This is a genomic window from Pseudomonas sp. F-14 TE3482 (genome assembly GCF_053629455.1).
Map to the genome: position 1 here is coordinate 1,807,219 of NZ_JBRJII010000001.1, position 227,276 is coordinate 2,034,494.

At 58.4% G+C, this 227,276-nt stretch carries 213 protein-coding genes, 7 tRNA genes, 3 rRNA genes and 2 pseudogenes (2 of these 225 only partly in view); 135 read left to right on the forward strand and 90 right to left on the reverse strand.

The window, feature by feature from the left end:
- Window positions 1–1,454, reverse strand: the 5' portion of a protein-coding gene (locus AB7M26_RS08040; RefSeq protein ID WP_123497321.1) for a malate synthase G. The gene continues 724 nt to the left of window position 1, outside the view; only the first 1,454 of its 2,178 coding nucleotides appear in the window; its start codon is at window positions 1,452–1,454; the stop codon falls past the left edge of the window.
- Between the two features lie 582 nt (window positions 1,455–2,036).
- Here AB7M26_RS08040 and AB7M26_RS08045 point away from each other — a divergent pair.
- Window positions 2,037–2,555 carry a glycine cleavage system protein R gene (locus AB7M26_RS08045; RefSeq protein WP_123497323.1) on the forward strand — a complete coding sequence of 173 codons (519 nt, stop codon included), beginning with the start codon at window positions 2,037–2,039 and terminating at the stop codon, window positions 2,553–2,555.
- A 215-nt stretch (window positions 2,556–2,770) separates the two neighbouring features.
- Here the strand turns inward: AB7M26_RS08045 and rarD are convergent, their stop codons facing one another.
- From rarD to AB7M26_RS08070, 5 genes are all read right to left on the reverse strand, one after another.
- On the reverse strand, window positions 2,771–3,658 hold the full coding sequence (gene rarD, locus AB7M26_RS08050; protein ID WP_123497325.1) for an EamA family transporter RarD: 888 nt from the start codon (window positions 3,656–3,658) through the stop codon (window positions 2,771–2,773).
- Window positions 3,659–3,732: 74 nt separating this feature from the next.
- Window positions 3,733–4,707 (reverse strand): serine/threonine protein kinase, encoded by a 975-nt coding sequence (locus AB7M26_RS08055; protein ID WP_429388573.1) that lies wholly within the window; start codon window positions 4,705–4,707, stop codon window positions 3,733–3,735.
- Between the two features lie 207 nt (window positions 4,708–4,914).
- On the reverse strand, window positions 4,915–6,816 hold the full coding sequence (locus tag AB7M26_RS08060; RefSeq protein ID WP_123497330.1) for a PhoX family protein: 1,902 nt from the start codon (window positions 6,814–6,816) through the stop codon (window positions 4,915–4,917).
- Window positions 6,817–6,946: 130 nt separating this feature from the next.
- On the reverse strand, window positions 6,947–7,711 hold the full coding sequence (locus AB7M26_RS08065; RefSeq protein WP_123497332.1) for a TOBE domain-containing protein: 765 nt from the start codon (window positions 7,709–7,711) through the stop codon (window positions 6,947–6,949).
- A gap of 63 nt (window positions 7,712–7,774) precedes the next feature.
- Complete coding sequence (locus tag AB7M26_RS08070) at window positions 7,775–8,515, reverse strand: ComF family protein (protein WP_123497334.1); 741 nt, start codon at window positions 8,513–8,515, stop codon at window positions 7,775–7,777.
- 90 nt (window positions 8,516–8,605) lie between these two features.
- Between AB7M26_RS08070 and bioB the strand changes: the two genes are divergently transcribed.
- The 10 genes from bioB (at window position 8,606) to AB7M26_RS08120 (ending at window position 21,188) form a co-directional block, all read left to right on the forward strand.
- Window positions 8,606–9,661, forward strand: a complete 1,056-nt coding sequence (bioB, locus tag AB7M26_RS08075; RefSeq protein ID WP_007904183.1) for a biotin synthase BioB — start codon at window positions 8,606–8,608, stop codon at window positions 9,659–9,661.
- Window positions 9,662–9,848: 187 nt separating this feature from the next.
- Window positions 9,849–11,027 carry an 8-amino-7-oxononanoate synthase gene (gene bioF / locus AB7M26_RS08080; protein ID WP_123497336.1) on the forward strand — a complete coding sequence of 393 codons (1,179 nt, stop codon included), beginning with the start codon at window positions 9,849–9,851 and terminating at the stop codon, window positions 11,025–11,027.
- The gene (locus tag AB7M26_RS08085; protein WP_123497338.1) at window positions 11,020–11,751 is read left to right on the forward strand and encodes an alpha/beta fold hydrolase; all 732 of its coding nucleotides are present in this window, start codon (window positions 11,020–11,022) and stop codon (window positions 11,749–11,751) included. The genes bioF and AB7M26_RS08085 overlap by 8 nt, the downstream gene beginning before the upstream one ends.
- Window positions 11,744–12,556 (forward strand): malonyl-ACP O-methyltransferase BioC, encoded by an 813-nt coding sequence (gene bioC, locus AB7M26_RS08090; RefSeq protein WP_123497340.1) that lies wholly within the window; start codon window positions 11,744–11,746, stop codon window positions 12,554–12,556. Before AB7M26_RS08085 ends, bioC begins: the two co-directional genes overlap by 8 nt.
- Window positions 12,553–13,233 (forward strand): dethiobiotin synthase, encoded by a 681-nt coding sequence (bioD, locus tag AB7M26_RS08095; protein WP_123497342.1) that lies wholly within the window; start codon window positions 12,553–12,555, stop codon window positions 13,231–13,233. Before bioC ends, bioD begins: the two co-directional genes overlap by 4 nt.
- 121 nt (window positions 13,234–13,354) lie before the next feature.
- The gene (locus AB7M26_RS08100) at window positions 13,355–13,651 is read left to right on the forward strand and encodes a hypothetical protein (RefSeq protein WP_008076394.1); all 297 of its coding nucleotides are present in this window, start codon (window positions 13,355–13,357) and stop codon (window positions 13,649–13,651) included.
- Window positions 13,652–13,928: 277 nt separating this feature from the next.
- On the forward strand, window positions 13,929–15,734 hold the full coding sequence (locus AB7M26_RS08105) for a phenylacyl-CoA dehydrogenase (protein ID WP_095630857.1): 1,806 nt from the start codon (window positions 13,929–13,931) through the stop codon (window positions 15,732–15,734).
- Between the two features lie 227 nt (window positions 15,735–15,961).
- Window positions 15,962–17,251 carry a GGDEF domain-containing protein gene (locus AB7M26_RS08110; protein ID WP_123497344.1) on the forward strand — a complete coding sequence of 430 codons (1,290 nt, stop codon included), beginning with the start codon at window positions 15,962–15,964 and terminating at the stop codon, window positions 17,249–17,251.
- Window positions 17,252–17,341: 90 nt separating this feature from the next.
- Window positions 17,342–19,138 carry an acyl-CoA dehydrogenase C-terminal domain-containing protein gene (locus AB7M26_RS08115; protein ID WP_123497346.1) on the forward strand — a complete coding sequence of 599 codons (1,797 nt, stop codon included), beginning with the start codon at window positions 17,342–17,344 and terminating at the stop codon, window positions 19,136–19,138.
- Between the two features lie 271 nt (window positions 19,139–19,409).
- Window positions 19,410–21,188, forward strand: a complete 1,779-nt coding sequence (locus AB7M26_RS08120; RefSeq protein WP_123497348.1) for an acyl-CoA dehydrogenase C-terminal domain-containing protein — start codon at window positions 19,410–19,412, stop codon at window positions 21,186–21,188.
- Between the two features lie 227 nt (window positions 21,189–21,415).
- Here AB7M26_RS08120 and AB7M26_RS08125 read toward each other — a convergent pair whose 3' ends face one another.
- Window positions 21,416–22,345 carry a LysR family transcriptional regulator gene (locus tag AB7M26_RS08125; RefSeq protein WP_123497350.1) on the reverse strand — a complete coding sequence of 310 codons (930 nt, stop codon included), beginning with the start codon at window positions 22,343–22,345 and terminating at the stop codon, window positions 21,416–21,418.
- Window positions 22,346–22,514: 169 nt separating this feature from the next.
- On the opposite strand from AB7M26_RS08125, the gene AB7M26_RS08130 reads away from it, so the two are divergent.
- Together AB7M26_RS08130 and AB7M26_RS08135 are read left to right on the forward strand one after the other, a co-directional pair.
- Window positions 22,515–23,798 (forward strand): aspartate aminotransferase family protein, encoded by a 1,284-nt coding sequence (locus tag AB7M26_RS08130; protein ID WP_123497352.1) that lies wholly within the window; start codon window positions 22,515–22,517, stop codon window positions 23,796–23,798.
- A 201-nt stretch (window positions 23,799–23,999) separates the two neighbouring features.
- Window positions 24,000–24,158: a YqaE/Pmp3 family membrane protein gene (locus AB7M26_RS08135; protein WP_007904205.1), complete on the forward strand. Its 159-nt coding sequence runs from the start codon at window positions 24,000–24,002 to the stop codon at window positions 24,156–24,158.
- 88 nt (window positions 24,159–24,246) lie between these two features.
- On the opposite strand, the gene AB7M26_RS08140 is transcribed toward AB7M26_RS08135, so the two are convergent.
- The 10 genes from AB7M26_RS08140 to AB7M26_RS08185 form a co-directional block, all read right to left on the reverse strand.
- Entirely contained in the window at window positions 24,247–26,079 is a 1,833-nt protein-coding gene (locus AB7M26_RS08140) for a S9 family peptidase (protein ID WP_123497354.1), read from the reverse strand.
- On the reverse strand, window positions 26,045–27,220 hold the full coding sequence (gene pqqE, locus AB7M26_RS08145; protein WP_123497356.1) for a pyrroloquinoline quinone biosynthesis protein PqqE: 1,176 nt from the start codon (window positions 27,218–27,220) through the stop codon (window positions 26,045–26,047). The genes AB7M26_RS08140 and pqqE overlap by 35 nt, the downstream gene beginning before the upstream one ends.
- On the reverse strand, window positions 27,192–27,467 hold the full coding sequence (pqqD, locus tag AB7M26_RS08150; protein ID WP_123497358.1) for a pyrroloquinoline quinone biosynthesis peptide chaperone PqqD: 276 nt from the start codon (window positions 27,465–27,467) through the stop codon (window positions 27,192–27,194). The genes pqqE and pqqD overlap by 29 nt, the downstream gene beginning before the upstream one ends.
- The gene (gene pqqC / locus AB7M26_RS08155) at window positions 27,464–28,216 is read right to left on the reverse strand and encodes a pyrroloquinoline-quinone synthase PqqC (protein ID WP_123497360.1); all 753 of its coding nucleotides are present in this window, start codon (window positions 28,214–28,216) and stop codon (window positions 27,464–27,466) included. The genes pqqD and pqqC overlap by 4 nt, the downstream gene beginning before the upstream one ends.
- 127 nt (window positions 28,217–28,343) lie before the next feature.
- Window positions 28,344–29,255, reverse strand: coding sequence for a pyrroloquinoline quinone biosynthesis protein PqqB (gene pqqB, locus AB7M26_RS08160; RefSeq protein ID WP_123497362.1), 912 nt, complete (start codon window positions 29,253–29,255; stop codon window positions 28,344–28,346).
- An 84-nt stretch (window positions 29,256–29,339) separates the two neighbouring features.
- A complete protein-coding gene (gene pqqA, locus AB7M26_RS08165; protein ID WP_009045898.1) occupies window positions 29,340–29,414 on the reverse strand; it encodes a pyrroloquinoline quinone precursor peptide PqqA in 75 nt (24 codons plus the stop codon).
- Window positions 29,415–29,570: 156 nt separating this feature from the next.
- Window positions 29,571–32,009, reverse strand: coding sequence for a pyrroloquinoline quinone biosynthesis protein PqqF (gene pqqF / locus AB7M26_RS08170; protein WP_123497364.1), 2,439 nt, complete (start codon window positions 32,007–32,009; stop codon window positions 29,571–29,573).
- 38 nt (window positions 32,010–32,047) lie between these two features.
- A complete protein-coding gene (locus tag AB7M26_RS08175) occupies window positions 32,048–32,842 on the reverse strand; it encodes a carbon-nitrogen hydrolase family protein (RefSeq protein WP_123497366.1) in 795 nt (264 codons plus the stop codon).
- Between the two features lie 12 nt (window positions 32,843–32,854).
- Window positions 32,855–34,537, reverse strand: coding sequence for a flavin monoamine oxidase family protein (locus AB7M26_RS08180; RefSeq protein ID WP_123497367.1), 1,683 nt, complete (start codon window positions 34,535–34,537; stop codon window positions 32,855–32,857).
- 218 nt (window positions 34,538–34,755) lie between these two features.
- Complete coding sequence (locus AB7M26_RS08185; protein WP_007904219.1) at window positions 34,756–35,217, reverse strand: Lrp/AsnC family transcriptional regulator; 462 nt, start codon at window positions 35,215–35,217, stop codon at window positions 34,756–34,758.
- Window positions 35,218–35,374: 157 nt separating this feature from the next.
- Between AB7M26_RS08185 and AB7M26_RS08190 the strand changes: the two genes are divergently transcribed.
- Window positions 35,375–36,022, forward strand: a complete 648-nt coding sequence (locus tag AB7M26_RS08190) for a peptidase M41 (RefSeq protein ID WP_123497443.1) — start codon at window positions 35,375–35,377, stop codon at window positions 36,020–36,022.
- 19 nt (window positions 36,023–36,041) lie between these two features.
- Here the strand turns inward: AB7M26_RS08190 and AB7M26_RS08195 are convergent, their stop codons facing one another.
- Complete coding sequence (locus AB7M26_RS08195) at window positions 36,042–36,833, reverse strand: helix-turn-helix domain-containing protein (protein WP_123497369.1); 792 nt, start codon at window positions 36,831–36,833, stop codon at window positions 36,042–36,044.
- A 139-nt stretch (window positions 36,834–36,972) separates the two neighbouring features.
- On the opposite strand from AB7M26_RS08195, the gene AB7M26_RS08200 reads away from it, so the two are divergent.
- Both AB7M26_RS08200 and AB7M26_RS08205 read left to right on the forward strand, forming a co-directional pair.
- Window positions 36,973–38,076, forward strand: a complete 1,104-nt coding sequence (locus AB7M26_RS08200; RefSeq protein ID WP_123497371.1) for a polyamine ABC transporter substrate-binding protein — start codon at window positions 36,973–36,975, stop codon at window positions 38,074–38,076.
- A gap of 228 nt (window positions 38,077–38,304) precedes the next feature.
- Entirely contained in the window at window positions 38,305–38,613 is a 309-nt protein-coding gene (locus AB7M26_RS08205) for a hypothetical protein (protein ID WP_123497373.1), read from the forward strand.
- Between the two features lie 61 nt (window positions 38,614–38,674).
- On the opposite strand, the gene AB7M26_RS08210 is transcribed toward AB7M26_RS08205, so the two are convergent.
- The 5 genes from AB7M26_RS08210 to rpsU all read right to left on the reverse strand — a co-directional run bounded on the left by AB7M26_RS08210 (window position 38,675) and on the right by rpsU (window position 47,221).
- Window positions 38,675–38,751, reverse strand: a tRNA-Ile gene (locus AB7M26_RS08210).
- A gap of 15 nt (window positions 38,752–38,766) precedes the next feature.
- On the reverse strand, window positions 38,767–42,513 hold the full coding sequence (locus AB7M26_RS08215; RefSeq protein ID WP_123497375.1) for a bifunctional diguanylate cyclase/phosphodiesterase: 3,747 nt from the start codon (window positions 42,511–42,513) through the stop codon (window positions 38,767–38,769).
- Between the two features lie 122 nt (window positions 42,514–42,635).
- Window positions 42,636–44,483 (reverse strand): RNA polymerase sigma factor RpoD, encoded by a 1,848-nt coding sequence (gene rpoD / locus AB7M26_RS08220; RefSeq protein ID WP_123497377.1) that lies wholly within the window; start codon window positions 44,481–44,483, stop codon window positions 42,636–42,638.
- Between the two features lie 67 nt (window positions 44,484–44,550).
- On the reverse strand, window positions 44,551–46,524 hold the full coding sequence (gene dnaG / locus AB7M26_RS08225) for a DNA primase (RefSeq protein ID WP_123497379.1): 1,974 nt from the start codon (window positions 46,522–46,524) through the stop codon (window positions 44,551–44,553).
- A 481-nt stretch (window positions 46,525–47,005) separates the two neighbouring features.
- Entirely contained in the window at window positions 47,006–47,221 is a 216-nt protein-coding gene (gene rpsU, locus AB7M26_RS08230; protein ID WP_002551877.1) for a 30S ribosomal protein S21, read from the reverse strand.
- Window positions 47,222–47,420: 199 nt separating this feature from the next.
- On the opposite strand from rpsU, the gene tsaD reads away from it, so the two are divergent.
- Complete coding sequence (gene tsaD, locus AB7M26_RS08235; protein ID WP_429388596.1) at window positions 47,421–48,446, forward strand: tRNA (adenosine(37)-N6)-threonylcarbamoyltransferase complex transferase subunit TsaD; 1,026 nt, start codon at window positions 47,421–47,423, stop codon at window positions 48,444–48,446.
- A gap of 23 nt (window positions 48,447–48,469) precedes the next feature.
- Here tsaD and plsY read toward each other — a convergent pair whose 3' ends face one another.
- Entirely contained in the window at window positions 48,470–49,039 is a 570-nt protein-coding gene (plsY, locus tag AB7M26_RS08240) for a glycerol-3-phosphate 1-O-acyltransferase PlsY (RefSeq protein ID WP_123497383.1), read from the reverse strand.
- Between the two features lie 74 nt (window positions 49,040–49,113).
- Between plsY and folB the strand changes: the two genes are divergently transcribed.
- Both folB and folK read left to right on the forward strand, forming a co-directional pair.
- Complete coding sequence (gene folB, locus AB7M26_RS08245) at window positions 49,114–49,470, forward strand: dihydroneopterin aldolase (RefSeq protein ID WP_123497385.1); 357 nt, start codon at window positions 49,114–49,116, stop codon at window positions 49,468–49,470.
- Window positions 49,461–49,979, forward strand: a complete 519-nt coding sequence (gene folK, locus AB7M26_RS08250; RefSeq protein WP_123497387.1) for a 2-amino-4-hydroxy-6-hydroxymethyldihydropteridine diphosphokinase — start codon at window positions 49,461–49,463, stop codon at window positions 49,977–49,979. The genes folB and folK overlap by 10 nt, the downstream gene beginning before the upstream one ends.
- Before the next feature lie 82 nt (window positions 49,980–50,061).
- Here folK and AB7M26_RS08255 read toward each other — a convergent pair whose 3' ends face one another.
- The 11 genes from AB7M26_RS08255 to AB7M26_RS08305 form a co-directional block, all read right to left on the reverse strand.
- Window positions 50,062–51,291, reverse strand: a complete 1,230-nt coding sequence (locus AB7M26_RS08255; RefSeq protein ID WP_123497389.1) for a multifunctional CCA addition/repair protein — start codon at window positions 51,289–51,291, stop codon at window positions 50,062–50,064.
- Between the two features lie 64 nt (window positions 51,292–51,355).
- Window positions 51,356–52,918 (reverse strand): SpoVR family protein, encoded by a 1,563-nt coding sequence (locus tag AB7M26_RS08260; protein ID WP_007904256.1) that lies wholly within the window; start codon window positions 52,916–52,918, stop codon window positions 51,356–51,358.
- Entirely contained in the window at window positions 52,915–54,186 is a 1,272-nt protein-coding gene (locus AB7M26_RS08265; RefSeq protein WP_123497391.1) for a YeaH/YhbH family protein, read from the reverse strand. The genes AB7M26_RS08260 and AB7M26_RS08265 overlap by 4 nt, the downstream gene beginning before the upstream one ends.
- A 202-nt stretch (window positions 54,187–54,388) precedes the next feature.
- Window positions 54,389–56,311, reverse strand: coding sequence for a PrkA family serine protein kinase (locus AB7M26_RS08270; RefSeq protein ID WP_007904259.1), 1,923 nt, complete (start codon window positions 56,309–56,311; stop codon window positions 54,389–54,391).
- A 297-nt stretch (window positions 56,312–56,608) separates the two neighbouring features.
- Complete coding sequence (gene glpE, locus AB7M26_RS08275; RefSeq protein WP_007904261.1) at window positions 56,609–56,938, reverse strand: thiosulfate sulfurtransferase GlpE; 330 nt, start codon at window positions 56,936–56,938, stop codon at window positions 56,609–56,611.
- A gap of 33 nt (window positions 56,939–56,971) precedes the next feature.
- Complete coding sequence (locus AB7M26_RS08280) at window positions 56,972–57,853, reverse strand: symmetrical bis(5'-nucleosyl)-tetraphosphatase (RefSeq protein ID WP_123497393.1); 882 nt, start codon at window positions 57,851–57,853, stop codon at window positions 56,972–56,974.
- Window positions 57,853–58,233 (reverse strand): Co2+/Mg2+ efflux protein ApaG, encoded by a 381-nt coding sequence (apaG, locus tag AB7M26_RS08285; protein ID WP_123497395.1) that lies wholly within the window; start codon window positions 58,231–58,233, stop codon window positions 57,853–57,855. Before apaG ends, AB7M26_RS08280 begins: the two co-directional genes overlap by 1 nt.
- 115 nt (window positions 58,234–58,348) lie before the next feature.
- Window positions 58,349–59,167 carry a 16S rRNA (adenine(1518)-N(6)/adenine(1519)-N(6))-dimethyltransferase RsmA gene (gene rsmA, locus AB7M26_RS08290; RefSeq protein ID WP_008067426.1) on the reverse strand — a complete coding sequence of 273 codons (819 nt, stop codon included), beginning with the start codon at window positions 59,165–59,167 and terminating at the stop codon, window positions 58,349–58,351.
- Window positions 59,164–60,153: a 4-hydroxythreonine-4-phosphate dehydrogenase PdxA gene (gene pdxA / locus AB7M26_RS08295; RefSeq protein ID WP_123497396.1), complete on the reverse strand. Its 990-nt coding sequence runs from the start codon at window positions 60,151–60,153 to the stop codon at window positions 59,164–59,166. Before pdxA ends, rsmA begins: the two co-directional genes overlap by 4 nt.
- Window positions 60,150–61,466: a peptidylprolyl isomerase SurA gene (gene surA, locus AB7M26_RS08300; RefSeq protein WP_148050140.1), complete on the reverse strand. Its 1,317-nt coding sequence runs from the start codon at window positions 61,464–61,466 to the stop codon at window positions 60,150–60,152. The genes pdxA and surA overlap by 4 nt, the downstream gene beginning before the upstream one ends.
- Window positions 61,447–64,260 carry an LPS-assembly protein LptD gene (locus AB7M26_RS08305; RefSeq protein WP_123497398.1) on the reverse strand — a complete coding sequence of 938 codons (2,814 nt, stop codon included), beginning with the start codon at window positions 64,258–64,260 and terminating at the stop codon, window positions 61,447–61,449. Before AB7M26_RS08305 ends, surA begins: the two co-directional genes overlap by 20 nt.
- Window positions 64,261–64,390: 130 nt before the next feature.
- On the opposite strand from AB7M26_RS08305, the gene AB7M26_RS08310 reads away from it, so the two are divergent.
- Genes AB7M26_RS08310 through AB7M26_RS08320 form a run of 3 tightly spaced genes read left to right on the forward strand, consistent with a single transcriptional unit; the run spans window position 64,391 to window position 66,847 of the window.
- Window positions 64,391–65,410 (forward strand): aminoglycoside phosphotransferase family protein, encoded by a 1,020-nt coding sequence (locus AB7M26_RS08310; protein WP_123497400.1) that lies wholly within the window; start codon window positions 64,391–64,393, stop codon window positions 65,408–65,410.
- The gene (gene murU, locus AB7M26_RS08315) at window positions 65,407–66,078 is read left to right on the forward strand and encodes an N-acetylmuramate alpha-1-phosphate uridylyltransferase MurU (RefSeq protein WP_123497402.1); all 672 of its coding nucleotides are present in this window, start codon (window positions 65,407–65,409) and stop codon (window positions 66,076–66,078) included. The genes AB7M26_RS08310 and murU overlap by 4 nt, the downstream gene beginning before the upstream one ends.
- 1 nt (window position 66,079) lies before the next feature.
- Window positions 66,080–66,847 carry a TerB family tellurite resistance protein gene (locus AB7M26_RS08320; protein WP_123497404.1) on the forward strand — a complete coding sequence of 256 codons (768 nt, stop codon included), beginning with the start codon at window positions 66,080–66,082 and terminating at the stop codon, window positions 66,845–66,847.
- A 139-nt stretch (window positions 66,848–66,986) separates the two neighbouring features.
- On the opposite strand, the gene AB7M26_RS08325 is transcribed toward AB7M26_RS08320, so the two are convergent.
- Window positions 66,987–67,979: an alpha/beta hydrolase family protein gene (locus tag AB7M26_RS08325; protein WP_123497406.1), complete on the reverse strand. Its 993-nt coding sequence runs from the start codon at window positions 67,977–67,979 to the stop codon at window positions 66,987–66,989.
- Between the two features lie 73 nt (window positions 67,980–68,052).
- On the opposite strand from AB7M26_RS08325, the gene AB7M26_RS08330 reads away from it, so the two are divergent.
- From AB7M26_RS08330 to trpE, 10 genes are all read left to right on the forward strand, one after another.
- On the forward strand, window positions 68,053–70,449 hold the full coding sequence (locus AB7M26_RS08330) for a PAS domain-containing sensor histidine kinase (protein WP_123497408.1): 2,397 nt from the start codon (window positions 68,053–68,055) through the stop codon (window positions 70,447–70,449).
- 141 nt (window positions 70,450–70,590) lie between these two features.
- Window positions 70,591–71,220 (forward strand): response regulator, encoded by a 630-nt coding sequence (locus AB7M26_RS08335; RefSeq protein WP_003210977.1) that lies wholly within the window; start codon window positions 70,591–70,593, stop codon window positions 71,218–71,220.
- 367 nt (window positions 71,221–71,587) lie between these two features.
- A complete protein-coding gene (locus AB7M26_RS08340; RefSeq protein WP_123497410.1) occupies window positions 71,588–72,712 on the forward strand; it encodes an ABC transporter ATP-binding protein in 1,125 nt (374 codons plus the stop codon).
- 48 nt (window positions 72,713–72,760) lie between these two features.
- Entirely contained in the window at window positions 72,761–73,804 is a 1,044-nt protein-coding gene (locus AB7M26_RS08345) for a polyamine ABC transporter substrate-binding protein (RefSeq protein ID WP_123497412.1), read from the forward strand.
- Between the two features lie 139 nt (window positions 73,805–73,943).
- Entirely contained in the window at window positions 73,944–75,191 is a 1,248-nt protein-coding gene (locus AB7M26_RS08350) for an ABC transporter permease (protein ID WP_123497414.1), read from the forward strand.
- Between the two features lie 12 nt (window positions 75,192–75,203).
- Window positions 75,204–76,028, forward strand: a complete 825-nt coding sequence (locus tag AB7M26_RS08355) for an ABC transporter permease (protein WP_095630821.1) — start codon at window positions 75,204–75,206, stop codon at window positions 76,026–76,028.
- A 220-nt stretch (window positions 76,029–76,248) separates the two neighbouring features.
- On the forward strand, window positions 76,249–77,397 hold the full coding sequence (locus tag AB7M26_RS08360; protein ID WP_123497416.1) for an iron-containing alcohol dehydrogenase: 1,149 nt from the start codon (window positions 76,249–76,251) through the stop codon (window positions 77,395–77,397).
- Window positions 77,398–77,483: 86 nt separating this feature from the next.
- Window positions 77,484–78,158 (forward strand): ribulose-phosphate 3-epimerase, encoded by a 675-nt coding sequence (gene rpe, locus AB7M26_RS08365; RefSeq protein WP_052967174.1) that lies wholly within the window; start codon window positions 77,484–77,486, stop codon window positions 78,156–78,158.
- Entirely contained in the window at window positions 78,155–78,973 is an 819-nt protein-coding gene (locus AB7M26_RS08370) for a phosphoglycolate phosphatase (RefSeq protein WP_123497418.1), read from the forward strand. The genes rpe and AB7M26_RS08370 overlap by 4 nt, the downstream gene beginning before the upstream one ends.
- A 70-nt stretch (window positions 78,974–79,043) precedes the next feature.
- Window positions 79,044–80,525, forward strand: a complete 1,482-nt coding sequence (gene trpE, locus AB7M26_RS08375; protein ID WP_123497420.1) for an anthranilate synthase component I — start codon at window positions 79,044–79,046, stop codon at window positions 80,523–80,525.
- Between the two features lie 299 nt (window positions 80,526–80,824).
- Here the strand turns inward: trpE and estP are convergent, their stop codons facing one another.
- Complete coding sequence (gene estP / locus AB7M26_RS08380) at window positions 80,825–82,732, reverse strand: esterase EstP (RefSeq protein ID WP_123497421.1); 1,908 nt, start codon at window positions 82,730–82,732, stop codon at window positions 80,825–80,827.
- Between the two features lie 409 nt (window positions 82,733–83,141).
- Here estP and AB7M26_RS08385 point away from each other — a divergent pair, with 409 nt between their 5' ends.
- The 4 genes from AB7M26_RS08385 to AB7M26_RS08400 all read left to right on the forward strand — a co-directional run bounded on the left by AB7M26_RS08385 (window position 83,142) and on the right by AB7M26_RS08400 (window position 86,477).
- A complete protein-coding gene (locus AB7M26_RS08385) occupies window positions 83,142–83,735 on the forward strand; it encodes an aminodeoxychorismate/anthranilate synthase component II (RefSeq protein ID WP_008067458.1) in 594 nt (197 codons plus the stop codon).
- A 9-nt stretch (window positions 83,736–83,744) separates the two neighbouring features.
- Window positions 83,745–84,794, forward strand: a complete 1,050-nt coding sequence (gene trpD / locus AB7M26_RS08390; protein ID WP_007906883.1) for an anthranilate phosphoribosyltransferase — start codon at window positions 83,745–83,747, stop codon at window positions 84,792–84,794.
- Window positions 84,791–85,627, forward strand: coding sequence for an indole-3-glycerol phosphate synthase TrpC (gene trpC / locus AB7M26_RS08395; protein ID WP_123497423.1), 837 nt, complete (start codon window positions 84,791–84,793; stop codon window positions 85,625–85,627). Before trpD ends, trpC begins: the two co-directional genes overlap by 4 nt.
- Window positions 85,628–85,775: 148 nt before the next feature.
- Entirely contained in the window at window positions 85,776–86,477 is a 702-nt protein-coding gene (locus AB7M26_RS08400) for a lipoate--protein ligase family protein (protein WP_123497425.1), read from the forward strand.
- A gap of 24 nt (window positions 86,478–86,501) precedes the next feature.
- On the opposite strand, the gene crp is transcribed toward AB7M26_RS08400, so the two are convergent.
- A complete protein-coding gene (crp, locus tag AB7M26_RS08405; RefSeq protein WP_123497427.1) occupies window positions 86,502–87,146 on the reverse strand; it encodes a cAMP-activated global transcriptional regulator CRP in 645 nt (214 codons plus the stop codon).
- A 249-nt stretch (window positions 87,147–87,395) separates the two neighbouring features.
- Here crp and AB7M26_RS08410 point away from each other — a divergent pair, with 249 nt between their 5' ends.
- Window positions 87,396–87,818, forward strand: a complete 423-nt coding sequence (locus AB7M26_RS08410; RefSeq protein ID WP_007941657.1) for an OsmC family protein — start codon at window positions 87,396–87,398, stop codon at window positions 87,816–87,818.
- Window positions 87,819–88,012: 194 nt separating this feature from the next.
- On the opposite strand, the gene coq7 is transcribed toward AB7M26_RS08410, so the two are convergent.
- From coq7 to hemJ, 6 genes are all read right to left on the reverse strand, one after another.
- Complete coding sequence (gene coq7 / locus AB7M26_RS08415) at window positions 88,013–88,660, reverse strand: 2-polyprenyl-3-methyl-6-methoxy-1,4-benzoquinone monooxygenase (RefSeq protein ID WP_008008345.1); 648 nt, start codon at window positions 88,658–88,660, stop codon at window positions 88,013–88,015.
- A 185-nt stretch (window positions 88,661–88,845) separates the two neighbouring features.
- A complete protein-coding gene (locus tag AB7M26_RS08420; RefSeq protein WP_008147240.1) occupies window positions 88,846–89,184 on the reverse strand; it encodes a histidine triad nucleotide-binding protein in 339 nt (112 codons plus the stop codon).
- A gap of 81 nt (window positions 89,185–89,265) precedes the next feature.
- Window positions 89,266–90,054, reverse strand: coding sequence for an SDR family NAD(P)-dependent oxidoreductase (locus AB7M26_RS08425; RefSeq protein ID WP_123497429.1), 789 nt, complete (start codon window positions 90,052–90,054; stop codon window positions 89,266–89,268).
- Between the two features lie 62 nt (window positions 90,055–90,116).
- Window positions 90,117–91,094: a DUF805 domain-containing protein gene (locus tag AB7M26_RS08430; RefSeq protein ID WP_123497431.1), complete on the reverse strand. Its 978-nt coding sequence runs from the start codon at window positions 91,092–91,094 to the stop codon at window positions 90,117–90,119.
- Window positions 91,095–91,163: 69 nt separating this feature from the next.
- A complete protein-coding gene (locus AB7M26_RS08435; protein WP_123497434.1) occupies window positions 91,164–92,132 on the reverse strand; it encodes an NAD(P)H-dependent flavin oxidoreductase in 969 nt (322 codons plus the stop codon).
- A 33-nt stretch (window positions 92,133–92,165) separates the two neighbouring features.
- Window positions 92,166–92,597 (reverse strand): protoporphyrinogen oxidase HemJ, encoded by a 432-nt coding sequence (gene hemJ, locus AB7M26_RS08440; protein WP_007906869.1) that lies wholly within the window; start codon window positions 92,595–92,597, stop codon window positions 92,166–92,168.
- Window positions 92,598–92,732: 135 nt separating this feature from the next.
- On the opposite strand from hemJ, the gene argC reads away from it, so the two are divergent.
- Window positions 92,733–93,767 carry an N-acetyl-gamma-glutamyl-phosphate reductase gene (gene argC / locus AB7M26_RS08445; protein WP_008008353.1) on the forward strand — a complete coding sequence of 345 codons (1,035 nt, stop codon included), beginning with the start codon at window positions 92,733–92,735 and terminating at the stop codon, window positions 93,765–93,767.
- A gap of 167 nt (window positions 93,768–93,934) precedes the next feature.
- The gene (gene erpA, locus AB7M26_RS08450; RefSeq protein ID WP_007906865.1) at window positions 93,935–94,285 is read left to right on the forward strand and encodes an iron-sulfur cluster insertion protein ErpA; all 351 of its coding nucleotides are present in this window, start codon (window positions 93,935–93,937) and stop codon (window positions 94,283–94,285) included.
- Between the two features lie 71 nt (window positions 94,286–94,356).
- On the opposite strand, the gene AB7M26_RS08455 is transcribed toward erpA, so the two are convergent.
- Window positions 94,357–95,448 (reverse strand): anhydro-N-acetylmuramic acid kinase, encoded by a 1,092-nt coding sequence (locus AB7M26_RS08455; RefSeq protein ID WP_123497436.1) that lies wholly within the window; start codon window positions 95,446–95,448, stop codon window positions 94,357–94,359.
- A gap of 3 nt (window positions 95,449–95,451) precedes the next feature.
- Window positions 95,452–96,882: a peptidoglycan DD-metalloendopeptidase family protein gene (locus tag AB7M26_RS08460; protein ID WP_123497438.1), complete on the reverse strand. Its 1,431-nt coding sequence runs from the start codon at window positions 96,880–96,882 to the stop codon at window positions 95,452–95,454.
- Between the two features lie 210 nt (window positions 96,883–97,092).
- Here AB7M26_RS08460 and tyrS point away from each other — a divergent pair, with 210 nt between their 5' ends.
- The 56 genes from tyrS to bfr all read left to right on the forward strand — a co-directional run bounded on the left by tyrS (window position 97,093) and on the right by bfr (window position 140,806).
- Window positions 97,093–98,292, forward strand: a complete 1,200-nt coding sequence (gene tyrS, locus AB7M26_RS08465; RefSeq protein WP_123497440.1) for a tyrosine--tRNA ligase — start codon at window positions 97,093–97,095, stop codon at window positions 98,290–98,292.
- Window positions 98,293–98,855: 563 nt separating this feature from the next.
- Window positions 98,856–100,394, forward strand: a 16S ribosomal RNA gene (locus tag AB7M26_RS08470).
- Between the two features lie 123 nt (window positions 100,395–100,517).
- Window positions 100,518–100,594: transfer RNA gene (locus AB7M26_RS08475), tRNA-Ile, on the forward strand.
- Between the two features lie 10 nt (window positions 100,595–100,604).
- A tRNA-Ala gene (locus AB7M26_RS08480) sits at window positions 100,605–100,680 on the forward strand.
- A gap of 229 nt (window positions 100,681–100,909) precedes the next feature.
- Window positions 100,910–103,801: ribosomal RNA gene (locus AB7M26_RS08485) — 23S ribosomal RNA — on the forward strand.
- A gap of 160 nt (window positions 103,802–103,961) precedes the next feature.
- Window positions 103,962–104,077: ribosomal RNA gene (rrf, locus tag AB7M26_RS08490) — 5S ribosomal RNA — on the forward strand.
- The 16S, 23S and 5S rRNA genes sit together here with 2 tRNA genes alongside, the layout of an rRNA operon.
- A 136-nt stretch (window positions 104,078–104,213) precedes the next feature.
- Window positions 104,214–105,173 carry a bifunctional biotin--[acetyl-CoA-carboxylase] ligase/biotin operon repressor BirA gene (birA, locus tag AB7M26_RS08495; RefSeq protein WP_123498436.1) on the forward strand — a complete coding sequence of 320 codons (960 nt, stop codon included), beginning with the start codon at window positions 104,214–104,216 and terminating at the stop codon, window positions 105,171–105,173.
- Entirely contained in the window at window positions 105,163–105,912 is a 750-nt protein-coding gene (locus AB7M26_RS08500) for a pantothenate kinase (protein ID WP_123498438.1), read from the forward strand. Before birA ends, AB7M26_RS08500 begins: the two co-directional genes overlap by 11 nt.
- A 7-nt stretch (window positions 105,913–105,919) precedes the next feature.
- Window positions 105,920–106,360: a hypothetical protein gene (locus tag AB7M26_RS08505; protein WP_123498440.1), complete on the forward strand. Its 441-nt coding sequence runs from the start codon at window positions 105,920–105,922 to the stop codon at window positions 106,358–106,360.
- Window positions 106,361–106,502: 142 nt separating this feature from the next.
- Window positions 106,503–106,587: transfer RNA gene (locus tag AB7M26_RS08510), tRNA-Tyr, on the forward strand.
- Between the two features lie 24 nt (window positions 106,588–106,611).
- Window positions 106,612–106,685, forward strand: a tRNA-Gly gene (locus AB7M26_RS08515).
- 26 nt (window positions 106,686–106,711) lie between these two features.
- Window positions 106,712–106,787: transfer RNA gene (locus AB7M26_RS08520), tRNA-Thr, on the forward strand.
- A gap of 84 nt (window positions 106,788–106,871) precedes the next feature.
- The gene (gene tuf / locus AB7M26_RS08525) at window positions 106,872–108,065 is read left to right on the forward strand and encodes an elongation factor Tu (RefSeq protein WP_019693885.1); all 1,194 of its coding nucleotides are present in this window, start codon (window positions 106,872–106,874) and stop codon (window positions 108,063–108,065) included.
- Window positions 108,066–108,118: 53 nt separating this feature from the next.
- Window positions 108,119–108,194 (forward strand) — tRNA-Trp (locus tag AB7M26_RS08530).
- A gap of 45 nt (window positions 108,195–108,239) precedes the next feature.
- Window positions 108,240–108,608 carry a preprotein translocase subunit SecE gene (gene secE, locus AB7M26_RS08535; RefSeq protein ID WP_123498442.1) on the forward strand — a complete coding sequence of 123 codons (369 nt, stop codon included), beginning with the start codon at window positions 108,240–108,242 and terminating at the stop codon, window positions 108,606–108,608.
- Window positions 108,609–108,617: 9 nt separating this feature from the next.
- Window positions 108,618–109,151, forward strand: coding sequence for a transcription termination/antitermination protein NusG (nusG, locus tag AB7M26_RS08540; protein WP_007896622.1), 534 nt, complete (start codon window positions 108,618–108,620; stop codon window positions 109,149–109,151).
- 117 nt (window positions 109,152–109,268) lie between these two features.
- Entirely contained in the window at window positions 109,269–109,700 is a 432-nt protein-coding gene (rplK, locus tag AB7M26_RS08545) for a 50S ribosomal protein L11 (RefSeq protein WP_008008888.1), read from the forward strand.
- Complete coding sequence (gene rplA / locus AB7M26_RS08550; protein WP_007896626.1) at window positions 109,700–110,395, forward strand: 50S ribosomal protein L1; 696 nt, start codon at window positions 109,700–109,702, stop codon at window positions 110,393–110,395. The genes rplK and rplA overlap by 1 nt, the downstream gene beginning before the upstream one ends.
- A gap of 198 nt (window positions 110,396–110,593) precedes the next feature.
- Window positions 110,594–111,094: a 50S ribosomal protein L10 gene (rplJ, locus tag AB7M26_RS08555; protein WP_007896629.1), complete on the forward strand. Its 501-nt coding sequence runs from the start codon at window positions 110,594–110,596 to the stop codon at window positions 111,092–111,094.
- An 80-nt stretch (window positions 111,095–111,174) separates the two neighbouring features.
- Entirely contained in the window at window positions 111,175–111,540 is a 366-nt protein-coding gene (gene rplL / locus AB7M26_RS08560; protein ID WP_008073881.1) for a 50S ribosomal protein L7/L12, read from the forward strand.
- 220 nt (window positions 111,541–111,760) lie between these two features.
- Entirely contained in the window at window positions 111,761–115,834 is a 4,074-nt protein-coding gene (gene rpoB, locus AB7M26_RS08565) for a DNA-directed RNA polymerase subunit beta (protein WP_007896631.1), read from the forward strand.
- A 64-nt stretch (window positions 115,835–115,898) separates the two neighbouring features.
- The gene (gene rpoC, locus AB7M26_RS08570; protein ID WP_007896632.1) at window positions 115,899–120,098 is read left to right on the forward strand and encodes a DNA-directed RNA polymerase subunit beta'; all 4,200 of its coding nucleotides are present in this window, start codon (window positions 115,899–115,901) and stop codon (window positions 120,096–120,098) included.
- A gap of 216 nt (window positions 120,099–120,314) precedes the next feature.
- Entirely contained in the window at window positions 120,315–120,686 is a 372-nt protein-coding gene (gene rpsL / locus AB7M26_RS08575) for a 30S ribosomal protein S12 (RefSeq protein WP_002555494.1), read from the forward strand.
- 118 nt (window positions 120,687–120,804) lie between these two features.
- Window positions 120,805–121,275, forward strand: a complete 471-nt coding sequence (gene rpsG / locus AB7M26_RS08580; protein WP_002555493.1) for a 30S ribosomal protein S7 — start codon at window positions 120,805–120,807, stop codon at window positions 121,273–121,275.
- A gap of 30 nt (window positions 121,276–121,305) precedes the next feature.
- Window positions 121,306–123,411 carry an elongation factor G gene (fusA, locus tag AB7M26_RS08585; RefSeq protein WP_007896659.1) on the forward strand — a complete coding sequence of 702 codons (2,106 nt, stop codon included), beginning with the start codon at window positions 121,306–121,308 and terminating at the stop codon, window positions 123,409–123,411.
- A gap of 31 nt (window positions 123,412–123,442) precedes the next feature.
- On the forward strand, window positions 123,443–124,636 hold the full coding sequence (tuf, locus tag AB7M26_RS08590; protein ID WP_007896660.1) for an elongation factor Tu: 1,194 nt from the start codon (window positions 123,443–123,445) through the stop codon (window positions 124,634–124,636).
- Window positions 124,637–124,793: 157 nt separating this feature from the next.
- Complete coding sequence (gene rpsJ, locus AB7M26_RS08595; RefSeq protein WP_003186070.1) at window positions 124,794–125,105, forward strand: 30S ribosomal protein S10; 312 nt, start codon at window positions 124,794–124,796, stop codon at window positions 125,103–125,105.
- Window positions 125,106–125,185: 80 nt separating this feature from the next.
- Window positions 125,186–125,821: a 50S ribosomal protein L3 gene (rplC, locus tag AB7M26_RS08600; protein ID WP_003186059.1), complete on the forward strand. Its 636-nt coding sequence runs from the start codon at window positions 125,186–125,188 to the stop codon at window positions 125,819–125,821.
- Between the two features lie 12 nt (window positions 125,822–125,833).
- Window positions 125,834–126,436, forward strand: a complete 603-nt coding sequence (gene rplD, locus AB7M26_RS08605; protein ID WP_007896707.1) for a 50S ribosomal protein L4 — start codon at window positions 125,834–125,836, stop codon at window positions 126,434–126,436.
- On the forward strand, window positions 126,433–126,732 hold the full coding sequence (rplW, locus tag AB7M26_RS08610) for a 50S ribosomal protein L23 (protein WP_002555488.1): 300 nt from the start codon (window positions 126,433–126,435) through the stop codon (window positions 126,730–126,732). Before rplD ends, rplW begins: the two co-directional genes overlap by 4 nt.
- 14 nt (window positions 126,733–126,746) lie before the next feature.
- Window positions 126,747–127,571: a 50S ribosomal protein L2 gene (rplB, locus tag AB7M26_RS08615; RefSeq protein WP_003176423.1), complete on the forward strand. Its 825-nt coding sequence runs from the start codon at window positions 126,747–126,749 to the stop codon at window positions 127,569–127,571.
- A gap of 16 nt (window positions 127,572–127,587) precedes the next feature.
- Window positions 127,588–127,863, forward strand: a complete 276-nt coding sequence (gene rpsS / locus AB7M26_RS08620) for a 30S ribosomal protein S19 (protein WP_002555486.1) — start codon at window positions 127,588–127,590, stop codon at window positions 127,861–127,863.
- A 13-nt stretch (window positions 127,864–127,876) separates the two neighbouring features.
- Entirely contained in the window at window positions 127,877–128,209 is a 333-nt protein-coding gene (gene rplV / locus AB7M26_RS08625) for a 50S ribosomal protein L22 (RefSeq protein WP_003103908.1), read from the forward strand.
- A gap of 13 nt (window positions 128,210–128,222) precedes the next feature.
- Window positions 128,223–128,909: a 30S ribosomal protein S3 gene (rpsC, locus tag AB7M26_RS08630; protein WP_003176422.1), complete on the forward strand. Its 687-nt coding sequence runs from the start codon at window positions 128,223–128,225 to the stop codon at window positions 128,907–128,909.
- 12 nt (window positions 128,910–128,921) lie between these two features.
- Window positions 128,922–129,335, forward strand: coding sequence for a 50S ribosomal protein L16 (rplP, locus tag AB7M26_RS08635; protein ID WP_007896757.1), 414 nt, complete (start codon window positions 128,922–128,924; stop codon window positions 129,333–129,335).
- On the forward strand, window positions 129,335–129,526 hold the full coding sequence (rpmC, locus tag AB7M26_RS08640) for a 50S ribosomal protein L29 (RefSeq protein ID WP_002555481.1): 192 nt from the start codon (window positions 129,335–129,337) through the stop codon (window positions 129,524–129,526). Before rplP ends, rpmC begins: the two co-directional genes overlap by 1 nt.
- A gap of 2 nt (window positions 129,527–129,528) precedes the next feature.
- The gene (gene rpsQ, locus AB7M26_RS08645) at window positions 129,529–129,795 is read left to right on the forward strand and encodes a 30S ribosomal protein S17 (RefSeq protein WP_003176419.1); all 267 of its coding nucleotides are present in this window, start codon (window positions 129,529–129,531) and stop codon (window positions 129,793–129,795) included.
- 23 nt (window positions 129,796–129,818) lie between these two features.
- A complete protein-coding gene (gene rplN, locus AB7M26_RS08650) occupies window positions 129,819–130,187 on the forward strand; it encodes a 50S ribosomal protein L14 (protein ID WP_002555479.1) in 369 nt (122 codons plus the stop codon).
- 11 nt (window positions 130,188–130,198) lie between these two features.
- Complete coding sequence (gene rplX / locus AB7M26_RS08655; protein WP_007896770.1) at window positions 130,199–130,513, forward strand: 50S ribosomal protein L24; 315 nt, start codon at window positions 130,199–130,201, stop codon at window positions 130,511–130,513.
- A gap of 20 nt (window positions 130,514–130,533) precedes the next feature.
- A complete protein-coding gene (rplE, locus tag AB7M26_RS08660) occupies window positions 130,534–131,073 on the forward strand; it encodes a 50S ribosomal protein L5 (protein WP_003176415.1) in 540 nt (179 codons plus the stop codon).
- Between the two features lie 13 nt (window positions 131,074–131,086).
- Entirely contained in the window at window positions 131,087–131,392 is a 306-nt protein-coding gene (gene rpsN / locus AB7M26_RS08665) for a 30S ribosomal protein S14 (protein WP_003176414.1), read from the forward strand.
- 210 nt (window positions 131,393–131,602) lie between these two features.
- Window positions 131,603–131,995, forward strand: a complete 393-nt coding sequence (gene rpsH / locus AB7M26_RS08670; RefSeq protein WP_003186040.1) for a 30S ribosomal protein S8 — start codon at window positions 131,603–131,605, stop codon at window positions 131,993–131,995.
- A 12-nt stretch (window positions 131,996–132,007) separates the two neighbouring features.
- Complete coding sequence (gene rplF / locus AB7M26_RS08675; RefSeq protein WP_003176412.1) at window positions 132,008–132,541, forward strand: 50S ribosomal protein L6; 534 nt, start codon at window positions 132,008–132,010, stop codon at window positions 132,539–132,541.
- Between the two features lie 10 nt (window positions 132,542–132,551).
- Window positions 132,552–132,902: a 50S ribosomal protein L18 gene (gene rplR, locus AB7M26_RS08680; protein WP_003186037.1), complete on the forward strand. Its 351-nt coding sequence runs from the start codon at window positions 132,552–132,554 to the stop codon at window positions 132,900–132,902.
- A 3-nt stretch (window positions 132,903–132,905) separates the two neighbouring features.
- A complete protein-coding gene (gene rpsE, locus AB7M26_RS08685) occupies window positions 132,906–133,406 on the forward strand; it encodes a 30S ribosomal protein S5 (RefSeq protein WP_003186035.1) in 501 nt (166 codons plus the stop codon).
- A 2-nt stretch (window positions 133,407–133,408) separates the two neighbouring features.
- Window positions 133,409–133,585: a 50S ribosomal protein L30 gene (gene rpmD / locus AB7M26_RS08690; protein ID WP_003186033.1), complete on the forward strand. Its 177-nt coding sequence runs from the start codon at window positions 133,409–133,411 to the stop codon at window positions 133,583–133,585.
- 3 nt (window positions 133,586–133,588) lie between these two features.
- Entirely contained in the window at window positions 133,589–134,026 is a 438-nt protein-coding gene (gene rplO / locus AB7M26_RS08695; RefSeq protein WP_007896782.1) for a 50S ribosomal protein L15, read from the forward strand.
- Window positions 134,027–135,355: a preprotein translocase subunit SecY gene (gene secY, locus AB7M26_RS08700; RefSeq protein WP_008073883.1), complete on the forward strand. Its 1,329-nt coding sequence runs from the start codon at window positions 134,027–134,029 to the stop codon at window positions 135,353–135,355. It begins immediately after the preceding gene.
- Window positions 135,356–135,382: 27 nt separating this feature from the next.
- Complete coding sequence (gene rpmJ / locus AB7M26_RS08705; RefSeq protein ID WP_002555468.1) at window positions 135,383–135,499, forward strand: 50S ribosomal protein L36; 117 nt, start codon at window positions 135,383–135,385, stop codon at window positions 135,497–135,499.
- Window positions 135,500–135,629: 130 nt separating this feature from the next.
- A complete protein-coding gene (gene rpsM, locus AB7M26_RS08710; protein WP_003186020.1) occupies window positions 135,630–135,986 on the forward strand; it encodes a 30S ribosomal protein S13 in 357 nt (118 codons plus the stop codon).
- A gap of 30 nt (window positions 135,987–136,016) precedes the next feature.
- Complete coding sequence (rpsK, locus tag AB7M26_RS08715) at window positions 136,017–136,406, forward strand: 30S ribosomal protein S11 (RefSeq protein ID WP_002555466.1); 390 nt, start codon at window positions 136,017–136,019, stop codon at window positions 136,404–136,406.
- An 18-nt stretch (window positions 136,407–136,424) separates the two neighbouring features.
- Window positions 136,425–137,045, forward strand: coding sequence for a 30S ribosomal protein S4 (gene rpsD / locus AB7M26_RS08720; RefSeq protein WP_003176404.1), 621 nt, complete (start codon window positions 136,425–136,427; stop codon window positions 137,043–137,045).
- A 22-nt stretch (window positions 137,046–137,067) separates the two neighbouring features.
- Window positions 137,068–138,069, forward strand: a complete 1,002-nt coding sequence (locus AB7M26_RS08725) for a DNA-directed RNA polymerase subunit alpha (protein WP_003186012.1) — start codon at window positions 137,068–137,070, stop codon at window positions 138,067–138,069.
- A 42-nt stretch (window positions 138,070–138,111) separates the two neighbouring features.
- The gene (rplQ, locus tag AB7M26_RS08730; protein ID WP_007896790.1) at window positions 138,112–138,498 is read left to right on the forward strand and encodes a 50S ribosomal protein L17; all 387 of its coding nucleotides are present in this window, start codon (window positions 138,112–138,114) and stop codon (window positions 138,496–138,498) included.
- Window positions 138,499–138,737: 239 nt separating this feature from the next.
- Window positions 138,738–140,186 carry a catalase gene (locus AB7M26_RS08735; protein WP_123498444.1) on the forward strand — a complete coding sequence of 483 codons (1,449 nt, stop codon included), beginning with the start codon at window positions 138,738–138,740 and terminating at the stop codon, window positions 140,184–140,186.
- A 155-nt stretch (window positions 140,187–140,341) separates the two neighbouring features.
- Window positions 140,342–140,806: a bacterioferritin gene (gene bfr / locus AB7M26_RS08740; protein ID WP_007896795.1), complete on the forward strand. Its 465-nt coding sequence runs from the start codon at window positions 140,342–140,344 to the stop codon at window positions 140,804–140,806.
- A 63-nt stretch (window positions 140,807–140,869) separates the two neighbouring features.
- On the opposite strand, the gene uvrA is transcribed toward bfr, so the two are convergent.
- The gene (gene uvrA / locus AB7M26_RS08745; RefSeq protein ID WP_008008903.1) at window positions 140,870–143,704 is read right to left on the reverse strand and encodes an excinuclease ABC subunit UvrA; all 2,835 of its coding nucleotides are present in this window, start codon (window positions 143,702–143,704) and stop codon (window positions 140,870–140,872) included.
- A gap of 191 nt (window positions 143,705–143,895) precedes the next feature.
- Here uvrA and AB7M26_RS08750 point away from each other — a divergent pair, with 191 nt between their 5' ends.
- Both AB7M26_RS08750 and AB7M26_RS08755 read left to right on the forward strand, forming a co-directional pair.
- A complete protein-coding gene (locus tag AB7M26_RS08750; protein WP_038981318.1) occupies window positions 143,896–145,293 on the forward strand; it encodes an MFS transporter in 1,398 nt (465 codons plus the stop codon).
- Between the two features lie 9 nt (window positions 145,294–145,302).
- Window positions 145,303–145,827: a single-stranded DNA-binding protein gene (locus AB7M26_RS08755; protein ID WP_007896798.1), complete on the forward strand. Its 525-nt coding sequence runs from the start codon at window positions 145,303–145,305 to the stop codon at window positions 145,825–145,827.
- A gap of 70 nt (window positions 145,828–145,897) precedes the next feature.
- Here the strand turns inward: AB7M26_RS08755 and AB7M26_RS08760 are convergent, their stop codons facing one another.
- The 10 genes from AB7M26_RS08760 to AB7M26_RS08805 all read right to left on the reverse strand — a co-directional run bounded on the left by AB7M26_RS08760 (window position 145,898) and on the right by AB7M26_RS08805 (window position 155,269).
- On the reverse strand, window positions 145,898–148,102 hold the full coding sequence (locus AB7M26_RS08760) for an OsmC domain/YcaO domain-containing protein (protein WP_123498446.1): 2,205 nt from the start codon (window positions 148,100–148,102) through the stop codon (window positions 145,898–145,900).
- Window positions 148,103–148,207: 105 nt separating this feature from the next.
- Window positions 148,208–149,365 (reverse strand): glutathionylspermidine synthase family protein, encoded by a 1,158-nt coding sequence (locus AB7M26_RS08765; RefSeq protein WP_123498448.1) that lies wholly within the window; start codon window positions 149,363–149,365, stop codon window positions 148,208–148,210.
- A 12-nt stretch (window positions 149,366–149,377) separates the two neighbouring features.
- Window positions 149,378–150,103: a DUF1190 domain-containing protein gene (locus tag AB7M26_RS08770; protein WP_007896804.1), complete on the reverse strand. Its 726-nt coding sequence runs from the start codon at window positions 150,101–150,103 to the stop codon at window positions 149,378–149,380.
- Between the two features lie 19 nt (window positions 150,104–150,122).
- A complete protein-coding gene (locus AB7M26_RS08775) occupies window positions 150,123–150,551 on the reverse strand; it encodes a DUF350 domain-containing protein (protein WP_123498450.1) in 429 nt (142 codons plus the stop codon).
- A 15-nt stretch (window positions 150,552–150,566) separates the two neighbouring features.
- The gene (locus AB7M26_RS08780; RefSeq protein WP_123498452.1) at window positions 150,567–151,241 is read right to left on the reverse strand and encodes a DUF2491 family protein; all 675 of its coding nucleotides are present in this window, start codon (window positions 151,239–151,241) and stop codon (window positions 150,567–150,569) included.
- On the reverse strand, window positions 151,228–152,262 hold the full coding sequence (locus AB7M26_RS08785) for an ion channel (protein ID WP_123498454.1): 1,035 nt from the start codon (window positions 152,260–152,262) through the stop codon (window positions 151,228–151,230). Before AB7M26_RS08785 ends, AB7M26_RS08780 begins: the two co-directional genes overlap by 14 nt.
- A gap of 71 nt (window positions 152,263–152,333) precedes the next feature.
- Window positions 152,334–152,897, reverse strand: coding sequence for a rhomboid family intramembrane serine protease (locus tag AB7M26_RS08790; protein ID WP_123498456.1), 564 nt, complete (start codon window positions 152,895–152,897; stop codon window positions 152,334–152,336).
- Window positions 152,898–153,053: 156 nt separating this feature from the next.
- On the reverse strand, window positions 153,054–153,752 hold the full coding sequence (locus tag AB7M26_RS08795; RefSeq protein WP_123498461.1) for a PspA/IM30 family protein: 699 nt from the start codon (window positions 153,750–153,752) through the stop codon (window positions 153,054–153,056).
- Window positions 153,753–153,776: 24 nt separating this feature from the next.
- Window positions 153,777–154,358, reverse strand: coding sequence for a YjfI family protein (locus AB7M26_RS08800; RefSeq protein ID WP_123498463.1), 582 nt, complete (start codon window positions 154,356–154,358; stop codon window positions 153,777–153,779).
- A 362-nt stretch (window positions 154,359–154,720) separates the two neighbouring features.
- A complete protein-coding gene (locus AB7M26_RS08805; RefSeq protein WP_123498465.1) occupies window positions 154,721–155,269 on the reverse strand; it encodes a cysteine hydrolase family protein in 549 nt (182 codons plus the stop codon).
- Window positions 155,270–155,370: 101 nt separating this feature from the next.
- On the opposite strand from AB7M26_RS08805, the gene AB7M26_RS08810 reads away from it, so the two are divergent.
- The 3 genes from AB7M26_RS08810 to AB7M26_RS08820 all read left to right on the forward strand — a co-directional run bounded on the left by AB7M26_RS08810 (window position 155,371) and on the right by AB7M26_RS08820 (window position 158,439).
- Complete coding sequence (locus tag AB7M26_RS08810; protein WP_123498468.1) at window positions 155,371–156,366, forward strand: GlxA family transcriptional regulator; 996 nt, start codon at window positions 155,371–155,373, stop codon at window positions 156,364–156,366.
- A gap of 215 nt (window positions 156,367–156,581) precedes the next feature.
- On the forward strand, window positions 156,582–157,691 hold the full coding sequence (locus tag AB7M26_RS08815; protein WP_123498470.1) for a DUF3182 family protein: 1,110 nt from the start codon (window positions 156,582–156,584) through the stop codon (window positions 157,689–157,691).
- Window positions 157,681–158,439, forward strand: a complete 759-nt coding sequence (locus tag AB7M26_RS08820; RefSeq protein WP_429374677.1) for an alpha/beta hydrolase family protein — start codon at window positions 157,681–157,683, stop codon at window positions 158,437–158,439. The genes AB7M26_RS08815 and AB7M26_RS08820 overlap by 11 nt, the downstream gene beginning before the upstream one ends.
- A gap of 86 nt (window positions 158,440–158,525) precedes the next feature.
- Here the strand turns inward: AB7M26_RS08820 and AB7M26_RS08825 are convergent, their stop codons facing one another.
- The 6 genes from AB7M26_RS08825 to AB7M26_RS08850 form a co-directional block, all read right to left on the reverse strand.
- Window positions 158,526–159,515, reverse strand: a complete 990-nt coding sequence (locus AB7M26_RS08825; protein ID WP_123498473.1) for a lysylphosphatidylglycerol synthase domain-containing protein — start codon at window positions 159,513–159,515, stop codon at window positions 158,526–158,528.
- Window positions 159,512–160,798, reverse strand: coding sequence for a cardiolipin synthase ClsB (clsB, locus tag AB7M26_RS08830; RefSeq protein ID WP_123498475.1), 1,287 nt, complete (start codon window positions 160,796–160,798; stop codon window positions 159,512–159,514). The genes AB7M26_RS08825 and clsB overlap by 4 nt, the downstream gene beginning before the upstream one ends.
- Entirely contained in the window at window positions 160,795–161,592 is a 798-nt protein-coding gene (locus AB7M26_RS08835; RefSeq protein WP_123498477.1) for an endonuclease/exonuclease/phosphatase family protein, read from the reverse strand. The genes clsB and AB7M26_RS08835 overlap by 4 nt, the downstream gene beginning before the upstream one ends.
- Window positions 161,589–162,515, reverse strand: a complete 927-nt coding sequence (locus AB7M26_RS08840; RefSeq protein WP_123498479.1) for a DUF72 domain-containing protein — start codon at window positions 162,513–162,515, stop codon at window positions 161,589–161,591. Before AB7M26_RS08840 ends, AB7M26_RS08835 begins: the two co-directional genes overlap by 4 nt.
- Window positions 162,516–162,694: 179 nt before the next feature.
- The gene (locus tag AB7M26_RS08845) at window positions 162,695–163,906 is read right to left on the reverse strand and encodes an MFS transporter (protein ID WP_123498481.1); all 1,212 of its coding nucleotides are present in this window, start codon (window positions 163,904–163,906) and stop codon (window positions 162,695–162,697) included.
- Between the two features lie 349 nt (window positions 163,907–164,255).
- The gene (locus AB7M26_RS08850; RefSeq protein WP_123498483.1) at window positions 164,256–168,572 is read right to left on the reverse strand and encodes a DNA glycosylase AlkZ-like family protein; all 4,317 of its coding nucleotides are present in this window, start codon (window positions 168,570–168,572) and stop codon (window positions 164,256–164,258) included.
- A 325-nt stretch (window positions 168,573–168,897) separates the two neighbouring features.
- On the opposite strand from AB7M26_RS08850, the gene AB7M26_RS08855 reads away from it, so the two are divergent.
- Together AB7M26_RS08855 and AB7M26_RS08860 are read left to right on the forward strand one after the other, a co-directional pair.
- Window positions 168,898–169,782, forward strand: coding sequence for a sugar nucleotide-binding protein (locus AB7M26_RS08855; protein WP_032830563.1), 885 nt, complete (start codon window positions 168,898–168,900; stop codon window positions 169,780–169,782).
- Window positions 169,775–170,704 carry an NAD-dependent epimerase/dehydratase family protein gene (locus AB7M26_RS08860; RefSeq protein WP_123498485.1) on the forward strand — a complete coding sequence of 310 codons (930 nt, stop codon included), beginning with the start codon at window positions 169,775–169,777 and terminating at the stop codon, window positions 170,702–170,704. Before AB7M26_RS08855 ends, AB7M26_RS08860 begins: the two co-directional genes overlap by 8 nt.
- Before the next feature lie 175 nt (window positions 170,705–170,879).
- Here AB7M26_RS08860 and AB7M26_RS08865 read toward each other — a convergent pair whose 3' ends face one another.
- The 5 genes from AB7M26_RS08865 to AB7M26_RS08885 form a co-directional block, all read right to left on the reverse strand.
- The gene (locus AB7M26_RS08865) at window positions 170,880–171,578 is read right to left on the reverse strand and encodes an OmpW/AlkL family protein (RefSeq protein ID WP_123498487.1); all 699 of its coding nucleotides are present in this window, start codon (window positions 171,576–171,578) and stop codon (window positions 170,880–170,882) included.
- A gap of 248 nt (window positions 171,579–171,826) precedes the next feature.
- A complete protein-coding gene (locus tag AB7M26_RS08870) occupies window positions 171,827–172,345 on the reverse strand; it encodes a DUF3299 domain-containing protein (protein WP_123498677.1) in 519 nt (172 codons plus the stop codon).
- A gap of 11 nt (window positions 172,346–172,356) precedes the next feature.
- Window positions 172,357–173,622 (reverse strand): ABC transporter permease, encoded by a 1,266-nt coding sequence (locus AB7M26_RS08875; RefSeq protein WP_123498490.1) that lies wholly within the window; start codon window positions 173,620–173,622, stop codon window positions 172,357–172,359.
- Between the two features lies 1 nt (window position 173,623).
- Window positions 173,624–174,334, reverse strand: a complete 711-nt coding sequence (locus AB7M26_RS08880; protein ID WP_454238984.1) for an ABC transporter ATP-binding protein — start codon at window positions 174,332–174,334, stop codon at window positions 173,624–173,626.
- A 134-nt stretch (window positions 174,335–174,468) separates the two neighbouring features.
- Window positions 174,469–175,062, reverse strand: a complete 594-nt coding sequence (locus AB7M26_RS08885) for a DUF2796 domain-containing protein (protein WP_123498494.1) — start codon at window positions 175,060–175,062, stop codon at window positions 174,469–174,471.
- 135 nt (window positions 175,063–175,197) lie between these two features.
- Between AB7M26_RS08885 and AB7M26_RS08890 the strand changes: the two genes are divergently transcribed.
- The gene (locus AB7M26_RS08890; RefSeq protein ID WP_123498496.1) at window positions 175,198–175,545 is read left to right on the forward strand and encodes a hypothetical protein; all 348 of its coding nucleotides are present in this window, start codon (window positions 175,198–175,200) and stop codon (window positions 175,543–175,545) included.
- Between the two features lie 29 nt (window positions 175,546–175,574).
- On the opposite strand, the gene trxA is transcribed toward AB7M26_RS08890, so the two are convergent.
- The 3 genes from trxA to AB7M26_RS08905 all read right to left on the reverse strand — a co-directional run bounded on the left by trxA (window position 175,575) and on the right by AB7M26_RS08905 (window position 177,758).
- A complete protein-coding gene (gene trxA / locus AB7M26_RS08895; protein WP_123498498.1) occupies window positions 175,575–176,447 on the reverse strand; it encodes a thioredoxin in 873 nt (290 codons plus the stop codon).
- 193 nt (window positions 176,448–176,640) lie between these two features.
- Window positions 176,641–177,297 (reverse strand): class I SAM-dependent methyltransferase, encoded by a 657-nt coding sequence (locus AB7M26_RS08900; RefSeq protein WP_123498500.1) that lies wholly within the window; start codon window positions 177,295–177,297, stop codon window positions 176,641–176,643.
- Window positions 177,294–177,758, reverse strand: a complete 465-nt coding sequence (locus tag AB7M26_RS08905; protein ID WP_123498502.1) for a YbaY family lipoprotein — start codon at window positions 177,756–177,758, stop codon at window positions 177,294–177,296. The genes AB7M26_RS08900 and AB7M26_RS08905 overlap by 4 nt, the downstream gene beginning before the upstream one ends.
- A gap of 117 nt (window positions 177,759–177,875) precedes the next feature.
- Here AB7M26_RS08905 and nrdR point away from each other — a divergent pair, with 117 nt between their 5' ends.
- From nrdR to AB7M26_RS08965, 12 genes are all read left to right on the forward strand, one after another.
- The gene (gene nrdR / locus AB7M26_RS08910) at window positions 177,876–178,340 is read left to right on the forward strand and encodes a transcriptional regulator NrdR (RefSeq protein WP_007906838.1); all 465 of its coding nucleotides are present in this window, start codon (window positions 177,876–177,878) and stop codon (window positions 178,338–178,340) included.
- A complete protein-coding gene (ribD, locus tag AB7M26_RS08915) occupies window positions 178,337–179,470 on the forward strand; it encodes a bifunctional diaminohydroxyphosphoribosylaminopyrimidine deaminase/5-amino-6-(5-phosphoribosylamino)uracil reductase RibD (RefSeq protein ID WP_123498506.1) in 1,134 nt (377 codons plus the stop codon). Before nrdR ends, ribD begins: the two co-directional genes overlap by 4 nt.
- A gap of 47 nt (window positions 179,471–179,517) precedes the next feature.
- On the forward strand, window positions 179,518–180,195 hold the full coding sequence (locus tag AB7M26_RS08920; RefSeq protein WP_123498508.1) for a riboflavin synthase: 678 nt from the start codon (window positions 179,518–179,520) through the stop codon (window positions 180,193–180,195).
- 31 nt (window positions 180,196–180,226) lie between these two features.
- Entirely contained in the window at window positions 180,227–181,318 is a 1,092-nt protein-coding gene (gene ribBA / locus AB7M26_RS08925; protein ID WP_007906834.1) for a bifunctional 3,4-dihydroxy-2-butanone-4-phosphate synthase/GTP cyclohydrolase II, read from the forward strand.
- A 91-nt stretch (window positions 181,319–181,409) separates the two neighbouring features.
- The gene (ribH, locus tag AB7M26_RS08930) at window positions 181,410–181,886 is read left to right on the forward strand and encodes a 6,7-dimethyl-8-ribityllumazine synthase (RefSeq protein ID WP_003228649.1); all 477 of its coding nucleotides are present in this window, start codon (window positions 181,410–181,412) and stop codon (window positions 181,884–181,886) included.
- On the forward strand, window positions 181,883–182,383 hold the full coding sequence (nusB, locus tag AB7M26_RS08935) for a transcription antitermination factor NusB (protein WP_007906833.1): 501 nt from the start codon (window positions 181,883–181,885) through the stop codon (window positions 182,381–182,383). The genes ribH and nusB overlap by 4 nt, the downstream gene beginning before the upstream one ends.
- Window positions 182,384–182,560: 177 nt before the next feature.
- Window positions 182,561–183,526, forward strand: a complete 966-nt coding sequence (gene thiL, locus AB7M26_RS08940; protein WP_123498510.1) for a thiamine-phosphate kinase — start codon at window positions 182,561–182,563, stop codon at window positions 183,524–183,526.
- Entirely contained in the window at window positions 183,523–184,026 is a 504-nt protein-coding gene (locus AB7M26_RS08945) for a phosphatidylglycerophosphatase A family protein (protein ID WP_008073949.1), read from the forward strand. Before thiL ends, AB7M26_RS08945 begins: the two co-directional genes overlap by 4 nt.
- 47 nt (window positions 184,027–184,073) lie before the next feature.
- A complete protein-coding gene (locus tag AB7M26_RS08950; RefSeq protein WP_185022182.1) occupies window positions 184,074–184,787 on the forward strand; it encodes a substrate-binding periplasmic protein in 714 nt (237 codons plus the stop codon).
- Between the two features lie 233 nt (window positions 184,788–185,020).
- Complete coding sequence (gene ribA, locus AB7M26_RS08955) at window positions 185,021–185,638, forward strand: GTP cyclohydrolase II (RefSeq protein WP_007906827.1); 618 nt, start codon at window positions 185,021–185,023, stop codon at window positions 185,636–185,638.
- The gene (locus AB7M26_RS08960) at window positions 185,635–186,054 is read left to right on the forward strand and encodes an MFS transporter (RefSeq protein ID WP_123498512.1); all 420 of its coding nucleotides are present in this window, start codon (window positions 185,635–185,637) and stop codon (window positions 186,052–186,054) included. The genes ribA and AB7M26_RS08960 overlap by 4 nt, the downstream gene beginning before the upstream one ends.
- Window positions 186,054–186,854 (forward strand): cobalamin-binding protein, encoded by an 801-nt coding sequence (locus AB7M26_RS08965; protein WP_123498514.1) that lies wholly within the window; start codon window positions 186,054–186,056, stop codon window positions 186,852–186,854. The genes AB7M26_RS08960 and AB7M26_RS08965 overlap by 1 nt, the downstream gene beginning before the upstream one ends.
- Window positions 186,855–187,007: 153 nt before the next feature.
- Here the strand turns inward: AB7M26_RS08965 and AB7M26_RS08970 are convergent.
- The 14 genes and pseudogenes from AB7M26_RS08970 to exaC all read right to left on the reverse strand — a co-directional run bounded on the left by AB7M26_RS08970 (window position 187,008) and on the right by exaC (window position 202,701).
- Window positions 187,008–188,890, reverse strand: a pseudogene (locus AB7M26_RS08970) (TonB-dependent receptor domain-containing protein).
- A gap of 159 nt (window positions 188,891–189,049) precedes the next feature.
- The gene (gene dxs, locus AB7M26_RS08975) at window positions 189,050–190,948 is read right to left on the reverse strand and encodes a 1-deoxy-D-xylulose-5-phosphate synthase (protein WP_123498518.1); all 1,899 of its coding nucleotides are present in this window, start codon (window positions 190,946–190,948) and stop codon (window positions 189,050–189,052) included.
- 91 nt (window positions 190,949–191,039) lie between these two features.
- A complete protein-coding gene (ispA, locus tag AB7M26_RS08980) occupies window positions 191,040–191,927 on the reverse strand; it encodes a (2E,6E)-farnesyl diphosphate synthase (RefSeq protein WP_123498520.1) in 888 nt (295 codons plus the stop codon).
- A complete protein-coding gene (locus AB7M26_RS08985; protein ID WP_007894317.1) occupies window positions 191,924–192,166 on the reverse strand; it encodes an exodeoxyribonuclease VII small subunit in 243 nt (80 codons plus the stop codon). Before AB7M26_RS08985 ends, ispA begins: the two co-directional genes overlap by 4 nt.
- A 275-nt stretch (window positions 192,167–192,441) precedes the next feature.
- Window positions 192,442–192,570, reverse strand: a pseudogene (locus AB7M26_RS08990) (DUF4172 domain-containing protein); the annotation flags it as partial.
- A gap of 570 nt (window positions 192,571–193,140) precedes the next feature.
- On the reverse strand, window positions 193,141–193,887 hold the full coding sequence (locus AB7M26_RS08995) for a S24 family peptidase (protein ID WP_429375181.1): 747 nt from the start codon (window positions 193,885–193,887) through the stop codon (window positions 193,141–193,143).
- A 233-nt stretch (window positions 193,888–194,120) separates the two neighbouring features.
- Complete coding sequence (ppa, locus tag AB7M26_RS09000; protein WP_008052339.1) at window positions 194,121–194,648, reverse strand: inorganic diphosphatase; 528 nt, start codon at window positions 194,646–194,648, stop codon at window positions 194,121–194,123.
- A 113-nt stretch (window positions 194,649–194,761) separates the two neighbouring features.
- Window positions 194,762–195,574, reverse strand: a complete 813-nt coding sequence (locus AB7M26_RS09005) for a M90 family metallopeptidase (RefSeq protein ID WP_123498522.1) — start codon at window positions 195,572–195,574, stop codon at window positions 194,762–194,764.
- A 6-nt stretch (window positions 195,575–195,580) separates the two neighbouring features.
- On the reverse strand, window positions 195,581–196,237 hold the full coding sequence (locus tag AB7M26_RS09010; protein ID WP_008070178.1) for a DedA family protein: 657 nt from the start codon (window positions 196,235–196,237) through the stop codon (window positions 195,581–195,583).
- Window positions 196,238–196,579: 342 nt separating this feature from the next.
- Window positions 196,580–197,041 (reverse strand): GNAT family N-acetyltransferase, encoded by a 462-nt coding sequence (locus AB7M26_RS09015; protein ID WP_095633937.1) that lies wholly within the window; start codon window positions 197,039–197,041, stop codon window positions 196,580–196,582.
- 112 nt (window positions 197,042–197,153) lie between these two features.
- Window positions 197,154–197,978 (reverse strand): ethanolamine ammonia-lyase subunit EutC, encoded by an 825-nt coding sequence (gene eutC, locus AB7M26_RS09020; RefSeq protein ID WP_185022184.1) that lies wholly within the window; start codon window positions 197,976–197,978, stop codon window positions 197,154–197,156.
- An 8-nt stretch (window positions 197,979–197,986) separates the two neighbouring features.
- The gene (locus AB7M26_RS09025) at window positions 197,987–199,381 is read right to left on the reverse strand and encodes an ethanolamine ammonia-lyase subunit EutB (protein ID WP_429374707.1); all 1,395 of its coding nucleotides are present in this window, start codon (window positions 199,379–199,381) and stop codon (window positions 197,987–197,989) included.
- A gap of 162 nt (window positions 199,382–199,543) precedes the next feature.
- Window positions 199,544–200,914 (reverse strand): ethanolamine permease, encoded by a 1,371-nt coding sequence (eat, locus tag AB7M26_RS09030; RefSeq protein WP_123498528.1) that lies wholly within the window; start codon window positions 200,912–200,914, stop codon window positions 199,544–199,546.
- A gap of 266 nt (window positions 200,915–201,180) precedes the next feature.
- Window positions 201,181–202,701 (reverse strand): acetaldehyde dehydrogenase ExaC, encoded by a 1,521-nt coding sequence (exaC, locus tag AB7M26_RS09035; protein WP_052967093.1) that lies wholly within the window; start codon window positions 202,699–202,701, stop codon window positions 201,181–201,183.
- Window positions 202,702–203,152: 451 nt separating this feature from the next.
- Between exaC and AB7M26_RS09040 the strand changes: the two genes are divergently transcribed.
- The 4 genes from AB7M26_RS09040 to AB7M26_RS09055 all read left to right on the forward strand — a co-directional run bounded on the left by AB7M26_RS09040 (window position 203,153) and on the right by AB7M26_RS09055 (window position 207,573).
- Complete coding sequence (locus AB7M26_RS09040) at window positions 203,153–205,072, forward strand: sigma-54-dependent Fis family transcriptional regulator (RefSeq protein WP_123498530.1); 1,920 nt, start codon at window positions 203,153–203,155, stop codon at window positions 205,070–205,072.
- A gap of 245 nt (window positions 205,073–205,317) precedes the next feature.
- Window positions 205,318–206,667, forward strand: coding sequence for a UDP-N-acetylmuramate:L-alanyl-gamma-D-glutamyl-meso-diaminopimelate ligase (gene mpl / locus AB7M26_RS09045; RefSeq protein WP_123498532.1), 1,350 nt, complete (start codon window positions 205,318–205,320; stop codon window positions 206,665–206,667).
- The gene (gene ubiX / locus AB7M26_RS09050) at window positions 206,664–207,296 is read left to right on the forward strand and encodes a flavin prenyltransferase UbiX (RefSeq protein ID WP_007894343.1); all 633 of its coding nucleotides are present in this window, start codon (window positions 206,664–206,666) and stop codon (window positions 207,294–207,296) included. The genes mpl and ubiX overlap by 4 nt, the downstream gene beginning before the upstream one ends.
- Window positions 207,289–207,573, forward strand: coding sequence for a YceK/YidQ family lipoprotein (locus tag AB7M26_RS09055; RefSeq protein WP_123498534.1), 285 nt, complete (start codon window positions 207,289–207,291; stop codon window positions 207,571–207,573). Before ubiX ends, AB7M26_RS09055 begins: the two co-directional genes overlap by 8 nt.
- A gap of 135 nt (window positions 207,574–207,708) precedes the next feature.
- Here AB7M26_RS09055 and AB7M26_RS09060 read toward each other — a convergent pair whose 3' ends face one another.
- From AB7M26_RS09060 to AB7M26_RS09070, 3 genes are all read right to left on the reverse strand, one after another.
- Window positions 207,709–208,350: an oxidoreductase gene (locus AB7M26_RS09060; protein WP_123498536.1), complete on the reverse strand. Its 642-nt coding sequence runs from the start codon at window positions 208,348–208,350 to the stop codon at window positions 207,709–207,711.
- Between the two features lie 27 nt (window positions 208,351–208,377).
- Window positions 208,378–210,093 carry a C13 family peptidase gene (locus tag AB7M26_RS09065; protein WP_123498538.1) on the reverse strand — a complete coding sequence of 572 codons (1,716 nt, stop codon included), beginning with the start codon at window positions 210,091–210,093 and terminating at the stop codon, window positions 208,378–208,380.
- A gap of 114 nt (window positions 210,094–210,207) precedes the next feature.
- Entirely contained in the window at window positions 210,208–210,663 is a 456-nt protein-coding gene (locus AB7M26_RS09070) for a MaoC family dehydratase (RefSeq protein ID WP_007894347.1), read from the reverse strand.
- Window positions 210,664–210,857: 194 nt separating this feature from the next.
- Here AB7M26_RS09070 and AB7M26_RS09075 point away from each other — a divergent pair, with 194 nt between their 5' ends.
- The 3 genes from AB7M26_RS09075 to AB7M26_RS09085 are packed head-to-tail and all read left to right on the forward strand — an operon-like array spanning window position 210,858 to window position 212,534.
- Complete coding sequence (locus AB7M26_RS09075) at window positions 210,858–211,220, forward strand: CidA/LrgA family protein (RefSeq protein ID WP_008070142.1); 363 nt, start codon at window positions 210,858–210,860, stop codon at window positions 211,218–211,220.
- Window positions 211,217–211,933 (forward strand): LrgB family protein, encoded by a 717-nt coding sequence (locus AB7M26_RS09080; RefSeq protein WP_123498540.1) that lies wholly within the window; start codon window positions 211,217–211,219, stop codon window positions 211,931–211,933. Before AB7M26_RS09075 ends, AB7M26_RS09080 begins: the two co-directional genes overlap by 4 nt.
- A 10-nt stretch (window positions 211,934–211,943) precedes the next feature.
- On the forward strand, window positions 211,944–212,534 hold the full coding sequence (locus AB7M26_RS09085; protein WP_123498542.1) for an LON peptidase substrate-binding domain-containing protein: 591 nt from the start codon (window positions 211,944–211,946) through the stop codon (window positions 212,532–212,534).
- A gap of 85 nt (window positions 212,535–212,619) precedes the next feature.
- Here AB7M26_RS09085 and AB7M26_RS09090 read toward each other — a convergent pair whose 3' ends face one another.
- The gene (locus tag AB7M26_RS09090) at window positions 212,620–213,936 is read right to left on the reverse strand and encodes a bifunctional DedA family/phosphatase PAP2 family protein (protein WP_123498544.1); all 1,317 of its coding nucleotides are present in this window, start codon (window positions 213,934–213,936) and stop codon (window positions 212,620–212,622) included.
- Between the two features lie 191 nt (window positions 213,937–214,127).
- Entirely contained in the window at window positions 214,128–214,826 is a 699-nt protein-coding gene (locus tag AB7M26_RS09095) for a DNA-3-methyladenine glycosylase (RefSeq protein ID WP_123498546.1), read from the reverse strand.
- Between the two features lie 189 nt (window positions 214,827–215,015).
- Here AB7M26_RS09095 and AB7M26_RS09100 point away from each other — a divergent pair, with 189 nt between their 5' ends.
- The 13 genes from AB7M26_RS09100 to AB7M26_RS09160 all read left to right on the forward strand — a co-directional run.
- Complete coding sequence (locus AB7M26_RS09100) at window positions 215,016–216,287, forward strand: glutamate-5-semialdehyde dehydrogenase (protein ID WP_123498548.1); 1,272 nt, start codon at window positions 215,016–215,018, stop codon at window positions 216,285–216,287.
- A 1-nt stretch (window position 216,288) separates the two neighbouring features.
- Complete coding sequence (gene nadD, locus AB7M26_RS09105) at window positions 216,289–216,978, forward strand: nicotinate-nucleotide adenylyltransferase (protein WP_123498550.1); 690 nt, start codon at window positions 216,289–216,291, stop codon at window positions 216,976–216,978.
- A gap of 72 nt (window positions 216,979–217,050) precedes the next feature.
- On the forward strand, window positions 217,051–217,545 hold the full coding sequence (gene rsfS / locus AB7M26_RS09110) for a ribosome silencing factor (RefSeq protein ID WP_038981377.1): 495 nt from the start codon (window positions 217,051–217,053) through the stop codon (window positions 217,543–217,545).
- Between the two features lie 9 nt (window positions 217,546–217,554).
- Window positions 217,555–218,022 carry a 23S rRNA (pseudouridine(1915)-N(3))-methyltransferase RlmH gene (gene rlmH / locus AB7M26_RS09115; RefSeq protein WP_003185785.1) on the forward strand — a complete coding sequence of 156 codons (468 nt, stop codon included), beginning with the start codon at window positions 217,555–217,557 and terminating at the stop codon, window positions 218,020–218,022.
- 10 nt (window positions 218,023–218,032) lie between these two features.
- Entirely contained in the window at window positions 218,033–219,928 is a 1,896-nt protein-coding gene (gene mrdA / locus AB7M26_RS09120; protein ID WP_123498552.1) for a penicillin-binding protein 2, read from the forward strand.
- 31 nt (window positions 219,929–219,959) lie between these two features.
- Complete coding sequence (rodA, locus tag AB7M26_RS09125) at window positions 219,960–221,063, forward strand: rod shape-determining protein RodA (protein ID WP_050548126.1); 1,104 nt, start codon at window positions 219,960–219,962, stop codon at window positions 221,061–221,063.
- 17 nt (window positions 221,064–221,080) lie between these two features.
- A complete protein-coding gene (gene mltB / locus AB7M26_RS09130) occupies window positions 221,081–222,091 on the forward strand; it encodes a lytic murein transglycosylase B (protein WP_429388699.1) in 1,011 nt (336 codons plus the stop codon).
- Window positions 222,091–223,101 (forward strand): septal ring lytic transglycosylase RlpA family protein, encoded by a 1,011-nt coding sequence (locus tag AB7M26_RS09135; RefSeq protein ID WP_007894385.1) that lies wholly within the window; start codon window positions 222,091–222,093, stop codon window positions 223,099–223,101. The genes mltB and AB7M26_RS09135 overlap by 1 nt, the downstream gene beginning before the upstream one ends.
- 182 nt (window positions 223,102–223,283) lie before the next feature.
- Entirely contained in the window at window positions 223,284–224,441 is a 1,158-nt protein-coding gene (locus tag AB7M26_RS09140) for a D-alanyl-D-alanine carboxypeptidase family protein (RefSeq protein ID WP_008070106.1), read from the forward strand.
- A gap of 80 nt (window positions 224,442–224,521) precedes the next feature.
- Window positions 224,522–224,797, forward strand: a complete 276-nt coding sequence (locus tag AB7M26_RS09145; RefSeq protein ID WP_123498555.1) for a DUF493 domain-containing protein — start codon at window positions 224,522–224,524, stop codon at window positions 224,795–224,797.
- The gene (gene lipB / locus AB7M26_RS09150) at window positions 224,797–225,444 is read left to right on the forward strand and encodes a lipoyl(octanoyl) transferase LipB (protein WP_123498557.1); all 648 of its coding nucleotides are present in this window, start codon (window positions 224,797–224,799) and stop codon (window positions 225,442–225,444) included. Before AB7M26_RS09145 ends, lipB begins: the two co-directional genes overlap by 1 nt.
- Before the next feature lies 1 nt (window position 225,445).
- The gene (gene lipA / locus AB7M26_RS09155) at window positions 225,446–226,468 is read left to right on the forward strand and encodes a lipoyl synthase (RefSeq protein WP_007946663.1); all 1,023 of its coding nucleotides are present in this window, start codon (window positions 225,446–225,448) and stop codon (window positions 226,466–226,468) included.
- A gap of 175 nt (window positions 226,469–226,643) precedes the next feature.
- Window positions 226,644–227,276, forward strand: the 5' portion of a protein-coding gene (locus AB7M26_RS09160) for a S66 peptidase family protein (protein ID WP_123498559.1). It continues 315 nt past the right edge of the window; only the first 633 of its 948 coding nucleotides appear in the window; its start codon is at window positions 226,644–226,646; its stop codon lies off the right edge, out of view.

Consider the following 227,276-nt stretch of genomic DNA (forward strand, 5'->3'; position numbering starts at 1 on the left):
TTCTCGGCCTTCATGTCGGCCTTGCGCACCATCGGACCGGCTTCCATGGAGGTATGGATTTCATCGCCCGTGCGGTCGAGGAAGCCAGTGTTGATGAACACCACGCGCTCGGCGGCAGCCTTGATGCAGGCCTTGAGGTTGACCGTGGTACGGCGTTCCTCGTCCATGATCCCGACTTTGAGGGTGTTGCGCGGCAAGCCCAGCACGTCTTCGATGCGACCGAACAGCTCGTTGGTGAACGCCGCTTCTTCCGGGCCGTGCATCTTCGGTTTCACGATATAGACCGAACCGGTACGGCTGTTCTTGCGCGAGCTGTTGCCGTTGAGGCTATGGATCGCCGCAAGGCAAGTCACCAGACCGTCGAGAATACCTTCCGGTACTTCGTTGCCGTCTTTATCGAGGATCGCGTCGATGGTCATCAGGTGACCGACGTTGCGCACGAACAACAGCGAGCGACCGTGCAGGCTCAATTCTTTGCCATCGACACCGGTGTAAGTGCGATCGGAGTTCATGGTACGGGTAAAAGTCTGACCGCCCTTGGAGACTTCTTCCGACAGATCGCCCTTCATCAAGCCGAGCCAGTTGCGGTAGATCACCACTTTGTCATCGGCATCGACGGCAGCGACCGAGTCTTCGCAGTCCATGATGGTGGTCAGCGCGGCTTCCATCAGGATGTCTTTGACGCCGGCCGCGTCGGTCTGGCCAACGGGGGTGCTGGCGTCGATCTGGATTTCGAAGTGCAGGCCGTTGTTTTTCAGCAGGATCGCAGTTGGAGCCGCTGTATCGCCGTGGAAACCGATCAGTTGCGCATCGTCGCGCAGGCCGGTGTTGCTGCCGCCTTTGAGGGCGACCACCAGTTTGCCGTCAATGATCTTGTAGCCGGTGGAGTCGACGTGGGAGCCGGCAGCCAATGGCGCGGCTTCGTCGAGGAAGGCGCGGGCGAAGGCGATGACCTTGTCGCCGCGAACCTTGTTGTAGCCTTTGCCTTTTTCCGCGCCGTCCGCTTCGCTGATGGCGTCGGTGCCATAGAGCGCGTCATACAGCGAACCCCAGCGGGCATTCGAGGCGTTGAGCGCGAAGCGCGCGTTCATCACCGGTACCACCAACTGTGGACCGGCCATGCGGGCGATTTCGTCATCGACGTTTTGCGTCGTTGCCTGGAAATCAGCCGCTTCTGGCAGCAGATAACCGATGTCTTGCAGGAAGGCTTTGTAGGCCACCGCATCGTGCGCAACACCTGCACGAGCCTGGTGCCAGGCATCGATACGTGCCTGGAAATCATCGCGTTTGGCGAGTAGGGCTTTGTTCTTCGGCGCCAGGTCATGGATGACCTTGTCGGCACCGGCCCAGAACGTGTCGGCGGTGAGGCCGGTACCGGGAATGGCTTCGTTGTTCACGAAGTCGAACAGGACTTTGGCGACCTGCAGGCCACCGACTTGAACGTGTTCAGTCATTGCTTGCCTCACTCTGCTCAGCTATTTCGCTTTTCAGCTCTTCAATTTTAACAATGAAGCCTCTGGCCATTTAAACCACAAACCCTTCTACCAGTACATGCCATTGCTGGCGGCTGGGTTCGATCCGATCAACGGCTTTGCGGCCTTGCTGACAGGGCTTTCAGGGGTTGCGACGGACCTGCGGCAGACATCGATCCAGCGTTATGTAGTGCGCGCTGCGGCATACTACATGATGAATTGCGGTTGTGAAAATTAGACTAATTACGTCGTTCTGCGACCCCATGACGCATTGCGGTCATGGCGAGGAACAGGATGTTCTCAAAAAACTATTGGATTGTTCCAGCTAAATATAAAAACTTGTACACATAATCTTCGAAGCCCTGCTATGGGGCACTGCTCTTTGTGGCGAGGGAGCTTGCTCCCGCTGGGGCGCGAAGCGGCCCTCTGCATCTCTCCGAACAGTCCGCATTTTGGTAATTTGGCGACTGCTGCGCAGCCGAACGGGGCAAGCCCCTCGCCACAACCAGCCCCTTGCCTATACTTGTTTTTCTATAACAAAAGTCATGACAAGAGGGCTGCGCCATGAACCACCTCGTACTCACGGTATTCGCTCTGGACAAGCCCGGGCAGGTCGAGCGCATTGCCCAATGCATTGCCGAGCATGGTGGCAACTGGCTGGAGAGCCGCATGTCGCGGATGGCCGGGCAGTTCGCCGGGATCCTTCGGGTGGGGGTACCGGCCGAGGCTTACGATGAACTGGTAGACGCCCTACAGGGACTGTCAGCCCAGGGGATTCGCGTGATGATCGCCGAAAGCGGTATCGAACAATCCTGCACCTGGAAGCCGATTGCCATGGAACTGGTGGGCAATGATCGTCCGGGCATCGTGCGAGACATTACGCGTCTGCTGAGCGAACAGGGCGTGAACCTGGAAAGTCTGGTGACCGAAGTACGCCCGGCGCCGATGAGCAGCGAGCCTTTGTTCCACGCTGAAGCGATTCTCGCGGTGCCGCTGACTTTGTCGCTGGAGGTGCTGCAATCGCGCCTGGAAACCCTGGCGGACGATCTGATGGTCGAATTGGTGCTGCGCAGCGAACCCTGAAAAGGTTATCCAAGTTATACGTGCACCTGCCTGTGGATAACCTGTAGAGACACCTCGCCAGGCCACGTCGGCCGGTGCTCTTCAGGATCTGATCAAAAAACCAGCAGTTTCAGTGACTTGCGCACAAACGCCGGGGATCACGCTGTGGATAACCTTGGGAAGGATGGATGCAGGCCACGGGAGACGTGGCCTGTAGAGATTTGTACGTTTTCTGATCAGCTGCGGCGGCGCAGACTTATCCACGCATCGACGCTGTAAACCGCCAGACCGGCCCAGATAAAGATGAACGCCACCAGCGTGCTGGACGACAAGTGTTCGCCAAACAGCAGAACGGCTTGCAGCAACACCAATGTCGGCGCCAGGTACTGGAGAAATCCGAGGGTGGTGTAGGGCAAGTGCCGTGCGGCGGCGTTGAAACACACCAGCGGCACCAGCGTCACCGGACCTGCAGCCACCAACCACCAGGCTTCAGAGGTGGTCCAGAATTCGGCTTGCGCGCTGCTCGCCGTCGGATTGAACAGCAGCCAGGCGACAGCAATCGGCACCAGCATCCAGGTTTCCACCACCAGCCCCGGCAGCGCCTTGACCGGTGCCTGCTTGCGGATCAGTCCGTAGAAGCCGAAGGTCAATGCCAGCACCAGCGACACCCACGGCAGGCTGCCGACTTGCCACACTTGCTGCGCAACACCGACCGCCGCCAGGCCAACCGCCAGCCATTGCATGCGCCGCAGTCGTTCGCCGAGGATCAGCATCCCCAGCAGCACGTTCACCAGCGGGTTGATGTAGTAACCGAGGCTGGCTTCGAGCATGCGCCCGTTGTTCACCGACCAGACGTAGGTCAGCCAGTTGGCGGCGATCAACGTGCCGCTCAGGGCCAGGATTGCCAGCCGTCGCGGGTTCTCACGCAGCTCGCGCCACCAGCCGGGATGCTTCCAGACGAGCAGCAGCAAAGCACCAAACAGCGCGGACCACAGCACTCGGTGGATGATGATCTCCACGGCGGGCACGTTGGCGATGGCTTTGAAGTAGATCGGGAACAGGCCCCAGATGATGTAGGCACTCAGGCCCAGGATGTACCCGCGACGCGGGTTGGCGGCTTGCATGAGAATCCTTGCTTAGGCAGCTAACAAAGAGGGGATTGTATAGAGGTGTCATGTTTTTACAGGGGCTGGTGTGTTTAGAAGAGTTTTAGTGGCTCTTCATTGAGAGCAGCCAATTGTTCACGCAGCGCCAGCACTTGATCGCCCCAATAGCGCTCGGTACCAAACCACGGAAAACTGCGAGGGAAGGCCGGGTCATCCCAGCGACGGGCGAGCCAGGCGCTATAGTGCATCAGGCGCAAGGCGCGCAGCGGTTCGATCAGCGCCAGTTCCCGCGGGTCGAAGTCGTGGAATTCGTTGTAGCCGTCCATCAATTCCGACAACTGCCCCAGACATTCCTGACGATCACCCGCCAACATCATCCAGATATCCTGCACCGCGGGGCCCATGCGGCAGTCGTCGAGGTCGACGATGTGGAACATCTCGTCGCGACACATCATGTTGCCGGGGTGGCAATCGCCGTGCATGCGGATGTTCTGGTGCGGCGTGGCCTTGTAGACCTCTTCGACCCGCTTGAGCAGGTCGCGGGCCACGGACTCGTAGGCCGGCAGCAAGCTTTTGGGTACGAAATTGCCTTCGAGCAGGGTCGTCAGCGAGTCCTGACCGAAGTTCTTTACTCCCAGCGCTTCACGGTGTTCGAACGGTTTGGTAGAGCCGACCGCGTGCAGGCGACCGAGCAGTTGCCCCAGGCGATACAGCTGATCGAGATTGCCCGGCTCCGGCGCACGGCCGCCGCGACGGGGAAACAGGGTGAAACGGAAACCGTTGTGTTCGTGCAGGCTGGCACCGTTGTGCATCATCGGTGCGACCACCGGTACGTCGCATTCGGTGAGTTCAAAGGTGAATTGGTGCTCTTCGAGAATCGCTTCGTTGGTCCAGCGCTGCGGGCGGTAGAACTTGGCGATCAGCGGCTCGGAGTCTTCGATGCCGACCTGATAGACACGGTTCTCGTAGCTGTTGAGCGCCAGAATGCGGGCGTCGCTGAGAAAGCCGATGCTTTCGACGGCATCGAGCACGAGGTCTGGGGTGAGCGTTGCAAACGGGTGGGCCATGCTGACTCCTGCGCGCAGCAGGCTGCCGCGTCGGGCCAAACATGGTAGCGCAGACGGGGCTTCTTTAGGGGTTGGGCTTGAGGTAAGTGTTGTTCACACCGATGCCATCGCGGGCAAGCCCGCTCCCACATGGATCTTGGGTGTGCACACTATTTGTCACACACAGGAGGACACTGTGGGAGCGGGCTTGCCCGCGAAGAGGGCCTATCAGGCGCCGACGATCCCGCCATCCTCGCGGGAAATCGCCATCACCGAAGACCGCGGCTTGCCGTTGGGCAGATGCTCGGGGAACGTCGACCCACCGTTTTCCCCCGGATGCTGGATCCCGACAAACAAGGTTTTCTGATCCGGCGAGAAGCTGATCCCCGTCACCTCGCAGCCCACCGGGCCGACCATGAAGCGGCGGATCTCGCCGGTCACCGGGTCGGCACAGAGCATCTGGTTATTGCCCATGCCTGCGAAATCGCCTGCGTTGCTCGAATCGCCATCCGTGAGGATCCACAGGCGACCGGCCTCGTCGAAGCCCAGACCGTCCGGGCTGTTGAACATGTTCTGCGGTGTGATGTTCGATGAACCGCCCTTCGGCGTGCCGGCGTGGATGCCCGGGTTGCCGGCGACCACAAACAAGTCCCAGGCAAAGCTTTTCGAGCCGTGATCGTCGCGGTCAGTGCGCCAGCGCAAAATCTGCCCGTAGACGTTCTTCTCGCGCGGGTTCGGCCCGCCCACCGGTTGCCCGTCCTCGCCACGCTTGGCGTTGTTGGTCAGCGTGCAATAGACCTGGCCATCCTTGGGGCTGACGACGATCCATTCCGGGCGGTCCATGCGCGTAGCGTTCACAACGCTGGCTGCGAGGCGTGCATGAATCAGCACTTCGGCCTGATCGGCGAAACCGCTGCTGGCGTCGATGCCGTTTTTGCCGTGAGTCAGTTCGATCCACTCGCCCTGGCCTTTCGGGTGATCGGCATTGCCGTCGCCCGCATCGAAGCGCGCCACGTACAAAGTGCCGTGGTCCAGCAGGTCGCGGTTGGCCTTGGGGTTTTTATGGTTGATCTTGTCGCGGCTGACAAATTTGTAGATGAACTCGCCGCGCTCATCGTCGCCCATGTACACCACGGCGCGACCGTCATTGGTTTCGGCCAGTGCGGCGTTTTCATGTTTGAAGCGGCCCAGCGCGGTGCGTTTGACCGGCGTCGACTGAGGATCGAACGGGTCGATTTCCACCACCCAGCCATGACGATTGAGTTCGTTGGGGTTTTTCGCCAGGTCGAAGCGCGGATCGTGTTGATGCCAGTTGATTTCTTTACTGGCCGCCACCGCGCCGTAGCGTTTCTGCGCGGCATCGAACTTCTGCTCGGCATTGCTACTGCCGAAGCAGTCGGTGAAGTTCTCTTCGCAGGTCAGATAAGTGCCCCACGGCGTCTTGCCGTTGGCGCAGTTCTGGAAGGTGCCGAGGACGTTCTTGCCGTGTTTGTCGGCGCTGGTTTTCATCAGCTCGTGACCTGCCGCCGGACCGCTCAGGCTGATCGGCGCGTTGCCGTGAATGCGCCGGTTGTAGCGCGAGCCCTGGACGAACTGCCACTGGCCGTTTTTGCGCTGCACTTCGATTACCGACACACCTTCGCAGGCCAGGGCCTTGCGCACATCTTCCGCCGATTGCGGCATACCGCTGTGGGGGTAGAGGTAGCGGTAGTTGGTGTATTCGTTGTTGATCGCCATCAGCGCCCGGTCTTTTTCACCGGGGAATTCGAACAGGCTCATGCCGTCGTTGTTGTCGCCGAACTGGACTTCCTGCGCCTGGGCCGTGCCGTTGCCGCTGGGGTCGAACGCCGGGCCATTTTTTTGCAGTGGCTGGCCCCAGCTGATCAACACCGAAGATTTGTAGCCCGGCGGCAGGGTGATGGTATCGGTCGTGGCGGCGGCGATGCTGTCGAAACCCAACAGTTTGCTGGAACCGGCGCTGACGCTGGCGGCCAGCACGCTGCGACTCAGCAGGTTGCCACCGAGAAACATCGCCGCACCGCAGAGGGCGCCCGCGCTGATGAAGCCACGACGGCTGAGGCCGACGATTTTTTCGAGGTCGGTGGGTTGGTTGTCTTCTAATAAGCTCACATCAGGCTCCCTGCGGGTTTTTGCAGCCACCTTAATGGTGGTCGATGAAGCTTTTGTTGCAGCCTCTTAAAATCAGAATCAAAAGATCGCAGCCTTCGGCAGCTCCTACAGCGGTTGCGATGCACTTGGGCTAGAGCGGTGTGCCCAGCAAAATGTTGGATGGCGCGAATTGCACCAGCACCGGTTTTCCGGCGGTGAGTTCGAGGGTCTTCAGGTGCAGCGGCTCGGCCAGGGCGCAAAGTGTCTGGCCATTGGGCAGGCCGATGCGCACTTCGCTAGGGCCGTCGTCGGCGTCGAGGATTTCTTCGATCATGCCCTTCAGGCAGTTGTTGCCGGGCGTTACGGTTCGATCGAAGCCCAGCAGTTCCAGCCAACCGGCCTTGATCAGCGCCACTACTTCGGTGCCGGTCTGCAGTTCCAGGCGCAGAGTGCTGTCGTGGGTGATCTGCGCATCGATCCGCAAACCTTCGGCCAGTTCAAGACGGATGCGGTCGTTGCGTCCTTGTGCATCGATCGCCACGACCTTGCCGTGCAGTTGGTTGCGCGCGCTGGTTCTGAGCATCAGGCGACCGAGCAGGTCCAGGTCACTGGCTTCTTCGGCGGCTTCCAGCACCTGAGTCTGCAAGGCTTGCAGCTTTTGATACAGGCGCAACACGCGCTCACCTTCGCTGGACAGTTTGGCGCCGCCACCGCCCTTGCCGCCGACGCTACGCTCCACCAGCGGTTTCTGCGCGAGGTTGTTCAGCTCGTCGATGGCGTCCCACGCCGCCTTGTAACTCAGGCCGGCGCTTTTCGCGGCGCGGGTGATCGAGCCTTGTTCGGCGATGTGTTGCAGCAACGCGATGCGCTGCGGGCGACGGGCAATGTGCTGGGACAACAACGTAGGCAAGGACATGGCGAGACGCTTTGGGCTGTGGCGATGGGCAGGACGTTGGCGGCTTGGCGCGCGGGAGTCAAGTCAGGTCACGTCGCCAGGTTTTGGAGTACGGGCCAGGCAGTAGACATCGACCCGCGCGGCGCCCGCCTCCATCAACAGGCGAGCCAGGGCCTGGGCGGTGGCGCCGGTGGTCAGCACGTCGTCGACCAATGCGAAGTGGCGACCGTTGATCGAGCCTGCAGGCGCCAGGGCAAAGGCGTGGCGCAGGTTCTTTTTACGGGCGTCGGCATTCAGCTCTTGTTGCGCGCTGGTGTCCTGAATCCTCAGCAACAGCGTTTCATCGCAAGGAATGTCGAGGCTGACGCTGAGCCAGCGGGCGAGCATCGCCGCCTGGTTGAAACCCCGCTGGCGCAGACGTTTGGCGGCCAGCGGTACGGGTATCAGCACATCGGGCCGATCCAGATCTTCATCGAAGCGATGTTGCAGAAACTGAGCGAGAAGTTCGGCGAGCAGGCGGCCAAACGGCCACTTCGCGCTGTGCTTGAAGCGGGTGATCAAACTGTCGATCGGAAAACTGTAAGTCCAGGGCGCGGCGACTCGCTCGAAGGCCGGCGGTTGTTTCAAGCATTGGCCGCAGGTCAGGCCCGTGGAAGGCAGGGGCAGGGCGCAGGTTTGGCAGTGCTCGCCCAGCCAGGGCAACTCGGTTTCGCAGGCCATGCAGATTGGGGTGATGTCGTCCGCGGCTTCTGCGCAGAGCAAACAGATTTGTTTGTTTTTTAACCAGATGTAAACCGGTCCTTCGTATCGTGGTTGACAGCGCATCGCTCTTCCTTAAATATGCCGAACATCCGTGTCGCGTCTGTGGGTATTCCATTCCCCAGCCGCTTGCCAAGCATAAACAAGGAAACGCCCATGAGCGCCAGCACCACTGCAACCCTGCGTCATGACTGGTCTTTGGCCGAAGTCAAAGCTCTCTTCGTTCAGCCATTCAACGACCTGCTGTTCCAGGCGCAGACGGTGCACCGCGCGCATTTCGACGCTAACCGTGTCCAGGTTTCGACGCTGCTGTCGATCAAGACCGGTGCTTGCCCGGAAGATTGCAAATATTGTCCGCAGTCCGGTCACTACAACACCGGCCTGGAAAAAGAAAAACTGATGGAAGTGCAGAAGGTCCTCGAAGAGGCCGCTCGTGCCAAGGCCATCGGTTCGACCCGTTTCTGCATGGGCGCGGCGTGGAAACACCCGTCGGCCAAAGACATGCCGTACGTGTTGGAAATGGTCAAAGGCGTGAAAGCCATGGGCCTGGAAACCTGCATGACCCTAGGCCGTCTCGATCAGGATCAGACCGTCGCCCTGGCCGAAGCCGGCCTGGATTACTACAACCACAACCTCGACACCTCGCCGGAGTTCTACGGCAGCATCATCACCACCCGTACGTACAGCGAGCGCCTGCAAACCCTGGCTTACGTGCGTGATTCGGGGATGAAGATCTGCTCCGGCGGCATTCTCGGCATGGGCGAGTCCCTCGACGACCGCGCCAACCTGCTGATCCAGCTGGCCAACCTGCCTGAGCATCCAGAGTCGGTGCCGATCAACATGCTGGTGAAGGTCGCCGGTACGCCGCTGGAAAATGCTGACGACGTCGACCCGTTCGACTTCATCCGCATGCTCGCTGTCGCTCGCATCCTGATGCCAAAATCCCACGTGCGTCTGTCCGCCGGCCGTGAAGCGATGAACGAGCAGATGCAAGCCCTGGCGTTCTTTGCCGGCGCCAACTCGATTTTCTACGGCGAAAAACTGCTGACCACCGCCAACCCGCAGGCGGACAAGGACATGCAACTGTTCTCCCGTCTGGGGATCCTGCCGGAAGCGCGCGAAGAGCACGCCGACGAAGTGCATCAGGCCGCCATCGAACAAGCGCTGGTGGAGCAGAAGAGCAGCGAGATGTTCTATAACGCGGCTGTCTGAGTCTTCTACCGTTTCGCCTAATTGGAATGCGGTAAAAATGTGGGAGCTGGCTTGTCGGGTCGCCGCATCGCTGCGATAGCGGTCTGTCAGCCACATTGATGTTGAATGTGCTGCAGTCATCGCAGGCAAGCCAGCTCCCACATTAGATCGCATCCAGTCTCACGTTTTTTGATCTACCGAGGCCTGCATGTCTTTCGATCTCGCCGCACGCCTTGCTGCCCGTCGTGCCGAAAACCTTTATCGCCAGCGCCCATTGCTAGAAAGCCCCCAAGGCCCGGAAGTGGTGGTCGACGGTCAGCCGTTGCTGGCGTTCTGTAACAACGATTACCTGGGCCTGGCCAATCACCCGCAGGTGATCGAAGCCTGGCGCGCCGGCGCGTCGCGTTGGGGCGTGGGCGGTGGTGCTTCGCATCTGGTGATCGGTCATAGCGGCCCACATCACGCACTGGAAGAAGCCCTCGCCGAGTTCACCGGCCGCCCGCGAGCTCTGCTGTTCACCACCGGTTATATGGCCAACCTCGGCGCGGTCACCGCGTTGGTCGGGCAGGGAGATACGGTGCTCGAAGACCGGCTCAATCATGCGTCGTTGCTGGATGCAGGGTTGTTGTCCGGTGCGCGTTTCAATCGCTATCTGCATAACGACGCGGCCAGTCTGGCCAAGCGCCTAGAGAAGGCCACCGGCAATACGCTGGTGGTCACTGATGGCGTGTTCAGCATGGACGGTGACATCGCCGACCTGCCGGCGCTGGCGCGGGAAACCAAGGCCAAAGGCGCCTGGCTGATGGTCGATGACGCTCACGGTTTTGGTCCGCTGGGTGCCAATGGCGGCGGGATCGTCGAGCATTTCGGTCTGAGTCAGGAAGACGTGCCAGTGTTGGTCGGCACCCTTGGCAAGGCTTTCGGTACGGCCGGTGCTTTTGTGGCTGGCAGTGAAGAGCTGATCGAAAGCCTGATCCAGTTCGCTCGCCCTTACATCTACACCACCAGCCAACCGCCGGCGCTGGCCTGCGCGACGCTGAAAAGCCTGGAGCTGTTGCGCAGCGAACACTGGCGACGTGAGCATCTGCAGACGCTGATTCGCCAGTTCCGCCAAGGCGCCGAACAGATTGGCCTGGAGTTGATGGACAGCTTCACGCCGATCCAGCCGATCATGATTGGCGACGCCGGGCGCGCAGTTCGACTGTCGCAGATGCTGCGCGAACGCGGGCTGATGGTGACTGCGATTCGTCCACCGACTGTGCCCGCGGGCAGCGCACGTTTGCGCGTAACTCTGACCGCCGCTCACAGCGAGGCGCAGGTACAGCTATTGTTAAATGGACTGGCCGATTGTTTTCAACAACTGGGACCGGAGCCAAGCCATGCGTGATCGTCTGATTCTGCTGCCGGGCTGGGGGCTCGGGATTTCGCCGCTGGAACCCTTGGCAGCGGCCTTGCAGGGGTTGGATGAGCACCTGCGCGTCGAGATCGAGCCATTGCCGGAACTGGAATCGAGTGACCTCGAAGAATGGCTCGATGAGTTGGACTCGACGTTGCCGCAGGATGCCTGGCTCGGTGGCTGGTCATTGGGCGGCATGCTGGCGTCCGAACTGGCGGCGCGACGCGGTGACCGCTGCTGCGGCTTGGTGACCCTGGCGAGCAACCCTTCTTTTGTCGCCCATGAACGATGGTCGAGCGCGATGCCCGGCGAAACCTTCGATGCGTTTCTGGCCGGCTGCAAGGCTGACTCGCGCATGACGTTGAAACGTTTTTCGCTGCTATGCGCCCAAGGTGCCGAAGACCCGCGCGGGATATCGCGACTGTTGCTCGCTGGCGCACCGCATACGTCTTCGCCGGTACTGATGAGCGGCCTGGAGTTGCTCGCACAATTGGATACCCGGCAAGCGTTGCAAGCGTTTCGCGGCCCGCAATTGCATTTGTTTGGCGGCCTCGACGGGCTGGTCCCGGCCGAAGCGGCGGGGGACTTGCTGACGCTGCTGCCGGATGTCGAAATCGGTCTGATTGAACAGGCCAGCCACGCGTTTCTTCTGGAAGACCCCCACGGTGTGGCGGGGGCGATTCAGGCCTTTTTGCATGAGTTCGGTGATGACTGATTTATCCCTTCCCAACCTGCCCGGCGGCTTGCCCGACAAACGCCAGGTGGCGGCGTCCTTTTCCCGTGCGGCGGCGAGCTACGACAGCGTGGCTGAATTGCAGCGCGATGTGGGCAGCGAGTTATTACGTCGGTTACCGGAAGATTTTGTCCCTGCTCGCTGGCTGGATATGGGCTGCGGCACCGGGTATTTCAGTCGAGCCTTGGCGCAGAAGTTTCCTGCGAGCGCCGGAGTGGCGCTGGATATCGCAGAAGGGATGCTCAATCACGCCCGGCCCTTGGGCGGCGCGACCCATTTCATCGCAGGCGATGCCGAGCGCTTGCCGTTGCAGGACTCGACCTGCGATCTGGTCTTCTCCAGCCTGGCGGTGCAATGGTGCGCGGATTTCGCCTCGGTGCTCAATGAGGCGTATCGGGTACTGAAACCGGGCGGTGTTTTTGCGTTTGCTAGTCTGTGTGTAGGCACGCTGTACGAATTGCGCGACAGCTGGCGTCAGGTGGACGGCATGGTGCACGTCAACCGCTTCCGCGAGTTCGGTGTTTACCAACAGCTTTGCGCGGGCAGCGGCTTGAAGATCGTCAGCCTCGAAACGCAGCCGCATGTGTTGCATTACCCCGATGTCCGCAGCCTGACCCATGAACTCAAGGCACTTGGGGCGCATAACCTGAACCCCGGTCGGCCAGGCGGTTTGACCGGCAGGGCGCGGATCCTCGGCCTGATTGAGGCTTACGAGCAGTATCGTCAGGCACAGGGACTGCCGGCGACTTATCAAGTGGTTTACGCCGTGTTGGAGAAACCCTTATGAGCGCAGCCTATTTCATCACTGGTACTGATACCGATGTCGGCAAGACCACCGTCGCCGCAGGTTTGCTACATGCCGCGCGGTTGGCGGGCTTGAGCACGGCAGCGGGCAAGCCGGTGGCCTCCGGCTGCGACCTGACGCCCAAGGGGTTGCGCAACGCCGATGCGCTGGCCCTGTTGGCCGAGTGCTCGATACCGTTGACCTACGAACAGGTCAATCCGGTCGCGTTTGAACCGGCGATTGCACCGCATCTGGCCGCGCGGGAGGCTGGCGTGGCGTTGACCGTGCAATCACTGTTGACACCGATGCGGCAGATTCTCGATATGCAAGCGGACTTCACCTTGATCGAAGGCGCTGGCGGCTGGCGAGTGCCGTTGGCGGATCAGGACAATCTGTCGGACCTGGCAATGGCGCTGGGTCTGCCGGTGATCCTGGTGGTCGGCGTAAGGCTGGGTTGCATCAATCATGCGCTGCTGACAGCTGAGGCGATCGCACGGGATGGTTTGCAGTTGGCAGGGTGGGTGGCCAACATCATCGATCCGAAGACGTCGCGCCTGGAAGAGAACCTCGCGACATTGGCCGAGCGCATCCCCGCGCCATGCCTGGGGCGAGTGCCAAAACTCAAGTCGGTGACAGCCGATGCGGTGGCCGTGCATTTGCAGCTGGACCTGCTGGACTGAATTTGTTGGCTTGAGTTTTAGCTATGACAAGGCACTGTGCCATTAGTGTTTTTGTCGGGCCTTTTGTCGGCGTGTCTGGTTCAATGGCCGCTGTTGATCCTTTGTCGGACGGGTTCCCCCCATGGAAATCTCAGGAAACACCGCTTTTTATGCCGGTCTGAGCACTATTCAGACCGGGCAGAACCGTGTCGATCAGGCGTCGGGTCAGATCGCCAACAACACCATCGAGCGTTCGGTCACCAGTCAATCCTCCGAGGTTCAAGTCGATCGCCTGCGTTCGGTAGACCGCAGCCAGCAATCGGATCTGGCCAGCAATATGGTCGAGATGTCTCAGGGAAAATTCCAGGTGGAACTGGGCGTCAAAGTCGCCAAGGCATCCGATGAAATGCTCGGTACGCTGATCGATACATTTGCCTGAACCCTCGCTGAATCCGCTACTCCAACGCCGCGCCTGTTCGCGGCGTTTTTCTGCGTAAGTCCTTCTGCCTCAACTAATCTCTCCTACATCGCGTGTTGCTCAGTCAACGGCGGTGGGCAGCGGCGTGTCCGAGGTTTTCGTGACGCGATGACGAACGGCAAAAGATCGGCGCTTGACAAGAATTGGGCGTAAACGTATGTTTCAAACAACTGTTTGACCGCCACAACAAATCAACGCGGTCGTTCATTCCCGGTTACATCAGCAGAGGTTTATCGCTATGCCTGACTACAAGGCCCCCTTGCGTGATATTCGCTTCGTTCGTGACGAACTGCTCGGCTACGAAGCGCACTATCAGAGCCTTCCGGCTTGTGCAGACGCAACTCCAGACATGGTTGACGCCATTCTCGAAGAAGGCGCCAAGTTTTGTGAGCAGGTGCTGGCTCCGCTGAACCGTGTGGGTGACACCGAAGGCTGCACCTGGAGCGAGTCCGGCGTTAAAACGCCGACCGGTTTCAAAGAAGCCTACAAGCAATTCGTCGAAGGTGGCTGGCCAAGCCTGGCTCACGACGTAGAGCATGGCGGCCAAGGCCTGCCAGAGTCTCTGGGGCTGGCTGTCAGCGAAATGGTTGGCGAAGCCAACTGGTCGTGGGGTATGTACCCAGGCCTGTCCCATGGCGCGATGAACACCATTTCCGAACACGGTACGCCTGAGCAACAAGAGGCTTACCTGACCAAACTGGTTTCCGGTGAATGGACCGGCACCATGTGCCTGACCGAACCGCACTGCGGCACCGACCTGGGCATGCTGCGCACCAAAGCCGAGCCTCAGGCCGACGGTTCCTACAAAGTGTCCGGCACCAAGATCTTCATCTCGGCCGGTGAACACGACATGGCCGACAACATCGTCCACATCGTTCTGGCACGTCTGCCGGATGCACCGGCCGGCACCAAAGGCATTTCCCTGTTCATCGTTCCGAAGTTCCTGCCGAACGCGGACGGCTCGATTGGCGCACGCAACGCTGTGACCTGCGGTTCCCTGGAACACAAGATGGGCATCCACGGTAACGCCACCTGCGTGATGAACTTCGACGCGGCCACCGGTTACCTGATCGGCCCGGCGAACAAAGGCCTGAACTGCATGTTCACCTTCATGAACACCGCACGTCTGGGTACCGCGCTGCAAGGTCTGGCTCACGCCGAAATCGGCTTCCAGGGCGGCCTGAAATACGCTCGCGATCGTCTGCAAATGCGCTCCCTCACTGGCCCGAAAGCGCCGGACAAAGCCGCTGACCCGATCATCGTTCACCCTGACGTACGTCGCATGCTGTTGACCATGAAGGCGTTCGCCGAAGGCAACCGTGCGATGGTTTACTTCACCGCCAAGCAAGTCGACATCGTCAAGTACGGCGTAGACGAAGAAGAGAAGAAGAAAGCCGACGCACTGCTGGCCTTCATGACGCCGATCGCCAAAGCCTTCATGACCGAAGTCGGTTTCGAATCCGCTAACCACGGCGTACAAATCTACGGCGGCCACGGCTTCATCGCCGAGTGGGGCATGGAGCAGAACGTACGCGACAGCCGCATTTCGATGCTGTACGAAGGCACCACCGGTATCCAGGCACTCGACCTGTTGGGCCGTAAAGTGCTGATGACTCAAGGCGAAGCGCTCAAAGGCTTCACCAAGATCGTCCACAAGTTCTGCCAGACCAACGAAGGCAACGACGCGGTCAAAGAGTTCGTCGAGCCATTGGCTGCGCTGAACAAAGAGTGGGGCGAGCTGACCATGAAGGTCGGTATGGCTGCCATGAAAGACCGCGAAGAAGTTGGCGCCGCGTCGGTGGACTACCTGATGTACTCCGGTTACGCCTGCCTTGCCTACTTCTGGGCTGACATGGCGCGTCTGGCTGCCGAGAAACTGGCTGCCGGCACCACCGAAGAGGCGTTCTACACCGCCAAGCTGCAGACTGCGCGCTTCTACTTCCAGCGTATCCTGCCGCGTACCCGCACTCACGTTGCAACCATGCTGTCGGGCGCCAACAACCTGATGGACATGAAAGAAGAAGACTTCGCGCTGGGTTACTAAGTCCTACGCTGTCTCTTCACAAAGCCGCTGCTTCCTCGGGAGCAGCGGTTTTTTTATGCCTGACGCAAACGATCACGTCTGTAAATATTCCTGACTAAAACGCTAAGAAGAACGCCATTGCTGCCGTTAAAGAGGATGGCGATGTGACACACGTCACATTGCATGTGCTTAGCTGCGCTAAATGCAGGCACAATGCCATCTTTGTTTGCCGGGTCGGAGCTTTACCCTTGCCGCGTTCTTCCGCTGTACGTTTCAGTCACTTTTTGCCATCGCTACTGTTATTGCTTGCGGGGCTTGCGGCTGCCTACGTCAAGGATCTCAACGTCTTCTTCACCTCGTTGTTCAACGTGCTGCCGACGCTGGTGCTGTTGCTCGGCGGGGCGTATTGCGCAGTTTACCGACGTCAGCGTGAACTGTTTCTGATGGTCACGGTGTACATCGCCTACTTTCTGCTCGACACCCAGACCGACTACTACCGCGACAACGGTAAAGTCCGTGACGATGCCGCCGTGGTCTTCCATCTGTGCTGTCTGTTGCTGCCATTACTCTTCGGCTTGTTCGCCGCCTGGCAGGAGCGCACCCATCTGTTTCAGGATATGGTGGCGCGTTTCGCCGTGTTGCTGGCGTTCGGCAGCGTGGCGCTGGGGCTGGAACAGAGTTACCCACAGGCGCTGTTGATGTGGCTCTCGGAGATCCGCTGGCCAGCCCTGCATGGCGCCTGGATGAGTCTGATCCAGTTGTCCTATCCCGTGTTCATCGCCTCGTTCCTGTTGCTGGCCTGGCAATACTGGCGCAACCCAAGACCTTTGCACGCTGCGCAACTGGTGGGGCTGTTGGGATTGTTCTGGATGTTGCCAAAGACCTTCATCCTGCCTTTCACCCTGAACATCATGTGCAGCCAGGTGATGTTGATGATTGCCGCAGCGGTCGCCCATGAAGCCTATCAGATGGCGTTCCGCGATGAGCTCACCGGCCTGCCGGGTCGCCGCTCCCTGAACGAACGCATGCAACGGCTGGGGCGCAATTACGTGCTGGCCATGGGCGACGTCGACCACTTCAAGAAATTCAACGACACCCACGGCCACGATGTCGGCGATCAGGTGTTGCGCTTGGTCGCCAGCAAGCTGTCGAAAATCAGCGGGGGCGGTAGGGCATATCGCTACGGCGGTGAAGAATTTGCTCTGGTGTTCGCAGGCAAAACCCTCGAAGAGTGTATGCCACACCTGGAAGTCATCCGCGAATCCATCGCCACCTACAACATCCAGCTGCGCAATCAGGACAGTCGTCCCCAGGATGACCAGCAAGGACGCCAGCGTCGCGCGGGTTCAGGCGCCTCGAGTGTATCGGTCACCGTCAGCATCGGTGTCGCCGAGCGGTTGGAGCAGCGCACGCCGGAAGAAGTGCTCAAATCCGCTGACCAGGCGCTCTACAGCGCCAAAGGCGCGGGGCGAAACTGTGTGATGGCTTTCGGTCAGAACCGCCGTGGGGCGGTGCGCATGGACGCCGCTGCGGGTTGAGTGATGATGGCGCATTCAGCGTCTGGACTGTGATTGTGAGGCGTGGTGCGCGGCAGTAGGTTTGAGCAATCTGCTGCCGGAGAAATGACTATGCCCGAGTACAAAGCTCCCCTGCGCGATATGCGCTTTCTGATCGACCACGTCTTCGATTTTCACAGCAACTACGCCGCGCTGGGCGCCACCGATGCCAGCCCGGACATGATTAATGCGATCCTTGAAGAAGGCGCGAAATTCTGTGAGAACGTTCTCGCACCGCTGAACCGAAGCGGCGACGAGGAAGGCTGCCATTTCGACAACGGCGCGGTCACAACGCCTACAGGTTTCAAGCAGGCTTTCGCGCAGTACGTGGAAGGCGGATGGCATGGTCTGGCGGCGGATCCGGCTTACGGCGGCCAGGGTTTACCCAGTTCTTTGGGGCTGGTCATCAGTGAGATGGTCGGTTCCAGCAATACCTCCTGGGGCATGTACCCCGGCCTGACTCACGGTGCGATGTCGGCGATTCACGCCCATGGCACCGAAGAACAGAAACAAACCTACCTGAGCAAACTCACTGCCGGCCAATGGACCGGCACCATGTGCCTGACCGAAGCCCATTGCGGCACCGATCTGGGCATCATCAAGACCCGCGCCGCGCCTCAGGCTGACGGCAGTTACGCGATCTCCGGCAGCAAGATTTTCATTTCCGCCGGCGAACACGACATGAGTGACAACATCATTCATCTTGTGCTGGCCAAACTGCCGGACGCGCCGGCCGGTACCAAGGGTATTTCGCTGTTTATCGTTCCTAAATTCCTACCCAATGCTGAGGGCGAGGCGGGTGAGCGCAATGGTGTTTCCTGCGGCTCGATCGAACACAAAATGGGCATCAAGGCCTCGGCCACCTGTGTGCTGAATTTCGACGACGCCAAGGGATTCTTGATCGGTGAGCCGAACAAGGGCCTGAACTGCATGTTCACCATGATGAACCACGCGCGGCTCGGCACCGGCATGCAAGGTCTGTGTCTGGGTGAGGCAAGTTTCCAGGGCGCGATCAAATACGCCAACGACCGCCTGCAAATGCGCTCGCTGACCGGCCCGAAAGCACCGGAAAAAGTCGCCGACCCGATCATCGTTCATCCCGATGTGCGCAGGATGTTGCTGACCATGAAGGCCTTCAATGAAGGCAACCGGGCGCTGACTTATTTCACCGCGCAGTTGCTGGACGTCGCTCATCTGAGCCCGGATGAAACGGCGCGTCAGGAGGCCGAAGACCTGTTGGCATTCCTGACGCCGATCTGCAAAGCCTTCATGACCGACACCGGGCTGGAGGTGACCAACCTCGGCATGCAGGTGTTTGGCGGCCACGGTTTCATTCGTGAGTGGGGCATGGAGCAGCTGGTTCGCGACTGCCGGATCGCGCCGATCTACGAAGGCACCAACGGCATTCAGGCGCTGGACTTGCTTGGGCGCAAGGTCCTTGGCAGTCAGGGAAAACTGCTGCGTGGCTTCACCAAAATCGTCCATAAATTCTGTGCGGCAAACGCTGAACATCCGCAACTCGGCAACTATGTGGCGCAGCTCAATGGTCTGAATCAGCAGTGGGGCGAGTTGACCACCAAGGTCGGCATGGCCGCGATAAAAAATCCGGATGAAGTCGGCGCCGCCTCGGTGGATTACCTGATGTACAGCGGCTACATCATCCTCGGCTACCTGTGGCTACGTATGGCATTGGTGGCCCAGGCGCAGTTGGAGGCGGGCGGCGGCGATGCGGATTACTGCCAGGGCAAGCTGGCGACCAGCGAGTTTTACTTCAAGCGTTTGCTGCCACGTACGGCTGCTCATCGGGCGGCCATCGAGGCGGGCAGCGATTGCCTGATGAAGCTGCCGGCAGAGTTGTTTGCGCTCTGACGATCTGGCTTGAAAAGCTTCGCGGGCAAGCCTCGCTCCTACGGTTCTATGTCGTCTATGTGAAATGGGCTGCGACACGACCTGTAGGAGCGAGGCTTGCCCGCGAATGCGTTCTGGCAGGCGAAAACTATCTCAGATGAAATGTCTGTGACTAAAAATTACAAAACGGTCACTAGTCGACCCTATGTGTCGTAAAAGTTGTTGGGGTACACTCGGACACAACGAAATCACTATTCTACGAACCACCTGTTTAGATCTTGCGAGGTTTGCCATGGCTGACTACAAAGCGCCCCTGCGCGATATGCGCTTCGTCCTCAATGAAGTTTTCGAGGTCGCCAAACTCTGGGCCGAACTGCCTGCGCTGGCCGAGACCGTCGATGCGGAAACGGTCGAAGCCATTCTCGAAGAAGCCGGCAAGGTCACCAGCAAAAGCATCGCGCCCCTGAGCCGTGCAGCTGACGAAGAAGGCTGCCACTGGGCCGACGGTGCCGTCACCACCCCGGCCGGTTTCCCACAGGCTTATCAGACTTACGCTGAAGGCGGTTGGGTTGGTGTCGGTGGTGATCCGACCTACGGCGGCATGGGCATGCCCAAGGCGGTTTCGGCGCAGGTCGAAGAAATGGTCAACTCTGCGAGCCTGTCGTTCGGTCTGTACCCGATGCTGACCGCCGGCGCCTGCCTGTCGATCAACGCCCACGCCAGCGAAGAGCTGAAAGCGGCGTACCTGCCAAACATGTACGCCGGTGTCTGGGCCGGTTCCATGTGCCTGACCGAGCCGCATGCCGGTACTGACCTGGGGATCATCCGCACCAAGGCCGAGCCTCAGGCCGACGGTTCCTACAAAGTCAGCGGCACCAAAATCTTCATCACCGGCGGTGAACACGACCTGACCGAGAACATCATTCACCTGGTACTGGCCAAACTGCCGGACGCCCCGGCGGGGCCGAAAGGCATTTCGCTGTTCCTGGTGCCCAAGTTCATGGTCAATGCCGATGGCAGCCTGGGCGCACGTAACCCGGCGAACTGCGGTTCGATCGAACACAAGATGGGCATCCAGGCGTCCGCAACCTGTGTGATGAACTTCGACGAAGCCGTGGGTTATCTGGTCGGCGAGCCGAACAAAGGCCTGGCGGCAATGTTCACCATGATGAACTACGAGCGTCTGGGCGTCGGCATCCAGGGCCTGGCCACTGGCGAGCGCTCATACCAGAACGCTATCGAATATGCTCGTGACCGCCTGCAAAGCCGCTCGCCGACCGGCGCGCAAAACAAAGACAAGGTCGCTGACCCGATCATCGTGCATCCGGACGTGCGCCGCATGCTGCTGACCATGAAAGCCTCGAACGAAGGCGGCCGTGCTTTCTCGACTTACGTGGCGATGCAGCTGGACACCGCCAAGTTCAGCGAAGACGCCACCACCCGCAAGCGCGCAGAAGACCTGGTTGCACTGCTGACGCCGGTGGCCAAGGCATTCCTGACCGACCTGGGTCTGGAAACCACGGTTCACGGCCAGCAGGTGTTTGGCGGTCACGGCTACATCCGTGAGTGGGGCCAGGAGCAACTGGTGCGCGACGTTCGTATTACGCAAATCTACGAAGGCACCAATGGCATTCAGGCGCTGGACCTTGTAGGACGCAAAATCGTCGGCAGCGGCGGGGCGTTTTACAATCTGTTCGCTGATGAGATTCGTCATTTCATCGGGACAGCCAATACTGACCTGGCGGAGTTCACCCAGCCGCTGAATGATGCGGTGGACACCCTCGACGAACTGACTGCGTGGTTGCTGGACCGGGCGAAAAACAACCCGAACGAAATCGGCGCGGCGTCGGTCGAGTATCTGCAAGCATTCGGCTACATGGCCTACGCCTACATGTGGGCACTGATGGCCAAGGCAGCCTTCGGTAAAGAAGCGCAGGACGACTTCTACGCGAGCAAACTCGGTACGGCGCGGTTCTATTTCGCACGTCTGCTGCCGCGTATTCACTCGTTGAGCGCGTCGGTAAAGGCGGGCAGCGAATCGCTGTTCCTGCTGGATGCTGGACAATTCTGATCCTTTGACGTTATGTAAGCATTCTCTTACATAACGTGCTGCTGTTTTCCCATAGGCGAAGATTGGATCCAGAGCTAATCTACTTCACATGGACGTCGCGCAGGAAGCGCAAAGCAACAACACGGACACGTAGGATTCTGCCAGGACGGCGGAGTGAAATGGATGTCAGGGAAACAGTCTGCAAAGCCCCGCTTCGGCGGGGTTTTCTTTTACCTGGAAAAAAGTGCTCAGCTCAACCCGTCCAGTGTCGCCGGGCCATTCAAGTGGTCATCTGGCCCATTCATCACTTCTTCCAGCAATGTCCGCAACAACGTCAGCGAAGCCTGTTGCCGCTGCACATCCCGACACACCAATCCGACTTTCAGCGGCACCCGCGGCTCGCTCAGTGGTTTCCACAGCAAGGCCTGATCGCCATGGGTCTTTTGTGAGCGCCCAGGCAGAACCGTCGCCAGTCGCGTGTGCGGCAGGCTGTCGAGAATCCCCGCCATGTTGTTCAGCTCAGCCTGCACTTGGGGGCGACGTCCCAGATTGGCTAATTGTGCCTGCCAGATCTGCCTCACTTGGAACTCTTCACCCAGTAGCAACATCGGTAACTCGGCGGCCTGGCTCATAGAGACTTTCTTGAACTCGCGCAACGGGTGGTCCACCGGGATGACAAGGGTCAGTTCATCTTCGTACAACTGCACGCCGTGCAAACCCGGCTGACGGGGCGGCAGGTAACTGATGCCGATGTCCAGTGAACCGTTGAGTAGCCGCCGCTCGATTTCCAGGCCGGTCAGTTCATAGATCTGCACCACCAAATGTGGCTGTGCCTTGCGCACGCGTTCGAGCATTTGCGGCACGAGGCTGGAGTGGACGGTCTGCAGTACGCCGATGGCCAAGGTTCGTAGCGCCTTTCCCTTGAAGTTGCCCAAGGCTTCGCGTGCGCGCTGCAGGCCATCGAGCAAGGGCAGAGCATGGTTGTACAGCGTATGGGCAGCCAGAGTGGGCAGCAGACGTTTGCTGCTGCGCTCGAACAGGCTCACATCGAGGTTTTTTTCGAGTTGGCGAATCTGCTGGGACAACGCTGGTTGGGAGATTGAAAGTCGCTCGGCGGCCCGGCCGACGTGGCCTTCTTCGTAGACCGCGACGAAATAACGCAGTTGCTTGAAATCCATAAGTAATACTTATCGAAAATGCTGGAAAATCGAAATGGCTCAGTGCCTTGCCTAAGCCTAGTCTAACCGCATTCACAGGGCTTACAGGGCCAGAGCGCACGATGAATAGCGTTTACGACGGTGGTGTTTACATAGGCAAGACAGAAAACCTCAAACGAGGTTTTACCCAATGAATCTGTTCAACCTGCGACGCAAACCACCGAGCCTTGATGACCTGGCGATGGACACCTCCCTGTCGTCCAGAAGCGACAACTTAACCAGCGAGTGTCTGATGCCCAGTGTCGAACGGCCGAAACAGATTTTCGTGCGGGGCCAAGGCTCATGGCTGTGGGACAGCGATGACCGCGCTTATCTTGATTTCTCACAGGGTGGCGGCGCCAATAGCCTTGGACATAGCCCTTCGGCACTGGTCAAAGCCATTTCGGAACAGGCTCAGTCGTTGATCAACCCAGGTTTCAGTTTGCATAACCGTGGCATGCTCAACCTCACGGAACGGCTCTGTACCAGCACCGGCAGTGACCAGGCGTACCTGCTCAACAGTGGCAGCGAAGCCTGTGAAGCAGCGATCAAGTTGGCGCGCAAATGGGGTCAGCGACATCGCGGCGGTGCTTCGAGGATCATTGTTGCCAGTAAAGGTTGTCATGGCCGTAGTCTCGGGACGATTTCAGCGTCGGACAGTTCCAATCTGATCAACCGATTCGAGCCACAACTGCCGGGCTTCAGTCATGTTCCGTTCAATGACCTGCCGGCGTTGCATGCGGCCGTGGACGCCCAGACTGTCGCAATCATGCTCGAACCGATCCAGAGCGAGGCCGGAGTGATTCCCGCCACCGAACACTACCTCAAAGGTGTCGAGCGCCTGTGTCGTGAGCTTGGCATCTTGCTGATACTCGACGAAGTGCAAACCGGCATCGGTCGCTGCGGCAGCTTGCTCGCCGAACAGTCCTACGGCGTGCGGGCAGATATCGTCGTGCTCGGCAAAGGACTCGGCGGTGGCGTGCCATTGGCGGCATTGCTGGCGCGAGGCAAGGCCTGTTGTTTCGAAGTCGGCGAACTGACCGGCACGCATCACGGCAATGCGCTGATGAGTGCTGCCGGTCTTGTCGTCCTCGACAATGTGCAGGAAAAGGGCCATCTCGATCATGTGCGCGAGGTCGGTCAGCATCTGCGTGAAGGCTTGAGTCGTCTGGCTCATCGCTACGGTCACGGTGAGTTGCGCGGGCAAGGACTGCTCTGGGGGCTTGATCTGTCCGACGATTCGGCTGAGGCCGTAGTCAAGGCTGCGCTGTACGAAGGATTGCTGCTCAACGCCCCGCAACCCGATTGCTTGCGCTTTACCCCAGCCCTCACCGTTAGCAAGGCCAATATCGACGAAATGCTCCTGCGCCTGGCCCGTGCCTTCTCCCGTGTACGCACCGCGCAACTGCAGTGCCGCAAAGGTATTGCGGTCTGATCAGCCCCGTCCTACACGAATTCTCGAACCGTCTCGCGGTATAACGCATCGCCCTACGCCTGATTCTTTTGGCGTGGGGCGTTTTTTTGTCTTCCTTTGGAGGGAGGCAGTGATCGGAATTTACAACTGAACCCCGTAGAACGCCGCAGGTCGATTAGCTGTATGGTTTCACAAGAGCCAACTTCAATCAGGAGCTACCCCATGGACTTTATTCGAATCATCATAGCCATTCTGTTGCCGCCACTGGGTGTGTTTCTGCAAGTCGGTTTCGCTGGGGCATTCTGGCTGAATATTCTGCTGACGTTGTGCGGTTACATTCCGGGGATCGTGCATGCGGTGTATATCATCGCCAAGCGCTGAGTTTTGATGTGTCAGGTAAATAGCCTTCGCGGGCAAGCCTCTACGTTCTTTAGGAGCGAGGCTTGCCCGCGAAGGGCACGACGCGGTTTCAGCTCGCGAGCGCCATCACCCTTTGATAAAACAACCACTCCTGCTCCAGCGCATGGGCCTGATTGCCGGCCTTGCGAAAGCCATGGCGCTCGTCGGCGTAGTAATGCGCTTCGACCAGAATGCCGTTGTCCTGTAGCGCAGTGACCATGTCGCGGGTCTGTTGCGGCACCACCACGGCGTCCAGTTCACCCTGAAAGAAAATCACCGGAACGCTGATGTTGTTCGCGTGCAGCAATGGCGTGCGCGCGGCGTAGCGTTCGGCGTCCTGCACCGGGTCGCCGATCAACCAATCCAGATAATCACCTTCGAACTTGTGAGTGGCGTGGCCTAGCGCAACGGGATCGCTGACGCCATACAGGCTGGCGCCCGCACGAAAGACCTTGTGAAAGGCCAGTGCGCACAACGTGGTGTAGCCACCGGCGCTGCCTCCACGGATAAACGCTTTGTCGCCGTCGATCAGTCCACGTTCGGCGAGGTAGGCCACCACCGCACAGGCATCTTCCACATCCACATCGCCCCAACTCAAATGCAGCGCCTGGCGATAAGCGCGGCCATAGCCGCTGCTGCCTCGGTAATTGAGGTCGGCCACGGCGAAGCCGCGTTGCGCCCAATACTGGATTCGCGGGTCGAACATCGGGTAGCAGGCTGAAGTCGGGCCGCCGTGAATGAACACCACCAACGGTGGTTTCGTGTCGTTGGTCATTGCCGGGTAGAAGAAACCATGGGCCTCGCCCGAACCGCTTGGATAACGCAGGGTTTGCGGGCGGCTGATCTGTTCGGCTGGCAGCGGTGCGATACCGCCGGCCAGAACGTTGACATGGTGTGTTTCACGGTCGATGGCAATGATTGCCGATGAACTGACCGATGAAGCGGCGATGCAGTAGATGAACTGCTCATCCTGTGCGAGGTGGCGGAAGCGGCTATAGTCGCCAGTGAAATCGTCACGGGAACCATCGCCATGACAAAGCCCCAGTCGACCAAAACCGCCCTCGGTCCAACTCGCCAGATAAGTGTCGTCGCCCAACGGCAACCAGGTGCAACCACCCAGTTGCCAAGGCGCCGGTCCATGGTCGGCGGCAGCGCTTGGCAGTGGGCTCAAGCCGTTGCCCGACTCCACCCACGGCTGCCAGAAACCACCGCGATCCGTCAGACAATACAGATGGCTGCTGTCATCGAATCGAGGTTGTTGCAGTGACTCCTGGGCACTATCGCCGGCCACACATCGAGGTTGCGCAAAACTGCGATCACTCTGGCGTTCGGCAACCATCAGGCGGGTAGCGGTCCAGGGCTGATCCGGGCGATTCCACTCGATCCAGGCCAGACGTCGACCGTCAGGACTCACGGTCGGTGCAGCATAGAAATCGGCGCCTTCGGCCAGCAGATGACGTTGGCCGTCAGTCAGATTGATAGCCACCAGGCGATGTCGATCACGGTTCTCTTCCACCGCCAGCACCTGCCCGTTGGCGAAGTGCAAATCGCCGTAGCGGCATTCACTTGAAGTCAGCACCTCAGGCGCCTCACCGGTCAGTGATTGCCGATACAGCTGCTGATCGGCCTCGTTGACGAAAACCAGCCCGTCATCGGTCAGGCAAAATGCGCCGCCGCCATATTCGTACACCCGGCTGCGCACACTGAAGGTGGGCGGCGTCAGGCAACGAGCCTGGCCGTCGCGCCACCGCCAGATCCGGCAGGCGGCATCCTCGGGGCGGTATTCGTTCCAGAACAGGCCATGTTGCCCGACCTGTAACTCGGCGAAGTCGATGCCGGCCGCGACAGCCTTGGCGGCGCTCAAGGGTTCAGCTTTTGGCGATGAGGCGTGAGTTTCGTTCATTGCGAAAGGCCAGTTGTTCGATGGTCTGGGTCGCGTGTTCGGCTTCTTCGCGGGCCTTGAGAATCACGCCGTGATGTTCCGACTTGCTGCACACCGGGTCGGCATTGCTCGCGTCACCCGTGAGCATGAATGCCTGGCAGCGGCAGCCGCCGAAGTCCTTTTCTTTCTCGTCGCAGGAGCGGCACGGCTCGGGCATCCAGTCGTAACCGCGAAAGCGGTTGAAACCGAACGAGTCGTACCAGATGTGCTGCATGCTGTGGTCGCGCACGTTGGGAAACTGCACCGGCATCTGTCGGGCACCATGACAAGGCAGGGCGGTTCCGTCCGGCGTGACTGTCAGAAAAATGCTGCCCCAACCGTTCATGCAGGCTTTCGGACGTTCTTCGTAATAGTCCGGCGTCACGAAAATCAGCTTGCACGGATGCCCTTCGGCTTCCAGTTTGGCGCGGTATTCATTGGTGATACGTTCGGCGCGCACCAATTGTTCTTTGGTCGGCAACAGGCCAACCCGATTGAGCTGGGCCCAGCCGTAGAACTGGCATGTCGCGAGTTCGACGAAGTCCGCTTCAAGGGCAATGCACAGCTCGATGATCCGGTCGATCTTGTCTATGTTGTGCCGATGGGTGACGAAGTTCAGCACCATCGGGTAGCCGTGAGCCTTCACCGCGCGAGCCATTTCGAGTTTCTGCGCGAAGGCTTTTTTTGAGCCGGCCAGCAGGTTATTCACTTGCTCGTCGCTGGCTTGAAAACTGATCTGGATGTGGTCCAGACCGGCCTTCTTGAAGTCGCTGATTTTCTGCTCGGTGAGGCCAATGCCCGAGGTGATCAGGTTGGTGTAGAAGCCCAGCTTGCGCGCCTCGGCGATAAGCTCGGCGAGGTCTTGGCGTACCAGCGGCTCACCGCCGGAAAAACCCAGCTGCGCCGCACCCATCTCCCGGGCTTCTCGAAAGACTTTGAGCCACTGCTCAGTGGTCAATTCTTTGCCTTGCTCGGCGAAATCCAGAGGATTGGAGCAGTACGGACATTGCAACGGGCAGCGATAGGTCAGCTCGGCCAGCAACCACAGTGGCAGGCCGATTTCGGGCTTGGGCGGTAACTTGATTGACGTGGAGTCAGGCAAGTTCGATCCAGTGCTGAGCACGGGCGACCTCCATGAATTGCTCGATGTCTTCACCAAGCTCGGGCACATCGGGGAATTGCGTGTTCAATTCGGCGATGATCGCCGCGACATCCCGCTGACCATCAATCAAACCGCCAATCAGCGCGGCGCTGTCGTTGAGTTTGATCATGCCTTCCGGGTAGAGCAGCACATGGCCTTTTTGTGCCGGCTCGTACTGGAAACGGTAGCCTGGGCGCCAGGTCGGGGTTTTGCTGCGATCGAAACTCATACGATGATTCCTTTATGCCAGACCCGCTGTTCGGTCACGCTGTGGTACGGCGGGCGGTTCAGTTCGTAGGCCATGCTCATGGCATCGAGCATGCTCCAAAGAATGTCCAGTTTGAACTGGAGAATTTCCAGCATGCGCTCCTGGCCTTCCCGCGTAGTGTAGTGCTGCAAAGTGATCGCCAGACCGTGCTCCACATCCCGGCGAGCCTGGCCCAGGCGAGTGCGGAAATATTCGTAACCGGCCGGGTCGATCCACGGGTAATGCTGCGGCCAGCTGTCGAGGCGCGATTGGTGGATCTGCGGCGCGAACAGCTCGGTCAGCGAACTGCTGGCGGCTTCCTGCCAACGGGCCCGGCGGGCGAAGTTGACGTAGGCGTCGACGGCGAAACGCACACCAGGCAGCACCAGTTCCTGAGAGCGCAGTTGATCCGGGTCGAGGCCGACTGCTTGGCCGAGGCGCAGCCAGGCTTCGATACCGCCTTCTTCGCCGGGAGCGCCGTCATGGTCGAGCAAACGCTGAATCCACTCGCGACGAATCTCGCGGTCCGGGCAGTTGGCCAGAATCGCGGCGTCCTTGAGCGGGATGTTCACCTGATAATAGAAACGGTTGGCGACCCAGCCCTGGATCTGCTCGCGGGTCGCCCGGCCTTCATACATCGCCACGTGATACGGGTGATAGATATGGTAGTAGGCACCCTTGGCGCGCAGGGCCGCTTCGAATTCGGCGGGGGACATTGCGGTGTCAGTCATTGCGGTTCTCCGGGTACAACCGGTGGATTCTTTGGTGTCTGGTCTGACGCCTTCGCGGGCAAGCCCGCTCCCACAGGATTACGAGATCTACTGTGGGAGCGTGGCTTGCCCGCGATGGGGCCATCCGCTACAACACAATACTCATGCCGTCATACGCCACTTCAACCTCGCGCCGAGCCAGCTCCGCACGCTCCGGCGAATCTTCATCGAGAATCGGGTTGGTGTTGTTGATGTGGATAAGCACTTTGCGTTGCTTGGGCAGCTGTTCCAGCACTTCGAGCATGCCGCCAGGGCCGTTCTGCGCCAGGTGGCCCATTTCCCGGCCAGTGCGGGTGCCGACGCCACGGCGCTGCATTTCGTCGTCGTCCCACATCGTGCCATCCACCAACAGGCAATCGCTGCTGGCCATGATCTTCAGCAGCGATATGTCGACCTTGCCCAGGCCCGGTGCATAGAACAGTTTGCCGCCGGTGCTCAGGTCTTCGACGATCAGGCCAATGTTGTCGCCCGGGTGCGGGTCGAACCGATGTGGCGAGTACGGTGGTGCGGCGCTACGCAGGGGCAGCGGGGTGAAGCGCAGGTTCGGGCAGGCCGGGACGGTGAAGCTCTGATCGAGTTCGATACGGTTCCAGTTCAACCCGCCATTCCAGTGAGTCAGCATGGTGAACAGAGGGAAACCGGTGCTCAGGTCTTCGTGGACCATGTCGGTGCACCAGACCTGATGCGGGCAACCTTCGCGCAGACTGAGCAGACCTGTGGTGTGATCGATCTGGCTGTCCATCAGGATGATTGCGCTGATGCCGGTGTCACGCAGCGCGCGGCCCGGCTGCATTGGCGCAAAACTCTGGAGCTGGGCGCGGATGTCCGGCGAAGCATTGCACAGCACCCAGTTCACGCCGTCATCGGAAATCGCGATGGACGACTGGGTACGTGCCTCGGCCCGCAGGCTGCCGTCGCGAAAACCTGCGCAGTTCACGCAGTTGCAGTTCCACTGGGGGAAACCGCCGCCGGCGGCGGAACCTAGAATCTGGACAAACATGGCCGCTCCATCATTGAAAGCTGAAAATAAAAACGCCCCGGCGAGCCGAGGCGTAGCACTGCATTCTCTACCAGGCGGCAGAGCTTAGCGGCTTGCGAAGTACATGGTGACTTCGAAGCCGATACGCAGGTCGGTGTAAGCAGGTTTGGACCAGGACATAGAAGCGCTCCTTCAGGTGGATGGGACAGTTGAGACCTATACATATAGTCCACCTCCAGCTGGAGATGTTCAGATAGTTAGGTGGCTATGTTACTCAAAATTACAGAGCGATTGGCCACGAATCTTTGAGAAAGCTAATTGCAGCGCCGGTAATGATCATTTTGCCACTTGCCAAGGCGGCCCGGAACAAGGCCCGCTGGCCAGACAGCGCCATCCACCATCGGCCCGATTCAGTCGTTGTGCCGCCGCCAGCAAGGCTTCACGGTCGGTCATCAGAATTGCCTGAGGCAGACGCTGCAGGTAATCAGACGAATGGCCGGCCAGTTTGCCTTGCCAGAGCAGCTCGGCGGCCTGGGCGTTGGGCAGGGCGATGCTGTCGAATTGATCGGCCAGGGCTTGACGCTGAGCGATGAAAGTCGCGTCATCGATGCGTTCGATCATCCCTTCCAGTTCGCTGAGGAACTGTTCGATGTGTTCCAGTAAATCCATGGGCGCGACGCTCGGCGATTGCACGCCAAACAGCAGCCCGGTCTGACCGTTTATCTGGCGTAGTCCGCTGAACACGGCATACCCAAGTTGCAACTCTACCCGGAGGCGCTGGTAGAACGGCGTCTGGCACACGTGTGCGAGCACACGCCAGGCGGCTGCATCGGCGATGTCATGGGTTGTCGTCGGACAAAAGAGTAACAACGCGTGTTCGCTGGAGCCGGTATCGACGCAGTTCCACAGATGCTGCGACCGAATCGACGGAGGTGGCGTCAGTTGACTGTCCGCAGTGCCGGGAATACGACTCAAGGCAAGCCCCATCGCTGCTTGAGTCTGGGCAGACAGGCCTGTGGCCAGGCCATCCCAGCGTGCGCTCGACCAGAGTTGCTGTAGGTCATCTGAGGCTACGCTGTGCTCATGGCATAGATCGGGCAATGCTTTGAGAAGCTGTCGAATCGGCATCAATGCAACAGCCGCCGGCTCTTCCTGTGAGAAATCGGCATCAGGTTTTGTCAGTTCTTTCAGCGCATGTTCGAGGACTGTCGGCATTGGTTCCTGCAGCCCCGTCATTTTCAATAGCCATTCGTTGCCCGAGGCACTGAAGGAAAAGTCGACACCGGCCTGACGCGCATCTTCGCGCAGCAACCGCAGGTTGTTTTCCAGATTCGACTGAAGGCGACTGTGAGACGCGAACTCCAGGCGCCAGCGCAGATAAACCGCACCTTCATCCGTATTATCCGGCAACGCCTGACTGAATTGCATTGGCGATCGTTCGCGGCGACTGCGTGAGCGATCCTGGGCAAACGTCCGCAGGCCGCGGTGGGCGCTGGTCTGGCCGCGAATCAATCCGGCATTCGGGGCTGGCGTCTCGGCGCGCAAAAACGGGTTGGGAGTCGGCAGTTGCCACTGGCCGGTAAAGTTATCCACAGCGCCGATTTGTTCAAGGATTGCCTTGAGCGCGACAACGCCCTGTTCGGACAGCCCGGCTTCAAGCTGTTCGCTGTCTCGTCGGGCCAGTTGCAAGGCGCTGCTGACTTGCTGTTGGCGCTGCAGCAGGGCGGAGTACTCTTCGCGCAATTCGGCCCAATCCTGATGGGAGGCAAAAAAGCCCAGCCAATCCAGAAGCCGTTCGCGGATCATGTTGGCCGGTTGCGTGGCGTGGGCGGGCCGTGCGAGTTCGATGTGCAGCAAGGCTTGGCCTGCATAGTGATAGAGCGGCGTGGCTTTCAGGTTGTCCGCCAGCCCATGCTCTCGCAGCTGCGCCAACAGGCCGCCGGTTTTTTCGGCGTTCAGCCAGTGGCACAGGAACGCCAGCGCTTCGGGCGATGAGTCGGGCAGTGCTTCGAAGGTGAACAGCAGATCCAGTCGACGTTCTCCAGCCTGTTGATAACTATTGTCTGAAGAATCCATCAACAGGGTGGGTTTTGTCTGAGGGACTTTCTCGCCGGAGGGAATAGCAACGGCAAACGCCTGCGCCATCCGCTTCAATTCATCGAGACTCTGTGGCCCGGCCAGGCTCAGCGTCATTTGCCCGGACTGGTAAAACCGCTGATAGAAGCCCTTCAACGCTTGCTGGAATTCAGGCTGCGGCACCGGCAGGCTGTAACGGTTTCCTGCATGAAATGCCCGCAAAGGGTGAGCCGCCGAGAGCTCATCGAACAGCGCAAACTGCTGTTGGGCCGTCGCATCCCGCGACCAGGCGACAAATTCGGCGTGCAGAACTTCCCGTTCCCGCCGCTGATCATCCGGATTCATACGCGGATGAGCGAGCATGTCTGACAGACGCTCCAGCCCACCCTTAAACGCCTGAGGCGGCAGTTCGAAAAAGAAGTCCGTCGTACGTTCGCTGGTTCGCGCATTCACCTGCCCGCCATGACCTTGCACGTAGGCCATCAACCCCTGCTCTGCGGGAAAGCGCTCTGTACCCAGGAACAGCAAATGCTCAAGAAAGTGCGCCAGCCCCGGCCAGGCCAGTGGCACGTCGTGACTGCCTGCAGCGACCCGCAACGCAGCGGCGCAGCGCTTCAAATCCGGCGCATGACGCAACGTCACCCGCAGGCCGTTGGCGAGGGTTTCAGTATGAAGGCGAGGGTGATTCAGCGCAGGCATGAGCACTTCCAGAACAGAGAAGCGCTAATGCTAGCGGATTAGGGCTTGTTCAGCTCGCCGTATAGCTCGGGACGGCGGTCGAGGAAGTAGCGATTGGCGGCGCGGGAATCGATCATCAGCTGACGATCCAGTTCACCGACAATCAGCGCTTCATCAAGTCCGGCCTGGGCGATGCGGCTGCCATCCGGCGCGGCGATGCTGCTTTGGCCGCAATACTGGATCTCGCCTTCGTGCCCGCAATAGTTGGCGTAAGCCACATAACACTGGTTTTCGAAGGCCCGTGCCCGGACGGTGACGTCGGCAATGAAATCGTAGGGAATCATGTTCGCTGTCGGTACCAGGATCAGCTCGGCACCGGCCAATGCCAGGCGCCGGGCGTTTTCCGGGAACTCCAGGTCGTAGCAGATCAAAAAGCCAAGCTTCCAGCCGTTGAGTTCAACCAGCGGAAACTCATCCGGCCCGGGGCTGAACATCGAGCGATCGAGGTCGCCGAACAAGTGAGTCTTGCGGTAGTTGCACAACCGTTCACCATTGGCGTCGATCAACTGCACAGCGTTGTAGATCTGCCCGTCTTCGGTACGCTCCGGGTAGCCATACAAAATGGCGATCCCTGTCGTTTTGGCAATGCGCGCGATTTGCTGCGCCGATTCACCGTTGTGCACCTCCGCCAGCACGCTGACCGCATCGATGCCGATGTTGTAGCCGGTCAGGAACATCTCCGGCAGCACCAGCAAGTCTGCGCCCTTGGCCTCCAGCGCCAGTTGATGCAGGCGTTGCAGGTTACCTGCGACATCCAGGGGCAGCGGTGGACATTGGTAAAGGGCTACGCGCATTTCGGATTCCTCTTACTCGGGCAGGGCGATTGGACCGATCTCGTTGAACACATCTCCTGGACCCGGGTTTTCGGCGTGAGTTTCACCGCCGAAGTGTTTCATGATCCCCCACACCGCGTTGAGCGACGTCTGCACCGCGCCTTCGACCCATGCCGGCGTCCAAGAAACGTCGTCGCCGGCGATGAAAATCCCGCGCTGCTCGGCCGGCATATCGTCCTGCATGAAGTGCGCGTACATGCGCTGGTTGTAACGGTAGTGGCCGGGCAGGGCGCCTTTGAAAGCGCCGAGGAAATGCGGGTCGGCTTCCCACGACACGGTGATCGGATCGCCGATGATTCGCGCGGCGATATCGACTTTCGGGTAGATCTTCTTCAATGCATCCAGCGCCAGCTTCACGCGTTTTTCCACCGGGTGCGGGAGCATTTTCAAGGCGTCGCTCATCCACGAGTACGACAGGCAAATCACCCCTGGCTTGTCGTCGCCGTTATCGAACAGGTACGTGCCGCGGGTCAGGCGATCGGTGAGGGTCATGCTCATCAGGTCGCGACCGGTTTCCGGGTCCTTGTCCTTCCAGAATGGGCGATCGACCATCACAAACGTCTTCGACGATTGCATGTAGCGGGTGCGGTCCAGGGCCATCCACATCTTTTGCGAGAACAGGCTTTCGTCGCATTCGATCTGGGTGGTCAGCAGCCAGCTCTGGCAGGTGGTCAGTACTGCCGCGTATTCGCGTGTGTCGCCGTAGTTATCGGTGACGGTAAAACGCCCGTTCGGTGCGTGGGCGATTTTTTTCACACCGGAGCGTGGCGCACCGCTGTGCAACGAACTGAGACTGGTGCCTTCAGGCCAATGCACGCAACGCTCCGGCACATGGCGCCAGATGCCCAGCGGCACTTGTTCCACGCCGCCGACCACCAGATGCTGGTGATCGTCGCAGTTGGTCATCACCACGCGGAAGATTTCCAGCATCGAGTTGGGGAAGTCCGAGTCCCATCCGCCAGTACCAAAACCGACTTGGCCGAACACTTCGCGGTGATGGAACGAGAGCTTGGCGAAGGCTTCGGAGGTGGCGACGAAATCATAGAACGTGCGGTCGTCCCACAGTGGCACCAAGATGTTCCACAGTTCCTTGAGGCGCGGCACGTCGCGATCACGGATTGCTTGCTGGATATCGGAGAACTGCGAGCCGGCTTCCAGAGCATCGGCCCAGGCGTCAGCGACTTCCTGGAACAGTGCAGGAAGATCCGCCAGTTTCTGTGCGTAATGAGTTTTACCTTCCAGATCGATTACCGTGCTGCCCGACGCAGGCGTCAGTGGGTTCGGAAAGGGCTTGGTCTGGAGGCCGAGCTTGTCGACGTAGTGATAAAACGCAGTGGACGACACCGGGAAACGCATACCGCCGAGCTCGGCGATGATGCCTTCAGCGCCATTGAAGGCCTGCGAGCGCAGACGGCCGCCCATCTTCGAGGCTTCGTAGACGACGGGTTTAAGGCCCAGCTTCATCAATTCGTAGGCGGCCACCAGGCCTGCAATGCCGGCGCCGACAATCGCCACTTCGGCGCCGTGATTGTGTGCCGGAATGCTGCCCAGCCCGGCCGGGTGCTCGATCCAGTCGTCGAAAGCGAAAGGAAAATCCGGGCCGAAAACGGTGACCGGTTTTTTACCGTCTGCAGGATGGCGATTGTTCTTGTTCATGGCTGACCTTGCTGGCGACCTGACGCAGAGTGCGCGTCTGAGTATAGGAAAAGATGGCAGCCATTCTAGAGAGCGTAGAACACGTTAATAAGACGCAATGTGTCGTCGTTTTGCTAATTGCTTGATCAATATGACGATGTATCGCTACACACTGTTCAATTGGGAGCGAGCCTGCTCAAGATGAGGCTCGATCAGGCAATGGAATTATCGGTTGAAACTCAAACCGGCTGCCCCCGATCAATCTTGCTACTCAGGATGATCGAAGTCGTCGTCTTTTCCACGCCATCCACACTGCCAATCTGATCCAGCAACTGATCCAGTTGCTCCGGAGAGTCGGTGCGCAACCACGCCACATAATCGAATTCGCCACTCACCGCACACAGCTGCTGCACCTGCGCCATGGCGCTGAGACGACGCAGCACTTCCTTGCCGGACCGTGGTTGCACCGTGATCCCGACGTACGCCTGCAATCCGCCATCCACCACGCGCTGTCCCAGGCGCACACCGTAACCGGTGATTACCTTGGCCTTTTCCAGCCGCGCCAGGCGCGACGTGACGGTGGTGCGGGCGATGCCCAGTTGACGGGCGAGCATGGCCACGCTTTCGCGGGCATTGATCTGCAGGGCTGCGATCAATTGGCGGTCGATTTCGTCAAGGGCGGGCGGGCGGGTGTCAGGCAAAGGGCATCTCCAGCGGTATAGAGCAATGGGCAGGCATGTTACAGGCACATCCTGCACGGTGCTCGTGGCGGTTGACTGGACTAGCCTTGGATGAGACATAAGCCGTTATTCTCATAGTCGAATACGCAACGGAGAGCTGTGACGGGAGATGATGGGAATGAACAAGAAAATGCCTCCCGCTATACGGGAACATGCATTGCAGATCGCGAATCACGAAATGGGGCACTACGTGGTTGCCCGAGCTTTGGGCTTTGAAACGGGTGATGTGAGCTTGAAAGTCACCATGGACTTGAGGCATCAGGCCGGGGCTTCCATTATCTTGACGCGGTCAATTTCCTCGATAGAAGAAATGAAGGAACATTTGGAAAGTCGGCTGATCGTCCTCTTTGCAGGCGCCATGAGTCAGACCTTACCTGCAAAGCATTCGGCCAGGAAACTTGTCGATAAATTGAAAGCGACAGCCATCCTGAATGGAGAGCTCGGGGCAGAACAGGATTACGCAAAAGTAAGGGAGTTACGGCATTTGCTGCGAAATATCTCCTACCCCGATACGGATGCAGCGTCGTCCGAGCGCATAACTGCCGAGCTTAAAGAGATTACTGATCGTGTGTGGTTGCGGACTCAGCAAATCGTAGAGGCGTTGGCCGATACAATTACCGGATTGGGCACGGTGCTGGTAGATGGCATGGTCATCGTGGAGCAATGGGGGAGGCCGGCGGATACTTATGAGATCGTGTTGACGGGGGAAATGCTTGAACGGTTACAGCCAGTGCAGGCCATTCCATCGTTGAGTGTACGGGCCTGAAAAGTGCCAAGCACTGACTTCAATTTACAGGGCCGATATCCTGTTTTGGCATAAAAAATCGAGCAAACAATTCGGGTTGTGATTTGATGTTTAATTTGGCGTAAATATTTCGGCGGTGAACTTTTATCGTTTCTGCCGACAGGGAAAGTTTTCCTGCTATCTCTTTGTTAGAGAAGCCGCTAAGTAACAGCTTGAGGACGTCCTTTTCGCGTGTTGTTATGTGTGTGCCAAGCTGGAGAATTGTTTCTGGCCATAGAGTTGGTTCGGGGAGGTCTTTTTCTATGTCAGTTTCAAAACACATGCGTTGATGCATTAACGCAGTTACCCATGGTTTGATAATGTCAAGTATTGTTATCTGCTCTTGGTTGAAGCGGGCGTTACTGCCAAAGGAAATGCATAGTGTTCTATCGGCATCGAGTTGAACATTGTACTGCGCTTCATCTACAGAAATATACTGTGCGAAGTATTGGTGATAATACTCGGTTTCAAGAAAGTGCTCCGGTGCAATATCCAGCATATGAAAAAAACCGCTCTGCGGGTTTTCTCGATTAGCTATGTAAAATGGATCCAGCATATAAAGTCCCTTCACGTAGCGATGAATGAATGCATCTACCTCTTCGGTATCTGCTACTTCAGGAAGACTAACAACTTTCACTTGCTGATTGCTAAATATTAATACGACCCAGTTATCAATTTGCACATATTCATTTAGAGTGCGAATAAGTGAACTCCAGAATTCTGGACGGTTCAACTGCATGATCAGCTTTCCAATCGATCGGTGCCAAGCCAGGCTATGAGGGTCGAGTGGCATTTTCTACCCCTTTAGGGTTAGGGACTCGTAGGTTGCGGGTAAGTATTCGTAGGTATTTACTATTCGTCAATGCCGGGTATATTCACGATCAGGATTCACGATGGCCATGAGGGCATGTCGTCTTGACAAGGATAGTTGTATGAGCAAATCACCTTTGCGAACCATTTTTGCAGCCTCGCTTCTCTGTGCAGGGATAAGCACATCAGTGGGGGCTGTAGAGCCTGGGGTGAATCTGTATAACTGGTTCGGGTTTATCGCACCGGAGACCCCAAAGGAGTTTGAGCAGGAAACCGGCACCAGCATCCATATGGATGCGTTCGACAGTGCCGAAATCATGCAGAGTAAAGTGATGGCTGGGCGCACGGGGTACGACGTGGTTGTGGCTACCTCCAACGTGTTGCCAAGCCTGATCCAGGCGGGAGTACTTCAGCCGTTGGATCGTAATCAACTGAGTAATCTGTCACACATCGATCCTGATATCTTGGCCCAGGTTGCGGTCAATGACCCTGGTAATCGATACGCTGTTCCCTATTTATGGGGCACCACCGGCATTGGCTATGACGTTGATAAAGTCAAAGCGGCATTGGGTGATAATGCTCCGGTGAATAGCTGGGACTTGATCTTCAAAGAAGAAAACATCAGTAAGCTCAAGTCTTGCGGTGTGGCAATGCTCGATTCTCCAAGTGAGATCATTTCAATTGCTTTGCATTACCTTGGGCTTCCTAGCAACAGTAGGAACCCCGATGATTACCAGAAAGCTCAAGCCCTGTTGTTAAAAATCCGTCCCTACGTCCTCTATTTCGACTCATCCAGAATCGACTCTGACCTGGCTGATGGCAATATTTGTGCAGTTGTAGGTTGGGCCAATGGTGCCCTTGCTGCGCAGGCGATCAATGAGAAGGCTAATACTGGACGCAAGATTGCATACAGCCTTCCTCGCGAGGGCGCGCTGGTTTGGTCAGAAAATCTGGTTCTGTTAAAAGATGCTCCCCACCCAAAGGAAGGCATGGCATTTATTAATTATATGTTGCGACCAGAAATTATTGCCAAGAGCTCAAATCACACGTTGTATCCGAACGCTAATAAAGATGCCACGGAGTTTGTTGAGCAGAAACTGCGCGACAATACTTGGATTTATCCAGACAAAAAGACCTTTGCTGCACTTGTTCCACTTGAGCCGCTGCCATTGAAGTTGGAGCGAATCCGCACTCGGGTTTGGATCAAGGTGAAGAGTGGTACGTGATCTTTGTTGTTCTAAGAGGATCTTTGTTTTTCCAATACCCCTGCACCTAACGGTTCGGGACTCCTGAAGGGCGCCTGATGGGAAGGTTCTGTATATGCGAAATGGGTGCGTTTCCTGCAATAGTCCGCGTTTATTTGGAGCGCTGCTAATCACGTAGGGAGCAGGGGCATCCCTATCAGCCGACTTACTTAGGGGTTGTCACAAAGATTCTAGGGAAGGAGAAAAATCATGTACCAAGGTGATTGCCAATGCTACTTGGAGTCGGACGAATACAAAGCCTACAAGGAGATTGAGGAGCAGATCGGCCACTGCACGCCCGAACAAGCCTGGGCCATGTATTACGTCTCGATCGGGATGGTGCGTGAAAACATCGCCATGGCGGTGATGGAACACATCGCCAGAGGTAACAAGGCACTGCTGGTTGAGTTCCCCGAACTTGCACCGGCTGAAAGGGAGTTCACCAATCGAGTTAAGGCGGATCACGCAAGCCTTTACAGCGAGGGGGCCACCAGTCCTGGATCGCGACGGTGTCCATAGGATTGTATCAGCGGTGGCCGACCAGAAAACACGAAAACCGCGCAGTGCGCGGCTTTGAGTATGGTGGGCCCAGTAGGACTCGAACCTACGACCAAGGGATTATGAGTCCCCTGCTCTAACCAACTGAGCTATAGGCCCTCAGTAGGCCGCGGATTATAGCGATGGTTTCTCGGCTGTGCTATCCGAAAAATCCAATATGGCTGTACGAAGAAACGTCGCGGCGAATTCGTCGGGGGGAAGTGGCAGGCTGACGATGTAACCCTGGATCTGTTCGCAGCCTTCGGCGGTGAGAAATTGCTGCTGCGCCTGGGTTTCGACGCCCTCGGCGATGACGGTGAATTGCATGCTGCGGCCCAGGGCGATGATTGCGCGAACAATGGCCGCGTCGTGTGGGTCGTCCGGCAGGCCGCGGACGAAGGATTGGTCGATCTTGAGGATGTCCAGCGGCAGGCGTTTGAGGTAGCTCAGGGACGAATAGCCAGTACCGAAATCATCGATTGCCAGTTGCACACCCAGGCGTTTGAGTTGATGTAGCACCGCCAGCGCTTCTTCGGCCTGGCTCATGATGAAGTTTTCAGTGATTTCCAGTTGCAGGAAGCCGGGATTGAGGTGGTTGTCTTTGAGTAATTGCTCGATCCGGCCGAGCAGGTTCGGCTGGCGCAGTTGCGCGCCTGCGAGGTTGACTGAGAGTGGGCCCAGGCACTCATAGACCTGATTCCACTCGTACATCTGTCGGCAGGCGGTCTCAAGTACCCAATCGCCGATTTGCAGGATCATGCCGTTTTCTTCAGCCAGGGGAATGAAGTGCTCGGGAGGTACATCGCCAAAGGTAGGGTGATGCCAGCGGATCAGCGCTTCGGCACCTACCACCCGATGGTCATCCAGACTGATTTTTGGCTGGTAGTACAAAAACAGCTCATTGCGCTCGATGGCGCGCCGCAGTTCATGTTCCAGCGCCACGCGCTCACTGGCTTGGGCGGTGAGGTCGCGGGTGTAGCTTTCAACCCGGTTACGACCCTTGGCCTTGGAACGATACATCGCGGCATCGGCGTTCTTGACCAGCGTGGCGACGTCGCAGCCGTCCTTGGGATACAGGCTGGTGCCGATGCTGGCGCTGATGAAAAACTCGTGTTCACCGGCCTGGAAAGGGGCGGTGAAGCAGTTCAACAGCTTGGTGGCAATGTTGTCGGCATCGCTGGATTGTTGCAGCCCCGGGAGCAGGATGATGAACTCGTCGCCACCCAGCCGCGCCACGGTATCGATATCGCGCAGCTGCTCCTTGAGGCGTACGGCGATGCCTTTGAGCAGCAGGTCGCCGACCGGGTGGCCGAGGCTGTCGTTGATGTGCTTGAAGCGGTCCAGGTCGAGGAACAGCACTGCGCCCTGTCCCCCGTTTTCCTGCTGGCTGTTCAGTGCGGTCAGCAGCCGACTCTCGAACAATGTGCGGTTTGGCAGGCCGGTCAGCGGGTCGTGGTGCGCCTGGTAGTCGAGTTTGGCCTGAGCGTGCTTGAGGCTGGAAATGTCCGCGAACACCGCAACAAAGTGGGTGATGAATTTGTCCCGGTTGCGCACTGCACTGATGGTCAGCCAGCTCGGGTAAAGCTCGCCATTCTTGCGCCGGTTGGAAATCTCGCCCTGCCAATGACCGTCGGCGGTCAACTGATGCCACATCGCCGCATAAAATGCGCTGTCATGCAGACCCGAGGCGAGCAGGCGAGGAGTATGGCCCAGCGCTTCGCTCTCGCTGTAGCCGGTAATTTCGGTGAATGCACGATTGACCGCACTGATGTGCTGTTGGGTGTCGGTGATCAATACACCCTCGGCAGTGCTCTCGAACACCGTGGCGGCCTGCTGCAGTTTCTCCTGCATCAGATGCCGCTCGGTAATGTCCCGGGCAATGGTCAACATGCAGTCTTCATCGCCGATGGGCAACGGCCGGCTTGAAACCTCACACAGCCGGATCTGCCCGTCTTTGCGGCGGATGTGGCAACTGAAGTCGCGCACGAAACCATCCCGATGCAACAGCTCGAGCATCTGCTTGCGTTCGTTGAGATTGACCCAGATCCCCAGGTCCAGGGCCGACCGATCCACGGACATCGCGCTGTTGAAACCGGTAATACGGCTGAAGCCTTCGTTGACTTCCAACAGCAAACCGTCGCTCTGCCGGGACAAGAGCAAGCCGTCGGGAGACGCATGAAAGGCTTTGGCGAATTTCTCTTCGGAGGTTTGCAGTTGTTGCTGGGTCTCTTTGAGCTGACTGATGTCCCGCACGACGACCACCAGGGCCGGGGTCGTATCGAGATCGAAAGGCTCGGCGGAAATCAGGCCGGTAAACACCTGGCCATTGCTGCGGCGAAAGGGCATCTCCAGGTTGCGGATGCTGCCGGCCTGCAAACGCTGCAACAAACCTGGGCCCACGCCGGGTACGCCCCAGATGTTCAGGTCGGTGGCGGTCTGGCCTATGACGTCTTCGGCCTTGAGACCGATCTGTTCTTCGAACGCTTCGTTGACTTCCAGCAGACAACCGTCGGAAAGCCGGGCGATCACCAGAATATCCGGGCATTGCTGGAACACTGAAGCGAACTTCTGTTCCGACAGGCGCAACGCCTCTTCGGTGCGCTTGGCTTCGCTGATGTCGATCATCAGCCCGCGCAGTACCGGTTCATGGGCGTGCTCGATCAGGCTGACGATATCGCGGACCCACAGGCAGCGGCCGTCGGCGGTGATGACCCGGTAATCGACGCTGTGATCGCGCCCGGCTGCCACTTCACGGTCGCAGAAGGTTTGGGCCCGGGTCAGATCCGCCGGGTGGATGATGTTGCGCCAGAAGCCCGGAATCAGCCAGTGGGGCAATGGGTAACCAAGGAGCTCCTCAGCATGAGGTGACACGTAGCTGTAGGTGTAATCGCTGATCCGGGCTTCCCAGGCGATGGCCGAAAGACTCTCTACCAGCCCGCGATAATGGTATTCGCTGCTGCGCAGCTCCTGTTCCAGAGCGACCCGACGGGCAATTTCCGAACTGAGTCGGCGGTTGATCCGGATAACCACTGCCAGCACGATCATCAGAAACAGTAATCCAGGCAGGCCGTAAATCAGCACGTCGAGCCAGATGGTTCGATGGTCCAGGACGTTACCGATCCAATGTTCCTGGATGGCACTGATTTCACTTGGGGTCATGTCTGCCAGGACTTTGTCCAGGATGCTGACCAACAGCTTGTTGTTCGGTGGCACGGCCATCGCCAATTGGTAGCGATAGGGTGTTTCACCGCTGACGTAAAGCCCGTCGAGCTTGAGCTGGCGCAGGCTCCAGACACTGGAGGCGAGATCGCCGACTACGGCGTCCACGGCGTCGGTAGCGAGCGCCTGCAGCGCCGAGCTGACGTTGGGCATCGCCACCAGATTCAGGTCGGGATGGCGGGTGCGCAATAGTTCATGGGGGGCGTAGTTTTCCACCACGGCGATCTTCAGCCCGTACAGGTCTTCGAGTTTGCGCGGTTGGGGGCCTCCGACGTGAGCCAGAATGACAATCGGAAAGTCGAGATAGGGGCGGGTGAACGACAGATACGTCTGACGCTCGGGAGTCGACATAATGCCCGGCAAGATGTCTAGCTTGCCTTGTTTGGCCTGCTGCAAGACTTCAGTCCAGCTGACCGGCTCGATGGGCGTGAGTTTGATGGCCAGCCGTTGGCGGATGACGTTGATGTAGTCCGCTGCCAGGCCCTGATAACGCCCGTGCTCGTCGCGAAACTCAAACGGCGGCCAGGACGCGTCCACGCCCAGGCGCAATTCCGGGTGAGCCGTTAGCCAGCTACGTTCTTCGTCGGTCAGAGTCAACGCGCCAGCCGTTGCGGTCCAGGTCATCAGCGACAGCAAAAGAAACACGGTCGGCCATCTGGGCATAACGGTCTCGTTACGGCTTGGGGGAATGCTTCGAGTGTAGACGGGCTATGCGGCGGGGGGGATGTACGGGGCATTTAATCTGCATAAAGCAAAACCCCCGGCCTGGGCCGGGGGTTCTGTGATCACTCGTCGAGGAAGGAGCGCAAATGCTCGCTTCTCGTCGGGTGGCGCAGCTTGCGCAGCGCCTTGGCTTCGATCTGACGAATCCGTTCACGGGTCACGTCGAACTGCTTACCAACCTCCTCAAGGGTGTGGTCGGTATTCATGTCGATACCGAAGCGCATGCGCAGAACCTTGGCTTCACGGGCAGTGAGGCCGGACAGGACTTCGCGAGTCGCTTCTTTAAGGCTCTCAACAGTGGCGACATCGATTGGCGACTGCATGGTCGAGTCTTCGATGAAGTCACCCAGATGAGAATCTTCGTCATCACCGATCGGGGTTTCCATGGAGATCGGCTCTTTAGCGATCTTCAATACCTTGCGGATCTTGTCCTCAGGCATTTCCATGCGTTCGCCCAGCTCTTCCGGGGTCGGTTCGCGACCCATTTCCTGCAGCATCTGCCGGGAAATACGGTTGAGCTTGTTAATCGTCTCGATCATGTGCACCGGAATACGGATGGTGCGGGCCTGGTCGGCGATCGAGCGAGTGATCGCCTGACGGATCCACCAGGTGGCATAAGTCGAGAATTTGTAGCCGCGGCGGTATTCGAACTTGTCTACCGCTTTCATCAGACCGATGTTGCCTTCCTGGATCAGATCGAGGAATTGCAGGCCACGGTTGGTGTACTTCTTGGCGATGGAGATCACCAGACGCAAGTTCGCTTCGACCATCTCTTTCTTCGCGCGGCGGGCCTTGGCCTCACCGATCGACATGCGACGGTTGATGTCCTTGATCTCGGCGATCGTCAAACCGGTCTCGGTTTGCAGCGCGGTCAGCTTCTGCTGGCAACGAATGATGTCCGGTTGCAGACGACCAATGGCTTCAGCGTATTTGCTTTTGCCTTTGGCCAGTGCATCGGTCCAGCTTTCGTCGACTTCATTGCCCGGGAACTGGCGCAGGAAGTCGGCACGCGGCATGCGGGCATCACGTACGCAAAGTTGCATGATCGCGCGCTCTTGCTGACGCAGACGATCCAGGGCACTGCGAACACGCTCGACCAGGCCTTCGAATTGCTTCGGCACCAGTTTGATCGGCATGAACAGCTCAGCCAGGACTACCAGCTCGGCAATTGCCAGCTTGTTGCCACGACCGTGCTTTTTCAGGGCCTTGCGGGTGATTTCCATCTGATCGGCGACAGCGCCAAAGCGCTGTGCGGCGATGACCGGATCCGGACCGCTTTCGGCTTCTTCTTCGTCATCGCTCGCTTCGGCGTCATCGTCGTCGGTGTCGTCGTCCGCTTTCACGGCTTTCGGGTCGACAGGCGGTGGCACTTCGGCTGCAGGCGGCGCAATGCCGTCGTCCGGGTCGATATAACCGCTCAGGACGTCGGACAGGCGGCCACCTTCGGTGGTGACGCGAGTGTACTCGGAGAGAATATGGTCAACCGTGCCAGGGAAGTGCGCAATTGCGCCCATCACTTCGCGGATGCCCTCTTCAATACGCTTGGCGATTTCGATTTCGCCTTCACGTGTGAGGAGCTCTACCGTACCCATTTCACGCATGTACATGCGCACTGGGTCGGTGGTGCGACCAATGTCGGTCTCGACCGCTGCCAACGCTGCTGCTGCCTCTTCGGCCGCGGCTTCGTCGGTATCGGCGTCGGCCAGCATAAGGGAATCCTTATCTGGCGCAACCTCGAATACGTTGATCCCCATGTCATTAATCATGCGGATGATGTCTTCCACCTGTTCCGGATCTGAAATATCCTCCGGCAGGTGGTCGTTGACCTCCGCGTAAGTCAGGTAGCCCTGCTCACGACCAAGTGTGATCAACTCTTTGATACGAGACTGCTGTTGCGCTTTTCCGGACATAACACCCTATCCACTGAAGGTCTTGGCGGGCAAAAAACAAGCCGAGGATTATACCTGAGCTATGACCTCACGCGCCAGTTGAGGTCGGGCTTGATGCGGAAACATTGCGACTTAAAAGGTCGCGCAGTTGATTTTTCTCTTCGGTGCTCAATTCACTTTGACGTGCTTTTCGAAGAAGTTGTTCCAGGTTTCGCTCGCGTTGGCGGGCTGACAAGCTAGTAATGGTGTCGAAAAACTGTTGTTCAAGGTTATCTCCATCAATCAGCCATTCCTTTTCTGCCAGCGCTTTGAGCAGTCGGCCTTGTTCGGTGCCGTGCCAGCGCGCAATCAGTTGAAATGAGTTTAGCTTGGGATTCTTCTGTACGGCTTCGAGCAGGGCGACCAACAGTTGTGTGTTGGTATGGTCCTCGGCCGCGAAATGCCCGGCATCCTCGACTTTCTCGGCCAGTTGCGGGTGATGCAGCAATGTGCGCAAGGCGGCCAGGGTAGGCGGCTCTACAGCGGCCGGAATCCGTGGCGCGCGCGGCTGATCGCGATCACCGCCGCGTTTGCCATTCTTGTCCCACGGCTTCTTGTCCCATTTCTTGCCGCCTGCGCCAGGCTTCTTCGGCGTCCACTCCTGCTGCGGCGCGTACATCTCTTGTGCCTGCGGCTGATGGTAGTCGCTGTAATCCGGCATGGCGTCGTAATCGATGCCTGGATCGTAAGCGGGTGGCGCTTCCTGAGGCTGAGGCGTGCTTTGCACCAGTTGGCTCACGGCTTCACCACTAAGCCCGGTAATTTCGCTCAGGCGCTGGCGCATCAAGATGCGCAGGTTGGCGCCCGGGACTTTGTCGATCAGCGGCGCGGCGAGGGTGGCCATATGGGCCTTGCCTTCGAGGGAGCGCGGGTCCGATTCTTCGGTCAGCTGTTGAAAAAAGTAATCGGCCAGCGGCTGGGCATGCTGATTGATCCGTGCGCGGAAGGCGTCAGTGCCCTCGGAGCGGACCAGGGTATCCGGATCTTCGCCTTCAGGCAGGAATAGAAAACGCGCCCGACGGCCGTCTTGCAGGCATGGAAGGGTTGCCTCCAGTGCCCGCCAGGCGGCATTTCGGCCCGCCTGGTCGCCATCAAAGCAGAACAGCACGCTGGGCACGACGCGAAACAGGCGCTTCATGTGTTCTTCGCTGGTGGCGGTGCCCAGTGTTGCGACGGCATTGCGCAGGCCTTGCTGGGCGAGGGCGATGACGTCCATGTAGCCTTCGACGACGATGATTTCGTCGAGGTTGCGATTGTTCTTGCGTGCTTCATAAAGGCCGTAGAGTTCCTGGCCCTTATGGAAAACCGGAGTTTCGGGTGAATTCAGGTATTTCGGCTTGTCGTCGCCCAGCACCCGGCCGCCAAAGGCAATGATGCGCCCACGACTGTCGCGGATCGGGAACATTACGCGATCGCGGAAGCGGTCATAGCGCTTGCCGGTTTCGGCGTTCTCGATCAACAGGCCGGCATCGATCATGGCTTTTTGCTGCAGGGTATCGCTGCTCAAGTGCTTGTACAGATTGTCCCAGCCAGGCGGGGCAAAACCGAGACCGAAGTCCCGGGCGATTTCACCCGTTAGTCCACGACCCTTCAAATAGTCCACGGCGGCTTTGCGCGACGGATGGCTTTTCAGGGCTTGACGATAAAAGTCGGCGGCGGCGGTGAGTAGCGGATACAGCGGCGAATCAGTAGGCTGGCGCGGTTTGTGCGCCCGACCGCTTTCTTCGCGGGGAATTTCCATGCCGGCGGCTTTGGCCAGTTCTTCGACAGCCTGGACGAAATCCAGATTGTCGTGGTCCATCATGAAGCCGAGGGCGTTGCCGCCAGCGCCGCAGCCGAAGCAGTAATAGAACTGTTTGTCGGGGCTGACGCTGAAGGAGGGGGTTTTCTCTTTGTGGAACGGGCAGCAGGCAGTGTAGTTCTTGCCGGCTTTTTTCATTTGCAGGCGCGAGCTGACCACGTCGACGATGTCGGTGCGGTTCAGAAGGTCGTCAATGAAGCTCTGGGGAATTAGCCCGGCCATGGCGTTCTCGTCATCTGCGCTGAAATGGACCCAAAACGAAGGGCGGCCAAACGCGGGTCGTTGTTCGAGGCACGCAGGGTGTGCGGCTCGACCTGTGTCGTCTGCGTATCGCTGTCGGGAAGTGTATCTGCCGAAAATCCACTGACGTTAATACCAATCAGTATTCGACTATTTGAAAGTGTTTCGCTGAATCCGGCGACGGCCAGTCATTGGCCTCGGATAGCTCATAAGCGGGCACGCAAGAAGGTGCCTTGGGCTGATCGTCGTGAGAGGAATCAGTGGGTGTGCTCGTCAGTAGCCTTGGAAGGCTCGTCAGAAAAGACGTGCACCGCTGGCAAAAGAGCCAGGTCTGACGCTGTGAAGCAGATTTGTCTCGGTCGCGTCTGCGGCTTTGACGGTGAAGCATCAAGCGTTGTCCGCAAATGCCATTAGCCCGGCTGAGGGCCGGGCTTGGCAGAAGCTTGCTACGATCGTCTGTGTATTAGTACAGACGAACGGCGCGGCGCTGTTCGCGCTGAACTTTCTTGGCGTGACGCTTAACAGCGGCTGCTGCTTTACGCTTACGCTCAGAAGTTGGCTTCTCGTAAAATTCGCGGCTACGAACTTCAGCCAGTACACCGGCTTTTTCGCAGGAGCGCTTGAAACGACGCAGAGCTACGTCGAAGGGTTCGTTCTCTTTTACTTTGACGGCTGGCATCCAGAGCTACCTTCATTCATTACCGGGGTCAACATCCTCGCGGCAAAAGAGCACTTGAAGACGTCGGTTTTTAAGGGTTGCGGATGTTAACCCCTCATCGCTCGGAATGCAAAGCCTCTGATCGAAAACCGCTGGTAGGGGCATCACGCGACGACTATTATGCGCGCCTTCGAATTCAGCCTCTACAAGGCGCAAACCCATGCTAGTACTGGGATTAGAAACCTCTTGCGACGAAACCGGTGTCGCACTTTACGACAGTGAGCGCGGGTTGTTGGCCGACGCGCTGTTCAGTCAGATCGATCTGCATCGTGCCTATGGCGGCGTGGTGCCGGAGCTGGCGTCGCGTGATCACGTCAAACGCATGCTGCCCTTGATTCGTCAGGTCCTGGCCGAGGCCGACTGTGTGCCGACCGAGATCGACGCCATCGCTTATACCGCGGGTCCTGGCCTGGTCGGAGCCTTGCTGGTGGGGGCTTCCTGCGCCCAGGCGCTGGCGTTTGCCTGGGGCATTCCGGCCTTGGGCGTGCACCACATGGAAGGTCACTTGCTGGCGCCGATGCTGGAGCCGCAACCACCGGAGTTTCCGTTCGTCGCTTTGTTGGTGTCAGGTGGTCATACACAGCTGGTTCAGGTCGATGGGATCGGCCAATACACGCTCTTGGGCGAGACCCTCGACGATGCGGCCGGCGAAGCGTTCGACAAGACCGCGAAGATGATGGGTCTGAATTATCCGGGCGGCCCGGAGATCGCGCGTCTGGCGGAGCAGGGCGTTACAGGACGTTTCACTTTTCCGCGTCCGATGTGTGATCGTCCAGGCTTGGCTTTCAGCTTCAGCGGCCTGAAGACCTTCGCCCTGAACACCTGGCAACAGAGCGTCAGCGCCGGGGACGACAGCGAGCAAGCCCGTTGCGACATCTCGCTGGCGTTCCAGCAGACCGTGGTGGAGACTTTGACCATCAAGTGCAAGCGTGCCCTGAAACAGGCGGGTCTCAAGCGTCTGGTGATCGCAGGGGGCGTCAGCGCCAACAAAGCACTGCGGGTTTCACTGGAAAAAATGCTCGGCGACATGAAGGGCGATGTGTTTTATGCCCGTCCGGAGTTCTGCACCGATAATGGCGCGATGATTGCGTTTGCCGGTTGTCAGCGCTTGCAGGCCGGCCAGCATGAAAGCCTGGCGATCAGCGTGCAGGCGCGCTGGCCGATGGAGCAGTTGTCGGCGCTGTGATGAGCGGCGCTCATGTGCGGTATTTAAAAATGCCGTTCGCGCCCGGCAAACAGGTCGCGTAGATTGCCGCGATGACGCCAGACGATCAGGCCTGTGAGCGCGCTCATGGGCAGCAATGCCGCTGGTTCTTGCCAGGCAAGCAGTGGCAAGGTCAATGGTGTGGCAATCAGGGCTGCGAGTGAGCTGGTGCGGGTCAGGTAGAACGTCAGTGACCAGACACAGACCGCCAGCAGCGCGGCGGGCGGGTAGAGCCCCAGCAGCATGCCAGCCGCGGTGGCGACACCCTTGCCACCGCGAAAGCGGAAGTACAGCGGAAACAGGTGACCGATAACGGCGCAGACGCCAATCCAGGCCTGTTGTTGCAGTGAAAGGTCTACTGCAGCTGCGATCAATACGGGTAGCAGACCTTTGTTCAGGTCGCCGAGCAAGGTCAGAATGGCGAGTTTTTTGCCGGCCAGACGCAACATATTGGTGGCCCCGGCATTGCCCGAGCCACTCATTCGCGGATCGGGGTTGCCGGTCAGGCGGCTGAGCAAAATGGCGAAGGACAGAGAGCCGAGCAGGTAGGCGAGGATCGCCAGTAACCAAAACATGCTAACTATTCCGGGCGAGGACGCCCTGATTCTAACGGCGCATTGCGCCCTTGTCGTGCAGTGGAGAGAAGTGCTTGGACAGAGTGTTTATCGAGGGCCTGGAAGTCGACACCGTCATCGGTGCCTACGACTGGGAACGAGGCATCCGACAGTGTCTGCGACTTGATCTGAGCTTCGCCTGGGACAATCGTCCGGCCGCCGCCGGTGATGACCTGGCCCTGGCGCTCGACTACGCGAGCGTTTCGTCGCGCATTCAGGCGTTTGCCGAGCAGGCGCAGTTCCTGCTGGTGGAGACCTTTGCCGAGCGTCTGGCGCAAGTGCTGATGAGCGAATTCAAGATCACCTGGATGCGCCTCAAACTGACCAAGCCAGGTGCCATCCCGGCTGCCACGGGTGGTGTGGGCGTGGAGATCGAGCGCGGATGTCGCTGACTCAGGTATACCTCGGGCTCGGGAGCAATATCGAGCGCGAAGCCCATTTGCAGGCAGGCCTGGACGCCCTGGCGGGTTTCCTGGTGGATATGCGCTGCTCGGCGGTATTCGAAAGCCGGCCGGTGGGGATCAAGAGCGGGCCGTTTTTTAACTTTGTGGTCTCGGCCTTCACCGATCTGCCGCTGATGGAGCTCGATCGACGGTTGAAATTCATCGAGGCGGATAACGGCCGTTACGCGCCGGACCGCAAAGGCTTGCCGCTGGATATCGACGTGCTGCTGTTTGGCGACCTGGTGGGCAACTTCGATGGTTTGATCTTGCCGCGGGCAGAGATTCTGAAAAATGCCTTCGTGCTGTGGCCGTTGTCGCTGATTGCACCGGATCGTGTGCATCCGGGCGTAGGCAAAAGCTTTGCGGCTTTGTGGGATGAGGCGCAGATCGATCAGGTGTTGGCGCCGGTGGCTTTCGAGTGGCGCGGCGAGCAGTTGACTCCCTTGAATCTGCTGTGATCTTGCTGACGTCTTCGCGGGCAAGCCCGCTCCCACAGGACTTTCACCATACCTGTGGGAGCGGGCTTGCCCGCGATGCTTTTCAAGCAGGCGCCACCGCTTTGTAAGCCTTCAACGCCTTGAGGCGCTCGCTCTTGATCGCCTCGCCCAATTCCGGCCCCTTGAATCCCTTTTCCAGCAATGGCTGAACGGCAACACTTCGCGCTGCAGTTGCCGCGCCCCGTAGATAATCCGCCTGTGGATAACTTCTCTGCTCCAGGCCTTTACGCCCTCGAGCGTCCATTTCGCACGCCGCGATAAATTCCTCAAAGCGCTGAGGTCGACGATAGACGTCGAAACTCTGCAGCAACTCCAGCAAGGTCGACGGTTTCAGCTCCAGAGCACGATGGCCATGGGTGTGATACTTGCCCACTAGCAGCGCCAGCTCCTGACAGTCTTTCGGTGCCTTGAAGCGCTCATTGACCGCTTTGATCAGCTTCAGGCCTTTGTGCTCGTGGGCTATGTGGCGGGGCCATTCTTCCTCGGGCGTCAAACCTTTGCCCAGGTCATGCAGCAAGCAGGCCCAGCGTACAGTCAGCGGTTGTTTGTGTAGCGCCGCTTGCTCCAGCACGCTCAGGGTATGCACGCCCGTGTCGATTTCCGGGTGATGGGCTTCGGGTTGCGGTACACCGAACAGCGCGTCGACTTCCGGCATCAGTACTTTGAGCGCGCCGCACTCGCGCAACACCTCGATGAAGACTTGGGGTTGGTCTTCCATCAGCGCGCGGGCGATTTCTTTCCAACTGCGTTCGGGCGTCAACGCCTCCAATTCACCGGATTCGCTGAGTTGACGCATCAGCTCCAATGTCTCGGGGGCGACGGTGAAACCCAGTTCCGCATAACGCGCGGCAAAGCGGGCAACGCGCAAAACACGGAGCGGATCTTCGGCGAACGCGGGGGAAACGTGACGCAGCAAGCGAGCCTCGAGGTCCCGTTGACCGTGGTAAGGGTCGGTCAGGTTCTGTTGATCGTCCTCGGCCATGGCGTTGATCGTCAGGTCGCGGCGAATCAGATCTTCTTCGAGGGTGACATCAGGGCTGGCGTGAAAGATGAAGCCGCCGTAGCCGCGCCCGTTTTTGCGTTCGGTGCGGGCGAGGGCGTATTCCTCACCGCTTTTGGGGTGAAGAAAAACCGGGAAGTCCGCGCCCACCGGACGAAAGCCCTTGGCGAGCATTTCTTCGGTGGTGGCGCCTACAACGACCCAGTCGATATCGGTGACAGGTTTGCCCAGCAGGCGATCGCGGACCGCACCGCCGACTTTATAAATCTGCATAAAAAACCTCCGTTAGCCCGACAGAATAACCTTTGCGTCGAACTTCCGGAGGCAGAAAACAGGATCAAAGATGAATGACTGCCAAGTCCAGCCGGCCGTAATCCCCCTCGCCATGCTCGCTTCTGGGCGGAACATGGTGGGTTTTCATCACCTGATCCCCTTGCAGGGTTTCCAGGTGGATGTCGAAGCCCCAGAGGCGGTGCAGGTGCTTGAGCACTTCATCAGTGGAATCGCCCAGCGGTTTGCGGTCGTGTTGTTGGTGGCGCAAGGTCAGGGAGCGGTCGCCACGTCGGTCGATGCTGTAGATCTGTATGTTGGGTTCGCGATTGCCCAGGTTGTATTGCGCCGCCAGGGTTTCACGAATGGTTCGATAGCCGTCTTCATCGTGTATCGCCGGAACCAGCAGATCGTCCTTCTGATCGTCATCGAGGATGCTGAACAGCTTGAGGTCGCGGATCACCTTGGGTGACAGGTACTGCAGGATGAAACTCTCGTCCTTGAAGCTGCTCATGGCGAATTTGATGCTGGACAGCCAGTCGGTGCCGGCGATTTCCGGAAACCAGCGATAGTCCTCTTCGGTGGGGTGTTCGCATATCCGGCGGATATCGCGATACATGGCAAAACCCAGGGTGTAGGGGTTGATGCCGCTGTAATAGGGGCTGTCGAAACCGGGCTGGAAGACCACGCTGGTATGGGACGTCAGGAACTCCATCATGAAACCATCGGTGACCAGGCCTTCGTCGTACAGGTCGTTCATCAGCGTGTAATGCCAGAAGGTGGCCCAGCCTTCGTTCATGACCTGGGTTTGGCGCTGTGGATAAAAATACTGGGCGATCTTGCGTACGATCCGCACGATTTCGCGCTGCCAGGGCTCCAACAACGGCGCGTGTTTTTCGATGAAATACAGGATGTTTTCCTGAGGTTCGGCGGGGAAGCGTGCGTTGTCCTTGTCGCTGTACTTGTCCGCGCCTTTTGGAATGGTCCGCCACAAATCGTTGATCTGCTTCTGCAGATGCTCTTCCCGATCCTTCTGCCGACGGCGTTCTTCTTCGGCGGAAATCGGATACGGGCGTTTGTACCGGTCGACCCCGTAATTCATCAGCGCATGGCAGGAGTCGAGCAAGTCCTCTACCGCGTCGATGCCGTGGCGTTCTTCGCACTGCATGATGTACTGCTTGGCGAACACCAGGTAATCGATGATCGAACTGGCATCGGTCCAGGTGCGGAACAAGTAGTTGCCTTTGAAGAAACTGTTATGGCCATAGCAGGCGTGAGCCACCACCAGCGCCTGCATGCAGATGGTGTTTTCTTCCATCAGATAGGCGATGCAGGGATCCGAGTTGATCACAATCTCGTAGGCCAGCCCCATCTGGCCGCGACTGTAGGATTTTTCGGTGCTGAGGAAGTGTTTGCCATAGGACCAATGGTGATAACCCAGGGGCATACCGACAGAGGCATAGGCGTCCATCATCTGCTCGGCGGTGATCACTTCGATCTGGTTTGGATACGTATCCAGCGCGTAGCGGGCCGCGAGACGACTGATTTCGCGGTCGTAGGCCTGGATCAGCTCGAATGTCCATTCGGAGCCGGTGGAAATGGGTTGGCGCTTCTGCTCTTTGGCGGTCATGTCACTAACCTGCGCTGGAAGAGTTCACGAAAGACCGGATAGATATCCCCGGCCGAGACCAGTTGCTGCTGGGCAAAAGTGTCAGAGAAGGCTTCGGCGATGCGTTCGTACTCGAACCACAAGGCCTGGTGTTCGCGCGGGGTAATCTCAACATAAGTGTAGTACTGCACGAACGGCATGATCTGATTGATCAGGATGTCGCGGCAGATCGGCGAATCGTCATTCCAGTTGTCACCGTCGGACGCCTGGGCGGCATAGATATTCCATTCGTTGCTCGGATAACGCTCGGCCATGATCTCTTGCATCAGTTTCAGGGCGCTGGAGACAATGGTGCCGCCGGTTTCCCGGGAATAGAAAAACTCCTCCTCATCTACTTCACGGGCGCTGGTGTGGTGGCGGATGAACACGACGTCGATTTTGTCGTAGTTGCGCTTGAGGAACAGGTACAGCAGGATGAAGAAGCGTTTGGCGATGTCCTTGGTCGCCTGGGTCATGGAGCCGGACACATCCATCAGGCAGAACATTACGGCTTTGGAGCTGGGGTTCGGCTGCTTGATCAGCAGGTTGTACTTGAGGTCGAAGGTGTCGAGAAACGGCACTCGGTGAATGCGTGCGCTGAGCTTCTCGATTTCTGCTTCGAGATTCTGGATATCGCCGAAGTTGTCCGGTTCTTCCCGTTTAAGTCGCAGCAGTTCCTCTTTGACTTCGCGCAATTTCGCCCGGCTGCTGCCGGACAAGGCGATGCGTCGGGCATGGGCCGAACGCAGCGTGCGGATAATGTTGATCCGTGACGGGTTGCCCTCGTTGCTGATACCGGCGCGTACGGTCTTGAAGGTGTCGGTGCCGGTCAGGTGGCGTTTTACCAGGTTAGGCAGTTCAAGGTCCTCGAACATGAATTCGAGGAATTCCTCCTGGGTAATCTGGAAGACGAACTCGTCCATCCCTTCACCCGTGTTACCGGCCTTGCCGGGGCCTCTGCCGCCGCCACCTCCTGGCGGGCGGGCAATGTGCTCGCCGCTGGTGAATTCCTTGTTGCCGGGGTGCACGATGGTTTGCTTGCCGCCGCGACCGTGGTGAAGCACCGGCTCGTCGATGTCGCGGCCGGGAATGCTGATCTGCTCGCCGTGTTCCATATCGGTAATGGAGCGCCGGCTGACCGCCTCTTCGACGGCCTTTTTGATGTGATCACGGTAGCGCCGCAGAAACCGCTGGCGGTTCACCGTGCTCTTGTTCTTGCCATTGAGACGTCGGTCGATCACATAGCTCATGACTGCTCCTTAGAAGCTGTCCTGAAAGGGGCGAGCGTTAACGCAGCATAAGGCCAGTGCCGGAGGGTGTACACGCTCCCCTCAAGCGCTTTGATGCTGCCTGAACCTCGCTACCGCATTTCGGACACCTCCAGAGGCCTGTGTAACAGAAAAAGCGTAAACAGGCCTCGGGCTAACGACAACCGGTCTGACCGGCAGCGGGTTACTGTGATTTTCTGACCCGCAAGTACCACTCAGACAGCAGTCGTACCTGTTTGTCGGTGTAGCCCCGCTCGACCATCCGTGTGACGAAGTCGTTGTGCTTCTGCTGGTCCTCTTTGCTGGCCTTGGCGTTGAAGCTGATGACCGGCAGCAAATCCTCGGTGTTGGAGAACATTTTCTTCTCGATGACCACCCGCAGTTTTTCGTAGCTGAGCCAGGTTGGGTTCTTGCCGTTGTTATTGGCTCGGGCGCGCAGTACGAAGTTGACGATTTCGTTGCGGAAATCCTTCGGATTGCTGATGCCAGCCGGTTTTTCGATCTTCTCCAGTTCTTCGTTCAGGGCTACGCGGTTGAGGATCTCGCCGGTTTCCGGATCGCGGTATTCCTGATCCTGAATCCAGAAGTCGGCGTACAGCACGTAGCGATCGAAGATGTTCTGACCGTACTCGCTGTAAGACTCGAGGTAGGCAGTCTGAATCTCCTTGCCGATGAATTCGATATAACGCGGCGCCAGGTACTCTTTCAGGAAGCGCAGATAGCGTTCCCGGGTCTCGGCCTGGAACTGTTCCTGTTCGATCTGCTGTTCCAGCACGTAGAGCAGGTGTACCGGGTTGGCAGCGATTTCGTGCGGATCGAAGTTGAAGACCTTCGACAGAATCTTGAAGGCGAAGCGGGTCGACAGACCGTTCATGCCTTCGTCGACACCCGCTGCGTCGCGGTATTCCTGGATCGACTTGGCCTTCGGATCGGTGTCCTTGAGGTTTTCGCCGTCATACACGCGCATCTTGGAATAGATGTTGGAGTTTTCCGGCTCCTTGAGGCGCGAGAGTACGGTGAACTGCGCGAGCATTTTCAGCGTGTCGGGCGCGCAATGGGCCTTGGCCAGCGAGCTGTTGAACAGGAGCTTGTCGTAGATCTTCACCTCGTCGCTGACGCGCAGGCAGTACGGCACTTTGACGATATAGATCCGGTCGATGAAGGCTTCATTGTTCTTGTTGTTGCGGAAGGTGTGCCATTCCGATTCGTTGGAGTGAGCCAGCAGGATCCCGGTAAACGGAATCGCCCCCAAACCTTCGGTGCTGTTGTAGTTGCCTTCCTGGGTGGCCGTCAGCAATGGGTGCAGCACCTTGATCGGTGCCTTGAACATTTCGACGAACTCCATCAAGCCCTGGTTGGCCCGGCACAGTGCGCCCGAGTAGCTGTAGGCATCGGCGTCGTTCTGCGGGAACTCTTCCAGTTTGCGAATATCGACCTTACCCACCAGTGCCGAGATGTCCTGGTTGTTTTCATCTCCCGGCTCGGTTTTCGCGACTGCGATCTGGTTGAGGATCGACGGATAGAGTTTCACCACGCGGAACTGGCTGATGTCGCCGCCGAATTCGGCCAGACGCTTGGTGGCCCATGGCGACATGATGGTATTGAGATAGCGCCGGGGAATGCCGAAGTCTTCCTCGAGGATCGCGCCATCTTCGGTGGCGTTGAACAGACCCAAAGGCGACTCGAAAACCGGCGAGCCCTTGATTGCGTAGAAGGGCACTTTCTCGATCAGTTGTTTGAGCTTTTCGGCCAGGGACGACTTACCGCCACCGACAGGGCCGAGCAGGTAGAGGATCTGTTTCTTCTCTTCCAGACCCTGGGCTGCATGGCGGAAATACGACACGATCTGGTCGATGCATTCTTCCATCCCGTGGAAGTCTTCAAAGGCCGGATAGCGGCGGATCACCTTGTTGGAAAAGATTCGCGACAGCCTCGAATTGGTCGAGGTGTCGAGCAGCTCCGGTTCTCCGATGGCCAGCAAGAGACGCTCGGCGGCGGAAACGTAGGCGCTGCGGTCCTTTTTGCACAGCTCCAGGTACTCCTGCAGAGAGAGTTCTTCCTGGCGCGTGGACTCGAAGCGTTGTTGGAAGTGGCTAAAGATACTCATGACGTCACCTCGCTCGATACGTGGAGCCGACGCCGGATCACTCAGTCGATGCTGGCAGCAACCGAACAGGCAGTTGCTGTTTACCCCCCAGAACTCTCCCGGAGCTGACGACTCCGAAAGCTACTCCCGATGACCCGCGCGCCGGTGTACCGGCTCTCCCCTGTTTTGGATGGCCTGCGCTTAAGGATAGTTGGGAATTCGGAAGGTAAATGCAAGATGCGTAATAAGTTGTGGCAGACCGTTCGTCTGTCACCGCGCTAGCCCGCGGGGACCGGGGCTTGCGCGCATTGAAAAAAATTATTCGGAAGTGCCTTGCGCCGTTTCCGAAGGATAGGTCGTACGCCACAACTCGAAACCGCCATCCATGCTATAGACGTCGGAGAAGCCTTGGCTGACTAGATAGGCAGCCGCGCCCTGGCTGGAATTGCCGTGATAGCAGACCACTACCGTCGGCGCGTCCAGGTCAGCGCCCTGAATGAAAGCATGCAGAGAATGATTGTCCAGATGCTTCGAACCGGCGATGTGCAGTGCGGCAAACGTTGCCGGGTCACGGACATCGACCACCACCGCGCCTTGTTCGCGCAGGGCCTGGGCCTGTTCTGGGGGGATACGTTTGAATTCGCTCATGGCGGGCTCCTGTGGCTCGGCTGAAAGCGCAGTCTAGCGCGGGGCGCTGGCTGACGTTTGTTCGGGGATAGAAGCGGCGACTGGCGGCCGGGTATTACCTCGGGCGTCGCATTTACATTGCAGGCGCTCACCGGTGTCGACGTTCATCAGGGTCATGGCGCCACCCCAGACGCAACCGGTGTCGAGCGCAAACAGACCTGGCTCGTTGCACTGGCCTTCGAGCGCCGCCCAATGGCCGAAGATGATCTTCAGGCCTTTGGTCTTGCGCTCCTTGTGGGCAAACCATGGCGCATAACCCGGCGGCGCGGTGTCGATGCCTTCCTTGCCCTTGAGGTCGAGTTTGCCGTCGCTGGTGCAAAAACGCATCCGGGTGAAATAGTTGGTGATGACTCTCAGGCGAGCCGCGCCTTTGAGGTCGTTGTCCCATTTCACCGGCTCATTGCCGTACATGCCGTCAAGGTAAGGCGCGAAGCGATTGTCATCGTGCAGGGCGTCTTCGACTTCGGCGGCGCACTTCAAGGCTTTGCGCAGCGACCATTGAGGCGGAATGCCGGCATGGACCAGTGCGATATCGCGCTGCTCGTCGTAATGCATGAGCTTTTGTTGCCGAACCCACTCCAGCAGCTCCCCGCAATCGGGTGCTTCAAGAATCTCGCGAAGCGTGTCGGCCTTCTTCAGGCGTTCGATGTTTTGCCCGACCGCCAGCAAGTGCAGGTCATGGTTGCCGAGTACGCACACCAGCGATTCGCGGATGCTATAAAGGAAGCGCAAGGTCTCCAGCGACTGCGGACCACGGTTGATGAGATCACCCACCAGCCACAAGCGATCCTTTGCCGGGTCGAAAGCGACTTGCTTGAGCAGGCATTGCAGCGGCTCAAGGCAGCCTTGCAAATCGCCGACGGCATACGTCGCCATCAGTGCAGGGCTCCGGGTACTGCCAGGCGAAACGGAGCGATGACGGCATCGAAGTGTTTACCGTCGTCGGCGACCATCTCATAAGTGCCCTGCATCGTACCGACTTTGGACGTCATGACAGTGCCGCTGCTGTAGGTGTGGCTCTTGCCCACGTCGATCAACGGCTGTTGGCCGACGACGCCTGCACCACGAACCTCCTCGACATGCCCGTCCCCGTCGGTGATCACCCAATGCCGCGACAGCAGCTTGGCCGGTAACTCGCCATTGTTCTGCACGGTGATGGTGTAGGCGAAGGCAAAGCGATTTTGCTCGGGTTGCGATTGTTCTGCCAGATAGCGGGTGACGACGCTGACGTCGACCTGATAACGAGGATCGGACATGCAAAAGGCCTTAGAAACGAAGCGGGACGCGGGGCATAGCTGATAGAACTCAGTCTAGGCCAAGTATCGGGTAGTAAACCAGAGTGGCGTCCTACCCGATAGCGCTCATCGCCTTTCAGTCGGTGGCAGGCTTGTGTAGGACTTGTTCGCTGAGCTTGTCGGCCAGGCGAACGAAGGCCGCCAGATCGAGCTGCTCGGGGCGTAGGCTGCCATCGACGCCGGCGGCTTCGATTTCAGCGTTGCTCAGCAACAATTTCAGCGTGTTGCGCAGGGTTTTACGGCGCTGGTTGAAGGCTTCGCGCACGACGCGTTCCAGCAGTTTGTGATCTTTGGCTGGATGCGGCAGTACCGCGTGAGGCACCAGGCGCACGATGGCCGAGTCGACTTTCGGCGGCGGATTGAATGCGCCCGGGCCGACGTTGAATAGATGTTCGACCCGGCAATGGTACTGAACCATGATCGACAGGCGACCCCAGTCACCGCCACCAGGCCCCGCCGCCAGACGTTCGACCACTTCTTTTTGCAGCATGAAGTGCATGTCACGAATCAGGCTTGCGTTGTGCAGCAGATGAAAAATCAGCGGCGTAGAGATGTTGTACGGCAGGTTGCCGACCACTCGCAGGCTGTTCGGCGCGGCGTTCAGGCTGTTGAAGTCGAACTTCAGCGCGTCACCCTGATGCAGGTGGAAATTGCTCTTGCTGGCGAACTGCTGGTTGAGGATCGGGATCAGGTCCTTGTCCAGCTCCACCACGTCCAGTTGGGCGCCGCTGTTGAGCAGGCCTTCGGTCAATGCGCCCTGGCCCGGGCCGATTTCCAGCAGACGGTCTTCGGGTTTGGCGTGAATGGAACGCAGGATGCGATCGATAACGCCGGCATCGTGCAGGAAGTTCTGGCCGAAGCGCTTGCGCGCCCGGTGTTGGTAATGCTCGGTCATAAACGGGTCTCGGCCATCTGATAGGCGGTTTCCAGGGCGACTTGCAGGCTGCCGGTATCAATTTTGCCGCTGCCGGCCAGATCCAGGGCGGTGCCATGGTCGACCGAAGTGCGGATGATCGGCAAGCCAAGGGTCACGTTGACTGCCGCGCCGAAGCCTTTGTATTTCAGCACGGGCAGGCCCTGGTCGTGGTACATCGCCAGCACCGCGTCGCAGTGCTCCAGATATTTGGGGGTAAACAGAGTGTCGGCGGGCAGGGGGCCGCGAAGGTCCATGCCCTCGCCGCGCAGGCGCTCTAATGTGGGTTCGATGATGTCGATTTCTTCATGGCCCAGGTGACCGCCTTCACCGGCATGCGGGTTGAGACCGCAAACCAGGATGCGTGGCTGGGCGATGCCGAATTTTTCTTGCAGGTCGGCGTACAGGATCCGCGTGACCCGTTCCAGACGCTCCGGCGTGATTGCATCAGCAATCTCGCGAAGGGGCAGGTGAGTAGTAACCAGCGCTACGCGCAAGCCGCGGGTGGCGAGCATCATCACCACTTGCGCGGTATGAGTCAGGTCAGCGAGAAATTCCGTGTGCCCGGAAAAGGCGATTCCGGATTCATTGATCACGCCTTTGTGCACTGGGGCGGTGATCATGCCGGCGAAATGCCCGTCCAGGCAGCCCTGGCCAGCACGCGTCAGGGTTTCCAGAACGAAAGCCGCATTGGCTTTGTCCAGTTGCCCGGCGATGACCTTGGTGTTAAGCGGCGTATCCCACACATACAGGCTGTTGGCCGGTGCGGGAGCATCCGGCCAGCTGTCCGGCGTTACCGACAGCAGATCAACAACCACGCCCAACTGCGCGGCCCGCTCGATGAGCAGGTCGCGGCTGGTAATGGCAATCAGGGGGTATGGCTGAGCTTGCGAGGCGAGCAGCAGGCACAGGTCGGGACCTATGCCGGCCGGTTCGCCGGGGGTCAACGCGAAACGCTTGGGTTTCACTGCGTTGCCTGGTCTGCACCAGGAAGCTTGATTTCTACATACGCTTCGTCACGGATCTGACGCAGCCAGGTTTGCAGCTCTTCATCGTATTTGCGGTTACGCAGTACGGTCATCGCTTGTTGTTCACGAGCCTGGCTGGTGCTGTCCGTGGCGCGGCGGCCCAGGACTTCCAGTACGTGCCAGCCATATTGAGTCTGGAATGGCTTGGACAGCTGACCTTGTGGGGTCTTGGCCATCACTTCGCGGAATTCAGGCACCAGTGCATTCGGGTCGATCCAGTTCAGGTCGCCACCGTTGAGGGCGGAACCCGGATCTTCCGAGAAGCTTTTCGCCAGCTCGCCGAAATCTTCGCCCGCTTCGATACGGGAATAGAGCGAATCAGCCAGAGCCTTGGTTTTTGCTTCGTCGCGGATCGGGCTTGGTTTGACCAGGATGTGACGCACATGCACTTCGTCACGCACCTGGGCTTCGCCGCCACGCTTGTCGAGGATCTTCAGAATGATGAAGCCGCCCGGGGTACGCATAGGCTGGGTAATGTTGCCAACAGCCATGGTGCTCAGCAGGCGATCGAACGGAGGTGGCAGTTGAGCAGCTTTACGCCAGCCCATGTCGCCGCCTTCCAGTGCGGTTTCGCTGGCGGATTTGGCGATTGCCAACTGACCGAAGTCAGCGCCTTGCTTGAGTTGCTGGTAAACCGCGTCGGCTTGTTTGGCTGCATTCTGAATCGCGTCGGAGTTGGCGCTTTCCGGCGTAGGAATCAGGATGTTGGCCAGACGGAACTCTTCGGACAGCTGCATCTTGCCCAGGTCGGACGCCAGGAAGTTCTTCACCTCCTGCTCGGACACCTGGATGCGTTCAGCTACACGGCGCTGACGCACACGGCTGATGATCATTTCGCGGCGGATCTGGTCACGAGCGTCGTCATAAGACAGGCCGTCGCGAGACAAAGCGGAGCGGAATTGTTCAATCGACATGTTGTTGCGCTGGGCAATGGTGCCGACAGCCTGGTTCAGTTCTTCATCGGTAATGCGAATGCCGGAACGCTCGCCGATCTGCAGTTGCAGGTTTTCGACGATCAGACGCTCGAGCACCTGCTGATCCAGCACGCCGGCAGGCGGTACGGCAGCCCCGCGTTTGGCGATGGTTTGCTGAACTTCGTGAACACGCTGGTCCAGTTGGCTCTGCATGACCACGTCATTGTCGACGATAGCCACCACTTTATCGATGGACTGTACCGCGGCGTTGGCCGCGGTACCCAGGAACAGCGCGCCCAGCATCAGCGGGCGCAGACAATCAGAAAGCTTGGTCTTCACGTTCACGATAACCTTGGATGCCTTTGTCGAGGAAGCTCTCTACCTTGGCGCCAGTGAGGCCGCCGAGTCCCTTCAGAACAATTTGGAGGAAGACGCCGTGGTCGCCTTTTTCGTTTTCCGGGGCGTTCTGACTGAACTCGTCATAGCTGACCCAGTAACGGTTGATCAGGCGCAATTTCCAGCAGCAGTTGTCGTATTCGAAACCACCGAAGGCTTCCAGAGTACGGTTGCGGTTGTAGTCATACTGCCAGCGGCTGATGGCGTTCCACTGCGGCACGATCGGCCAGATCACCGAGAAGTCGTGCTGCTTGATCTTGTAGTAGTCCTTCACATAGCCAGGAGTGCCCGGAGTACCGTAGTCACCGCCGCCTACCGACCATTTACCGGTGTTCTGGTCATAACGGACCTGGTCATTGCGATAGCGATAACCGGCGTTGATGACCTTGTTCGGGTTGTCTTCAGGCTGGTAGTGGAACATCGCGCTGCCCGAGCGAGGGCTGCGGCTGTCCGGGTCCCAGTTGTAATCGGCGGTGGTGCGCCAATCGCGGTTCCAGCGGTATTCGTATTCCAGCGCATAAGGCGAAACACTGGATTTTGCATCGTCGCGGGTTTTCGCATCGATACCTGGCAACTGTACTTCGCGGTCCTTGAAGTACAAGGCCTGGCCGACGCTGATGCGTTGACGTTCGAAGCCGTTATCTTCAATCCAGCGGTTGGTCACGCCCAGCGACAGCTTGTTCTCGTCGCCGACACGGTCGGAGCCGGAGAAGCGGTTGTCGCGGAACAGCGAGGCGTAGTTGAAGGTGTATTCGCCTGTATCGAATACCGGAATGTCTTCCTGGTCTTCCTCAGGTACATAGAGGTAAAACAGGCGAGGCTCCAGGGTTTGGCGATAGTTTTTGCCGAACCATTGGGTATTGCGATCGAAGTACAGGCCGCTGTCTATGCTCGCGATCGGTACGCCGCGATTTTGGTTGCTGCCGAATTCACCACCGATGTAATCGGTACCAGCGGCCGCTGCTGCGTTTTGTTGAGCAACGATTTGATTTTTGCCAGTGCCGTCCAGATCCAGTTGGTACTGGGTGTACTGATACTTGAGCGATGGCTTCAGGAAACCGTAGGTCCAGTTCAAGGGCAGGCTGACACCCGGCTTGAGATTCAAACGGTCGCCATTAGCGCGAGCCAGGCCGGTCACGTTGTTATCAAGTCGCGGTTCGACGGTGCCATCTTCGTTTACGAAGTTGCCATTTTCCAAGTCACGGTCGAATCGGACGATTTCAGTCTCGTAATCGAAATCCAGACCTTCCGGATGATACGGCAGCTGCCCGTTGAAGGTGATCTGCGGCAAACGATCATAAGGCGTGATGTTCGAAACGGTCGCCAGCTGATAAGCCTGGGCATTCAAACGAGCGGTGTAGCTGTCGCCACGATAGGTGACAGAACCTTGCTGATTCACGAAATCGGCACTTTTCACACCAATCTGATCAGTCTGCAAATCCTGGAAGTAATACGGATCGCTGATCTTGGTGTAATCGACCTGAGTCAATACGCGCGAGTCCAGGCCACCCTTGTGCTGCCAGTTGTACATGTAGCGGGTTTTTTCGTAGTCAGTCTGCAGCTTGCGATCGTCGTTCTCGTCGTTGAGGTACGCGGCGCCGAACTGACCTTCGCTGGACTTGGTCAGGTAGCGGAACTCGCCTTCCATCAACAGGCCACGCTTGCTCATATAGCGCGGGTACAACGTGGCATCGTAGTTCGGTGCCAGGTTGAAGTAGTACGGGGTGACCAGCAGGAAGCCGGTATCACTGCCGGTGCCAATGGTCGGTGGCAGGAAGCCGGACTGACGACGGTCGTCGATCGGGAAGTAGATGTACGGCGTGTACAGAACCGGAATGTCCTTGACTCGCAGCGTCACGTTGGTCGCAGTACCGAAACCGGTCGCCGGGTTCAAGGTGATGTTGTTGCCCTTGAGCTGCCAGGCGTTGCTGTCCGGTTCGCACGTGGTGTACGTACCGTCCTTGAGGCGGATGATCGCGTTCTCGGCCCGTTTGGCATATAGCGCGTTACCGCGGATACGCGATTTGTGCATCACGTATTCGGCGTTGTCGACTTTGGCTTCACCCGTGTCGAGCTGCACGTCGGCGTGGTCGCCCACGATCAGTGCGCCGTTGTCGCGAACACGCACGTTGCCGCTCAGTTCGCCACGGCTCTCGGCCTGGTACAGGTTCGCTTCGTCGGCTTCTACCTGCATGCTGCCCTGACGCATAACGACGTCACCGGCCAGAGTAGCGACCTGCTCATCCTGCTTATAGCGAGAGGCTTTGGCACCGAGAAAGGTCGGAGCGTCACTTTTACTCGTCTTGTCATTCATGCCAGGACGAATCGGTTCGATATAGGAACCAGAGCAGTAAGGACCGGTTTCGGCCAATTGTGCTGCAGTGAGCTTTTCCCGTGGAACCCAGTCGAGGTGGCTGTAGTCTTCACTACGCGACTTCAAACCGCGACCCTTGGACTCCGTAACCAGCACGGGTTTGGTGCCGGTATCTGCGCTGGAGCCGGTGTCTGCCGCAGCTTCGCCAGTGGCGGAAACTGCGCTGCCATCATGGACGGGGCGTGGCGGCAATGCAGCAGCCGGTGCCTTTGGCGCACAGTCCCAGGCACCCGAAGCAGAGACTGAGCAGTCATACTGTTCCGCAGCGACCACGAACGAAGTGGCTAGAGGTTGCAGGGCCAGCAGACTGCCGGTAACCAACAACGGAAATTTTTTACGAAACGCGGGGGATTTCAATGCCATCTTATTAGTCCGGGCTTCCTGCGTGCCATCTGCCCGCGGTGTGGGCCGCACGCCTCTCGATGGTCTGAAAAAGATGCTGGATAATAAAGCATGACCCGCTTGACGGCTAGCGCCGTCGGAGACCCTTGCAATGCCTGACCAAGATGTACGTTTGCAACACCTGAAAGTTTGGCTCGATGAACAGTTGGCTATCCTCTTTGCAGAACAAGGTTGGGGCACCGTGCCCCCGGCCACGTTGACTGCGGCCAGTAGCGACGCGAGTTTTCGGCGCTATTTCCGCTGGGAAGGCGCAGGCAGAAGTTTCGTCGTGATGGACGCGCCGCCGCCCCAGGAAAACTGCAAACCCTTCGTGGATATCGCTTTTCTGCTGGCGAAATCCGGAATAAACGTGCCGAAAATTTATGCCGAAGACCTCGAGCGTGGTTTTCTTTTGCTCAATGACCTGGGCAACAAGACTTACCTGGACGTGATCGACAGCGAAAACGCCGACGATTTGTTCAAGGATGCCCTGCAAGCACTGCTGGCTTTCCAGCAGTTGCCGATGGTGGCGCCGCTGCCGAGTTATGACGTGGCGCTGCTGCGTCGCGAGCTGGAACTGTTCCCCGAGTGGTACGTGAAGCGCGAACTGGGCATCGAGTTCGACCCGGCGCAGCAAACGCTCTGGCAACAGATCAGCGACTTGCTGATCGACAGCGCTCTGGCCCAGCCCAAAGTCCTGGTGCATCGCGACTACATGCCGCGCAATCTGATGCTCAGCGAGCCGAATCCCGGTGTGCTGGATTTCCAGGACGCGGTGTACGGGCCGGTGACTTATGACGTGACCTGCCTGTTCAAGGATGCCTTCCTCAGTTGGCCTGAGGAGCGCGTGCGTGGCTGGCTGGAGGATTACTGGCAGCAAGCAGGTGCGCTCGACATCCCGGTGCAGCCAGACTTTGAAGACTTCTTGCGCGCCAGCGACCTGATGGGTGTGCAACGGCACTTGAAAGTCATCGGCATTTTCGCCCGCATCTGCCATCGCGACGGCAAGCCGCGCTACCTCGGCGACGTTCCGCGCTTCTTTGCTTATATAGACGCCGTCATCGCCCGTCGCCCTGAGCTGGCGGAGCTGGGTGAATTGCTGGCCAGTCTGCGTGCTGGAGCGACGGCATGAAGGCAATGATTCTGGCAGCGGGTAAAGGCGAGCGCATGCGTCCGCTGACCCTGACCACGCCAAAACCACTGGTTCGCGCTGGCGGAGTGCCCCTGATCGAATATCACCTGCGCGCCTTGGCGGCTGCAGGGTTTACCGAGATCGTGATCAACCATGCCTGGCTCGGTCAGCAGATCGAAGATTATCTGGGCGATGGTTCGCGGTACGGCGTGAGTATCCAGTATTCGGCGGAAGGTGAACCGCTGGAAACCGGTGGCGGTATTTTCCGTGCGTTGCCGTTGTTGGGAGACGAGGCCTTTGTGGTGGTCAACGGTGACATCTGGACCGACTACGACTTCAGCGTGTTGCATCAGCCCATCGCCGGGCTCGCTCATTTGGTATTGGCGGACAACCCGGCGCATCATCCGACCGGGGATTTCACTTTGGTCGATGGCCATGTGCAGGACGGTCGGCCGGATACATCAACCCTGACCTACAGCGGCATCGCTGTGCTGCACCCGCAGCTGTTTGACGGGTGCTCGGCCGGTGCCTTCAAACTTGCGCCGCTGCTGCGCAAAGCCATGGCTGACGGGCAAGTGACCGGTGAACGCCTGAATGGGCATTGGGTGGATGTCGGCACCCACGAGCGCCTGGCTGAAGTAGACACTCTGATAGAAGCGAGACGCTGACATGTTGTGGCCAGGGACTCTGATTGGAGCCGGAGCGGGCTTTGCTATAGCCAGCATTCCGGGGGCCATGCTCGGCGCTTTATTGGGACAGGCGCTGGACCGGCGCTTGCACCTGCAAAGCTGGGCGCATTTATGGGAGAAGTTCGGTGGTCGCTCGGTGCTGCGCAACGATGAGCTGCTGTTCGTGTTGCTAGGCCGATTGGCCAAGAGCGATGGGCGGGTAGTGGATGGCCACATTCAGCAGGCGCGGCAGGAAATGCGTTCGCTGGAAATGACCGAGTCGGCACAACGTCGGGCGATTGCAGCATTCAATCGCGGTAAGTCGGGACACGACCGGTTGCGCGGTTATCTGCGACGCCTGAGTGCTCAACCCCATGCGGCGGAAGGGGTGTTGCGTGCCTGTTGGCGGATGGTCTGGGCGGATGGTCGCGCCGGTAGCAATGAGCGCGAGCTGATTGCCCAGTGGGGCAAATGGCTCGGCTGGACGTCGCATCAAGTGCAGGCGCTGGCCAGCGATTACGAGCCGCAGAAGCGACCGTTGGTCACGAGCGCGATCACGTATCAGGATGCCTTGCGACTGTTGGGAGTGTCTGCCACAAGTGAGCCGGCACAGATCAAGCACGCCTATCGACGCCTGCTCAGTCGGCATCATCCGGACAAGATTGCCGGCAGCGGTGCGACGGCGTTGCAGGTTCGTGAGGCCACGGACAAGACTCGTGAATTGCACAATGCCTATACGTTGATTCGTGAGCGGCGGGATTTTCGGTAGCAAGTAAGGTTTGTGTCACCAGTGATGCCGCCATCGCGGGCAAGCCCGCTCCCACAGGTTTTATGTCGATAGCAAAAATTACGTACGACTCAAATCCTGTGGGAGCGAGGCTTGCCCGCGAATGGGGCGACTCGGTCTATCAGTCCGCCACAGGCTGCGGATTCAACCACCCACGCACCCGCCGCACCAACTGCTCTTGCTCGGCCTTGGCATTCCCCGGCAATGCCTTGAGCGACACCTGACTGAACCCCGAAGTTTTCAAGCGCTTGCTGGCCTGTAAACGTTCCAGCGCCGCGTTACGATCCACCGGCTTATCCATATAGAAGATGTCTGCGGCAGGCAGCTTCAAGGTGGGTGTGAGCTCAGCCAGTCCCGGTTTTGCTGTAACAGGCGTCTGGGCGGCAATCATCACGAATTTCTCGACTTGCGATGGCTGCTTCTCGCTCAGATAACGCGCGGCCCAGTAAGCGCCGGTACCATGGCCCAGCACGACGATACTGCGAGCGCTTTGCTGTTCGGCGTAGGCGATGGCGGCATCGATGCGCGCGAAGATTCGCTCGGCGTCAGCTTTGGCTTGTTCTTCGGTGGTTTCGACGATGGCCTTGTCGGTTACCTCCGCTTCGCCGCCAGCCGCCTGTTCGATGGGCGCCGCAGTCGTCGCGTCTTTGCTGCCGGCATCAGGCGTTTTGGGCGCTGGTGCCACTTCGACGATACGTGGCGCAATGGCTTCGCTTTGCAGGTCCGGCAAGGTGATACTCAGGCTGCTCCACTCGGCGTCCGGCAATTTACGGCGCAATGGGCTGATCGCTTGCGGCCAGTCAACGGTTTCGCCGGCGCCCGGGATGATAATCACCGCGCCTTTGGGTTCGGCGGTATTGGCCGGTTTCCACAAGGCGAGAAAGCTGTCGGTGCCGGCTTGCAGTTGTTGCTGTTCCTGCGCAGGGATTTTTCGCTCAAGTGCTGCCGCTTCTTCCTGACTACGCTCAAGCAGCGGCTGGCGTTCAACCGGTTTTTCTTCTGCGGGCTTTTCCGCGGCGGCAGGTGCCGGGTCAGCCGCTTCGACGGAAAACGCGCAAGGCAGGATCAACGACAGGCACAATGCTGGCAGTGCCAGGCGGTAGACAGGGGGCATCGGATATTCCAGGCCAGAAGTTATTCCGGCAGCCTAATGGGTTGGTCAGTATTTGTCAGTGTGTGAGACTTCGATGATGCATTTTCGCTGCCTGTGGGTTATCGGCTGTTTGTGGTTTCCCTTGATGGGCTGGGCGGCGCCCGCGCCACCGGCGCACGTCGTGCAGCTGTTGCCAGCGCAACAGCAATGGCTGGCGCAGCATGGCGAGTTGCGGGTCGGAGTGGTGTTGCAAACGCCTTATGCCCAATACGATCGCCGCTTGCAGCGCCTGTCCGGGGTTAATATCGAGCTGATGAAGTGGCTGGCCAAGGCGCTCAAGATCGAACTGAGCTGGCGTAATTATCCCGATCTTGCGCAACTGGAAGCCGCCGCCCGTGAAGGCGACATCGATATCGCGCCAGGCCTGACGCAAACCCCCGTGGGTTTGCGGCTCTGGCAATTTTCCGACCCTTACATGCGGGTGTCGCAACTGGTGGTCAGCGACCAGAAAAGCACCGGGGCGGTAGAACTGGAAAAACTCGACAGCCAGACCCGCGTTGCCGTGCGCATGCCCAGCGTCACCGCCGATTATCTGCGCAGCAATTATCCCCATCTGAACTTGCAGGGCGTGCCTCTGGAGCGCCAAGCGCTGCAACTGTTGTTGAGTCAGCAGGCCGGTTACGCCGTAGTCGATGAAGCGCAGTTCGGGCGTCTGTCTGCCGAGCCCGAGTTCTCCGGGCTGGTGGTGGTGGGCGATATCGGTTTCCCGCAACTGCTGCGAGTGGCCACGCGCCGGGACTGGCCGGAGTTGGCCGGCATCGTCGAAAGCGCGCTGCGGGCGATCCCGGCCAAGGATCTGGAGCAATTGCACAATCAATGGGTGCAACCCAAGTATCCGCGGCTGTCCGAGTCGCCGGGTTTCTGGCAAAACCTCTGCCTGCTCTTGGTGGTGTTGCTGCTGAGCAGCATGGCCATTGTGTTCTGGCAGCGCCGTCAACAACACAGTCTGGAGCAGCGATTGCTGGCGGCGCGCGAAGACATTGCCCTGCGCGAGGCCAGCGAAGAGGCCTTGCGCCTCACGCAGTTTTCCATCGATCAGAGCACCGTCGGCATCCTCTGGGTCAACTGGGACAGCCATGTGCGCTATGCCAACCGGGCGGCTGAAACCATGCTCGGCTACCCGGTGGGCGGGATCATTGATCGGCCATTGATCGACTTCGAGCCCGGCTTGCACATGGACCGCTGGCTGAGCCTGTGGAAACGCGCCCGGACCAGTGACGACGCGCCGCAAAGTTTCGAGACCCATTGCGTGCGAGCGGACGGCAGTATCCTGCCGGCAGATGTTTCGTTGAGCTTCTTGCGTTTTCGCGATGGCGAATACCTGGTGGTTTACCTCAATGACGTCACCGAGCGTCGTCGCGCCCTGGCCGCGTTGCAGGAAAGCGAAGCGCGCCTGCAAGGGATCGCCGCCAACGTCCCCGGCCTGGTCTTTCGTCTGGAGCGCGCGCCGGTGACCGGGCAAATCGACTTTGCCTACATCAGTGAAGGCAGCGAGAGCCTGGTGGGCTACTCGCCCGCGACGCTGGCCCATCGCGACAAAGGTCTGCGCAGTCTGGTGCATCCGGACGACAGGGCCAGTTATCACCAGACTCAGAATCACGCGCTGGACACCGACAGTGACTGGTCGTGGCAGGGGCGGATTCTGACCCGTCAGGGCGAGCAGCGCTGGGCCGAGATCAAGGCCATCACTCGCCGCCTCGATGACGGCGCCTATGTCTGGGACGGGATCGTCTGGGACATCACCGAGAGCAAGCGCATCGAACTGGAACTGGCCAGCTCCCGCGAGCAACTGCGCGAGTTGTCCGCCCACCTGGAGAGCGTTCGGGAAGAGGAAAAGGCCCGCATCGCCCGGGAAGTTCACGACGAATTGGGTCAGATGCTGACCGTGTTGAAGCTGGAAACGTCCATGTGCGAATTGGCCTACGCCCAGCTCGATCCGGGTCTGCACGAGCGCTTGAACAGCATGAAGCGGCTGATTGCTCAGCTGTTTCAACTGGTGCGCGATGTGGCCACGGCGCTACGGCCGCCGATTCTCGATGCCGGGATTGCCTCGGCCATTGAATGGCAGGCCCGGCGGTTCGAGGCACGCACGCAGATCCCGTGTCTGGTGCAAGTGCCGGATAACCTGCCGGTGCTCAGCGATGCCAAGGCCATCGGGCTGTTCCGGATCCTTCAGGAAGCGCTGACCAATGTCATGCGCCACGCCCAGGCGCATACTGTTGAACTGACGCTGGCCCTTGAGGGCGATGAACTCTGCCTGACTGTCAGCGATGATGGCGTAGGATTTGTCGCCGCCACTGGCAGGCCGACATCCTTTGGAGTGGTCGGCATGCGTGAGCGGGTGTTGATCATGGGCGGGCAGTTGTCGCTTGAGAGTGAGCCGGGGGAGGGTACGACCCTGAGTGTAAGAGTGCCGCTGGATGAAGCCTGATGGTTTTGTGTTGTTTGAGCTGGCGCCTTCGCGGGCAAGCCCGCTCCCACAGGGGTTTGTGTAAGTGCACAGATCTTTGACACCCCCAAATCACTGTGGGAGCGGGCTTGCCCGCGATAGATCTTGAATCTGGAGAAGAACGTGATCCGTGTACTGGTAGCCGAAGACCACACCATCGTTCGCGAAGGCATCAAGCAATTGATCGGCCTGGCCAAGGACTTGCTGGTGGTAGGGGAGGCGAGCAATGGCGAGCAGTTGCTCGAGACCTTGCGCCATGTTCCGTGCGAAGTGGTGTTGCTGGATATCTCCATGCCCGGGGTCAACGGCCTGGAAGCGATCCCGCGGATTCGCGCCTTGAACAATCCCCCGGCGATCCTGGTGTTGTCGATGCACGACGAAGCACAAATGGCCGCTCGAGCGTTGAAGGTCGGCGCTGCAGGTTATGCGACCAAGGACAGCGATCCGGCATTACTGCTGACGGCAATCCGCAAAGTCGCGGCGGGTGGGCGATACATCGACCCGGACCTGGCTGACCGGATGGTCTTCGAAGTCGGCCTGACGGATTCGCGGCCATTGCACTCATTGCTGTCGGAGCGTGAGTTCTCGGTGTTCGAACGCCTGGCCCAGGGTGCCAACGTCAACGACATCGCCCAGCAACTTGCCCTGAGCAGCAAAACCATCAGCACCCACAAGGCGCGACTGATGCAGAAACTCAACATCACCTCCCTGGCCGAACTGGTGAAGTACGCGATGGAACACAAACTCCTCTGATACACCCAGTCCACGGGTTCACTGCAAATCCCTGTGGGAGCGGGCTTGCCCGCGATTGCGGTTTGTCAGTCGATAGGATTTTTGAATGTTCCACTGTCATCGCGGGCAAGCCCGCTCCCACAGGACCGTGTAGGCATGTCCATTTGCGACATGCACATCAAGCCGCTTTTGCCTGTTCTTACGGCTTACAGCTCACCGCCTGTCGCGATCCCGAATCGACATATCCATCCCCGCCATCCTTGTAGGGCAATCCCTACCCCCAACCTTCCATCCGGCTGAGGCGATTCTCTCCTGCGCCCCGATTTGCGCCGCTCCCAGCGTCCACTAGGCTTAGTCCACAGCAGTCATCAATAACAAAGGTGTGGGTATGAGCCAGGTTGATTCAAGCGCAGGGGCCAGCGATATTCTGGTCAGCTTTCGTGGAGTGCAAAAGAGCTACGACGGCGAGAACCTGATCGTCAAAGACCTCAACCTGGATATTCGCAAAGGCGAATTCCTCACCTTGCTCGGGCCGTCCGGCTCCGGCAAGACCACCAGTCTGATGATGCTCGCCGGTTTCGAAACGCCGACCGCCGGCGAAATTCAACTGGCCGGGCGTTCCATCAACAACGTGCCGCCGCATAAACGCGACATCGGCATGGTGTTCCAGAACTACGCGTTGTTCCCGCACATGACGGTCGCCGAGAACCTGGCGTTCCCGCTGACCGTGCGCGGTTTGAACAAGAATGATGTCAGTGACCGGGTCAAACGCGTTTTGAGCATGGTTCAGCTCGACACCTTCGCCCAGCGTTATCCGGCGCAACTGTCCGGCGGCCAGCAACAGCGTGTGGCCTTGGCCCGTGCGTTGGTGTTCGAACCGCAACTGGTGCTGATGGACGAACCTCTCGGCGCACTGGACAAACAACTGCGCGAACACATGCAGATGGAAATCAAACACCTGCACCAACGCCTTGGTGTGACCGTGGTCTACGTGACCCACGACCAGGGCGAAGCCCTCACCATGTCTGACCGTGTGGCGGTGTTCCACCAGGGCGAGATCCAGCAGATCGCACCACCGCGCTCCCTCTATGAAGAACCGAAAAACACCTTCGTCGCCAACTTCATCGGCGAGAACAACCGTCTCAATGGTCGCTTGCATAGCCACACCGGCGACCGCTGCGTCGTCGAACTCGGTCGCGGTGAAAAGGTTGAAGCCCTGGCGGTCAATGTCGGCAAGACCGGCGACCCCGTCACCCTGTCGATTCGCCCGGAACGCGTGAGTCTCAATGGTTCGAGCGAATCCTGCGTCAACCGCTTCTCGGGGCGGGTGGCGGAATTCATCTATCTGGGCGACCACGTCCGGGTTCGTCTGGAAGTCTGCGGCAAGACCGACTTCTTCGTGAAACAACCGATTGCCGAGCTCGATCCCGCGCTCGCTGTCGGCGACGTGGTACCGCTTGGCTGGCAGGTCGAACACGTTCGCGCGCTCGACCCACTTTTAGAGGCGCATTGATCGCCCCGGCTACACCAACACCAACCCTGCACGTGGAGAGAACAATAAATGTTGAGATCCCTGAAATTCACCGCCCTGGTCGTGGGCATGATGGGTGCGGCACACGCGATGGCGGCGGGCCCGGACCTGACCGTGGTGTCCTTTGGCGGGGCGAACAAGGCGGCGCAGGTCAAAGCCTTCTACGCACCGTGGGAAGCGGCGGGCAACGGCAAGATCGTGGCGGGCGAGTACAACGGCGAGATGGCCAAGGTCAAAGCCATGGTCGACACCAAGAGCGTGTCCTGGGACCTGGTGGAAGTTGAATCGCCGGAACTGTCCCGTGGTTGCGATGAAGACATGTTCGAACAACTCGACCCTGCGCTGTTTGGCAAGTCCGAAGACTACGTCAAGGGCGCTATCCAGCCGTGCGGCGTGGGCTTCTTCGTGTGGTCGACCGTGCTGGCCTACAACGCTGACAAGCTGGCATCCGCACCGACCAGTTGGGTCGATTTCTGGGACACCAAGAAATTCCCGGGCAAGCGCGGCTTGCGTAAAGGCGCCAAGTACACCCTGGAATTCGCACTGATGGCTGACGGCGTTGCGCCGAAAGACGTCTACAAAGTACTGGCTGGCAAGGATGGTCAGGACCGTGCGTTCAAGAAACTCGATGAGCTCAAACCAAGCATCCAGTGGTGGGAAGCCGGCGCACAACCGCCGCAATACCTCGCCTCCGGTGACGTGGTCATGAGCTCGGCCTACAACGGCCGGATCGCGGCGGTACAGAAAGAAAGCAACCTGAAAGTGGTGTGGAACGGCGGTATCTACGACTTTGACGCATGGGCCATCCCGAAAGGTCTGGACGCCAAGCGCGCCGAAGCGGCGAAGAAATTCATCGCCTTCACCGTGCAACCGCAGCAACAGAAGACCTACTCGGAAAACATCGCTTACGGCCCGGCCAACACCAAAGCCGTGCCGTTGTTGGCCAAGGATGTCCTGAAAGACATGCCGACCACCCCGGAAAACATCGCCAACCAGGTGCAGATCGACGTCAGCTTCTGGGCTGACAACGGCGAGCAACTGGAGCAGCGCTTCAATTCCTGGGCTGCGAAGTAACCACAACTAATGTGGGAGCGGGCTTGCCCGCGATGGCGTCATCACATTCAGCATTCATGTTGACTGATACATCGTCATCGCGGGCAAGCCCGCTCCCACAGGTTGTTCGAATTAGAAAGATCGATTTCCGGAGTACGCCATGGCTATCGCCGTTCCCGTGAACGCGGGCACTGACCCCACCTTGAAGCAGCGGCTCAAGCACGCCGAGCGGATCAACCGCTGGAAAGCTCAAGCCTTGATCGCGCCGTTGGTGCTGTTTCTGTTGCTGGTGTTCCTGGTGCCGATCGTGGCGCTGCTCTACAAAAGCGTCGGTAACCCCGAAGTGGTTGGCGCCATGCCGCGCACCGTGGCAGCCATCGCCAGTTGGGATGGCCGCGGCCTGCCGGCAGAGCCTGTGTACAAGGCCGCCAGCGAAGACCTCGCCGAAGCCCGCAAGAATCAGACCTTGGGTGACTTGTCCAAGCGCTTGAACATGGAGTTGGCCGGCTACCGCAGCCTGCTGACCAAAACCGCACGCGCCTTGCCGTTCGCCACCGAGCCGACGTCCTATAAGGAAGCGCTCGAAGCGCTGGACGAGCGTTGGGGTGATCCGGCCTATTGGCAGGTCGTGCGCCGCAATACCAGTAATGTGACGCCTTATTACCTGCTGGCAGCTGTCGATCATCGTATCGACGACCTCGGTGAGCTGGCCCCGGCCACCCCCGATCAGGCGATCTACCTCGATATCTTTGCCCGGACCTTCTGGATGGGCCTGATCATCACCGTGATCTGCCTGGTGCTGGCCTATCCACTGGCCTACCTGCTGGCGAACCTGCCATCGCGGCAAAGCAACCTGTTGATGATTCTGGTGCTGTTGCCGTTCTGGACCTCGATTCTGGTGCGGGTCGCTGCGTGGATCGTGTTGCTACAGTCGGGCGGTTTGATCAACAGCGGGCTGATGGCCATGGGCATTATCGATAAGCCGCTGGAGCTGGTGTTTAACCGCACCGGGGTCTACATCTCGATGGTGCACATTCTGCTGCCGTTCATGATTCTGCCGATCTACAGCGTAATGAAAGGCATCTCGCCGACTTACATGCGCGCGGCGATTTCCCTCGGCTGCCACCCGTTCGCCAGTTTCTGGCGGGTGTATTTCCCGCAGACCTATGCCGGTGTCGGCGCCGGTTGCCTGTTGGTGTTCATCCTCGCCATCGGCTACTACATCACCCCGGCGTTGCTGGGCAGCCCGAATGATCAGATGGTCAGTTATTTCGTCGCCTTCTACACCAACACCAGCATCAACTGGGGCATGGCGACCGCGCTCGGTGGGCTGTTGCTGCTGGCGACCGTGGTGCTTTATCTGATTTACAGCCGGCTGGTGGGCGCCAGTCGCCTGCGCCTGAGCTAAGGGGAGAATGAAATGCTGAGTCCTTACATGTCGCCCATCGAACGGGTTTGGTTCTACAGCTTGCGGATTCTCTGCGGCTTGATTCTGTTGTTCCTGATCCTGCCGGTGCTGGTGATCATTCCGCTGTCGTTCAACTCCGGGAGCTTTCTGGTCTATCCGCTGCAAGGCTTCTCGTTGCAGTGGTATGAGGATTTTTTTGCTTCGGCGGAATGGATGCGTTCGTTGAAGAACAGCATGATTGTGGCCCCCGCAGCGACGGTACTGGCGATGATCTTTGGCACGTTGGCGGCGATCGGCCTGACCCGGGGTGATTTCCCGGGTAAGCCACTGGTGATGGCGCTGGTGATTTCGCCGATGGTGGTGCCGGTGGTCATCATTGGTGTGGCGAGTTATCTGTTCTTTGCGCCGCTGGGATTGGGCAACAGCTTTTTCTCGTTGATCGTGGTGCATGCGGTGTTGGGTGTGCCGTTTGTGATCATCACGGTATCGGCGACGTTGCAGGGGTTTAACCAGAACCTGGTACGCGCCGCTGCAAGCCTGGGGGCTTCGCCGTTGACCGCATTCCGTCGGGTGACCTTGCCGTTGATTGCGCCGGGCGTGATTTCCGGTGCGCTGTTTGCCTTCGCCACCTCATTTGACGAAGTGGTGGTGACGCTGTTCCTTGCTGGTCCCGAACAAGCGACCTTGCCTCGGCAGATGTTCAGCGGCATCCGCGAAAACCTCAGCCCGACGATTGCCGCTGCCGCGACGCTGCTGATTGCGTTCTCGGTGGTCCTGTTGCTGACACTGGAATGGCTGCGTGGGCGCAGCGAAAAACTTCGCACCGCCCAGGTCTGAAGCCGCGGGCGGTAAATATGTGGGAGCGGGCTTGCCCGCGATGACGGTATATCAGTCAACACTGATATTGGATGTCATGACGCCATCGCGGGCAAGCCCGCTCCCACAGGGATTTAGGGTAATTTCGGGATCGGCGGTGATTCACAATCTGAATAGCAGACAAACCCCAATCCCCAGCTACTATTGTGCCCAGCTCCCCTATCTATAAGAGGCTGCGCACATGAGTCTTTCCTCTTTCAAAATTGCTCACAAACTGATCACTGGCGCAGGTGCCATCGAGCAACTGGCGGCTGAGCTCACACGTCTGGACATCGATAACCCGCTGATCGTTACCGACGCCGCTCTGGTCAAGTCCGGCACGGTAGAGCTGGCGCTGGCGCAGCTGGGCGAGCGCAGTTACGAGATTTTCGACCGGGTGCTGCCGGATCCGGAAATCGCCATCGTCGAAGATTGTATGCGGGTTTACCGTGAAGGCGGGCATGACGGATTGATTGGTCTCGGTGGCGGCAGTGCCATCGACATCGCCAAGAGTGTTGCCGCTTATGCCGGTTACCACGGCGCCCTGGAGGACTTGTTCGGCGTCGATCAGGTGCCGCGCAAAGGCCCGCCGCTGATTGCTATCCCGACCACTGCCGGCACCGGTTCGGAAGTGACCAACGTGGCCATCCTCTCCGACAAGATCGCGCAACTGAAGAAAGGTATTGTCAGCGATTACCTGTTGCCGGACGTGGCACTGATCAGCCCGCAAATGACCCTGACCTGCCCGCGCAGTGTCACCGCTGCCAGTGGCATCGATGCGCTGGTGCACGCCATCGAGTCCTACTTGTCGCTCAATGCTTCGCCAATCACCGATGCCCTGGCTATTGGCGCGATCAAACTGATTACCAAAGCACTGCCCAAGGCCTACGCCAATCCATCCCATCTGCAAGCCCGCGAAGACATGGCCACCGCCAGCCTGATGGCCGGCATGGCGTTCGGCAATGCCGGGGTCGGCGCGGTGCATGCGTTGGCGTATCCACTGGGCGGGCGTTTCAACATTGCCCATGGCGTCAGCAATGCCTTGCTGCTGCCGTATGTCATGACCTGGAACAAGATGGCTTGCGTGGAGCGCATGCAGGATATTGCCGAGGCCATGGGGGTGATGACCGCTCATCTGAGCGCCAACGAAGCGGCGGACAAAGCCGTGGAGGCGATGACCGAGCTGTGTGCAGCGGTAGAAATCCCGCTGGGCCTGCGCAGTTTCGGGGTGCCTGAGGATGCGATCCCGGCCATGGCGGTGGAAGCCGCTGGGATTGAGCGCCTGATGCGTAACAATCCGCGCAAGTTGAGTACCGTCGATATCGAGAAGATCTACCGAGCGGCCTATTAGTACCCAATCATCGCAGCACGGTGCGCGCGTCAAAGCATGAGGTATACAATGCGCGCCATCGTGATTCTGCTCAAAAAAGGTGCGTCATGCAGCCCTTCGTCATTGCTCCGTCGATTCTCTCCGCCGACTTCGCCCGCCTGGGCGAGGAAGTGGACAACGTCCTGGCCGCCGGCGCCGACTTCGTGCACTTCGATGTCATGGACAATCATTACGTGCCCAACCTGACCATCGGCCCGATGGTGTGTGCCGCGCTGCGCAAGTACGGCGTGACCGCGCCGATCGATGCCCACTTGATGGTCAGCCCGGTGGACCGCATCGTCGGTGACTTCATCGAAGCCGGTGCGACCTACATTACTTTCCACCCGGAAGCCACGCAGCACGTCGACCGTTCCCTGCAACTGATCCGCGAGGGCGGTTGCAAGGCGGGCCTGGTGTTCAACCCGGCGACCCCGCTGGACGTACTCAAGTACGTGATGGACAAGGTCGACATGGTGTTGCTGATGAGCGTCAACCCGGGCTTCGGCGGGCAGAAGTTCATCCCCGGCACTCTCGATAAGCTGCGTGAAGCGCGGGCGCTGATCGATGCCTCCGGGCGTGATATCCGCCTGGAAATCGACGGTGGCGTGAATGTGAACAACATTCGCGAAATCGCTGCTGCTGGCGCCGACACCTTCGTGGCCGGCTCGGCGATCTTTAATGCGCCGAACTACCAGGAAGTGATTGAAAAAATGCGCTCCGAACTGGCGCTGGCTCGCCCATGAGTGGCTTTGAGCAGCTGTTCCCCGGGCGTCTGCCGCGGCTGGTGATGTTCGATCTGGATGGCACGCTGGTCGATTCGGTCCCCGACCTCGCGGCGGCCGTGGATAACATGCTGCTCAAACTCGGGCGTCAACCTGCCGGTATCGAACCGGTACGGGAGTGGGTCGGCAACGGCGTGCACATGCTGGTGCGCCGGGCCTTGGCCAACCACATCGACGCCGAGGGTGTCGATGAGGTCGAGGCCGAGCATGCCCTGGAATTGTTCAACGGCTTTTATGAAGATGGTCACGAACTGACGGTGGTTTACCCCGGCGTGCGTGACACCCTCAAGTGGCTGAACAAACAAGGCGTCGAAATGGCGCTGATCACCAACAAGCCGGAACGCTTCGTCGCGCCGCTGCTGGATCAGATGAAGATCGGCCGTTACTTCAAATGGATCATCGGTGGCGACACTCTACCGAATAAGAAGCCCGACCCGGCCGCGCTGTTTTTCGTGATGAAAATGGCCAACATTCCAGCGTCCCAATCGTTGTTCGTCGGCGACTCGCGCAGCGACGTGCTGGCGGCGAAAGCGGCGGGGGTCAAATGCGTGGCCCTCAGTTACGGCTATAACCACGGTCGGCCAATCGCCGAAGAATCGCCGGCGCTGGTGATCGATGATCTGCGCAAACTAATTCCCGGTTGCCTGGATCCGGCCGCTGAGATAACGTTGCCCGACGCTGTTCAATCCCCTCCTGGAAACGCCATCGTGGTGGTCACTCGCAAACTCTGGATGAAAGTCATCAAGGCCCTGGCCCGCTGGCGTTGGCGCGCCTGACTTGTTTCTGGCCGGCGTACCGGCGCGTTTGCACACCTGACCGTTAGACCCTCAAGCCACGAGGCACCTCATGATCCGCGAAGAATTCCTGCGTTTGGCCGCTGCCGGCTACAACCGCATCCCCCTTGCCTGCGAAACCCTGGCCGACTTCGACACGCCGTTGTCGATCTACCTGAAACTGGCCGACGAGCCCAATTCCTACCTGCTGGAGTCGGTGCAGGGCGGCGAGAAATGGGGCCGTTATTCGATCATTGGCCTGCCGTGCCGCACCGTGCTGCGGGTTCACGATCACCACGTCAGCGTGACCCACGACGGCGTCGAGATCGAAAGCCACGACGTTGAAGACCCGCTGGCCTTTGTCGAAGCCTTCAAGGCGCGTTACAACGTGCCGACCATCGCCGGTCTGCCGCGCTTCAATGGCGGTCTGGTGGGCTACTTCGGTTATGACTGCGTGCGCTATGTGGAGAAGCGTCTGGGCAAATGCCCGAACCCGGATCCACTGGGCGTACCGGACATTTTGCTGATGGTGTCCGACGCGGTAGTGGTGTTCGACAACCTCGCCGGCAAAATGCACGCGATTGTCCTGGCCGATCCATCGCAGGAAGACGCCTTCGAACAAGGTCAGGCGCGTCTGCAAGCGCTGCTGGAACAACTTCGTCAGCCGATCACCCCGCGCCGTGGCCTGGATTTCAGCAAGCAACAGTCTGCTGATCCGTTGTTCCGCTCGAGCTTCACCCAGGACGATTACGAAAAAGCCGTCGACACCATCAAGGAATACATCCTGGCTGGTGACTGCATGCAGGTCGTGCCGTCCCAGCGTATGTCGATCGACTTCAAGGCTGCGCCTATCGACCTGTACCGGGCGCTGCGCTGCTTCAACCCGACGCCTTATATGTATTTCTTCAACTTCGGCGACTTCCACGTCGTCGGCAGTTCGCCGGAAGTATTGGTGCGGGTCGAAGACAACCTGATCACCGTGCGCCCGATTGCCGGCACTCGTCCGCGAGGTGCCAACGAAGAGGCTGATGTGGCGCTGGAAAAAGACCTGCTGTCGGACGACAAGGAAATCGCCGAGCACCTGATGCTGATCGATCTGGGCCGCAACGACACCGGTCGGGTTTCGGAAATCGGTTCGGTGAAACTCACCGAGAAGATGGTGATCGAGCGTTATTCCAACGTGATGCACATCGTGTCCAACGTCACTGGCCAATTGAAGGCCGGGCTGACGGCGATGGACGCACTGCGGGCGATCCTGCCGGCCGGTACCTTGTCTGGCGCGCCGAAGATTCGCGCGATGGAAATCATCGACGAGCTGGAGCCGGTCAAGCGTGGTGTCTATGGCGGCGCGGTCGGTTACTTTGCCTGGAATGGCAACATGGACACCGCGATTGCGATCCGCACCGCAGTGATCAAGAACGGCGAACTGCACGTGCAGGCCGGTGGCGGCATCGTCGCCGACTCTGTGCCGGCACTGGAATGGGAAGAAACCCTGAACAAGCGCCGCGCCATGTTCCGTGCAGTAGCCCTGGCCGAGCAGACGCCGGACAACTGAGTTCACTCAGTAACGCTGTCCATTGAGCTTTTGTGGCGAGGGAGCTTGCTCCCGCTGGCCTGCGAAGCAGGCCTTCTGACGACTGCTACGCAGCCGAGCGCGAGCAAGCTCGCTCGCCACGGAAAGCATTCACTATAAAAAAACGCGGCGCCTTTAAGGGCTCCGCGTTTTTTGTGCCTGCCATTCCTGTGTAGGAGCTGCCGAAGGCTGCGATCTTTTGATCTTGTACTTCGGTCGCTCCCAACACCGCCAAAAGATCGCAGGCTGCGCCAGCTCCTACGCAAACCGCCTGCGCAGGGTCAGAAGTCCAACGCCACCCCAACGTTGATGCCCTGCTGAGTAAAGTCATCATCCTTGCGGAACGTGTAACCACCACGTAGCGCCAGGTCGGCGGTCAACTTGTGGCTGACCCCCAGGCTCACGCGGTTCAAGTGACTCTGCGGCGTATAACCTTCCAGCGTAAAGTCGTTCGCCGGCAGGCTGTTGAGGGCGATGTTTACCTTCTGAACGTCATCTTCGTACTCACGTTCGTAGGCATATTCGCCAAATACCTGGGTCTGACGGGTGAAGTTGTATTTGCCTTGCAAGCCGACACCCAGGCGTTTCGAGTCTCGGGTCTGATCATCAAAAGTCAGCGCCGTGGAGCGGGTGCTGTTTTCCGAGTAGCCGTCGACTTCCACTTTGGCGTAATCGGCGCTGATGAACGGTGACAGATGCCATTCGCTGCCCGGTTGCGCAATGTCATAGCCAAGGCGAGTGCTGAAGGCCCAGAGGTGCCCATCGGTATCACCCTTTTCCCCACCTTCGCTGACACCCAGGTCGAATTTGCGTTCGAGGTTGTCGTAATCCAGTTTGCCACCGGTCAATGCGGCATCGGCCCACCAGCGATTCTGCTGAAACTGGGCGAAGGCGGTCGCCAGATAGCTATTGAGTTTGTAGTCCGAATCGTTACTACCGGCGTCCAGGTTCTGACGATAGAAGCCTGCTGCCACACCCACGCGCCAGGCTTCATTGAGGCGATAGCTGCCGCCGATATTCAGGTTGTAGCCGCTGCCATCGGCGCTGGCGCCGCTGCTTTGGCTATCGACATCCAGATGCTGTCCACCGCCGGCGACAATCGCGCGCCATTGGCCGACGGCCTGCCAGTTCTCCCAGTCGGATTGCCACTGGCTACGCAGTTCATCCTGATGGGCGCGTAAGGTGGCGTGGGCCATTTCCGGCAGCAGCGTCAGTTCCCAAGGCGCCGACAGCAAGGAATAGGCGTAATCGGCTATCAGCTTTTGCCCGGTTTCCGTGGGGTGAACCGAGTCGTTATAAATCAGCTTGCTCGGGTCCGGGGTGGCACTGTTGATGCCATACACGGCGTTCTCCGTACAACCGCTGCCGCTAAAACAGGTGGCCGTCAGGTTCTGGCCGGTGGCGAGGCCGAAACGCGCCGGGTCGGCGAAGGTTTCCTGCAACAGCAGTGGAATGTTCAGCGGGATGATTTCGGCATTGATCCCCGCCAGGCGTGTGACCAACTGTTGATTAAAGTCGGTACTCAGCTGTGAGATCGAGGCTTGTAATGGAGTGCCATTGACGGCAGGCGCCAATCCAAGGTCAGGCAGCAACCAGACCACGATGTATTTGGCGCCGGCGGTTTGCAGGGTCTGCACGCTGTCGGCCAGTTGATTCGCCGCGGTGTTGGCCTGGGCGGTATTGAGTACGCGGCCTTGAAGGAAGTCGTTGCCGCCCCCGGAGATGTAATACAGCGCATTCGGATCGGCACGGAAATTGTTCGTCGGCAGATAGCCTGGTCGGGTGCGCTCGCCCGTGGCGGATTCGGTAGTGATCGAATCCAGAATCTGGTCGGTTCGGTAACCGCCCACGGCCCAGTTGTTACCATCCACCAGTCCTTCATTGACGCGTACAGCCGAAGTCGAGGCGGCGGTCTGGTCTGCTGAGAACCCGAGACGTCCACCCAACAATTGCGTGGAGTTCAGCGAGCGAAATTCACCACTGCCATCCAGGTAAACTGGCCCGGTCCGGTTGGTAAAACGCTGGGTCGCACCCGCAGGGCCACCCGTGTCGGTAAACTGCCCGGCATCATTGAGGCTGTCGCCAAAGACGACGAAATTCGAATACGGGTTGGGCGCGGCGATCGCCTGGGAACAGGCCGCAGCGAGCAGGCATCCGGCGAGCGGTACAAACAACGTCTGTTTGATCATGAGCAAGTCCGTTTATTTATTGTTGTTGTAAACGAAACGACAGTACCAAAAACTTCCGGCCCTTTGCCATCTGTCGCGAACCCTTTGATTGTTTCGCCAGCTGTCGCCCCGGCCATATTGCACGCTCTGCCCAGCTAAGTTACTGTGCCGAGACGTATGAATGAGACCTTCCCCGTGTTGATCGTCAGCAAACTTCTGGATCAAGTCATCAAGGCACACGCCCGTTGGCGTTGGCGCGCCTGAATCTTTTCTGCCGGCCTGGCCGGACCTGTACCGCTTTGCCTTCTTTACCTGTATGAAATGCCGCTTTGCTGGCGCCACTCCAGCACCTGACAAAGCGCAGCGCACTGCGGGTAAATCATTCGAAGGCCGTCTTAAAAGTCAGTGAATTCAAGAGGTTCTTAACGCCATGTTGCTGATGATCGATAACTACGACTCTTTTACTTACAACGTTGTGCAATACCTTGGCGAGCTGGGCTCCGAGGTTAAAGTCGTGCGCAACGATGAACTCACCATTGCCGAAATCGAAGCCCTCAACCCTGAGCGTATCGTCGTGTCGCCCGGTCCTTGCACCCCGACCGAAGCCGGTATTTCCATCGAAGCGATCAAGCACTTCGCCGGCAAACTGCCGATTCTCGGTGTTTGCCTGGGGCACCAGTCCATCGGCCAAGCCTTTGGTGGCGATGTGGTCCGTGCCCGTCAAGTCATGCACGGTAAGACTAGCCCGGTATTCCACGAGGACAAGGGCGTATTCGAAGGTCTGAATCGTCCGCTGACGGTCACCCGCTACCACTCGCTGATCGTCAAGCGTGAAACCCTGCCCGATTGCCTGGAACTGACCGCCTGGACCCAGCTCGAAGATGGCTCGGTCGACGAGATCATGGGCCTGCGCCACAAAACGCTGAACATCGAAGGTGTGCAATTCCACCCTGAGTCTATCCTCACCGAACAGGGTCACGAGCTGTTCGCCAATTTCCTCAAACAAACCGGCGGCACGCGCTAAGGACTTTTCATGGATATCAAGACAGCCCTGAGCCGTATCGTCGGCCATCTCGACCTCAGTACCGATGAGATGCGCGATGTCATGCGCGAAATCATGACCGGGCAATGCACGGATGCGCAGATCGGCGCGTTCATGATGGCCATGCGCATGAAGAGCGAAAGCATCGATGAGATCGTCGGCGCCGTGACGGCGATGCGCGAGTTGGCGGACAAGGTTGAACTCAACACCCTCGACGGCGTGGTCGATGTGGTCGGTACCGGCGGCGACGGTGCGAACATTTTCAACGTTTCCACCGCTTCTTCGTTTGTCGTTGCCGCGGCCGGTTGCACCGTGGCCAAGCACGGTAACCGTGCGGTGTCGGGTAAAAGCGGCAGCGCCGACCTGCTGGAGGCGGCCGGTATCTACCTGAACCTGACGCCGGTTCAGGTGGCGCGTTGCATCGATAACGTGGGCATCGGTTTCATGTTTGCCCAGACTCACCATAGCGCCATGAAGCACGCCGCCGGCCCGCGCCGCGAGCTGGGCTTGCGCACCTTGTTCAACATGCTCGGCCCGCTTACGAATCCGGCCGGTGTGAAACACCAAGTAGTGGGTGTATTCAGTCAGGCGTTGTGCCGGCCATTGGCCGAAGTTTTGCAGCGTCTGGGTAGCAAACACGTACTGGTGGTGCATTCGAAGGATGGCCTGGACGAGTTCAGTCTGGCGGCTCCGACCTTTGTGGCTGAATTGAAGAATGACCAGATCACCGAGTATTGGGTCGAACCCGAAGACTTGGGGATGAAGAGCCAGAGCCTGCACGGTCTGGCAGTGGAAAGCCCGGCGGCTTCCCTTGAGCTGATTCGCGATGCCTTGGGCAAGCGCAAGACCGAAAACGGTCAGAAAGCCGCCGAGATGATCGTGCTCAATGCCGGTGCCGCTTTGTACGCCGCCGACCATGCCAGCAGTTTGAAAGAAGGCGTTGCCCTGGCGCACGATGCGCTGCACACAGGCCTCGCTCGGGAAAAACTTGAGGAATTGGGTGCATTTACCGCGGTATTCAAAGTGGAGAATGAGGGATGAGTGTGCCGACGGTTCTGGAAAATATTCTGGCCCGCAAAGTTCAGGAAGTCGCCGAGCGTAGCGCCCGTGTGAGCCTGGCGGAGCTGGAAAACCTGGCCAAGGCGGCCGATGCACCCCGTGGTTTTGCCCAGGCGTTGATTGCGCAGGCCAAACTCAAGCAGCCGGCAGTCATTGCGGAAATCAAGAAAGCCTCGCCGAGCAAAGGCGTGATTCGCGAGAACTTCGTTCCCGCCGACATCGCCAAAAGTTACGAAAAGGGCGGAGCCACTTGCCTGTCGGTGCTCACTGATATCGATTACTTCCAGGGCGCCGATGCGTATCTGCAACAGGCCCGGGCGGCATGCAAGCTGCCGGTGATCCGCAAGGATTTCATGATCGATCCGTATCAGATCGTCGAGTCCCGTGCTCTGGGTGCTGACTGCGTGCTGTTGATCGTTTCCGCACTGGATGACGTGAAAATGGCCGAGCTGGCGGCCGTGGCCAAAAGCGTCGGTCTTGATGTGCTGGTGGAAGTCCACGACGGCGATGAGCTGGAGCGGGCCTTGAAGACACTCGACACGCCACTGGTGGGCGTGAACAACCGGAACCTGCACACTTTCGAAGTCAATCTGGAAACCACCCTCGACCTGTTACCGCGTATTCCGCGTGATCGTCTGGTGATTACCGAGAGTGGCATTCTTAACCGGGCCGATGTCGAGCTGATGGAAATCAGCGACGTGTATGCGTTCCTGGTCGGCGAAGCGTTCATGCGCGCGGAAAGCCCGGGTACCGAACTGCAGCGTCTGTTCTTTCCCGAGCGTGGCATTCCAGTGAGCGGTTCTACGCTCGACTGATTGAAAATCGGGGCGCTCCCTTCGCGAGCAAGCCCGCTCCCACATTAGCCCGCGTTCATCCAGACAACGCGAATCCACTGTGGGAGCGGGCTTGCTCGCGAAGGCGGCATAAGATGCACCACAGACTGACCGTCCTATGGAAGACCTTATGACCTCACCAACCCCCCTGACCATCGAAGCCGGCCTGCTCGCCGAGCAGGACCTGTTGGCCCATGTGTGCACCGGTGAGTCGGAATTCGGTCTGCTGTTCTGGCAACCCACTGACCGCGCATTGGTCATGCCTCGTCGCTTGAATCGTCTGCCACAGTTCGAGGATGCCTGCGAAGTCTCCGCTGCCGCCGGCTGGCCGGTATTGCTGCGCGAAACTGGCGGTGAGCCAGTGCCGCAATCGGCCTCGACGATCAACATCGCACTGGTTTATGCCCCGCCGCGCAGCGAAGGCGATTTGAACCGCATTGAAACCGGCTACCGGCGGCTATGCGATCCGATCTGTCAGTTACTCGATGAGTTGGGCGGCACTTCGTCGTTGGGCGAAATTGAGGGCGCGTTCTGCGACGGCCGTTTCAACGTCAACCTCGATGGTCGAAAGATGGTCGGCACCGCCCAGCGGTGGCGCCAGAGCAAGGGCGGTCAGCGTCCGGTCGGCCTGGTGCACGGGGCGATGTTGATCGATGACGAGCGAGAGTCGATGGTCGGGGCGGTCAATCGCTTTAACGAAGCCTGTGGCCTGGAGCAGCGGGTTCGCGCTGAAAGCCACATCGCCCTGCATGAGAAGTTTGCCGCTCCTGATGCGCTGCAACGGCTCGATACGCTCTACCGACAGTTGTTGGCAGAAATGCTCGGGGCTTAAATGCTCGGAGCCTGGTTTTCGAGCTTAGCGCGTACCGAAGACCACCATGGTCTTGCCCTTGACGTCGACCAGATTGCGCTCCTCCAGATCCTTGAGCACGCGGCCGACCATCTCGCGGGAACAACCGACAATCCGGCCGATTTCCTGACGGGTCACTTTGATCTGCATGCCGTCCGGGTGAGTCATGGCGTCAGGCTGCTTGCACAGCTCCAGCAGACAGCGTGCAACGCGACCGGTCACGTCGAAGAATGCCAAGTCACCGACCTTGCGCGTGGTATTGCGCAGGCGCTGTGCGATTTGTCCGCTGAGCACGTAAAGAATGTCTGGATCCTGTTGGGACAGCTCGCGGAATTTCGCGTAGCTGATTTCCGCGACGTCGCATTCGACCTTGGCCCGCACCCAAGCGCTGCGTTCCTGTTCCAGGCCTGCTTGCTCAAACAGACCCAGCTCGCCGAAAAAGTCCCCGGAGTTGAGGTAGGCAATGATCATTTCACGGCCGTCGTCATCCTCAATCAGAATGGTGACCGAACCTTTGATGATGAAAAACAGCGTGTCCGAGCGGTCACCGGCACAAATGATGTTGCTCTTGGCGGCATAGCGACGGCGCTGGCAGTGCATCAACAGTTTGTCGAGGTTCTTGATTTTGGGTGTGGGGGTAATAGCAACCATGGTTGTATCCCGAAAAGACTGCACGGTGTGTTTGTTTTTTATAGGCGCTGGCGAAGCCTGCGATCCTTTTTATTCGCTGCGAAGCTGGCTATGCGCCACTGATTTGGCGCCAGCTTAACAGACACATTCCTTCAAGATTCGAGAATTTACCTACGACGCAGATGGTTATGTCCTAGGAAGGCGAAGCGCTGCCAATCAAGGGCCCTGTGCTAAGCTGGCGACCCTTTTTTAGACAGTGGAGTCTTGGCGATGAAGGCACGCATCCAATGGGCTGGCGAAGCCATGTTCCTCGGCGAATCCGGCAGCGGTCATGTCGTGGTCATGGACGGACCGCCCGATGCCGGCGGTCGTAACCTGGGTGTCCGGCCGATGGAAATGCTCCTGCTGGGTGTTGGCGGCTGCAGCAATTTTGATGTGGTCAGCATCCTCAAGAAGTCCCGTCAGGCCGTCGAAAGCTGCGAAGCCTTCCTCGAAGCCGAGCGTGCGACCGAAGATCCGAAGGTTTTCACCAAAATCCACATGCACTTCGTGGTCAAGGGCCGCGGGCTGAAAGAAGCCCAGGTCAAGCGTGCCATCGAGCTGTCGGCCGAGAAATATTGCTCGGCCTCGATCATGCTCGGCGCGGCTGGCGTGGCGATTACCCACGACTACGAAATCATCGAGCTTGGTTGAATCGACATTCAACCATCACAAAAGCGGTGCAGACTCAGGTGATGCAAACTTTTTACGCGCGCAGCATGCTGAACTAAGAGACACCGAGTACAAAAAAGGCGACTACATTGGGTAGTCGCCTTTTTTATTACCGAAACGCGGTCCCTGTGGGAGCGGGCTTGCCCGCGATAGGGACGTCGCGGGCACTGCAATACTTAGATTCGATAAGTACTCTTCGTCATCACCTTGGCCAACAAGCTCATGCCGAACTTCACCGGTGCAGGAAAACGAAACCCCCCGGCATCCAGCGCACTTTCGGCGTGGTGTTCTTCATCAATGCGCATCTGCTCGAGGATCGCCCGGGATTTTTCATCCTCGGCAGGCAGTTGCTCAAGGTGTTCATTCAGGTGTTTGCAGACCTGATGCTCGGTGGCAGCAACGAAACCCAGGCTGACTTTGTCGCTGATCAACCCGGCGACCGCGCCAATACCGAACGACATGCCGTAGAACAGCGGATTGAGGATGCTGGTATGGCTGCCCAACTGATGAATGCGTTGTTCGCACCACACCAGATGGTCGATTTCTTCTTCGGCTGCGTGCTCCATGGCGGCGCGCACTTTCGGCAGCTTGGCGGTCAGGGCCTGGCCTTGATACAGCGCCTGGGCACAGACTTCGCCGGTATGGTTAATGCGCATCAAGCCGGCGACGTGTCGGGTGTCCTCGTCGCTCATTTGCGCATCCGGCTGCACGATGGCAGGCGACGGACGGTAGGGCTGACCACTGAAGGGCAGCAAAGTACGCATCGCGGCATCGGCTTGCAGCAGAAGACGGTCAATTGGCGAGTAGTGACGTTGGGTAGTCATGCTGACCTCCGGGAAGAATCTCGGCGGCCAGTTTAACTCAATCGGCCGGGGGAGGGTTTGCGCTGGGTCATTTCCGGTGGGAGCGACACCAATCCTGTAGGAGCGAGGCTTGCCCGCGAAGCTTTTGGCGCACTTGAGGACGCCTTCGCGGGCAAGCCTCGCTCCTGCAGGGGGAGATTGGTGAATCAGCCCGGCGGCCAGTGCATCTGGCGCTGACCCAATACATGCATATGTATGTGATAGACGGTCTGCCCACCTAGTGGATTGCAATTCATGACCACGCGGAAGCCCTCTTCGCAACCCAGTTCCAAGGCCAGACGCTGGGCAGTGAACAGAATATGCCCAGCCAATGCCTTGTCGTCCTCGGTCAGGTCGTTAAGCGTGCGCACCGCTTTTTTCGGGATCACCAGAAAATGCACCGGTGCCTGTGGCGCGATGTCGTGGAAGGCCAGTACCTGGTCGTCCTCGTAAATGATCTTCGCCGGGATTTCCCGGTTGATGATCTTGGTGAACAGAGTATCCACAGCTGTTTTCTCCGTTGTTTGGGCTGGCCTGAGTGTAACCATGGGTCAGGTCAGAGCCCAGTCTTTTGCCTTGAGGATTGATCAGCGCGGGCAATAGGCTTTGTTGACCATGCCCGCGATTGTCCGGGTCAGCCAGCGTGAGCCGAGCCGCGGCAGGAACGCGAACCAGCGATTCAGGCGACCGGGAATAATAATGGCGCGATTTTTCGCCAGCGCGCGCACGGTATAGAGCGCGACTTCTTCTGGACTCATCAGCAGTTTGCTCTCGACCAGTTTGTCGGTGTCCAGTTGCGCGGTGCGGAAAAACGCCGTGCGGGTCGGGCCGGGGCAGAGTACCGACACCTTGACCGCGCATTTCTTCAGTTCGACCCGTAAACCTTCGGAAAAATGCAGCACGTAAGCCTTGCTGGCGTAGTAAGTGCTCATCCAGGGGCCGGGATGGAACGCCGCGACCGAGGCGACGTTCAGGATCTGCCCGCCGCCCTGCAAGGCCATGCTGTTCCCAATGGCATGGCACAAGCGAGTGAGGGCCAGGATATTCACTTCGATCAAGTCTTGTTCGGTCATCCAGTCCTGGGCCAGGAATGGGCCGCAGGTACCGATGCCGGCACAGTTGACCAGTAAATCGATCTGCCGGTCGCCTTCCTCCAGTTCCAGCAAAAAACCGGACAGCCTCAGCGGCTCGCCCAGGTCACAGGCACGAAACAGCACCTCCACACCAAAACGTTGAGTCAGTTCAATCGCAATGCTTTCCAGCTGATCACGCTGTCGGGCCACCAGAATCAGGTTGCGGCCGCGCCGGGCCAGCGCTTCGGCCATCGCCAGGCCGATGCCGCTGGAAGCGCCAGTGATCAGAGCGTAACGGGTCATGCAGTTCTCCATCGCAACAGCTCCGCGCCGGCGACGCAGGTGTCACGAGCGGGGAGCGCTGTTCATTCTTTCGCAGAGTCTACAGTGGGCTCGGCTGCTTCGGCTGCATCATCGGATGAATTTGGCGCTTGTTCGGCCTCATCGGCCGGCTCGACTTCAACTTCGTCGGGGATCACCGCGCTGCTTTGATAGGTGCTGTCGGTGGCGCTTTCGTACTCATCCTGGATCGCGGTGAGGCCTCCAGTCAGCCCGCCCACAAACATGATTGCGATAAACACCAGCCACAGCGAAGCCAGCACCCTGACCGCGTTGCTATTGGGCGGTGGTGGTGCGCCATATCGGTTGGCCGTGTTGTTACCCGGCACGATCATTATGACAAACGGAAAAATGCTGCCCACGACCGGTACAAGGTTCAGCAGCCAAAGCCAGCCGGACCAGCCGATATCGTGCAGGCGCTGCACACTGAACTGGATGCTGATGAAGGCGAGCACCACGACCAGGATAAAGGCCAGCAGGCCAGCGAGAATCAAGCCGGCAGTTGAGTCTGTGCTAATGAGCGCGAAGCCGAAAATAGCCAACACGGAGCCAACGCCAAGCGTCACCAGCGTAAGAGCCATCGTCCAGGCCAGAAAGCGCAAGCGACCGATGCGGCCAACGAAACTGAAGGCCTTGAGTGCAGAAAACTCCGGCATTGCTTCACCGACAGAGGCGCGGGGCGGTGCATAGGGAGAATCGGGATCTGCCGTGACAGGTTGGCTGTTGGCAGGAGCGTGTTCGTGAACGTCGGACAGGTTCAACTCGATCGAGGGTTCTGTCTCGATTCGGGCATCGATCCCGGTTTTCGTCAGCGCCTGAAGGTAAGTCTGCGCATCGGCGTGGGACAGGTCGCGTTTGAGCGCAACCTGCCGGCCACTGAACAGGCGATCGATGGCCGCGACGTCGCTTTTGAACAGCTCGGCGAGGTTGAGCTTCGCGGTGGTGACGTCCACACCTGGCAGCAGAGCGCCATCGAAGACGATCTTGAAACGGTTTTCGCTCATGGCCGGGCATCCTTGTCGCAAGAGTTTGTAATAGACGGTGTTGCAGCTATGAAGTGTAAGGCCCGCCTGTCAGCGCGGCCAGCGCTTGGGCAACGCCGCCGCCAGTTCCAGCGCTTTGCGGTATTCGGCATCGAGACGTGCGACCAGTTGATCGACACTCGGCAGGTCCTCGATTTCTCCGACGCCCTGGCCTGCGGACCACACGGTTTTCCAGGCTTTGGCTTCATCGTTCAATGGCTTGAGCTTGGAGCCGAAGTCCACCTCGCCCTTGCCTTGCAGAGCTGCCATGTCGAAACCGGCGGCCTCAAGGCTCCGGCGCATGAAACTCGCCGGTACTCCCGACACCGCTGGAGTATGGACGATGTCTGCGGCTCTGGAAGTCAGGAGCATCTCCTTATACGCGTCAGGCGCATGACTTTCCGTGGTGCCGATAAATCGTGTACCGAAGTAGGCCAGATCCGCGCCGAGCAATTGTGCGGCAAGAATTTCATGGCCATGGTTCAGGCAGCCGGCCAGCAGTAAGGTCTTGTCGAAAAACTGGCGAATCTCGGCGATCAGCGAAAACGGGCTCCAGGTCCCGGCGTGACCACCGGCGCCCGCAGCCACGGCGATCAAGCCGTCCACACCGGCCTCGGCGGCTTTTTCTGCGTGGCGCCGGGTCGTCACGTCGTGAAACACCAGGCCGCCATAGCTGTGCACGGCGTCGACCAGTTCTTTCACGGCACCGAGGCTAGTGATCACGATCGGTACTTTGTGCTCGATGCAGATCGCCAGATCCGCCTGCAATCGCGGATTGCTGTTGTGGACGATCAGATTCACTGCATAAGGCGCGGGGTTTTCCAGTATCGCCAGTCCTGCTTCGATTTCTTCCAGCCAGGCCTTGAAACCGCTGCTCTCACGTTGGTTCAGCGCAGGAAAGCTGCCCACCACGCCATTGCGGCAGCAGGCGAGCACCAGCTCAGGATTTGAAATCAGAAACATCGGCGCTGCTACAACGGGCAGACGCAAACGTTGTTCGAGCAAAGCGGGCAGCGACATTGGAAGTACCCCGGGTGAAGATTGCTTGTTGGATTAAAACGGCCGAACGACGACCAGAATTACGATAGCCAGCAATATCAGAACCGGCACTTCATTGAACCAGCGATAAAAGACATGGCTGCGGGTGTTTTCGCCACGGGCAAAACGTTTTACCTGTGCGCCGCACATGTGGTGGTAGCCGATCAGAATCACCACCAGGGTCAATTTGGCATGCATCCATGCACCTTGGGTGAAGTAGGCGCTTGGGTTGAGACTGATCAGCCAGATGCCGAACACCAGGGTGGCGATCATCGCCGGGCCCATGATGCCCCGGTACAGCTTGCGCTCCATGATACTGAAGCGTTCCTTGCTGACGGTGTCTTCGCTTTGGGCGTGATAGACGAACAGGCGCGGCAGGTAAAACAGGCCGGCAAACCAGCAGACCATGCTGACGATATGAAGCGCTTTGAGCCACAGATAAAGCATTTTTAGTTGTTCCCAGGTTCACGGTAGCGAAGATAGTAGGGGGTAGAGCGTCCGCACGTCACCTTGACGGTTGTCGCAGGGCCGCGCGGCCCCTATTATCGACGGCTTTCCAGTGGGTTCGTTGAGGGCAGGTTTATGGTCAAGGTCGGTATCGTCGGCGGCACGGGTTACACCGGTGTCGAACTGCTGCGTCTGTTGGCACAGCATCCGCAAGCTGAAGTGGTAGTGATCACTTCCCGATCCGAGGCCGGCCTGGCCGTGGCCGACATGTACCCGAACCTGCGAGGCCATTACGACGGCTTGGCTTTCAGCGTTCCGGACATCAAGACCCTCGGGGCCTGCGACGTGGTGTTCTTCGCCACGCCGCACGGTGTCGCCCATGCCTTGGCGGGTGAGTTGCTGGCTGCCGGGACCAAAGTCATTGACCTGTCGGCAGACTTCCGTCTGCAAGACGCCGATGAGTGGGCCAAATGGTACGGTCAGCCGCACGGCGCGCCGGAACTGTTGGAGGAGGCGGTTTACGGCTTGCCGGAAGTCAATCGTGAACAAATCAAGCAAGCGCGCCTGATCGCTGTGCCGGGTTGCTACCCGACTGCCACGCAATTGGGTTTCCTGCCTTTGCTCGAAGCGGGTCTGGCGGATACTTCGCGGTTGATCGCAGACTGCAAATCCGGCGTCAGCGGTGCCGGTCGTGGCGCTTCTGTAGGTTCGCTGTACTCCGAGACGTCGGAAAGCATGAAGGCTTACGCCGTCAAAGGGCACCGTCACTTACCGGAAATCCGCCAGGGCCTGCGTCGCGCAGCGGGCAAGGACGTGGGGCTGACCTTCGTTCCGCACCTGACGCCGATGATTCGCGGTATTCACTCGACGCTCTACGCGACGGTTGTGGATCGCTCGGTGGATCTGCAAGCGTTGTTCGAAAAGCGCTATGCCAACGAACCGTTCGTCGACGTGATGCCTGCCGGCAGCCATCCGGAAACCCGCAGCGTGCGCGGTGCCAACGTTTGCCGTATTGCCGTGCACCGTCCGCAGGATGGTGATCTGGTGGTGGTGTTGTCGGTGATCGACAATCTGGTCAAAGGCGCGTCGGGTCAGGCGGTGCAGAACCTGAATATCCTGTTCGGCCTTGATGAGCGCTTGGGTCTGTCCCATGCGGGCATGCTGCCGTAAGGCTTATCCCACTCAGCAAAAAGGCCCGTCGAACGGGCCTTTTTGCATTTTGGCCTGACAATTGGATTGATTGATATACCGTAACAATAGTTGACCGATTTTCTGGGAGAAGCGGATAATGCGCGTCATCACGCATTATGGCGGCGTAGCGCCGGGAGATAGTCAGCATGAGCGTCGAATCCTTCACCCCCACGGCTTTGCAATTCACCCACGGTGCCGCGCACAAGGTGAAGAGCCTGGTCGATGAAGAGGGGAATGATCGCTTGAAGCTGCGCGTATTCGTTACGGGCGGCGGTTGTTCAGGGTTTCAATACGGCTTCACCTTCGATGAAGAAGTGGCCGATGACGACACCATCGTCGAGCGCGAAGGCGTCAGTCTGGTAGTCGATCCGATGAGCTTCCAGTACTTGGCTGGTGCCGAAGTGGATTACCAGGAAGGTCTGGAAGGTTCGCGTTTCGTGATCAAGAATCCGAACGCTACCACCACCTGTGGCTGTGGCTCTTCGTTCTCGATCTGATCGCACCCCACCGCATTACCAGGCGCCGCAGAGTCTCAGGACTTTGCGGCGTTTTGCTGTCTGGGGTTTCCTCAGGCGGGGTAGATGGCGCCGAGTACGCGCAGGCCGCGGGCACCGGTGACACTCGGACGGTTGGCCGCGATACCTTCCAGGCAGCAATGAGCCAACCAGGCGAAGGCCATGGCTTCGACCCAGTCCGGGTCTACACCATACGCAGCGGTGCTGCTGACTTTCGCATTCGGCAACAGGCTGGCCAGGCGCTTCATCAGCGTGGCGTTGTGCGCGCCGCCCCCACAAACCAGCAGCTCACGTGTATCCGATTGGGCGCTTTGCAATGACTCGATAATGGTCAGCGCAGTCAGCTCAAGCAGCGTGGCCTGTACGTCTTCGGCAGCGAAGGTCGGTAGCTGCGACAGATGTTGCATCAGCCATGGGAGATTGAATACTTCGCGGCCGGTGCTCTTCGGGCCTTGGGTCACAAAGAATGGATCACTGAGCAGCTCGTTCAGCAGGATAGGTTCAACCTTGCCGCTGGCGGCCCATTGACCGTCACGATCAAAGTTATCGCCCCGTTGTTGGTGAATCCAGGCATCCAGCAGGACGTTCCCGGGGCCGCAGTCAAACCCGGCAACAGGCTTGCCGGGTTCGATCAGGCTGAGGTTGCTGAACCCGCCGACGTTCAATACCGCGCGGTTGCCAGGCCGTTCTTCAAACAGGGCTTCGTGAAAGGCTGGAACCAGTGGCGCGCCTTGTCCGCCAGCGGCTACATCGCGGCTGCGGAAATCGCTGACGACGGTGATGCCGGTCAGCTCGGTGAGTAAGGCGGGGTTACCGATTTGCACCGTAAACCCGCGCGCCGGCTCGTGGCGAATGGTCTGGCCGTGGCTGCCAATCGCGCGAATGTCGTCGGGTTTCAGATTTTGTTGGTCGAGGAGGGTGTGAATGCCCTGAGCGGCCAGTTTCACCCAGTTCTGCTGGGCAATGGCGGAGCGGGCAATCTCGTCCGGCCCGCTGGCGCACAAGCCAAGCAGCTCGGCGCGCAGGGAATCAGGCATAGGGATGTAATGGGTGGCGATCAGCTTGATCGCCGGGGTTTGCTCGATCAACGCAATGTCCAGGCCATCAAGGCTGGTCCCGGACATCACACCTATATAGAGCGCCATGGCTTAGCGTTTACTCGAAGCCAGCTGGGTGGTTTTCTCTTGATCCATGCGCGCCATCAGCGGTTGGCTTTGCGCGAGGAAGCGTGAGCGTTCAGCTTTGGAGATCGGATCGGCCATCGCCACCTTCTGACCCAGCGGGTCGACGTGCACGCCATTGACCTGGAACTCGTAGTGCAAGTGCGGGCCGGTGGAGAGGCCGGTGGTGCCGATGTAGCCGATCACCTGACCTTGCTTGACGCTGCCGCCAGTCTTGATGCCTTTGGCAAAGCCCTGCATATGGCCGTATAGCGTGCGATAGGTATTGCCGTGCTGGATGATCACGGTGTTGCCGTAACCGCCGCGACGACCTGCCAACAATACTTTGCCGTCGCCGGCAGCCTTGATCGGCGTACCGCGTGGTGCCGCGTAATCGACACCCTTGTGGGCGCGGATTTTGTTCAGAATCGGGTGCTTGCGGCCCATGGAGAATTTCGAGCTGATGCGGGCGAAGTCTACCGGGGTACGGATAAACGCCTTGCGCATGCTGTTGCCGTCAGCCGTGTAGTAGCTGCTGTTGCCTTGTTTGTTGGTGTAGCGCACCGCAGTGTAAGTCTTGCCGCGGTTGGTGAAGCGTGCGGAGAGGATCGGGCCGTTGCCGACAGCTTTACCGTTGACGACCTTCTGTTCATAGATCACATCAAACTCGTCACCTTGGCGAATATCCTGGGCAAAGTCGACGTCATAGCCAAACACGCTGGCCATATCCATGGTGAGGCTGTGGGACAAACCGGCTCGGGCGGCAGATTGCGACAGCGAACTGTTGATCACGCCATGAACGTAGGCGGAGCGAACGGTGGGCTTGGCGGTAATGCGATTGAACGTATAACCCTTGTCATTCTTGGTCAGGCTGATGCTTTCCGTGTCGCTGACTTTGCTGTGCAAATTGGTCAGCTGGCCATCAGGGTTCAGTTCGAACTCAAGCTTCTGGCCATGTTTGAGTTGGCTGAACTGCTTGGCCTGCTTGTCGCCGGCCAGTACTTCATGCACCGAAGTGGCCGGAAGGCCGACTTTCTCGAACAAAGTCGAGAGAGTGTCACCTTTACTGACGATCACTTCTTTATGGCCTGGTGCCTTCTTCTCTTCGACGACTGGCGCGGGAGCAGGGGCGGGGGCGGCCTGGGCAGTTTCCTGAGTCTCTTCGGCGCTGTTTTCGATCTGCGCGAAGGGGGAGGCTGCCGGCTCATTTGTGGCTTGGACGGTGTCGGCGGCGTCTTGATCTTGTGTCAGTTGTTCTGCAGGGCTTTCCAGTTCAAGACTCAGGGTCGTCTTTTTGGCTTCAACATCACTGGAAGGGAATACCAGAAGCGCCAGGCTGAGAAGGGCGGCGATGCCACTTGCTGCGAGCAGGTGGGTCTTCGGGTAAAGCGGCGGCGCTTTAGACGGTTCTGTGGTCATAGGTAATTTTGACTTTGAAAAGATGAATTGGAAAAGATGAATGACATGATGAAGACGAAATAACTGTATAAAATATAACCAAATCATCTCTGAAGCAAGTCTGCGAGCGCTCTGTCCGTGGATTGGCATCCGCGCGCCGGGCAAAACTTGTATTTGGTGCGCGATCTTGTATGGTTGTTCCCCTTTGAATCTGAGCCTTGCGGGTCTGTTATGAAGTCGGTTGAAGAGCAGCTAGCGCTGATCAAACGTGGTGCAGAAGAACTGTTGGTCGAGTCCGAGCTGATCGAGAAACTCAAGCGTGGCCAGCCGCTGCGTATTAAGGCAGGCTTCGATCCGACCGCGCCGGATTTGCACCTGGGTCACACCGTGCTTATTAATAAGCTGCGCCAGTTCCAGGATCTGGGGCACCAGGTGATCTTCCTTATAGGTGATTTCACCGGGATGATCGGTGATCCAAGCGGCAAGAGCGCGACACGTCCTCCGCTCACCCGTGAGCAGGTTCTCGAGAATGCCGAGACCTACAAGACTCAAGTCTTCAAGATTCTTGATCCGGCCAAGACCGAAGTGGCGTTCAACTCCACCTGGATGGATCAGATGGGGCCAGCCGACTTCATTCGTCTGACTTCGCAATACACCGTGGCTCGCATGCTTGAGCGCGACGATTTCGACAAGCGCTACACTACCAATCAGCCAATCGCCATTCACGAATTCCTCTATCCGCTGGTTCAGGGTTATGACTCGGTCGCTTTGCGTGCGGATGTCGAGCTGGGTGGTACCGATCAGAAGTTCAACCTGCTGATGGGGCGTGAGCTGCAACGTAGTTATGGTCAGGAGGCTCAGTGCATTCTGACAATGCCATTGCTCGAAGGTCTGGATGGCGTGAAGAAGATGTCCAAGTCGTTGGGCAACTATGTCGGTATCCAGGAAGCTCCGGGTGTCATGTATGGCAAGCTGGTCTCTATTCCGGATGCGCTGATGTGGCGTTACTTCGAGTTGCTCAGCTTTCGCTCCATGGAAGAGATCAATGCTTTTCGGCTTGACGTCGAAGCAGGCGCGAATCCGCGTGATATCAAAATCAAGCTGGCCGAAGAGATCGTTGCGCGTTTCCATGGTGAAGAGGCTGCGGCCAATGCTCACCGTGCGGCGGGGAACCGTATGAAAGACGGTGAGCTGCCGGATGATCTGCCAGAGATCGAGCTGACCGCTGTCGAGGATATGCCGATTGCTGCTGTTCTTAATAAAGCGGGCCTGGTGAAGAACTCCGCTGTGGCGCGCGACCTTCTGGGTTCTGGTGGTGTGCGTATAGATGGTGAGGTTGTTGATCGCACCTTTATATACGTACTGGGCGCGACCCATGTTTGCCAGGCCGGGAAGAAGGCATTTGCGCGTATTACGCTCAAATCCGAATAAAGCTGAAATCAGGGGTTGACGGCAGATTCTGGACGTCTATAATTCGCCCCACTTCCGGCGCAGTCGAAACGGAAAACTCCTTGGTAAACAATGAGTTATGCAGTTTTCGGCAGCGGTTACGCTTCAGTTCATCGAAGCCAGAAGGAGTTGAAAGAGCGGTGTTGTTTGGCTCTTTTGACGGTTCGATCATCTCGGTCGAAAGCGGAGAAAAAGAGGTGTTGACAGCAGCGAGTAACGCTGTAGAATTCGCCTCCCGCTAGCGAGAGATCGGAAGCGCAAGTGGTTGAAGTTGTTGAAGATTCCCAAGCGAAACTTTGAAAACTTCTGAAAATAACCGCTTGACAGTAACAGAGGCTGCTGTAGAATGCGCGCCTCGGTTGAGACGAAAGATCTTAACCAACCGCTCTTTAACAACTGAATCAAGCAATTCGTGTGGGTGCTTGTGGAGTCAGACTGATAGTCAACAAGATTATCAGCATCACAAGTTACTCCGCGAGAAATCAAAGATGTAACCAACGATTGCTGAGCCAAGTTTAGGGTTTCTTAAAAACCCAAAGATGTTTGAACTGAAGAGTTTGATCATGGCTCAGATTGAACGCTGGCGGCAGGCCTAACACATGCAAGTCGAGCGGCAGCACGGGTACTTGTACCTGGTGGCGAGCGGCGGACGGGTGAGTAATGCCTAGGAATCTGCCTGGTAGTGGGGGATAACGCTCGGAAACGGACGCTAATACCGCATACGTCCTACGGGAGAAAGCAGGGGACCTTCGGGCCTTGCGCTATCAGATGAGCCTAGGTCGGATTAGCTAGTTGGTGAGGTAATGGCTCACCAAGGCGACGATCCGTAACTGGTCTGAGAGGATGATCAGTCACACTGGAACTGAGACACGGTCCAGACTCCTACGGGAGGCAGCAGTGGGGAATATTGGACAATGGGCGAAAGCCTGATCCAGCCATGCCGCGTGTGTGAAGAAGGTCTTCGGATTGTAAAGCACTTTAAGTTGGGAGGAAGGGCAGTTACCTAATACGTATCTGTTTTGACGTTACCGACAGAATAAGCACCGGCTAACTCTGTGCCAGCAGCCGCGGTAATACAGAGGGTGCAAGCGTTAATCGGAATTACTGGGCGTAAAGCGCGCGTAGGTGGTTCGTTAAGTTGGATGTGAAATCCCCGGGCTCAACCTGGGAACTGCATTCAAAACTGACGAGCTAGAGTATGGTAGAGGGTGGTGGAATTTCCTGTGTAGCGGTGAAATGCGTAGATATAGGAAGGAACACCAGTGGCGAAGGCGACCACCTGGACTGATACTGACACTGAGGTGCGAAAGCGTGGGGAGCAAACAGGATTAGATACCCTGGTAGTCCACGCCGTAAACGATGTCAACTAGCCGTTGGGAGCCTTGAGCTCTTAGTGGCGCAGCTAACGCATTAAGTTGACCGCCTGGGGAGTACGGCCGCAAGGTTAAAACTCAAATGAATTGACGGGGGCCCGCACAAGCGGTGGAGCATGTGGTTTAATTCGAAGCAACGCGAAGAACCTTACCAGGCCTTGACATCCAATGAACTTTCCAGAGATGGATTGGTGCCTTCGGGAACATTGAGACAGGTGCTGCATGGCTGTCGTCAGCTCGTGTCGTGAGATGTTGGGTTAAGTCCCGTAACGAGCGCAACCCTTGTCCTTAGTTACCAGCACGTGATGGTGGGCACTCTAAGGAGACTGCCGGTGACAAACCGGAGGAAGGTGGGGATGACGTCAAGTCATCATGGCCCTTACGGCCTGGGCTACACACGTGCTACAATGGTCGGTACAGAGGGTTGCCAAGCCGCGAGGTGGAGCTAATCCCAGAAAACCGATCGTAGTCCGGATCGCAGTCTGCAACTCGACTGCGTGAAGTCGGAATCGCTAGTAATCGCGAATCAGAATGTCGCGGTGAATACGTTCCCGGGCCTTGTACACACCGCCCGTCACACCATGGGAGTGGGTTGCACCAGAAGTAGCTAGTCTAACCTTCGGGAGGACGGTTACCACGGTGTGATTCATGACTGGGGTGAAGTCGTAACAAGGTAGCCGTAGGGGAACCTGCGGCTGGATCACCTCCTTAATCGACGACATCAGCTGCTCCATAAGTTCCCACACGAATTGCTTGATTCATTGAAGAAGACGATAGAAGCAGCTTTAAGCTCCAAGCTGATAGCTCAACGCTAACAGTTACAAGCTCGAAATTGGGTCTGTAGCTCAGTTGGTTAGAGCGCACCCCTGATAAGGGTGAGGTCGGCAGTTCGAATCTGCCCAGACCCACCAATTTTGTTATGGGGCCATAGCTCAGCTGGGAGAGCGCCTGCCTTGCACGCAGGAGGTCAGCGGTTCGATCCCGCTTGGCTCCACCATAAACTGCTTCGACACGTTTGAGAGTTTAGAAATGAATATTCCGCTGTGAATATTGATTTCTAGTCTTTTGATTAGATCGTTCTTTAAAAATTTGGGTATGTGATAGAAAGATAGACTGATGGCCACTTTCACTGGTGGTGATCAGGCTAAGGTAAAATTTGTGAGTTTAATCGCGAATTTTCGGCGAATGTCGTCTTCACAGTATAACCAGATTGCTTGGGGTTATATGGTCAAGTGAAGAAGCGCATACGGTGGATGCCTTGGCAGTCAGAGGCGATGAAAGACGTGGTAGCCTGCGAAAAGCTTCGGGGAGTCGGCAAACAGACTTTGATCCGGAGATGTCTGAATGGGGGAACCCACCTAACATAAGTTAGGTATCTTAAGCTGAATACATAGGCTTAAGAAGCGAACCAGGGGAACTGAAACATCTAAGTACCCTGAGGAAAAGAAATCAACCGAGATTCCCTTAGTAGTGGCGAGCGAACGGGGACTAGCCCTTAAGTGGCTTTGAGATTAGCGGAACGCTCTGGAAAGTGCGGCCATAGTGGGTGATAGCCCTGTACGCGAAAATCTCTTGGTCATGAAATCGAGTAGGACGGAGCACGAGAAACTTTGTCTGAATATGGGGGGACCATCCTCCAAGGCTAAATACTACTGACTGACCGATAGTGAACTAGTACCGTGAGGGAAAGGCGAAAAGAACCCCGGAGAGGGGAGTGAAATAGATCCTGAAACCGTATGCGTACAAGCAGTGGGAGCCCACTTTGTTGGGTGACTGCGTACCTTTTGTATAATGGGTCAGCGACTTATTTTCAGTGGCGAGCTTAACCGAATAGGGGAGGCGTAGCGAAAGCGAGTCTTAATAGGGCGTCTAGTCGCTGGGAATAGACCCGAAACCGGGCGATCTATCCATGGGCAGGTTGAAGGTTGGGTAACACTAACTGGAGGACCGAACCGACTACCGTTGAAAAGTTAGCGGATGACCTGTGGATCGGAGTGAAAGGCTAATCAAGCTCGGAGATAGCTGGTTCTCCTCGAAAGCTATTTAGGTAGCGCCTCATGTATCACTGTAGGGGGTAGAGCACTGTTTCGGCTAGGGGGTCATCCCGACTTACCAAACCGATGCAAACTCCGAATACCTACAAGTGCCGAGCATGGGAGACACACGGCGGGTGCTAACGTCCGTCGTGAAAAGGGAAACAACCCAGACCGTCAGCTAAGGTCCCAAAGTTATGGTTAAGTGGGAAACGATGTGGGAAGGCTTAGACAGCTAGGAGGTTGGCTTAGAAGCAGCCACCCTTTAAAGAAAGCGTAATAGCTCACTAGTCGAGTCGGCCTGCGCGGAAGATGTAACGGGGCTCAAACCATACACCGAAGCTACGGGTATCACTTAGGTGATGCGGTAGAGGAGCGTTCTGTAAGCCTGTGAAGGTGAGTTGAGAAGCTTGCTGGAGGTATCAGAAGTGCGAATGCTGACATGAGTAACGACAATGGGTGTGAAAAACACCCACGCCGAAAGACCAAGGTTTCCTGCGCAACGTTAATCGACGCAGGGTTAGTCGGTCCCTAAGGCGAGGCTGAAAAGCGTAGTCGATGGAAAACAGGTTAATATTCCTGTACTTCTGGTTATTGCGATGGAGGGACGGAGAAGGCTAGGCCAGCTTGGCGTTGGTTGTCCAAGTTTAAGGTGGTAGGCTGGAATCTTAGGTAAATCCGGGATTCTAAGGCCGAGAGCTGATGACGAGTGTTCTTTTAGAACACGAAGTGGTTGATGCCATGCTTCCAAGAAAAGCTTCTAAGCTTCAGGTAACCAGGAACCGTACCCCAAACCGACACAGGTGGTTGGGTAGAGAATACCAAGGCGCTTGAGAGAACTCGGGTGAAGGAACTAGGCAAAATGGCACCGTAACTTCGGGAGAAGGTGCGCCGGTGAGGGTGAAGCATTTACTGCGTAAGCCCACGCCGGTCGAAGATACCAGGCCGCTGCGACTGTTTATTAAAAACACAGCACTCTGCAAACACGAAAGTGGACGTATAGGGTGTGACGCCTGCCCGGTGCCGGAAGGTTAATTGATGGGGTTAGCTAACGCGAAGCTCTTGATCGAAGCCCCGGTAAACGGCGGCCGTAACTATAACGGTCCTAAGGTAGCGAAATTCCTTGTCGGGTAAGTTCCGACCTGCACGAATGGCGTAACGATGGCGGCGCTGTCTCCACCCGAGACTCAGTGAAATTGAAATCGCTGTGAAGATGCAGTGTATCCGCGGCTAGACGGAAAGACCCCGTGAACCTTTACTATAGCTTTGCACTGGACTTTGAATTTGCTTGTGTAGGATAGGTGGGAGGCTTTGAAGCGTGGACGCCAGTTCGCGTGGAGCCAACCTTGAAATACCACCCTGGCAACTTTGAGGTTCTAACTCAGGTCCGTTATCCGGATCGAGGACAGTGTATGGTGGGTAGTTTGACTGGGGCGGTCTCCTCCTAAAGAGTAACGGAGGAGTACGAAGGTGCGCTCAGACCGGTCGGAAATCGGTCGTAGAGTATAAAGGCAAAAGCGCGCTTGACTGCGAGACAGACACGTCGAGCAGGTACGAAAGTAGGTCTTAGTGATCCGGTGGTTCTGTATGGAAGGGCCATCGCTCAACGGATAAAAGGTACTCCGGGGATAACAGGCTGATACCGCCCAAGAGTTCATATCGACGGCGGTGTTTGGCACCTCGATGTCGGCTCATCACATCCTGGGGCTGAAGCCGGTCCCAAGGGTATGGCTGTTCGCCATTTAAAGTGGTACGCGAGCTGGGTTTAGAACGTCGTGAGACAGTTCGGTCCCTATCTGCCGTGGACGTTTGAGATTTGAGAGGGGCTGCTCCTAGTACGAGAGGACCGGAGTGGACGAACCTCTGGTGTTCCGGTTGTCACGCCAGTGGCATTGCCGGGTAGCTATGTTCGGAATAGATAACCGCTGAAAGCATCTAAGCGGGAAACTAGCCTCAAGATGAGATCTCACTGGGACCTTGAGTCCCCTGAAGGGCCGTCGAAGACTACGACGTTGATAGGTTGGGTGTGTAAGCGCTGTGAGGCGTTGAGCTAACCAATACTAATTGCCCGTGAGGCTTGACCATATAACACCCAAGCAATTTGCTGACCTGAAAAGGCACCAGATTGCGGTGTGTGAAGACGAAACGAACCGAAAGTTTGTGACACTCACAAAACACCAAGCTATCACATACCCATTCGCTGGAGCGTGAACCCGTAAGGGCCAACGACCTGGCTACCGAATTTCTTGACGACCATAGAGCATTGGAACCACCTGATCCCATCCCGAACTCAGCAGTGAAACGATGCATCGCCGATGGTAGTGTGGGGTTTCCCCATGTGAGAGTAGGTCATCGTCAAGATTAAATTCCGAAACCCCTATCTGCGTATGCAGGTAGGGGTTTTGTTTTGTCCGCAGGAAAATCTCGCTTGTAGGGTTTCTATGCAACAGCCCGGGGCATGGATATCATGCGGGCCTCATTGTGAGGCGAGACTTGCATGCTGACGTTGTTAAAGCTTCTTAAGGATGGTCGATTCCATTCGGGCCAAGCCCTGGGTGCTGCCTTGGGCGTCAGTCGTAGCGCTGTATGGAAGCAGCTTCAGCACCTGGAAGCTGAACTCGGTTTATCCATTCACAAAGTGCGCGGTCGCGGCTATCAACTAGCTGCGCCATTGACACTGCTTGATCCTGCGGAAATAAGCGCGCAGGCGCCTTCTTGTGAGTGGCCCATTCTAGTCTTCGACTCAATTGACTCCACCAACGCTGAAGCCTTGCGCGCTATCGAGCGTGGCCAGCCTGCGCCATTTCTGGTGCTCGCTGAGCGGCAAACGGCCGGTCGTGGACGGCGTGGGCGCAAATGGGTCAGCCCGTTCGCGGAAAACATCTATTACAGTCTGGTGCTGCGTATTGATGGTGGGATGCGGCAGCTGGAGGGCTTGAGTCTTGTTGTCGGGCTTGCCGTAATGCAGGCCTTGCGAGAGCTTGGTGTCTCGGGTGTGGGGTTGAAGTGGCCGAATGATGTTCTGGTGGGTCAGCAAAAGATTGCTGGAATACTGCTCGAGTTGGTGGGGGATCCTGCTGATGTGTGTCACGTGGTGATCGGTGTCGGAATAAATGTGAATATGCAGATGACCGATGAGGTTGATCAGCAATGGACGTCCATGCGTCTCAAGTCGGGTAAGGCCGTTGATCGCAATCATCTGGTTGCGGAGTTAGGGTTGATGCTCCAGGCCTATTTAAATCGCCACCAGGCCGGCGGGTTTTCGGCTATCCAGGCGGAGTGGGAGCAAAATCATCTATGGCAGGGGCGGGCGGTATCGTTGATTGCCGGTGTGAGTCAGATAGATGGGGAGGTGCTGGGTATCGATAGTCAGGGTGCCTTGCGCTTGAAGGTGAATGGTGTGGAGAAGGTCTTTAGTGGTGGCGAGCTCAGCCTGAGGTTGCGCGATGATTCTTGAGCTCGATTGTGGAAACAGTTTCATCAAATGGCGTGTGCTCGGCGAGGATGTCCGGCGGGTGATTGGCGAGGGGGTCGTTGATACAGATCTCGCATTGCTGGAGAGCTTGAGAGGGCTCAAGGGGCTCGCTCTCATGCATTGTCGTTTGGTTAGTGTCAGAACCGCCGAAGAAACCAGTGCACTGATTTCTCTGTTGACCGAGGCTTTTGGCGTTTCCGTCGTGTGCGCGGCACCGGCTCGGGAGATGTCCGGGGTTCGAAATGGCTATGAGGAGTTCGAGCGGCTAGGGCTTGATCGCTGGCTTGCAGTGCTCGGAGGATTTCATCTGGCTTCGGGTGCTTGTCTAGTGCTCGACTTTGGTACGGCTGTTACGGCTGACTTTATTGCAGGGGGTGGTGAGCATCTCGGAGGATTCATCTGTCCGGGGATGCCTTTGATGCGCAACCAGCTGCGTACCCATACCCGTAGAATTCGCTATGGAGATCTTGCTGCCGAGCGCGCTTTGGAGAGTCTTGTTCCTGGGCGTACAACCGTCGAGGCGGTCGAGCGAGGTTGTTTGCTAATGTTGAGAGGGTTTGTCCTGACTCAGCTAGAGTTGGCGCGCAGCTATTGGGGAGAAGATTTCGCAGTCTTCCTGACTGGAGGGGATGCTGATCTGGTCTCCGAGATTGTGCCCGAGGCCAGGGTGGTTCCAGACCTGGTATTTGTAGGTTTGGCGATGGCGTGTCCCTTGTCCTGAGGTATTTATGCGTTGGTTGTTCCTGCTGTTGCTTGTTCTCAATGTGTTCTATTACGTCTGGCACCAACAGGAGGCTCCGCTTCGCGCGAAGGATGTAACGCCCTTGAGTTTGTATCGCGGCTCGCAGCAGGATATTCGTTTGTTGAGCGAGGCGACGGATACGGCTCGAGACAAAGGAAAATCCACGCAGGCGGATAGCAGTTGTCTCTATCTGGGAGGTTCTACTCGACAGGACGTCGCCCAGCTAATCGAGCGTCGATTGAGTGACATGGGTATCAGGTTTCAGTCCTTGCCGAAGGATCTCCCCGAATATGCTGGTTACTGGGTGCGCATAGCCCCGGAAAGCCGGCGTTTGCTGGATGACTCGCAGTTGCAAAACCTTTCTAAAGAATTCAATGAGTTAAAACATAAAATAATGCCGTGCGAGGGGGTTGCACCCGTCGAATAGTTTGCATAGAATGGCGCCCGCTTCGCAGTGAAGACCTTTAGCGGTCAGCAGTGTGAAGCGAGGTCAACGCAGCTAACCTCAGGTTTTTAATGAGAAAATGCTTGACAGAAGGCTGGCATGATATAGAATGCCGGCTCGCTTAGGAGGGGTTCCCGAGCGGCCAAAGGGATCAGACTGTAAATCTGACGTCTACGACTTCGAAGGTTCGAATCCTTCCCCCTCCACCATTTTTAGCGAGAGCTGCAAGCTCTGCGGGTATAGTTTAGTGGTAGAACCTCAGCCTTCCAAGCTGATGATGCGGGTTCGATTCCCGCTACCCGCTCCAAGTTTGCAGGTCCTGCAAAGTGTTACGCTCTTGTAGCTCAGTTGGTAGAGCACACCCTTGGTAAGGGTGAGGTCAGCGGTTCAAATCCGCTCAAGAGCTCCATATAACAAGGCAGATATGAAAATATCTGCCTTTGTTTTAATGGCTGATAGTACTTGCTTAATTCTTCTGCTAGGGGTGATTTCGATGGCTAAGGAAAAGTTCGAACGTAACAAGCCGCACGTCAACGTTGGCACCATTGGTCACGTAGACCATGGCAAGACGACCTTGACCGCCGCTCTGACCCGCGTCTGCTCCGAAGTGTTCGGTTCGGCAAAGGTTGACTTCGACAAGATCGATAGCGCCCCAGAAGAAAAAGCTCGTGGTATCACCATTAACACTGCTCACGTTGAGTACGATTCGGCTGTGCGTCACTACGCACACGTTGACTGCCCGGGTCACGCCGACTACGTGAAGAACATGATTACCGGTGCTGCGCAGATGGATGGTGCGATTCTGGTTTGCTCGGCCGCTGATGGTCCGATGCCGCAGACCCGTGAGCACATCCTGTTGTCCCGTCAGGTTGGCGTTCCGTACATCGTTGTCTTCCTGAACAAGGCTGACATGGTTGACGATGCTGAGTTGCTGGAACTGGTTGAGATGGAAGTGCGCGATCTGTTGAGCGCTTACGACTTCCCAGGTGACGACACCCCGATCATCATTGGTTCGGCGCTGATGGCGCTGAATGGTCAAGACGACAACGAGATGGGCACTACTGCCGTCAAGAAGTTGGTCGAGACTCTGGATAGCTATATTCCGCAGCCTGAGCGTGCTATCGATAAGCCGTTCCTGATGCCGATCGAGGATGTGTTCTCGATCTCCGGTCGCGGTACTGTTGTGACTGGTCGTGTTGAGCGTGGCATTGTCCGCATTCAGGAAGAAGTTGAGATTGTTGGTCTTCGTGACACTGTCAAAACTACTTGCACTGGTGTTGAAATGTTCCGCAAGCTGCTCGACGAAGGTCGTGCAGGTGAGAACTGCGGCGTTTTGCTGCGTGGTACCAAGCGTGACGATGTTGAGCGTGGTCAGGTTCTGGTCAAGCCCGGCACTGTCAAGCCGCATACCAAGTTCACTGCTGAGGTTTACGTTCTGAGCAAGGAAGAAGGCGGTCGTCACACTCCGTTCTTCAAAGGCTACCGTCCACAGTTCTACTTCCGTACAACTGACGTGACTGGTAATTGTGAGCTGCCAGAAGGTGTTGAAATGGTGATGCCGGGTGATAACGTTCAAATGACCGTTACCCTGATCAAAACCATCGCGATGGAAGATGGTTTGCGTTTCGCTATCCGTGAGGGCGGTCGTACCGTCGGCGCTGGTGTCGTAGCAAAAGTCATCGAGTAAGTTGTTGTAATGTCTTTTTCGGGCCGGCATAATGGTCGGCCTGATTTTGTTTTAGGTCAGTAGCTCAATTGGCAGAGCGACGGTCTCCAAAACCGTAGGTTGGGGGTTCGATTCCCTCCTGACCTGCCAGATTCACTTGGTGTGTCTGGCTTTCTTTTCACAGGATCTTCATAGATGACTCCTAAAGCTGAAGCTCAAGGCTCTCGCTTCGATCTGCTCAAGTGGCTAGTAGTAGTCGCTTTGGTGGTTGTTGGCGTTGTTGGCAATCAGTATTACTCTGCTTCGCCGATCCTGTACCGCGTACTTGCTTTGCTTGTCATTGCTGTTGTAGCTGCCTTTGTAGGCCTGCAGACAGTCAGGGGCAAGTCTTTCTTTGTACTGGTTAAGGAAGCTCGCACCGAGATTCGTAAAGTCGTATGGCCAACTCGCCAAGAAACCACGCAGACCACGCTGATTGTTGTGGCTGTTGTCCTGGTTATGGCGTTGCTGTTGTGGGGGCTTGATTCCCTGCTCGGCTGGCTTGTTTCCTTGATTGTCGGCTAAGGGTGTCCCGTGGCTAAGCGTTGGTACGTTGTGCATGCTTACTCCGGTTACGAGAAGCATGTCATGCGCTCGTTGGTAGAGCGCGTAAAGCTGGCTGGCATGGAAGATGGCTTTGGCGAAATTCTGGTTCCCACTGAAGAAGTGGTTGAAATGCGTAATGGCCAGAAACGCAAAAGCGAGCGCAAGTTCTTCCCGGGTTATGTGCTGGTCCAGATGGACATGAACGAGGGTACTTGGCACTTGGTCAAGGATACTCCTCGGGTGATGGGTTTCATCGGCGGTACTGCTGATAAGCCTGCGCCGATCACTGATAAAGAGGCAGAAGCGATTCTGCGTCGCGTTGCTGATGGTAGCGACAAGCCGAAGCCGAAGACGTTGTTCGAGCCGGGTGAGTCGGTGCGTGTCAATGACGGGCCGTTTGCTGATTTTACTGGCACGGTTGAAGAAGTTAACTACGAGAAGAGCCGGATCCAAGTGGCAGTGCTCATTTTCGGTCGCTCTACTCCGGTAGAGCTAGAGTTCAGCCAGGTCGAAAAGGTCTAGCTGAGCAAGCATCCCAACCCCGCAGCCCTAGGCTGTGGGGTTTTGTCGTCACTGGGATAAACGCGCAAGTAACCGGGGAGCCTTACGAGGCGTTCGAACCCGTAATTGGAGTGCCTCATGGCCAAGAAGATTACCGCTTACATCAAGCTGCAAGTGAAGGCCGCTCAGGCTAACCCAAGTCCACCTGTTGGTCCTGCTCTGGGTCAGCACGGCGTGAACATCATGGAATTCTGCAAGGCTTTCAACGCCCGTACTCAGGGTATTGAGCCAGGTCTGCCGACTCCAGTGATCATCACTGTCTACAGCGACCGTAGCTTCACTTTTGAAACCAAATCCACACCTGCTTCGGTTCTGCTGAAGAAGGCTGCCGGTCTGACTAGCGGTTCCGCTCGTCCGAACACCGTTAAGGTTGGCACCGTGACCCGTGCTCAGCTGGAAGAAATCGCGAAAACCAAAAACGCGGATCTGACTGCAGCTGATATGGAAGCAGCCGTGCGTACTATCGCCGGTTCTGCTCGTAGCATGGGCCTTAACGTGGAGGGTGTGTAATGGCTAAGTTGACCAAGCGTCAAAAGGCTATCGCCGGCAAAATCGAAGCAGGCAAGTCCTACAACTTTGTAGACGCTGCTGCTTTGCTGGCTGAGCTGTCGACTGTCAAGTTCAGCGAGTCGTTCGACGTTGCTGTGAACCTGGGTGTTGACCCGCGTAAATCCGACCAGGTCGTTCGTAGCGCTACCGTGCTGCCACACGGCACTGGCAAGACTGTTCGCGTTGCTGTGTTCACCCAGGGTCCAGCTGCCGAGGCTGCTCTGGCTGCCGGCGCTGACCGTGTAGGTATGGACGACCTGGCTGCCGAAATGAAAGGCGGCGACCTGAACTATGACGTAGTTATCGCATCCCCGGATGCCATGCGCGTTGTTGGTCAGTTGGGTCAGATCCTGGGCCCACGCGGCCTGATGCCTAACCCTAAAGTCGGCACTGTAACTCCAGACGTAGCTACCGCGGTTAAAAACGCCAAGGCTGGTCAGGTTCGTTATCGCACCGACAAAAACGGCATCATCCACACCTCCGTTGGCAAAGTCGGCTTCGATGCCGTCAAGCTGAAGGAAAACGTTGAAGCCCTGATCGCTGATCTGAAGCGTATCAAGCCAGCTTCCTCGAAAGGTATTTACGTCAAGCGCGTTACCCTGAGCACCACCATGGGTCCAGGTCTGGTCATCGACCAAGGCTCGCTCGACGCGTAAGACACAGGTTGGCGCAAGCGATTGCGCCAATTGAAAGATTGGGGTCCCTGCCTGGCGGGGGCTATCCAAGACCGTAGGCGACGCAAGTCTTAAACCTCAAGCCTACGCAGATGGTGCTCCCGGTTCCTTACCGAATCAGACACCAAAACGACATCCGGCTTCGGTTGGATGAAACGGTAACAAGCAGGAGTTAAACCCGTGGCAATTAAACTCGAAGACAAGAAGGCCATCGTCGCTGAAGTCAACGAGGCTGCCAATGTTGCCCTGTCTGCTGTTGTGGCTGATGCCCGCGGCGTGACAGTTGGCGCTATGACCGGACTCCGTAAAGAGGCTCGTGAAGCTGGCGTTTACGTACGTGTTGTACGTAACACCCTGCTCAAGCGCGCCGTTGCTGGCACTCAATATGACGTGCTCAACGACGTGTTCACCGGCCCGACCTTGATTGCATTTTCGAAAGAACATCCGGGCGCTGCTGCTCGTATTTTCAAAGAATTCGCAAAAGGTCAGGATAAGTTCGAGATCAAGGCAGCTGCGTTCGAGGGCAAGTTCCTCGCAGCTAATCAGATCGACGTACTGGCAAGTCTGCCGACCCGTGACGAAGCAATTTCTCAGCTGATGAGCGTGATTCAAGGCGCAACCAGCAAATTGGCTCGTACTCTGGCGGCCCTTCGCGACCAGAAAGAAGCTGCCGCAGCCTAAGGCTGAGCGACTCCTTTCAGCGTTTATTGTTTATTTCGATGGCCGCGTAGGCTGTCACCCCAATACAGGAATTTATAGTCATGTCTCTGACTAACGACCAAATCATCGAAGCAATCGGCGAAAAATCCGTTCTGGAAATCGTTGAGCTGATCAAGGCCATGGAAGAGAAGTTCGGCGTTTCCGCTGCCGCTGCTTCCGCTGGTCCAGCTGCTGTTGCTGCCGTTGTTGAAGAACAAACTGAATTCAACGTCATGCTGACCGAAGCTGGCGAGAAGAAAGTTAACGTGATCAAGGCAGTACGTGAACTGACCGGTCTGGGCCTGAAAGAAGCCAAGGCTGTAGTTGACGGCGCTCCTGCCATGGTTCTGGAAGCTGTTTCGAAAGACGCAGCTGACAAAGCCAAAGCAACTCTGGAAGAAGCAGGCGCTAAAGTCGAGCTGAAGTAAGCATCGACTTTGCACCTCCAGCCCGAGCGTTAAGCGAAAGGCTGATGGCTGGTGGCTCTTGCCACCGGCCTTTTTCCGTTATTGGCAGCCGACTGGGTCGGTGCTGATAACGAGCTGTAACCACCCGATGCGGTGGCGCAAACCATGGGGTTTGCACGATTTTCTGGCTGCTCCCGTCGGGAGGGGCCAAACAAGCAGGTGACCAAGCTGGGGAACGCTGATGGCTTACTCATATACTGAGAAAAAACGTATCCGCAAGGACTTTAGCAAGTTGCCGGACGTCATGGATGTGCCGTACCTCCTGGCCATCCAGCTGGATTCGTATCGTGAATTCTTGCAAGCGGGAGCGACTAAAGATCAGTTCCGCGACGTGGGCCTGCATGCGGCCTTCAAATCCGTTTTCCCGATCATCAGCTACTCCGGCAATGCTGCGCTGGAGTACGTCGGTTATCGCCTGGGCGAACCGGCATTTGATGTCAAAGAATGCGTATTGCGCGGTGTAACTTACGCCGTACCTTTGCGGGTAAAAGTGCGCCTGATCATTTTCGACAAAGAATCGTCGAACAAAGCGATCAAGGACATCAAAGAGCAAGAAGTCTACATGGGTGAAATCCCCCTGATGACTGAAAACGGTACCTTCGTAATCAACGGTACCGAGCGTGTAATCGTTTCCCAGCTGCACCGTTCCCCGGGCGTGTTCTTCGACCACGACCGTGGCAAGACGCACAGCTCCGGCAAACTGCTGTACTCCGCGCGCATCATTCCTTACCGCGGTTCGTGGCTGGACTTCGAGTTCGACCCGAAAGACTGCGTGTTCGTGCGTATCGACCGTCGTCGCAAGCTGCCTGCATCGGTACTGCTGCGCGCGCTGGGCTATACCACTGAAGAAGTGCTGGACGCGTTCTACACCACCAACGTCTTCCACGTGCAAGGTGAAAACCTCAGCCTGGAACTGGTGCCTCAGCGCCTGCGTGGTGAAATTGCTGTCCTGGATATCCTGGATGACAAAGGCAAGGTTATTGTCGAGCAAGGTCGTCGTATCACTGCTCGCCACATCAACCAGCTGGAAAAAGCAGGGATCAAAGAGCTGCAGGTGCCTCTGGACTACGTACTGGGTCGCACTACCGCCAAGGTCATCGTGCATCCGGCAACCGGCGAAATCCTGGCAGAGTGCAACACCGAGCTGAACACCGAAATCCTGGCGAAAATCGCCAAGGCTCAGGTTGTTCGCATCGAAACTCTGTACACCAACGATATCGACTGCGGTCCGTTCGTCTCCGACACTCTGAAGATCGACTCCACCAGCAACCAATTGGAAGCGCTGGTCGAGATCTATCGCATGATGCGTCCTGGCGAGCCGCCAACCAAAGACGCTGCCGAGACCCTGTTCAACAACCTGTTCTTCAGCCCTGAGCGCTATGACCTGTCTGCGGTCGGCCGGATGAAGTTCAACCGTCGTATCGGTCGTACCGAGATCGAAGGTTCGGGCGTGTTGTGCAAGGAAGACATCGTCGCGGTACTGAAGACTCTGGTCGACATCCGTAACGGTAAAGGCATCGTCGATGACATCGACCACCTGGGTAACCGTCGTGTTCGCTGCGTAGGCGAAATGGCCGAGAACCAGTTCCGCGTTGGCCTGGTACGTGTTGAGCGTGCGGTCAAAGAGCGTCTGTCGATGGCTGAAAGCGAAGGCCTGATGCCGCAAGACCTGATCAACGCCAAGCCAGTGGCTGCGGCGGTGAAAGAGTTCTTCGGTTCCAGCCAGCTTTCCCAGTTCATGGACCAGAACAACCCGCTGTCCGAGATCACCCACAAGCGTCGTGTTTCTGCACTCGGCCCTGGCGGTTTGACTCGTGAGCGTGCTGGCTTTGAAGTGCGTGACGTACACCCGACTCACTACGGTCGTGTATGCCCGATTGAAACGCCGGAAGGTCCGAACATCGGTCTGATCAACTCCTTGGCTGCCTATGCGCGCACCAACCAGTACGGCTTCCTCGAGAGCCCGTACCGTGTGGTGAAAGACGCTCTGGTCACCGACGAGATCGTGTTCCTGTCCGCCATCGAAGAAGCTGATCACGTGATCGCTCAGGCTTCGGCCACGATGAACGACAAGAAAGTACTGATCGACGAGCTGGTAGCTGTTCGTCACTTGAACGAGTTCACCGTCAAGGCGCCGGAAGACGTCACCTTGATGGACGTATCGCCGAAGCAGGTAGTTTCGGTTGCAGCGTCGCTGATCCCGTTCCTCGAGCACGACGACGCCAACCGTGCGTTGATGGGTTCGAACATGCAGCGTCAAGCTGTACCAACCCTGCGCGCTGACAAGCCGCTGGTCGGTACCGGCATGGAGCGTAACGTAGCCCGTGACTCCGGCGTTTGCGTCGTGGCTCGTCGTGGCGGCGTGATCGATTCCGTCGACGCCAGCCGTATTGTGGTTCGTGTTGCTGATGATGAAGTTGAAACCGGCGAAGCTGGTGTCGACATCTACAACCTGACCAAGTACACCCGCTCCAACCAGAACACCTGCATCAACCAGCGTCCGCTGGTGAGTAAGGGTGATCGGGTTCAGCGCAGCGACATCATGGCCGACGGTCCGTCCACCGATATGGGTGAACTGGCTCTGGGTCAGAACATGCGTATCGCGTTCATGGCATGGAACGGCTTCAACTTCGAAGACTCCATCTGCCTGTCCGAGCGTGTTGTTCAGGAAGACCGTTTCACCACGATCCACATTCAGGAACTGACCTGTGTGGCGCGTGACACCAAGCTTGGGCCAGAGGAAATCACTGCAGACATCCCGAACGTGGGTGAAGCTGCACTGAACAAACTGGACGAAGCCGGTATCGTTTACGTAGGTGCTGAAGTTGGCGCAGGCGACATCCTGGTTGGTAAGGTCACTCCGAAAGGCGAGACCCAGCTGACTCCGGAAGAAAAACTGCTGCGTGCCATCTTCGGTGAAAAAGCCAGCGACGTTAAAGACACTTCCCTGCGTGTGCCTACCGGCACCAAAGGTACTGTCATCGACGTACAGGTCTTCACCCGTGACGGCGTTGAGCGTGATGCTCGTGCGCTGTCGATCGAGAAGACTCAACTCGACGAGATCCGTAAGGATCTGAACGAAGAGTTCCGTATTGTTGAAGGCGCCACTTTCGAACGTCTGCGTTCCGCTCTGGTCGGCCACAAAGCCGAAGGCGGCGCCGGTCTGAAGAAAGGTCAGGAAATCACCGACGAAGTTCTCGACGGTCTTGAGCATGGTCAGTGGTTCAAACTGCGCATGGCTGAAGATGCTCTGAACGAGCAGCTCGAGAAGGCTCAGGCCTACATCGTTGATCGCCGCCGTCTGCTGGACGACAAGTTCGAAGACAAGAAGCGCAAACTGCAGCAGGGCGATGACCTGGCTCCAGGCGTGCTGAAAATCGTCAAGGTTTACCTGGCAATCCGTCGTCGCATCCAGCCGGGCGACAAGATGGCCGGTCGTCACGGTAACAAGGGTGTGGTCTCCGTGATCATGCCGGTTGAAGACATGCCGCACGATGCCAATGGCACCCCGGTCGACGTCGTCCTCAACCCGTTGGGCGTGCCTTCGCGTATGAACGTTGGTCAGATCCTTGAAACCCACCTGGGCCTTGCGGCCAAAGGTCTGGGCGAGAAGATCAACCGGATGGTAGAAGAGCAGCGTAAAGTTGCTGAGCTTCGCACCTTCCTGGACGAGATCTACAACCAGATCGGCGGTCGTAACGAAGATCTGGATAGCTTCTCCGACCAGGAAATCCTGGATCTGGCGAAGAACCTGCGTGGCGGCGTACCAATGGCCACTCCAGTGTTCGACGGCGCCAAGGAAAGCGAAATCAAGGCCATGCTGAAACTGGCAGACCTGCCAGAAAGCGGCCAGATGCAGCTGACCGACGGCCGTACCGGCAACAAGTTCGAGCGCCCGGTTACTGTTGGCTACATGTACATGCTGAAGCTGAACCACTTGGTAGACGACAAGATGCACGCTCGTTCTACCGGTTCGTACAGCCTGGTTACCCAGCAGCCGCTGGGTGGTAAGGCACAGTTCGGTGGTCAGCGTTTCGGGGAGATGGAGGTCTGGGCACTGGAAGCATACGGTGCTGCTTACACTCTGCAAGAAATGCTCACAGTGAAGTCGGACGATGTGAACGGTCGGACCAAGATGTACAAAAACATCGTGGACGGCGATCACCGTATGGAGCCGGGCATGCCCGAGTCCTTCAACGTGTTGATCAAAGAAATTCGTTCCCTCGGCATCGATATCGATCTGGAAACCGAATAACACGTGACGCGAATCGAGAGCGGGGCAGGATTGCCCGCTCTCTGCTCCGCCAGGAGGAAAGGCCTTGAAAGACCTACTGAATTTGCTGAAAAACCAGGGTCAAGTCGAAGAGTTCGACGCCATCCGTATTGGATTGGCATCGCCTGAGATGATCCGTTCGTGGTCGTTCGGTGAAGTTAAAAAGCCGGAAACCATCAACTACCGTACGTTCAAACCTGAGCGTGACGGCCTGTTCTGCGCCAAGATCTTTGGCCCGGTAAAGGATTACGAGTGCCTGTGCGGTAAGTACAAGCGCTTGAAGCACCGTGGTGTGATCTGCGAGAAGTGCGGCGTTGAAGTCGCGCTGGCAAAAGTTCGTCGTGAGCGCATGGCGCACATCGAACTGGCCTCGCCAGTTGCCCACATCTGGTTCCTGAAATCGCTGCCGTCCCGTATCGGCTTGCTGATGGACATGACCCTGCGTGATATCGAACGTGTTCTCTACTTCGAGAGCTATGTCGTTATCGATCCGGGCATGACCACCCTTGAAAAGGGTCAGCTGCTCAACGACGAGCAGTACTTCGAAGCGCTGGAAGAGTTCGGCGACGATTTCGATGCCCGCATGGGTGCCGAAGCTGTCCGTGAACTGCTGCACGCTATCGACCTGGAGCACGAGATTGGTCGCCTGCGTGAAGAAATTCCGCAAACCAACTCCGAAACCAAGATCAAGAAGCTGTCCAAGCGTCTGAAGTTGATGGAAGCCTTCCAGGGTTCCGGCAACCTGCCAGAGTGGATGGTGCTGACCGTTCTGCCGGTTCTGCCGCCAGATCTGCGTCCACTGGTCCCGCTGGATGGCGGTCGCTTCGCGACTTCCGACCTCAACGATCTGTATCGTCGAGTGATCAACCGTAACAACCGCTTGAAGCGTCTGCTCGATCTGTCCGCTCCGGACATCATCGTGCGCAACGAAAAGCGTATGTTGCAGGAAGCCGTCGATGCACTGCTCGACAACGGTCGTCGTGGCCGCGCTATCACTGGTTCCAACAAGCGTCCTCTGAAATCCCTGGCTGACATGATCAAGGGTAAGCAGGGTCGTTTCCGTCAGAACTTGCTCGGTAAGCGTGTTGACTACTCCGGTCGTTCGGTAATTACCGTAGGTCCGACCCTTCGTCTGCACCAGTGCGGTCTGCCGAAGAAGATGGCTCTCGAGCTGTTCAAGCCGTTCATTTTCGGCAAGCTGGAAATGCGTGGTCTTGCTACCACCATCAAAGCTGCCAAGAAGATGGTCGAGCGTGAGCTGCCAGAGGTTTGGGACGTTCTCGCTGAAGTGATTCGCGAACACCCGGTTCTCCTCAACCGTGCACCGACCCTTCACCGTCTGGGTATCCAGGCGTTTGAACCGGTACTGATCGAAGGTAAGGCTATCCAGCTGCACCCTCTGGTCTGTGCTGCGTACAACGCCGACTTCGACGGCGACCAAATGGCCGTGCACGTACCGCTGACGCTGGAAGCCCAGTTGGAAGCGCGTGCGTTGATGATGTCGACCAACAACATTCTGTCGCCAGCCAACGGTGAGCCAATCATCGTTCCGTCGCAGGACGTTGTATTGGGTCTGTACTACATGACTCGTGAAGCGATCAACGCCAAGGGCGAAGGTCGTGTGTTCGCGGATCTGCAAGAAGTTGACCGTGTGTTCCGTGCCGGCGAAGCCGCACTGCACGCTAAAGTCAAAGTGCGGATCAACGAAACCGTCAACGATCGTGATGGTGGCAGCGTAAAGAACACCCGTATCGTCGACACCACTGTCGGTCGTGCGCTGTTGTTCCAGGTTGTTCCACCAGGCCTGTCGTACGACGTCGTCAACCAGCCGATGAAGAAAAAGGCGATCTCCAAGCTGATCAACCAGTGCTACCGCGTGGTTGGTTTGAAAGAGACCGTTATCTTCGCTGACCAGTTGATGTACACCGGTTTTGCTTATTCGACCATTTCCGGCGTTTCCATCGGTGTTAACGACTTCGTTATCCCGGATGAAAAAGCCCGCATCATCGGTGCAGCTACCGACGAAGTGAAAGAGATCGAAAGTCAGTACGCCTCCGGCCTGGTAACCCAGGGCGAGAAGTACAACAAAGTGATCGACCTTTGGTCCAAGGCGAACGACGAAGTTTCCAAGGCGATGATGGCCAACCTCTCGAAAGAGAAAGTCATCGACCGTCATGGCGTCGAAGTCGATCAAGAGTCTTTCAACTCGATGTACATGATGGCCGACTCGGGCGCACGGGGTTCTGCTGCGCAGATCCGTCAGCTCGCCGGTATGCGTGGCCTGATGGCCAAGCCGGACGGTTCCATCATCGAAACGCCGATTACTGCGAACTTCCGTGAAGGTTTGAGCGTACTTCAGTACTTCATCTCCACTCACGGTGCTCGTAAAGGTTTGGCGGATACCGCGTTGAAAACTGCGAACTCCGGTTACCTGACTCGTCGTCTGGTAGACGTGGCGCAAGATCTGGTTGTGACCGAGATCGATTGCGGCACCGAACATGGCCTGGTAATGACTCCGCACATTGAAGGCGGTGACGTTGTTGAGCCGCTGGGTGAGCGCGTATTGGGTCGTGTTATTGCCCGTGACGTTTTCAAGCCAGGTACCGAAGAAATCATCGTTCCTGCCGGCACGCTGGTAGACGAGAAGTGGGTCGAGTTCATCGAGCTGAACAGCATCGACGAAGTGATCGTGCGTTCGCCGATCAGCTGCGAAACCCGCTATGGCATTTGCGCCAAGTGCTACGGTCGTGACTTGGCTCGTGGTCACCAGGTGAACATCGGTGAAGCGGTCGGCGTTATCGCTGCCCAGTCCATCGGTGAGCCGGGTACCCAGCTGACCATGCGTACGTTCCACATCGGTGGTGCGGCAAGCCGGACCTCCGCAGCCGACAGCGTTCAGGTGAAGAATGGCGGTACCGTCCGTCTGCATAACCTGAAGCACGTTGAGCGAGTGGATGGTTGCCTGGTTGCTGTGTCCCGTTCCGGTGAGTTGGCGATCGCTGATGACTTCGGTCGTGAGCGCGAGCGTTACAAGCTGCCGTACGGTGCTGTGATTTCGGTTAAAGAAGGTGACAAGGTCGACGCTGGCGCAATCGTGGCCAAGTGGGATCCGCACACTCACCCAATCGTTACCGAAATGAAAGGTACCGTGACCTACGTGGGCATGGAAGAAGGCATCACGATCAAGCGTCAGACTGACGAATTGACGGGTATGACCAACATTGAAGTACTCGACGCCAAAGACCGTCCAGCTGCCGGTAAAGATATCCGTCCTGCTGTGAAGATGGTTGATGACAACGGCAAGGATCTCTTGCTGCCGGGTACCGACGTAATTGCTCAGTACTTTCTGCCTGCTAACGCCCTGGTCGGCGTAGCGGACGGCGCGAAAATCGCGATCGGTGATGTTATCGCTCGTATTCCGCAAGAGACTTCGAAAACCCGTGACATCACCGGTGGTCTGCCGCGTGTTGCCGACTTGTTCGAAGCCCGTCGTCCGAAAGAAGCCTCGATTCTGGCTGAAGTCAGCGGCACCATCGCGTTCGGTAAAGAAACCAAAGGCAAGCGCCGTCTGGTTATCACCCCGAACGACGGTAGCGATCCGTACGAAGAGCTGATTCCGAAGTGGCGTCACCTGAACGTCTTCGAAGGCGAACAGGTAAACCGCGGCGAAGTTATCTCCGACGGCCCGAGCGACCCACACGACATCCTGCGTCTGCTGGGTGTGAGTGCGCTGGCCAAGTACATCGTGAACGAGATCCAGGACGTTTATCGTCTGCAAGGCGTGAAGATCAACGATAAGCACATCGAGACCATCCTGCGTCAGATGCTGCGTAAAGTTGAAATCGCTGAATCCGGCGATTCCAGTTTCATCAAGGGCGACCAGATGGAATTGACTCACGTTCTGGTAGAGAACGAGCGTCTGGCTGGCGACGAGAAGTTCGTTTCCAAGTTCACTCGCGTATTGCTGGGTATCACCAAGGCGTCGTTGTCCACCGAATCGTTCATCTCGGCGGCTTCCTTCCAGGAAACCACTCGCGTACTGACCGAAGCGGCGGTAACCGGCAAGCGCGATTACCTGCGCGGCCTGAAAGAAAACGTAGTCGTGGGTCGTTTGATCCCGGCGGGTACCGGTCTGGCTTACCACAGCGAGCGCAAGCGCCGCCGTGATGCTGACAAACCGTTGCGCGTAAGCGCCAGTGAAGTGGAAGCTGCACTGACCGAAGCGCTGAACTCAAGCGGTAACTGAGTTCTGCGATAAATGAGCGTGAGGCCCTGGCCGTTCCGTTCATCGAATCGAGACAATTTGTCGAGGTTGGATGAGCGGGGAGGTCGGGGCCTTGCCTTGACTGGGGGCAAGATCCTCTTTAGACTCTTGTACCCCTAAATTTGGCGGGAATTCGTTCCTGCCATTTTGCTTTTCTTGCAAGACAATAGCGTCGCAAGACAACAGTGGAGCTAGTAGATGGCAACTATCAACCAGCTGGTACGTCAGCCGCGTAAGCGTATCGTCGAGAAATCCGACGTGCCTGCGCTGCAGAACTGCCCGCAACGTCGTGGCGTATGCACCCGTGTGTATACCACCACGCCGAAAAAACCTAACTCGGCACTGCGTAAAGTATGCCGTGTGCGTCTGACCAACGGTTTCGAGGTTTCCTCGTACATCGGTGGTGAAGGCCACAACCTGCAAGAGCACAGCGTGGTACTGATCCGCGGCGGTCGTGTAAAAGACTTGCCAGGTGTTCGTTACCACACCGTACGCGGTTCTTTGGATACTTCCGGCGTTAAAGGTCGTAACCAGGGTCGTTCGAAGTACGGTACCAAGAAGCCTAAGTAGTAGTGGCTTTTTGTAAAAACTGATTTTCTATTTTTCTGAGTCGATAAGAGTAAGGTCGGAGGCGTCCCGAAAGGGCACCGATTCCGAGCGAACCTGAAGACCGTTTGAGGGCTTATCCATGCCAAGAAGACGCGTAGCAGCCAAGCGCGAAGTGCTTGACGATCCAAAATACGGCAGCCAAATCCTGGCCAAGTTCATGAACCACGTTATGGAAAGCGGCAAGAAAGCCGTTGCCGAGCGTATCGTTTATGGCGCGCTGGAAAAGGTTAAAGAACGCAAGAACAGCGATCCCCTGGAAATCTTCGAGAAAGCTCTCGACGCCATCGCTCCGCTGGTCGAAGTAAAGTCGCGCCGTGTAGGCGGTGCTACTTACCAGGTTCCGGTCGAAGTTCGTCCGTCCCGTCGTAACGCTCTGGCAATGCGCTGGTTGGTAGACTTCGCCCGTAAGCGCGGCGAGAAGTCTATGGCTCTGCGTTTGGCTGGCGAACTGTTGGACGCTGCCGAAGGCAAAGGTGCTGCAGTTAAGAAGCGTGAAGACGTGCACCGTATGGCTGAAGCCAACAAGGCTTTCTCGCACTACCGCTTCTAATTTTAGCGTCACTAATTTTGCGAGGGCTTTATGGCTCGTACTACACCGATTAACCGCTACCGTAACATTGGTATCGTTGCTCACGTGGATGCTGGTAAAACCACCACCACCGAGCGCGTCCTTTTTTACACTGGCAAAAGTCACAAAATGGGCGAGGTGCATGACGGCGCCGCGACCACAGACTGGATGGTGCAGGAGCAGGAGCGTGGTATTACCATTACTTCTGCTGCCATTACCGCCTTCTGGCAGGGTTCCGAGAAGCAGCACAAGGACCAATACCGCTTCAACGTCATCGACACCCCGGGCCACGTTGACTTCACTATTGAAGTTGAGCGTTCCCTGCGTGTTCTCGACGGCGCGGTCGTTGTGTTCTGCGGCACCTCGGGTGTTGAGCCTCAGTCGGAAACCGTATGGCGTCAAGCCAACAAATACGGCGTTCCACGTCTTGTTTACGTAAACAAGATGGACCGTGCTGGTGCGAACTTCCTGCGCGTGATCGGTCAGATCAAGCAGCGTCTGGGTCACACTCCGGTGCCAATCCAGTTGGCCATCGGTTCCGAAGACAACTTCCAGGGTCAGATCGATCTGATGTCCATGGAAGCTGTTTACTGGAATGACGCTGACAAAGGCATGGTTCCAGTTCGCAAGCCTATCCCTGCTGAGTTGCAGGAACTGGCTGACGAGTGGCGCGGCAACATGGTTGAGGCTGCGGCCGAAGCCAGCGAAGAGCTGATGAACAAGTACCTCGAAGGTGAAGAGCTCACCAACGCGGAAATCAAGGCCGCTCTGCGTCAGCGTACTATCGCTGGTGAGATCGTTCTGGCTGTTTGCGGTTCTTCCTTCAAGAACAAGGGTGTTCCCCTGGTTCTCGACGCCGTGATCGACTACCTGCCTGCTCCTACCGACATTCCTGCCATCAAGGGTACTGACCCGGATGACGAGACCAAGGAAATGGAGCGTCACGCAGACGACAGCGAGCCGTTCTCGGCTCTGGCGTTCAAGATCGCTACCGACCCATTCGTGGGTACCTTGACCTTTGTTCGAGTTTACTCGGGCGTGTTGGCCTCCGGCGACGGCGTGATCAACTCGGTTAAAGGCAAGAAAGAGCGCGTGGGTCGTATGGTGCAAATGCACGCAAACGCCCGTGAAGAAATCAAGGAAGTGCGCGCTGGTGACATCGCGGCCTTGATCGGCATGAAGGACGTCACCACTGGTGAAACTTTGTGCAACGCTGACAAGCCAATCATCCTGGTTCGCATGGACTTCCCGGAGCCGGTTATTTCGGTTGCCGTAGAGCCTAAGACCAAGGACGACCAGGAAAAAATGGGTATCGCTCTGGGCAAGCTCGCTCAGGAAGATCCATCTTTCCGCGTCAAGACTGATGAAGAGACTGGTCAAACGATCATCTCCGGCATGGGCGAGTTGCACCTGGACATCCTGGTTGACCGGATGCGCCGTGAGTTCAACGTCGAAGCCAACATCGGCAAGCCTCAAGTTTCGTACCGTGAGCGCATCACGAAGAGCTGCGAGATTGAAGGCAAGTTCGTTCGCCAGTCCGGCGGTCGTGGCCAGTTCGGTCACTGCTGGATTCGTTTTGCTCCTGCTGACGAAGGTCAGGAAGGTCTGCAATTCCTGAACGAAGTAGTGGGTGGTGTGGTTCCTAAGGAATACATCCCGGCTATCCAGAAGGGTATCGAAGAGCAGATGAAGAACGGCGTTGTTGCCGGCTATCCGCTGATCGGCCTGAAGGCTACCGTGTTTGATGGTTCCTACCACGACGTCGACTCCAACGAGATGGCGTTTAAAGTGGCTGCTTCCATGGCAACCAAGCAACTGGCCCAGAAGGGCGGTGGTGAGTTGCTTGAGCCGATCATGGCGGTAGAGGTTGTTACGCCTGAAGACTATATGGGTGACGTGATGGGCGACCTTAACCGTCGTCGCGGCATGATCCTGGGTATGGAAGACACGGTCTCCGGCAAAGTGATTCGCGCCGAAGTTCCGCTGGGTGAGATGTTCGGTTATGCGACCGACGTCCGTTCCATGTCCCAAGGTCGCGCAAGCTACTCTATGGAATTCAAAAAATACAATACAGCTCCGTCGCATATCGTCGAAACTGTTACCAAAAAACAAGGCTGATTCAGCCCCTTTAGGCTAGGAGTTAATTGTCGTGGCTAAAGAAAAATTTGACCGTACCCTCCCGCACGTCAACGTTGGCACCATCGGTCACGTCGACCACGGTAAAACCACGCTGACCGCTGCTCTGACTCGCGTCTGCTCCGAAGTTTTCGGTTCGGCCGTTGTAGCTTTCGACAAAATCGACAGCGCTCCGGAAGAAAAGGCTCGTGGTATCACCATCAACACCGCGCACGTTGAATACAACTCGCTGATCCGTCACTACGCTCACGTTGACTGCCCAGGTCACGCTGACTATGTGAAGAACATGATCACCGGTGCTGCTCAGATGGACGGCGCTATCCTGGTTTGCTCGGCCGCTGATGGTCCGATGCCACAAACCCGTGAGCACATCCTGCTGTCCCGTCAGGTTGGCGTTCCGTACATCGTTGTCTTCCTGAACAAGGCTGACATGGTTGACGACGCTGAGCTGCTGGAACTGGTTGAGATGGAAGTGCGCGATCTGCTGAGCACTTACGACTTCCCAGGTGACGACACTCCGATCATCATCGGTTCGGCTCTGATGGCTCTGAACGGCCAAGACGACAACGAAATGGGCACCACTGCCGTTCGTAAACTGGTTGAGACTCTGGACAGCTACATTCCGGATCCAGTTCGTGTTATCGACAAGCCGTTCCTGATGCCAATCGAAGACGTATTCTCGATCTCCGGTCGCGGTACTGTTGTAACTGGCCGTATCGAGCGCGGTATCGTCAAGGTTCAGGATCCACTGGAAATCGTTGGTCTGCGTGACACTACCGTCACCACCTGCACCGGTGTTGAAATGTTCCGTAAGCTGCTCGACGAAGGTCGTGCTGGCGAGAACTGCGGCGTTCTGCTGCGTGGTACCAAGCGTGACGACGTTGAGCGTGGCCAGGTTCTGGTTAAGCCAGGTTCGGTTAAGCCGCACACCAAGTTCGAAGCTGAAGTCTACGTTCTGAGCAAGGAAGAAGGCGGTCGTCACACTCCGTTCTTCAAAGGCTACCGTCCACAGTTCTACTTCCGTACTACTGACGTGACTGGTAACTGCGAACTGCCGGAAGGCGTTGAAATGGTAATGCCAGGCGACAACATCAAAATGGTTGTCACCCTGATCAAGACCATCGCAATGGAAGACGGTCTGCGTTTCGCTATCCGTGAAGGCGGTCGTACCGTCGGCGCTGGCGTCGTAGCCAAAATCATCGAGTAAGCTCTTTTTTGAGTTAGCTTTGATGAGTTGAAAAAGCCTCCGCTTAGCGGGGGCTTTTTTATTGGGTTGACACCTATATGGGGCGTCTATAGAATTGCGCCTCCTTTTAACGGGCGTATTGCGCTCGGTGGGAATAGCAGCCGGAGTCTGAAATCCAATGCAAAATCAGCAAATCCGTATCAGGTTGAAGGCTTTTGACCATCGCCTGATCGACCAATCCACCCAGGAAATCGTGGAAACCGCGAAACGTACTGGTGCTCAAGTGCGTGGTCCAATTCCACTGCCTACCCGTAAAGAGCGGTTCACCGTTCTGGTCTCCCCGCACGTCAACAAAGACGCGCGTGACCAGTACGAGATCCGTACTCATAAGCGCGTTCTGGACATCGTTCAGCCAACGGATAAAACCGTTGATGCACTTATGAAGCTTGATCTTGCGGCCGGTGTGGAAGTGCAGATCAGCCTCGGCTAAGACTCGGTCTTAGTCGTGTAACGCTCTGAAATGGGCGGCCATAGCGGGTGAAAGCCCCGTACACTCATGAGGTTTACAACATGACTATTGGTGTAGTCGGTCGTAAATGCGGTATGACCCGTATTTTCACCGAAGAAGGTGTCTCCATTCCGGTCACGGTCATTGAGATCGAGCCGAATCGCGTCACCCAGTTCAAAACTGAAGAGACCGATGGCTATCGTGCAGTGCAAGTCACTGTAGGCGAGCGTCGTGCTTCGCGTGTTACAGCTGCTCAGGCTGGCCACTTCGCTAAAGCGAACGTTGCCGCTGGTCGTACCGTAATGGAATTCCGTCTTGAAGAAGGCGAGTACCAGGCCGGCGATCTGATCAACGCTGAAATCTTCGCTGCTGGTCAACTGGTTGATGTAACCGGTCAGTCCAAAGGTAAAGGCTTCCAGGGTACGATCAAGCGTTGGAACTTCCGCGGGCAAGATAATACCCACGGTAACTCCGTGTCCCACCGCGTTCCAGGCTCTATCGGCCAGTGCCAGACTCCTGGTCGTGTATTCAAGGGCAAAAAAATGTCCGGTCATATGGGCGCTGAGCGCGTGACCGTGCAGTCCCTCGAAGTAGTGCGCGTGGACGCTGAACGCAATCTGTTGTTGGTCAAGGGCGCTGTTCCTGGCGCTACTGGCGGCAACTTGGTTGTACGTCCAGCAGCCAAGGCTCGCGGTTAAGGGGAAGCTGACATGCAATTAAATGTAAATGACGCTCAAGCGATCGAAGTTTCCGAACTGACATTTGGCGGCGAATTCAACGAGACGCTGGTTCACCAAGCAGTCGTGGCCTACATGGCCGGCGGCCGTCAAGGTAGCAAGCAGCAAAAGACCCGTTCCGACGTTCGTGGTGGCGGTAAGCGCCCATGGCGTCAGAAAGGTACTGGCCGTGCTCGTGCCGGTACTATCCGTAGCCCAATCTGGCGTGGCGGCGGTACCACTTTCGCAGCTCGTCCTCAGGATCACACCCAGAAGCTGAACAAGAAGATGTATCGCGCAGCAATGCGTTCCATCCTTGCTGAGCTGGTGCGTACTGATCGTCTGGTTGTGGTTCAGGACTTCGCTGTTGATGCACCGAAGACCAAAGATCTGCTGAACAAACTGACCGGCATGGGCCTGACTGACGTCTTGATCGTGTCTGAAGTGGTTGATCAGAACCTGTACCTGGCTGCTCGCAACCTGCCGCACGTTGACGTACGTGACGTGCAAGGTTCCGATCCAGTTAGTCTGATCGCATACGACAAGGTGTTGATCACCGTGTCGGCCGTGAAGAAATTCGAGGAGCTGCTGGGATGAACCAGGAACGCGTATTTAAAGTTCTGCTTGGCCCGCACGTTTCCGAGAAGGCTACGGTTCTGGCTGACAAGAAAGGCCAGTTCGTTTTCAAGGTTGCAACTGACGCAACCAAGCTGGAAATCAAGAAGGCCGTCGAAAGCCTGTTCAGCGTGAAAGTAGAGCGTGTTACTACCCTGAATGTTCTGGGTAAGAGCAAGCGCACTGCTCGCGGTCTGGGCAAGCGTAATGACTGGAAGAAGGCAGTTATCTCCCTTCAGCCAGGCCAAGATCTCGATTTCAGCAGCAGTGCTGAGTAAGGAAGGGGTGCATCATGGCAATCGTTAAATGCAAACCGACTTCCCCTGGCCGCCGTTTTGTGGTCAAGGTGGTCAACCAGGAGCTGCATAAAGGCGCTCCTCACGCACCGCTGCTCGAGAAAAAATCGAAGACTGGTGGTCGTAACAACAATGGTCGTATTACCACTCGTCACATCGGTGGTGGCCATAAGCAGCATTATCGTCTGGTCGATTTCCGTCGCAACGACAAAGATGGCATCTCTGCCACTGTTGAGCGTATTGAATACGATCCAAACCGTACTGCTCACATCGCTCTGCTGCTGTACGCAGATGGCGAGCGTCGCTACATCATCGCCCCTAAAGGCGTGAGTGCTGGTGACCAGCTGATCGCAGGTGCTTTGGCGCCGATCAAGCCGGGCAACGCTCTGCAACTGCGTAACATTCCAGTTGGTAGCACCGTACACGGCATCGAATTGAAGCCAGGTAAAGGCGCGCAAATCGCTCGTTCCGCTGGTGCTTCGGCTCAGCTGATCGCTCGTGAAGGTGTCTACGTGACCCTGCGTCTGCGTTCTGGTGAGATGCGTAAAGTGCTGGCTGAATGCCGCGCGACCCTGGGTGAAGTCTCGAACTCCGAGCACAGCCTGCGTTCGCTGGGTAAAGCTGGTGCCAAACGCTGGCGTGGCGTTCGCCCAACCGTTCGTGGTGTTGCCATGAACCCGGTTGACCACCCACATGGTGGTGGTGAAGGTCGTACCTCTGGTGGTCGTCATCCGGTATCGCCATGGGGCTTCCCGACTAAGGGCGCGAAGACTCGTGGTAATAAGCGTACCGACAAAATGATCGTCCGTCGTCGCAAGTAAATAGAGGGATACGACAGTGCCACGTTCTCTGAAAAAAGGTCCTTTTATTGATCTTCACCTACTGAAGAAGATCGAAGTGGCGGCGGAAAAGAACGATCGCAAACCAGTTAAGACCTGGTCGCGCCGTTCCATGATCCTGCCACAAATGGTCGGTTTGACCATTGCAGTGCATAACGGTCGTCAACATGTTCCAGTTCTCGTGAACGAAGACATGGTCGGCCACAAACTGGGCGAGTTTGCCGGTACCCGCACATATCGTGGGCACGTGGCAGACAAGAAAGCCAAGCGTTAAGGGGTAAGGAACGATGGAAGTAGCCGCTAAGTTGTCGGGCGCTCGAATCTCCGCCCAGAAAGCCCGCTTGGTCGCCGACCAGATCCGCGGGAAGAAGGTGGGCGAAGCGCTCAACCTGTTGGCTTTCAGCAGTAAGAAAGCCGCCGAGATCATGAAGAAAGTGCTGGAGTCGGCCGTAGCCAACGCCGAGCATAACGAAGGCGCAGACGTTGATGACCTGAAGGTCAGCACCGTTTTCGTCAACGAAGGGCGTTCGCTGAAGCGAATCATGCCACGTGCCAAAGGCCGTGCTGATCGCATCGTCAAGCGGTCTTGCCATATCACTGTCAAGGTTGCTGACAAGTAACGGAGTCGAAGAGATGGGTCAGAAAGTACATCCCATTGGCATTCGCCTGGGAATCGTCAAGGAGCACACCTCCGTCTGGTACGCAGACGGTCGGACTTATGCGGACTATTTGTTCGCTGATCTGAAGGTGCGTGAGTATCTCCAAGACAAACTAAAAAGCGCGTCCGTAAGCCGTATCGATATCCATCGTCCGGCTCAGACTGCACGTATCACCATCCACACCGCTCGTCCAGGTATCGTTATCGGGAAGAAAGGTGAAGATGTTGAGAAACTGCGTCAGGACCTGACCAAGCAAATGGGTGTGCCTGTGCACATCAATATCGAAGAGATCCGCAAGCCGGAGCTCGACGGTATGCTGGTTGCGCAGAGCGTAGCTCAGCAGCTGGAGCGTCGCGTAATGTTCCGTCGCGCTATGAAGCGCGCTGTTCAGAACGCCATGCGCATTGGTGCCAAAGGCATCAAAATCCAAGTGAGCGGTCGTCTCGGCGGTGCTGAAATCGCACGTACTGAATGGTATCGCGAAGGTCGTGTGCCACTGCACACCCTGCGTGCCGACATCGACTATGCCAACTACGAAGCTCACACCACTTACGGTGTGATCGGTGTAAAGGTTTGGATCTTCAAAGGCGAAGTAATTGGTGGTCGCCAAGAAGAACTGAAACCACAAGCACCAGCGCCTCGTAAAAAAGCTGCTAAGTAAGGGGTACGCCAAATGTTGCAACCAAAGCGTACGAAGTTCCGCAAGCAGATGACAGGCCACAACCGTGGTCTGGCTCAGCGCGGTAGCAAAGTCAGCTTCGGCGAGTTCGCGCTGAAGTCTGTAGCTCGTGGTCGTCTCACCGCTCGTCAGATCGAGTCAGCGCGTCGTGCTCTGACCCGTCACGTTAAACGTGGCGGCAAGATCTGGATCCGTGTATTCCCGGACAAGCCTATTTCCAAAAAGCCACTCGAAGTTCGGATGGGTAAAGGTAAGGGTAGTGTGGAGTACTGGGTTGCCCAGATTCAGCCAGGCAAAGTCCTGTATGAAATCGAGGGTGTTTCTGAAGAGCTGGCGCGTGAGGCTTTTGCCCTGGCTGCTGCAAAGCTGCCGCTCGCCACCGCCTTTGTTAAACGGACGGTGATGTGATGAAAGCGAATGAACTTCGTGAAAAATCCGCACAGCAGCTGAACGAGCAACTGCTCGGCTTGCTGCGCGACCAGTTCAATCTGCGTATGCAGAAAGCAACTGGCCAGTTGGGGCAGTCTCATCTGCTCTCGCAAGTTAAGCGTGACATCGCTCGCGTGAAGACTGTGCTCAACCAGCAGGCAGGTAAGTAATCATGGCTGAAGCCGAAAAAACTGTCCGTACGCTGACTGGCCGTGTTGTCAGCGACAAGATGGACAAAACCATCACCGTTCTGATCGAGCGTCGCGTTAAGCACCCGATCTACGGTAAATACGTTAAGCGTTCGACTAAGCTGCACGCGCACGACGAAACCAATCAGTGCCACATCGGCGACAAAGTCACTATTCGTGAAACTCGTCCTTTGGCCAAGACCAAGTCTTGGGCGCTGGTTGATGTTCTCGAACGCGCTGTGGAAGTCTAAGGACTAGGGGTCGGAGAAATTATATGATTCAGACTCAATCCATGCTCGATGTGGCCGATAACAGCGGCGCTCGCCGTGTTATGTGCATCAAGGTGCTGGGTGGCTCCCATCGTCGTTACGCTGGTATCGGTGACATCATCAAAGTTACCGTGAAGGAAGCAATTCCTCGCGGTAAAGTGAAAAAAGGCCAAGTGATGACTGCTGTAGTAGTCCGCACTCGTCACGGCGTACGTCGTGCTGATGGCTCCATTATCCGCTTTGATGGCAACGCTGCTGTTCTTCTGAACAACAAGCAAGAGCCGATCGGCACCCGTATCTTTGGGCCAGTGACCCGTGAACTTCGTACTGAGAAGTTCATGAAGATCGTCTCGCTCGCCCCAGAAGTGCTGTAAGGAGATCCGACATGCAAAAGATTCGTCGTGACGACGAGATCATCGTGATCGCCGGCAAAGACAAAGGTAAGCGCGGTAAGGTGCTTAAGGTTCTCGCTGACGACCGTCTGGTCGTTGGTGGTCTGAACCTGGTTAAGCGTCATACCAAGCCAAACCCGATGTCGGGCGTACAAGGCGGTATCGTCGAGAAAGAAGCGCCACTGCACGCTTCCAACGTTGCCATTTTCAACGGCGAAACCAACAAGGCTGATCGCGTTGGTTTTAAAGTAGAAGACGGCAAGAAAATTCGTGTCTTCAAGTCGACCCAAAAAGCGGTTGATGCTTGAACACTGCTAGGTAGAAGACCATGGCACGACTAAAAGAGATTTACTGGAAGGAAATCGCACCGAAGCTTAAGGAAGAACTTAAGCTTTCGAACGTGATGGAAGTTCCACGCGTTACCAAAATCACCCTGAACATGGGTCTGGGCGAAGCAGTCGGTGACAAAAAAGTCATCGAGCACGCTGTTGCCGACCTGGAAAAGATCACCGGTCAGAAAGTCGTTGTGACTTACGCTCGGAAATCCATCGCTGGCTTTAAAGTCCGTGAAGGTTGGCCGATCGGCGTCAAAGTGACTCTGCGCCGTGAGCGTATGTATGAATTCCTGGATCGTCTGCTGTCGATCTCCCTGCCTCGGGTTCGCGACTTCCGCGGCCTGAATGCCAAGTCCTTCGATGGTCGTGGTAACTACAGCATGGGCGTTAAAGAGCAGATCATCTTCCCGGAAATCGACTACGACAAGATCGATGCTCTCCGCGGTCTGGACATTACCCTGACCACCACTGCCAAGAACGATGATGAAGGTCGCGCTCTGCTGCGCGCTTTCAAATTCCCGTTCCGCAACTGATTGGAGTAGGAAAATGGCCAAGATGAGCATGAAAAACCGCGAGCTGAAGCGTCAGCTCACGGTTGCCAAGTACGCCAAAAAGCGTGCAGCACTGAAAGCTATCATCGTTGATCTGAACGCAAGTCCAGAAGCGCGTTGGGAAGCTACAGTAGCTCTGCAGAAGCAGCCACGTGACGCAAGCGCTTCGCGCATGCGTAACCGCTGCCGCCTGACCGGTCGTCCACACGGCGTTTACCGCAAGTTCGGCCTCGGCCGTAACAAGCTGCGTGAAGCTGCCATGCGTGGTGACGTACCTGGTCTGGTTAAAGCCAGCTGGTAAGCACTGTCAAAGTCTCGGTGTTCGGGATCGCAAGATCCTGACCATCGGTGACCTTGAACTTGAATCAAGCCCCTATTGGGGCTTGATTCATTTGTGGGGTGTGTCTAGAATACCCGGCTCGCCTGAGCCCGTGCTTTTTTCGCGCGGATGTACTCGGCGACACGTAGTAGCCGCAAGGCTAATTTTTTGTGTATTAGGAGCGTCTAGCCCATGAGTATGCAGGACCCGTTAGCGGACATGCTAACTCGAATCCGTAATGCCCAGATGGCTGAAAAGTCCGTCGTAAGCATGCCATCTTCTACTTTGAAGGTAGCTGTTGCCAAAGTCCTGAAGGACGAAGGTTACATTGCGGGTTATCAGATCAGCAGCGAAATCAAACCACTGCTGTCCATCGAGCTGAAGTACTTCGAAGGCCGTCCGGTCATCGAAGAAGTGAAGCGCGTTAGCCGTCCAGGCCTGCGTCAGTACAAGTCCGTCGATGATCTGCCAAAAGTTCGTGGCGGTCTCGGTGTGTCTATCGTCTCCACCAACAAGGGTGTGATGACGGATCGTGCTGCGCGCGCTGCCGGTGTCGGCGGCGAAGTTCTTTGCACTGTGTTCTAAGGGGGGATAAGCATGTCACGCGTCGCTAAGAACCCCGTTAAGCTGCCAGCCGGTGTCGAAGTCAAATTCGCAGGCCAACAGCTTTCGGTGAAGGGTGCCAAGGGTACTCTTGAACTGAACATCCATTCGTCCGTTGAGATCGTTGAAGAAGCCGGTGAGCTGCGTTTTGCTGCTCGCAATGGCGATCAACAGACTCGCGCAATGGCTGGTACCACTCGTGCGTTGGTTAACAACATGGTCCAAGGCGTAAGCCAAGGCTTCGAGCGCAAGCTCCAGCTGGTCGGTGTTGGTTATAAAGCGCAAGCAAAAGGCACAGTGCTGAACCTGGCTCTTGGCTTCTCGCACCCAGTGGATTATGAACTGCCGGAAGGCATCACCGCTGAGACTCCTAGCCAGACCGATATCCTGATCAAGGGCATCGATAAGCAGCTGGTAGGTCAAGTGGCCGCCGAGATCCGCGACTTCCGTCCACCAGAGCCGTACAAAGGCAAAGGTGTGCGCTACGCGGACGAAGTCGTCCGTCGTAAAGAAGCCAAGAAGAAGTAGGGCATAGCAAATGACCGACAAAAAAGTTACTCGACTGCGTCGCGCTCGCAAAGCACGCCTGAAAATGCACGAACTCGAAGTCGTGCGTCTCTGCGTGTTCCGCTCGTCGCAGCACATCTACGCCCAGGTCATTTCGGCCGACGGCAACAAAGTCCTGGCAAGTGCCTCGACTTTGGATAAAGAACTGCGTGATGGGGCCACTGGCAACATCGACGCGGCCACTAAGGTTGGCCAGCTGGTCGCTACGCGTGCTAAAGCCGCTGGCGTCTCGCAGGTGGCTTTCGACCGCTCTGGCTTCAAGTACCACGGTCGCGTCAAGGCGCTGGCTGATGCTGCTCGTGAAGCTGGGCTGGAGTTCTAAGTTATGTCAAATAACGACCAAAAGCGCGACGAAGGCTACATCGAGAAGCTGGTTCAAGTTAACCGCGTAGCCAAAACCGTTAAAGGCGGCCGTATCTTCACTTTCACCGCGTTGACCGTGGTTGGTGATGGTAAAGGGCGTGTTGGCTTCGGCCGTGGCAAGTCGCGTGAAGTGCCTGCTGCGATCCAGAAGGCAATGGAAGCTGCTCGCCGCAACATGATCCAAGTTGATCTGAACGGCACCACTCTGCAGTACGCAATGAAGTCCGCCCATGGCGCTTCGAAGGTGTACATGCAGCCTGCTTCTGAAGGTACCGGTATCATCGCTGGCGGCGCTATGCGTGCTGTCCTCGAAGTTGCTGGCGTTCAGAACGTTCTGGCCAAGTGCTACGGCTCGACTAACCCGGTAAACGTGGTTCACGCCACTTTCAAAGGTTTGAAAGCTATGCAGTCTCCTGAATCCATTGCCGCCAAGCGTGGCAAAAGCGTCAAGGAGATCTTCTGATCATGGCTACCGTTAAAGTTACGCTGATCAAAAGCATGACCGGCCGCATCCCTAACCACAAACTGTGCGTTAAGGGTCTGGGTCTGCGTCGCATCGGTCACACTGTAGAAGTGCTTGATACTCCCGAGAATCGCGGGATGATCAACAAGGCTTACTACATGCTGCGTGTCGAGGGTTAATCGATGAAACTCAATGATCTGAGTCCAGCGCCGGGTTCCCGTCGCGAAAAGCATCGTCCGGGCCGTGGTATCGGTAGTGGTTTGGGCAAGACCGGTGGCCGTGGCCACAAAGGTCAGTCCTCCCGCTCCGGTGGCACCATTGCTCCAGGCTTTGAAGGCGGTCAACAGCCGCTGCATCGTCGCCTGCCGAAGTTCGGTTTCGTTTCCCTGAAAGCCATGGATCGCGCAGAAGTGCGTTTGTCCGAGCTGGCTAAAGTGGAAGGCGACATCGTCACCGTGCAGTCCCTGAAAGATGCCAACGTGATCAACGTCAACGTACAGCGTGTGAAAATCATGCTGTCCGGCGAAGTTACTCGCGCTGTCACCATCGGAAAGGGAATCGGCGCCACCAAAGGTGCGCGTGCGGCTATCGAAGCAGCTGGCGGCAAGTTCGAGGAATAAATGGCTAAGCAAGGTGCTCTCTCTGCGCTCGGCAAAGGCGGTATGTCTGAACTCTGGGCTCGTCTGCGTTTTCTATTCTTGGCGATTATCGTCTACCGAATAGGCGCACACATCCCGGTTCCAGGTATCAACCCGGACCGACTCGCGGACCTGTTTCGACAGAATGAGGGGACCATTCTTAGCTTGTTCAACATGTTTTCCGGCGGCGCGCTGGAACGGATGAGTATCTTTGCACTGGGGATCATGCCGTACATTTCGGCATCGATCATCATGCAACTGATGACCGCCGTCAGCCCGCAGCTGGAGCAGTTGAAGAAGGAAGGTGAAGCTGGGCGTCGCAAGATCGCTCAGTACACCCGCTACGGCACTGTCGTCCTCGCTCTCGTTCAGGCAATTGGCATGTCCATTGGTCTGGCGGGGCAGGGCGTTTCGTTCACTGGTGACTTTGGCTTCCATTTCGTCGCGGTATCCACGTTTGTGGCTGGTGCGATGTTCATGATGTGGCTGGGTGAGCAGATTACTGAGCGTGGTGTTGGCAACGGTATCTCGATGTTGATTTTCGCAGGTATCGTCGCCGGTCTTCCGAGAGCGATCGGGCAGTCTTTCGAGTCTGCGCGTCAGGGTGATATCAACATTTTTGCCCTGGTTGCCATCGGTTTGCTGGCAGTAGCGATTATCGGTTTCGTGGTGTTCATTGAGCGTGGTCAGCGTCGTATTGCTGTTCATTACGCCAAGCGCCAGCAGGGCCGCAAGGTCTTTGCTGCGCAGACTAGCCACTTGCCGTTGAAGGTGAACATGGCCGGTGTTATTCCGGCCATTTTCGCGAGCAGCATTTTGCTGTTCCCGGCTTCGTTGGGTACCTGGTTTGGTCAGTCTGAAGGTATGGGCTGGCTGCAGGACATCTCGCAGTCGATCGCTCCTGGTCAGCCGTTGAATATTCTGCTGTTTAGTGCAGGGATTATTTTCTTCTGCTTCTTCTATACGGCGTTGATGTTCAATCCGAAAGACGTAGCGGAAAACCTGAAGAAGTCCGGTGCCTTTATTCCGGGTATCCGTCCAGGTGAGCAGTCTGCGCGCTACATTGATGGCGTTCTGACTCGTTTGACCCTGTTCGGTGCTCTATATATGACGGCCGTGTGTCTGTTGCCCCAGTTCCTGGTGGTTGCGGCAAACGTTCCGTTCTACCTTGGCGGGACCTCGTTGCTGATCGTCGTCGTGGTTGTGATGGACTTCATGTCCCAAGTACAATCGCACCTCGTTTCGCACCAGTACGAATCCCTGATGAAGAAAGCCAACCTGAAGGGTTACGGCAGCGGCATGTTGCGCTGAGTACCCATAAGGTTCGAGGAGTTGGTGATGAAAGTTCGTGCATCGGTGAAAAAGCTGTGCCGTAACTGCAAGATTATTCGCCGCGAAGGTGTTGTTCGAGTAATTTGCAGCGCGGAACCGCGTCACAAACAGCGCCAAGGCTGAGTGTGATTGTGCTTCAAGCCCGGCAGCTAGTGCGCTGCCGGGTTGATTATTTGTTATTACAGCGATATTATCTCGCGCCCTATTTCTTGGCTTCCGGGGCGTAGGTAGCTGTCAATTGGAGTCCCACTGAATGGCCCGTATTGCAGGCGTTAACATTCCAGATAACAAGCATACTGTTATCTCGCTGACCTACATCTATGGTGTTGGTCGCACTACTGCACAGAAAATTTGTGCAGTGACTGGGGTAAACCCAGCCGCAAAGATCAAAGATCTGAGCGACGAGCAGATTGAACAGCTGCGTGGCGAAGTGGCGAAGTTCACCACTGAAGGTGACCTGCGTCGCGAAATCAACATGAAAATCAAGCGTTTGATGGACCTCGGTTGCTATCGCGGTCTGCGTCATCGTCGTGGTCTTCCAGTGCGCGGTCAGCGTACGAAGACTAACGCGCGTACCCGTAAAGGTCCGCGTAAGCCGATCCGCAAGTAATCGCCCCAGCGAATCGACAGGAAATTAATCATGGCTAAACCTGCTGCTCGTCCTCGTAAAAAAGTTAAAAAGACAGTGGTTGATGGCATCGCCCACATCCATGCTTCTTTTAACAACACAATCGTGACCATCACCGACCGTCAAGGCAACGCTCTTTCCTGGGCTACCTCCGGTGGTTCGGGTTTCCGCGGTTCCCGCAAGTCCACCCCGTTCGCTGCTCAAGTAGCTGCTGAACGTGCTGGTCAAGCTGCGCTGGAATACGGCCTGAAAAACCTCGACGTTAACGTCAAAGGTCCAGGCCCAGGTCGTGAATCTGCAGTCCGCGCTTTGAACGGCTGTGGCTACAAGATCGCCAGCATCACCGACGTGACGCCAATCCCGCACAACGGGTGCCGTCCGCCGAAGAAGCGCCGCGTGTAATCCAGGAGATTGTAAAGAATGGCTCGTTACATTGGTCCAAAATGCAAACTCGCTCGTCGCGAAGGCACCGATCTCTTTCTGAAGAGCGGCGTGCGCGCGATCGAATCGAAGTGCAACATCGAAGCAGCACCTGGTATCCACGGCCAACGCCGCGGTCGCCAGTCCGATTACGGCACCCAACTGCGTGAAAAGCAGAAGGTCCGTCGTATCTACGGCGTTCTCGAGCGTCAATTCAGCGGCTACTACAAAGAAGCTGCTGGCAAGAAAGGCGCAACTGGCGAAAACCTGTTGCAGCTGCTCGAATGCCGTCTGGACAACGTTGTATACCGTATGGGTTTTGGCTCTACTCGTGCCGAATCCCGTCAGCTGGTATCGCACAAGTCGATCAGCGTTAACGGTCAGACCGTAAACGTTCCGTCTTACCAGGTTCGTGCTGGTGACGTGGTCGCAGTTCGCGAGAAAGCAAAGAACCAACTTCGCATTGTCCAAGCTCTCGATCTGTGTGCCCAACGTGGCCGCGTAGAATGGGTAGAAGTAGACACTGAGAAGAAGTCGGGCGTTTTCAAGAACGTTCCTGCTCGCAGTGATCTGTCCGCCGACATCAACGAAAGCCTGATTGTCGAGCTCTACTCCAAGTAAGGGCTAGAAAATAGGTGCATCCATGCAGATTTCGGTAAATGAGTTCCTGACACCCCGCCATATTGATGTGCAGGTTGTCAGTCCAACCCGCGCCAAGATCACTCTCGAGCCTCTCGAGCGTGGTTTTGGCCACACCCTGGGCAACGCGCTGCGCCGCATCCTGTTGTCCTCAATGCCCGGCTGTGCAGTAGTCGAGGCCGAGATTGACGGTGTGCTCCATGAGTACAGCGCCATCGAAGGTGTACAGGAAGACGTAATTGAAATCCTGTTGAACCTTAAAGGTCTGGCTATCAAGCTGCACGGTCGAGACGAAGTTACGCTGACCTTGTCGAAGAAGGGTTCGGGGGTGGTTACCGCTGCCGATATTCAGCTGGATCATGATGTCGAGATCGTTAACCCCGATCACGTAATCGCTAACCTGGCGTCTAACGGCGCCCTGAACATGAAGCTCACCGTAGCTCGTGGTCGTGGTTATGAACCGGCAGACTCGCGTCAGAGCGATGAAGACGAAAGCCGCAGCATCGGTCGCTTGCAGCTTGACTCTTCGTTCAGCCCGGTTCGCCGTATCGCTTACGTGGTGGAAAACGCCCGTGTCGAACAGCGTACTAACCTGGACAAGCTGGTTATTGATCTGGAAACCAACGGTACCCTGGATCCTGAAGAGGCTATCCGCCGTGCTGCAACCATTCTGCAACAGCAGTTGGCTGCGTTCGTCGATCTCAAAGGTGACAGTGAGCCAGTGGTTGTCGAGCAGGAAGACGAGATCGATCCGATCCTGCTTCGCCCGGTTGACGATCTGGAACTGACTGTACGTTCGGCTAACTGCCTTAAGGCGGAAAACATCTACTACATCGGTGACCTGATTCAGCGTACCGAAGTAGAGCTGTTGAAGACTCCGAACCTTGGCAAGAAATCCTTGACTGAAATCAAGGACGTTCTGGCCTCCCGCGGTCTGTCCCTCGGCATGCGCCTCGACAACTGGCCGCCTGCAAGTCTTAAGAAGGACGACAAGGCGACTGCCTGATCGTCGTAATCACCGAACGTTGTGTTTGGTAAGGAATGAACCATGCGTCATCGTAAAAGTGGTCGTCACCTGAGCCGCACCAGCTCGCACCGCAAGGCCATGTTTCAAAACATGGCGGTGTCGCTGTTCGAGCACGAGCTGATCAAAACTACACTGCCAAAAGCCAAAGAACTGCGTCGCGTTGCTGAGCCGCTGATCACTTTGGCCAAGACAGACAGTCTGGCTAACCGCCGTCTGGCTTTCGACCGTACTCGTTCGAAAGCTATCGTTGGTAAGCTCTTCAACGACCTGGGCAAGCGTTACGCTACCCGTGAGGGTGGCTACCTGCGCATCCTCAAGTGCGGCTTCCGCACTGGCGACAACGCGCCTATGGCGTACGTCGAGTTGGTTGATCGTCCTGTCGGCGGTGAAGCTGTATCCGCTGAGTAAGACGTCAGTCTGAAACAAAGAACCGGGCCTAGTGCCCGGTTTTTTGTGCGTGTAAGAAACGCGCTGTTTGTACAAGCTTCCTTGCGGTTCATGCCTTCAGTATATGAGGGGGATTGTTGGTAGTATTTTTCTATTGATGTCTGCAAATTAATGAATTTGTAGGTGCCATGATTGATGGTCAATACTCCTTCCCACGCCGATTAGCCGGCAGTTCCAAAACTGACAGAGGATGAGATCGCATGAGCCAAAACAAAACGCTTACGACCGCCAGTGGCGCTCCTGTCGCCGACAACCAGAATTCCCGCTCCGCCGGCCCTCGTGGTCCTTTGCTGCTCGACGATTTCCACCTGATCGAGAAGCTTGCTCATTTCAACCGTGAAAACATCCCTGAGCGTCGTGTACACGCTAAAGGTTCGGGTGCTTACGGTACGTTCACCGTGACTCGCGACATCACTCAGTACACCAGTGCCAAGCTGTTTGAGTCCGTCGGCAAACAAACCCCGACATTCTTGCGATTCTCCACTGTGGGCGGCGAACGCGGTTCGGCTGACACCGAGCGTGATCCCCGCGGTTTTGCCCTGAAGTTCTACACAGAAGAAGGCAACTGGGACATCGTCGGTAACAACACGCCGGTGTTCTTCATTCGTGATCCGCTGAAATTCCCTGACTTCATCCATACCCAGAAACGCCTGCCGCAAAGCAACCTGAAAAGCGCGCAGATGATGTGGGATTTCTGGTCGCACTCGCCTGAGGCATTGCACCAGATCACCATTTTGTTCTCGGACCGCGGCATCCCTGACGGCTATCGCCACATGCATGGCTTCGGCAGTCACACCTACAGCCTGATCAACGCCAATGGCGAACGCCACTGGGTGAAGTGGCACTACAAAACCAGGCAAGGGATCAAGAACCTCGCTCCGGCAGAAGCAGCACGCCTGGCGGGTACCGATCCGGATTACGCGCAACGTGATCTGTTCGGCGCCATTGAGCGCGGTGATTTCCCGAAATGGAGTGTCAATATCCAGATCATGACCGAGGCTCAGGCTGCGGCTCACTACGAGAACCCGTTCGACGTGACCAAGACCTGGTCGCAGAAAGAGTTCCCATTGATCGAGGTGGGTGAGCTTGAACTCAACCGCAATCCGCTGAACTACTTCGCTGAAGTCGAGCAGGCGGCGTTCGGCCCGAGCAACATGGTCCCGGGTGTCGGTCTGTCGCCTGACCGCATGCTGCAAGGTCGCGTGTTCGCTTACGCTGACGCTCACCGCTATCGTGTGGGGACCAATCACCAGCAACTGCCGGTGAACGCGCCTCGCAGCCCGGTCAACACTTACCAGCGCGACGGCTCCATGGCGTTTGGCGCCAATGGCGGCGCAGCGCCGAACTACGAACCGAACAGTTACGTAGAATCACCGAAACAGGCACCGCGCTACGCGGAACCTGCTTTGGCCTTGAGCGGCGCGGCTGATCGTTACGATCATCGCGAAGACACCGACTACTACAGCCACGCCGGTGCGTTGTTCCGTTTGATGAGCGAGGAACAGAAACAACTGCTGATCAACAACATTGCCGGCGCAATGGCAGGCGTTTCCAGCGATGTGGTTGATCGCCAATTGCAGCATTTCTTCAAGGCCGACCCGGCGTATGGAGAAGCAATCGCAAAGGCACTCAACGTACAGCTTAACTAAGTCTAAACGATAAGCAGAACCGCCCTCATTTGGGCGGTTTTTGCGTTATTTAAGCTGCTTTTCTAAGAATATCTTCGCTTTTATAGCGTCGGGCGAGTGACCTTCCAGTCAGGTTGGTTCAAACTACAGACTTTAAAGCAGGGAGATGTAGGGCGATGCAAGGTCACCCAGACGTAATCGATTACCTCAACACGTTGCTGACAGGCGAACTGGCAGCCCGTGATCAATATTTCGTCCATTCGCGGATGTATGAGGACTGGGGTTTCACCAAGCTCTACGAACGTATCAACCACGAGATGGAAGAAGAAGCCGGGCACGCTGATGCCCTGATGCGTCGTATTCTGATGCTCGAAGGCACGCCTCGCATGCGTCCGGACGACCTTGATGTGGGCACCACTGTGCCGGACATGCTCGCCGCTGACCTGCGCCTGGAATACAAAGTCCGCGCCGCGCTCTGCAAGGGCATTGAACTCTGCGAGCAGCACAAGGACTATGTCAGCCGCGAGATGCTGCGGGTTCAATTGCATGACACCGAAGAAGACCACACCTACTGGCTTGAAAAGCAGATGGGTCTGATCAAGTTGATCGGTCTCGAGAACTACCTGCAATCCCACGCCTGATTACACCGATACAAAAAGCCCCTGTCACTGAGCAAGTGACAGGGGCTTTTTTTGGAGCCGGATTCAGGCCCGATCACGTTCCAGCAGTGGCTTGAGGTAGAAGCCGGTATGCGACTGCTTCATCTCCGACACTTCCTCTGGCGTACCGACGGCAATGATCTGTCCACCCTTGGAACCACCTTCCGGCCCCAGGTCCACCAACCAGTCGGCGGTCTTGATCACGTCCAGGTTGTGCTCGATCACCACCACGGTATTACCGTGGTCGCGCAGACGATGCAGTACGTCGAGCAGTTGCTGGATATCCGCAAAGTGCAGGCCGGTGGTCGGCTCATCGAGGATGTATAGCGTCTTGCCGGTATCACGCTTGGACAGCTCGCGAGACAGTTTCACCCGCTGGGCTTCACCGCCGGACAGCGTCGTCGCCGATTGCCCCAGCTTGATGTACGAAAGGCCTACGTCCATCAGCGTCTGAAGCTTGCGCGCCAAAGCTGGGACGGCGTCGAAGAACACCCGGGCTTCCTCGATAGTCATCTCGAGGGTTTCGTGGATGCTCTTGCCCTTGTACTTGATCTCCAGCGTCTCGCGGTTGTAACGCTTGCTCTTGCAGACGTCGCACGGGACATAGATGTCCGGCAGGAAGTGCATTTCCACCTTGATCAGGCCATCGCCCTGACAGGCTTCGCAACGACCACCCTTCACGTTGAAGGAGAAACGCCCCGGCCCATAACCGCGGGAGCGGGATTCCGGCACACCGGCGAACAACTCGCGAATCGGCGTGAACAGCCCGGTATAGGTCGCGGGGTTGGAGCGCGGTGTGCGACCGATCGGGCTCTGGTCGATGTCCACAACCTTGTCCAGATGTTCCAGGCCTTTAATGCTGTCGTGAGCAGCCGCTTCCAGGGTCGTTGCCCCATTGAGTGCGGTAGCGCTCAAAGGAAACAGTGTGTTGTTGATCAGCGTTGACTTGCCTGAACCGGAAACACCCGTCACGCAGGTCAACAGGCCGATCGGAATCTCCAGATCGACATTGCGCAAATTGTTGCCGCGAGCGCCCTTGAGGGCTAGCGACAACTTCTTGTTACGCGGCGTGCGTTTGGCTGGCACTGCGATTTTTACACGACCCGAGAGGTACTTGCCGGTCAGTGAATCAGGGTGAGCCATGACCTCGGCCGGCGTACCTTCGGCAACGATATGCCCACCGTGTACACCCGCGCCCGGGCCGATATCCACCACATAGTCAGCCAGACGAATCGCATCCTCGTCGTGCTCGACCACGATCACCGTGTTGCCGATGTCTCGAAGATGTTTGAGGGTGCCCAGCAATCGGTCATTGTCCCGTTGATGCAGACCGATCGATGGTTCATCGAGAATGTACAGAACCCCCACCAAACCGGCGCCAATCTGACTGGCCAGACGGATCCGCTGGGCTTCGCCGCCGGACAGCGTGTCGGCACTACGATCCAGTGACAGATAGTCCAGGCCAACGTTGACCAGGAACTGCAAACGCTCGCGGATTTCCTTGAGAATCTTGTCGGCAATTTCGCCACGGCGACCGGTCAGTTTCAGTACGCCGAAATATTCGCAGGCGTCGCCAATCGGCAGATTGGTCACCGCCGGCAAGGTCTTCTCGCCAACCCACACGTGCCGCGCCTCGCGACGCAGACGGGTGCCGCGGCAATCCGGACAGGGCTGGGTGCTGAGGAATTTGGCCAGTTCTTCACGGACCGAAGCCGATTCGGTTTCGCGGTAGCGGCGTTCCAGGTTCGGCACGATGCCTTCGAACGGGTGCGAACGTTTGACGATGTCGCCACGGTCGTTCAGGTATTTGAAGTCGACGTTCTGCGAGCCACTGCCGTGCAGGATGAACTTCTGCTGATCGGCCGGCAGGTCGTTGAACGGCACTTCAAGGCTGAACTTGTAGTGCGAGGCCAGCGAGCCAAGCATCTGGAAGTAATAGACGTTGCGCCGGTCCCAGCCGCGGATCGCACCTTCGGCCAGGGTCAGTTCACCGTTCACCAGTCGTTTGGTGTCGAAGAACTGTTTAACCCCCAGACCATCGCAGGTCGGGCAGGCGCCGGCCGGGTTGTTGAAGGAAAACAGCTTGGGTTCCAGCTCGCTGATGGCGTGGCCGCAGATTGGGCAGGCGAAGCGCGCGGAGAAGATGATTTCTTCGCCGGGCTCGTCGTCCATTGGCGCCACCAGCGCAATACCGTCCGCCAGTTTCAGCGCGGTCTCGAACGATTCGGCCAGGCGTTGTTGCAGATCAGCGCGGACCTTGAAACGGTCGACCACGACGTCAATCGAATGCTTCTTCTGTTTATCCAGCTTCGGCAACTCGTCCAGCTCACAAAGCCTGCCATTGACCCGGGCCCGCACAAAACCCTGGGCGCGCAGTTCTTCGAAGACCGAAAGATGTTCGCCTTTGCGCTCGCGGATCACCGGGGCCAGCAGCATCAGTTTGCTGCCCTCCGGTTGTGCCAGCACCAGGTCGACCATCTGGCTGACGGTCTGGGCTTCCAGCGGAATGTCGTGGTCTGGGCAGCGCGGAATACCGACGCGAGCGTAGAGCAGGCGCAGGTAGTCGTAGATTTCGGTAATGGTGCCAACCGTCGAGCGCGGGTTGTGCGAGGTCGACTTCTGTTCGATGGAGATCGCTGGCGACAGACCTTCAATGGTGTCGACGTCAGGTTTTTCCATCATCGACAGGAATTGCCGGGCGTAAGCCGACAGCGATTCGACATAACGGCGCTGGCCTTCGGCGTACAGCGTGTCGAAGGCCAGGGACGACTTGCCGGATCCGGACAGGCCGGTGATGACGATCAGTTTGTCCCGTGGCAGGGTCAGGTCGATGTTCTTCAGGTTGTGGGTTCGGGCCCCACGAATCAGGATCTTGTCCAAAGTGGCCTCGCTCGGCGGGCGTCGAAAACGTAGGAGTATACGGCCAAATACTGGATGGATGCACACTATCAAATGAGGGTGGCGCAGCCTTGCATGAAGACTGTGTCATCTATACGCGTCATAGCGTCGCGATATACCCCGTCAATCGATGGGACTGGTAGAATCGCCGCCGGTTCACATGAGGTTTTTCCATGCACGATCCCCACAGCGAACGCATGAGTGGCAGTGAGACCCGCGCAGCAAGCGGTCTGGCCCTGGTGTTCGCCTTCCGTATGCTTGGCATGTTCATGGTGTTGCCGGTTCTGGCGACCTATGGGATGGACCTGGCAGGAGCGACCCCGGCCCTCATCGGGTTGGCGATTGGCGCTTACGGCCTGACCCAGGCGATCTTTCAGATTCCTTTTGGCTTCATTTCCGACCGCATCGGTCGACGTCCGGTGATTTATCTGGGGCTGATCATCTTCGCCCTGGGCAGCGTGCTGGCGGCCAATGCCGATTCGATCTGGGGTGTCATCGCCGGACGCATCCTGCAAGGTGCCGGGGCGATTTCTGCGGCGGTGATGGCGTTGCTGTCAGACCTGACCCGGGAACAGCATCGGACCAAAGCCATGGCCATGATCGGCATGACGATTGGTCTGTCGTTCGCTGTCGCCATGGTTGTAGGACCGCTGCTGACCCGTGTCTTCGGTTTGTCCGGGTTGTTCTTCGCCACCGGTGGCATGGCGCTGGTTGGCATCGTCATCGTGATGTTCATGGTGCCGCGTGCAACCGGGCCGTTGCAGCACCGCGAGTCCGGCGTTGCGCGCCAGGCGCTGATACCGACACTCAAGCATCCGGACCTGCTGCGCCTGGATCTGGGTATTTTTGTGTTGCACGCGATGTTGATGTCGAGCTTCGTTGCGTTGCCCCTGGCCCTGGTCGAAAAAGCCGGACTGCCCAAAGAGCAGCATTGGTGGGTGTACCTGACCGCGTTGCTGATTTCCTTCTTCGCCATGATCCCGTTCATTATCTACGGCGAGAAGCGACGCAAAATGAAACGAGTTTTGCTCGGTGCCGTCGTGACGCTGATGTTCACTGAGCTATTCTTCTGGCAGTTCGGCGACAGCTTGCGGGCTCTGGTGATTGGTACGGTGGTGTTCTTCACCGCGTTCAATCTGCTGGAAGCCTCCTTGCCATCGTTGATCAGCAAGGTTTCACCGGCAGGCGGCAAGGGCACAGCGATGGGGGTATATTCCACCAGTCAGTTCCTCGGTTCGGCACTGGGCGGGATCCTCGGCGGCTGGATGTTCCAGCACGGCGGTTTGTCGGTTGTATTCCTCGGATGCGCCGGCCTGGCTGCCCTCTGGCTGGCCTTTGCTGTTACCATGCGCGAACCACCTTACGTCACGAGCCTGCGCTTGCCGTTGTCGCCCGAGGCGATCCGCGAAGCGGGTCTGGTCGAGCGCCTGAAGGCCGTCGTAGGGGTAACAGATGCAGTGATCGTCGAAGATGAAGCGGCGATTTACATCAAATTGGACACAGAACTATTGGATCGCACCACCCTTGAGCGCCTGGTGAACAACCCGGCCGGGGCAGCGTGCGTAGCCTAGGAGAACGTTATGGCCCGTGGGGTTAACAAAGTCATATTGGTCGGCACTTGCGGCCAGGATCCCGAAGTTCGCTACTTGCCTAACGGTAACGCCGTGACCAACCTGAGTCTGGCGACCAGCGAACAGTGGACCGACAAGCAAACCGGTCAGAAGGTCGAGAAGACCGAATGGCACCGTGTTTCGATGTTCGGCAAGGTTGCCGAAATTGCCGGCGAATACCTGCGTAAAGGTTCGCAGGTGTACATCGAAGGCAAGCTGCAGACCCGCGAGTGGGAAAAAGACGGTATCAAGCGTTACACCACTGAAATCGTGGTCGACATGCAAGGCACCATGCAGCTGCTGGGCGGCCGTCCACAGCAGGGCGACCAACAAGGCGGGGGCAATAACTACCAGCAGTCCGCCCCGGCTCCACGCCAACAGGCTCCGCGTCCGCAGCAGTCGGCACCGCAACAGTCGCGTCCGGCTCCACAGCAGCAGGCCGCTCCTCAGCCGGCTCCGGATTTCGACAGCTTTGATGACGATATCCCGTTCTAAAAAGCAGCTATCCAGTCAGTAATAAAAAAAGCGAAGCCAGTGATCTGGCTTCGCTTTTTTGTGGGCGCTGTTATCTGAACAAAGTGGCCACATTGGCCCGTGCCGAGTGCAGTTTCTTGTAGCTATCAATCAATCGCAGGTGCCTGTCGAGCCCCTCCAGCTTCATGCTGGTCGGCGTCAAGCCATGGAAACGCACGCTGCCGTCTACCGATCCGATTGCTGCATCTGTCCGCTCGTTGCCAAACATCCGGCGGAAATTGGCCTCGTAGTCTTCCAGCTCCAGGTCTTCGTCCAGCTTCATCTCCAGCACCACGTTGACGGCCTGGTAGAACAAGCCACGCTCAACCGTGTTGTCGTTGTACTGCAGGAACATTTCCACCGCCTCTTTCGCCTCTTCAAATCGCTGCAAGGCGAGATAAATCAGCAGCTTCAACTCCAGGATCGTCAGCTGACCCCACGCGGTATTGTCGTCAAATTCGATGCCGATCAAGGTGGTGATGTCGGTGTAGTCGTCCAGCTCACTTTCCACCAGACGCTCAACCAGCGCTTGCAGTTCGTCTTCGTCCAGGCGATGCAGGTTCAGGATATCGGCGCGGAAGAACAGCGCTTTGTTGGTGTTATCCCAGATCAGATCGTCCGCGGGATAGATTTCCGAATAGTTCGGCACCAGGATGCGGCATGCCTTCGCGCCGATATGCTCGTAGACCGCCATGTACACTTCCTTGCCCATGCCTTCGAGAATGCCGAACAAGGTCGCGGCTTCCTCGGCGTTCGAGTTTTCACCCTGACCGGAGAAGTCCCACTCCACGAATTCGTAATCCGATTTGGCACTGAAGAAGCGCCACGACACCACGCCGCTGGAGTCGATAAAGTGCTCGACGAAGTTATTCGGTTCGGTCACCGCATGCCCTTCAAACGTCGGCTGGGGCAAGTCGTTGAGGCCTTCGAAGCTGCGGCCCTGCAGCAATTCGGTCAGGCTGCGTTCCAGCGCCACTTCCAGGCTCGGATGCGCGCCGAACGAGGCGAACACACCGCCGGTACGCGGGTTCATCAACGTGACGCACATCACCGGGAATTCACCGCCCAGGGACGCATCCTTCACCAGCACGGGAAACCCTTGCGCTTCCAGCGCCTGAATACCGGCCAGTATCCCGGGGTACTTCGCCAGCACGTGGGCGGGCACATCCGGCAGTGCAAATTCGCCTTCGATGATTTCGCGTTTTACCGCGCGTTCGAAGATCTCCGACAGGCACTGCACCTGGGCTTCGGCCAGCGTGTTACCGGCACTCATGCCGTTGCTCAGGAACAGGTTTTCAATCAGGTTGGACGGGAAATACACCACCTCGCCGTCCGACTGGCGCACGTACGGCAGCGAGCAGATGCCGCGCTCTTCATTGCCCGAGTTGGTATCGATCAGATGGGAACCACGCAACTCGCCGTCGCGGTTGTAAATCTTCAGGCAGTACTCGTCGAGAATTTCCGTTGGCAGCTCATCTTTTCGGCCAGGCTTGAACCAGCGTTCGTCCGGGTAGTGCACAAACGCTGCGTTGGCGATGTCTTCGCCCCAGAACTGGTCGTTGTAGAAGAAGTTGCAGTTGAGTCGCTCGATAAACTCGCCCAACGCCGAGGCCAACGCGCCTTCTTTGGTCGCCCCCTTGCCATTGGTAAAGCACAGCGGCGAGTGCGCATCGCGGATATGCAGCGACCACACATGGGGCACGATATTGCGCCACGAGGCGATTTCAATCTTCATGCCCAGGTCCGCCAGAATGGCTGACATATTGGCGATGGTCTGCTCCAGTGGCAGGTCCTTGCCCGCAATATAGGTGCTCGCCGCAGAACTAGACGCAGGCATCAACAACGCCTGGGCATCGGCGTCGAGGTTTTCCACCTCTTCAATCACAAACTCAGGCCCGGCCTGCACCACTTTTTTCACGGTGCAACGGTCGATGGAACGCAGGATGCCCTGGCGGTCCTTGTCGGAGATGTCCGCCGGCAACTCGACCTGGATCTTGAAAATCTGGTTGTAGCGGTTTTCCGGATCAACAATGTTGTTCTGCGACAGGCGGATGTTATCTGTGGGAATACTGCGAGTGTCGCAGTACAACTTCACAAAATAAGCCGCACACAACGCCGACGAAGCCAGAAAGTAATCGAACGGACCCGGTGCCGAGCCATCGCCCTTGTAGCGGATAGGTTGATCGGCCACCACCGTGAAGTCATCGAACTTGGCTTCAAGTCGAAGGTTGTCGAGAAAGTTGACCTTGATTTCCATGGGGGATTACCAGAATAACGGCTAAACGAATGGCCGCCATTATCCGGTATTTCAGCCGTAAGTCTTGCGGACATCGTACTTATGTCCACACCGGCGATGGATGGGTCAGTCGAGTATCAGGTGCGGCAAGAAACGGCTCGAGTCCTTGGTGATCAAACTGTTGTCTTCCCGAACACCAATACCGGCTGCCTGATCGCCGATAACCCAGGAACCCACCAGCGTAAAGCTGTCGCCAAACTTCGGCAGTGGGGCGAACTCCTGAAGGATAAATGGCGCATCGGTGTAGGGCCCGTCCTCTTTTACGATCAGACCCTCAGCGGTTTGTAACTCAATGTTGGCGCCTTCCCGGGAGAAGAACGGTTTGCGCACCCAGCCTTTGGGCACCGCTTTGCTCGGGTCGGCATCCAGGTGTGCCGCGAGCAGGTTAGGGTGACCTTTGTTGAACTCCCACAGCAGCGGCAGGATGCCCTTGTTGGAGATGATGGATTTCCAGGCCGGCTCGAAAAACTGGGTGTCGCTCTGGGCAATCGCTGCACCAAAGGGCTCGTGGAAGATGAACTCCCAGGCATGCAGCTTGAACAGGTGAGGAATCCAGCGATCTTCTAAATCGACGAAACGTCCTTCAGCGGTGAGGCCGATGTCTTCGATGTCGATGTGTCGCGATTCGATGCCGACCTTTTCCGCGATCAGGCGCAAGTAGTCGGTGGTGCCTTTGTCTTCGACCGAGTCTTTCATCGAGGCGAAATAGAAGGGCTGTTTGAGCTGCAGCTGGGCAAAGGCCTGATGCAGCTTGGTGTCGATGCTGTTGAACTGGTCGGCATGCTTGGGCAGCAAGCCGCGTTCGATGCATTGCTCCAGCCAGCCCCATTGAAACGCCGCGGCCTCATACAGGCTGGTCGGCGTGTCGTAGTTGAGTTCCAGCAACTTGGCGGGCCCGCTGCCGTTGTAGGAGAAATCCATACGCCCATACAGGTGCGGGTGACCTTCGAGCCATGAAGTGCGAACCATGTCGAAGAATGGCGCGGGAATGCTCAGGCGCTCCAGCAGCTCCTCGCTCTGAACCACGCGGGCCACCAGGTCCATGCACATCTCATGAATCTCGGTGGTCGGGTCTTCGAGATCGTTCTCGATCTGTTTGAGCGTGAACTGGTAATACGCGCTCTCGTCCCAATAGGGTTCGTCGTCGATGGTATGGAACAGAAAGCCGAGACTTTCGGCGGTCTGTTTCCAGTCATGACGCTCTGCGCAGAGGATCTTCTTCATGGTGCTCGTTCCTTAACTGCTCGATCGGCCAGCGCTGCTCGAACCACCCCAACCGCTGCGGGCGCTGGCTTTGCTGCCGAAGCCGCCACGGGAGGTGGATGAGGCAACGGACATCGGCTTGCTGCCGGAACGGATTGAGTCGGCGTAGCTGCTGCTGCCATACCTCGCCTGATTGGACTTGGTAAAGGTTGAGCCTTTGGAAATCCGCTGGTTGAGCGTCGAGGAGCCGTAGTTGCCGCGATCATCGCGGTAGCGGTAGACCGGTTCGGAGAAGTAGCTGTTGCGGTTGCTGCTCAGCATGTTGCCGATCAGCAGGCCAGTCAGCAGGCTGGTGCCGGAGAACCCGGAGCCTCCACTGTTGGCTTCCGAGGCGGGTAATTGAGCCTTGGCTGCGTCTACTTGGGATTGTGTTACCTCGCCATCGGCAGTCAGTTCGAAACCACCCAGCTTGGGGATGAACTTGCCGGCGGAATCCTGTTGGCACCAGTCGGCGACAAAGTCGGCATCGCAATCGGCCTGGTTGTCGTAGACCGGCGCGATGCGGCGGTGCTCGGCCATGGCGCTCATGTAGGCGTCAGAGCAGACGTCCACCGGGAGCTTTTCATCGGCGCACTGCTGAACGGACTGGAAGTTGTACTTCTTCTGCACCGGGTAGGTCTTTTCCGCTTGCCCGCAACCTGATATGGCCATGGCGACCGACGCGGCCAGCGAGAGCTGAACGTACTTGCTTCGTTTCATCGGGATCTCCGTGGCGCAATCAGTTCTGGGAAGGGGTCATGCAGGCGGCGTTCAACATGCCGACGCTGATGGCCACTGCCGCGACATAGATACCCGCTGCGATCTCGCCTTTTTTAATCCGTTCAGAGGCGCCTTTAAGCACCAGGCTGGTCACCAGAAAAGCCAGCAGTTGTACGAAAGCGGCGATCACTGCCCAGACGACGAAGTCCAGAATGCTGATCGAGTAGGCGATCACATTGCTGGCCGGAATGGCGAAACCGATGATGGCGCCACCCAGTGCGATCGAGGCCGCAACGTTGCCAGAACGGATCAGTTCGAACTCTCTGTGCGGGGTGATTCGGGTGTAGATGAATTGGAACAGTGCGAACAGCACGGTGGCGCCGAGGATGTACAACACAAACCCGAGCACGGCGGCTTTGTTCAGGGAGATGGAGAGCGCTTCAAGCATGGACTTCTTCCTTATTTAAAAAGTGTTCAGGTCAGTGGTGTACAACGAAATGCCCAGCGAAGTGCTCAAGCTGATGGTGCCTTCGGCGTCTTCTTCGACGGAAAACAGCAGGAATTCCCGGCGATCGGTCAGGCCGGTTTCGCGGGCATACAGCATCGAACGGTGCTCGATGCTGTAGGACTCATCCGGGTTTTTCAGCTGTTCGCTCAGCGCCACCAGTTCTGTCTGGCCGTTCTCGGTGCCCCATTCGCGGGTGTATTCGACACCGTTGTGGGTGTAGGTCGGCAGGCCGATCAGGCTTTGAGGACCGGCCAGTCGACGCAGCTCCGCTTCACTGTTGATGGTGACGTAACTGAGGTAATTGAACAGGATCACCGACTCGACCTGGCCGGCGATGTCGCCAGTGGTGTGCACTTGCAGCCAGTAGTCTTCGTCGTTCATGTAATAGCGTGACAACCAGGTCGACTGCCCGAGATCAACCGTGCCAGCGCTCCAGATCTGTTGGGAGCCAGGGATGACCACGGTGGTGTTACCGTCGAGCAACAATTTCAGGGTGGTGTCGAACATCACCTCTTTGCCCAATGCCAGTCCCAGCGGACCGATGGCGGGCAGGGTTTCGTTGGCTGCCCATTTCGATTCAGTATTCGCTTTCGGGGCCTCAAGCCCCATCAACTGTTTAAACCATCCCATTGGTGATTTCCTTGAGGCGAGAGGAGGCGATGTAGAAGAGTTCGCCGCCCTCAACGCGAGTGGTGCCGGGCGGATTGATCCACGGCTGTCGGGCGCCTTTGGCGCGGTAGCCGATGAGGGTCGCGTTGTGCTGTTCTTTCAGCTGTGCATACAGATCGCCGAATGTGGCTTCAAAGGTCTCGGGCAGTTTCATCAGGTACTGCGTGGCGCCTTGACCCACGCACAGCAATTCATTGATGACCGCGGATGAGCCCGGATCCTGAGAGGCGCGTACCAACATCTCGATGGCCATGCTCGAGGTGCATTCCAGGCTGGGCGCGTAGGCGCTGGCAAGGGCGGCGATTTCGCTTTCATTGAAGTGGGCGACCACATGGCCGACAGGGCTCAGTTGATTGACTGCCAGCACGGTGGCCAGGGTCAGGTCGTCTGAATGGGTTCGCACCAGGACGCGTTCGGCACCGGGAACGCCGGCCCGCAGCAATAGCGCGGCAGAGGACAGGCTTTCGCCTTTGATAAAGTCCGCTTTGCCCGGCATGGGATTTTCTTCGAGGTCGCAATCGCAAATGACGATCAGGTTGTCATTGGAAGTTTCGTCCTGCAGCAATAATTCAATGACCCGCTCGCTGGACGCGCCTTCCCAGCCGATGAGTACGGTATGGCCGACCTTGCCGGTGAAATCGCCTTTGCCTTTCATGCCTTTTCTCCATACATCGATGACACTGCTGGTGGTTTTGCCGATGGCTGCCGTCAGCAGCGCAATGCCCCCGAGCATGACCCAGGTAGCCACGAAAATTCGTCCCGCGGCTGTCTGTGGCGCAAGATCGCCATAGCCGACGGTGAGCGTGGTGGTGAGATAGAAATAGGTAAACGTGGCGGGGGTGGTGAGGTGTTGTTCGCCCAGAAGCACCAGGCCGATATAGGCCGTGCTCATGTGTATACCCAGCGCAATGGTCAGGCCTGCCCAGCCGAACCGATGGAAGAAGGACGAGGCGTACGTGCGCAATAAAAGGAAAATCGACATTACATCCCTGACTCCGTGGGGGCTCATTCCTGGCGACGTAATCGCTCTGGCGTCTGAGTGCTCAAGTGCGGTTACCGGGTGGCATTAAACCTGCTGCGCGGCGTAGATAACAGTACCTTGGCTGCAATAAATCCGGAGATCGCACCAAAGATATGCCCTTCGAAAGACATGCCCTGGCGAGGAAGGAAGCCAAAAATCAGGCCACCATAGAGCAGGACCACGACACTGGCTGTTATCAGGTTGCTCCAGCTCCTCTGGAACCAGGCGCGCGACAGGAGGTACGCCCACAGCCCGAATACCCATCCGCTGGCACCGATGTGAACGCCTGCAAAACCGAACAGCCAGACCAGCGAACCGCCCAGCAGAATAATGATAGTGCTGACGGCCATGAAGCGGCTGAGCCCTTCGACAATGACCAAAGTACCGAGGATCAAAAAGGCAATCAGGTTGGTGCTCAGGTGCGCAAAGGACCCGTGCAAGAAAGGCGAGGTGATGATGCCGACCAGTCCCTGCCATGTTCTCGGGACCAGGCCGAAGGCAATAAGACTGTAGCCGGTCGCCACATTGAGCAGTTGCAGCGCGACCATGAAGAGGGCCACGCCCGCGATTGTCTTGAAACCCTTCAGGGCATCCATCCGTGACCTCGATTCGGCAAAAAATATGGCAACGAATCCATGTGGGAGCGGGCTTGCTCGCGAAGGCGGTGTGTCAGGCAACATTGATGTCGACTGATACTCCCTCTTCGCGAGCAAGCCCGCTCCCACAGGTTATGCGCCAGGCATCAGGGCCGGTTACTCAGCCGATTTTTTCTTCAGGCGTTCCAGAATCGCATTGGCGCTGCCTTCGTTCGGCGTGATGCCGGCATCGCGCAGCTTGCGCTCCAGGTCGGTGCCGGTCGATGCATCGGCCAGTTGGTCCTGGGCTTCCAGTTCCGCGGCGCGTTGCTGCTGTTTGGCTTGCAGGCGGTTCAGCGTACCGACGGCAGTTTCCAGCTTGCCGTTGGCGCCGCCACTGGCGATCGAAGCACTGACCTGGGCTTTCTGAACGCTTTCACGCGCCTTGGCCATGTCCACTTGCTGACGCAGGCTTTTGATGCGGCTTTCGGCCTTGGTGATGTCTTTGCGCATGTTGTCCGCGTAACCGCCGAATTCGGTGGCCTGCTTTTGCTCGACATCCAGTTCGTTGGTCAGGGTCGAAATGGCTTCGGCCACTTCCAGTGCCAGGTCTTCGCGGTTAGCCTGGATCGCGGCCAGGGCCTTGGATTCCAGGTCCTTGATCTTGGCGTTGTGCTCGCTGACGCGATCAGCCGACAGTTTGTGCTTGGCCATGATGGTGACCAGCTCACGCTTGGCGTTGGCCAGCGCGCTGTCAGCATCGCGAATTTCCTGGTCGAGGATGCGCAGGGCCTGTTGGTCGACGATCGATTCGCCGACTTCGTTGGCACCGCCACGCAGCGCGGTGAACAATTTGCTCCAGATGGACTGAGTCATTGGATATTTCCTGTTCCCGAAAAATTAGATGAAGAAACGTTCAAAGGCTTCGCTGGCGCGCTGGACGTTGTCGACGAGGGTTTTGACCTCGGTCACAACGTTGGTCAGGCTGGAGTCGGAGCTGAGTGCGCCGAACATGTTGTAAACGATCTGTCCGTTGGGCATGGACTCGATTCCGATCGAGGACAGCGGGAACATTTCCCGGCTGCGCAGAACGGCATCGTTGAATGCCGGTACGTCGTTGATGGACTCGACATCGACCAGAACGGTATCGACGATGATCTGATCGCCAACCACTGCGATGTAAATCGGCAAGCCACCGAACTCGTTCATGTCCAGCTTGATGCTGGACTCGGCACCTTGAACCAGGGAGAGGGTGATGTCGTTCGAAACCACTTCGTCGAGGGCCTGAAGGGCGCTGTAGAGGCGATCGATGTTCCAGTTATTACCTGCGCTCATGTAATTCTCCGACATGAATGAGCCAGCCAGGATCGGTTGGCGTAGCTGTTTCTCCATCTGCTTGAGCAGGCTTCGGTTTTCGGGAAGCACCCAAGTCTCGTGTTTCACATACCCGGCGGCACCCAGACCCGCACGCATCTGCTTCATGTAGAAGCTGGATGGTTTTTTCGCGGACGGTTTCGAGCGCTCTCCCTTTTGGCTCGCTGAATCGGTCACAGATCCGGTAGGCGGATCTGATGGAGAGCTGCTTTTCATACTGGTGACTCCGTAGTGAAAATCTCACGCGTGAGAAACACTACAGGCAATTTTCGTGGCCCTCAATAGCTCACGCGTGAGAATTTTAGACTGCTGCACAGGCGTATGACAAAAGAAGGTCTATCACTCAATGCCAGTCAGTTAAGCGCAATCCTGTGGGAGCGGGCTTGCCCGCGATGACGGTCTAACCGTTGGCAGAAATGTTGAATGTTCCGGCCTCATCGCGGGCAAGCCCGCTCCCACAGGTTCTTCATCTAACCAGCCAGAAAATCATCGGTGGACACCACGCTGGCATAGGCAAAACCCAAGGCCGACATGAAGGCAGCGTGTACGTGGGCGGCCGGGACGGTGACGCCATTGAATTCCAGGTCAAGGGTGGCGCAGGCGTCGTGAATCACCGTGACGGTATAGCCCAGGTCGGCTGCGGCGCGGGTGATGCCATCGATGCACATGTGGCTCATGCTCCCGACCACCACCAGGTGCTCGATGCCTTGCTGGTCGAGGATCGCCTCCAGTTCGGTTTCGCGGAACGAGTTGACGAAATGTTTGAGCACCACGGGCTCGTCGGCGCGGTTGAGAACTTTGGGATGCAGCTTCGCGCCGTCGGAACCTGGAGCGAAGAACGGCGCGGCATCGGAGGTGAATTCGTGGCGGATATGCACCACCGGATCACCGGCCTCGCGAAACGCCTGAATCATCCGTGCGGCGTTGTCTGCTGCGGCATCGGCGCCGACCAAAGGCCACTTGCCCTGGGGGAAGTAGTCGTTCTGGATATCGACTACGATGAGTGCTTGCTTGGCCATGGGTGTTTCCTCGAAGTGTTTGTTGGGTGTGAATCAAGTATTAGGTTTTGCTGGCCGTCCGAGGATTGGCCGCACCGACAATAGAAGGGGGAAAACTGACAATGGGTGTTGAAAAGACAGTCGCCGAACTGGGCGTGCTGATCTATCCCGGTGCGCAGATGGCGGCGGTGCATGGGTTGACGGATCTGTTCGGCGTGGCCAACCGGATCGCCGCCGAGCATCAGTCGGCGCAGCTACCGTTGCTGCGGGTCAGTCATTGGCAGGTCGAGGGTGATCAAGTGCCCGAGCGGGTCTATGACACTCATTCCGGCCCGGCCGGCGCATTGGTTGCCGTATTGATCCCGCCCTCGATCGGAGGTTTCTCCGAGGGGCAGGCGCCCCAAGGGCTGATTCGCTGGCTTCGTCAGCAACATGCCAACGGTGCGACCCTCGGCGGGGTCTGCGTGGGTTCGATCCTGCTGGCCGAAAGCGGCCTGCTCGACGGTCGCAGCGCCACCACCCACTGGACCTCGGCCAAGGCTTTCGCCGAGCGTTACCCGGCGATCAAGCTCAAGGCTGACACGCCGATTGTCGACGACGGTGACCTGATCACCACTGCCGGCTTGATGGCCTGGTCAGAGCTGGGATTACGATTGGTGAACCGCTTGCTCGGGCCGAGCATCGCCACCGGCACGGCGCGGTTTCTGGTGGTGGAACACAGCGATAGTGCGAGCGAATGCGGCAGTAATTTTTCACCGATTCTCAACCATGGCGATGCGGCGATTCTCAAGGTCCAGCATTGGCTGCAAAGCACTGGGGCAACTGATGTCTCGTTGGCGGCGATGGCCGATCGGGCAGGGCTGGAAGAACGCACTTTCCTGCGGCGATTCCGTGCGGCGACCGGGTTGAAACCCACCGAGTACTGCCAGCATCTGCGGGTTGGCAAGGCGCGGGAAATGCTCGAATTCACCAACGGCACCATTGATCACATTGCCTGGACCGTGGGTTACCAGGACCCGAGTGCGTTTCGGGCAACGTTCAAGAAGATTACCGGGCTTGCGCCGAGTGATTACCGGGCGCGGTTTGGTGTGTCTGCGACCGCGGCAACGGCTCGGTAGCGAGCATCACTGCAGATCTGAAAATGTGGGAGCCAGGCTTTGGTCGTGCAAAATGCCGGGAGTATTGAAAGGTGTCGTGCAGAATAAAACAGGCCTTGTGCTACCACCTGTTTCGCAATTGGCTGATTTAAAAACCGTTTTTTTCCAGCCGCCATTGGCCTGATCTCTGCACCCCCTTCAGCTACATTTATCAAACGCAGATTGAAGGGGAACGCATGACCCCAACACGTCGCAAGAAACTGGTGCTCGCCCATTCGGTGCGACCCGACGCCTCGTTGCACGAAGTCGAAACCAATCGCGCCTTGGCCCGTTGGCTGGCCCAGGTCGTCGGGCTCGAATATGGCGGCAGTTACGACCCACAGCTGCATAGCGGCCGGGACATTTATCTGTTGCCGACCCAGACGCTGGTGGGTGTTGCTGCCGCCCGGCAGCTGGGTGTCAAAGGGCCGGAGGATTTGTGGGGCGGTTACGTCGACCACGATTTCATCTGCACCAAAGCCATCAGCCATGGGTTGTTGAACAAGTATGCGTTCGCACCCGAAGGCTGGTCGTCGTTGTTTTCCGAACGGGTACGCAGCGTCGTGCTCGATGGCCTCAGCGTGTTCTCCCTGGAGGATGCTCGCCCGGCAGCGGAGCACCTGCTCTACAGCGGTCCGATCCGCATGAAGCCTATTCATGCCTGCGCCGGACGTGGTCAGGAAGTGATCAAAAGCCTCGACCAGTTCGACGCCATCCTCGCTCGCCCCGATGCCAAAACATTGTTCACCGACGGCGTGGTGCTGGAACAAGACTTGACCGAGGTGGTCACCCATAGTGTCGGCCAAAGCTTCATCGGCGACAAAGTGCTGAGTTATTGCGGTGATCAATACTTGACCGAAGACGGTCAGGGCGAGCAGGTTTATGGAGGGTCCAACCTGTTGGTGGTGCAAGGCTATTACGAAGACCTGTTGGCGCTGGAATTACCGGACGAAACGAGGCTGGCAATTCAGCAGGCGCAAGTGTTCGACAGCGCGGCCGATGAAGCCTACCCCGGTTTCTATGCCTCGCGGCGCAACTACGACATCGCCCAAGGGCTGGATTGCGATGGCAAACAACGCAGCGGCGTGCTCGAGCAATCCTGGCGCCTGGGCGGTGCCAGCAGTGCTGAAGTCGCGGCGCTGCAGAGTTTCGTCAACGACCCCGGCTTGCGCGCGATTCGCGTGTCGTCGGTCGAAATCTATACCGATCAACCTTTGCCGGCCAACGCCATCGAGGTCTACCGCGGGCCTGCGGAACACAGTGACTTTCTTCTCAAGTACGTAACGGTCAAATCCTATGACGGCTAGAAGCGAAACCATTGCGATCGACATCGACGATGAACAGATGAGCGGAACCTTCCTCAGCCCCAAATCGAAAGTCCCGGGTGTGCTTTTCGTTCATGGCTGGGGCGGTAGTCAGGAGCGCGACCTGGAACGCGCCAAAGGCATCGCCGGGTTGGGTTGCGTGTGCCTGACATTCGACTTGCGCGGGCATACCGGCGGGACCGGTATTCCATTATCCCGGGTCACCCGCGAAGACAACCTGCGTGACCTGCTGGCGGCCTACGATCGACTGCTCGCCCATCCGGCGCTCGACACGTCTGCGATCGCCGTGGTCGGCACCAGTTATGGCGGTTATCTGGCGGCGATCCTGACGTCCTTGCGCCCGGTGCGCTGGCTGGCGCTGCGGGTGCCGGCGTTGTATCGCGACGACTTTTGGCACACACCCAAGCGTGATCTGGACAAGCTCGATCTGCGCGATTACCGCAGCACACGGGTCAGCGCCGACAGCAATCGCGCACTGCATGCCTGTTCGCAATTTACCGGGGATGTGTTGCTGGTGGAGTCCGAGACCGACGCCTATGTGCCCCACGCGACCATCATGAGTTACCGCGCGGCGTGTCAGCAGACCCACTCGCTGACTCACCGGATTATCGACGGCGCCGATCACGCCTTGAGCGAGCCTGTCTCGCAACAGGCTTACACCTCGATCCTGGTGGGCTGGATCACGGAAATGGTGGTGGGCGAGCGGTTGAGCCTCATTCAGTCATCGTAAAAAGATCGCAGCCTTCGGCAGCTCCTACATGGACATGTGAATACCCGTTGGAGCTGCCGAAGGCTGCGATCTTTTGATTCTGCTTCTTAATTCTGAGGTTTTTTCGAAATCCGCAACGACTTCGCCTTGGCTTCCACCACCAGATACATCACCACGGTAATCAGCAGCGGCAGCAGGAAATAGATCGCCCGATACGCGAGTAACCCTGCCACCAGACTTCCTCGTGAGGCCTCGTGTTGCAGCAATGCCACGAACACCGCCTCCAGCACCCCGAGCCCGGCCGGAATGTGGGTGATGACCCCGGCAATGGCGCTGATCAGCAACACGCCAAGCACCAGCGGATAATCCAGTTTGCTCGGTAGCAGGGTGAAGATCACCGCCGCCATCAGCGACCAGTTCAGTGCGCCGAGGGCCAGTTGCAGGACGGCCATGTGCAGCGACGGCAGGTTGATTTCCACGCCGCGAATCGACCATTCCCGTCGCCTGGAAAACCGACAGGCCGCCAGATAACCCGCGCTCAGTAGCAGCAATAACACGCCCACGCCTTGCAGGGCACCGCTGCTCAGCTTCCAGCCTGGCGGCATTCGCACCAGTCCGCTGCTGAACACGGTGCCGGCAATCACCATGTAGCCGAACCAATTGGTCGCCAGGCTCAGCCCGAGGATTTTCGCGATGTTGCTTTTGCTCACGCCGAGCCGTGAATACAGCCGATAACGCATGGCAACCCCGCCGACCCAGGCGCTCAGGTTAAGGTTGAAGGCATAGCTGATGATCCCCACCGGCAGGATCTGTCGCCAGGTCAGGTCTTGACGGATGTAGGTGCGGCCGATCAGGTCGAAACAGGCGTACACCAGAAAACTCAGCAACGTCAGTCCGGACGCGATGATCAGTGTGCGCACTTTGAAATCGGCGAGAGTATCGAACACTTCGCCCCATTCGATGCGTTGGGCGAGCATCGTGAACAGTACGATCAACGCCAGAAAAAACAGCATCGTCAGCGGCTTTTTCCAGCGGTGCCAGTGGGATTTTCTCGGCGTGTCGGAGTGAGGGGCAGGCTGCGCATCAGAATGGCTCATGCCTTATCGCTCCCGGTCGGATGAATGAAGGGTTTGAGGCGCGGTTTATGCGCCGGCAGCCAACCGGCCCATGCCGGGAAATGCTGCAGGAAGTGAAACACCAGAAAACCGATGGTCATGTGCCAGACCCGTCCGCGAGGCGCCTTGTCCGCCGACATGACCTTGCAGTGGTTGCTGCTCAATTCGTCGAGCCGCTCGAACAGGTCGCGGTTGAAGGCGCGGTCGCGGATCAACACGTTGGCCTCCAGGTTCAGGGCCAGGCTCAGCGGGTCGAGGTTGCTTGAGCCGACGGTGCTCCAGTCTTCGTCGACCAGGGCGACTTTGCCATGCAGGGGGCGATCGCAGTATTCGTAAATCGCTACTCCGGCTCGCAGCAGATAATCGTAGGTCATGCGCGCGGCGAGTCTGGCCACCCGCAAATCCGGCTGCCCCTGAAGGATCAGGCGCACCTCGACCCCTCGGCGCGCCGCGTTGCGGATTTCCCGCAGCAGCCGATAGCCTGGAAAGAAGTAGGCGTTGGCGATGATCACGCGATGTCGGGCACTGCGCACGACCTGCAAGTACACCTCTTCGATATCGCCCGGGTGTTCGCCATTGTCGCGATACACCAGCCGCACCTGACCATCATGATCGCTGACCGCCAGTTCTGCGCGCCTCTGTCTGCGGCGTTGCCACCAGTATTTGGCCCGGGCCGGGCGACCGCTTTGCAGCAAGGCGAAATGATGAATATCGGCCACCGCCGGGCCTTGCACTTCAACCGAGTAATCCTGTTTGGCTTCAGGGCCGAAGTCGGCCAAATGGTCGGCGGAAAAATTGATTCCGCCGAGGAACGCAATCGTGCCGTCGACCACCACAATCTTGCGGTGCATGCGGCGGAACCAGTTGGTGCGGATGCCGAAGTGACGCGGCGCGGGGTCGAATATTTGCAGGCGCACACCTGCATTGCTCAGCGCCGCAAGGTACTCCGTGCTCAGTTCGCCGCAGCCAAAACCGTCGAGGTTGACGGTGATACGCACCCCGCGTTGAGCCGCTTCAATCAGGATTTTCTGCAGTTCATTGCCGACCTTGTCCTCGAACACAATGAAGGTCTCCAGCAGGATTTCACTCTGGGCCTGGCGCAGCGCTTCAAACACCCGTGGAAAGTATTCCTCACCGTTCTCCAGCAATTGGACCCGGTTGTTACCGTGCCAACCGTATACGACGTTAACAACCGCCGGCTCACGTACGGGCGGCGGTGTGGAAACGTGTTCGATCGTGGTTTTTTCCATCAATGGGCCGGTCATAGCTCGATCTCCACCGATAGCGGTGCATGGTCGGAAAGGTGTGACCAGGGCCGGGCCGCCAGTACTTGCGGATGGCTGGCCTTGAGGTTGCGCACGTAGATGCGGTCCAGGCGCAACGCAGGCAAGCGCGCCGGGAAACTACGCGCAGGTTTGCCATGCAACTCGGCAAAGACTTCACGCAAGCCGCAGGGTTTGAGCAGCGCATCAGCGCGCAGGCGCCAATCGTTGAAGTCGCCGGCGACCACCACCGGGGCATCTTCCGGCAACTCTTCCATACGTTGGATCAGCAGCTCGAGTTGTGCCTTGCGATGACTTTCGCGAAGCCCCAGATGGACGCAAATGGCATGCACTTCCCGACCATCGCCGGGCATCCGCAGCACGCAATGCAGGATTCCACGGTTTTCATGGCCACTGATGGAAACGTCGAGGTTGTCGTGGCGAATGATCTGGAACTTCGACAACAGCGCATTGCCGTGATCGCCTGCCGGATAGACCGCGTTGCGCCCATAGGCAAATTGCGGCCACAGGGTATCGGCAAGAAATTCGTACTGTGGCATCGCCGGCCAATTGAGGTAGCGCTGTGGATGATGTTCGTGGGTGCCATGGACCTCCTGCAAAAACACCACGTCGGCGGACACACTGCGCACCGCCTCGCGTAACTCGGGCAAGATGAAGCGCCGGTTGAGCGCGGTGAAACCCTTGTGGGTGTTGACCGTCAGCACGGTAAAACGGCTCACGGCGCTGATGATGGGTTGCTGTTCATCCGTCGTGCCGACCGGTTCGGGAATGCTCATGGCAGCACTCCTTCGACCACTGGCTCACCGGGGGCGGTAGCAAGGTCCTTGTCGAGATGGAAACGCTCAAGCAGACGGCGGGCATCGAAGGGCGCGCGGACTTTGATGTCGTTATCGAAATAGCAGAATATTTCCCGGGCTCTGCGTGTCTTGGGTTTTTGCCGAGGCGCGATCAATTGCGGATCTGCTGGTTGCTGTCCGTGATACCAGGCCTCGATCCGGTCGCCCCAGCGTTTCAGCGCTTGGGGGGTATAACCGCTGGCGTAGAGTTCTTCGGCACCGTGCAGGCGCAAATAGACGAAATCACTGGTGAGGTCTTCGCGATACGGCCATTTGCCGGCGGTGTCAGCAATGACTAGCGCGGTGTTGTAGCGTTTGAGCAGACGGACGAAAGCGGGATCGACAAAGCTTTCGTGGCGAATTTCCACGGCATGACGCAGCGGTTTTTTGCCGTAAGCCTTCATGCTGGCGTGACCGTTCAGGCGTGGCTCATGTTGGCGGGCGAGGGCGGCGGCCTGTTCCGTGTCGTGGGGTAATTGTTCGAGAAAGCTTTCGAACAATTGCGGGTCGAATTTAAAGTTGGGTGGGAATTGCCAGAGGATCGGGCCGAGTTTTTCCTTGAGTTCCAGTATCCCGGAGGCAAAGAAATTCGCCAGCGGCTTATGAATGTCCCGCAGGCGCTTGATGTGGGTGATAAAACGCGGCGCCTTGACGCTGAACACGAAGCCCTCCGGGGTTTCGGCGTACCACTGGGCATAACGTTCGGGCCGTTGCAGGGCGTAAAACGATCCATTGATTTCGATGCTGTTGACCGCCCGTGAAGCGAATTGCAATTCGCGCTTCTGGGTCAGCCCCTTCGGGTAGAACTCCCCCCGCCAAGGCGTGTAGCGCCAGCCTGAAATACCAATATGAATCGCCGCCATGTCGCCTCCCGTCTATGTAGCCCTCGGACAGCCTCTGTCTTTTGATGACTGCCGGGCGTACTAGAAAGTTTCGACGGGGCTACGGACGGTAACGCGAAAAGATCGCAGCCTTCGGCAGCTCCTACAAGGCTAATGTGAACACCTGTAAGAGCTGCCGAAGGCTACGATCTTTTGATTTATTAATGACTTATAACAATCCGGGTCGAACCCTCAGCCGGTTCGACATACACCGGACCCAACCGGTCAAGACGCCCACTCCAGGCGGTCAGTGCCAGTGCGACCAATACCACCAGGCCGCCGATCCACGCGGTATGAATCAGCCCCATGTGCGCCACGATCAAACCACCGCCCCACGCCCCACCGGCAATGCCGAGGTTGAACGCCGCAATGTTCAGGCCCGAAGCCACGTCCACCGCATTCGGGGTGTGATGTTCGGCCTGACGCACCACATACACCTGCAGGCCCGGTACGTTGCCGAAAGCAACGGCGCCCCAAACCAGCACGGTGGCCAAGGCCAACCATGGATTTCCGGCAGTGAACGTCAGCACGAACAGCACGGCGGCGAGCAGGGCGAAGATGATTGTCAGGGCACTGATCGGACCGTGCTTGTCCGCCAATTTGCCGCCCCAGATGTTGCCGATGGCCACCGAGATGCCGTAAACCAGCAGCACCAGGCTGACGGTGCTGGCGCTGAAGCCGGAAATGTCCTGAAGAATCGGCGCCAGAAAAGTGAAGGCAATGAAGGAGCCGCCGTAACCGACCGCCGTCATGGCATACACCAGCAGCAGGCGCGGCTGCTTGAGCACCTGCAATTGCTGCAACAGCGAAGCCGGTTTGCTGTGGGCGATGTTTTTCGGCACATAGAGCAGGCTGCCGATGAAGGCGATCACACCCAAAGCAGACACGGCGAGAAAGGTTTCACGCCAGCCGAAATGCTGACCGATAAACGTCCCCAATGGCACGCCAGTGACCAGCGCCACGGTCAGGCCGGTGAACATGATGGCAATCGCGCTGGCGGCTTTCTCCTTCGGCACCAGGCTGGTGGCGATGATCGAGCCAATCGAGAAAAATACCCCGTGAGCCAGGCCCGTGACGATCCGCGCAATGATCAGCGACTCGTAGCTCGGTGCTTTCCAGGCCAGCAAGTTGCCGAGCGTGAACAGCACCATCAACGACAACAACAGCAATTTGCGTGGGACTTTGCCGGTAAGGGCGGTCAGCACCGGCGCGCCGATAGCCACACCGAGAGCATACAGACTGACCAGCAGACCGGCGGATGGCAGGCTGACACCGAGATCGGCGCCGATAGTAGGTAACAGGCCAACGATGACGAACTCCGTCGTCCCGATAGCGAAAGCGCTGAGGGTCAGCGCGAGCAAGGCAATGGGCATGGCTGCAACTCCGGTGGATTGATTGATGGAGCGCAGTGTCGGGGTTTGGGGCGTGCGGAAAAATACCGGGATGGGCATTTGATATTTGTGTGGAGGTCAAAGATCTCGTGGGCTAGCAAAACCTATGGCAAGGGGGGCTTGCCCGAATGCCAGTCAGTTAAGGCGCAGAACCTGTGGGAGCGTGGCTTGCCCGCGAAGAACGATGACGCGTAATTCCTGAAAAAACGCGGTGCATTCTTCGCGAGCAAGCCCGCTCCCACATTTGTTCTGTGTCGGAGCACGGTTTTGTGATCGACACACATCCCCTGTGGGAGCGGGCTTGCTCGCGAAGGCGCCAGACCAGACGCCATCAATGCCGGGTCAGTTTGCTGCGTACCTCGGCCATTGCCTGCTGATCCAGCTCCAGCCAGAACTGCTGCTTGCCAGCAATCTCGGCGGCGGCTGGCAAGCCGTCGCGATACACCAGTCGATTGCTCGCCAGTGCCGGCACTTTCGCGCCTGGCAACAGGGTGCCGGCGAGGTTTAGCGGATCCACCCCACACACCGCAATCAGACTTCCATCATGCGGTCGCCGCCTGACTTCGCGCAGCAATGGAATCGCCTCGGGCAGCGCAAATTGTTCCCCCGCCAGGCCACTGACAAACCGCCCGCCACGAATCTCGCCCCGAGCCTCGAGCCGATGAAATGTGCGCAACAATTCCCGCCAACTCGGCAACCAGTCCGCCTCACGCTCCAGCAAGCGCCAGAACACCACGCCGTAACGGCGCAGCAAGGTCATGGCGATGTGTTCCAGGGTGTCGCTGGGTGTGGGCGTCGGTCGTTGCTTATCCACAATCGGCGCGGCAGCACCGCGGCGCAGTAACGCCCAGCGTCCGGCATCGTCCATGCCGCCGACAAACGCTCCGCGTCCGCGTCGGCTGCTGCGATTCTGGCGTTTGCTGGCCGGGGTAATCAGCGCCCGCAGGCCGGCGAAGCTGTCGGCGTTTACCAGCCCGGCACCGACCAATTCCTGCAAGGCGATTTCCAGTTCCGAGCGCAGCAGATGGGCTTCGTGAATCAGCTCATCGAAAAACAGTGCGCCGTGCTGGCTGAGCGCTTCATGGACCTTCTGGGTTTTGGGCGACAGTTCGCTGACCGGCGTCTGTTCGGTCAAGCTGCTCCACAATCCGACCTGACTGCGCGGCAGCAGCAGAATCGGCGTGCTGCGCAATGCGGTGCTGGTGCTCTTGTTGCGCGTGGTCAGGCGGGTCCACACCAGTTTTCCGCTGCGGCATAACTCATCCAGCCAGCTCGCCGAATAGTCTTTGAGCCGCGCCGGCAGAATGTCGCTGTCCCATGCCGAAGCAGCGGCGGGGTAGCCTTCGAACTGGCTGATAATCGCCGGCAACACCGCGCGGCCCTGGCCTTGGCTCGCGGCGGAAAGATGCTGCCAGTCGAACAGAAAACGCATGAAATCCTGCAGAGCCACCGGCTCGATTTCCCGTCGCAGCCATTTGACCGTGTAGCGATGAATCCGCGCGAGCAGATGCCGTTCGCACCATTCTTCATCAGGGGCGCCCGGGGTGAATTGCCCGCGCAGTACATAGCCTTCGCGCTCCAGTTGTGCCAGAGCCTGAGTGACTTGAGTCGCCGGTAATCCAAGTGGTTCGGCAATCGCTTTCAGCGGCAGCGGACCAAACGCGCTGAGCCGTGCACGAATCAGTTCCAGCACTGCTTCGTCCGGCTCCCAGGTTTCATCGAAACCGGGCAAGGCCTCCAACGGTGGAGCCAATGTGGCTTGTGGATAAATCGCCCTCAGGCAGGTCAGTCGTTCCAGCGCGAGCCATAGCGATTGCTCCGCGTTGATCTGCAAACGGCTGGCGCGGCCACTGTCGGCCAAGGTGTTCAGCCAATCGAGCCAATTCGGGTTGGCCTGAGCCTCGTTGTCGGCGATGCACGCCAGGCTCATCAGCGCTTCATGCATTTCATCGATGCCGGTGGGCGTTGGCCAGGCTTCATCACGCACCGCAGTAATCGCGTCGGCGTCCAGGGCACCGAGATCATCGGTGGACTGCGGATCACTCCAGCGGCGGTTGAGCACTGCCTGAGTGCGGCGCTCTTCCAGCGGCGCATCGTCGAGGAAGGTGTAGGGGCGGGCGCTGAGGATTTCCGCCGCCAGTGGCGAAGGCGCTGGCAAGTCGCGACTGATCAGGCGGATGTCGCCCTGTTCCATGCGCCGCAATAACGCGAGCCAGCCTTCGCTGTCCATGGCTTCGTGCAGGCAATCGTCGAGGGTTTGTTCCACCAGCGGATGGTCGGGAATCTCGCGCTCGCCGGCGAGGTTTTCCACGCAGGCGATCTGATCGGGAAACACGCTGGCAATCAGGTCTTCGCTTTTCATCCGCTGGATCTGCGGCGGTACTTTGCGTCCACCGCTGTAGCGTGGCAGCGCCAAAGCGACCCCGGCGTTCCAGCGCCAGCGCACGCCGAACAGCGGGGCCTCGAGTACCGCTTGAATCAAGGTGTGTTCGGCGCTGTTGCTGTGCAGATAGCGCCAGACGTCATCCAGCTCGAAGCTATGACCGGTGGACAGCGACAAAACGATGGCGTCCTCACTGGCGGCGGCCTGCAATTCGAAGTTGAACGTGCGGCAGAAACGCTTGCGCAGGGCCAGGCCCCAGGCGCGGTTGATGCGGCTGCCGAACGGCGAGTGGATGATCAGCTGAGTACCGCCGGACTCGTCGAAAAACCGCTCCATCAGCAGCGTGTCTTGCGACGGCAAGGCGCCGAGGGTTAGCCGTGCCCGGGCCAGGTAATCCACCAGTTGTTCGGCACTGGCGAGGTTCAAACCGAGGGTGTCGGTCAGCCAGTCGACGGCTGGCTGAAGGTTGCCGGGCGTGACGCCGAGTCGTTCATCGAGTTGCGCTTGCAGGCGGGCCACGGCGAACGACAGTTCATCACTGCGCCCCGGTGCTTCACCGAGCCAGAACGGAATGGTTGGCGGCTGGCCCTGAGCGTCTTCGACCCGGACCTTGCCGGTTTCGACCCGCAGGATTCGATACGACGTATTGCCCAACTGAAAGATATCCCCGGCAATACTTTCCACCGCGAAGTCTTCGTTGACGCTGCCGATGTTCAGCCCTTGAGGCTCCAGCAGAACGCTGTAGTCGGCGTTGTCCGGAATCGTCCCGCCGCTGGTCACAGCGGTCAGTTTGGCGCCTCGACGGCCGCGCAGGGTGCGGCTTACGGCGTCCCGGTGCAGGTAAGCGCTGCGAATACCCAGGCGCCCGTTGTAGCCCTCGGCGAGCATTTGCAGCAGTGCCTGATAGTGCTTTTCGTCGAGGGTGGCGTAAGGCGAGGCTTTTCGCAGCATCTCCAGTAACGCTTGTTCCTGCCATTCCTGGCAGCTGACCTCGGCGATGATCTGCTGGGCCAGCACGTCCAGCGGCGCTTCGGGGATCAGTAACGTGTCGAGCTCGCCACGGCGCACGCAATCGAGCAGGGCGGCGCATTCGATCAGGTCGTCGCGGGTGGTGGCAAACAATCGGCCCTTGGGCGTGCCGCCGACCTGGTGCCCTGAGCGGCCGACCCGTTGCAGAAAACCGGCAATCGAGCGCGGTGAAGCGATCTGGCACACCAGATCGACGTCGCCGATATCGATCCCCAATTCCAGCGAAGCGGTAGCGATCAGCACTTGCAGTTCGCCGCGCTTGAGCCGTTGCTCGGCGTCCAGGCGAAACTCTTTGGCCAGGCTGCCATGGTGGGCGGCCACGGCCTCCTTGCCGAGTCGTTCGCTCAAGTGTCGACTCAGGCGTTCGGCCAGACGGCGGGTGTTGACGAAAATCAGCGTGGTCCGGTGTTCGCGGGCGAGGGCGGCGAGTCGGTCATAGACCAGCTCCCACACATCGTTGGCCATCACCGCCGACAACGGCACGGGCGGCACTTCGATGTCCAAATCCCGTGGACGGGCGTGGCCGATGTCGATGATTTCGCAGTCGCGATCACGGCCGACCAAAAAACGCGACACCGCTTCGATGGGTTTTTGCGTGGCGGACAAGCCGATACGCACCAGCGGTTGCGAGCAGAGTGCCTGCAGACGCTCCAGGCTCAGGGCCAGATGACTGCCGCGCTTGCTGGCGGCGATGGCGTGGATTTCGTCGACGATCACCGTGTGGGTGGTGCCGAGCATTTGCCGGCCGGAGTCGGAGCCGAGCAGCACATAAAGGGATTCCGGGGTGGTCACCAGAATGTGTGGCGCGGTTTTGCGCATGGCCGAACGCTCTTTTTGCGGCGTATCGCCGGTGCGCACGGCGGTGCTGATCGGCACGTCGGGCAGGCCCATCACCCGCAACTGTTCGGTGATGCCGGCCAGCGGGTTTTGCAGGTTGATCCGGATGTCGTTGGACAGGGCCTTGAGCGGTGAAACGTAGACCACCAGGGTTTCGTCCGGCAGGCCGTCCGGGCTCTCCAGGCCACGATGGACCAGATCGTCGAGCACGGCGAGGAATGCAGTGAGGGTCTTGCCGGAACCGGTGGGCGCGGCAATCAGGGTCGAGCGGCGCTGGCGGATCAACGGCCACGCCCGGGCCTGGGCAGCGGTGGCCGTTGCGAAGGTGTTACTGAACCAGGCGCTGACGGCGGGGTGAAAGCCTGCCAGTGCAGCGTCCGTGGGGATGGGCAGATTCATGGAGTAATTTATGCGGGTGGGGGCGGGAAGTTGCAAGTGCCGCTCACGATCTTTGCCGGCCTTTAGGGCCCTATCGCGGGCAAGCCCGCTCCCACAGTGTTCTCTGTTGTTCACAAATACTGCATTCACAGAAGATCCCTGTGGGAGCGGGCTTGCCCGCGATGAGGCCAGTAGCAGCACCACAAATCCCTGGGATCTACACTTTACGGATGACGGTTGCGCACTAAACCCGCAAAATGCAACGATTCCGGCAATTATTGAGGACATCGCCTGCGGGCGCTGTCGATAAAGCCATCGTTCCAATCAGACTGGGCCTGCTGACTCTATGCGAATGCGCCTTATGTTACTGGGCGGCGGAAATGCCCTTGGGCAGGCGCTGATTCGCCTCGGTGCGGAGGAAGACATCGGTTTCCTCGCCCCCCGCCCACCACAAGACGGCTGGGATGCCGCGAGCCTGACGCAACTGCTCGACGATACCCGTCCGGATGCGTTGATCAATCTCGCCTACTATTTTGACTGGTTCCAGGCGGAGACCGTCAGCGAGCAGCGTCTGGCCGGGCAGGAGCGAGCCATCGAACGGCTGGCCGAGCTGTGCCAGCATCACAACATCGTGCTGCTGCAACCGTCGAGTTATCGCGTATTCGATGGCTCCCGGGCGACCGCCTACAGCGAAAAAGACGAACCGGTACCGCTGGGCCTGCGCGGTCAGGCCTTGTGGCGAATCGAGCAAAGCGTGCGCGCCACCTGTCCGCAGCATGTGTTGCTGCGTTTCGGCTGGCTGCTCGATGACAGCCCCGACGGCACCCTTGGGCGGTTCCTGGCCCGGGCCGAGAAAGCTGAAGAACTGCTGATGGCCGATGACCGTCGCGGTAATCCGACGCCGGTGGACGACGCCGCCCGGGTGATCATTTCGGTGCTCAAGCAACTCGACTGCGCGGCGCCACTGTGGGGCACTTACCACTACGCCGGGCATGAGGCGACCACACCGTTGGCACTGGGGCAGGCGATTCTTACCGAAGCACGGGCCCTGCACCCGTTGGCCATCGAAGCACCGACCGCCCAGGCTCACGCCGCGCGGCCCGACGCCGCCGAAGAACCGCAACACGCGGTGCTGGCCTGCAAGAAAATTCTGCACACTTTCGGGATCAAGCCCCGCGCCTGGCGCGCGGCACTCCCGGGCTTACTGGATAGGTTTTATCGCCATGGCTGACAGCCCTGTTTTAATCACCGGCGGCGCCGGTTTCATCGGTTCGCACCTGACCGACGCCTTGCTTGCCAAAGGGCATTCGGTGCGCATTCTCGATGACCTCTCTACCGGCAAACGCAGCAACCTGCCGCTGGACAATCCCCTCGTCGAACTGATCGTGGGCGATGTCGCCGATGCCGCATTGGTGGCGCAGGCGATGGTCGGTTGCAGCGCTGTTGCGCACCTGGCCGCGGTGGCCTCGGTGCAGGCTTCGGTGGATGATCCGGTGAAGACTCACCAGAGCAATTTCATCGGTTCGCTGAATGTCTGCGAAGCCATGCGTCAGACCGGCGTCAAACGGGTGCTGTTCGCATCCAGCGCGGCGGTCTACGGCAATAATGGCGAAGGCGAGTCGATCGACGAAGACACGCCCAAGGCGCCGTTGACGCCGTACGCGGCGGACAAATTGGCGAGCGAGCATTACTTCGATTTCTATCGTCGCCAGCACAGTCTGGAGCCGGTGATTTTCCGCTTCTTCAATATCTTCGGCCCGCGCCAGGATCCGTCCTCGCCGTATTCCGGGGTGATCAGCATATTCAGCGAGCGCGCGCAAAAAGGCTTGCCAATCACCGTGTTTGGCGATGGCGAGCAGACTCGGGATTTTGTCTATGTCGAGGACTTGGTGGACGTGTTGGTGCAAGCCATCGAGAAGCCACAGGTCGAGGTTGGCGCCGTGAATGTCGGCTGGAATCAGGCGACGACCCTCAAGCAAATGCTTGAAGCCCTTGAAGCGGTGGTCGGCAAGCTGCCACCCGTGAGCTACGGCCCGGCGCGCTCCGGCGACATCCGCCATTCACGGGCGAATAACCGGCGTTTGCTGGAGCGGTTTACCTATCCCGAGCAGACACCAATGAGTGTTGGCCTGGCACGGTTGCTCGGGCACTGAGGTTTTACGCAGCCATGAAAAAGGCGCCGTTGAAGGCGCCTTTTTTGTGGCCGATGCAATACCCGTGGCGAGGGAGCTTGCTCCCGTTCGACTGCGCAGCAGTCGCCATTATTGGGTCTGCTTCGCAGCCCAGCGGGAGCAAGCTCCCTCGCCACAGAAGCCGATCAAATGCTTCTTAAAACTTGTAACCCAAACCAACCATGTAGATGAACGGGTCCACATCAACGTCGACCTTGGCTCGGGTGCCCGGTGCGACGGCGTTGTTTTCCACGGTCGCGGTGGTGTCGATGTCGATGTAGCGCACCTGGGCGTTGATCATTACGTTTTCGGTCAGCATGTAATCGGCACCGACCTGCCAGGCCAGCCCCCAGGAGTTTTCCGCCTTGAAGTTGCTGAAGCCGTTGGCGGCGGCTTCGCTGCCGACGTGCTCGTCGTAGATCCAGGTGTAGTTGATACCGCCGCCGATGTACGGCTGGAACGCGGACTTGGAATCCAGTGGGTAGTAGACCAGGCTCAGGGTCGGCGGCAGGTGTTTGAGGGTGCCGAGTTTGCCGTTGGCGGCGCCGAGGGCGGTGCCTTTGAGCTTCACGTCATGCTCGAACGGCGAGGCCGCGAGCAGTTCGATCCCCAGGTTGTTGGTGATCATGTAGGCGAAGTTCAAGCCCAGTTGGGTGTCGCTGCTCATGGTGGCCTTGCCACCCAGATCGGCGCCCTTCAGCGGGCCTTGATCGACCTTGACGCTGGAGCTGTCGGCTTCCGGGTTGACGGTGATCGCACCAGCCCGAACGATGATGTCACCGGCGGTGTGAGCATGGACGAGCGGGGCTGCGAGCGCGAGGGCGAACAGCGAAGCGCAGAGCTTGGACTTGTGCATGGGGGCTCCAAAGGACGTTAAAAATGTTCGATGTCCAATGGTAGGGATCCAACTGATACGGTCTTTTGACTCAGCTCAATGAAACAGTGATGGCCCCGATTTTTGCGAAACCCTTGATGGCCTCATCGCGAGCAGGCTCGCTCCCACAGGGATCTTCTGTGAATGCACTATTTGTGAACAACAGAAAACACTGTGGGAGCGGGCTTGCCCGCAATGGCGATTGAACAGACAACACAGAACTACCGGATTCACTCCGGCAATTCATACGCATAAATCTTGTCCGCCTCCATCTGATACCCGGCATCCGCCAACTCGCTGGTGGATGCTTTCACCTGCAACGCCCCTTCGATCCAGTACGGCTGATACAGCTCATCAAGCTTCACGCCGACTTCGCTTTTGACATGCACGATCTGGTTCGACGGTGGCGGCGGCACATGGATGCAGGCGCCGAAATACGGCACCAGCAAAAACTCGGTAGTACGGCCCTCTTCACTGACTTCCAGCGGCACGATGTACCCCGGTAAACGAATGTTCTTGCCGTCGAGGCTCTTCACCACCGGCGCGTTTGGCATGTCCTGCTTGGCCGCTGGGGCCGATTCTGCGGACAAAGCATCGCTCATCTTCGACAGGTCATGCAGCGGCGTCATGTTCGGCACTTCTGGCGCCGCATCCGGCGGAATCATTTCCGACCAGGTCAGGTCCTTTGGTTCGGCTGCCCACAGCGGAAGGGCAACCAGCATCAATAGCGCAAGCACAGCGCGGGGCATCATTAATGTCCTCATAGTCGGATCGACAGGCCATCGGCCAGGGATTGGCGATAAGCACGCCAGGCCGGCACGCTGCCCATCAGCAGCGCGGCGATCAGGATGCCACCGAGCAGCGTCCATTCATATTCACTCGGCCAGGCCAGCGGCAAGTACAAGCCATAATTCGCCTGCACGTAACCCTGCGCCACCGCGATGCACACATACAGCAGCGCCACACCGGCAATCACTCCGGACAACGCCAGGGCAAAGGCTTCCAGCACCAGCAAGGTCGCAATGTGCCACGGCCGAGCGCCGACCGAACGCAGAATCGCCATCTCGCGGCGCCGCTCGTTGAGGCTGGTGAGGATCGCCGTGAGCATGCCGATCAATCCGGTCAGCACCACGAACAGCGAGACGACGAACAGGGCTTTTTCCGCCGTGCTCATCAAACTCCACAGCTCCTGCAATGCCACACCCGGCAGGATCGCCAGCATCGGTTCGCCACGGAATTCGTTGATCTCCCGTTGCAGCGCGAACGTCGAAATCTTGCTGTTGAGGCCGAGCATGAACGCAGTGATCGCTTGCGGCGTCAGGTCCATGTTGCGCGCCTGGTCGGCACTGATCCGGCCATTACCGCGCGCCGGCACGCCGTTGTGCCAGTCGACGTGAATCGCTTCCATCCCGCCGAGGCTGATGTGCAGCGTGCGGTCCACCGGGGTGCCGGTGCGTTTGAGAATGCCGACCACGGTGAACGGTTTGTCGTCGTGTTTGACCAGGCTGATCACCGCTACGCCATGGGCCAACACCAGTTTGTCGCCGAGCTTGTAATGCAGCGCATCGGCCACTTCGGCGCCGAGCACCACTTCGAATGGATCGCTGGCGAAGGCGCGACCGTCCGCCAGTTCGAGGTGCTGTCGATGGCCGTACTGGTAATGCTCGAAGTACGCCTCGGTGGTGCCCATCACCCGATATCCGCGATGGGAATCGCCGAGGGACATCGGGATCGCCCACTTCACTTTCGGGTTGTTGGCGAAATGTTCGAAGCTGTCCCAGCGGATGTTGTTGGTGGCGTTGCCGATGCGGAACACCGAATACAACAGCAGGTTCACCGAGCCGGAACGCGCGCCGACGATCAAGTCGGTGCCGCTGATGGTGCTGGCGAAACTGGCCTTGGCCTCGGTGCGCACCCGCTCCACCGCCAGCAACAGGCAGACCGACAGGGCGATGGCGAACGCGGTAAGGATCGCGGTGAAGCGACGGTTAGCCAGGCTGGCCATGGCTAGACGAAACAAATACATCTCAGACCTCGGACGGGGTGGCGGCGCGATTGAGATCGGCCAGCGACAGGTGGCGATCGAACAGCGGCGCGAGGCTCTGGTCATGGCTGACAAACAACAGGCTCGACCCGGCTTCGCGGCATTCGGCGAACAGCAGGCGAATGAAGTTTTCGCGGGCGTCGTAGTCCAGCGCCGAGGTCGGTTCGTCGGCGATCACCAGTTCCGGCTGACCGATCAACGCACGAGCGGCGGCGACCCGTTGCTGCTGGCCGATGGACAGCGAATCGGCGCGGCGGCTGAGGATGTTTTCATCCTTCAGGCCCAAGTGGGCGAGCAGGGTGGCCGCGGCTTGATCGACGCTGCCGTGGCGCTGTTCCGCCCGTTCTGCGCGCACTTTGGAGAAGTGGCAGGGCAACTCGACGTTCTCGCGTACCGAGAGAAACGGCAGCAAGTTGAACTGCTGGAAGATGTAGCCGGTGTGATCGACGCGGAAGTGGTCGCGGGCACCGGCAGAGAGTTCGGTCAACTCCTGGCCAAGCAGGCGAATACTGCCGCGATCAGGCTTTTGCACGCCGCCGAGCAGGCCGAGCAGAGTGGTCTTGCCGCTGCCGCTGGGGCCTTTGAGGAACAGGGTTTCACCCGGCATGAGGCGAAACGCCGGGATGTCCAGCAGCGGCGGATGACCGGGCCAACTGAAGCCCAGGTCGGACAGTTCGATGAGTGCTTGGGTCATGTGAAACCGGTCAGGTTGGTGGTGAACCCTGTGGGAGCGGGCTTGCTCGCGAAAGCGGTATTTCAGTCACATCATTGCTATATGTGCTGCCGCCTTCGCGAGCAAGCCCGCTCTCACATTGGATTGGTGTCGGATCAGAATTTCAGGGCGGCAGCCTTGGCTGTTACTTCAACCCCTTGCTGCCCGCTCGGGCTGATCAGTTGTACCTGAATCTTCTGGGTGGCCGGGAATGTGTTGAAGATATTCGCCAGGTCCAGGGTCTTCAGCGCGCCCGGGGCCGAGCAGCTGAATTGGTAATGGGCATGGATTTCGCTGTGGTCATGGTGATGCTCATGACCATCCTTGGCGTCTTCTTCGTCATGGTCATCGGCATCCGGCTTGTCACCGAACAGCGGGCTTTCCAGTTCCTGAGTCGCGACCACGCAACCGGCGGCTTTTGGCAGATTGAACAGCACCAGCGGTTTTTCCAGCTGCGCGCGGACGGCGGCGACTTTGGCCTTGTCGGCGTCGGTGGTAGCGGCGTGTTCGAAACCCACCAGGTTCATCGCCGGGCTTTCCAGCTCCAGCTCCAGGGTCTGGCCATCCAGCGCCGCATTCAGGCGACCGACGCCATGTTCGTGGGCGCTGAGGCTGCCATGTTCATCATGATCGTGATCATGCTCGACCGCTGCATGGGCGACAGCCAGCGGCAACAAGGCAAACGGCAAAGCGAGCAGCAGACGGCGCATGACGGATCTCCGGAAAGTAAAATGAAAAGTTTGTTATGTAATCTTATAACGAAAGTGCGGAGAGTTTGACCGTCTGCTTGGCGTTGCGCAAGACCCATGGGAGCATGCGAGTCAGGTATGGGCAGGAGCAGACTTATGTTGCGAATACGCGGAAGCATCGGCGACTGGCCGGTGGATTTGACACTGGAGCTCGATGAAGGCGACTGGGCGCAGCTCGGTGCGCAGTTGCAGGCAGCAAAACCCGAGGCCAGTGTTGCGCCCGCCAAACCGGTGAATCAGGACGATGCGCTGTGGCAGATCGCCCAAGAGTTACTACGCAAGGCCGGACAATTGAGCGGGCCGGATTTGCTGGAGCAACTGGAAGGGTTGACGGGCAGCGCAGCGGCGGGCAAGCGCTTGTTGGTGCGCTTGCGCCACTGTGCAGACGTCAAAGTGGTGAGCGGCGGAGATACGCCGCTGTACAGCTGGCATAAGCCAGCGTAGGAGCTGCCGAAGGCTGCGATCTTTTGACGTTAATAGAGAGCAGCGAACAACTTGCGACGGTACGTGGTCACCAGCGGGTGATCGTTGCCCAGCAATTCGAACACTTGCAGCAAGGTCTTGTGCGGCAAGCCTTCGCTGTAGCTGCGATTGCGGATGAACAGTTTCAGCAGGGCATCCAGCGCCGCGTCGTATTGCTGACGGGCCAGTTGCTGGATCGCCAGTTGATAGACGGCCTCATCGTCCAGCGGATTTTTCGCCAGACGCGCTTTCAGGTCTGCCGCATCCGGCAAATCCCTGGCCTGACCGAGGAACTGGATCTGCGCCTTGGCGCCGGCCAGGGCAGCCTTGTGCTCATCGGTCTTGATCGAGTCGAGCACGATTTGCGCTTCACCCAGTTCGCCGCGCTCAGTCAGGCAGCGGGCGTAGAGGATCAGCGCCCTGGCGTTAGTGTTGTCTTCAGCCAGCAGTACTTTGAGGGTGGCTTCGGCGTCGGCGTAACGGCCGTCATCGAACAGCGCCTGAGCCTGCTCGAACGGGTCGGCTGCAGCGGGCGGCGGCATTTGCACGTGGGGTTCGAGCATGGTGCGCACAGCCGATTCCGGTTGTGCACCGGCAAAGCCGTCCACCGGTTGACCATCCTTGAACAGCACCACAGTCGGCAGACTGCGAATGCCGAAGCGCGCAACAATGTCCTGCTCGATGTCGCAATTGACCTTGGCCAGCAGCAACTCGCCCTGATAGCTCTCGGCGATGGTTTGCAACATCGGCATCAAAGCCTTGCACGGCGCACACCATTCGGCCCAGAAATCCACCAGCACCGGTTTGTGAAAAGAGTTCTCGATCACCGACTGGTCGAAATCGGCAGTCGTGGCGTCGAAAATGTACGGCGTTTCCTGACTCATGGGGGATCTCGTAAAAGCGTGGATGTGGTCACTATAAGGCTTGGCGGGGGGTGGCTGAAAGCGGGGGTGACCATTGAGTGATCTGCTGCCTGACGGGACGTCTTCGCGGGCAAGCCTCGCTCCTACAGGGTTGGTGTCGATCTTGAAATCAGTGCGGACCTGTAGGAGCGAGGCTTGCCCGCGAAGCTTTTACCTAGCCACGCCGCGCGTGATAGAGGCTCACATGCCGAAACTCTTCGGGTTCGGCCAGATCCGGCAAGGTCATCGCCTCCAGCATCTCGATGCGCCGATACAACGGATGGCGAAAATCGCGCACCCGCGAATCCGCCACCAACGCTTCCCGGCCACGGCTGAGAAACTCGTCGAGCAACGGCAGGTTTGCCCGGTCGTACAACACGTCGGCCACCAGAATCAGATCAAACCGATCGGCCTCGTTGAAAAAGTCCGTCGAGTAGCTGAGCTGCACGCCATTGAGTTCGGCATTTGCCCGACACGCGGCAATCGCCAACGGATCCAGGTCACAGGCCACCACTTCCAGTGCCCCGGCTTTCACCGCCGCAATCCCGGCGACCCCTGAGCCGGCGCCGAAATCCAGCACCCGTTTACCTTCGACCCATTGCGGGTGCTCGGCGAGATAGCGAGCCACGGCCAGCCCACTGGCCCAGCAGAAACTCCAATACGGCGGTTCGTGAAGAATGCGCCGGGTTTCTTCCGGGCTGAAGGCGCGATCCATATTGTCGCCGTCGATCAGCCAGAGTTTCAGTTCGGTGCCGGGTAACTCACAGGCTACAAGCTGTGCATCGCCAAGCAGTTCACCCAACGCCTGTTGCAGGTCGAGCGGTGCAATCATGGCGCTTTGACGAATTGCAGCTGACCCAATGCCTGGGTGGTTGGCTGTGTGATCATTTGCGCCGGCAGATGCAGAATCAACTGTCCGGACTGGCTGGCGCGGCCACGAAGCTCGACGCGGGCACCGGCCGGAAAGGACTCGGGGTTGAAACGCAGGCGAAACGGCAACACTTGATTGGTACCGATCAGGCTGGAACTGGCGAGCAATAGTTGCGGACGATCCTTTTCGTCGATCACCAGCAACGCCAGTTCGACTTCGGCACCGGCCGGCACGCCCTGCAGAGTGCCGCTCAATTCACGTTGATGCGCCGGCAGCGGACCGAGCTCGGCCGCCGCCTTGGCTTTCTTCTGCGCCTGTTGCGGTGCAGGGCCTGGTGTCGGCGGCTGGGATTTGGGCGCATCGCTGCCACAGGCCACTAGCAGGCTGAAAAGACTGAGCAAAACGAGCGGTCGTAACGGCATTGGCGGCTCCAGCAAATGAAATCCATAGACAGCCAGTCTGTATACCGCAAACCCTATGGCTTGTCTTGCCACGGGGATGCGCTACCATGGCCCTCCCATTTTTTGTTGCCTGCCACCATGCACTGTCCCTTCTGCGGTGCCAACGACACCAAGGTCATCGACTCGCGTCTGGTCGCCGAGGGCGAACAGGTGCGCCGCCGGCGTGAATGCCTGGCCTGCGGCGAACGTTTCACGACGTTCGAAACCGCTGAACTGGTGTTGCCGCGCCTGATCAAAACCGACGGCAGTCGCCAGCCGTTCGACGAAGAAAAACTCCGTGCCGGTATGCAGCGGGCGCTGGAGAAGCGCCCGGTGAGTGTCGAGCGCCTCGAATCGTCGCTGGTGCACATCAAACACAAGCTGCGCGCCACCGGCGAACGCGAGGTCAAATCCCTCGTGGTCGGCGAACTGGTGATGGCCGAGCTGAAGAAGCTTGATGAAGTCGCCTATATCCGCTTCGCTTCGGTGTACCGACGCTTCCAGGACCTCAACGAGTTCCGCGAAGAGATCGATCGCCTCGCCCGTGAGCCGGTGAAAGAATGACCACCTCCCCCGAACAAGCCATCCTCGACGCGCATTACATGGCCCGGGCCCTGGAACTGGCGCGCAAAGGTCATTACACGACGCATCCCAACCCCCGGGTTGGCTGCGTGGTGGTGCGTGACGGGCAGATTGTCGGCGAAGGCTGGCATGTGCGCACCGGTGAGCCCCACGCCGAAGTCCACGCCCTGCGCGCCGCTGGCGACAAGGCGCGAGGCGCCACGGCTTACGTGACCCTCGAACCTTGCAGCCACCACGGCCGTACGCCGCCCTGCGCGGATGCATTGGTGAATGCCGGTGTGGCGCGCGTCGTTGCGGCGATGCAGGACCCGAACCCGGAAGTCGCCGGTCGCGGTCTGCAGCGTCTGGCCGAGGCCGGTATCGCCACCGAAAGCGGCGTGCTGGAAGGCGAGGCGCGTAAGCTCAATCAAGGCTTCCTCAAACGCATGGAACATGGTTTGCCGTTCGTGCGGGTCAAGTTGGCGATGAGCCTCGACGGCCGCACAGCGATGGAAAGCGGCGAGAGCCAGTGGATCACCGGTCCGGCGGCGCGTTCGGTGGTACAGCGTTTGCGCGCCCAGGCCAGCGTGGTACTGACCGGCGCCGACACGGTACTGGCGGACAACGCGCGTTTGACCGTACGTGCCGACGAGTTGGGTCTGGACGCCGAGCAGACCGCGTTGGCCATGAGCCGTCCGCCGCTTCGCGTGCTGATCGACGGTCGCCTGCGGGTGCCGCTGAATGCACCGTTCTTCAAGGCCGGTCCGGCACTGGTCGCCACGTGTGTCGCGGTGGAAGAACAGTACGCCAACGGCCCGGAATGCCTGATCGTACCGGGCGACGATGGCCAGGTCGATCTGCATCGGTTACTGGTCGAACTCGCCAACCGTGGCGTCAATGATGTGCTGGTCGAGGCCGGCCCCCGACTGGCTGGCGCGTTTGCCCAGCTCGGGCTGGTGGATGAGTTTCAGATCTTCATTGCTGGCAAGTTTCTCGGTTCCACGGGACGGCCGTTGCTGGACTGGCCGCTGGCGCAGATGAAAGACGCGCCCGAGCTCAAAATCACCGAAATCCGTGCGGTTGGCGATGACTGGCGAGTCACTGCCATCCCTGTGCCATCGGCGAGCGTATAATTCCCGGCCATTGCTCTAGCGCTGGCTCTGTTCTCGAGGAGGACTCCATGTTTACCGGCATCATCGAATCCATCGGCAGTATTCGTGCATTGACCCCAAAAGGCGGAGATGTGCGGGTTTACGTAGAAACCGGCAAGCTCGACCTGAGCGACGTCAAACTGGGCGACAGCATTGCCGTCAATGGCGTGTGCCTGACGGCGGTTGAATTGCCGGGCAATGGCTTTGCGGCGGACGTCAGTCGCGAAACCCTCGACTGCACCGCCATGAATGATCTCAAAAGCGGCAGCCCGGTGAATCTGGAAAAAGCCCTGACCCCGACCACCCGTCTCGGTGGACATCTGGTCAGTGGTCACGTCGATGGCGTGGGCGAAGTGGTTGCCCGTACCGAAAATGCCCGCGCTGTGGAATTCCGCATCCGCGCGCCGAAAGACCTGGCCAAGTACATCGCCCATAAAGGCTCGATCACCGTCGACGGCACCAGCCTGACCGTGAACGCAGTCGATGGCGCCGAGTTCTTGCTGACCATCATTCCGCACACCCTGAGCGAAACCATCATGGCGTCTTACCAGCCAGGTCGCCGGGTGAATCTTGAAGTTGATTTGCTGGCACGTTATCTGGAGCGCCTGCTTTTAGGCGATAAAGCCGCAGAGTCTGACTCTTCGCAAAGGCCGTCCAGTAACATCACCGAAAGCTTTCTGGCCCAAAACGGCTACCTCAAATCCTGAAGCTCAAATTTCGAAAGAAGGGGGGTGCCTTGTGGCGCTCAATAGCATCGAAGAACTGGTTGAAGACATCCGCCAAGGCAAGATGGTCATCCTCATGGATGACGAAGACCGCGAGAACGAAGGCGACCTGATCATGGCCGCCGAGTGCTGCCAGCCTGAACACATCAACTTCATGGCCAAGCACGCTCGTGGCCTGATCTGCATGCCGATGAGCCGCGAACGCTGCGAACTGCTCAAGCTGCCGTTGATGGCGCCACGCAACGGTTCCGGTTTCGGCACCAAGTTCACCGTGTCCATCGAAGCCGCCGAAGGTGTGACCACCGGTATCTCCGCGGCCGACCGTGCGCGCACCGTGCAAGCCGCTGCTGCCAAAGACGCCAAGGCTGAAGACATCGTCAGCCCCGGCCACATCTTCCCGCTGATGGCCCAGGCCGGCGGTACGCTGGCCCGCGCCGGTCACACTGAAGCTGCCTGCGACCTGGCGCGCATGGCCGGTTTCGAGCCGAGCGGTGTGATCTGCGAAGTGATGAACGATGACGGCACCATGTCCCGTCGCGCCGAACTCGAAGCGTTTGCCGCCGAACACAACATCAAGATCGGCACCATCGCCGACCTGATTCACTACCGGATGATCCACGAACGTACCGTTCAGCGGATTGCCGAGCAGCCGCTGGACAGCGAACTGGGCCAGTTCAACCTGGTGACCTATCGTGATTCGGTAGAAGGCGACGTGCACATGGCCCTGACCCTGGGCACCGTGTGTGCTGAAGAGCCGACGCTGGTCCGGGTTCACAACATGGACCCGCTGCGTGACCTGTTGATGGTCAAACAACCGGGCCGCTGGAGCCTGCGCGCCGCCATGGCTGCGGTTGCCGAGGCTGGCAGTGGCGTGGTGCTGTTGCTCGGTCACCCGCTCGATGGCGACGTATTGCTGGCGCATATCCGCGAAACCGCGGATCACAGCGCAGTGAAAAAACCGACCACCTACAGCATCGTCGGTGCGGGTTCACAGATCCTTCGCGACCTGGGCGTGCGCAAAATGCGCCTGATGAGTGCGCCGATGAAATTTAATGCGATATCCGGTTTCGATCTGGAAGTTGTAGAATACGTGCCCTCCGAATAATGACCGGCAATTTGCGGGCCTGTATTCGCGGTTAACACATCACTGAGGGACGCGTAGAAAACGCGTCCCGGCTCTTTAAGAGATCTAACGAATGACCCTGAAGACCATCGAAGGTACCTTCATCGCCCCTAAAGGCCGCTACGCTTTGGTAGTGGGCCGTTTCAACAGCTTCGTCGTTGAAAGCCTGGTCAGCGGTGCAGTTGATGCCCTGGTTCGCCATGGCGTGAGCGAAAGCGACATCACCATCATCCGTGCGCCTGGCGCCTTCGAAATCCCGCTGGTTGCGCAGAAAGTCGCTCAGAAGGGCGAGTTCGCGGCAATCATCGCCCTGGGCGCAGTCATTCGTGGCGGTACTCCGCACTTCGAATACGTGGCGGGCGAATGCACCAAGGGCCTGGCCCAGGTGTCCATGGAATTCGGCGTACCGGTCGCTTTCGGCGTACTGACCGTTGATTCCATCGAACAAGCCATCGAACGTTCCGGCACCAAGGCCGGTAACAAAGGTGCTGAAGCTGCCCTGTCCGCTCTGGAAATGGTCAGCCTGCTGGCGCAGTTGGAGGCCAAGTGATTAGCGACGAAAGTGATCGTTTCAACCCGCGCGATCCAAAGCCTGCGGATGCCGGCAAGCCATCGAAAAGCGTCAAGCGTCGCGAAGCCCGTCAGCTCGCGACTCAGGCGCTGTACCAATGGCACATGGCCAAGCAGTCGCTGAACGAGATCGAAGCGCAATTTCGGGTCGATAACGATTTCAGCGATGTCGACGGCGCCTACTTCCGTGAAATCCTGCATGGGGTTCCGGCTCAGAAGGACCGGATCGACGCCGCACTGGCGCCATGCCTGGACATCACCATCGAAGAGCTGGACCCGGTTGAACTGGCGGTTCTGCGCCTGTCCACCTGGGAACTGCTCGAGCGCGTTGATGTGCCGTACCGCGTTGTGATCAACGAAGGTATCGAACTGGCCAAGGTCTTCGGTTCCACCGACGGCCACAAGTTCGTCAACGGCGTGCTCGACAAGCTGGCCCCGCGTCTGCGTGAAGCTGAAGTGAAGGCGTTCAAGCGCTGATCGGCGCTTGAAGCAGTGTCCTGTCTCGCCGATGCGTTCCTTTTTTGGCGAGTGGCTGTTGTTGTCAGACAAGGCGCCGCGACGAGTCATAGCTGGCTATGGCGAGGAGCGGCAACGCAGACTGGCGACAACAGACGCCGCTAAAAAAGGAACAGCATTGGTGAGACAGGATACCTGATGGGCGAGTTTGAGCTGATCCGCAATTTCTTCGCCGCCGCGCCTTGTGCGCAGGGCGGCGAAGGCGTTGCTCTGGGGATCGGCGACGACTGCGCCTTGCTGGCTGTTCCCCCCGGGGAGCAGTTGGCGATTTCCACCGACACGCTCGTGGCCGGTGTGCATTTCGCAGACCCCTGTGACCCGTTTCTGCTCGGTCAGCGCTCGCTGGCTGTGGCTGTCAGTGATCTGGCCGCCATGGGCGCCGCTCCCATTGCCTTTACCCTTGCCCTGACCTTGCCGACGGTGACCACCGATTGGCTGGAAGCCTTCGCCCGTGGTTTGAACCTCATGGCGCAAAATTGCGCTGTGGCGCTGGTGGGGGGAGATACCACCCGCGGGCCGTTGAGCCTGACCATGACCGTGTTCGGTCGGGTGCCGGCCGGCCTGGCGTTGACCCGCAGCGGCGCACAGCCGGGCGACTTGCTCTGCGTGGGCGGTGAGTTGGGGAATGGCGCGGGTGCATTGCCGTTGGTGCTCGGTCAGCGAATGGCTGACGCGGCCATCGCTGATCCGTTGCGGGCTCATTACTGGTCGCCACAACCGCAGCTGGGTCTGGGCATGGCGTTGCGCGGCAGAGCCACTGCGGCGCTGGATATCTCCGACGGCCTGCTCGCCGACTGTGGGCATATTGCCCTGGCATCGAAAGTCGGGGTTCAGGTGGAGCGCAGTAAGCTGCCGTTGTCGAAGGCGCTGCTGGCCTTCCTTGGTCAGTCTGGCGCTGAGCAAGCCGCCCTCAGTGGCGGTGACGATTACGTGCTGGCCTTCACCTTGCCGCCCGCCGAGTTGCCATCATTGCTGGCGGACGGCTGGCCGATCCATGTGCTGGGGCAGGTGGTTGCAGGGCAGGGCGTGACATTGCTGGACGCCGACGGACACGACATCACCCCGTCAATCCGGGGTTATCAACATTTTCGGGAGACACCGTGACAGATCATCCCAAACAGGTCCCGGCGGAGTTCGTACCGCCGTCGGTCTGGCGCAACCCTTGGCATTTTCTGGCGTTCGGCTTCGGCTCGGGCACCCTGCCAAAAGCGCCGGGCACCTGGGGTTCGTTAGTGGCGTTACCCTTCATTCCGTTGTGGCAGATGCTGCCCGATTGGGGGTATTGGCTGATGCTCGGCATCACCATGCTGTTCGGCTTCTGGCTGTGCGGCAAGGTCGCCGATGATTTGCGCGTGCACGACCATGAAGGCATCGTCTGGGACGAAATGGTCGGGATGTGGATCACCCTGTGGCTGGTACCGGAAGGCTGGTATTGGTTGCTGGCGGGGTTCCTGATGTTCCGCTTCTTCGACATCCTCAAGCCCTGGCCGATTCACTGGATCGACCGGCATGTGCACGGTGGGGTCGGGATCATGCTCGACGACGTGCTGGCAGGCGTATTTGCGTGGTTGGCGATGCAAGGGCTGGTGTGGTTTTTCGTCTGAGGCGCCAAGTGAGAGAGCCGGGGATAGCGCGACGCGGGTTGCTGCTGATGGTTTTCGCGGTGTTTTGCTCGCTCGCCCGGGCGGAGGATGCACCGACGACGCCCTCCGTGATTCACCTCGCCAGCGAAGCCTGGGAAGACTTTACCGCCGCCGATGGTCAGGGTTTGGGCTGGGAGGTGTTACGCAAAGTCTTCGAGCCGGCGGGCGTAAAACTGGATATTCGAACCGAACCTTATACGCGCGCCATGGGCTTGGCCCAGCGTGGGGAAGTGGACGCTTGTGTCGGTTCTTATCGGGAGGAGGCGAGCGACCTGCTTTATCCACGATGGAATTTCGATACCGACCACATCTACGCCTTGGGCTTGGCCAGCAATCCAGCGCCGACCCTGGATACCTTGGGCCGCTACCGATTGGCCTGGGTACGCGGCTACAAATATCAGGCTTATCTACCCAATGTGCAGCGCTATAACGAAGTCGTGCGGCGGACGGGAATTGCGTCCATGCTGACCCACAATCGCGCCGACTATTACATCGATGCACTGACCGAAGTCGATTACGTCCTTAGCCGAGTCACGGACACGTCGCAGTTTCGCCGCACGCATATCGCGGAATTACCGCTTTACCTGTGCTTCGCCGATACACCTCGGGCTCGCACGTTGATGGCGCTGTTCGATCAGCGCATGGAAGTGCTGGTAAAAAACGGCCAGCTGAAACCGATTTTCGCGAAGTGGAAGCAGCCGTACCCGTTTGACACAGAATAAGTACGGTGAATGTGGGAGCGGGCTTGCTCGCGAAAGCGGTGTGACAGTCACAATGATTTTGAATGTGGAACCGTCTTCGCGAGCAAGCCCGCTCCCACAGGGTTGTTGGCTTGGCCTCTTGATCAAACTTTTTGATCGTTATGCCCCATAATTCAGCCTAAGCGTCTGTAGGAACGTGCTGTTACAATGCCGCCTCTGCGAATCTTCAGTACTTATAGATCAGGAGCACACCGGTGCCTGTCGTTTTTGTCGCCGCTTCCAAGCTGCCAACGCCTTTTGCGCAATTCACGATGCATGGCTTTCTCGACGAAGAGAACGGGCGCGAGCACGTCGTACTGAGCCTGGGTGAGTTTGCCGACGGTGCTCCGGTACTCGGCCGGTTGCACTCCGAATGCCTGACCGGCGATGCCTTGTTCAGCCAGCGTTGCGACTGCGGTTCGCAACTCGAGGCAGCCCTGCAGGCAATCGCCCGTGAAGGCCGTGGCGTGTTGCTCTACTTGCGTCAGGAAGGTCGCGGCATTGGCCTGCTGAACAAGATCCGCGCCTATGAATTGCAGGACGGCGGTGCAGACACCGTTGAAGCCAACGAGCGTCTGGGTTTTGCCGCCGACCAGCGCGACTACGCCATGTGCCTGCCGATGCTGGAGCACCTGGGCGTGAAGTCCCTGCGTCTGATGACCAACAACCCACGCAAGGTCAAAGCCTTGACCGACATGGGCATCGTGGTTGCCGAGCGCGTGCCGTTGCACACTGGGCACAACCCACACAACAAACTCTATCTGGCCACCAAGGCGAGCAAGCTCGACCATATGATGGGCAACGAGCATCAGGGTGAGGTTGACCGGGCGTGACCCGCGGTCAGGTACGGCGGCGACTGTCCGTCAATTGGTGGCAATACCTGGCGCTGGCTTTGGTGCCGCTGTTCGTGGTCAATGGTGTATTCGGCCAGAGCGAGGCGATTTTGCCGGTACTGGCGATGCCATTGTTTATCGCCGGTGTGGCGTCGATGTTTGTCAGCCTGAAGTTCTTTGGCGGTTACAAGCACGCACTGATCGCTACCCAGAAAGCCCTCGACACTCCTGAAGAACCCAGCGCCTGGATTGCCCTGGCCGCGAAACGCCGTGCTGCGTTTCTGGTCGCCGGCCTGCCCGCCTGGATTGGTGCGCTGGCGGTATTCGTCGGTCTTGAAGCCGTTCCATTGGTGCTGCTGGCGCTGTCGACCACGGTGCTGTTCTACCTCTACCGTATCCCGCGTCAACTCGGCTGATGCGCAGCATCTGGCTGGCAGTGTTGCTGCTGGCTGTCAGCGGTTCGGCGGCTGCGGTTGAACGGGTCGTCAGTCTGGCGCCGTCGCTTTCTGAGATCGTCGTGGAGCTGAACTCGGCTGACCTTCTGGTCGGTGTGCTGGATGCCGGCGAACGTCCCGCTGAGCTCAAAGACATTCCTTCCGTTGGCAACTACGGCCAGTTGGACATGGAACGACTGCTCAGCCTCAAGCCCGATCTATTGCTGTTGTGGCCGGGCAGTGTGGGGCCGGCCCAGCGTGAGCAGCTCAAACGGCTGAACATTCCCACCTATGTCGCCGAACCCCACAACCTCGAACAACTTACCGCCCAGATTGAAGTGATCGCTACGCAGCTCGGAAGACCGGAGCGTGGCGTTTCATTGGCCGAAAATCTGCGTCAACGACTCGATTCCCTGCGCCAGCGTTATCGGAGGGATGAACCGTTACGGGTGTTTTACCAACTCTGGGACCGGCCCTTGTACACCGTGGGCGGCGGGCAGATCATCAGCGATGCTCTAGCGGTGTGCGGGGCGCGCAATGTGTTTGCCGACCTGACGCAGCCTGCACCGCAGGTCAGTGTGGAGGCGGTGTTGCAGCGCAATCCCGAGGTGATTCTGGCCAGTGATCAGGCGCAGCTCGATGCGTGGAAGAGCTGGCCTCAGGTAACGGCGGTGGCGCGGGGGCAATTGCTGCTGGTGACGGACAAAGGCCTGGAGCGGCCGAGTGGGCAGATGATCGAAGCGACTGCCAAGTTGTGCCAGCTAATCGCGCCGGACCTCTAACCTGTGGCGAGGGAGCTTGCTCCCGTTGGGCTGCGAAGCGGCCCCAAAATCTGCCGACGAGTTCTTTTCAGGTGGACCGAGTCAGCTTGGATTGCGGCTGCTACGCAACCGAGCGGGAGCAAGCTCCCTCGCCACAGTGATCGGGTGATGGCTTCAAATATCCGGCGTCCAGGTCACCCCGAACATCCATGCCCGGCCTTCCTCGCGATACCCATACTGACTGCCATCATGGCTGTACAACGCCCGGCGTAGCCCTTGTCCAGCAGGTTATCGACCTTCAATTCCAGCTTGATCTCGCGATTCAGCGCCCAACTGCTGCGCAACCCCAACAACGCATACCCGCCTAACGGCTGCTGGTTGTTCTCGTCGTCATAACTGCTGCTCACCGCTTGCCAACTGGCACCGAGGCCGAGTCGGTCGAACTGCCGATCCAGGTCCAGGCTCAACGTCCGCCGTGCACGACGGGCGAGGGTGTGGCCGCTGTCGCGATCCCGCGGGTCGATGATTGCCAGGCCAAGGTTGCTCTGCCAGCCGAACAGCTCTTGTTTCAAGGCCGCTTCAAAACCGTTGATCCGCGCCGAGGCGACGTTCGCCGGGCGGTTGTTGCTGCCGAAAATAATCGCGTCTTGCAGATCGGTGCGGTACAGCGAAGCTTCCAGGCGACTGCTCTGCGTCAGCTGACTGCGCCATTGCAGCTCATAACTTTTCGAGGTCTCGGGTTTCAGGTCCGGGTTGCTGAAGTCCGGGTAGTACAGGTCGTTGAAGGTCGGCGCGCGGAAGCCTTCGCTGTAGGTCAACAGCACATCGTTGTCCGGGTTCAGCGGCAGCGTGAACGTGCCACTCCAGCTGTTCTGGCCGCCGAACTGCTGGTTCTGGTCGCGACGCAGGCCCAGTTCGGTAGAGAAACTGTCGGCCTGATAGCGATGCTGGATAAACGCTGCACGGTTCCAGCGGCTGTCTTCGTCGAACGCTGTGCTGCTGTTGATTCGGTCTTCGTACCAGTCGCCTCCGAGGATCAGGCTGTTGCGCTCATCCAGGGTCAGGTCGTTCTGCCAGTTCACCGAATCGCGGTAAGTGTTGAACACGCTGCGCTCGTCGCTGAGCTTGTCGAGCGTCTTCTCACGGTTTTCGCTATGGCCGAATTCGACGCGGGTTTTCCAGGCGTCGTTGATGCGCGCATCGACGTAACTGCTGACGCTGCTCACAGCGAACTCGCTGTAGGGCTGCTGCTGGACCGATTCAAAGGTGTTCATATCGAAGCGGCCGAACGGATTGTCGAATGCGCTTTTGCCCTGGTTATCCAGCAGATTGGCGCCGACTTCGATGTCATCGGTGAGGGCGTGACTCAGGCTTAAGCTGACCGACTTATTGCGGTATTCATCGTGATCGCCATCACTGGGCCAAGACTGGTGGGTGCGATTGATGCCTGCGGTTTCATCGAGGCTGGCGCCGAGATTGAAGTGTGTCTGCCCATCGCCGCCAGACAATCCAAGGCTGCGCTCCCAGGTCTGATTGCTGCCAACCCCCACGTGCATGCGGGGTTGCAAGCCCTGTTCGCCACCACGGCGGGTGAAGATCTGGATCACCCCGCCGATCGCATCGCTGCCGTAAATCACTGAACGCGAACCACGCAGCACTTCCACTCGCTCGACCTGTTCGATGTTGATGTGTTGCAGGTTGCTGTCGCCGGAGGTCGAGTTGCCGATGCGTTGGCCGTCGACCAGCACCAGACTTTGCGCCGACTTGGTACCACGAATGTAGACCCCCGGCAGACTGCCGCGCCCGCCGGTTTGCCCGACCTGTGCACCCGGTACCCGGCGCAGCAGGTCAGTGACACTGCTGGGCTGCAGACGGTCGATGTCGTCGCGGGTGAACACGGTGTTGGCGGCGCTGCTGTCGTTGCGCGCTTCGACCTGACGGTTGGCGCTGATCAGCACGTCGGGCAGTTTCAGGGCTTGGTCGCGTTCGAAGGTGTCGGCCAAGAGTTGGCCGGCCGGCAGGAGGGCCAGCGCCAGGGCAAAAGGGGAGAGTTTCATGGATGATCCGTTGGCGCTTTAAAGTGAACACATTCTTGAGGCTGCACAAAACTCTGTGGGAGCGGGCTTGCCCGCGATGACGGAGTGTCAGTCCATGAATAAGTCGACTGTCATTCCGCTATCGCGGGCAAGCCCGCTCCCACAGGTTTTGTATATGTCTTAGAGGTTCAGCAGTTGCAGGCGCTGACGCACCGCTTCTTCGATCCCTGCCTCATCCAGTCCGCATTCGGCCAGCATTTGCGCAGGCTTGGCGTGCTCGACGTAGATGTCCGGCAAGCCCAGGTGCAGCACCGACTTGAGGATGTTTTCGCGGGCGAGGAACTCACTGACCGCGCCACCGGCACCGCCCATGATGGCGTTCTCTTCGATGGTCACCAGCAGTTCGTGACTGCCAGCGATTTCGCGAACCAGTGCTTCGTCGAGCGGCTTGACGAAACGCATGTCGACCACGGTCGCATCCAGCTTCTCGGCGACTTTCAGTGCCTCGGCCAGTTGCACGCCGAACACCAGCAGGGCGACTTTGTTGCCCTGACGGCGGACGACACCCTTGCCGATTTCAATCGGTTCGAGGTCTTTCGCGATCGGCGCATTCGGGCCGGTGCCGCGCGGATAACGCACCGCCGCCGGGCCGTCGTACAGGTGGCCGGTGCTGAGCATTTTTCGCAGTTCGTTTTCGTCGCTCGGGGTCATCACCAGCATGCCGGGGATGCAACGCAGGAACGACAGGTCGAAGCTACCCGCGTGCGTCGGGCCGTCTTCGCCCACCAGACCAGCACGGTCGATGGCGAACAGCACGTCGAGGTTTTGCACCGCCACATCATGCACAAGCTGGTCGTAAGCGCGTTGCAGGAAGGTCGAATAGATCGCCACCACCGGTTTTGCGCCTTCGCAGGCCATACCGGCGGCGAGGGTCACGGCGTGTTGCTCGGCAATCGCGACGTCGAAATAACGCTCCGGGAAGCGCTCGCTGAACGCCACCAGGTCGGAGCCTTCCTTCATCGCCGGGGTAATCCCGACCAGGCGCGGATCGACCGCGGCCATGTCGCACAGCCATTCACCGAACACACCGGAATACTTCGGCCCGCCGGCTTTCTTCGGCGGGTTGGCCGGGGCGTCCAGGGGTTCGAGTTTGGTGATGGCGTGGTAACCGATCGGGTCGACTTCCGCCGGAGCGAAGCCTTTGCCTTTTTTGGTGACCACGTGCAGGAATTGCGGGCCTTTCAGATCGCGCATGTTGCGCAGGGTGGCGATCAGGGTCGGCAGGTCGTGGCCATCGATCGGGCCGATGTAATTCCAGCCCAGCTCTTCGAACAGCGTGCCGGGAACCAGCATGCCTTTGGCGTATTCTTCGGTACGACGGGCGATTTCCCAGGCGCCGGGCAGGCGGGACAGGACCTTTTTGCTGCCTTCGCGCATGCTCGCGTAAGTGCGGCTGGAAAGGATTTTCGCCAGATAGTTCGACAGCCCGCCGACGTTGCGCGAAATCGACATGTCGTTGTCGTTGAGGATCACCAGCATGTTGGCGTCCACTTCCGGCGCGTGGTTCAGCGCCTCGAAGGCCATGCCGGCGGTCAGTGCGCCGTCGCCGATCACCGCGATCGCCTTGCGATCACTGTGTTGCAGGCGGGCAGCAATCGCCATGCCCAGCGCTGCGCTGATCGAGGTGCTGGAGTGGCCGACGCCAAAGGTGTCGTACTCGCTCTCGGAACGACGCGGGAAGGCGGCAACGCCGTCCTTCTGGCGCAGGGTGCTCATGCGCTCGCGACGGCCGGTGAGGATTTTGTGCGGGTAGGCCTGATGACCCACGTCCCACACCAACCGGTCATCCGGGGTGTCGAAGACGTAATGCAACGCGATGGTCAGCTCGATGACACCCAGGCCGGCACCGAAATGCCCACCGGTCTGACCGACCGTGTAGAGCAATTCCAGGCGCAACTCATCAGCCAGGGTTTCCAGCTCGGCTTCGCCTAACCGGCGCAAGCCGTCCGGCGTGTTGGCACGGTCGAGCAGGGGCGTGGTCGGGCGCTTGCGGGGAATCTCATGAAACGTCGTGGGCATCAGGCGAATCGTTATAGGTATAAAAGATGCGGCAGTTTACCTGATGCATCGCCCCCTGCCCACGCGTTGGTTTTTTTTGGCGGATACGCCGTCAGCTGCGGCGATCGACGATGTACCGGGCCAGATCGCGCAATGGCTCAGCCGCCGCGTCAAACGGTCGCAGCGCGTGCAGGGCCTGATCGCGCAGTTCCAAGGCGTAGGCCTTGGCCGCGTCGAGACCGAGCAGTGCCGGATAGGTCGGCTTGTCCCTAGCGATATCGGCGCCTTGGCGTTTGCCGAGGGTTTCGGTGTCACTTTCAACGTCGAGAATGTCGTCCTGGACCTGAAATGCCAGGCCAATGGCCTGTGCATAACTCTGCAGGGACTTCAGTTCGTCCTTCGCGGCATGACCGCTGGCCAGGGCGCCGAGCTTGACGCTGACTTCGATCAGCGCGCCGGTCTTGTGCCGGTGCATGTATTCAAGGGCTTTTTGATCGAGCTTCAGACCCACCGAGCCCAGATCGATGGCTTGCCCGCCGACCATGCCCGCCGGGCCCGCCGCCAACGCCAGGGCGCTGACCATCTGCAGACGGGTTTCGGCGTCGCAACTGTTCAGGCGCGGGTCGAGCAGGGCGCTGAAGGCCAGGCTCTGCAAACCGTCACCGGCGAGGATTGCGCAGGCTTCATCGAATTTTTTATGCGTAGTTGGCTGGCCGCGACGCAGATCGTCGTCGTCCATGGCCGGCAAATCATCGTGCACCAGCGAATAGGCGTGGATCAGTTCAACCGCACAGGCCGCGCCGTTGGCTTGCTCGGCCTTGCCGCCCAACGCCTCACACGCGGCGTAGGCCAGCAATGGACGCACGCGCTTGCCGCCGTTCATCACGCTGTAGCGCATGGCTTCGTAGAGGCGTGCGAGCTCGGGGGTCGGCGGGTTGAACAGGGTTTCCAGTGCCGCGTTGACGCGAGCCTGGCTGGTGGCCGAATACGCCGCAATCATTCTGGCTGATCCGCGTCGAAGGGTTCCTCGGCCAGCTCACCATCACGCTCAAGCAGCACTTGAACCTTCTGCTCGGCCTGAGCCAATGCCGCCTGGCAATCGCGAGTCAGCCCGATGCCCTGCTCAAAAGCGGTCAGCGAGTCTTCCAGCGACAATTCGCCGTTCTCCAGACGCTCCACCAGCGTTTGCAGGTCAGCGAGGGATTGTTCGAAATCCAGTGCAGCTTTTTTGCGGGCCATGGCGGCTATTTCCGGTTGACGTTAAACCGGCGCGACACTAGCAGACATAGGGGTTATGGGCAAATGAGCGGGGCCTTTGACACCACAGTTTCCGGGTGAAAACACACCCTGTGGCGAGGGAGCTTGCTCCCGCTGGGGCGCGGAGCGGCCCCTAAACCAGACACCGCGTTTCTTCAGGTGTACCGAATCCAGCAATTTGCGACTGCTTCGCAGCCGAACGGGGCGATGCGGCGTTCCGACAAGCCCCCCTCGTCACGGGACTGTATCGATCATGATTAATCTGTTGAGTCATCGGGATAGCTGATTTGATATCGAGTACTGCGCCCGCCGCCGGGCAGGCGTTTCAGGCAGCCCTTCTCCAGCAGTTCGGCCAGATGACGGGTTGCGGTGGCTTTGGAAACCTGGAATGAGTGAGCCGATTAAAAATGCTATTCGGCTCATATAGTGAGCCGAATATGACGCCTATTCGGCTCACCGTCCAGTTGTCGGACAGCGTGTCGCCTCACGTGCGGCTGCGACTGAATCGCGCAACATGTGGGTTGGCCGCAGTTCAATGCGGTCAAAGTGAATTCAGGATTATTTTTTAGACATTAAAAAGCCGGCTTGTGGCCGGCTTCTCGGGGGACTGGCTTGGTTTATTTTTGGTAAACCGCGCCAGCCTTCAAAACGTACACCCGGATCTTGCGTCCGGCTGTGGGACTTGGCGAGAAAGTCATCTGCCTTGTCGGTGCGATCTGAGCCTGAAGAAGGGTCGATGCGCAAATGTGGGGCGCAGCATACTGATTTTTTTGAGGAATTCCCAGCGGGAAGTGCCGGGTAGAGCGATGGGGTATTTGTTGGCAGGAGAGTTTCTGTAGGACCGGGCAGTTGGGTTTCGGGTTGATTGCCAGAATCGCAGCCTTCGGCAGCTCCTACAGGGGTCTGCATTTTCCTATCCCCCCGAGGAGCTGCCGCAGGCTGCGATCTTTTAACGCTTACAGGAAGGGCACCGACGGCCGGCGTTTGTTGAGCGTCGACCACCAGAATACCCACCCCAATACCCTGATGTTTTGCTTGTCGATCTGCTCGGCACTGAAGATCTCGTCGGGATACTCGGCTTTGTTATAGCTGCGCAATCGCAACGCATTCCCCGGCATCCGGTGCAGGTATTTGATGCGCAGCATCCCGTCATGCTCGATCGCATAAATTTCCCCATCAATAACCTGAGTCAGCCCACGGTCGATCGCAAGCGTCGAGCCATCTTCAATCTTTTCGCCCATGCTGTTGCCGATCATATGGGTACAGATAGCGTCAGCGTGCTTAATTTCCAGGGAGTCCAGGTGGCTGCGAGGCAGGCGGATGGATTGGCTGGGGTCTTTGACGACGTGAGTTTTGTTGGAGCCCGGGGCGGTGGCTGTTTCTTTATAGAAGGGCAATTCGACGTCGATGGGCTCGATCACCGTGTAGATGCCGCGGATGGCCTGGGCGTCGAAGGTGTTGCCGGACTCGTCGAGTACGCGCAGGCGTGAGGACTCTTTCGGGCCTTCGCCGGTTTTCAGCCAGTCGCTGTTTACAGACAGTAGTCTGGCGACCTCTTCCATGCGGTAGGCGGGCACACCTCGGGTGTACCAGTTGTGGATATTTTGCGCTTCCGTGTCGAAGAAAGCGGCAAATCCAGTGGTTGTGATTTTCGCTGCTTCAAGGAGTGCTTTAAACCGTGGGCCGCTAGTGTTCTTTTTCATAAACACGAGTCTACTGGCGCAGGACGGGGGTTTGAATAAACGATCCGTTCAAATTTCGAGGGAAATTTAAGACTGGATGTAAGGCGCTTTTAGTGGAAATTAAACGAGAAAAAACCAATGCACCCAAGCGTTAAGCGACCGGTTTAAAAGAGGCTTTGCAAGCGCGCACAAAAAACCCCGGATCAACCGGGGTTCTTCTTCAAACGTCGCAGCTAGCAGCTTACCGCGGCTTCTCAGCCTTTATAGGCAGCAACCGACTTGGTGATCGCGTCGCGGGCGGCATCTGCGCCGGCCCAGCCTTCGATCTTCACCCACTTGCCTTTTTCGAGATCTTTGTAGTTCGCGAAGAAGTGCTCGATCTGCTGAATCAGCAGCGGAGGCAGATCGGTGTATTCCTTCACGTCGACGTACAGCTGGGACAGCTTGTCGTGTGGAACCGCGATCACTTTGGCGTCACCGCCGCCGTCGTCGGTCATGTTCAGGATGCCGACTGGACGCGCGCGGATTACCGAGCCTGGGGCTACCGGGTAAGGGGTCACGACCAGCACGTCGAGGGGGTCACCGTCGTCGGCCAGGGTGTTGGGAATGTAACCGTAGTTGGCCGGGTAGAACATCGGGGTGGCCATGAAACGGTCAACGAACAGGCAATCGCTGTCTTTGTCGATTTCGTATTTGATCGGCGCGTGGTTGGCCGGGATCTCGATCGCGACGTAGATGTCGTTCGGCAGGTCTTTGCCAGCCGGAATCTTGCTGTAGCTCATTGGGCGGTGCCCCCGTTAGTTGACCAGAAAAACTTGGCCGGATTGACCAAAAAGTGGCGGCGATTATAGGCATATTCTGCCACCGTTGCCATGCGCCAGAGGTCGTGTAGACCTTAGTCGTGTGCCTGATAGACCGGGTTTTCAGCCAGAAGTTGCCGTAGCCGGGCCAGCGGATCCTGCCGATAAAACAACTTCAGCTGCTGATAAACCTGTGGATATGCCTCATGCAGCAAGTCCGGTGCGCTGAAGAAGTATTCGCTGGTGACGGCGAAGAACTCGGCGGGGTTTTCCGCTGCGTAGGGGTCGATGGCGGTTTCGGCGTCCGGGTTGCGGTCCAGTTGCCGGTCGAGGTCGTCATAGGCTTCTTGCATGATTCTGGCCCAGTCGCTGACGCGCATATCGGTATGCAGCGGTGGCAAGCCATTGGCGTCGCCGTTGAGCATGTCGAGTTTGTGCGCGAGTTCGTGGATCACCAGGTTGTAGCCTTCCCAGCCACCACTGGCCATCACGCCAGGCCAGGCGAGGATGATCGGGCCTTGCTGCCAGGCTTCGCCGCTGTGTTCGCCGTCCCATTCGTGTTCGACGCCGCTGGCATCGCGATGGCGCTGGGGGCTGAGGAAATCGTCGGGGTAGAGGATGATTTCGTGAAAGCCCTGATACCAGTTCAGATCGCCCAGATGCAGCAGCGGCAATTGGGCCTGGGCGGCGAGCAGCAGGCGTTGCTCCTGGTGAAGCTCGACGCCGGGCAGGGCGGTCAGGTGTTTGTCTTGCAGGAACAGCACGCAGGCTTCCCGCAGCCACTGGTCTTCGGCTGCGCTGATGCCATCGAGAAAGCTCAGGTGATGGCGCACCCGTTGCCACATGTCATCGGCAATCGGATGCCTGGCCAAGGTGCGCCGGCGTCGCCAGGCGCTAAGGGACCACATCGTGAGTCAGCGGGGTTCGGCTTTGGACGCGGCATGCCCGAGGCGGCTGCGGATCACGCTGATGATCATCGGCAGCAGCGACAGCAGGATGATGCCCACTACCAGCAGCGACAGGTTTTTCTTGATGAACGGTACGTTGCCGAAGAAGTAACCGAGGGTGACCAGGCCGCCCACCCAGAGGATGGTTCCGAGAACACTGAAGGCAAAGAAACGCGGGTAGGGCATTTTGCCGACACCGGCGACGAACGGGGCAAAGGTACGGATGATTGGCATGAAACGCGCCAGGGTCACGGTTTTGCCGCCGTGCTTGTCGTAGAAGTCGTGGGTTTGTTGCAGGTAGTCGCGGCGGAATATTTTCGAGTTCGGGTTGCTGAACAGCTTTTCGCCGGCGGTGCGGCCGATTATGTAGTTGGTGCTGTCGCCGAGAATTGCCGCCAGCATCAGCAGGCCGCCCAGCAGCACCGGGTCCATGCCGCCACCGGCCGCCACGGCGCCGGCGATGAACAGCAGGGAATCGCCCGGCAGGAACGGCATCACCACCAGACCGGTTTCGCAGAAGATCACCAGAAACAGAATGGCGTAAATCCATGCCCCGTAGTTAGTTACCAGCAGGTCGAGGTAAACATCGAGATGCAGGATAAGGTCGATCGGGTTGAAATCCATGGAAAGCACCTGTGGTGATGGCCCGACTCTGCAGGCCTGTGCGGATGGCTTCGCGTAAGACTACAGCTAAGTGTGATTTTTCTTACGAGCCGGAAGAATGGGCATTATACGGGGAGAGAAGTGAAAAACGCCTCGAGTTTGTAGCGGGGGATGTCGATGGAACGATCATAGGCCTGTTGGCATTGCACAATCTTTGTGGCAAGGGGGCTTGCCCCCGTTGGGTTGCGAAGCGACCCCTAAACCAGGTAGTCACGGTTTTTCAGAGATACACCGCATGCTCAGGTTTTACGACGGCTGCGCCGCCGAGCGGGGGCAAGCCCCCTCGCCACAAAGCCCCAGTGCTTACAGCTCCTCACTGATCGGCAACACGTAGTTCTTGAACTCGGTGTCTTCCCTGAACCCGATGGATTCGTAGGTTTTCTGCGCGACTTCGTTGTTGCTGCTGGTGGAAACGCGCATGCGCACCGCATTGGTTTCCTTGGCCATTTTTTTCGCGGTGCGGATCAGGTTGTCGGCCACCAACTGGCGGCGGGCGTCTTCGGCGACGTAGATGTCGTTGAGGATCCACACGCGTTTAAGCGAAAGAGACGAAAAGCTGGGATACAACTGACAGAAACCCATCAGTTTGTTGTTGTCGTCATCGGCCAGGGCCAGGTAGATCACCGACTCCTTGCGCCGCAGGCGTTTCTCGAGGAACGCCCGGGACGAGTCCGGATACGGCAGGGAACCGTAAAACTCACGATATTTGACGAACAACGGGGTCAGCAGGTCGAGGTGTTCGAGGGTCGCTTGAATAATCCGCATGGTAGGTCTCGTCTTCAAGTGGCTGTCTTACGTGGTGACGGCGACGGGAAACCCTGGCGGCCGTGCATCGATCCTGCCTGAAACCTGAATAGAAACGCAATGCGGAAACGGTTCAGGTATCCGACGGGCTCAGTAGGAAATTACCTTTCATATCTGCACCAATGTCCGACTCCAGCGTCTGAACCTGGGCTTCGTCCTTCAGACTGACCCCCGATAACTGCCGCCGACAGGCTTCGCGCATTAAATACAGCAAGCGGTGTGCCGCCATGCCGTAACTCAAGCCTTCGAGCCGGACATTCGAGATGCAGTTGCGATAGGCGTCTGTCAGTCCGACTTTGGGATTATAGGTGAAATACAACCCCAGGCTGTCTGGCGAGCTCAAGCCGGGGCGTTCGCCGATCAAAATGACCACCATTTTCGCGCCTAATAGCTCGCCAATCTCGTCGGCCACTGCAACTCGGCCCTGTTCCACCAGAATCACCGGCGACAGGGACCAACCCTCAGCGGCTGTCTGTTCTTCCATGCGCGCCAGAAACGGTAAGGTGTGGCGATGAACGGCCAATGCCGAGAGGCCATCGGCCACCACGACCGCCAAGTCCACCCCGCCAGGATGATTCCGAGCATAGTCGCGCAGGGTCTGCGCCGACTCATCACTCAACTTGCGCCCCAAATCGGGGCGCTGCAGATAGCTGTTCCGGTCCGTGGCGGCGCTGTGCAACAGCAAACTCTCACGTCCACGCTCGGCCAGTTGCGAACTGAGCCCCCTGTGATCGAATGGCAGATGCACCGCATCCCGGGCCTGTGCATGGGCGTACTGAAAATCCAGCTGCGCGCTGGTCGGCATACTGGTGCCTGTACGACCGAGGGCAATACGTGCCGGGGTCAGGCGACGCAGTTCCAGCAATGGGTTTTGCGGATCGACAGGTGGTTTATCCATCTCAATACTCATCCCAGTTGCGCCATGGCTTGGCGGAAGGCCGGTGGCAGGTTGTCGCCGAAGTGAATTTGGCCGTCTGCCTGGGTAAAGATGCCCATGTTCGCCAGCCACTGTTCAAACTCCGGCGCCGGTTTCAGGCCCAGGGTTTTGCGGGCGTAGAGGGCGTCGTGGAACGACGTGGTCTGGTAATTGAGCATGATGTCGTCAGAGCCGGGGATGCCCATGATGAAGTTGATCCCGGCCACGCCCAGCAGGGTCAGCAGGGTGTCCATGTCGTCCTGATCGGCTTCGGCGTGATTGGTGTAACAGATGTCGCAACCCATGGGCACGCCCAGCAACTTGCCGCAGAAGTGGTCTTCGAGGCCGGCGCGGATGATCTGTTTGCCGTTGTAGAGGTATTCCGGGCCGATGAAGCCTACGACGGTGTTCACCAGAAACGGTTTGAAATGGCGTGCCACGGCGTAGGCGCGGGTTTCGCAGGTCTGTTGATCGATGCCGTGATGGGCGTTGGCCGACAAGGCGCTGCCCTGGCCAGTCTCGAAATACATCAGATTCTGGCCCAACGTGCCGCGATTCAGGCTCAAGCCTGCGTCATAGCCTTCCTGCAAGACGTTTAGGTTGATACCGAAACTGGCGTTGGCCGCTTCAGTGCCGGCGATCGACTGGAACACCAGGTCCAGCGGAACGCCGCGATTCACCGCCTCGATGGAGGTGGTGACGTGGGTCAGCACGCAGGCCTGTGTAGGAATTTCGTAACGCTGGATGATCGCATCGAGCATTTCCAGCATGGCGCAGATCGAAGCGATGCTGTCGGTGGCCGGGTTGATGCCGATCATCGCGTCACCGTTGCCGTACAGCAAGCCGTCGAGAATGCTCGCGGCGATACCGGCCGGTTCGTCGGTGGGGTGATTGGGTTGCAGGCGTGTCGAGAGCCGGCCGCGCAAGCCCAGAGTGCCGCGGAATTTCGTGACCACGCGGATTTTCTGCGCCACCAGCACCAGGTCTTGCACGCGCATGATCTTCGACACGGCGGCGGCCATTTCCGGGGTCAGGCCCGGGGCGAGGGCGCGCAGGCTCTGTTCGTCGGCGGCGTCGCTGAGCAGCCAATCGCGAAAGCCACCGACAGTGAGGTGGCTGACCGCTTTAAAAGCTTGCTTGTCGTGGGTGTCGATGATCAGCCGGGTGACTTCATCGGTCTCGTAAGGAATCAATACTTCCTGTAGGAAATGAGTCAGCGGGATGTCAGCCAGGGCCATCTGCGCGGCCACGCGCTCGCCATCATTGAGGGCGGCAACGCCAGCCAGAAAGTCCCCGGAGCGCGCCGGGCTGGCTTTGGCCATGACGTCTTTCAGACTGTCGAAGCGGTAGGTCTGGGCGCCGACGGTATGGGCAAATACGGCCATGGTGTCCTCCTGATTAATTGATGACCTGTAGGAGCGGGGCTTGCCCGCGAAAAACGATAACGCGGTGTATCAGTCAGACCGCATCATGCCCTTCGCGGGCAAGCCTCGCTCCTACAGGAATGGGGCGCTCCCAAATAGGGCGTGCGCCCGGCGCCGGTGCAATTAGATACCTTCGAGCATTGCATCCGCCGGCGCGTCGGAACGCTGCTTGGCCGTCAGTTGGAAATACAGGTAGCCGGCCGCCATGAACCCGAGGAACACACACCCGATCAAGGTGTTGAACCACGCCATCGCCACCAGGCACACCACGGCCAGAAACAGCGCGATCCCCGGCACGATAGGGTAGCCCGGTGCGCGGAAGGTACGCTCCAGGTTCGGCTCGGTTTTACGCAATTTGAACAGGCTCAGCATACTGATGATGTACATCACGATGGCGCCGAATACCGACATGGTGATCATTGCCGCCGTCAGCGTCATGCCCTGCAGGTTGACCAGGCCGTCGCTGTAGATTGCCGCGATGCCGATTACGCCGCCCGCCAGAATCGCCCGGTGCGGCGTCTGGAAGCGCGACAGCTTGGCCAGCCCTTTGGGCAGGTAACCGGCGCGAGCCAGGGCGAAGAACTGTCGCGAGTAGCCAAGAATGATCCCGTGGAAGCTCGCCACCAGGCCGAACAGGCCGATCCAGACCAGCATGTGCATCCAGGTTGAATCGTTGCCGACCACGGCTTTCATCGCCTGAGGCAGCGGATCGTTGATGTTCGACAGTTGGCGCCAGTCGCCGACGCCGCCAGCCATCACCATGACGCCGATGGCCAGGAACACCAGGGTCAGAATGCCACTGACGTAAGCCCTGGGAATCGTGCGTTTCGGGTCCTTGGCTTCTTCGGCGGCCATGGCTGCGCCTTCAATGGCGAGGAAGAACCAGATTGCGAAAGGTATTGCCGCAAAGATGCCGGGGATCGAGGCCATGGTGAATTCGTTGGAACCCGACCAACCATTGAGCACGAAATTGCTGAAGCTGAAGCCCGGTGCGACCACGCCCATGAACACCAGCAATTCGGCGACCGCCAGCACGGTGACCACCAATTCGAACGTGGCAGCGATGCTCACGCCGAGGATATTCAAGCCCATGAACACGAAATAGGCACCAACAGCAGCGATCTTCGGGTCAAGTTCCGGGTATTGCACGTTGAGGTAAGCGCCGATGGCCATGGCAATTGCCGGTGGCGCAAAGACGAATTCGATCAGGGTCGCAATGCCGGCGATCAGTCCGCCTTTTTCGCCGAAGGCCCGTCGGCTATAGGCAAACGGCCCGCCAGCGTGGGGAATGGCGGTGGTCAATTCGGTGAAACTGAAGATAAAGCAGGTGTACATCGTCGCCACCATCAGGGCGGTGACGAGAAAACCCAGGGTCCCCGCGGTGCCCCAGCCGTAACTCCAGCCGAAGTACTCGCCGGAAATCACCAGGCCGACGGCAATGCCCCATAGGTGCAGGGTGCCGAGTGTGGGTTTGAGCTGTGTAGTAGAAGTCATAAGTCCTCTCTGTCTTTTTTATTGTTTGATCTGTTGGACTTTCGGGTATGGCGTTTTAGGTGTAGAGCGGGCACGCAAAGCCCATGCCAGACAGGCAGGGCGATGATTTACGGTGCGTTTAAGGACGCCATCGCGGGCAAGCCCGCTCCCACAGGGTTATGGGATAAATTCACCTGTTGGGGTTGACCCAAATCACTGTGGGAGCGGGCTTGCCCGCGATGACCATCTGAAGGGCGATACAGAACTACCTGTATCGCCCCCGGTTTTTAGAAGAAGCCCAACGGATTGATGTCGTAGCTCACCAGCAGGTTTTTGGTCTGCTGATAGTGATCGAGCATCATCTTGTGGGTTTCACGGCCGACGCCGGACTTTTTGTAACCACCGAACGCGGCGTGAGCCGGGTACAGGTGATAGCAGTTGGTCCACACACGACCGGCCTTGATGGCGCGGCCCATGCGGTAGGCGCGGTTGATGTCGCGGGTCCAGAGGCCGGCGCCCAGGCCGAACTCGGTGTCGTTGGCGATGGCCAGGGCTTCGGCTTCGTCCTTGAAAGTGGTGATGCTCACCACCGGGCCAAAGATTTCTTCCTGGAACACGCGCATTTTGTTGGTGCCCTTGAGCAGGGTCGGCTGGATGTAATACCCGGTCGCCAGGCTGCCCTCGAGTTTTTCCACTTTGCCGCCGGTCAACAACTCGGCGCCTTCGCCCTTGGCGATTTCCAGGTACGAAAGGATTTTGTCGAATTGCTGCTCGGATGCCTGGGCGCCGACCATGGTGTCGGTGTCCAGCGGGTCGCCACGTTTGATTTGCAGGACTTTGTTCATGACCACTTTCATGAACTCGTCGTAGATCGACTCTTGCACCAGGGCGCGGGACGGGCAGGTGCAGACTTCGCCCTGGTTGAAGAACGCCAGCACCAGGCCTTCAGCCGCTTTCTCGATGAAAGTCGGTTCGGCTTGCATGATGTCTTCGAAGAAGATGTTCGGCGACTTGCCCCCCAGTTCCACGGTGGACGGAATGATGTTCTCGGCGGCGCATTTCATGATGTGCGAGCCGACCGGGGTCGAACCGGTGAAAGCGATCTTGGCGATGCGCTTGCTGGTGGCCAGGGCTTCCCCGGCTTCTTTGCCGAAGCCTTGCACCACGTTGAGCACGCCGGGTGGCAGCAGGTCGCCGATCAGTTCCATCAGCACGGTAATGCCCAGTGGCGTTTGCTCGGCCGGTTTAAGGACCACGCAGTTACCGGCGGCGAGGGCCGGAGCAAGTTTCCAGGCGGCCATCAGGATCGGGAAGTTCCACGGAATGATCTGCCCGACCACGCCCAGAGGTTCATGGATGTGATAGGCCACGGTGTTGCCGTCGATCTCGGCGGCGCTGCCTTCCTGGGCGCGGATGCAACCGGCGAAGTAGCGGAAGTGGTCCGCGGCCAGCGGGATGTCGGCGTTGAGGGTTTCGCGAACGGCCTTGCCGTTGTCCCAGGATTCGGTGATCGCCAGCACTTCCAGGTTCTGTTCGATGCGATCGGCGATTTTCAGCAGGACCAGCGAGCGTGCCTGGGCGGACGTGGCGCCCCAGGCATCGGCGGCGGCATGGGCAGCGTCCAGGGCCTTTTCGATGTCTTCGGCCGTGGAACGCGGGAATTCGGCAATAGGTTGGCCGTTGACCGGCGATGTATTGGTGAAGTACTGACCTTTGACAGGCGCGACGAACTCGCCGCCGATGTAGTTACCGTATTTGCTCTTGAACGAAACGATAGCGCCTTCAGTACCGGGGTGAGCGTAACGCATGGTGATTTCTCCTTGGCTTTTGTGCTTATAAGGGAGGACGCGCTAAAGCGCTGCATTAAGCGTAGAGCAAAGGTCGGGCCACTGCGCTGCAGATCAGGTAAATCAAGGCCTTGCGTGTTTTTTGTCGGACGAATGGGCAGCGTTTGTGACGCTTGCGGTACAGCCCCTGTGACACTTTGTACCGTTTGTGGCGCAGGCTGTGACTGGCGGGTCTTGCCAGCATTGCAATGCGTCGATGGCTGGAGGATGCTGGGCCTCAAAATTGCCACACTGGTAATCCTCTGTGGCGAGGGAGCTTGCTCCCGCTGGGCTGCGAAGCAGCCCCAAAATGTCTGCCGGTCATGATTTTTGGCGAGCGCTTCGCACTCGAGCGGGAGCAAGCTCCCTCGCCACAAGGTGTGTGCCAGCCTCTTAGCGGGGGCAGCACAGCTATCGGGGAGAATAATAAGAAATGCACGATAACCATTTGAGTCGCCATGCCCAGCAAGTGCTGACCGTGACCCAAGGCAAATCCCACCTGCACGGTCCCGGCAGCGATCCGTCCATTGCCCGTTCCTGGCTGCGTTGTCTTGAGGATTATCACCTCGACCCGGCCCTGACCATGGCGCCGACGGTACTGGAGCATGGCCGCGTGCTGGAAAGCCGCGAACGTTTGCAGCAAGTGCTGCAGATCGCCGGCACCGAAATGACCAGCCTCCACCAGCAACTTTCCGGCGCCGGCCACGCGGTGCTGCTGACCGATGCTCGCGGGGTGATCCTCAACTGCGTCACCGCGCCCACCGAACGTAAGATTTTCGAGCGCGCCGGCCTTTGGCTTGGCGCCGACTGGAGCGAAGCCTGCGAAGGCACCAACGGCATCGGCACCTGCCTGGTGGAGCGCCAATCCCTGACCATCCATCAAGACGAACATTTTCGGGGGCGTCACACCGGCCTGACCTGCTCGGCGAGCCCGGTGTTCGATCCGCACGGCGAGCTGCTGGCGGTACTCGACGTGTCTTCGGCGCGTCACGAGGTTTCGCGGCAGAGCCAATTCCACACCATGGCCTTGGTCAATCTGTCGGCGAAGATGATCGAGAGCTGCTATTTCCTGCGTTACTTCGACAATCAATGGTTGCTGCGTTTTCACCTTCAGGCCGAATCCGTCGGGCTGTTCAGCGAAGGGTTGCTGGCGTTTGACGGGGAAGGGCGGATTTGTGCGGTGAACCAGAGTGCGCTGAATTTGCTGGGACATATTCGTGGTGGGCTGTTGGGCAAACCGGTGGAGGCGTTTTTCGACTGCTCGCTGGATGAGTTGCTCGGCCGTGCGAGCGCCAATGCCAGCGCCAGTTGGCCATTGCGCACCCGTGACGGGCGGCGGTTGTTTGCCGTATTGCGCGGGCAGCCGCGCAGTATTCCGGTGCCGGTGGTGCAAAGCCCGATGGTTGCCGAGCGCCCGCGCTTGTCAGGCATTTGCCTGGGCGATGCCGCGTTGCAGGAGGATTTCCGCAAGGCCTTGCGCGTGTTTGAACGGGACGTGCCGTTGCTGATCAATGGCGAAACCGGCTCAGGCAAGGAAGCTTTCGCCAAAGCCGTGCATCAGGCCAGTCAACGGGCAGCACAATCTTTCGTTGCCCTCAATTGCGCGGCGATTCCCGAAAGCCTGATCGAAAGCGAACTGTTCGGCTATCGCGGCGGCAGCTTCACCGGTGCTCGCAAGGAAGGCATGCGGGGCAAGTTGCAGCAGGCCGATGGCGGGACGTTGTTCCTCGATGAAATCGGTGACATGCCGCTGAGCATGCAGACCCGGCTATTAAGGGTGCTGGAAGACCGTCAGGTGGTGCCGATTGGCGGTGAGCCGGAATCGGTCAATGTGCGGATCATCAGTGCCACCCACCGCAATCTGCTTGAACGGGTGCAGGACGGCAGTTTCCGCGAGGATTTGTATTACCGGCTCAATGGACTGGAAGTCGCATTGCCGGCGTTGCGTGAGCGCGCTGACAAATCACAGTTACTCGACTTTTTGCTGGCCGAAGAGGCGGGCGGGGAGACGGTTCTGATTGATGCCCCGGCGCGGCAGGCCTTGCTGGATTTTGCCTGGCCGGGCAATGTGCGGCAGCTGCGCAATGTGCTGCGGACCCTGGCAGCATTGTGTGATGGCGGCCGGATCGGGCTGGAGGATCTGCCGGCGACGATTCGCCAGGCCCGACCGGTGACGGCGTCGGCGGTTGAAGAATCGTCCGAGTATCCGCTGGACGATGCCGAGAGGTTGGCGTTGCTGACGGTGCTGGAGCAGCAGCGCTGGCACATGACCCACACCGCCGAACAGCTGGGCGTCAGCCGCAATACCCTCTATAGAAAGCTGCGCAAACACGGTATCGCCCGCTCTGTCTGACTGATTGAGTCCTGTGGCGAGGGAGCTTGCTCCCGCTCGGCTGCGCAGCAGTCGTAAAGTTGGCAATCGGGTGATCCGAATGACCGCGTTGACTGGTTTTGGGGCTGCTTCGCAACCCAGCGGGAGCAAGCTCCCTCGCCACCAAAAGCGTGCCGGATCAGCCAAACGGTTGCCTCACGCTCAGCTAAAGAGTGCGATTTTCCCCTCCCTACGCTAACCTGCGGCCATGTTTTACGAGGTCGACTATGCACATTCATATTCTTGGTATCTGCGGCACTTTCATGGGTTCGATGGCGGTTTTGGCCAAAGAGCTGGGCCATCACGTGACGGGCTCCGATGCCAACGTCTATCCGCCAATGAGCACTCAGCTGCAAGCCCAGGGCATTGAGTTGACCCAAGGTTACGACCCGGCGCAGCTCGATCCCGCCCCGGACCTGGTGGTGATCGGCAATGCCATGTCCCGCGGCAACCCGGCCGTCGAATACGTGCTGAACAAGGGCCTGCCGTACGTCTCCGGCCCGCAATGGCTGGCCGATCACGTGTTGCAAGGCCGCTGGGTGCTGGCGGTTGCCGGCACTCACGGTAAAACCACCACCAGCAGTATGCTTGCCTGGGTCCTGGAGCACGCGGGCATGAGCCCGGGTTTCCTGATCGGCGGCGTGCCGCAGAATTTCTCGGTGTCGGCGCGTCTGGGTGATACGCCATTTTTCGTGATCGAAGCCGATGAATATGACAGCGCGTTCTTCGACAAGCGCTCGAAATTCGTTCACTACCGCCCGCGTACAGCGATTCTGAACAATCTTGAATTCGACCACGCAGACATCTTCCCTGATCTGGCAGCCATCGAGCGGCAGTTCCACCATTTGGTGCGGACCATCCCGAGCGAAGGCCTGGTGATTCATCCGACCACCGAGCCGGCATTGCTGCGGGTTATCGAAATGGGCTGCTGGACCCCGGTGCAAACCACCGGTGCCGGCGGTCAGTGGCAAGTCAAACTGCTCAGTGAAGACGGCTCGAAATTCGAAGTGATGTTCGAAGGCGCCGTTCAAGGCGTGGTCGAGTGGGACATGACCGGTCAGCACAACGTCGCCAACGCCTTGGCCACCTTGGCCGCCGCACGTCATGTCGGCGTAGTGCCGTCGATGGGCATCGCTGCACTGAGCGCGTTCAAAAGCGTGAAGCGCCGGATGGAAAAGGTCGCGGAAGTGCGTGGCATCACGATCTACGACGATTTCGCTCACCACCCGACCGCCATCGCCACCACCCTCGACGGTCTGCGCAAACGTATTGGCGATGCGCCGCTGATCGCGATCATCGAGCCGCGCTCCAACTCCATGAAGCTTGGCGCGCACCGTGATGGCTTGCCGGAAAGTGTGGTCGATGCCGATCAGGTGATCTGGTATTCCCCGGCCAACCTCGGTTGGGATCTGGGCGCCACAGCAGCATTGTGCACGGTGCCGTCGATCGTCAGCGATTCGCTGGAAGGCATCATCGAGCGCGTGAAGAGCCAGGCTCAGCCCGGCACTCATGTGGTGATCATGAGCAACGGCGGCTTCGGCGGCCTGCACGGCAAACTCGCCGAGGCGCTGCAATGAACAACGGCCCGGAACGCATCACGCTGGCGATGACCGGCGCTTCGGGCGCCCAGTACGGCTTGCGTCTGCTCGACTGCCTGGTGCGTGAAGACCGCGAGGTACACTTCCTGATTTCCAAGGCTGCGCAACTGGTGATGGCCACCGAGACCGATGTCTCGCTGCCGTCCAAACCACAGATGATGCAAGCCTTCCTCACGGAATACACCGGCGCCGCCGCCGGGCAGATTCGGGTGTACGGCAAGGAAGACTGGATGTCGCCAGTGGCGTCGGGCTCTGGCTCGCCAGCGGCGATGGTGGTGGTGCCGTGTTCTACCGGGACCTTGTCGGCTATCGCGACCGGCGCCTGCAACAACTTGATTGAGCGGGCTGCCGACGTGACCTTAAAGGAGCGCCGCCAGCTGATTCTGGTGCCCCGCGAGGCGCCGTATTCGAGCATTCATCTGGAGAACATGCTCAAGCTGTCGAACATGGGCGTGACGATTTTGCCGGCGTCGCCGGGCTTCTATCACCAGCCGCAGACTATCGATGACTTGATCGACTTCGTCGTGGCGCGAATTCTCAACTGTTTGAATATCCCGCAAGACATGCTGCCGCGTTGGGGCGAACACCATTTGAGCAGCGATGAATAAGCTGCTGATCATCCTGCTGGCTTTGCAATTGGCGGGCTGCGCCACCGCGCGCACCCTCGATGCGGCCAAGCCTGGAGCGCCGGTGGTGTATTCGGGGACGCGTCTGGATTTGTATGCGATGAACGGCGGGTGCTGCGCCATGGACCGATTTGGCGCCGAAGCGCCGAGTTATCCGGCTGTTGATCTGCCGGCCAGTGCGTTGCTCGACACGCTGCTGTTGCCGTTGTCGTTGTTGACGGTGATTGGCGTAAGTTTTCAGGCGACTGGCGGATTGTAGGAGAGCGCTTCGCGCTCTATCGCGAGCAGGCTCGCTCCCACATTAGATCTTCAGTGGACACAAAATATGTGAACGCCGCCAATCAAATGTGGGAGCGAGCCTGCTCGCGATGGCGTCCTCTTGGGCGCCGCTGAATTACTTGCCCAACTTGCGCAACTCATCCGACTCGACAATCCGCACGCCATCCTGCTCTTCCAGCGCCAGGCGCCACATGGCGCGGGCCAGTTGGCAGGCTTCGATGCCGTGGTATTTGCCCGGAATCAATTTCGACAATGGGCCGGCAACCCGCTCGCCCAGTCGCGGCTCGACGCGATCGCCCAACAACAGCGAAGGCCGGCAAATGGTCAGCTGCGGCCAATTCTGCGCGCGTAATGCGTGTTCCATCTCGCCTTTGACCCGGTTGTAGAAAATCGAGGATCTGCGATCGGCACCCAAGGCGCTGATCACGATCAAGTGCCGTGCGCCCATTTCTCGCGCACGTTTGGCGAAAGCCACGACCATGTCCAGGTCCACCGCGCGAAACGCTTCCTCGGAGCCGGCCTGCTTGATCGTAGTGCCCAGGCAGCAATAGGCAATGTCGACGCGACCGTTCAATTGCGGCAAAAACACCGTCGGGTCGCCGACCGGGTTTTCCAGGTGAGGATGCTCGGCCAATGGCCGGCGTGAGGGGGCTAATACCCGTGTAATCGTTGGCTCGTTGAGTAGACGGTCAAGCAAATGTTCACCGGTTAACCCGGTAGCTCCGGCAAGCAATACATGCTGAGGCGTCAAGTACATAGTCATTCCCCCTTGATACTATTCAGCTTAGTTGCTCTTTTCATCCTTGCTGATAGAGACACTTTGCAGTGCCTTTCGTGCCTGTTGTTTGCGCAACAGCTGCCAGTGGCTGAGAACGGTTTTCGGCGCCCAGATCTGTGGCTCGGAGGCTTCGAAGCTGTCGGCCAGTTCACGCTCGGCCACGGTGGCACTGGCCAGTTTGAAGGCTTGCTCCAGGTCGTCGGTCTGGTTCAGCGCCTGGGCGAACAGCGCGTCGCCGAAGTACGTGAAGTTGGCTTCTTCCGAACACCCAAAGGACACTCGATCGGCGCGCGAGGCGGTCATGATCAGGGTGCGTTCGTCCTTGAGGGCGGGAATGAAGCCACCGGAATAGCACGATGAAATCACGATAATTTTGTCGCGCTTTTTCAGGGGCGCGAGGACGGCGGCGAGTTCGTCGGCGGGCAGGTCGGCCAGTTCCATGCGTGGCTGGTCGAGCACCAGTTCGTGTTCGCTGTTGCCGTGGCTGGTCAGGTAAATGAACAGCAGGTCTTCCGGGCCGCTGCGTTCGGCCAGGGTCTGGGCGGCGCGGCGCAGGTTTTCCCGGGTGGCCATCGGCCGGTCGCCGAGGTGATCGCGATGGTTGACCAGGCGGATCTGGCCGAAGGCGCCGAAACGGCTGGCGAGCATGTTGGCGACGTAGTCGGACTCGCGCAGGAACACGCTCTGCTTGCCATCGCCGCCGAGGGTCAAGGTGTACAGTTCGACTGCCGAGGTAGAGGCCGGGACATTGGCCAGTGCATCGTCGAGCAAGCGACCTTGAGCCAGCAAACCGAGTTCGAGAGGGTCGGGTAGCAGCTTGCCGTCGGCATCGCGCACGCGCTGACTGTTGACCCAGGTGCCGCTCTGCACCGTGCCATCGGTCAGCACCAAAGTACCTCGGCCCTGATAGTTGTCGCCGTCGAACTGGCCGATATAGAAACTGCCATCGGCCAGGTTCAAGCGACCCTGACCGGTGAAACGCCAGTCGCTGAAGTGACCGATGTAGTGACTGCCATCGGCGCCGATCAACTCGCCCTTGCCGCTGAGCACGCCTTCCTTGAACTGACCGAGCCAGACATCGCCATCGGCGTTCTCGTAGCGGCCCTTGCCGTGCAGTTGATTGTTCTTGAAACCGCCGACATAGATATCGCCATCGGCGCTGTTGAAGGTGCCATTGCCTTCCAGCTGACCGTCGGCGAAATGCCCGGTGAACTGATTGCCGCTGGCATCGCTGCGCTGGCCTTCGCCGTTGGGTTTGCCGTGGGCGAATTGACCCTGGTACTGGCTGCCGTCTGCGAGTTCCAGACGACCGAGCCCTGAATATTGATCGGCCTTGAATTCGCCGCGGTAGGTCATGGCGTTTTCTTTGAGGGTGCCTTCACCGTCGCGTCGACCCGCCTTGAAACCGCCGGTGTAGCTGCTGCCAGTGGTGGTCAGCGTGCCTTGGCCGTCGAATAGCCCTTGCTGGAATTGCCCGCGATAGACCTCGCCGTTGCTGCCATGCCATTCGCCCTGGCCATGCCATTGGCCTTTGTCGAACTGGCCGGCGTACCAGCTGCCGTTCGGGTAATCGATGCGGCCTTGACCTTGCAGCAAACCATTGACCAGATCACCGCGATAGCGTCCGCCATCCGGCAGGCGGGCGTCAGGGGGCAACAGCGATTCGCCATCGCCGCAAGCGGTGAGCAACAGGGTCAAAGCAAGGAGTGCAAGTGAGCGCATAGCGGGATCCGGGCAATTAGGCGACCGAGTATGCCGCAGCTATGTGTCGCATTTATAGAGACACGGCACAGGCACGGCGCGAAACAGCGTGAGCTGCTTCGCATCCGGGATGCTTTACACGAAGCAGAGGGACAGTGGCTCGGCGATATATGCCGGTTTGTCCGACCCTTCAATTTCAAGCGTGGCGGTTGCCTTGAGCAACCATTGGCCGGGTTTCTTCTCGATGACGTCGTTCATGTCAACCTTGAGTCGAACCCTGGAATTGACCTTCACAGGCTGGATGAAACGCACGCTGTCCAGACCATAGTTGACTACCATCTTTGCGCCTTCGGGCAGGATGAGGATGTCTTCCATCAGTTTGGGGATCAGCGACAACGACAGGAAACCATGGGCGATGGTGCTGCCAAAAGGTGTTTGCGCGGCTTTGACCGGGTCGACATGGATGAACTGATAATCACCTGTGGCTTCTGCGAACAGGTTGATGCGTTCCTGGTCGATGGTGAGCCATTCGGAACGTCCGAGTTCCTTGCCGACATAATCTTTGAGCTCTGCAACTGGAACATAGGGCATTGAGACTCTCCTTGGGTCATCGGTTTTATAGTTTTCGAGTGGGGGGATTTGACCTCCCTGCGAACCACTTTAGATCAACATGGCAAATTGCTCCGGTCAACTATCCATGCTTTTGGCGAATGCCGATTCATAGCGTTGGCGTGCTTATAATGCCGGGTCCCTTCTTTGTGGGGAGCACGCGTGGGAGAGAATGGATGTTGTTACGTGGCCTGACCTGGCTGGTGCTTTTTCAATTGCTCGGCACCGCCCTCAACCATTTGTTTTTGCCGGTACTACCGGGGCCGATCATTGGCCTGCTGTTGCTGCTGGGATATCTGATTATCCGCGGTCAAGTCGGCGAGCCGCTAAACCTCGCGGCCAGCAGCCTGCTGCGTTATCTGCCGTTGCTGCTGGTGCCGCCAGCGGTGGGCGTGATGGTTTACGCCGCCGATATCGCCGCGGATTTCTGGGCGATCACCGGTGCGCTGGTGTTGTCGCTGCTGCTATCGATGGCCTTCGCCGGCGTATTGATGCAGCGCCTGGTCAAGCGTCACGCTCATCGCGAGGACGACCAATGATTTTCGATTGGCAGGGCGCCTGGGCGGCGGTGATTCATCATCCGTTGTTCGGTATCGGCATTACGTTGGGCGCGTATCAATTGGTGCTGGCGGCCTACGAGAAAACCCGCTGGATTTTTCTGCAACCGGTACTGGTCTCCATGTTGCTGGTCATCGTTGTCCTGGTGGGTTGCGGCCTGAGCTACGCCGAATATCGCAAGAGCACCGAGATCCTCAGTATCTTGCTCGGGCCGGCCACTGTTGCGCTGGCGGTACCGCTGTACCTCAATCTGCGGCGGATCCGGCAGTTGTTCTGGCCGATATTTACTACGCTGGTGATAGGCGGCGTGGTCGCCACGGGCATGGGTGTGTTGCTGGGCTGGGGCTTCGGCGCCGAACACATGATCCTGATGACCATGGCACCCAAATCGGTCACCTCGCCGATTGCCATGCTGGTGGCAGAGCAGATTGGTGGCGTCGCGGCACTGGCGGCGGTGTTCGTGTTGATTACCGGGGTAATCGGGGCGATCTTCGGGCCGAGTCTTTTGACCCGTCTCGGTGTCCACAGCCCAGAGGCTCGAGGCATGGCCCTGGGCATGACCGCTCATGCGGTCGGCACCTCGGTGGCCTTGCAGGAGAGTGAAGAATGCGGTGCCTTTGCGGCGCTGGCGATGAGTCTGATGGGCGTAGCCACGGCGGTATTCCTGCCGTTGGCGGTGTCGATGGTGGTGTAAGGAAATGTCTATGAGTCTGCCGCTTTTTCCGCTGAACACGGTGCTGTTTCCGGACTGCACCCTCGACTTGCAGATCTTCGAGGCGCGCTACCTGGACATGATCGGTCGCTGCATGAAACAGGGCGGCGGCTTCGGGGTGGTGTGCATCCTCGACGGCAAGGAAGTCGGCATCGCCCCCGAAGGCTACGCACGGGTGGGGTGCGAGGCGCTGATCACCGATTTCCATCAGCAAGACAATGGCCTGCTGGGCATTCGGGTGAAAGGCGGGCGGCGTTTCCACGTTGTGCGCACCGAGGTGCAGCGCGACCAGTTGATCGTCGCCGAAGTCGAATGGCTCAAAGATGAACCCGAACAACCGCTACAGGATGAAGACGCCGACCTGGTCGCGCTGCTCAAGGCCTTGGCGGAACACCCGATGGTCGAAGCGCTGAACATGGGCACCGAAGCGACGGGGCAGCAGTCGCTGGCCAATCAGTTGGCGTACCTGTTGCCATTTGCCGAGGTGGACAAGATAAACCTGCTGCAACTCGATAATCCGCAGCAGCGGCTGGATGCGATTCAGGCGTTGCTGGATGAGTTGCAGGGTGAGTTGTTTGCCTGACGTCCGCTAAAAGATCGCAGCCTGCGGCAGTTAAATTGGCGTACGTCCTGTAGGAGCTGCCGAAGGCTGCGATCTTTTGATCTTTTCAGTACGCATATCTCAACATCGCATGCGGCATATGCCTCAACACAAAGAAACCGAACAACGCCACCAATGAAGGCAACACCAGCCACCAGATTTTCGGCGGCATGGCGGTGAGCGAAGTCTGGCGTTGAGTCAGCCAAAGGCTGGCCGCGCACACGCATGCCGCCAGCATCGCCCCGGCCAGCACATCGGTCGGCCAGTGCGCCCCCAGGTACACCCGTGAAAAGGAAATCGTCAGCGCTGGCAAGCAGCCCACCAACAACCAGGTCAGGCGCATGCGCGGCGGTTGTCCGCGACCGGCCAGCACTGCGAGCGTCAAGAACAATGCGAAAGAGCCCGAGGCATGGCCGCTGGGCATGCTGTAGCTGATCAGTGGATCACTCAGCACTTCCGGGCGCGCACGGGCGAAAAAGTGCTTGGTCGCGGTGTTGCCCAGCGCGGTGAACAGCAGGGTGCCGCCGGCGAAGAGCGCGTGTCGCCATTGTCGTGTCAGCAACAGCAAAACGGTCAGCAGCGCGCTGAGCATAAACATGTTGCGGAATTCACCGATCAGCGTGAACACCACGGCCACTTCATCGAGCATCGGGCTGCGGTGTTCCTGCACCAGCGTCATCACGCCTTGATCAAGAGCGCTCAGGTGCGGATAGCCAATAAACAGCCCCGCCAGAATCAGCAGGCTCATGCTGGTGATGAACATCGTGGCTTTGCGATGCCGGCGCAGGCTGCTGGTGGCACTCAGCCCCACCATCAGTGCAATGCTGCCCGCGACAATTCCGGCCTCGGGCCAGAAACCTTCCGGCAACGGCAATCGAATCGCCGCTCCCGTGGCCCAGCCGGGCAGCAGATACGCAACGCTCCAGCCTGCGGCGGCCAGCAAGCTGACGACGGCGAAGCGCGGGAATGGCATGTCGAACATCCCGGCGACCATCGGCAGCATCGGTCGTAGCGGGCCGATAAAACGTCCAACCAACAGACTGGCAATGCCATAACGCTGGAAATACGCCTCGGCCCCGGCCATCCATTCCGGATGATGGCGCAACCCCGGCAGACGCCGGATGTTCTGGTGGAAATGGCGCCCCAAAAAGTACGAAACAATGTCACCCAACACACCACCGAGCAAACCCAGCAGCAGCGTTTCACCCAATGACAACGCGCCACTGCCGGCCAGCACCGCCACGGCAAACAACAAGACTGTGCCGGGCACGATCAGCCCGGCAATCGCCAGGCATTCAACGCAAGCCACGATGAACACTGCCGCGGCCAACCACTGCGGATTGACCGTCAACCAACCGGTCACGCTATCGAGCCATGGGCCCATAAAAACAACTCCATCTGATTCAATTGGCCCTTGGTGGGCGAACACAATTTAAACAACACCATAAAACCCTGTGGGAGCGGGCTTGCCCGCGATGGCGCCGGGACAGTCAGCATTGATGTTGACCGGTATGGCCCTATCGCGGGCAAGCCCGCTCCCACAAGGATCTCCTTTGCATCAAGATTCAGCAGCTGTCAGGACAGCAAAAAATAATCGCGCCCTTCGACCTGCCCCCGGCGCAGCGGGTTGCGTGTGCAATAAAGTGCGTAAGCCGCATCAACGAAACGGTACATCAAGTGTCCGTCGCGTCCCTGGGGAATGCCCAGGCGTGTGGTCTGGATAATGTGGCCGGGCGCCGGCCCGACATCTTCCACCAGCAGTACTTCATGGTCGAAGCGCTTGGCGTCCCAGACCGGCACCTTCAGCCCCAGCGCCTTGCAAAGCAGCGTCTGTCCGGCACACAGCTTTTGCGAGGGGCGAGGGCGGCCCTGAGCATCGGGATTGTTCAATAGCATCTGCGCCAGACTCGCTGGCCCGCTCAGTTCATCGACCCACGGATAGGCTGATTTGATCAATACCGCATTACCCGGACCCTGAGCGCTGAAATTCAACGAATCGCCGCCGCGGGCGTAATACATATAGATGTGGCCGCCATCCAGAAACAAAGCCTTACGCTTTTCTGTGTAGCCAAGGGAGGCGTGGCTGCCTTTTTCTTCGCAGTAATAGGCTTCGGTTTCAATGATCCGGGCACTGAGCCACAGGTCGCCGACCTTATGGCGGATGATCTTGCCCAGTAAATCCCGGGCCAGCGTTTGGGCATCGCGGTCGAAAAATGCATCCGGCAGCCCCGTGGGCTGGCGCGTAGTGGATGCAGAAACAGGCAGGTTGGTCATGATGAACAGCGTTTATCAGGGCTGATTGAGTTGTGATGATAACAATATGCGGCTTAATCACGGCTGAACGTCGGCAAATTGCGCTCCATTTCGACCATCCGCCTGTCACCGCTGTTAGTCCCGGGACGCGACAGCTATAATCTGCCGCTTTACTCTTTACCAAGACCTTAGCAAAGACCATTGCAGACCATGACAGAGTCCGTTCTTGACTACATGACCCGTTTGGGTCGCGCCGCCCGCGAAGCTTCCCGCGTGATCGGCCGTGCCAGCACCGCGCAGAAAAACCGCGCATTGCAGGCGGCTGCCAATGCGCTGGACGCTGCACGCGCCGAACTGACGGCTGCCAATGAACTGGATTTGGCCGCCGGCCGCGCCAATGGTCTGGAACCTGCTTTGCTGGAACGTCTGGCACTGACCCCGGAGCGCATCGACGGCATGATCGTCGGTTTGCGTCAGGTCGCAGCACTGCCCGACCCGGTGGGTGCGATCCGCGACATGAGTTATCGCCCGTCTGGTATCCAGGTCGGCAAGATGCGCGTGCCATTGGGCGTGATCGGGATCATCTACGAATCACGGCCGAACGTGACCATCGATGCCGCCAGCCTGTGCCTGAAGTCTGGCAACGCGACCATCCTGCGTGGCGGCTCCGAGGCGATTCATTCCAACCGTGCCATTGCCGCCTGCATCCAGCGAGGCCTGGCCGAGGCAGATCTGCCGGCCGCCGTGGTGCAAGTGGTCGAAACCACCGACCGTGCCGCCGTTGGCGCGCTGATCACCATGCCCGAATACGTCGACGTCATCGTGCCCCGTGGCGGTCGTGGCCTGATCGAGCGGGTCAGTCGCGATGCCCGCGTGCCCGTGATCAAGCACCTGGACGGCATTTGTCATGTCTACGTCAGCGCCCACGCCGATCTGCCGAAAGCCCAGCGCATCGCGTTCAACGCCAAGACTTACCGTTATGGCATCTGTGGCGCCATGGAAACCCTGCTGGTGGATCAAGCAGTCGCCAAGGATTTCCTGCCATCGATGGCTGCCCAGTTCCGCGAAAAAGGCGTCGAGCTGCGCGGTTGCGAGCGTACACGGGCGATCATCGAGGCCGTTGCGGCCACTGAAGAAGACTGGCACACCGAATACCTGGCGCCGATCCTCTCGATCCGTGTGGTCGACGGTCTGGATCAGGCCATTGAGCATATTAATAAGTACGGCTCCCATCACACCGATTCGATCGTCAGCGAAAACCTGGCCGATACCCGGCGTTTCGTGGCTGAAGTCGATTCGTCTTCGGTGATGATCAATACGCCGACGTGCTTTGCCGATGGCTTCGAATACGGATTGGGTGCCGAGATTGGCATTTCTACTGATAAGCTGCACGCCCGCGGCCCGGTGGGCCTCGAAGGGCTGACCTGCGAGAAGTACATCGTGGTCGGTGACGGTCAGTTGCGCGGCCAGGAGTCGCTCTGACTTGGGCGACCTCGACCCGTCAGCCCAGGTGACCGCCAGCGAGCCCCAGCCTCGACGCATTGGCGTACTGGGCGGGACCTTCGACCCGGTGCACATCGGCCATTTGCGCGGTGCGCTGGAAGTCGCCGAATCGCTGGCGCTCGATGAGTTGCGTCTGACACCCAGTGCCAGGCCACCTCATCGCGGTACGCCGCAGGTGTCGGCGAAGGACCGTCTGGCGATGGTCAAGTGCGCGGTGGCCGGTGTGCCACCGTTGGTAGTGGACGCCCGCGAATTGCAGCGGGACAAACCGTCCTACACCATCGACACCCTGGAACTGATGCGCGCCGAACTGGCCGCCCCGGACCAGGTTTTTCTACTTTTGGGCTGGGACGCATTTTGCGGCCTGCCCACTTGGCACCGCTGGGAAGAGTTGCTCCAGCATTGCCACATCCTGGTGCTGCAACGCCCGGATGCCGACAGCGAACCGCCGGATGCCTTGCGCAACCTGCTGGCAGCGCGCTCGGTGAGCGACCCGCTGGCCCTCAAAGGGCCGAGCGGACAGATTGCATTCGTCTGGCAGACGCCGCTCGCGGTATCCGCCACCCAGATCCGTCAACTGCTGGCCAGCGGTAAGTCGGTACGTTTCCTGGTGCCCGACGCGGTCCTGGCCTACATCGATGCGCACGGGCTTTACCGTGCGTCGAACTGAAAAAGGGCGCGCTTCAAGGCACGTGAATGCGTGTATCGAAGCGCCCGAACACACGAGCAAAACGAGTTTTATATGACTGACAAAGACGTAAACAAAGTAAAGCGCAAGGGCACGTTCAAGAGCGCTCCGCTGCCAGTAGTGGCCAATACCGGCCCGGAACTGCGCGGCGAAGAGCTGGTCAAGGTGGCCGTAGCGGCCCTGGAAGACGTCAAGGCCCAGGATGTTCTGGTGATCGACGTTCGTGAAAAGCAGAGCATCACTGATTTCATGATCATCGCTACCGGTACTTCCAACCGCCAGATCGGCGCGATGCTGGATAAGGTCCGCGAGGCGGTCAAGGCCCAAGGCGTCAAGCCGTTGGGTGAAGAAGGCAAGGGCGACAGCGACTGGGTGCTGCTGGATATGGACGACGTCATCGTGCACATGATGACTGCCAGTGCGCGCCAGTTCTATGACCTGGAGCGTTTGTGGCAGGGTGCCGAGCAGAGCCGTGCCGGCAGCGCCGCGCACCACAGCCCGGAAAACACCCATGAGCATTTCATCAAGCTCAACAAAGACCAGCAATAAGGGACCGCTGTGCGACTGCGACTGATCGCCGTCGGTTCACGCATGCCCAAATGGGTGGAAGAAGGCTGGCATGAATATGCCAAGCGTCTTCCGTCCGAGCTGGCGCTGGAACTGGTGGAAATTCCGCTCAACACCCGCGGCAAGAACGCCGACGTGGCGCGCTTTATCCGTCAGGAAGGCGAGGCCATGCTGGCCAAGGTCGGGCCGAACGAGCGCATTGTCACCCTCGAAGTCCACGGCAAGCCCTGGAGCACCGAGCAACTGGCGGTCGAACTCGATCGCTGGCGGCTGGACTCGCGCACGGTGAATTTCATGGTCGGCGGCCCCGAGGGGCTGGCGCCGGAAGTCTGTGCCCGGGCGGATCAACGCTGGTCGTTGTCGCCGTTGACGCTGCCGCACCCATTGGTGCGGATTCTGATCGGCGAACAGCTGTATCGTGCCTGGACAGTCCTGTCCGGCCACCCTTACCACAAGTAGTTCTGCCCTCATGCCCCAGCCGATCCGCATCAAGGACCACGAAAAAGACGCCCGTCTGGTGCGTGGCCGCGTCGTGTTCGGGGCCATTGCAGTGGTGGCGCTGATTGGCGTGCTGATCGCGCGGCTGTATTTCCTTCAGGTGATCCAGTACGAGTACCACTCGACACTGTCGGAAAACAACCGCGTCCATGTGCAGCCGATTCCGCCGACTCGCGGGTTGATCTTCGACCGCAATGGCGTGGTGGTGGCCGATAACCGGCCCAGCTTCAGCCTGAGCATGACCCGCGAACGCTCCGGTGACTGGCAGCAAGTGCTCGACGTGATCGTTGAAGTGCTGGAGCTGACGCCCGAGGACCGGGTGATTTTCGAGAAGCGCATGCGTCAGGGGCGCCGACCGTTTGAGCCGGTGCCCATTCTGTTCGAGCTGACCGAAGAGCAGATCGCCCGCATCGCGGTGAACCAGTTCCGTCTGCCCGGTGTGGAAGTGGTCGCGCAACTGGTGCGTCATTACCCGCAGGGCGCGCACTTTGCGCACTCAGTGGGTTACATGGGGCGGATCAACGAGAAAGAGCTCAAGACGCTCGATCCGGTGAGTTACAGCGGCACCCATCAAATTGGTAAAACCGGCATCGAGCGGTTTTACGAGCCCGAGCTGCACGGTCAGGTCGGTTACGAGGAAGTCGAGACCAACGCCCGTGGGCGCGTGTTACGGGTGCTCAAACGTACCGAGCCGATTTCCGGCAAGGACATCGTCCTGAGCCTGGACATCAAATTGCAGGAAGCCGCCGAAGCCGCGCTCGGCGGTCGTCGTGGCGCGGTAGTGGCGCTGGACCCGAAAACCGGCGAAGTCCTGGCGATGGTCAGTCAGCCGAGTTTTGACCCGAACCTGTTCGTCACCGGCATCAGTTTCAAAGCCTATTCCGAGTTGCGCGATTCCATCGACCGGCCATTGTTCAACCGCGTGTTGCGCGGTCTGTACCCGCCGGGCTCGACGATTAAACCGGCGGTGGCGATTGCCGGGCTGGATGCGGGCGTGGTCACCGCATCGACCCGGGTCTACGACCCCGGTTACTACCAACTGCCCAATTACGATCACAAATACCGTAACTGGAACCGTACCGGCGACGGTTACGTGGATCTGGACACGGCGATCATGCGGTCTAACGACACCTACTTCTATGACCTGGCGCACAAGCTGGGGATTGATCGGTTGTCGGCTTACATGAGCAAATTCGGTATTGGTCAGAAGGTCTCCCTCGACATGTTCGAAGAGTCGCCGGGGTTGATGCCGACCCGGGAATGGAAGCGCGCGACCCGTCGTCAGGCCTGGTACCCGGGCGAAACGCTGATTCTCGGGATCGGTCAGGGCTACATGCAGTCCACTCCGTTGCAGTTGGCGCAGGCCACGGCGCTGGTGGCCAACAAGGGTGTGTGGAATCGTCCGCATTTGGCCAAGACCCTCGAAGGTGCGAAGCCGGTGGACGAAAATCCGATGCCGGACATCATTCTGCGCGACCCGTCGGACTGGACCAAGGTCAACCACGGCATGCAGCAGGTGATGCACGGTGCCCGCGGTACGGCGCGCAAGGCATCCATCGGTGCTCAATACCGGATTGCCGGCAAAAGTGGTACGGCCCAGGTGGTCGCGATCAAGCAGGGCGAAAAGTACGACCGCTCCAAGGTTCAGGAGCGTCACCGCGACCACGCCTTGTTCGTCGGCTTCGCGCCGGCCGACAACCCGCAAATCGTGGTGTCGGTGATGGTCGAGAACGGCGAGTCCGGTTCCGGCGTCGCCGCGCCAGTGGTGCGTCAAGTCATGGACGCCTGGCTCCTGGACCAGGACGGCCGACTGAAAGCCGAATACGCCAGCCCTATCAGTGCGGAGGCTACGGCCCGTGAAGAGTAATTTCGATCGCATCCTCTCCAGCGAGGATGTGATGCGTCGCCGTGCGACGCTGTTGCAACGCATGCACATCGACGGCCCGTTGCTGATCCTGCTGTTGACCCTGGCGGCCGGCAGCCTGTTCGTGCTGTATTCGGCCAGCGGCAAAAGCTGGGATCTGCTGGCCAAGCAAGCCACCTCCTTCGGCATCGGCCTGGTGTCGATGATCGTCATCGCCCAGTTCGAGCCGCGCTTCATGGCCCGTTGGGTGCCGGTCGGTTATGTGATCGGCGTGCTGTTGCTGGTGGTGGTGGATGTCATGGGCCACAACGCCATGGGTGCCACGCGCTGGATCAACATTCCCGGGGTGATCCGCTTCCAGCCCTCGGAATTCATGAAGATCCTGATGCCGGCAACCATCGCCTGGTACCTGGCCAAGCGCTCCTTGCCGCCGCAACTCAAGCATGTGGGCGTCAGTCTGTTTCTGATCGGGTTGCCGTTCATTCTGATCGTGCGTCAACCCGACCTCGGCACTTCGCTGCTTATTCTCGCCGGTGGCGCGTTCGTGCTGTTCATGGGCGGCCTGCGCTGGCGCTGGATTCTCAGCGTGATTGCCGCGGCTGTGCCGGTGGCGGTCGGCATGTGGTACTTCATCATGCACGACTACCAGAAGCAGCGAATCCTGACCTTCCTCGACCCAGAGAGCGATCCGCTGGGCACGGGCTGGAACATCATTCAGTCGAAAGCGGCCATCGGTTCCGGTGGCGTGTTCGGCAAAGGTTGGTTGCTTGGTACTCAGTCGCACCTGGACTTCCTGCCGGAAAGCCACACCGACTTCATTATTGCGGTGATGGGCGAAGAGTTCGGCCTGGTGGGCATCTGCGCATTGTTGCTGATTTACCTGCTGTTGATCGGTCGCGGGCTGGTGATTACCGCCCAGGCGCAGACATTGTTCGGCAAATTGCTCGCGGGCAGCCTGACCATGACGTTTTTTGTTTACGTTTTCGTCAACATCGGTATGGTCAGTGGCCTGTTGCCGGTTGTGGGGGTGCCGTTGCCGTTCATTAGCTACGGAGGAACTTCGCTGGTGACGCTACTGTCAGCGTTTGGGGTTTTGATGTCGATCCATACCCATCGCAAGTGGATCGCACAGGTTTGAATAAGGTGAAGATTTCAATGCAAGTAATGCGTGGCTGGGCGACTCGATACGCACCGTGGGTCGGCCTGGTAAGCATCCTTGGTACCGCGCAGCAAGCGTGGGCCGGCGATTACGAAGGCTCACCGCAGGTGGCCGAGTTCGTCGGTGAAATGACCCGCGACTATGGCTTTGCCGGTGAACAGCTGATGGGCGTGTTCCGCGAAGCCGAGCGCAAACAGTCGATTCTGGACGCGATCTCCAAACCCGCCGAACGGGTTAAACAGTGGAAAGAATATCGCCCGATGTTCATCACCGATGCGCGCATCGCCCGTGGCGTGGACTTCTGGCGTCAGCACGAAGCGATCCTGGCTCATGCCGAGCAGGAATACGGTGTGCCGGCGCAGGTCATCGTCTCGATCATCGGCGTGGAGACTTTCTTTGGTCGAAATACCGGCAATTTCCGGGTGATCGATGCCTTGTCCACCTTGGGTTTCGACTATCCTCCCCGTGCCGAATTCTTCCGCAAGGAGTTGCGTGAATTCCTGCTACTGGCCCGTGAAGAGCAGGTCGATCCGTTGACCCTCAAAGGCTCCTACGCCGGGGCCATGGGTTTGCCGCAATTCATGCCGAGCAGTTTTCGCGCCTATGCGGTGGATTTCGACGGCGACGGCCACATTAATATCTGGACCAACCCGGATGATGCCATCGGCAGCGTCGCCAGTTATTTCAAGCGTCACGGCTGGGTCGCCGGCGAACCGGTGGTCAGCCGCGCCGATGTGCGTGGCGATCAGGTAGATGAGGGTTTGACCGCAGGCATCGAGCCGACGAAAACTGTCGGGGAGTTGCGGGCGCTGGGCTGGTCGAGTCATGATGCGCTGCGCGATGATATGCCGGTCACGGCTTTCCGCCTGGAAGGTGACAATGGCCCTGAATACTGGATGGGTCTGACGAATTTTTACGCAATCACGCGTTATAACCGCAGCGTGATGTACGCCATGGCCGTACATCAACTGTCTGAACAGCTGGTCCAAGCACGGGGCGTCAAGTAATGCGGGCATTGCCTATGAATAAACCCCTGAAGCTCATGGCATTCGCCGCGTTGACGGTTCTGGTCGCCAGTTGTTCGACCAGTCGCGCGCCGGCTCAGAAGTCCCCGACCGCCGTTCGTTCGGCTCCTGGCCTGGATATCAACCGGGCTCACAAGGATGGCGCACCCTGGTGGGACGTCGACGTAACGCGCATTCCGGATGCCACGCCGACCCTGCACAGCGGTCCTTATAAAGCCAACCCGTACACGGTGCTGGGCAAGACTTATTTCCCGATGCAAGAATCCAGAACCTACGTGGCGTCGGGCACTGCGTCCTGGTACGGCACCAAATTCCATGGCCAGAACACCGCCAACGGCGAAGTGTATGACCTGTACGGCATGAGCGCAGCGCATAAGACCCTGCCACTGCCAAGTTATGTTCGGGTGACTAACCTGGACAACAACAAGACGGTCATCCTGCGGGTCAACGACCGCGGGCCGTTCTATTCGGACCGGATCATCGACTTGTCCTACGCAGCCGCCAAGAAACTCGGCTATGCCGAAACCGGTACGGCGCGGGTCAAGGTCGAAGGCATCGACCCGCAGCAATGGTGGGCAGCCAAGGGTCGCCCGGCGCCTTTAATGCTTAACGAGCCGAAAGTCGCACAAAATAGCGCGCCGGTGATGACGGCATCGGCCGGCACCGTCGAGCAATGGACCCCACCGCCGCAGCAACACGCCGCGGCCGTAGTGCCCGTGCAGATCGATGCAAAAAAAAACGCTTCTGTACCAGCCTCTGGCCAGTATCTGCAGGTGGGCGCGTTCGCCAACCCGGACGCTGCAGAGCTCCTGAGATCGAAGCTCAGCGGGATGGTGAGCGCTCCGGTGTTCATCAGCTCGATCGTGCGTAACCAACAGACACTGCATCGGGTGCGCCTGGGGCCGATCGGCTCGCCGGGTGAAATCCAGCAAGTGCAAAACAGCGTGCGGCTGGCCAATCTCGGTTCGCCGAGCCTGGTCAGCGCCGAGTAGTACCTGGTTCTTGTTTGACGGTTCGCTTGCGGTTTAGGGGGCGAACCGGGTTGTTGGCTCGTTGAAGAACAAAAGCCCGGCAAGGGTTGCAGAGTGAGCAACTGAACACGCGACAACTTTTTCGAGAGTTGTCTGATTAGTTTTGCCCTAGGGCAGTTTCCATTAGCGATTTCGAGAGACGGATGAACATCACCACCTTTGCCAAACGCCTGTGCCTGCTAGTCCCGCTGCTTCTCTCGCCCGCGGCTTTCGCGGCCGAGATAATGCCGTCGCCACCGCAACTGGCCGCCAAAGCCTATGTACTCATGGACGCCAGCAGCGGCAACGTGCTGGTAGAGAACAATGGTGACCAGCGTCTGCCACCGGCCAGCCTGACCAAGCTGATGACCGCTTACATCGCGACCCTGGAAATCCGTCGTGGCCAGATCGGCGAAAACGATCCGGTGACCGTCAGCGAGAACGCCTGGCGTACCGGCGGTTCGCGGATGTTCATCAAGGTGGGTTCGCAGGTCACCGTCAGTGATCTGCTGCACGGCATCATCATTCAGTCGGGTAACGACGCCAGTGTTGCGCTCGCCGAGCACATCGCCGGCAGCGAAGACGCGTTCGCCGACATGATGAACAAAACCGTGGCCGACCTGGGCATGACCAACAGCCACTTCATGAACCCGACCGGTCTGCCAAACCCGGAGCACTACTCGTCGGCTCACGACATGGCTGTGCTGGCCCGCGCGATCATTCACGAAGACCCGGCTCACTACGCGATTTACTCGCAGAAAGAGTTCTTCTGGAACGGCATCAAGCAGCCTAACCGCAACCTGCTGCTGTGGCGTGACAAGACCGTCGACGGTCTGAAAACCGGTCACACCGACGAAGCCGGCTACTGCATGGTGTCTTCGGCCGTACGTGATGGCATGCGCCTGATCGCCGTGGTGTTCGGCACCAACAGCGAAGTGGCCCGTGCTGCTGAAACCCAGAAGCTGCTGACTTACGGTTTCCGCTTCTTCGAAACCCAGACCTTCTATCAGAAAGGCGCCGAGCTGGCTCAGGCACCTGTCTGGAAAGGCACCACCAATCAAGTCAAGGCCGGCCTGGCTCAAGACCTGACCATGACCTTGCCAAAAGGCCAGCTGAAAAAGCTCGCCGCCAGCATGACCATGACCCCGCAACTGGTCGCGCCAATCGCCAAGGGCGATGTGATCGGTAAAGTCGAAGTGAAACTGGACGACAAAGTGGTGCACAGCGCCGACCTGATCGCTCTGGACGCGGTCGACGAGGGTGGTATCTTCCGCCGCATGTGGGATAGCATCCGTCTATTCTTCTACGGCTTGTTCAACTGAATTAGTGTGGACCTGCATGGCCCCGTTCCAATCCGGAGCGGGGCCATGTCCGTTGCCACGGCTTACGAGGCCGTTACGCCATGACAGACACTGAAGTAAAGGCGCCAAAAATCGAATTCCCCTGCGCGGATTACCCCATCAAGGTAATCGGCGACACCGGCGTGGGTTTCAGGGATAGGATCATCGCGATCCTTGAGAAACACGCGACCGTTGACCACAACACCTTTGCCGAACGGCAGAGTACCAACGGCAAGTACACGACCATCCAGTTGCACATCATCGCCACCGGCCAGGAACAGCTGTACGACATCAACAGCGAGTTGCGGGCTACCGGCTTCGTGCACATGGTGCTGTGATGTCTGGCACGCTGGGCTTTCGCGAGCTCGGTCAGATGGCTTACGAGCCGGTCTGGCATGCCATGCAGCGCTTCACCAACGAACGCGGCAGCGATGCCGCCGACGAAATCTGGCTGGTCGAGCACCCGCCGGTGTTCACTCAGGGCCAGGCTGGCAAGGCCGAGCATCTGTTGCTGCCGGGGGATATTCCGGTGGTGAAGGTCGACCGCGGTGGTCAGGTGACTTATCACGGTCCCGGCCAACTGGTGGCCTACCTGTTACTGGATGTCCGCAAGCTGGGGTTCGGCGTGCGTGATCTGGTCAGCCGCATGGAGCAATGCCTGATCGAGCTGCTGGCCAGCTACGGCGTGACCGCGGTGGCCAAGCCGGATGCGCCGGGTGTCTATGTCAATGGCGCGAAAATCGCTTCGCTGGGTCTGCGGATCCGCCACGGTTGCTCCTTTCATGGCCTGGCCTTGAACGTGGATATGAACCTGGAACCGTTTCGACGGATTAATCCCTGCGGCTACGCCGGGCTGGCAATGACCCAGCTGCGCGATCACGCAGGATCGATTGAATTTGCCGAGGTAAGTGCCCGGCTGCGCGCGCAGCTCGTCAAACACCTCGACTATGCTGAGCAGACGACCCTAACGGGCGGAATCGACTGATATGACTACTGATGCAGTGCAAACCATGATCCCGACGCTCGATGTCACCGAGCGTCCGGCCCCGCGTGCCAAGGTTGAAGCCGGCGTCAAGCTGCGCGGCGCCGAGAAGGTTGCACGCATCCCGGTGAAGATCATCCCGACCACTGAACTGCCGAAGAAACCCGACTGGATTCGCGTGCGCATCCCGGTTTCCCCGGAGGTCGACCGCATCAAGGCCCTGCTGCGTAAACACAAGCTGCACAGCGTGTGCGAAGAGGCGTCCTGCCCGAACCTGGGCGAGTGCTTCTCCGGTGGCACCGCGACCTTCATGATAATGGGTGACATCTGCACCCGTCGCTGCCCGTTCTGCGACGTTGGTCATGGTCGTCCGAAGCCACTGGACGTCAACGAGCCGGAAAGCCTGGCCATTGCCATCGCCGACCTGAAACTCAAGTACGTCGTAATCACCTCGGTAGACCGCGACGACCTGCGTGACGGCGGTGCCCAGCATTTTGCCGATTGCATCCGCGAAATCCGCAAACTGTCGCCGAACGTGCAGCTCGAGACCCTGGTCCCGGACTACCGTGGCCGCATGGACGTCGCGCTGGAAATCACCGCCGCCGAGCCGCCGGATGTGTTCAACCACAACCTGGAAACCGTGCCGCGCCTGTACAAGGCTGCGCGTCCGGGTTCGGATTACCAGTGGTCGCTGACCCTGCTGCAACGCTTCAAGCAGATGATGCCGCACATTCCGACCAAGTCCGGCTTGATGCTGGGCCTGGGCGAAACCGACGAAGAAGTCATCGAAGTCATGAAGCGCATGCGCGAACACGACATCGACATGCTGACCCTGGGCCAGTACCTGCAACCGTCCCGCAGCCACTTGCCGGTCCAGCGCTTCGTACACCCGGACACCTTCGCCTGGTTCGCCGAGGAAGGTTACAAGATGGGCTTCAAGAACGTTGCTTCCGGGCCGCTGGTACGTTCCTCGTACCACGCTGACGAGCAGGCGAAACTGGTCAAGGCCGAGCTGATGTCGTCCTGATCCCGTTTTGAGAGCAAAAAAAGGCCCGCAAGGCTTCCAGGCCTTGCGGGCCTTTTTTTAGCAGTGCTCACAGCGATTGCAGTCTTTTCCTGCAAACCGTGGTGCGATTGACCCTCTTCTGTTTATTCCCGTTCCTGACTACTGTGTGCTGAAGCGTTCACAGGGAGAATCATGGATGACTGCTCGACCGACCCACACCCTTTGTCCTCATGCCCCCGTTCCGGCCTTGCCGCCTACAGGGCTGATTGGCGTGATCGCGCCCGCCGGCCCCGCAGCGCTGGACACCGATAAAGCCATAGGCTGGATGCGCACTCGCGGCTATTCGCTGCGCGTATTTCCCGGCGTTTATGAGCAAGAGGGTTATCTGGCCGGCAGCGATGATGTGCGGCTCAATGACTTGCATGGCGCATTCGCCGACAGCGAGGTCGATGCCATCCTCTGTCTGCGTGGCGGTTACGGTACGCCGCGTTTGCTTGATCGCATCGATTTCGAATTACTGCGCAACAACGCCAAGCCGTTCATCGGTTACAGCGACGTCACTGCGCTGCACTTGGCCATCAGTCGTTATGCAGGCTTCGTGACGTTTCACGGCCCGATGCTTAACGCGGACCTGCTGGGTGACAAGCAGCAACCCACCGAGTTCTCGTTTTTCAACATGCTGCGCGGGCAGGTGAAGGCGGGCAGTGTGCTTTCTCACCCGGTGGCCTGGCCGTTGACCACCATCGAGCCCGGCATTGCTCACGGGCGTTTGCTGGGGGGCAATCTGTCGATGATCGCCGCGACCATGGGCACGCCTTACGAGATCGAT

Excerpts from the sequence above, each read along its gene's own strand:
- pqqB (WP_123497362.1), bottom strand. The coding sequence starts at position 29,255 with ATGTTTGTCCAGATTCTAGGTTCCGCCGCCGGCGGCGGTTTCCCCCAG.
- AB7M26_RS08780 (WP_123498452.1), bottom strand. The coding sequence starts at position 151,241 with ATGGGATGGTTTAAACAGTTGATGGGGCTTGAGGCCCCGAAAGCGAAT.
- trpC (WP_123497423.1), top strand. The coding sequence starts at position 84,791 with ATGAGTGTGCCGACGGTTCTGGAAAATATTCTGGCCCGCAAAGTTCAG.
- AB7M26_RS08750 (WP_038981318.1), top strand. The coding sequence starts at position 143,896 with ATGCACGATCCCCACAGCGAACGCATGAGTGGCAGTGAGACCCGCGCA.
- AB7M26_RS08735 (WP_123498444.1), top strand. The coding sequence starts at position 138,738 with ATGAGCCAAAACAAAACGCTTACGACCGCCAGTGGCGCTCCTGTCGCC.
- AB7M26_RS08175 (WP_123497366.1), bottom strand. The coding sequence starts at position 32,842 with ATGCGCGTAGCCCTTTACCAATGTCCACCGCTGCCCCTGGATGTCGCA.
- rpsM (WP_003186020.1), top strand. The coding sequence starts at position 135,630 with ATGGCCCGTATTGCAGGCGTTAACATTCCAGATAACAAGCATACTGTT.
- pqqD (WP_123497358.1), bottom strand. The coding sequence starts at position 27,467 with ATGAGTTTCGATCGCAGCAAAACCCCGACCTGGCGCCCAGGCTACCGT.
- bioF (WP_123497336.1), top strand. The coding sequence starts at position 9,849 with ATGTCTTTCGATCTCGCCGCACGCCTTGCTGCCCGTCGTGCCGAAAAC.
- AB7M26_RS08785 (WP_123498454.1), bottom strand. The coding sequence starts at position 152,262 with ATGTCGATTTTCCTTTTATTGCGCACGTACGCCTCGTCCTTCTTCCAT.
- AB7M26_RS08385 (WP_008067458.1), top strand. The coding sequence starts at position 83,142 with ATGTTGCTGATGATCGATAACTACGACTCTTTTACTTACAACGTTGTG.
- lipA (WP_007946663.1), top strand. The coding sequence starts at position 225,446 with ATGACTACTGATGCAGTGCAAACCATGATCCCGACGCTCGATGTCACC.
- AB7M26_RS09025 (WP_429374707.1), bottom strand. The coding sequence starts at position 199,381 with ATGGCCGTATTTGCCCATACCGTCGGCGCCCAGACCTACCGCTTCGAC.
- glpE (WP_007904261.1), bottom strand. The coding sequence starts at position 56,938 with ATGAGCGAATTCAAACGTATCCCCCCAGAACAGGCCCAGGCCCTGCGC.
- rpoD (WP_123497377.1), bottom strand. The coding sequence starts at position 44,483 with ATGTCCGGAAAAGCGCAACAGCAGTCTCGTATCAAAGAGTTGATCACA.
- AB7M26_RS08370 (WP_123497418.1), top strand. The coding sequence starts at position 78,155 with ATGAGTGGCTTTGAGCAGCTGTTCCCCGGGCGTCTGCCGCGGCTGGTG.
- rpsK (WP_002555466.1), top strand. The coding sequence starts at position 136,017 with ATGGCTAAACCTGCTGCTCGTCCTCGTAAAAAAGTTAAAAAGACAGTG.
- AB7M26_RS08280 (WP_123497393.1), bottom strand. The coding sequence starts at position 57,853 with ATGGCGACGTATGCCGTCGGCGATTTGCAAGGCTGCCTTGAGCCGCTG.
- rpmD (WP_003186033.1), top strand. The coding sequence starts at position 133,409 with ATGGCTACCGTTAAAGTTACGCTGATCAAAAGCATGACCGGCCGCATC.
- rpsJ (WP_003186070.1), top strand. The coding sequence starts at position 124,794 with ATGCAAAATCAGCAAATCCGTATCAGGTTGAAGGCTTTTGACCATCGC.
- AB7M26_RS08195 (WP_123497369.1), bottom strand. The coding sequence starts at position 36,833 with ATGCCACTCGACCCTCATAGCCTGGCTTGGCACCGATCGATTGGAAAG.
- AB7M26_RS08330 (WP_123497408.1), top strand. The coding sequence starts at position 68,053 with ATGATGCATTTTCGCTGCCTGTGGGTTATCGGCTGTTTGTGGTTTCCC.
- AB7M26_RS09060 (WP_123498536.1), bottom strand. The coding sequence starts at position 208,350 with ATGTACTTGACGCCTCAGCATGTATTGCTTGCCGGAGCTACCGGGTTA.
- AB7M26_RS08815 (WP_123498470.1), top strand. The coding sequence starts at position 156,582 with ATGACCCCAACACGTCGCAAGAAACTGGTGCTCGCCCATTCGGTGCGA.
- AB7M26_RS08875 (WP_123498490.1), bottom strand. The coding sequence starts at position 173,622 with ATGTATTTGTTTCGTCTAGCCATGGCCAGCCTGGCTAACCGTCGCTTC.
- rpmC (WP_002555481.1), top strand. The coding sequence starts at position 129,335 with ATGAAAGCGAATGAACTTCGTGAAAAATCCGCACAGCAGCTGAACGAG.
- AB7M26_RS09145 (WP_123498555.1), top strand. The coding sequence starts at position 224,522 with ATGACAGACACTGAAGTAAAGGCGCCAAAAATCGAATTCCCCTGCGCG.
- rodA (WP_050548126.1), top strand. The coding sequence starts at position 219,960 with ATGCGTCGCCGTGCGACGCTGTTGCAACGCATGCACATCGACGGCCCG.
- mltB (WP_429388699.1), top strand. The coding sequence starts at position 221,081 with ATGCAAGTAATGCGTGGCTGGGCGACTCGATACGCACCGTGGGTCGGC.
- secY (WP_008073883.1), top strand. The coding sequence starts at position 134,027 with ATGGCTAAGCAAGGTGCTCTCTCTGCGCTCGGCAAAGGCGGTATGTCT.
- dnaG (WP_123497379.1), bottom strand. The coding sequence starts at position 46,524 with ATGGCCGGGCTAATTCCCCAGAGCTTCATTGACGACCTTCTGAACCGC.
- AB7M26_RS08325 (WP_123497406.1), bottom strand. The coding sequence starts at position 67,979 with ATGCCCCCTGTCTACCGCCTGGCACTGCCAGCATTGTGCCTGTCGTTG.
- AB7M26_RS08885 (WP_123498494.1), bottom strand. The coding sequence starts at position 175,062 with ATGCGCCGTCTGCTGCTCGCTTTGCCGTTTGCCTTGTTGCCGCTGGCT.
- ubiX (WP_007894343.1), top strand. The coding sequence starts at position 206,664 with ATGAACAACGGCCCGGAACGCATCACGCTGGCGATGACCGGCGCTTCG.
- AB7M26_RS09055 (WP_123498534.1), top strand. The coding sequence starts at position 207,289 with ATGAATAAGCTGCTGATCATCCTGCTGGCTTTGCAATTGGCGGGCTGC.
- AB7M26_RS08840 (WP_123498479.1), bottom strand. The coding sequence starts at position 162,515 with ATGGCGGCGATTCATATTGGTATTTCAGGCTGGCGCTACACGCCTTGG.
- tsaD (WP_429388596.1), top strand. The coding sequence starts at position 47,421 with ATGCTAGTACTGGGATTAGAAACCTCTTGCGACGAAACCGGTGTCGCA.
- AB7M26_RS08775 (WP_123498450.1), bottom strand. The coding sequence starts at position 150,551 with ATGCTTGAAGCGCTCTCCATCTCCCTGAACAAAGCCGCCGTGCTCGGG.
- bioD (WP_123497342.1), top strand. The coding sequence starts at position 12,553 with ATGAGCGCAGCCTATTTCATCACTGGTACTGATACCGATGTCGGCAAG.
- rpsL (WP_002555494.1), top strand. The coding sequence starts at position 120,315 with ATGGCAACTATCAACCAGCTGGTACGTCAGCCGCGTAAGCGTATCGTC.
- rpsN (WP_003176414.1), top strand. The coding sequence starts at position 131,087 with ATGGCCAAGATGAGCATGAAAAACCGCGAGCTGAAGCGTCAGCTCACG.
- ribH (WP_003228649.1), top strand. The coding sequence starts at position 181,410 with ATGACCCTGAAGACCATCGAAGGTACCTTCATCGCCCCTAAAGGCCGC.
- AB7M26_RS08810 (WP_123498468.1), top strand. The coding sequence starts at position 155,371 with ATGGGTGTTGAAAAGACAGTCGCCGAACTGGGCGTGCTGATCTATCCC.
- AB7M26_RS08920 (WP_123498508.1), top strand. The coding sequence starts at position 179,518 with ATGTTTACCGGCATCATCGAATCCATCGGCAGTATTCGTGCATTGACC.
- AB7M26_RS09065 (WP_123498538.1), bottom strand. The coding sequence starts at position 210,093 with ATGCGCTCACTTGCACTCCTTGCTTTGACCCTGTTGCTCACCGCTTGC.
- apaG (WP_123497395.1), bottom strand. The coding sequence starts at position 58,233 with ATGTCCGATCCTCGTTATCAGGTCGACGTCAGCGTCGTCACCCGCTAT.
- AB7M26_RS08800 (WP_123498463.1), bottom strand. The coding sequence starts at position 154,358 with ATGAAGCAGATGCGTGCGGGTCTGGGTGCCGCCGGGTATGTGAAACAC.
- thiL (WP_123498510.1), top strand. The coding sequence starts at position 182,561 with ATGGGCGAGTTTGAGCTGATCCGCAATTTCTTCGCCGCCGCGCCTTGT.
- erpA (WP_007906865.1), top strand. The coding sequence starts at position 93,935 with ATGAGCGTCGAATCCTTCACCCCCACGGCTTTGCAATTCACCCACGGT.
- AB7M26_RS09140 (WP_008070106.1), top strand. The coding sequence starts at position 223,284 with ATGAACATCACCACCTTTGCCAAACGCCTGTGCCTGCTAGTCCCGCTG.
- estP (WP_123497421.1), bottom strand. The coding sequence starts at position 82,732 with ATGATCAAACAGACGTTGTTTGTACCGCTCGCCGGATGCCTGCTCGCT.
- AB7M26_RS09005 (WP_123498522.1), bottom strand. The coding sequence starts at position 195,574 with ATGTGGTCCCTTAGCGCCTGGCGACGCCGGCGCACCTTGGCCAGGCAT.
- coq7 (WP_008008345.1), bottom strand. The coding sequence starts at position 88,660 with ATGACTACCCAACGTCACTACTCGCCAATTGACCGTCTTCTGCTGCAA.
- AB7M26_RS08340 (WP_123497410.1), top strand. The coding sequence starts at position 71,588 with ATGAGCCAGGTTGATTCAAGCGCAGGGGCCAGCGATATTCTGGTCAGC.
- AB7M26_RS08835 (WP_123498477.1), bottom strand. The coding sequence starts at position 161,592 with ATGAGCATTCCCGAACCGGTCGGCACGACGGATGAACAGCAACCCATC.
- AB7M26_RS08055 (WP_429388573.1), bottom strand. The coding sequence starts at position 4,707 with ATGGCCCACCCGTTTGCAACGCTCACCCCAGACCTCGTGCTCGATGCC.
- AB7M26_RS09010 (WP_008070178.1), bottom strand. The coding sequence starts at position 196,237 with ATGGATTTCAACCCGATCGACCTTATCCTGCATCTCGATGTTTACCTC.
- rpsG (WP_002555493.1), top strand. The coding sequence starts at position 120,805 with ATGCCAAGAAGACGCGTAGCAGCCAAGCGCGAAGTGCTTGACGATCCA.
- rplW (WP_002555488.1), top strand. The coding sequence starts at position 126,433 with ATGAACCAGGAACGCGTATTTAAAGTTCTGCTTGGCCCGCACGTTTCC.
- AB7M26_RS08360 (WP_123497416.1), top strand. The coding sequence starts at position 76,249 with ATGAGTCTTTCCTCTTTCAAAATTGCTCACAAACTGATCACTGGCGCA.
- hemJ (WP_007906869.1), bottom strand. The coding sequence starts at position 92,597 with ATGCTTTATCTGTGGCTCAAAGCGCTTCATATCGTCAGCATGGTCTGC.
- pqqC (WP_123497360.1), bottom strand. The coding sequence starts at position 28,216 with ATGACTGACACCGCAATGTCCCCCGCCGAATTCGAAGCGGCCCTGCGC.
- AB7M26_RS08900 (WP_123498500.1), bottom strand. The coding sequence starts at position 177,297 with ATGATTGCACCGCTCGACCTGCAACAGGCGTTGGGTGAACTGCTTGGC.
- AB7M26_RS08345 (WP_123497412.1), top strand. The coding sequence starts at position 72,761 with ATGTTGAGATCCCTGAAATTCACCGCCCTGGTCGTGGGCATGATGGGT.
- AB7M26_RS08140 (WP_123497354.1), bottom strand. The coding sequence starts at position 26,079 with ATGAACGAAACTCACGCCTCATCGCCAAAAGCTGAACCCTTGAGCGCC.
- AB7M26_RS08855 (WP_032830563.1), top strand. The coding sequence starts at position 168,898 with ATGCGAATGCGCCTTATGTTACTGGGCGGCGGAAATGCCCTTGGGCAG.
- AB7M26_RS08435 (WP_123497434.1), bottom strand. The coding sequence starts at position 92,132 with ATGTCGCTGCCCGCTTTGCTCGAACAACGTTTGCGTCTGCCCGTTGTA.
- AB7M26_RS08350 (WP_123497414.1), top strand. The coding sequence starts at position 73,944 with ATGGCTATCGCCGTTCCCGTGAACGCGGGCACTGACCCCACCTTGAAG.
- lipB (WP_123498557.1), top strand. The coding sequence starts at position 224,797 with ATGTCTGGCACGCTGGGCTTTCGCGAGCTCGGTCAGATGGCTTACGAG.
- AB7M26_RS09135 (WP_007894385.1), top strand. The coding sequence starts at position 222,091 with ATGCGGGCATTGCCTATGAATAAACCCCTGAAGCTCATGGCATTCGCC.
- rsmA (WP_008067426.1), bottom strand. The coding sequence starts at position 59,167 with ATGACCGAGCATTACCAACACCGGGCGCGCAAGCGCTTCGGCCAGAAC.
- rplL (WP_008073881.1), top strand. The coding sequence starts at position 111,175 with ATGTCTCTGACTAACGACCAAATCATCGAAGCAATCGGCGAAAAATCC.
- rpsU (WP_002551877.1), bottom strand. The coding sequence starts at position 47,221 with ATGCCAGCCGTCAAAGTAAAAGAGAACGAACCCTTCGACGTAGCTCTG.
- AB7M26_RS08065 (WP_123497332.1), bottom strand. The coding sequence starts at position 7,711 with ATGTCCTTGCCTACGTTGTTGTCCCAGCACATTGCCCGTCGCCCGCAG.
- AB7M26_RS09070 (WP_007894347.1), bottom strand. The coding sequence starts at position 210,663 with ATGCCCTATGTTCCAGTTGCAGAGCTCAAAGATTATGTCGGCAAGGAA.
- AB7M26_RS08805 (WP_123498465.1), bottom strand. The coding sequence starts at position 155,269 with ATGGCCAAGCAAGCACTCATCGTAGTCGATATCCAGAACGACTACTTC.
- rpsD (WP_003176404.1), top strand. The coding sequence starts at position 136,425 with ATGGCTCGTTACATTGGTCCAAAATGCAAACTCGCTCGTCGCGAAGGC.
- trpD (WP_007906883.1), top strand. The coding sequence starts at position 83,745 with ATGGATATCAAGACAGCCCTGAGCCGTATCGTCGGCCATCTCGACCTC.
- AB7M26_RS08770 (WP_007896804.1), bottom strand. The coding sequence starts at position 150,103 with ATGAAACGAAGCAAGTACGTTCAGCTCTCGCTGGCCGCGTCGGTCGCC.
- ppa (WP_008052339.1), bottom strand. The coding sequence starts at position 194,648 with ATGAGCTACAGCAAGATTCCGGCTGGCAAAGACCTGCCGAACGACATC.
- AB7M26_RS08355 (WP_095630821.1), top strand. The coding sequence starts at position 75,204 with ATGCTGAGTCCTTACATGTCGCCCATCGAACGGGTTTGGTTCTACAGC.
- trpE (WP_123497420.1), top strand. The coding sequence starts at position 79,044 with ATGATCCGCGAAGAATTCCTGCGTTTGGCCGCTGCCGGCTACAACCGC.
- rplO (WP_007896782.1), top strand. The coding sequence starts at position 133,589 with ATGAAACTCAATGATCTGAGTCCAGCGCCGGGTTCCCGTCGCGAAAAG.
- rplN (WP_002555479.1), top strand. The coding sequence starts at position 129,819 with ATGATTCAGACTCAATCCATGCTCGATGTGGCCGATAACAGCGGCGCT.
- AB7M26_RS08455 (WP_123497436.1), bottom strand. The coding sequence starts at position 95,448 with ATGGCGCTCTATATAGGTGTGATGTCCGGGACCAGCCTTGATGGCCTG.
- AB7M26_RS08130 (WP_123497352.1), top strand. The coding sequence starts at position 22,515 with ATGAATCTGTTCAACCTGCGACGCAAACCACCGAGCCTTGATGACCTG.
- AB7M26_RS08400 (WP_123497425.1), top strand. The coding sequence starts at position 85,776 with ATGACCTCACCAACCCCCCTGACCATCGAAGCCGGCCTGCTCGCCGAG.
- AB7M26_RS08125 (WP_123497350.1), bottom strand. The coding sequence starts at position 22,345 with ATGGATTTCAAGCAACTGCGTTATTTCGTCGCGGTCTACGAAGAAGGC.
- AB7M26_RS08460 (WP_123497438.1), bottom strand. The coding sequence starts at position 96,882 with ATGACCACAGAACCGTCTAAAGCGCCGCCGCTTTACCCGAAGACCCAC.
- rplF (WP_003176412.1), top strand. The coding sequence starts at position 132,008 with ATGTCACGCGTCGCTAAGAACCCCGTTAAGCTGCCAGCCGGTGTCGAA.
- eat (WP_123498528.1), bottom strand. The coding sequence starts at position 200,914 with ATGACTTCTACTACACAGCTCAAACCCACACTCGGCACCCTGCACCTA.
- AB7M26_RS08120 (WP_123497348.1), top strand. The coding sequence starts at position 19,410 with ATGGCTGACTACAAAGCGCCCCTGCGCGATATGCGCTTCGTCCTCAAT.
- murU (WP_123497402.1), top strand. The coding sequence starts at position 65,407 with ATGAAGGCAATGATTCTGGCAGCGGGTAAAGGCGAGCGCATGCGTCCG.
- AB7M26_RS08905 (WP_123498502.1), bottom strand. The coding sequence starts at position 177,758 with ATGCCGTTACGACCGCTCGTTTTGCTCAGTCTTTTCAGCCTGCTAGTG.
- rsfS (WP_038981377.1), top strand. The coding sequence starts at position 217,051 with ATGACTGACAAAGACGTAAACAAAGTAAAGCGCAAGGGCACGTTCAAG.
- AB7M26_RS08500 (WP_123498438.1), top strand. The coding sequence starts at position 105,163 with ATGATTCTTGAGCTCGATTGTGGAAACAGTTTCATCAAATGGCGTGTG.
- AB7M26_RS08725 (WP_003186012.1), top strand. The coding sequence starts at position 137,068 with ATGCAGATTTCGGTAAATGAGTTCCTGACACCCCGCCATATTGATGTG.
- AB7M26_RS08260 (WP_007904256.1), bottom strand. The coding sequence starts at position 52,918 with ATGACCGCCAAAGAGCAGAAGCGCCAACCCATTTCCACCGGCTCCGAA.
- AB7M26_RS09090 (WP_123498544.1), bottom strand. The coding sequence starts at position 213,936 with ATGGGCCCATGGCTCGATAGCGTGACCGGTTGGTTGACGGTCAATCCG.
- ispA (WP_123498520.1), bottom strand. The coding sequence starts at position 191,927 with ATGATTGCGGCGTATTCGGCCACCAGCCAGGCTCGCGTCAACGCGGCA.
- AB7M26_RS08305 (WP_123497398.1), bottom strand. The coding sequence starts at position 64,260 with ATGGCATTGAAATCCCCCGCGTTTCGTAAAAAATTTCCGTTGTTGGTT.
- rplV (WP_003103908.1), top strand. The coding sequence starts at position 127,877 with ATGGAAGTAGCCGCTAAGTTGTCGGGCGCTCGAATCTCCGCCCAGAAA.
- AB7M26_RS08985 (WP_007894317.1), bottom strand. The coding sequence starts at position 192,166 with ATGGCCCGCAAAAAAGCTGCACTGGATTTCGAACAATCCCTCGCTGAC.
- trxA (WP_123498498.1), bottom strand. The coding sequence starts at position 176,447 with ATGAGTCAGGAAACGCCGTACATTTTCGACGCCACGACTGCCGATTTC.
- AB7M26_RS08425 (WP_123497429.1), bottom strand. The coding sequence starts at position 90,054 with ATGACCCGTTACGCTCTGATCACTGGCGCTTCCAGCGGCATCGGCCTG.
- AB7M26_RS08410 (WP_007941657.1), top strand. The coding sequence starts at position 87,396 with ATGAAGGCACGCATCCAATGGGCTGGCGAAGCCATGTTCCTCGGCGAA.
- AB7M26_RS08760 (WP_123498446.1), bottom strand. The coding sequence starts at position 148,102 with ATGGAAATCAAGGTCAACTTTCTCGACAACCTTCGACTTGAAGCCAAG.
- AB7M26_RS08045 (WP_123497323.1), top strand. The coding sequence starts at position 2,037 with ATGAACCACCTCGTACTCACGGTATTCGCTCTGGACAAGCCCGGGCAG.
- mrdA (WP_123498552.1), top strand. The coding sequence starts at position 218,033 with ATGCCCCAGCCGATCCGCATCAAGGACCACGAAAAAGACGCCCGTCTG.
- rpmJ (WP_002555468.1), top strand. The coding sequence starts at position 135,383 with ATGAAAGTTCGTGCATCGGTGAAAAAGCTGTGCCGTAACTGCAAGATT.
- AB7M26_RS08950 (WP_185022182.1), top strand. The coding sequence starts at position 184,074 with ATGGTTTTCGCGGTGTTTTGCTCGCTCGCCCGGGCGGAGGATGCACCG.
- pqqF (WP_123497364.1), bottom strand. The coding sequence starts at position 32,009 with ATGCCTGCGCTGAATCACCCTCGCCTTCATACTGAAACCCTCGCCAAC.
- tuf (WP_019693885.1), top strand. The coding sequence starts at position 106,872 with ATGGCTAAGGAAAAGTTCGAACGTAACAAGCCGCACGTCAACGTTGGC.
- rplK (WP_008008888.1), top strand. The coding sequence starts at position 109,269 with ATGGCCAAGAAGATTACCGCTTACATCAAGCTGCAAGTGAAGGCCGCT.
- bioB (WP_007904183.1), top strand. The coding sequence starts at position 8,606 with ATGAGCGCCAGCACCACTGCAACCCTGCGTCATGACTGGTCTTTGGCC.
- rplQ (WP_007896790.1), top strand. The coding sequence starts at position 138,112 with ATGCGTCATCGTAAAAGTGGTCGTCACCTGAGCCGCACCAGCTCGCAC.
- AB7M26_RS08870 (WP_123498677.1), bottom strand. The coding sequence starts at position 172,345 with ATGCCCCGCGCTGTGCTTGCGCTATTGATGCTGGTTGCCCTTCCGCTG.
- AB7M26_RS09015 (WP_095633937.1), bottom strand. The coding sequence starts at position 197,041 with ATGCGGATTATTCAAGCGACCCTCGAACACCTCGACCTGCTGACCCCG.
- AB7M26_RS08320 (WP_123497404.1), top strand. The coding sequence starts at position 66,080 with ATGTTGTGGCCAGGGACTCTGATTGGAGCCGGAGCGGGCTTTGCTATA.
- birA (WP_123498436.1), top strand. The coding sequence starts at position 104,214 with ATGCTGACGTTGTTAAAGCTTCTTAAGGATGGTCGATTCCATTCGGGC.
- AB7M26_RS08255 (WP_123497389.1), bottom strand. The coding sequence starts at position 51,291 with ATGCAGATTTATAAAGTCGGCGGTGCGGTCCGCGATCGCCTGCTGGGC.
- AB7M26_RS08845 (WP_123498481.1), bottom strand. The coding sequence starts at position 163,906 with ATGCCCATTGCCTTGCTCGCGCTGACCCTCAGCGCTTTCGCTATCGGG.
- rplR (WP_003186037.1), top strand. The coding sequence starts at position 132,552 with ATGACCGACAAAAAAGTTACTCGACTGCGTCGCGCTCGCAAAGCACGC.
- AB7M26_RS08190 (WP_123497443.1), top strand. The coding sequence starts at position 35,375 with ATGAACAAGAAAATGCCTCCCGCTATACGGGAACATGCATTGCAGATC.
- dxs (WP_123498518.1), bottom strand. The coding sequence starts at position 190,948 with ATGCCCACGACGTTTCATGAGATTCCCCGCAAGCGCCCGACCACGCCC.
- AB7M26_RS08135 (WP_007904205.1), top strand. The coding sequence starts at position 24,000 with ATGGACTTTATTCGAATCATCATAGCCATTCTGTTGCCGCCACTGGGT.
- rpsC (WP_003176422.1), top strand. The coding sequence starts at position 128,223 with ATGGGTCAGAAAGTACATCCCATTGGCATTCGCCTGGGAATCGTCAAG.
- AB7M26_RS08765 (WP_123498448.1), bottom strand. The coding sequence starts at position 149,365 with ATGAAGAAGATCCTCTGCGCAGAGCGTCATGACTGGAAACAGACCGCC.
- AB7M26_RS08070 (WP_123497334.1), bottom strand. The coding sequence starts at position 8,515 with ATGCGCTGTCAACCACGATACGAAGGACCGGTTTACATCTGGTTAAAA.
- AB7M26_RS09040 (WP_123498530.1), top strand. The coding sequence starts at position 203,153 with ATGCACGATAACCATTTGAGTCGCCATGCCCAGCAAGTGCTGACCGTG.
- rplA (WP_007896626.1), top strand. The coding sequence starts at position 109,700 with ATGGCTAAGTTGACCAAGCGTCAAAAGGCTATCGCCGGCAAAATCGAA.
- rplE (WP_003176415.1), top strand. The coding sequence starts at position 130,534 with ATGGCACGACTAAAAGAGATTTACTGGAAGGAAATCGCACCGAAGCTT.
- AB7M26_RS08790 (WP_123498456.1), bottom strand. The coding sequence starts at position 152,897 with ATGGATGCCCTGAAGGGTTTCAAGACAATCGCGGGCGTGGCCCTCTTC.
- mpl (WP_123498532.1), top strand. The coding sequence starts at position 205,318 with ATGCACATTCATATTCTTGGTATCTGCGGCACTTTCATGGGTTCGATG.
- rplX (WP_007896770.1), top strand. The coding sequence starts at position 130,199 with ATGCAAAAGATTCGTCGTGACGACGAGATCATCGTGATCGCCGGCAAA.
- argC (WP_008008353.1), top strand. The coding sequence starts at position 92,733 with ATGGTCAAGGTCGGTATCGTCGGCGGCACGGGTTACACCGGTGTCGAA.
- rpsH (WP_003186040.1), top strand. The coding sequence starts at position 131,603 with ATGAGTATGCAGGACCCGTTAGCGGACATGCTAACTCGAATCCGTAAT.
- secE (WP_123498442.1), top strand. The coding sequence starts at position 108,240 with ATGACTCCTAAAGCTGAAGCTCAAGGCTCTCGCTTCGATCTGCTCAAG.
- AB7M26_RS08860 (WP_123498485.1), top strand. The coding sequence starts at position 169,775 with ATGGCTGACAGCCCTGTTTTAATCACCGGCGGCGCCGGTTTCATCGGT.
- AB7M26_RS08755 (WP_007896798.1), top strand. The coding sequence starts at position 145,303 with ATGGCCCGTGGGGTTAACAAAGTCATATTGGTCGGCACTTGCGGCCAG.
- rpsE (WP_003186035.1), top strand. The coding sequence starts at position 132,906 with ATGTCAAATAACGACCAAAAGCGCGACGAAGGCTACATCGAGAAGCTG.
- AB7M26_RS08105 (WP_095630857.1), top strand. The coding sequence starts at position 13,929 with ATGCCTGACTACAAGGCCCCCTTGCGTGATATTCGCTTCGTTCGTGAC.
- crp (WP_123497427.1), bottom strand. The coding sequence starts at position 87,146 with ATGGTTGCTATTACCCCCACACCCAAAATCAAGAACCTCGACAAACTG.
- rplB (WP_003176423.1), top strand. The coding sequence starts at position 126,747 with ATGGCAATCGTTAAATGCAAACCGACTTCCCCTGGCCGCCGTTTTGTG.
- AB7M26_RS08880 (WP_454238984.1), bottom strand. The coding sequence starts at position 174,334 with ATGACCCAAGCACTCATCGAACTGTCCGACCTGGGCTTCAGTTGGCCC.
- AB7M26_RS08265 (WP_123497391.1), bottom strand. The coding sequence starts at position 54,186 with ATGAGCTATGTGATCGACCGACGTCTCAATGGCAAGAACAAGAGCACG.
- AB7M26_RS08820 (WP_429374677.1), top strand. The coding sequence starts at position 157,681 with ATGACGGCTAGAAGCGAAACCATTGCGATCGACATCGACGATGAACAG.
- AB7M26_RS08270 (WP_007904259.1), bottom strand. The coding sequence starts at position 56,311 with ATGAGTATCTTTAGCCACTTCCAACAACGCTTCGAGTCCACGCGCCAG.
- AB7M26_RS09080 (WP_123498540.1), top strand. The coding sequence starts at position 211,217 with ATGATTTTCGATTGGCAGGGCGCCTGGGCGGCGGTGATTCATCATCCG.
- AB7M26_RS08890 (WP_123498496.1), top strand. The coding sequence starts at position 175,198 with ATGTTGCGAATACGCGGAAGCATCGGCGACTGGCCGGTGGATTTGACA.
- AB7M26_RS08850 (WP_123498483.1), bottom strand. The coding sequence starts at position 168,572 with ATGAATCTGCCCATCCCCACGGACGCTGCACTGGCAGGCTTTCACCCC.
- nrdR (WP_007906838.1), top strand. The coding sequence starts at position 177,876 with ATGCACTGTCCCTTCTGCGGTGCCAACGACACCAAGGTCATCGACTCG.
- exaC (WP_052967093.1), bottom strand. The coding sequence starts at position 202,701 with ATGCGTTACGCTCACCCCGGTACTGAAGGCGCTATCGTTTCGTTCAAG.
- AB7M26_RS08100 (WP_008076394.1), top strand. The coding sequence starts at position 13,355 with ATGGAAATCTCAGGAAACACCGCTTTTTATGCCGGTCTGAGCACTATT.
- AB7M26_RS08200 (WP_123497371.1), top strand. The coding sequence starts at position 36,973 with ATGAGCAAATCACCTTTGCGAACCATTTTTGCAGCCTCGCTTCTCTGT.
- AB7M26_RS09095 (WP_123498546.1), bottom strand. The coding sequence starts at position 214,826 with ATGACCAACCTGCCTGTTTCTGCATCCACTACGCGCCAGCCCACGGGG.
- rplP (WP_007896757.1), top strand. The coding sequence starts at position 128,922 with ATGTTGCAACCAAAGCGTACGAAGTTCCGCAAGCAGATGACAGGCCAC.
- rarD (WP_123497325.1), bottom strand. The coding sequence starts at position 3,658 with ATGCAAGCCGCCAACCCGCGTCGCGGGTACATCCTGGGCCTGAGTGCC.
- AB7M26_RS08825 (WP_123498473.1), bottom strand. The coding sequence starts at position 159,515 with ATGAGCCATTCTGATGCGCAGCCTGCCCCTCACTCCGACACGCCGAGA.
- bioC (WP_123497340.1), top strand. The coding sequence starts at position 11,744 with ATGACTGATTTATCCCTTCCCAACCTGCCCGGCGGCTTGCCCGACAAA.
- rpsQ (WP_003176419.1), top strand. The coding sequence starts at position 129,529 with ATGGCTGAAGCCGAAAAAACTGTCCGTACGCTGACTGGCCGTGTTGTC.
- AB7M26_RS09085 (WP_123498542.1), top strand. The coding sequence starts at position 211,944 with ATGAGTCTGCCGCTTTTTCCGCTGAACACGGTGCTGTTTCCGGACTGC.
- clsB (WP_123498475.1), bottom strand. The coding sequence starts at position 160,798 with ATGACCGGCCCATTGATGGAAAAAACCACGATCGAACACGTTTCCACA.
- AB7M26_RS08180 (WP_123497367.1), bottom strand. The coding sequence starts at position 34,537 with ATGAACAAGAACAATCGCCATCCTGCAGACGGTAAAAAACCGGTCACC.
- AB7M26_RS08505 (WP_123498440.1), top strand. The coding sequence starts at position 105,920 with ATGCGTTGGTTGTTCCTGCTGTTGCTTGTTCTCAATGTGTTCTATTAC.
- rplD (WP_007896707.1), top strand. The coding sequence starts at position 125,834 with ATGCAATTAAATGTAAATGACGCTCAAGCGATCGAAGTTTCCGAACTG.
- ribD (WP_123498506.1), top strand. The coding sequence starts at position 178,337 with ATGACCACCTCCCCCGAACAAGCCATCCTCGACGCGCATTACATGGCC.
- AB7M26_RS09100 (WP_123498548.1), top strand. The coding sequence starts at position 215,016 with ATGACAGAGTCCGTTCTTGACTACATGACCCGTTTGGGTCGCGCCGCC.
- AB7M26_RS08205 (WP_123497373.1), top strand. The coding sequence starts at position 38,305 with ATGTACCAAGGTGATTGCCAATGCTACTTGGAGTCGGACGAATACAAA.
- AB7M26_RS08430 (WP_123497431.1), bottom strand. The coding sequence starts at position 91,094 with ATGAGCGAAAACCGTTTCAAGATCGTCTTCGATGGCGCTCTGCTGCCA.
- AB7M26_RS08085 (WP_123497338.1), top strand. The coding sequence starts at position 11,020 with ATGCGTGATCGTCTGATTCTGCTGCCGGGCTGGGGGCTCGGGATTTCG.
- AB7M26_RS08865 (WP_123498487.1), bottom strand. The coding sequence starts at position 171,578 with ATGCACAAGTCCAAGCTCTGCGCTTCGCTGTTCGCCCTCGCGCTCGCA.
- plsY (WP_123497383.1), bottom strand. The coding sequence starts at position 49,039 with ATGTTTTGGTTACTGGCGATCCTCGCCTACCTGCTCGGCTCTCTGTCC.
- AB7M26_RS08995 (WP_429375181.1), bottom strand. The coding sequence starts at position 193,887 with ATGAAAAAGAACACTAGCGGCCCACGGTTTAAAGCACTCCTTGAAGCA.
- rpe (WP_052967174.1), top strand. The coding sequence starts at position 77,484 with ATGCAGCCCTTCGTCATTGCTCCGTCGATTCTCTCCGCCGACTTCGCC.
- AB7M26_RS09075 (WP_008070142.1), top strand. The coding sequence starts at position 210,858 with ATGTTGTTACGTGGCCTGACCTGGCTGGTGCTTTTTCAATTGCTCGGC.
- rplC (WP_003186059.1), top strand. The coding sequence starts at position 125,186 with ATGACTATTGGTGTAGTCGGTCGTAAATGCGGTATGACCCGTATTTTC.
- fusA (WP_007896659.1), top strand. The coding sequence starts at position 121,306 with ATGGCTCGTACTACACCGATTAACCGCTACCGTAACATTGGTATCGTT.
- rpoB (WP_007896631.1), top strand. The coding sequence starts at position 111,761 with ATGGCTTACTCATATACTGAGAAAAAACGTATCCGCAAGGACTTTAGC.
- AB7M26_RS08310 (WP_123497400.1), top strand. The coding sequence starts at position 64,391 with ATGCCTGACCAAGATGTACGTTTGCAACACCTGAAAGTTTGGCTCGAT.
- AB7M26_RS08115 (WP_123497346.1), top strand. The coding sequence starts at position 17,342 with ATGCCCGAGTACAAAGCTCCCCTGCGCGATATGCGCTTTCTGATCGAC.
- tyrS (WP_123497440.1), top strand. The coding sequence starts at position 97,093 with ATGAAGTCGGTTGAAGAGCAGCTAGCGCTGATCAAACGTGGTGCAGAA.
- folK (WP_123497387.1), top strand. The coding sequence starts at position 49,461 with ATGTCGCTGACTCAGGTATACCTCGGGCTCGGGAGCAATATCGAGCGC.
- AB7M26_RS08795 (WP_123498461.1), bottom strand. The coding sequence starts at position 153,752 with ATGACTCAGTCCATCTGGAGCAAATTGTTCACCGCGCTGCGTGGCGGT.
- AB7M26_RS08965 (WP_123498514.1), top strand. The coding sequence starts at position 186,054 with ATGCGCAGCATCTGGCTGGCAGTGTTGCTGCTGGCTGTCAGCGGTTCG.
- bfr (WP_007896795.1), top strand. The coding sequence starts at position 140,342 with ATGCAAGGTCACCCAGACGTAATCGATTACCTCAACACGTTGCTGACA.
- eutC (WP_185022184.1), bottom strand. The coding sequence starts at position 197,978 with ATGGATAAACCACCTGTCGATCCGCAAAACCCATTGCTGGAACTGCGT.
- AB7M26_RS08215 (WP_123497375.1), bottom strand. The coding sequence starts at position 42,513 with ATGCCCAGATGGCCGACCGTGTTTCTTTTGCTGTCGCTGATGACCTGG.